Raw genomic sequence first — 224,523 nt, forward strand, 5'->3', positions numbered from 1 at the left:
CATAGCCCGCCTCGATCGGCTGTCCGGAACCGTCGTGGAGCACGACCAGCGCGCTGTGGACCCGCCGGCTCCCGAAATCGACGATCGCGCCCTGACGATAGCCGGACACCGCGAGCCGCTCGGTCGCATCCGGCTCCCAGCCATCGACCATGGTCGCCGGGTCGATGAAGATCTGCTGCGGATAGTAAGGCGGCACGTCGGGCAACAGGGCATGGCCGGCGCCGTTCGCCTTGCCCATCCGGACGCCGCCCTGAAGCACTTCCGTGCCCGGACCGGCATTCTTCACGATGACGAAGCCGTCGCCGATGCGATTGGCCAGAAAGACGCCGCCGCCCGCGGCGACGACCGAGCCCTCCATCTCGAAGCTTGCCAGCCAGTCGTCGCCGACCTGCGCGACGCGCGCACGAACCAGTGCCTCGGGCGCGCGGTAACTGACATAGGCACGCCGCGAATCCGGGCCATCCAGGACGGCCCGGTTGGAAACGCCCCAGCCGACATCGCCCTGACGCTGACCGGCCAGCCCCTCCGCCTGCATTTCCAGCGCGCTGTGCCCGCTGTCCCGCTCGGCGCTTGCGGTCAGCATCGTCGATCTGCCGATCCGGATGTTCAGCATCGCGAAGGCGCCGTAGCTTCTGCCGCGATCGAGGTCGGAATAGGCGCTGACATAGGCGGTGATGCGCTCTGAAATGGGCCGGGAAAGCGACATGTTGGCCAGCCGCTGCCCGTAATCGCGGTCCTGAATATCGTTATAGTTGAACGAGACGGATGTGCCGCCCAGCACCGGGCCGATCGACAGGCCTGCGCGGTTGATGGTCGTTGCCCTTGCCGGGGCCAGGGCCAGGTCGTCCGATCCCGCAATGCCGCGGCGCTGCCGGTCGCGTACCATTGCGACCCGGGCGAGGTCGAAATAGTCGCCAAGGCTGCGTTCCGTGCCGGCGAAGAAGACCAACTGGCCGATGCGCCCCTCTGCCTTCACGGCCATGCGGGCGCCCTCATAACCCTTGTAGCGGCTGCCGGAGATGGAGACGGTCAGCGCGCCGTGGCCGCCCAGGCCCTGCACGATGCCGACCCCGCCGTTGACCAGACCGTCGACCGCGCCTTCGACATGGCCTTCGACCGTCGTGACCTGCGTCAGGCCATAGCGAAGCGATCCCGAGCCGGAAAAATTGCTGTCGTAGCTGAAGGACGCGAAGCCGAAATCCTGCCGGGGAAATCCCGCGTCGATCGAATATTCGAGAAGCCCGGCCCGGAGCTGGGAGGCGACATAATAATAGTCGCGCACGATCTCGACCTGGCGGCCGCTGAGATCGGTCGTCACCAGCCGGACCTTCCCGCCGGAGACCTGTGGCAGCGACTGGATGTCGAACGGCCCGGACGGAATCTCTCCGGAGAATATCCGCTGCTGGTCGATATAGAGATCGAGGGTCGACGGCAGCGCGGCCGATCCCGCAAAACGCGGTAGCGGCGTGGTAACGATATCCGGACGCTGCTCGAAGGCGCTGGCGATCTGAAAACCGCCCAGCCGCACACTGTTCGACCAGGGCAGCGCATTGGAAGCGAAATCGCCGATGATATAGGAACGGACGGCCACCGGGTCGACAAGGCGCCAGCTGCTGTCCAGCCGCACGAGCCCGTTGCCGTCCCATCGGCTGTCGCTGTTGAAATTGACGTCCGTCGTGACGACGCTGCCGCCCATCATGCCGACCAGACCGGCCGTACCGGCGACGGCGGTTCGTTCGCGCGTCCGGGTCGCGTAAGCGGAGTAGTTGACGATCGCGCCCGGGGTCGAGCGAACTTGGGCGGCGTCGAATACCCGCCGGCCGGTGCCGAGTTCGATCTGATAGGGATCGAGCGACTGACCGGCGATGGTGAGTGATATCGATTGGCTGGGCTCGTCATACACGAAGCCGAGATCGGGAATGGCGGAGAGCGCGACGAGGTCGTCCTTCACAATCCGGGGATCGATCTGAACGCGAAGCGCGCGCAACTCACTGGCCCGCGCAAGCAAGCTGTTGTCCGGCAGCTTCAGCACCGTCAACAGGACGCCCGTCCGGGCGCTGTTGAGCATCACGGCAAGCAGGAGCGTTTCCCACGCTGCCCGTTCCGCACTGTCCGCGGGAACGATCGGCCGACCTGCATCCGGACCGGCGGCGAGTGCAGGACAGGGTTGCGATACCGCCTGGATGACGGCGAGGAAGAGGGGGAGCCGGGAGAGGTTCACCGCCCGGTTTCCGTCCGTCCCGCTCAGCGCCTGCCGACGACAATGGCTGTCTTCACATCAAGCGCATCATCCTTGGCGGCAAGGCTGATGCGATCGCCGTCCCGCAGTGGTGCGCCTGCCCCGTTTGCGGGCACGGTGAAGGTCCGGGTCGCTCCACCCAGAACATAGCCGTTGAGCCCTCCGCCAAAGCTGAGTGGATGGCCCGACGCCGTCTGAAGCATCAGATTGATGATCTTCGCGTGACGCTTGCCCTGGTTCTGGGCCTGGGCATGCACTCCGCTTTCATCCTGCCATACGGTCCATTTGAGGTCGGCCATGGCCTTCGCGTCGGTGATGAAGACCGGGAGGGAGTTCCGCAGCACCATCTTGATGCCCTGGCCGATGGTGCGGGGATCGTCGGGTTGCGGCAGCTCATCGATCAGCAGCCGATAGGTCCGTTCGCCGTTCACGGGTGTGACGACCGGCCGGGCGATGCGGATGGTATAGGATGCCCCCGCCGGCACGGTGATCGCCGGCGGACTCACGATCATGTCATCGGTCTTGTCGAGCTGTTCCTGGCCGTCTTCGCGTTCGGACCATTCGTAGATGCGAAGCTGAAGGTTGACCGGCCGTTCGTCCGTATTGACGATGGTAATGGCCCCGGCCCGCTCGGTTGCCGTCAGGTGGATGCCGATCGGCGAAATTCTAAGTTTGGCCGCCCAGGCGGGACCTGCCGGCATCAACGAGGTGAGGCATGCTGTGAGGGCAAGCGATATCAGCGATGAACGGGTCATTGTCACCACTCCTCAACGAGGAAGGCGGTCCCGGCCGAAGTCCAGGGCCACCGACGAGCGAGGAATGCGATGCAGGATCACGTACGTCGGCAATACTCCGCCAGATTTCCAGATTGGGCGTTGTGATAACAATCCCGCAGCACATATCTCACCTATGTACCGCCTATCTGTTTTCAGCGCGGAACACGCGCAGTGGCGGTTACACGGTCACCCTATTCAAATATGGTAAAGCAAAGCTTTAGATTTGGCGCATTCCTTAATAGGAGGATGTCTCCGAAACGGAGGTGACGATGACCTGAGCTTGAGTCCATGCAATGCTCATGGTGCCGTGGTGGCCGGCTGCGGCGAAACGGAAGAGATTGCTCGTAAACCTTCTATCCGGTTACTCGGCGTTTTCGATTGCCGCTCTTGCATCGGGTGAAGCCTGAACTGCGAATCGGCCATGGTCGCGACCGGCTGTCCGTTGGGCGTTCACGTCGCATCATGAAAGATGATCCCGAGGGTGTGCCGTGCGCCGGACCGGACGCGGCTCACGCCATGACGCAGATTGACGCGATATGTGCCTTTCGTGCCCCGTACGGGCCGGTGATGTACGGCGAAGGCAACAGCATCGCCCTGCCGGAGCGGCACGACCTCGGCCCGACTCTGCATCCGCGGTCGCTGCTCAGTCAGCACGAACTCGCCGCCGGTGAAATCCACTTCCGGCTCCGAAAGCAGGATCGCGACCTGGATCGGAAAGACATGCTCGCCATAGAGATCCTGATGGAGGCAATTATAGTCGCCGGGCCCGTATTGCAGGAGAAGCGGGGTCGGGCGGCGCTGACCTGCCTGATGGCACCGTTCGAGGAAGGATTCGTGCTCGGCAGGGTATCGCACATCGATGCCCATGCGCTCGTTCCACGCATTGGCGAGGTCCGCCAGGCGCGGATAGAGTGCCGTACGCAATTCGCCGATGGGTTCTGGCAGCGGATAGCGGAAGTACCGATACTCGCCTCTGCCGAATCCGTGCCGGGCCATGTGGATATGGCTCCGGAAGCGGTTTTCGTCGGAATAGGATGCGGCGATCGCGCGGCATTCCGACGGATCGAGCAGCCCCGGCAGTATCGTTGATCCCTGACTGTCCAGTTCCTTGGACGCCAATTCCCAGTCATGGGCGACAACCCGCGCGCTCATGCTGGTTTCCATGGCAGCGACGTCGGCGATCGTGAAAGGCATGGCGGCTGCTCCGTGATACGTGTTCGGATCACCAATATTGGTGCTCCAGGCCGTTCGAACTCCGATCCTTGCTCTCGAATTGGCGATGGGGGCTCGATCAGGATAGCCGGCAGGCATCCGTCTCATCGAGTAATCGGGCCATGGCGGCAGAAAGGGGGAGGATCAGCACGCGCGCCGGAAAGTCAGGTTGATGCGCTGACGCCCCACAAGATCGTGAAAACCGTCCTTCAATGCCGCGACACCATGAAAGCGAAGGCGTGCCGGTCCGCCCCAGACGACGACATCGCCATGGCAGAGAGGAAATTTGCGCACCGGATCGGTGCGCCGGTTGCCGCCGAACTGGAAAACGGCCGGCAGCCCCAGCGAGACCGACACGATCGGCTGCGCGAAATCCCGCTCGTTTCGGTCCTGATGCAGCGACAATCGCGCGTCAGGAGCATAGCGATTGATCAGGCACGCGTCAGGTTCAAACGGGCCGAAACCGGCCTGCGCCGCTGCCAGTTCCGCCAGCGCCAGGAAGCATTCGGGCATCTTTGGCCATGACTTGCCCGTCTCCGGGTCGATCGCGGCGTAACGATAGCCGGACCGGTCGGTGATCCATCCGGCCGCGCCGCAATTGGTCATCGCGACCGACATCGCGTAGCCGCCCGGTGTGAGCATATGCCGGAACGGCGAAGCATCGGCGATGCGGTTGATTGCCTCAAGCAGTGCAGGACCGAACGGCAAGGCCAGTCCCCGCATCAGCATTGCTCCGTCGGCAATGGTTTCGTTGAACGGTGTCTCGGGGCGGAGCGGATCGAACAGATCAGCCACGAGCCGCCCTCCCGATCGAAGGATGCAGCATCGGGCGATAGCCTGAGGCCAGCGCCTGAAATGTCGATGGCGGTGTCAGCATCCTCGCGGCTTGAGCAATACGCTCCCGAGGGGCGTAGCCGTCACACGTCCAGCGATAGGCGTGCTCCTGGTATATCGTGAATGCCGCGCCGTTCGCGGTGATCATCGTGCCGTCAGGAAGCCCGGATCGGGCCATCGGAATCGGATGAAGCCGCTTGCGCCCGCGCTCAACCCGTTCGTGATGAAGCGTCGCGTCGATCCGGCTCGCCGAAGCATATCGTCCTTCAGCGGTCATCGGCCATCTCTCGCGGAATCGCTCGGCATCCTTGCGCCGGCAGAGGAAACAGGGGCGATGGCCGGCGGCGAGGGCAACCGCCTCGTCAAGGAAGAAGAGTTCGGTCCAACTCCGGGTTGCCATCAGGTTCCGGCGGCGGCCCCGATAGTCGCAGGTGCATATCAGCCAGGCCTTGCTCGCCCAGCGCCGGCGCAGCAGTGTCCTTGTCGCCGGATCGTGAATGATCCCGCGATTGCCGGTGAACAGCCCCCGCTGCGGGATCGCGAGGATCTCGCCAAAAGGATCGACGCGATTCTGGAGCGGTGCGGCGGTCATTCCAGCACGTTTCCGCAGACGGGCGGAATGCGCCAGCGATCCCAAGCTATTTTCTTCCGTGCGCATTGAAACCAGTCCTCGCGAGGTGTTGCACGCGGAGTGCATCGACGATGTCCGATGACCTCGGTGCCGGGCTAGCCCTGCGCCGAGCGGTTCAAACTCCGATTCTTGCCCTGTAAACGAAGGCCGATTGGCAGCCGGGAAGCCCAGGCCGGTGCGGTGCGGCTCCGAAGAAGCGCCTGGCTAGTCCTGATCGTGCCGGATGGTTGTTGGTCCGGTCCGCGACACGGTGAATCCAATGCAGATGCGGCCGGGTTCGTTGTGGGCGAAGACCGATCCGCCGTGCATGCGAGCGACCGCCTGAACCAGCGCCAGACCGAAGCCATGACTTTCGCCATCGTTGAAGCGCGCGGGATCGATCCGGTAAAACCGGTCGAAGATGCGGTCGAGATGGACGGGGTCGATCGGCGCTCCCGGATTGGCCACGCCGATCGAGGCGGCATCGCCTTCATAGGCGATCTTGACCGTGATCCGGCCGGGCGTTGTGCCGTGGCGCACGGCATTGTCGAGCAGATTGGTCATCGCCCGCCCGAACAGTGCGCGTTCGATCGGAACCTGGGCATCGCCATCGATGTCCAGCGTGACACCCGCTTCCTCGAATACCGGAGCCATGAACTCAGCGCTCTTGCGCGTTTCTTCGGCCAAGGAACAGACGGTGAGGTTCGCCGCCACCTCGCCCTGATCGGCGCGGGCAAGGAAGAGCATATCGTTGACGATGCGGCGCATCCGGTCGAGTTCTTCAAGGTTGGACTGAAGCACTTCCTCGAGTTCGTGCGCCGGACGGTTGCGCGACAGGGCGACCTGCGTGCCGCCGATCATGTTGGCGAGCGGGGTGCGCAGTTCGTGCGCGACATCAGCGTTGAAGGTCGACAGCCGCTGATAGCTATCTTCCACCCGGTCGAGCGCGTCATTGAGCGACAGCACCAGCCCGGACAGCTCAGCAGGCAGTGTTTCGGTCGGCAGGCGCTGCGCCAGATTCTCGGCGCCGAGCAGCCGGGCATGCTCGGACAGGCGATCGACCGGGGCCAGGCTGCGGCGGGCGATCCACCAGCCCAGAGCGGCGACCGCCACGATGGCGAGGAGCGACATGACCGCGATGCCGATGGCAAGTCCGGTCTCCGTCTCATCGACATATTTGCTGCGCGACGCGATGATCAGGCGGACGTCCGGGCGCTCGCCCGCCGCGGGGACGATGCGCGCGAGGGTCAGATATTTCTGGCCGGAGATGATCGTCTTATCGAAGCCGTCGCGCGGTCCTTTCCGTGGCGCATTTCCCAACGCCGCCGGGCGTAGAGCGAAGCGCGGATCGGGGCTTTCAACGATGAAATAGAGGCTTCCGTCCGGCGGCGTGAAATCCTCGAGCTTGGCGGTGATGAAGGGCCATTTGTACGCGTAGTGCGAATCCTGCACCATCCGCTCGACGATCTGGAAGCGGGCGCCCAGCTCCTCGCGCTTGTGATGGCGCAGCTGTTCCGACTGGAAGGCGAACAGCGCGATACCGGCGATGGTCGAGACCAAGGTCACCGCGACCCCGAACATCAGGGCCAGCCGTCCGGCGATCGAGCGCGTCATGCCGCGGCCTCGTCGCGCGGTTCGAGTACATAGCCCATGCCGCGCACGGTGTGCAGCAGCTTGTCTTCACCCGGCGCCTCGAGCTTGGCGCGAAGCCGTTTGATCGCGACCTCGACGACATTGGTGTTGGTATCGAAGTTGATGTCCCAGACCAGTTCGGTGATGATCGTCTTGGAGACGATCTGCGAACGCCTTCGGGCAAGCAGCGCCAGCAATGCGAATTCCTTGGCGGTCAGGTTGAGCCGCCGCCGCCCGCGCATCGCGCGCCGCGCGATCAGATCGACATGCAGATCGGCGATCCTGACCTGCGTCGCCTCCTGCCCGCGGCCGCGGCGCACGATCGCCTGAAGCCGCGCCAGCAGCTCGAGGAAGGAGAAGGGCTTGACCAGATAGTCGTCTGCGCCTGCACCAAGGCCGCGCAGACGATCATCGACCGTATCGCGGGCGGTGAGCATGATGACGGGCGTGTCGCGTTCCGCACGCAGCGCTGCGAGCAGCGATATGCCGTCGAGTCTGGGCAGCATCACGTCGAGCACGATCGCATCATAGTCGCCGGTGCAGGCAAGGTGTAGACCGTCCTCGCCGTCGGTCGCATAGTCGACAGCGTAACCCTGTTCCGCAAGGCCGCGGCGCAGATAGTGGATGGTCTTGGTTTCGTCCTCGACGATCAGAATCTTCACTGCCCCGTGCCGACGCCTCCGGTTCCCGTTGCCGGCGCGGCGGGCGCGACGCCCAGCTGCCGGTGGAGCGAGACCAGCCGCGCCGACACGTCCGCCAGCGCCCGAGCATGATCCCTCTCCGCCTGATAGACGGTTCGGGCGGCGTCGAGAACCTCGAGCTGCGAGAGCGTCCCTTCGCGATATTGGAGCTGCGACAACTCCGCTGCCCGCCGCGCGGCCGCCATCGCCCGGCCCAGCTCGCGTTCGCGCACCTGACCCTGAAGATAGGAGACGATCCCGGTCTGCGTTTCCTGAAACGCGCCGCGCACGACGCGCTCGTAGTCGAGGCCGGCCTGACGCAGCTGCGAATCCGCCGCATCGAGTTCTGCCCGCCGCCGCCCGAAGTCGAGTACCGGAAGGACCAGCGCTGCGGCGACCGAGGCGATCGTCGTGCCGCCGTCGAGCAGGCTGCCGATCCCGCCTGCGTCGAGGCCGATCAGCCCTGACAGCGACAAGGAAGGCAGGCGGAGCCCCGCCGTGCCGTCGCGCCGCGCCGCCGTTGCGGCATAGCGTGCTTCGGCCGCGCGGATATCGGGCCGTGCGGCAAGGACGTCGGCGGGCGAACGCAGCACCGCGAGCGGATCGGCGGCGGGGATCGCGTCGCTCGTCGCCAGCCGCGCGGTCATGTCCTCGGGCGTGCTCGACAGCAGATAGGCGAGGCGGAACCGGTCGGCGTCGGCCGCCTCGCTCGCCACCGCATGTTCCGAGCGCGTCTGCGAGACGAGCGCCGAAGCACGCTCGACATCGAGCGCGCTGGCCATGCCGAACTCGAAACGGTCGCGGGTGATGCGCAGCGTTTCCTCCTGCGCCGTGACGGTCCGCGTGGTCAGCGCGATCAGCGCGCGCTGCAGGCGATAGTCGATATAGGCGCGGGCGATTTCCTCGATCAGCAGCAGCCGGACCGCCTCGGCATCGGCGGCGGTGGCGCTGGCGTCGGAGCGCGCGGCGCGGACGGCGGCGGACAGGCGGCCGCCGATATCGGGTTCCCAGCTTGCGCCGAGGCCGATGCTGGCGGAATCACTGGACGCGCGGCGGGCTGCGGTGACACCGGCCTCCGCGCCGATCTCGGGGAATAACCCGGCGGTGGCGGCACGGCGGAGCGCGTGGGAGGCAATCACGCGTTCGGCCGCGATGCGCAGATCGACATTATGCTGCTGTCCGCTGTCGATCAGGCTGTCGAGCACGGGATCATTGAAACTCGACCACCACGCGCCGGGTATCTCGCCGGTCGGCATCGGGGTTGCCGCCTCCCAGCGGGCAGGCAGGTTGCCGGGAGTAGGGGGTGCGGCGGGGGTATGCGCGCAACCGGCGAGAATCGCGAGAAGGGGGAAGGAGAGAAGGAGGGGGCGGGTCATGCCATGGCGCCTTCGAGCATGGTCTTGAGGCGCGGCGTCCTGGCCGGGCGTGCCCGGTGGAAAAGACGGTCGAGCGCCAGATAGACGACGGGGGTGGAGAAGAGGGTGAGGATCTGGCTGATGACCAGTCCGCCGACCACCGCGACACCCAGAGGCTGGCGCAGCTCTGCACCCGTGCCGAAGGCGAGCATCAGCGGGATCGCGGCGAGCAGGGCGGCGATCGTCGTCATGATGATCGGCCGGAAGCGGGTGATCGCCGCCTCGTAGATCGCCGCTTCGGGCGAGATTCCGCGATTGCGCTGCGCGTCGAGTGCGAAGTCGACCATCAGGATCCCGTTCTTCTTCACGATGCCGATCAGCAGGATCACGCCGATCAGTGCCATGATCGAGAAATCGAGACCGAACAGCCACAGCATCAGCACCGCACCGAGGCCGGCCGAGGGCAGGGTCGAGAGGATGGTGAGGGGGGTCGAGAAGCTTTCGTAGAGAATGCCGAGGATGATGTAGACCGCGATCAGCGCCGCGAGGATCAGCAAGGGCTGGGTCGCGAGTGAGTCCGTGAAGGCCTGGGCCGAGCCTTGCGCCGTGCCGGTGACCGTCGGCGGAACGCCGATCTCCTGCCGGATGCGCTCGATCCCGGCCATCGCATCCCCCAGCGCCACGCCTGCGGGCAGGTTGAAGCTGATCGTGGCCGCGGGCGACAGGCCATGGCGCCCGATCGAAAGCGGCCCGGCGCGCTGGGTATCGATCTTTGCCACTGCCGAGAGTGGCACCATCGCGTTGGTCACTGGCGATCGCAGGAACATCGTGTCGAGGCTGGCGACCCGGGCATAGCGCGACGGATCGGCCTCCAGCACCACGCGATACTGATTCACCTGAGTCTGGAACTCGCTGATCTGGCGCTGGCCGAAGCTGTCGTAGAAGGCCTGGTCGATGGCATCGACGCTGAGCCCGTAGCGCGCGGCGGCGGCGCGATCGATCGTGATCCCCTGCATACGCGCGCCGAGCTGGACGTCGTTGCGGACGTCGCGGAACAGCGGTGACTGGGACATGGCCTGCGTCATCTGGGTCGCCCAGCGTGCCATCTCGCGCGTGTCGGTCGACTTGAGTACATAGGAATATTGCCCTGCGCCGCCGCCCGCGCCGATGTTGATATCCTGCGCCGAGCGCATCGACACGCTGATCCCCGGGATGCGCGCGAGCTGCGGGCGCAGGCGCGCGATAAAGTCTTCGGACGAGACGTCGCGGTCGCCGCGGTCCTTGAGCACGACCCACACCCGGCCGCTGGCGAGCGACTGGCTTCCGCCGGTCGTTCCGATTGCGTGGTTGAACCGCTGCACCGCAGGATCCTTGGCGATGATCGCCGCGATCGCTTCATGCTTGGCGCGCATGTCTTCGTAGGAGATGTCTTCGGCGGCGAGCGTCTGCCCGACGACGAAGGCGGTGTCCTGGAGCGGGAAGAAGCCCTTGGGGATATAGACGTAGCTGGCGACCGCCGCAGCGATCGTCGCCGCGAAGCCGAGCAAGGTCAGCCGCTGCCGCGCCAGCGTCCATTTGAGCGCGCGGCCATAGCCGTCGATCAGCCGGTCGGTGAAGCGCCGTTTGCCGCTTTCATCGTGCTTCGGTGACTTGAGGTAGCGCGCGCACAGCATCGGCGCGAGGGTGAGCGAAGCGACCACCGAGATCAGCAGCGAGACGGTGACGGTCAGCGAGAATTCGCGGAACAGCCGACCGATCACCCCACCCATGAACAGCATCGGGATGAAGGCGGCGATGAGCGAGAAGGTGATCGAGACGACGGTGAAGCCGATCTCCCGTGCGCCTTCGATCGCGGCGTGCATCGCGGTCTTGCCCATCTCCATGTGGCGATGGATGTTCTCGACCACGACGATCGCGTCGTCGACGACGAAGCCCACCGCGATGACCAGCGCCACCAGCGTCAGATTGTTGATGCTGAAGCCGAGCAGGTACATCGCCGCGAAGGTCGCGATCACCGAGACGGCAAGTACCGCAGCGACGATCAGCGTCGCCGACACCTGGCGCAGGAACAGGCCCATGACGAGCACGACGAGTGCCAGCGTGATGGCGAGCGTGATCTCCACCTCGTGGATCGAGGAACGGATCGTGCGCGTGCGATCGTTGAGCACCGAGACCTCGACGCTGGCAGGAAGCGACGCGGTCAGGCCGGGGAGTGCTGCCCGGATCGCATCGGCGATGCGCACGACATTGGCGCCCGGCTGGCGCATGATCCCGATGCCGAGCCCGGGCTTGCCGTCCGGGAAAGCGGCAACATAGCTGTTCTCGGCACCGATGCTGACCTCTGCGACGTCCTGCAGGCGGATCGGCGCGCCGTCGCGCCATGCCACGACGATCTGCTCATAGTCGGCCGGGGTGAAGAGCTGGTCGTTCGCCTCGAACGTCGCGACCGTATCGCGCCCGAACACCGCGCCCTTGGCGAGATTGACGCTCGAACCCTGCACGGCCGTACGGATATCGGCCATGCTGACGCCATAGGCAGCAAGCCGGTCGGGCTGGGCACGCACGCGGATCGATGGCTTGTTCTGCCCGAAGATGAGGACCTGTGCGACGCCGTCAATCTGGCTGATCTGACGTGCGAGCTGGTTCTCGGCCAGGTCGCTGAGTTCGGTCAGCGGCATTTCGTCGGAGGCGACGCTGAGCGCCAGGACCGGGGTGTCGGCCGGGTTGACCTTGCGCCAGGTGGGGAGGCTGGGGAGGTCGGCCGGCAAGCGCCCGGCGACGCCGTTGATCGCGGCCTGAACCTCCTGCGCCGCCGCATCGATATCGCGCGTGAGCGTGAACTGGATGGTGATGCTGGTCTGGCCGAGTCCACTGGCCGAGGTCATCTCCGTGACGCCGGGAATGCCGGTGAACGCAACCTCGAGCGGGGTCGCGACCGAGGAAGCCATGGTCTCGGGGCTCGCGCCGGGCAGGCTGGCGCTGACCTGGATCGTCGGGAAATCGGCTTCGGGCAGCGGCGCGACGGGGAGCTGGGTGAAGGCGAACAGGCCGAGCAGCGTGGCGGCCAGCGTCATGAGCACGGTGGCGACGGGGTGGTGGATGAACCAGGTGGCGAAGCCGTGCCGCGGCGTGTCCCCGGCGGGGAAGGTGGCGCCCTCGCTCATTGACCATCCCCGGCGGCGGTGCCGGCCGCTGCGAGGGTGACTTTGGCCCCGTCGCGCAACCGTGAGAAACCGTCGCGCACGATGACGTTGCCGGGTTCGATACCACGCGCGACCACGGCGATCTCGTCATTGGTGTAGCCGAGCGTGACGGGCACGCGCTTCACCGTGCCGTTGGTCACGCGATAGACGAAATGCCCATCGACCCCGGGGCGGACGGCGACGGCGGGTAGCACTACCGCGCCTGGTGTCAGGCCGGTACGCATCCGCACCGCGACGAAGGCGCCGGGCGCGAGCCGCTCGGCGCCATTCTCGAACTGCGCGCGCACGCGGCCGGTGCCGGTGCGTGTGTCGAAGGCGTTGTCGAAGGCGGTGATGCGTCCGGTGCCGAGCAGCGCGCCGCCGTCGCTGTCATGGGCCTCGACCACAGCGCCCTGCGCGTCGCGCGCGCTTGCCCGCAGATCGGCGAGGCGGGTTTGTGGCACCGGGAAGACGATCGAGATCGGGTTGACCTGCGCGACCGAGACGATGCCGTCGGTATCGCCGGTTCGGACAAGGTTGCCCGCGTCGACGCGGCGGATGCCGACGCGGCCGCTTACCGGCGAGACGATGCGGGTGAAGGAGAGATTGACGCGTGCGGTGTCGACATTGGCGCTGTCGAGACGGACGGTCGCGCGCAACTGATCGGTCTGGGCGCGCTGCTGGTCGACCATCTGCTGCGAGATCGCGTTGCGCGCGACGAGGCTCTGGTAGCGCGCCAGATCGAGCTCGGCCGCGCGCAGCTGCGCCGAATCGCGCGCGAGCTGCGCCTGTGCCGCCTCGAGTGCGGCGCGCTGTGGGCGATCGTCGATCGTGGCGAGGAGCTGGCCGCGGCGGACAAGATCCCCCTCAGTGAAGTACAGGCGTGTCAGCACACCATCGACCTGTGAGCGGATCACGACGTCCTGGAGCGATTCGACTGTGCCGACCGCTTCGATCTCGTGCCGGACGTCGCGTCGTTCGGCAGCGACGGTGGTGACCGGGACGGGCGGCGGCGGCGCCGGTTGCTGCTGGGTCTGCCCCGTTCCCGAATAGGCGAGGGCGGCGAGCGTGGCCAAGGCCGCGCCCCCGACAAGAAGCATGGGCTTGCGGCGCGTGCGCACGAGCTGGAGCAGGGTATCGGTCATGCCGCAGCGCTAGATCGGCGCACGGGTCGTTACGCTGACCTCAACATGACAATTCGGTCAGCTAGCAGGCCCTAGGGGTCGAGCGGGTCGGCGGCCTCGACATGAAAGGCGACGGGGGAGGGGGTGAACTTCAGGCTGAACGGATCGGGACCCGGCGTCACGCTGCCGGGCTGAACGCCCATTTCGCGCAGGTTGCGCTCGGCAAGCTCCTTGCTGGCGATGTAGCGGATCGTCTTGTGGTCCGAGACGATCAGCGCGGGGCGATCGGCCGGGAAACCGGCGGCGAGCAGAAGCCGCGCGCAATTGCGTAAATTGGTGGTGGTATGGCGGGCATGCGGCTCGATCAGGATGCGATCGGCGGGGATGCCATGCTGTTCGATCAGCAGCCGCTTCATCTCGACCGCTTCGTTGAACGGCGTGCGGTTGGGGTGGACGTTGCCGCCCGACACGATGATGAACGGGGCGAGCCCGCGCGCATAGAGTTCGGCGGCGATACGCATGCGGATATGCCCCATCACGCCGGTGCGTGATTGCGCATCCTCCGGCCCGTGGCCGAAGACGAGCAGGGCTGTGTAGGGCGCTCGCGCCCAGTCGGTTCGGGCAACCGCACGCACTGCGGCCTCGTTCGCGCCGCCGAGCAGCGGGCGAAAGCTGCCAGCCTCGGTCCGCTCGTTCATCTGCAACAGCCCGGCCGCGTAGCGAAGCGCGGGATCGAAGAACAGATCGCCGTCGCGCGGCAGCGAAGCCGTCGCGACGCCATGCGCGCTCAGCACCGTGGCGAATTCAGGTGCCGCGAGATCGAAGATCATCGAATCGATCTTCGGGTAACGCGGCGGCGCGCCCTTGGCGTAGACGGCGATGACGCGGTTGACCGCCGCCGCAGTCTCATCCCAGGCGGCCGCGACCAGATCCGCATCGGAAAGCGCCGAATGCCGGGCGAAGCGTCCCGAGGTGCGGATCTGTCCGGCGACGAGCGTGGCGCCGAGACGCCGGTCGCGCGCCAGCAGACGCAGGCGGCTCTGGACCAGGACGATGTCCGCCTCGGTCCAGAGCCATGCATCGGCCAGGCATTGCGGTGCGGGCGTGCAGGTGTCCGCAGGGACACGCGCCGCCCGCTCCGCCGCCAGCTTGCGCAGGACCAGATCCCCCCGTAGCGCCGGTGCCCAGCCCTCCGCCGCACGCATCATCGCGAAGAGCGGAAAGACCCGCGTCTCGAGCGTGTCGGCGAAGGGGGCGGAGTAACCCGCCGGGTCCTGGGCGCGGGCCACCCCGGGCAGCGACGCGATCGCCAGCCCGAGAGAAAGCCCAATCAGCGTGCGGGAGAGACGGTTCATGTTACCAGCTCCGGCTGAGGATGAGGCGGAAGTTGCGCCCGAACAGCGGACGCCCATAGATGGCGTCGCTCGCGCCCTGGCCGCCGAGCTGGTCGGTGCGCGGATTGCCCTCGGTCAGCCCCTTGGCGTTGGTGAGATTGTCGCCGACCACCTGAACACGCCACTTGCCCTGCGTCAGCGACGCGCTGGCACCGAACGTCTGGTAGGCGGGCAGTGCCGTCAGGTTGAACAGGTCGACATAGCGGCGGCCGACCCATTCGAAGCGGCCCGCGACCTCGAACTTGCCGTCGCCGACCGGGAAGTGGACCGAGGGGCGGATATTGCCGAAGAATTTCGGCTCGCGGATGATCTGGTTGCCGTTCACCGCGCTGGGGTCCGCGCCCGAGCTGTTCTCGAGATTGCGATATTCGGGGTCGGCCCAGGTCACCGAACCGGCCAGCTCGAACCAGCGCGCCGGCGCGATCCTGCCGTCGATCTCGACGCCCTTCGCCACGGCCTCGCCGATGAAGGGGACGGCCTGATCGTTGCGGCCCGTCACCGGGTTGAACGCAACGAACGAGGCGTTGAACGGATCGAACCGGGTGTAGAAGCCGGTGACGTACAGCGATGCAGGGCCGAAGCTCGCCTTGAGCCCGAGCTCATATTGGCGCGCCTTGGTCTTGATGATCGTCGGCGCCGTGCTGGTCACCACGCCAAGCTGCGGCGGCACTTCGAGGTTCGAGATGCGGCCATAGGCGCCGAGATTGTCGGTGAAGTCGTAATTGAGACCGACCGTCCAGTTGGTCGCCGAAGGCTTGAGCTCACGCGAGATGATCGCACCGGTGAAGGCGCGGGTGGTGTTGTCGGCAAGGGTGGTCGCGTCGCCAAGGTCGGCATTCGCCGACAGCAGCGCATAGCCCTCATAGTCGTACCATTCCTTGCGGATACCGGCGTCGAGGCGCAGGCCCGGCATGACGTCCCAGGTGTCGTTGGCATAGAGCGCGACCATCTTGGCGTCGCCTTTGCCCTGGTTGAGCGTGGTCGTGTAGCGGAGCACGCCATTCTGGGTGACCGAGCCGAGCACCGCGCCGGTGGCGGAATAGGCGACGAGGTCGATCGTACGCGGCTTGCTCTGCACCTCGACCAGCATGTCCTGGTAGATCACCCGGCTGTCGTTGCCGTAAGCCGAGCCATAGATACCGACGCGGATGTCGTGCGTGCCGAGGCCGGTTTCGAACTTGCGCGTGACGCTGAGGTCTCCCTGGGTCGAATAGAAGTCCGCATCGACCGCGCGATACTGGCCCGACATGATCAGGCCCGATGCGGTGGAGGGATCATAGGCGGTCGCGCCGTTGGTGCCGGCGATCGCATAGCCGAGCCGCGCCACGCCGGCGCCGAAGGCGGTCCGCGCCGCGGCGATGTAGCTCGCCGCGAAGGCGTTCGCATCGGCGGGGTTGGTGGTCGAGTAGAAGGCGTCGAAGCTGCTCTTGCCCTTGGTCACGCCGAGCTTGGCCGAGACCAGCCAGCCGTCATAGTCGCCCTGCCAGTCGAGCCCGGCATTGAAGAAGCGCATGTGGCGCCCGTCGGCGAGATCGCGGTTGACGCCCTGAAGCACGCCCGCGCCGTCGCGATACTTGATGTTGACGTTGCGCAGCGCCGGCGAGTTCAGCGTGCCGGTGTGATAGTCGATATAACGATCGAGCGAGACCGCCGGGTTGCGCGGATCGGCGACCGGGATCGGCAGATAGAAGAGGTTGTGGTCGTTGACGTACATCGCCGAGATCTTGACGAAGCCGTTGTCGAACTCGCGCTTGAAATTGGCGCGGATCTGCCCGCCCTTGTCGCTCGGAAAGCCGCTGTCGCGATAGCCGTCATGCTGGCGCAGAAAGCCGCCGATCGCGAAATAGCTGTTCTCGCCGACCGGGCCCGACTGCATCAGGTCGAGGCGGTAGAGGCCCGTGTCGCCGAGCGTGATCTGCGCCTTGCCGCGCGCCGTGGCGTCGCCGGTCACGGTGATGTTGTTGGCGATCGCCGCGGCGCTGCTCGCGAAGATCGGAGCCGGGCCGCCGCGCACGATCTCGACCCGTTCGGTCATCAGGTCGAAGCGGTTCATGCCTTCGCCCGAGTTGAAGAACACGCCGTCGATCTCGTGGTAGAGCGGCAGGCCGTCCTGCTGGAAGATCAGGTAGCCGCGATCGGTGGGAATGCCGCGGATGCGGGTGATGTTCTGCACTTCGCCGCCGGTCGCCTCGACCTGGATACCCGGCACCGTCCCGAGCAGATCGGCGAAATTCTTCGGCGCGATCTTCTCGATTTCCTCCTGCGGCAGCGCGTTCACCGCATAGGATACGTCGAACCGGCGCTGAGCACGCGCGGAGCCGGTGACAACGATGTCGGTCTGTTCCGTGCTTTCTTCGGAGACTTCGCCGGCCTCCTTCTGCGGCGCCTGCTGTGCAGCCGCGACCCCGGGGAGCAAGGCGGTCAGCGCGCACGCGGACATCAGAAGCAAACGGGTGTACGATTCGGTGGTGGCAGCACGCATGGTCGGGTCCCCTTGACGATTCGACCCGGCGCCTAGGGGGCGTTCGCGACGGTCCCGTTACAGGGAGACCAGCTTTTGCGCCCCCGGGCCTGCTGCGCCCGGCTTGCTGCGCGGCATTGAGCTGCAGGGTCAGTCGAGATCCTGCATCAGGGCGAGGGTCACTCCGTTGGTCCAGCCAAAGCCGATCTCCGTGCCATATTCGCCGCCGCCGCCGGCCCGGCATTGCTCGACATCATATTTCTCGAGCAGGTGACCGGTGGCGTCATAATGGTTCGCGACCATCGCCAGCCAGCGTTGCGCGATCGTATCGGCCAGGGCGTTCTGGCCATAGTCGCGCAGACCCTGGATCGCGACCCAGTGCAGCGGCGCCCAGCCATTGGGGGCATCCCATTGCTGGCCGGTATCGTCGCCCGTGGTGAGCAGGCCGCCGGCACGCAGCAGGCCGCGCATCGCCTGCGCCACAGCCGGTGCGCGCTCCGCGGGGGCAACGCCGGTGAACAACGCAAACCCCTGTGCGGCGGTCGACTGGTCGCGGGCGCGTCCGAGGTCGAGATCATAATCGGCAAACATGCCGGCATCCGGATTCCACAGATGACGGTCGATCGCCTCACGCCGCGCATCCGCGCGCCCGGCAAATTCGGCGGCGGTCTCGTGATCGCCCAGTGCCAGCGCTTCCCTGGCAATCGCCTGTTCGAGGCCGAACAGCAGCGCGTTGAGATCGATCGGCAGCAGCCGGGTCGTGCGGATCGTCTCAAGCGTCCGTCCATCTCCCAGCCAGCGCGAGCTGAAGTCCCAACCGCTTTCCGCGGCGGCACGGATGTCGCGCCACAATTCGCCAGCGTCGCGTCCGGGAGCCCGCTGCGCAAGCTCGACATCCTCGCGCCAGGATTCGTCGCGGGGCGCCGCACGGTCGTCCCAATAGCGGTTGAGCAGGGTACCATCCGCCAGCCGCACCACGCGCCGATGCGCGCCGCCACGGTCCAGCGTTTCCTCGCCATCCATCCAGAAGCCATGCTCGATGCGCATCCAGCGCAGCCGCTCGCGACGGGCCGTCTCCGAACGGTCCTGCGAAAGCGCGGCCATCAGGTAGAAGACGGGGGGGTGCGAACGGCTGAGATAATAGCTGCGCGTGCCGTTGGGGATGTGGCCGAACCGATCGAACAGGCTGCCGAAACTGGCGATCATGTCCTCGACCAGATCCTGCCGGCCCGAGCGGACCAGCCCCAGCATCGTGAAGAAGCTGTCCCAGTAATAGAGTTCGCGAAAGCGGCCGCCCGGCACGACATGGCGGCGCGGCAGCGCAAGCAGCGAGGAGCCCGGTGCCGGAGTCACGGGCTCGCGGGTCAGCGTCGTCCAGAGTTCGACGATATGGTCGCGCAGCGGGCGCGCGTCCGGGGGCACGCCGGCCTCGTCCAGCGGAAGATCGAAATTCGCGGCGACGAATGCCGCCAGCGCCGCGTTGCCGGCCGGGGCTTCCGCTTTCCAGTCGCGCATGATGGCTTCGGGCGCGCGGCGCGGAATCGCGTCGGCAAAGGTCTTGGAATCGGCGAACAGGCCGCCTTCCTGCACCGCTGCGAACAGATCGCCGAACAAATCGGAAGGGGATGGCGGATTCATGCTGCGGCGGCCTGACGTTTACGGATGACGGGAAGGGCGAGTCCGATCAGCGCGATCGGCACGAGGGTGAAGTAGAAGGCGAGCGCGCCCGGCAGGCTCTGGAACAGCAGGCCGGTGATGAACGACCCCAGGGTTCCGCCGAGCGCGGAGAAGATCACGATCAGCCCCATCATCGCCGCATGGCGATGGCGGGGGAGGGCGCTCAGCGCGACCGAACAGAGCGTCGGGTAGATCGGCGCCAGGAACACCCCGAGCAGCGGGAAGAGATAGGCGGCGGCGGGCGCGTCGAACCACCCGGTATCGGGGCGCGGCGTGACACCGCTCGCCAGCGGGAGCGACACGACGATCAGCACCGCGATGCAGGTGAGGCAGCCGAGCAGGGCGGGCAGCCAGGCAATCCGGCGCAGCACCACGCCTGAGGCGAGGCGGCCGGCCGCGAGCGCGCCGACGAAGATGCTGGTCATCTGCACGCTCATCGCAGCGGGCAAATGCAGCACTTCGTTGTTGAAGGTGGGCAGCCAGGTGCCGACGCTCTGCTCGACCAGCACATAGAGGAAGAGGCCGGCGAGCACCGCGACGCTGGCGGGCAGTGCGGCGAGGCGGAGCATCTCGCCCCAATGGGCGGCCTTGGCTTCGTCGGGCGCGACTGCGTCACGTTCGTCGAGCGGGGTGGCGAGCCACAGCAAGGCCAGCGCAAGACAGGCGCCGCCCAGCACCCAATAGACGTGGAGCCAGGCGCTGCCGGTGGTGTCGGCACCGACGAACCAGCCGAACAGCCAGACGCCGACGAGCAGCCCGACCATGAACACGCCCTCGACCAGACCCGTGATGCTGGCATGATCGGCGGGGTCGCGCGCGAGCAGGCCGATCGAGGAATAGGTCGCGACCTTGGCGATGCCGAAGCTCAGGCCCGTGGCGACGAACAAGGCCTGCATCGCGATGAAGCCGGTGGCGAAGGAGGCGAGCAGGCAGGCGAGGCCGATCAGCGCCATCACCCCGATCAGCGCGCGGCGGTATCCGAAGGCCGGGACGCGGGTCGCGAGCAGGAACGAGGCCGCGACGACCGAGAGGTCCTTGCACGCCTCTAGCGTCGACCCCATCGGCTTGGTCGCGTCGAAATGGCGGATCGATTGGAGGATCACGACGCCGACGCTGTTCATCAGGATGCCGAGCACGGCGTAGGTAAGCGCGAGCGCGATGATGACGCGGGTGCGGTTCATCGGTGCGTCTCCAGGAGAGGCACTCCTCAGGCCTTCGGTCATCACGCACCTCCCCATGGCGCAGGCCCTGTGGCCCGTCGTTTCGATGCATAGGCCTATAAAGTTATGAAATGCATTTCAAGAGTGTTGCTTAGTGCCGGCTGAGTTTGCCTCGATCACCTGCCACGAAAACCCGCCGTCACCCCGGCCCCGTGCCGGGGTCCACGGTGCCGTACGCGCTGGGATAGAACGGAAGGGGCATTGCTCGCCGCGCGGTGGACCCCGGCACGGGGCCGGGGTGACGGTGGGTGTGTGGTTTACCCGGCGCGGCCAGTTAGGTGTCGTTCAGGGTGAGAGTGGCGTTGCTAATTCAGGTTTCGCGGACGACCATCTGGGTGGGTAGCAGGGTCGATCGGGCGCGGGCGCCGTCGATCTGCTGCATCAGCTTTTCCACCAGCAACGCGCCCGCGACATCGGTCTTCTGGTCGATCGTGGTGATGCTGGGGTTGAAATGTCCCGCGGGGGGAATGTTGTTGTACCCGACCAGCGAATAATCCTGTGGCGCCGTCAGCCCGCGCTCGCGGAACGCGCCGATCGCCGCCATCGCCGCGGTATCGGAAAAGGCGAAGACCGCATCGGGCCGTGCGCCGCCGGCAAGATAGGCGGCGACCGTTTCCGCCGTCGCGGTAAAGGCCATCGAGGCGATCGGGAGATAGTCCACCGTCACCCCGGGGTGGCGCGCGGCCTCCTGGCAAAGGCCTTCGTAGCGCAGCCGCAGTTCCTCGTGCCTGATGTCGCCGACAAACAGCCACTTCGTGCGGCCGCGGGCCTGGAAATATTCGCCCGCCAGCCGCCCGCCGAGCAGGTTGTCGCTGCCCACCGCGCAATAGCCCGCGTCCTTGGAGACCGCGCCCCACACCGCCATCGGAATGCCGCGCCGTGCGAGACCGCGCAGCATCGCGTCGCGCGTGCCTTGCCCCAGGATGATGAAGCCGTCGGCGCCGCGGGCGCGGTGGAAATCCTCGAACGCGCGGGCATCGTCGAGGCCGGGCGGGGAGAGGAGCAGTTCCTGATTGCGGATCGACAGCGCCTCGGACACGCCGGCGAGCAACTCGAAGATGAAGGGGTCGCCGATCGCGCCGTGCCGGTGCGAGGCGAAGTCGAGCATCACCGCGATCGTGCCGGTGCGCGACTGGCGCAGCTTCTTGGCGTTGCGGTTGACGGCATAGCCATGCGCCTGCGCGACTTCGAGCACGCGGGTGCGGGTCTCCCCCGTCACCAGCGGACTGTCGTTCAGCACGCGCGAGACGGTGGGCATCGACACGTTCGCGAGGCGCGCAATGTCGCGCATCGTCGGGCGGCCGCCGCGCGGCTTCGCTGATTCTGGGGGCTCCTCGCTCATCTGCGCCGACCGTAGGCGGGCAGAGGGGGCGCATCAAGCGCCGCGCAGACGTTTTGTAAACTATCTTGAAAAGCATTTCATAATTGCATAGCATCGACCCTCGAAGGGCAAATGTGCCCGGTCATATTCGAAGGGGAGGACACATGCTTCGAAGTGCAATTCTCATGCTGGGCACCGCGCCGCTGGCGCTGATCGCCAGCGCAGCCCAGGCCCAGACCGCATCTGATTCGCAGACCTCGGCCGAACCCGCCGCCGAAGAGGAAATCGTCGTTGTCGGTACTGCCGGTGGCGGCACGCGCCGCCAGGACGCCGCCTTCGCCGTCACCACGCTGAGCGAGGATGCGATCGACCGCGCCGCGCCGAACAGCACCGCCGACATCCTGCGCGCTGTGCCGGGCGTGATGGCGGAAAGCTCGGGCGGCCAGAACGGCGCCAACATCTTCGTCCGCGGCTATCCGTCGGGCGGCGACGCGCAGTTCGTGACCTTCCAGCTTGGCGGTGTGCCGATCTACCCGCCCGCGACCCTCTCTTTCCTCGAGAACTCGCAGCTGATCCGTCTCGACGAGACGGTGAAGCGGGTCGAGGCGGTGCGCGGCGGCACCGGTTCGCTCTTCTCGAGCGGCCAGCCGGGTCTGACCGTCAACGTCGTGCCGCGCACCGGCGGCAGCCGCTTCGAGGCGTTCGGCAAGGTCAGCTACACCGACTATGGCGAGGTTCGCGGCGACGCCTGGGTTTCCGGCCCGCTCGGCGAGAATACCGGCTTCATGATCGGCGGCTATTATGCTCAGGGTAATGGTATCCGCGATCCGCAGTTCCGCGCCGAGAAGGGCGGGCAGATCACGGCGAACATCCGCCACGAGTTCGACAATCGCGGATCGGTCGAGATCTATGCGCGCTATCTGAACGACCGCGGCCAGTGGCTGCTGCCGATCCCGATCATCTCGAACAATGGCAAGATTAGTGCCTATCCCGGCTTCGACGCCGGAACGGGAACGCTGCCGGGCCGCGAGACGCGGGTGACGACCAATATTGTCGGCCGCACGCTGGACCTCGCCGATGGACGCGGTGCCGATGTCATCAACACCGGCCTCTCTTTCGACTATGAGATCGCCGACGGGCTGCGCCTGCGCGAGCGGCTGAGCTATCTGGGCGGCAATGCCGATACCGTTGGCATGGTCCCGGCCGGTGCGCCGGTCGCGGCATCCGCAATGGCGACCACGCTGGGTGGCGCGGGATCGACCGTATCGACCCTGACCTACGCCAATGGCGGCCAGGCCGTCACCGGCGGCGCCAACGCGCAGGTGATGCGCGCGGGTCTGTGGGAAGTCCGCAAGAAGATTTCGTCCTTCGTGTCGGACACGGCGTTCGAATGGAGCGCGGGCAACAACAAGCTCACCGGCGGCTTCTATTATGCCGACTACAGCTCACGCGACAGCTGGGTGCTGGGCAACCAGGTGCTGCTGACCGCCGAGCCCAATGCGCGGCTGCTCAACATGACGCTGAATGGCGGGCGCACTGCTACGCTGAATGGCTTTACCAGCGGACCGGGCTTCATGGTCGAGGCCTTCTACAAGGGCGCCGACTATTCCTTCTACGCGGTCGACGAGTTCCAGATCACGCCCGAGCTACGGATCGACGGCGGCATCCGCTGGCAGCGCCATGTCGTCAACGCGACGCTGCGCACCCCGTCGGGGACCGTCGATCGCGACGGCAATCCCAACACGCTCTATGACAATGCCGTCAACGTGCTCGGCGGGCCGCGGCAGATCCATTATGCCGACTCGGCATGGTCGTGGACCGCGGGCATCAACTACGACATCACCAGCCAGATCGGCGTGTTCGCCCGCTACAGCCGCGGCAACAGCTTCCCGATGTTTGACAATCTGCGCGAAGGGCTGAGGCTGATTGCCGAGGTCGATACCTATGAGGGCGGCCTCAAGATCTCGACCCCGATGGTGAGCCTCTACGCGACGCTGTTCCACAACAAGTTCGACGGCCTTGCGAGTTCGCGGCTGGTCAACGGCACCACGCCGACCCCAGAGGTCGGCGGCGCCAAGGCGACCGGCGTCGAGCTGGAAGGTGCGATCCGCCCCTTCCAGGGCTTCAGCATCACTGCAGCGGGCACCTGGCTCGACGGCACCTATGTCGACTTCTTCTCGGGTGGCGGCGCGATCGACAACACCGGCAACCGCGTCCAGCGCCAGCCGAAATGGATGTGGCGCGTGACGCCGGCCTATGAGGTCGACCTGGGTGGAGTGAAGCCGGCGGTGTTCGCGACGCTGCAATATACCGGTGACCGTTTCTCCGACCCTGAGAATCTGCAGGTGCTGCCCAGTTTCTACCAGCTCGATGCCGGCGTTTCGGTCGAGGTGGCTGAACGGGTGACGCTGGCGGTGACCGGAAACAACCTCACCAACGAGATCGGCCTGACCGAGGGTAACCCGCGCATCATCGGCGGGCAGGGCTCGGGCGCGATCCTGGCACGACCCATCCTCGGCCGTTCGTTCCGCTTCAGCGCTGCGCTGAAGTTCTGACGGCCTTCCCCCTCCCCGGACCAAACCCTCTCCCTCCTCTTTGGTCCGGGGATTTTCTACACTGACGCGCCGACCGTTCCGCAATCGGAGACCTGCCCATGCGCCGCCGCACGTTGCTGAAAGGGATGGCGGGGGCGGCGGCGGTTTCCGCAACGGCTTCGGAAGCCGCGCGGGTAACGACTGCCCCGGGCGGGCGGCAGCGCAACGTGCTGCTGCTCATTTCCGACGATCAGGGCCTCGATCTTGGCTGCTACGGGACGCCGGTTGCGACCCCGCGGCTCGACCGGCTGGCGGGAGAGGGGACTCGGTTCAGTCACGCCTTCGCCGCCGTCTCCTCATGCAGCCCGAGCCGCGCGGTGATCCACACCGGGCTCTATGGCCATCAGAACGGCATGTATGGCTTGCAGCACGACGTCCACCACCAGTCGCTGCTCGATGGGATCGAGACGCTTCCGTCGCTGCTGCGCCGCGCGGGCTATGCGACGGCGCTGGTGGGCAAGAAGCATATCGGGCCGGACAAGGCGTTTCCGTTCGAGGCCGAGCTGGTGCCCGAACGATCAGGCATCCGCGATGTGCGCGAGATGGCGGTCGCGGCGGCGAGCTTCATCCGTTCGACCAATGACCGGCCCTTCTTCGTCACCGTCGCCTATAGCGATCCCCACCGCGCCGCGACCGACTATGGCAACGACCGGTCATGGCCGGGGGTGGCGCCGGTCACCTATGATCCGGCGAAGGTGTATATCCCCTCACACCTCCCCGACCTGCCCGAGGTACGGCGCGACCTTGCCGAATATTATGAGTCGCTGAGCCGGCTCGACACGGGTGTCGGGATGCTGCTCGACCTGCTGGCGGAGAGTGGGCGGGCGGAGGACACACTGGTGATCTTCCTCAGCGACAATGGTCGGCCCTTTCCCGGTGCCAAGACCAATCTCTATGCGCCGGGACTGCATCTGCCGCTGATCATCCGCGCACCGGGCGGCGGGGCCGCGGTCAACGACGCGATGGTAAGCTGGACCGATATCGCGCCGACGATCCTCGACTGGGCCGGGGTCGCAGCGCCGGACTACAGGCTTTCAGGCACATCGTTGCTGCCGATCCTGGGCAAGCCGGGCGATCCGGCGCGCGACGCGGTGTTCGCGAGCCATGAGTTCCATGAGATCAACCAATATTATCCAATGCGCGCCGTCCGTACCCGGACGCACAGCTACATCCTCAACCTTGCCCATCCGCTCGATTATCCCGTCGCCGGCGATGTCGCGGGCTCGCCAAGCTGGAAGGCGATCGGCGCCGACCGGTCGATCCGCCTCGGCAAGCGGACCCAGACCGCCTATCTCAAGCGGCCCGCGGAAGAGCTGTACGATCTGACCCGCGACCCCGACGAGGTCGTCAATCTCGCAGCCGATCCCCGCCACTTCGCCATTCGCGACACGCTCCGCGCGCGGCTGCTGGAGATGCGCAAGGCGACGCGCGACCCCTGGCTTTCCGGGCAGACCGACCCCTACAGCCACATGGCGCACCCCGCTTAGACGAGGGACTTTCGATGCAGTCGATCCGTGCAACTCTTCGCGCTCTCCGGGACCGGTTCGCGGCTGTGGCGCTGCCTGTGATGGCCTTTGCCGGCACCGGGGGCGTCATCGCCGCCGAACCCGCCGCGCCGGAAACGCTCCCCGCATGGTCGGAGGGCTATTTCGACATCCATCATATCAGTACGGGTCGCGGCAGCTCGGCCTATTTCGTGTTTCCCGACGGGGCGACGATGGTGATCGACGCGGGGGAATCGGATCCGAAATTCGTCGAATCCGTCCGGCCGCTGAAGCCGTTCCCTCCGCGCCCCGACGGCAAGCACTCGGCTGCCTACTGGATCGCCGACTATATCCGCCAATTCGCTCCGGCGGGCCGGCCGGTCAGGCTCGACTATGCCCTCATCACGCATTTCCACAGCGATCACATGGGCACGATCACGCCGGACAAGCCGATGTCGCGGAACGGCGGCTATCGTCTCGCCGGGATTACCGAGCTGGCCGAGCTGCTGCCGATCGGGACGATCGTCGATCGCGCCGCGCCCTCCTACGACTATCCGGTCGATCTGCGCAAATGCACCCAGGGTTCGGACGGCCTTGGTCTCGCCAACTATCTGGCCTTCGTCGATTACCGGATGAAGAACGGTCAGGCGGTGATCGGTTTGCAGCCGGGCGCGCTGGACCAGATCAGGCCCGGACGGCCGGTTTCCGGTTTCCACATCCGCAACATCGCCTCCAACGGCATCATCTGGACCGGCGCGCGGAACGAATCCCACCATTACATCCCCAAGGGCGCGGTCACCGATTGCCGCTTCGACGAGAACCCATTCAGCAACGTCCTGACCTTCGCCTATGGCCGGTTCAAATATTATACGGGCGGCGATATTCCGGGCGTGCCGAACTACACCCAGCCGTGGTGGCGGGATGTCGAAACGCCGGTGTCGGCGGTCGTCGGCGCCGTCGATGTCATGCTGCTCGATCACCATGGCAACCGGGATTCGGTCAACGAGAACATCCTGCGCAACCTGGCGGCGCGCGTCATGGTGCAGCAGAACTGGCTCTCGCCGCAGCCCGGCGAAGAGGTCGTCACCCGCATGGCCTCCCGCGGCCTCTATCCCGGCCCGCGCGACGTCTTCGCCACCGGGATGAGCCCCGAGAGCCGCGAGGTGATCGGGCCGATCATGGACAGTATCTACAAGAGCTATGGCGGGCATGTCGTCGTGCGCGTCGCACCCGGCGGGGATCAGTATGAGGTCTTCGTCCTGAATGACGCCAATGACCGCCGGGAGATCGTGAAGCGGTTCGGTCCCTACCTGTCGAAATGAAAGAGCGCGATCCCATGAAGATGCTTGCTGTATCGCTCGCCCTGCTTGTGACTGCTCCGGCGCTCGCGCAGCAGGATTCCGCGGCGGTCGATATCCCGGCCTTCACCTTGCCTCCATCGGACCAGCTGAGCGACGAGGCCAAGGCGGTGCTGTTGCGGATGCGCGCGGCACGGGCGCCGGACCTGAAGGGGGACATCGCGAAGCAGCGGGCCTTCTACCAGATCTATAACGACAACCGTCTGGCCGAGATGCGGCGGCATTTCCGGACGCGCGAGGAGCGGACGCAGCTGGGTGGCGTCACGGTCGATGTCGTCATGCCCGATGCGGTCATCCAGCCACGCAACCAGGATCGTGTGCTGATCAACGTGCATGGCGGCGCCTTCATGTGGGGATCGGGAAGCGGCGCGCTGGTCGAGGCGATCCCGATTGCCGGGACCGCCGGGATCAAGGTCGTCACGGTCGATTATCGCCTCACCCCCGAGCACCGCTACCCGGCGGCGTCGGAGGATGTGACCGCGGTCTATCGCGCGCTGCTCAAGCAATACCGGCCGGAGAATATCGGCATCTATGGCTGCTCGGCGGGCGGGGTGATCACCGCCCAGTCGGTGGCGTGGATCCGCAAGCAGGGGTTGCCGCGCCCCGGCGCGATCGGGACTTTCTGTGGAACCGCTGCAGGGTTCAGCGGAGACAGCCCCTATCTTGCCGGACCGATCGCCGAAGGCACCGCACCACCGTCCGGACGGCTGCCGAAGCTGCTGCCGACGGCATACATGGCGGGGGTCGCGGGCGCGGACGCGGCAGCCTATCCTTTGCTCTCCGAAGCGGAGATCAAGGCGTTCCCGCCGACCCTGCTGCTGGCGGGGAGCCGCGACTTCGCGGCGAGCGCGCTGACGCTGGCGCATCGGCGGTTGACGCGGGCGGGCGTTGCAAGCGAGCTGTTCCTGTTCGATGGCTTGCCGCATGCCTTCTTCGTCTGGCCCGATATGCCCGAATCGAAGGAGGCCTATCAGGTCATCGCGCGCTTCTTCGACCAACATCTGGGCAGACGGAAATGAGCAACGAGATCGACCGGCGCGGCGTGCTTCTGGCCGGCAGCGGGGGCGCGTTCGGCCTCTACAGCTGGGCGGCGGCGGACGCGGCCGCACCGGCGGCGCAGAAGAAGAACCTGCTGCTCAAGCGAATCCCGCGCGCGCGGCCGCGCAACATTCTGGTGGTGCTGACCGACGATCACCGCTTCGACGCGATGGGGTTCATGAAGACGCAGGACTTCGGTGAGACGCCGACGCTCGACCGGCTGGCGCGCGAGGGCGTCCATTTCCGCAACGCCTTCGTCACCACCGCGCTGTGCTCGCCGTCGCGCGCATCGATCTTCACCGGCCTCTATGCGCATCAGCATCGCGTGGTGGACAATAACCACCCGATCCCGCCGGGCCTGATCTATTATCCCGAATATCTTCAGCGTGCGGGGTATGAGACTGCGTTCATCGGCAAATGGCATATGGGCGCGGAGACCGACGCGCCGCAGCCCGGCTTCGACCATTGGGTGAGCTTCAAGGGGCAGGGGCATTACATGCCGCACGCCGACGGTCTCAACGTCGATGGCCGCAAGGTGCCGCAAAAGGGATATATCACCGACGAGCTGACGGAGTATGCGCTCGACTGGATCGGCAAGCGCGACCGCAAGCGGCCGTGGATGATGCACCTCGCGCACAAGGCGGTGCATTCGGAATTCATCCCGGCGCCGCGCCATGCCGGCCGCTACAGGGACGCGAAGTTCCGCTACCCCGAGAATATGAAGCCCGGGATGCCCGGCCGGCCGATGTGGGTCGAAAACCAGCGCAACAGCTGGCACGGCGTCGACTTCCCCTATCATTCGAAGCTCGACATCGCCGATTACTACAAGGCCTATATGGAGACGCTGCTGGCGGTCGATGAAGGGCTCGCGAAGATCATGGATCTGCTGGCCCAGCGCGGCGAGCTCGACGACACGCTGATCCTCTACATGGGCGACAATGGCTTCATGTTCGGCGAGCATGGGCTGATCGACAAGCGCGCGGCGTATGAGGAATCGATGCGCGTGCCGATGATCGCGCGCTGCCCGGCGCTGTTCGGGCAGGGGACTGTCGATCAGGTGGTCGCCAATATCGACGTGGCACCGACGATGCTCGCTGCGGCTGGGCTGGCCGCGCCGGAGGGTATGGCGGGTGCCGACATGCTCCCGCTGGCACGCGGCGAGGCGGTGCCGTGGCGCAAGGAACTGGTCTACGAATATTATTGGGAGCAGAGCTTCCCGCAGACCCCGACGGTCCATGCGCTGCGCGAGGACCGCTACAAATATATCCGCTTTCACGGTATCTGGGATCTGGACGAGCTCTACGACCTGGAAGCCGACCCGCACGAGAACAACAATCTGCTCGCCCAGCCCGGGCACGAGGCGCTGGCGAAGCGCATGGGCAAGAAGCTGTTCAAGCTGCTGGAAGAGACGGACGGTATGCAGATCCCGCTCGCCCCCGACACCCCCGGCCGCAACGAGTTGCGCGATCCCAATGGGCCGAAGGGCGCACCGTTCCCGCCGCGATTCCTGCGGTCATGACCTTCTGACGTGACTGAAGCGCCCGGCCATTCGCAGGCCGGACGCTTCAGCGGGTTCCTGTGCTACCGCCTCAGAATTCGAGCCAGTCGTCCGCACCGGTGAGCGCGCTCATCGGCTTGGGCTCGCTGGCCGCAACAGGCGTGAAGCTGACCGGTGCGCTGCGGACCGGAGCCGGCGTTCGGACCGGCACATTGCCGATGCTGAACATCGCGGCACGATCGGCCAGCGCAGTGACCTCGCTGCTCAGGTTGCGCGCGGCTGCCGAGGTTTCTTCCACCATCGCGGCATTCTGCTGGGTCGCCTGGTCCATCGTCCCGATCGCAGCGCTGATCTGGGTGATGGTCGAGGACTGCGCCTGATTGTCCGACGCGATTTCGCTGAGCAGCGTGTGCACCTGCGACACATCGGTCGAGATGTTCTGCAAGGCGCCATCGACATTCTGCACAGCTTCGACGGCAGTGCCGATATCGGCCTGGGTCGCGGTCAGCTGTTCGCGGGCGCGCTTGGCCTCTTCTTCCGAGCGCATCGCGAGGGCGGAGACGAGATCGGCGACCACTGCGAAGCCACGGCCGGCATCGCCCGCACGGCCCGCTTCGACCGCGGCGTTCATGGCAAGGACGCGCGTCTGGAACGCGATCTTGTCGAGCCCCTCGATCACGCTGTCGATGCCCTTGGCGCTTTCGCTGACCCGGCCCATCGCCTGCACGGCCTCGTCGGCGATGCTGCGGCCCGAATCGACCACGGCCATGGCGCCGTCGGCACGCTGCACGGTCCGGCCGGCAGCTTCCGCTGTGGCGCGCAGGCGGTCGTCCATCTGGGTGATCGCGGCGGAGGTTTCCTCGAGGCTCGCGGCGTTGCTCTCGGTACGGCGGGCGAGGTCTTCCGAGGCCTGGGCGATTTCGCCCGAGCCGGTGCGGATGGCGACGGCGCTTTCGGCGACCGCGCCGATCAGTTCGCGGAGCGAATCGAGCGCGGCGTTGAAGTTGCTCTTGAGCTCGCCATAGGCCGGCGGGAATTCCGCGCTGATCGAGCGGCTGAGATCGCCCTCGGTCATCGCCGACAGGCTGTCGCGCAGCGCGGTGGTGACGACCCGCTGCTCGGCGGCGGCGCGCGCATCGGCTTCGGCGCGGGCTTCGGCGGCGACGCGGAAATGCTCCAGTGCCCCTGCGATATCGCCAATCTCGTCCTGACGGTCGCGATAGGGGATGTCGGCCTTGCCGCCTTCGGCCAGCGTCGTAGTGACCGACGCGATGCGCGACATGGGCAGCGCGACCGAGCGGTTGATGATGAACCAGATCGCGGCGATGCCGCCAAGCCCCGCCAGCGCCAGCAGGATCGACAGCGTGATTGCGCGATCGGCGGTTTCCGAACCTTCCTCGGCAGCCTTGCGCGAGCGCTCACGTGACATTTCGATCAGCTTGTTGGTCTGGTCGATCACGGCGCGCGAGTGCGTCTTGCCGTCACCCTTGATCAGCGCCATGGCGCCGGCCAGATCCTGGTTGCCGCGCAGGTTGAAGATTTCCTGGTTGGTGCGGTTGAGGTCCGAGACCTTCTCGCGCAGCGAGGTGACTTCGGTCTGGAAATCGTCGCCCGCGACCTTGCCATAGGCCTCGACCGCCTTGTCCAGATTCTCGATGCCCTTGCTGAGGCGCTCGCGCAGGCTGGCTTCCTCCTTGGCGTCGACGGCATTGTAGAAGCTGTAGACGACGATGCGCATTTCCTTGACGTCGCTCATCACGTCGCTGAGCCCGGACATGCCGGCGAGACCGCGGGCGACATGGCGCTGGGTCACCGCGTCCAGTGCGTGCGTCGAATAATAGCCGTTGAAGCCGACCACGCAGAGCAGCAGGCCGAGGATGGAGAAGGCGGCAAACAGCTTCTTCGGCAGCCGCCAATTGTCGAGAAATGCGATCATATCCAGTCCATTTTCAGATGGTTGGTCAATCCCGCGACCGGCATGCCCCGGATTCCCGACAGAGTGCCGGAGCGGGCCGGTGGCGCGAGGCGAGGGAGATGCTGCCGGTTGCTTCGCCGCAGGAAAAAGGCCGGGATGGCGAACCACCCCGGCCTTACCCGGACGACCGGCCCTTTCAGTGGGGGCGGAAGGGCCGATCGAACCTTAACGGAACAGCGACAGGATCGTCTGCGGCGCCTGGTTGGCGATCGACAGAGCCTGGACGCCCAGCTGCTGCTGGACCTGCAGGGCCTGAAGGTTCGCCGATTCCTTCGCCAGGTCGGCGTCGACGAGGTTACCGATACCGGAGGTGACCACGTCCGACAGCTTGCTGGTGAACTTCAGCTGACCTTCGATCTTGCGCGAGGCAGCGCCGAGGTCGCTGAGGCTGGTGTTCACGCTCGCGATCACCGTGTCCAGCGTGCCGACCATCGTCTGGGCGGTCGCCTGGCTGTTGATGCCGCCCGCGCCGATCGCGGTGTCGACCGACACGTCGAACGACTGGTTGGCCACGGCGAGCGTGCTGGTGACGTCCAGGGACTGGAGCGCCGCAACCGTCTTCGTACCAGTGAAGGTGTTGTCGAGCAGGTTGGTGTTGTTGAACTCCGACGACTTGATGATCGTGCCGATCTGGCCCTTCAGCGCCGTGAAGTCCTTGTCGATCGCAGTGCGGCTGGCGGCGTCGAGGCCGGCGTCCGCAGCTTCATAGGCCTTCGACTTCATCTGGTTCAGAAGGTCGGAGATCTGTTCGGCACCCGCGATCGCGGTGTCGGTGACGCTCTTCGCGTTGTTGAGCGACGAGCTCACCGCGTTCAGGCCGCCCAGGTCACCCCGGAGAGACTGAGCCACCGTGTACTTTGCCGAGTCATCCTTGGTCGAGCTGACGGCCAGACCGGTGTTGATGCGGCTCTGCGTGACATCCATCTTCTTGTTGGTCGCGTTGAGGCTCTGGAGAGCAGCCATTGCGCCAGCATTGGTGTTAACCGAAAACGCCATTTCGTTCATTCCTTCTAGAATAGAAAGGCCGACTTCTGCGGCCTGTAGCAGGGGGACGCTGCCACCCGTATGGCCCATGTTCTGCGGGTCATAATCTATTCTAGGAAGTTATTTTGGAGTGCTGTGTTTGCGGGTGAATTTTATTTACGGCGCCGGGTCGTGCCCCGGAAACGATGCATCCCGTGCCCGCCTGGGAGCATGGCGGGCACGGGATGGCTGGTGATCCCGCGCATCGGGGCGGGGAGGGCGATCAGAAGGGGAAGAGTGCGTCGTAGATCTGCTGTCCCCAGCGCGCCTGCTGGGCGTCGGTCAGCTGACCGCGTCCGCCATAGCTGATGCGCGCGTCGGCGATCTGGCTGTGGCGGATGCTGTTGTCGCGGGCGATGTCCTCCGGCCGGATGACGCCGGTGACGACGAGCTCGCGCAGCTCGAAATTGACGCGCACTTCCTGGCGGCCGCGGATCATGAGGTTGCCGTTGGGCAGCACGTCCATGATCGAGGCGGCAACCGTCATGTTGATCTGTTCGCTGCGCGACGTGTTGCCCGCACCGGTCGCTCGTGAGTCCGAACTGGTATCGACCAGCTTCGACGGGTCCGGATTGCCGGGCAGGATCTTGCCGATCTGGCTTTCCAGGCCAAGCAGCGCGGCGATGCCGCCGCTCTCGCTGCCCGCGCGGGTGCGCGTCGTGGCGTTGTCGACCCGGGCATTGTCCGCGATGTTGATGCGGATGGTGACGATATCCCCGACGCGCGACGCGCGCTGGTCGCGGAAGAAGGCGCCCGCGCCGGTGCGGAACAGCGAGGCACCGCCGGGGGCGGTCTCGGCGAGGCTCGCCGAGCCGCCACGGCCCTGTGCCGCTGCGTTGCCGAGCGAGGGTTCAAGGTGCGGGGCAACCGGCACCTCCGCTTCGCCCATTCGCGGTGGCTTGCCGATCGCCTTGAGCCGCCCGACCGCGCCGCAGCCGGACAGCATCGACGCCGCGAGGATGACGGGAAGGATATATTTCATGGTTGCTGGCTCCCTTATGGGGCGATGAGACGCACCTGGCCCGGTATATCGGCCACGGCGTTCAGCGTGCGGTTGGTGCTGAGATTGAGGACGCGTACCGGCTCGCCCTTGCCGGCGTCAGCGAGGGCGCGGCCGGTTGCGGTGATCCGCAGTCCGCCCGAGACCAGGGCAATGACCACGGCCTCTCCGCGCCGGATGATGCGCGGCGCGGCGATATCGCTGGCGCGGACCGGGCTGCCCGCGGCGAGGCGGCGGGTGGCCTCCCGGCCCTCCGCATCGCCGGGCCGGGTGGCGCCGCGCGCGGCGGCAGGCGGCAGCGCGGCGCTGGTGAAGTCGGACGCGCTCAATGTTTCGCCCTTCTCCACCGTCCGGGCGAGGACGGGCGTGTCGGCCGAAGACGGGGCGGAGGCGAGGGGGCCTGCCGCGGCGAGGAGGGCGAGGGCGATCATCGCCACGATCAGCGCAGCTGCGCCGAGGTGGCGAGCATCTCGTCCGCTGCCTTCACGACGCGGCTGTTCATCTCATAGGCGCGCTGCGCGGTGATGAGCGAAGTGATCTCCGACACCGGATTGACGTTCGATGCCTCGACGAAACCCTGGGTCAGGGTGCCGAACGAGGGCTCGCCCGGGGTCGCGACGGTGGGCTGCCCCGACGCCGCGGTCTCGAGGAACAGGTTGGAGCCGACCGCTTCCAGCCCGGCTTCGTTGATGAAGGTCGCCAGCTCGAGCTGGCCGACGGTCTGCAGCTCGGTCTGGCCCGCGACCTTCACCTGCACTTCGCCGGTCTTGGACACGATCACGTCGAGCGCGCCCTGCGGAATGGTGATGTCGGGCTGGACGCGATAGCCGTCGGTCGTGACCAGCTCGCCCTGGTCGGAGAGCTGGAAGGAACCGGCGCGGGTAAAGGCCATCTCGCCCGACGGCATCATGATCTGGAAATAGCCCGGCCCGTCGATCGCCATGTCATAGCGGTTGCCGGTGTTGGTCATCGCGCCCTGTTCGGTGATGCGATAGACGCCGCCGGTGCGGACGCCCGCGCCGATCTGGATGCCCGAGGGGACGCGGGTGCCGTCCGCGCTGGTCGCCGCGCCGGGACGCGACACCTGCTGGTAGAGCAGGTCCTGGAACTCCGCCCGCTGCCGCTTGAACGCGGTGGTGTTCATGTTGGCGATGTTGTTCGAGATGACGTCGACATTGGTCTGCTGGGCCAGCATGCCGGTCGAGGCGATGGAAAGCGTACGCATGGAAGCTCCTTTGCGAAATCAGATGTGAATGAGGTCAGCCGATGCGGCCGAGGCGGTTGATTGCCTGCTTGCGCATGTCGGCCATGTCTTCGGAGAGGCGCCGGCTGGTCTGATAGGACCGCATGATGTCGACCATGTTGGTCGTCTCGACGATCGGCTCGACGTTGGAGGCCTCGACCCCGCCGCGGCGCAGCTTGGTCTCGGCCGCGGCCATGAAGCGGCCGCCTGTGCCCGTCAGCATGCCGTCTCCGCGGACTTCGAGCATGTTCTCGTCGGCAAAGCTGGTGACGGCGAGGCGGCCGAGCGGCGCGTCACCGGCCATCACCGATCCGTCCTCGGCGATGGTGACGTTGCGCATCTGGTCCGGCGGTACGTTGATCGTGCGGCCATTTTCGTCGAGCAGGCGCTGTCCGCCCGATGTTGCGAGGTCGCCATTGTCCAGGATCTTGACGAAGCCAGCCCGCGTATAGGCGACGCTGCCGTCGGGGTTCTGGACGTTGAGATAGCCCGGCCCCTCGATCATCACATCGAGCGGATTGCCGGTTGCCTGGAACGCGCCCTGCCGCGTGTCGTGGATTGCGCCATAGTCGAGCACGAAGCTGGTCTTGCGGGCGTCCTCGATCTGCGCCTGCTGCACCTGCTCCACATATTCATGGAACAGCGCCTGCTCGCGCTTGAAGCCGACCGTATTGGCATTGGCCATGTTGTTCGCCGTGATGTCCATCTGCCGGCGCAGGGCCTGCTCGTGGCTCAGCAGAACGAAGGATGAAACGTCCATTCCGGGCACCTTGCTGAAAAAGATCGCGATATTCGGCGCTAGGCACAAATTGCCGTGCGTCCCTCCTATAATAGAGGCGTGAACGCCAAAGCGGACGCGGACGGCATCTAATCGATGCGACGGTCCAAGGTTCAAAGGGGAATGAATGTGGCGAGTGACGCGATCATTGAGGTGACGCCGATAGAAGTGCGTAAGGACAAGCCGAAGAACCGCATGAAACTGCTGATCGCCGGCGGCAGCGCGGCATTGCTGCTGCTGGCGGCGGCAGGCGGCGGGGCGTGGTGGATGCTGCGCGACAAGGGCGGCGAGCACGAGCCTGTTGCCGCCGCTGTATCGGCCGGGACGGACGCTGCATCCTATATTGAGGCGCCGACGCTGACGGTGAACCTGCGCAGCGGCGACGGCCAGGCGCGCTTCCTGAAGCTGCGTTTCATCCTGGTCGCGGCCCATCCGGGCAAGGTGGACAGCATCAAGGAACGCCTGCCGGTGGTACTCGACGCGCTGCAGCCCTTCCTGCGCGAACTGCGCCCGGAGGACCTCGCCGGGTCGGCCGCGGTGTTTCGCATCAAGGAGGAAATGATGTCGCGCACAACCCAGGCGCTCGGCGCGGGCACGGTGCGCGACGTGCTGATCCAGGATCTGGTGCAGCAATGAGCGGCGATTTCGACGATTTCGTGCTGCCCGACCCGCCGCAGCCGGCGCCGGGCGGAGGCGACACCTTCGACCAGGCCGGGATCGACGCGCTGTTCGGCTTTACCGACGCGGCGCCGCAACAGCCCAAGAGTGGTCTCAAAGCGGTCATCGAATCCAACGTCATCAGCTATGAACGGCTGCCGATGCTGGAGGTGGTGTGCGAGCGCATGGTCCGGACTTTCGCGACCTCGATGCGCAACCTCACCTCCGACGCGATCGACGTGACGCTGGAGGAGATCACCTCCACCCGCTTCGGCGAGTTCATGAGCCATGTCGCGCTGCCCGCCATGTTCGGCGTGTTCAAGGCGCGCGAATGGGAGAATTTCGGTGTCGTCACGGTCGATTCCGGCCTGATCTATGCCGTGGTCGATGCGCTGCTGGGCGGACGCCGTGGCAACGCGCCGTTGAAGGTCGAGGGGCGCGCCTTTACCACCATCGAGACCCAGCTGGTCTGGAAGATGGTCGAGCTGGCGCTGGAAGAGCTTTCGCGCTCGTTCGAGGCGGTCGAGCCGGTGACGATGGAGCTCGAGCGGATCGAGGCCAGCCCGCGTTTCGCGGCGATCGCCGGGCCGAGCAACATCACCGCCGTCGCCACCTTCCGCGTCGACATGGAAGGGCGCGGCGGCAAGTTCAGCGTGCTGCTGCCCTATGCGACGCTTGAGCCGGTGCGGCCAAAGCTGCTGCAGCGCTTCATGGGCGAAAAGCTCGGCCGCGACCGTATGTGGGAAGCCCATATGGCGAGCGAGCTGATGAATACCGCCGTCACCGTCGATGTGGTGCTCGGCGAGAAACTGATGCCGCTGCGCGACGTCACCGGCCTCAAGGTCGGCCAAACCATCTCGCTCAACCGCGGTCCCGATGATGCGCTTCAGGTCCAGTGCGGCGGCATGCCGCTGGGCCAGGCGCATATCGGCCAGCGTTCCCAGAACATCGCCATCCGCATGGCGACCGACATCTCCAAAGGATATTCCCGATGACGTTCGTGACTTTCAGCAATGCGATGATGATGCTGCTGTGCGTGGCGGTGATCGTGCAGACCCTGCGCGTGAGCAAGAGCATCCGAGACCTGCGCGCGACCTCGCTCAACGATAGCGTGGCGCAGCTTGAACGAGCGACGGGGCAGGCCAGGGCGGTGCTGGGCGAACTCAGGACGCTGCTCGCCACTGAGGCCGTGGCCCAGAGCCGCGGCGCCGCGAACAGCGAGGCGCTGCGCGACGAACTGGCGGTGATGGTCGGGATCGGCAATTCGGTTGCCGACCGGATCATGGAGGCCGTGGCGGCACAGAATGAGGCCAAGGCGGAGGACGCGGTCGCGAAGGAGCCGTCCGCACGCCGCCAGCGCAAGCCGCGCTCGCGTTCGACGCCGGGCCGGCGCAAGGCACCCGCCGTACCCTCGGTGACGGCCGAGATGCCGGTCGCGGGGCACGCATGAAAACGCTCAGGATCCCCGCCTTACCCCTGCCCGGAGGCAAAGGCACCGGCCTTCTTGCCTATGCGCGCAGGCCGTCCACGTTGTTGCTGGGAGCGGCGGGCATCGGCGTGATCGCCAATGCGCTGGCGCTCGCTGCGCCGCTCGCGTCGGACCCGGCACCGGCAAGCCGTCTCGGTGTGTCGCTGCAGGACAGCATGGCCCAGCGCGACCGCACGCTGGCGGCGGAGAAGCGCAAGCTCGAGATGCGCGAGCAGGCGGCGAAGGCCGGGGAAGCCCGGCTCGCTGCGGAAATGCGCGCGCGCCAGGGGCAGCCGGGCGCCACCGATCCGGCGCAGGGCGCGCCGGTAGAGCCGAACCAGCCCTATGATGATCTTGCCCGCATCTACCAGACGATGAAGCCGGTGCGCGCCGCTCCGATCTTCGAGAAGCTCGATCTGGAGGTGCAGACGCAGGTTGCGCGCCGGATGCGCGAACGGTCGGCAGCGTTGCTGATGGCGGCGATGAGCCCCAATGCTGCCGCCGAGCTCACCATGTCGCTTGCCGGGCGCAAGGTGATCCAGCGGCCGCAACCAGTGGTCCGTGCAGCGTTGTCCCGGCCAAGAAGTTCACCGGCAGGAGGTCCGCCGACAGCCGGAAAATAGGCGCAAAGGAAAGGCCGCTTCCAATCCCGGAAGCGGCCTTTTTTATTGCCGGGTGAAGCGGAAAATCAGGCGGCGCGGGCCGATACCTTGACGATCAGCACGCGCGCGATCGTGCCGTCGACCCCGCGCAGGGCAGGCACGAGCGTGCCGGAGAGCCGGCGCACATCCACTGGCGTAAAGGGGGAGGCGTGAAGCCGCGCGAATTCGATCGCGGCGCTAAGGCCGGCAGCACGCAATTCGGGCATCTTCCGCGCGAGGCCGGCGGCGCCCGCTACGTCCCGCGCCTCAAGCACGATCGAGACGCGCAGCACGCCATCGATCCGGCCGGCATCGATGATCGGCACGGCGATTTCCTCCATCGCGACGAAGGTTGCGGCCTGCGCTTCCTGGGCATGGCCGGGCGCGGCAACCGCAAGGGACATGGCCGCGAAGGCGCTGACGGTCAGGGCGGAACGGCTCATCTCTTACTCCGGGTCGCCGCCGCATCAGATTGACGGTCCGTTCGACCGCTCCGGCGTGCTTCTCCTTCTATAATAGAGGGAAATGTCTCGAGGCAGGTGAAGATGAGCAGCGACCAGCGGCCCGGCAAGGTCCGGGTCTTTTCCTCCCGCACGCCGCCGCCCGCTCCGGCGCGGCGGCGCGGCGACCCGCAACAGGTGACTGCGCCCGGCGCTGAACCGGCTGTGCGAGCCGGGGATGTCGCGCGTCCGGACCGGACCATTCTACTCGCCATCCCGTTCCTCTTGGGGTGCGCGATCGGCGGCGCCGTGATCGCATGGCTGGGCCTGGGAGCCGTATCGTGAAGCGCGCGATGTTGCTTGCCTCGGCAGCGATGCTGGTCGGTGCTGATCTACCCCAGCCTGAAAGAGTGCAACCTGCCAAGCCGGTGCTGCCCGTGGCCCGTCTGCCGGGCTTTGCCGCCAATCTGGCGCAGCAGCCTGCGATCGACGGCCCGGGGGGCTGGCGGATCATCCCGCAGGACCAGGCCTGGCGCACCCTTGCCACCGCGCGGCAGACGGATCGCCAGCAGGCGCGCTGGGACTATGCGCGCAGCCTGATCGCCCAGGAACGCGGCGCCGAGGCGCTGGGCGTGCTTGAGGTGATGCGGCAGGACGATCCAGACCTTGCCATGGTCGATGCCTATCGGCTGGCGCGCGGTGCCGCGCTGGTTCAGCTCGGGCGGTTCGAGCAAGGCTCGGCCGAACTGTCGGCATCGAGCCTCGCGAGCAATGCCGAAGCCTGTATCTGGCGGATGCGTGCACTGTCGCTGGGCGACTTTCCCGAGCAGGCATTGCAACAGATACGGTGCGCTGCTCCCGCCTTTGCGGGACCGCGACGCAAGGCCTTTGCGCTCGCTGCAGCGCGCGCCGGGGTCGAAGGCGGACGCCCGGCCGATGCGCTCAAATGGCTGAATGGGGTGCCTGACCGCGACCCTGCTGCGAACCTCTATCGCGGCCGGGCCGAACTGGCATTGGGGCAACCCGATCAGGCGCGCCTTCGCTTCGCCCGGGTCGAGCAGTCGGGCAACATGGCGCTGCGCATGGATGCCCGCCTCAGCCAGATCGAGGCGGAGGTGGCCAATGGATCGGTGACCGCGGATGCGGCGCTCAAGCGTCTGTCGGCGCTGCGTTATGCCTGGCGCGGTGACGCGATCGAGGAGCGGGCATTGCGGCTGAGCTATCGCCTCAACGCCGAACGTGACGACATAAGGGGATCGCTGGCCGCGGGTGCAGCGCTGTTCCGCTTCTTCGATGCGGGGCGGCAGGGGGCGGACTTCCTGCCCGGCCTGCAGGCGAAGCTGGCACAGGCGCTCGATCCTGCGCGCAAATTGCCGCTGGAACAGGCGGCGGGCCTCTATTGGGACTATCGTGACCTTTCGCCCAGCGGTGCGGAGGGCGATCTTCTGGTCAGCCGCCTTGCCGAGCGGCTGCAGGCGGCGGGGGTGTACAGCCGTGCGGCGGATCTGCTGGAATATCAGCTGTTCAACCGCGCGGGCGATCTGGCCCGCGGCCCGCTCTCGGCCCGGGTCGCGAGCCTGCACATCCTGGCGGGCCGGCCGGACAAGGCGATCGACCTGCTCAAGCGATCGGCGGACCCGAACTATCCCGACGCCATGATCCATGCCCGCAAGCGGATGGAGGCGGTGGCGCTGACTCAGATCGGGCGCGTGCCCGAAGCGTTCGCGGTGTTGCAGGATGTCCCCGATGCAGTGGCGCTGCGGGCGGAAATCCTGTGGAAGCGGCGCGACTGGCTGGGTCTGGTCGCGGAAACGGCGGCGGCGCTGCCGCGTGCTGGGGCGCTGAGCGAGGTCGATCAGGCCATGGTGCTGCGCCACGCGATCTCGCTTGCCATGCTCGGGCGTGAGGATGGGCTGGCGGGGCTGCGAAGCCGCTATCAGGCGAGCTTCCGCGGGCTCAAGACCGCGCCAGTGTTTGATATGCTTACCGGTGCGCCCGGTTCGGTCGACCCCGAGACGCTGGCACGCGCCATGGCTGCGATGCCCGGCGCGAGCCCGGCGGGCGACATCGCCGCGCTGCTCGATCAGGCGCCCGGGAAGGTGAAAGGATAACGGAGAGGGGCGTCCTTCTTCGGGAGGGCGCCACGCAATGAGACGGGCGGCTCGGTCTTGCGACATGATCGCAAGGCCGGGCCGCCCGTTTCTGTATCTGCGGGGGATGCAGCCGGGTCGTTCAACGGACGAGATCCGACGCGAAAAAGGGGCGCGGCGTGATGCCTGCCCCTCAGCCGGTCCTGGCCGGCAATATCATCTGGCGCGGCCGGCACCGGGAACGGCCGGCCGCGCCAGTTCAGGCATCAATCCAGAAAGCGCACGAGCGACAGGCTGGAGAGCTGCGAGAAGACCGAATAGGAGGCCTCGAGGATGGTCTGGCGCTGCGAGATGTTGAGCGCGACCTGTCCCAGATCGGCGTCCTCGACGGAGCCGATGACGTCGGTGAGGAGGATTTCGCGGTCGTTGGCGCGCGTTTCCATCATCTCGACCTGGTTCTGCTTGCGGCCGTTCTCGGCATTGACCGAGCGCACGCCGACCAGGCCGGCATCGAGCTCGTCCAGCGCCTGACGGATCGCGATCTTCTGCGCATCGGTGAGCCGTTCGCCGATGGGGCCGGCAGCGGTCAGCGTCTTGAACGCCGGGACCAGCCCGGCACCGACATCGCTCGCGCCGACGCCATATTCGACATCGACGCCGTCGCCGACCCGGGCCGACTGGCGGACGCCGTCGTTGATGAAGACGTCGGCCGGCGCCATCGCGGCCAGATCGGCCAGCGTCTCGGGCACCATCGGAAGATCGTTGGTCTGCGACCCGGCAAAGATCGGAATCCCCGACTCCGTCGCATTGAGCGCCGCGCGCACATCGGCGAAGCTGCCCTCGATCAGATGCTGGATACCCGGCGAATTCCCGGTGCCCAGCGCGGTCATCAGTTCCTTGCGCAGGTTCGACAGGCTTTCGTCGATCTGCGTGATGTTCGCGTCGTACAGCGAGAGGGTGGTGCCCACCCGGCTGGCCACCGACTGATAGCTCTGCTGCTGCAACAGCATCGAGCGCGCGGACAGGGTCCGCACCGCGTCGATGCCGAGGCCCGCATAGTCATGCGCCTTCTTGCCGGTATTCAACTGAAGCTGGCTGGCGCCCAGACTCTGCTGGGATCGCTGCATCGCCCCGGACAGCGTCCGTTGCAGGGGTATGGTCGCTACGCGTGTCATTGCTCGCTGTCCTTTCCGGCTTTCTGGCCCTTATCTGAGCATCTGGAGGAGGGTGTCGTACATTTCCGACGCGGTGGTCATTGCGCGTGCGGCGGCGGAATAGCTGTTCTGGAGCACCACCATCTGCGCCAGTTCCTCGTCGACATTGACGCCGGAATAATTGTCGCGCCGACCGACCGCGTCGTCGAAGCGTGCTGCGGCGCCGGCGCGCGAGGTCTCGGCGAGCGAAGCTTCGGTACCCGCGCCGCCCAGCAGGCGGCTGGCGAAGGTATCGATCGTGGCCTTGCCGTCCTTGCCGAAGTCGAAGCTCTTGGCGAGCTGGTCGATGAACGCATTGGCGCCCGACAGGTCACCCGCGCCGATCGCCTTGGTGTTCACCGCGGCGCCGATCTGAAGCCGGGCGAGCGGAAGGTTGCTGGCCTTGGCCAGAATGTCGGCGCGCACCTCCGCCGTGCCGAGGCCGCTGGCGGTGCCGCTGAGGCCCGACAGCGCCGAGAAGGACAGGCCGGTGCCGTGGCGGCTGGTGGAATCGGACGGGATCGAAATGGTTGATCCCGCGCTCGCGCTATTGGGCGTGAACTGCACACGGCCTTTGGCGTCGAGCGCGAAGCTGCCGAAGCCGCCGAGCGGGCTGGCGTTGAGCTCGGTCATCAGGTCGCCGAAGGTCGGACCCGCCGATCCCGTCATCGTATAACTGGCGAGCAGCTTCCCCGTCGGGTCGCGCAGGGCGATTTCGGTCGTCTCGCCCGCGCCGAAGCCGTGCGGGTCGGTTGGCTTGAACCCGGACGGGACCAGCGCGCTGCTGTCCGAGCGGATCAGGTTGTTGAGCCCGAAGAACTGCGAGAATCCAGTGCCCGCGCGATCGCTGGGCGTGGTCGGGTGCTGCGCGATGGCGATGCCCTGGGTAGGATCGGTCGCCTTGATCGACAGCTTGCCGCCGGTGAAGCTGGCGGTGGCGTTGGGGCCGAGACCGGCGTTGATCGCGGCCACCGCATCGTCGACGGTGGCGCCGGCGCCTAGGGCGTCGAAGTCGATCTCGACTTTCTGGACTAGCGTGCCGTCGGCCTTGGCGACCGCGAACACGGCCTTGCCGGTAAAGCCCAGCCGGTCGGTGCCGATCAGGCCATTGGCCTCACCGGTCAGCGTGTTGGGCGGCGGCACGGTGGTGCCCGCATTGGCGACGGCGTTGAGGTTCTGTGCGAGGCCGGTGAAGAGCGTGCCGAGCTGCTCGGAAAAATTGGGAAGCGCGCGGTCGCGGATGTCGAGCAGGCCGCCGAGCTTGCCGCCGATCGCCGCGGAATCGATCCGTTCGCCGGTCGAGGCACCGATCACGCCGCTGTCCGATGCGAAGCGGATGTCGATCGGGGGATAGCTGTTCTGCGACGTGCCCGCGCCGACGGGGTAGCTCAGCTGCCGCAGCCTCTTGTCGAGCAGGACCTGGCCGGCCGCACTGTCGATCGTGACGCGCCCGTCGGGCTGCTCGCGGACAGTGATGTCGATGAGGCCGCTCAGCTCCTCGAGCGCGCTCATCCGCTGATCGGCGGCCCCCGAGGAGCTGCGCCCCAGGCCATGGAGACGCGCCACTTCGCTGTTGAGGTCATGGATCTGACCCAGCAGCACATTGGCCCGCTGGATCGTGTAGCCGACCTCGGTCTCGACATCGCCGCGCAGGCTCGACACATCCTTGTCCAGCCGGTGGATCGTGTCGATCGCGTCGGCGACGCTGCCCGTGAACAGCGTCACCGACTGGGTCGAGCCCTGAAGGCTGGTGATTTGCGCCGCCGCGGACGAAAGCGCGCCGAGGCGCGCGGCGAGGCCCGAGCTGGAGTCTGGTGCGCCCAGCAGCGACTGGAGCCGGTCGAGATAGGAAGACACTGCTTCCGATCGCCCGGCGGCGCCGCCGCGCTGGTAGACCGCGTTCTCGAGAAACTTGTCGGCGATGCGCGAGGGCTCGCCGATGACCACGCCGGAGACGCGCCCGCCCGACACCCCGGTGCTGAGCGACACGCGTTCGCGCGCATAGCCCGGGGTGCCCACATTGGCGATGTTGTTGGACACCGACCGCAGCCCCGCCTGCGAGGCGTTGAGGCCTGACATGGCTGAATTGAGAATCTCGTTCAGGGACAAGGCTGCGGGTCCTTCAACTTGCTTTACGGGGCAGGGTGGGCGCGGTCAGGGTCAGCGCTTGAGGTTGCTGACTTCCTGCAGCATGTCGTCGACGGTCGTGATGATCTTCGACGATGCGCTGTAGGCGCGCTGGAACAGGATCATGTTCGAGAATTCCTGCGCCAGATCGACGTTGGAGGCCTCGAGCTTGCCGGCCGCGATCGTTCCCGCACCCAGCGCGCCGGGCTTGTTGATCGCGAAATTGCCCGAATCCTGCGACATCATATACCCGTTGCCGCTGATCCGGGTGAGCCCGTCCGGGTTCTGGAAGGTCGCGATCGGCAGCTGGTAGATGGCGCGCGAGGTACCGTCCTCGAAGATGGCGCTGACGATACCGCCGTCCGAAATCTCGACCGAGGCGACCGTGCCGAGCATGCCGCCATCGACCGTGGACGAGAGGAGCGCGGATTCGCTGCCGAACTGGGTCAGCCCGTCGAGGCCGTCGTCGCTGCCGAGGCTGAGGCGGATCGGCGTCGATCCCGCATTGTTGGCCCAGCCGATATTGAGGTCGGCGAACAGCGCCGGATCGGATCCGGCAAGGTCGAGGCTGCCGTCCGGGTTGAACTTCACCTTGCCGCTCGCGAGCAGGCCGGTCGCGACCGGCGTGCCGCCGACGGTCTTGATATCGGCCGGATTGCCGGAGATTTCCGCGACCCATTCATTGGCGGCGGTCTTGACGAAGTTGAAGGTCAGACGATGCGACGTGCCCTGCGCATCATAGACATCGACCGAGCGCGAGAATTGCGGCGAGAGCGCACCCGACGCCATCGATCCGGGCACATAGGCGCCGGTGATCGGCGTGGCGGTCGACTGGAGGTTGGCGCGCAGCGCGATCTTGCTGGTCGGCATCGCCGATCCAGTCAGCGCATTGGGCCGGATCGGCTGCAGCGTGTTGAGGTTGCCGTTGTCGACATATTTGCCGTCGGCATCGAGCGGCCAGCCCTGCAGATAATAGCCCGCGGTGTTGCGCAGGAAGCCCTGCGCGTCCGGGGTGAAGGAACCGGCACGGGTGAAGGCGACTTCGGCGTTCGCGTCGTTGCCCGAACGGACGACGAAGAAGCCCGAGCCGTCGATGCCGATGTCGGTGAGGCTGCTCGAAGCCTGAAGCAGGCCCTGCTTGGAGATCAGCGCCTTGGGCGTGGCGCTTACGCCGCCCGCCGAATAATTGCTGCGCACGCGGCCGTCGGTCACGAGCGTCTGGAACTGGGCCGAAACGCCCTTGTAGCCGATGGTGTTCACATTGGTGATATTGTCCGCGACGGTCGCCATTGCGCTCGCCTGGGCTCCGAGACCGGAGACGCCGGCATAAAGAGCGGAATAGAGGCTCATATCATTCTCCCATGCGTGGGCGGCGTGCTCGGCATGCCCGACCCGATTACGTGACTATTGTAGGAGGGATTCCGGCGGCCCCGTTCGAGGAGAGGCGAAAAATACCGCGCCCGGCAAAAGCTGCCGGGTGATTTCATCCTATAATCTGGCCATGGACTTTGTGGGGACAGTGGGATGACGCTTCGTATTTCGCTTCGTAACGGGGAACCGGTGATCGTGAACGGCGCTGTTCTGCGTTCGGTCGGCCGCACCGATCTGATGGTGGAGAACAACGCCACCGTCCTGCGCGGCCGCGACGTGATGAAGCCCGAAGAGGCCGACAGCCCCGCGCGCCAGCTCTATTTCGCCTGCATGATGGCCTATATCGACCAGGGCGACCTCAAGACGCATCAGGACGCGCTGCTCGAGCGGCTGGAAAGGCTGATGGCGGTGCTGGAGGCGCAGGAGGCCAAGGCCGCGTGCATCCGCTTCGCGCAGAAGGTGGCGACCGGGCAATTCTATCCGGCGCTGGCGGATTGCCGCTGGCTGATCGGCTATGAGGCAGAGGTTCTGAACCGGGCCGCCATCGCCGCCTGATTTTCCGCATTCCTGATTGTTCCGGGAGGACGTCCGATGACCAGACTGGCAGCGGCGGCAGCAGGGCTGCGCCTGCTCAACCCCGATCGCCGCTTCGGCCATGTCGTCGCCGTGCGCGGCGCGCTGATCGAGGTCGAGGGGCTGGCAGGTGCCGCGCAGATCGGATCGCGGGTGAAGCTCGATACCCCGTCGGGTCGCGTCGAGGCGGAGGTCACGGGCCTTGACCATGGTATTGCCCATTGCATGCCGTTCAGCGAGCCGCAGGGCATCGCGTCGGGTACGCGTGCGGATCTGGCCGCCACCCAGTTCGGCCTGCGCCCCAGCGCCGGCTGGCTTGGCCGTATGGTCGACGGTCTTGGCCGCCCGATCGATGGCAAGGGCGCGATGGCGCAGGGCGCCGACATGCGCCTGATCAAGTCGCTGCCGCCGCCCGCCTCTGCCCGGGCGCGGGTCGGTGAGCGCCTCGGCACCGGCGTTCGCGCGCTCGACCTGTTCGTACCGCTCTGCCGGGGGCAGCGGCTTGGCCTGTTCGCGGGATCCGGCGTCGGCAAGTCGGTGCTGCTGTCGATGCTGGCGCGCTGGACCGACTGCGACGTCGCGGTGATCGGCCTGATCGGCGAGCGCGGCCGCGAAGTGCAGGAATTCGTGCAGGACGACCTTGGCGACGAAGGGCTTGCGCGCAGCGTCGTGGTCGTCGCGACCTCCGACGAGCCGGCGCTGATGCGGCGGCAGGCGGCATGGACGACGCTGACCATCGCCGAATATTTCCGCGATCAGGGGCTCAACGTCCTGTGCCTGATGGACTCGGTCACGCGCTTTGCGATGGCCCAGCGCGAGATCGGCCTGGCGAGTGGCGAGCCGCCCGCGACCAAGGGCTATACGCCGACCGTCTTTGCCGAGCTGCCGCGGATGCTCGAGCGCGCCGGGCCGGGGCTGCCGGGGCAGGGGAGCATCACCGGCCTGTTCACCGTGCTGGTCGATGGCGACGATCATAACGAGCCGGTGGCGGACGCCGTGCGCGGCATCCTGGACGGCCATGTCGTCATCACCCGCCAGATCGCCGAGCGCGGCCGTTATCCAGCGATCGACGTGCTCAAATCGGTTTCGCGCACGCTGCCGCATTGCCTGTCGGAGGAGGAGAACCGCGTGCGGCTGGCCGCGAGGCGCGAGCTGTCCACCTTTCGCGACATGGAGGAGATGGTCCGGCTGGGCGCCTATCGCGCCGGATCGAGCGAAGAGGTCGACCGCGCCGTCGCGCTCGCCCCGCAGATCGAGACGCTGCTGAAGCAGGGCAAGCAGGAGCGCGGCTTCGCGCAGGAGAGCTTTGCGAACCTCGCGGCGCTGGTTGGAGACGAAGGATGAAGACCCCCTATGACGCCGCGATCCGTGTCCAGCGGCGCGAGATCGACGCGATGAGCGTGGCGATCAATGTGCAGGTCAATCTGCTCAACCAGATCGATCAGGCGCGTGAGGAGGTGCGGACCAGCATCATCCGCGAGGCCGACGTGGCGGCGGCGGACCTCAGCATGTCCTCCCACGCCTATATGGAGCGTATCCGCGCCGAGCAGAACCGCCTGATCCGCGACGGTGCGGCGCAGGGTGCTCGGCTCGATCAGCTGCGCAGCAAGGCGGCGAGCGCCTATGGCGCGTATCGCGCGATCGAGGTCGCGGCCGAGGGCTTCGTCGCGGACGCGAACCGCCAGAGCGCGAATGCCGAACAGGCCGGGATCGACGACAGCTCGGCGGTGGCGTTCCTGAAGGCGCGCCGGACCCCGCGCGGGAAGAGCGGGCGATGATCGCCGCGACCGGCATGTCCGGGCTCGATCCGACGCAGAAGGCGCAGGTCATCTACGCCCATGCGCGCAGCGAGATGGCGGGCCGCCTGTGGCGTGCGGCGCTGGGCAGCGATGACACGGGCACAAAGCCTGCGTCCAGCGAGCCCGATCTGCCGATGAGCCTCGACCTGCTGCTTTCGTTGCTGGAGGAACGGACGGACGCTGCGCCACCGAAACCGGCGCCGGCACAGATCGCGTCACCCGCTCCCGAACGGGATCGGCCATCAGCGGAGACGCCGGTGCGCTGGGAGGGACGGGGGGCTTCGGAGGAGTCTGCAACTTCCGCCGGTGCACGCGGCTATGGTCCGAATGCCGCCTATGTCGGAACGCTGCGGGCAGCCGCCGAGCGTACCGGCCTGCCGGTCGCGGCGCTTGCGACGATCGTCCATGCCGAAGCGGCAAAGGGGCCGGATGGGCGCTGGCTGCCCTATTCGCGCAATCCGCGCTCCAGCGCGGCGGGTCTTGGCCAGTTTCTGAGCGGCACATGGCGCGGCGAAGCCGAGCGCGAAGGGACCTGGCTGAACACTGTCGCGCGGCAGCAGGGCTGGCTCAACGATCGCGGCAAGGTGAGGGGCGAGAACAAGGCGGCGCTGCTCGCGCTGCGCTACGATCCCGACGCCGCGATCCAGGCGACCGCGGACTATGCCAAGGCCAATCTGGATTCGCTGCGCAACGCTGGCGTCTCGCTGGGCGAGGGCGGGAAGCCGGGGGCGCAGGCGCTCGCCCAGGCCGCCTATCTTGGCCACCATCTCGGGCGTGGCGACGCGATCCGCTTTCTCAAGGGCGGGCTGGATCCTGATCGCGCGCGTACACTGCTCAACGCCCAGATCGGGACGGCCAGCGCCAATCGCCGGATCGCCGCCAGCGGCTGCGCCACCACCGCGCACCGCACCTGGCTGCTCGACTATATCGGCCGCAACATCCGCCCCGAGCGCTTCAACGCCTGACACGGCCTGACCGGCTGCGACCCCTCACGAAAATAAATATGGTTGAATTATAGGATTAGAGGCTTGTTAACTATTTTAAAGGATAACGGTCCTGTCGAAAGGGCGCGCCGGGGGGCGGTGCCGCGACACCGGAAGGACTGAACATGTCGAAGATCACCATCGCGCTGGAAGCCGCCGTCGCCACCGTTAAGGAAAATCTGCCCGCCGAAGGCGATCGTCAGACCGCCCGCCAGCGCGCCGCCATCGACAAGGCCTTTGCCCGCATCCTGACGCTCATCGCGCCGCGCATCCGCCACTTCATCCGTCAGTACGGGCTGGCCGGGCACTGGGAGGATGCAGAGCAGGTCTGCTCGATCGCGGTGCACCGCGCGATCGAAGCCTATGACCCGGAGAAGGCGCAGTTCACCACCTTCGTGAACTGGCAGCTGCGCGGCGAGCTGCAGAGCCTCCGCTTCCGCCTGATGACCGACCAGCGCCCCTCGGCGCGCAAGGTCGAGGCGACCACCGTCTCGCTCGACGCGATCAGCATCGGCGAGGACGGCGAGGACATCTCCGCGATCTCGCTGATCGAGGACGAGGAGGCGCTGAGCCGCACCGAATCCGCGGCCTCGGCCTATCTCGCCGAAGCGGCGACGGTCACGCTGATCGACGGCTATATCGAGCATCTGCGCAACGTTGCGCTCGACCGGATGCGCCGTCAGGCCCGCCCCAAGCGCGCCGCGAAGCGGGTCGCCGCGGAGCAGCGCCAGTCGGTGTGGCGGTCGGAGAATCTGGCCATCGATCCGGCGGCAATGGCCGAGCTGGAAATGCGCCTGCTCCACAATCGCGAAGTGGTCGAGCGGCGGCTGTTCGACATCTCGACGCTCGATGCGATCGAGGGAGATACCAGCGTCAACAAGGAGCGTGTGCGCCAGATCGCCAAGCGTGCCGCCAAGGCGATGGCCGAACTGGCCGATGTCGACCCGCGCTTCGCCATTATGGCGGAATATCGCGACCTTGCACCTGCCCGCCCGACGGTGCACTGATCCGCTGGCTGGAATAGAAATATAGGATAATCATCTTCTGGGCGCCTCGGCGCCCATTATTTTGTGCGGTTCGAACGGGCCGCAAGATTTCACCGCGCCGCCGCCGCAGGCACGATCCGCTCTTCTATAAGGGATCATCGTCCCTGGAGTTTCCTTCATGTCTTACGCCTCGACCGCGGCGCGCCAGCCTGGCGCGCGCCGCTTCCTTTCGCTTCGTACCCCGCGCGGGGCCGCGGCCTGCCTGACGGCTGCGCTGCTGCTCTGCGGGCAGAGCGGCCCGGCAATCGCTGGCCAGACGCTGCACGAGGCGCTGGGCGCACCCGACGAACTGACCATCAAGGGCATGGTCCGGTCGCGGATCGAGGGGATTGACGGCCAGTTCCGGCCCGATGCCGCGGAAAGCGACTTCCTCTGGTCGCTCAAGACCACCCTGCTGGTCGACTATGATGGCGGCCCGGTCCGCGTCGGCGGCGAAATCTGGGACGCGCGGGGCTATGGCCAGAAGAAGAACTCTTCTGCCGGGACCAGCGAAGTCAACGCGCTCGAACTGGTACAGGCCTATGCCGGCGTCGATTTCAGCCTGGGCGGCAAGGTCAGCGGCGCGCTGACGGCAGGCCGGTTCACGATGGACATCGGCTCGCGGCGCCTCGTCGCGCGGCAGACCTTCCGCAACACCAGCAACGCCTTCACCGGCGCGAACCTGATCCTGAACGGCAAGGGGGGCGACCGGCTGACCTTGCTGTGGGCGATGCCGCAGATCCGCCTGCCTGACGATCGCGACGGCATCTTCGACAATGGCGTCAAATGGGACAGGGAAAGCAGCGCGCTGCAATTCTTCGGCGGCAGCTTCACCAAGGGCAGCGTCTTCGGCGGAACGCTGGAAGTCTATGCCTATGGCCTGCTCGAACGGGATTCGGCGGACCGGCTGACGCGCAACCGCAGGCTGGTGACCCCCGGTCTGCGCGCCTTCCGCAAACCCAAGGCAGGGCGCATCGATTACGATCTGGAAGGCGCCTATCAGTTCGGCGAGACCCGCGGATCGACCCGCGCGAACGACCTCACCGATCTCGATGTCTCGGCCTATCTGATCCATGCCGAACTCGGCCGGACCTGGAGCGGCGGCTGGCAGCCGCGGGTGGCGGGGCTTTTCGACCTGGCGAGCGGCGACCGCGCCGAGGCGCGCAGCTATAATCGCTTCGACACGCTCTTTGGCGCGCGGCGCTTCGATTTCGGGCCGACGGCGATCTATGGCCCGGTCCACCGCTACAACATGATGTCGGGCGGGATGCGCTTTGAGGCCAAGCCGGGCAAGTCGTCCGACGTGATGCTGACCTACCGCGCGCTCTGGCTCAACTCGCGCACCGACAGCTTTGCAGCGACCGGCGTCCGGGACGCAGCGGGGCGGGCAGGGCGGTTCGCCGGCCATCAGATCGACGCGCGCCTGCGCCGCTGGCTGGTTCCCGATCTGGTGCGGATCGACACCGGCGTCGCCTATCTGGCGAAGGGCCGATTCCTGACCGATGCGGCCAATGCGCCCGCGACCGGCGACACGCGCTACGGCTATGTCGATCTCTATCTGGAGTTCTGAATGGCCGCGGCCGGTGCTCAGTCCTCGGGATAGAGGCCGGCCGCAAAGGCGATGCCCAGCGCTTCGGAGAGGCTGCGGACGTTGAGCTTCTCCATCAGCTTCGCGCGGTAGATCTCGATGGTCCGGGGGCTGATCCCCAGATCATGGGCGATCAGCTTGTTCGATCGCCCGTCCATCAGCCCGATCAACACGTCGCGCTCGCGGACCGAGAGCGAGTTGATCTTTGCGACCGCCTGCGATCGCCGCGTCGCCGCCTGCTGGGACTGGGCCTGCTGGGTGAAGGCCGTGTCGATCGCCTCGAACAGGCGCATATGGTTGCAGGGCTTTTCGAGGAAATCGAGCGCGCCGAGCTTCATGGCCTGTACCGCCAGGCTGACATCGCCTTCCCCGGTCAGCACGACCGTGCCGAAACGCTCGCTATATGCGGCGAGGGCCTCCAGCACGCCGATGCCGCTGGTGCCGGGCATCTGGAGGTCAAGCAGCAGGCAACCGGAGGGCAGGGCGGGCGCTTCGGCCAGAAAGGCATCACCGGAGGGGAAATCACGCAGCACATGGTCTGGCCGCAATCGCAGAAGATGCATGAGCGACATCCGGACCGAATCGTCGTCGTCCACGATGAAGATGTTGCGTTGGGTCATCCCGCGGCCTTCAGGTCCATCTCGCGCTGGGCGCGATAGACGGGAAGGGTGAATTCGAACGCGGCGCCGCCTTCGGGCCGGTTGGACAGCGCGACGGTGCCGCCATGCGCCTCGACGATGCGGCGGCAGATCGAAAGGCCGAGGCCCAGCCCGTTGGAGCGGGTTGACATGAAGGTCTCGAACGGCCGACCGATGATCGAGGTCGGAAAGCCGGGGCCATTGTCCAGCAATCGGATCAGGACATTCTCTTCCGAAGTCTCGACGGCGGAGATGATGATCTCCGGCTTCTTGGTGTTGTCGTCGGCGAAGGTTTCGAGCGAATTGTTGATGACATTGACCAGAACCTGCTGGATCTGGATCTTGTCGACCGCCACTTCGGGGGCAGTGGCGACGGGCTGATAGACCAGATTGACGCCGGCATGCCGCGTTCCCGACCAGGCAAGCTGCAGGCCATCGGCGATCAGCGTGTTGATCGCCAGCGGGCGGATGTCGAGATCCCCGCGCGCGACGAAGGCGCGCATCCGGCGGATGATCTCCCCGGCGCGCAACACCTCCTGATTGGCAAGATCGACCAGTTCGCGAAGCTGCTCCGCGGACCCGCCCATGCCCAGCCGCATATGCGCGGCGCCCAGGAAATTGGCGGTGGCGGTCAGCGGCTGATTGAGTTCATGCGCCAGGCCCGCTCCCATTTCGCCCATCGCGCTCACGCGCGAGGCGTGGAGAAGCTCCCCGTGCAGTTCGTTGAGGCGCGCCTGAGTGGCGATCTGTTCGCGCAGGCTGCGGACGAAGGCGATCGAGATATGCTCGTTGCCGATCGTGGTTTCGCCGACGACCAATTCCACGGGCATGGCATTGCCTTCACGGTCGCGGCCGTCCGTCGTCTGCGGCGGAGACGCCTTGGCGGGGCTGGAGTGCCTCGCGACGGCGGATCGGGGGCCGGTTGCTGCCTTCGCATAGTCGGGGAGCAGGGTGCGGATGTCCCGGCCGGTCACCTCTTCGGCGGCAAAGCCGAACAGCCGTTCCGCCGCGGTGGAGAAGGAGCGGACCTGACCCGCCTCATCGACCGTGATCATGGCTTCTGGAACCGTTTCCAGAATGGATCGAAGCTCGAATTCCCGAGCTGCGAGCATCTCGGTCCGCCGCTCGCGTTCGGTGGCGTCCATGATGATGCCGACCATCGACAGGCCTTCGGCGCCGGGCTGGTCATGAAAGAAGATCGATCCTTCCACGACCAGTGGCTGCTCCCTTTCCGTCGAGCAGAGTCGAAAGGGACGGCGATGGCAGCGATAGTCGGGCAGGGGTTCATTGGAGAGGATGTCCGCTCCGAAACGCTGGCGGACAAGCTCGCGCCAATCTTCCATGCCGCCGGTGAAGGTGCCGGGCTCGAGGCCGAACAGATGTTCCGCGTGCGCGGACAAGCGCACCTTGTCGTCAGCCTGGGTCCATTCGAACAGGCCGAGTTCATGCAGATCGGCAGCAGCCGCAAGCCGCGCTTCGCTCGCCCGCATCGCCTGCTCGGCACGCTGGCGCTCGGTAATATCCTTCATCGAGAGGACGACCATCGGATCGATGTCGGCGCGCGGCTGGACGAGCTGGCGCGATTCGAGAATGCGGAGCGGGGTTCCGTCGCGATGCCGCTCGGTGATTTCGGCTTCCTGCGGGCAATCGGGTGTCAGCGGGCGCATCGGTCCGGCCGGAAGCACCGCGCCGGTCAGCTCATGCTTGATCCGTCCGCGCGCTTCGGCCGCTGCCCAGCCATAGAGCTGCTCGCATCCCTTCGACCACCGGATGATGCGGCCGTCGATATCGGCGATGGCGATCGGGGCGGAATCGACGGCGATGCTGAACGCCCAGCGCGTCGTGCTTTCGCGCCCGATCCGGATCCATGCCCAGGCGATGAGCGTGCAGGATATCGCGACCTGCACCGACGCCTGGATGATCTCGCTCATTTCCTGCGTGATCTGGCCGTTCTTGTACATCGACAGCTGCCAGAGCGCCGAAACAACCGGCAGCATGATGCAGGGTATCAAGATCCATTGCAACGTCCGGCGCCGCATGCCGCAATGCACATTGTTGGACCAGGCGACGTGCCGCCGCTGTGCGATCACCGCGATGGAGATGGCGATCAGCGTGGTCGCGGTCGGCACCGACATCAGCGCCCTTCGCGTTTCCAGTGCGGGAGAAGCCACGCCCAGCGGGAGCAGCATGCCCGAGATGATCGCGATCGAGAAGGCGAGACAGGCAAGGCCCGTGATCATGCTCTGGACCGGTTTGAGACGGCAGGTCGTCGCGAGCGACGCGAGCGTCAACAGCAGCAGCGACAAGGCGGGCATCATGCCGGGGCGGCCGGGGTTGATGCGCGGCTGATCCTGGATGCTGTGGGAGGAGAGGAGCTGGTCGAGCGGCCATCGCGCACCGCTCCATTCCTGCGCGAGCGCCGAGATCGCGACGAACAGCGGGATGAGCGCGAGCGCGCGCGCGGTGGTGGAATGGCCGCTGGCGGCGCAGAAGAAGGATGTTGCGAGACCGATGCAGCCGACCGCGGTCCAGGGCTGCATGAGGATTTCGTTGCGGCCGAAGCTCGCAATTCCCAGGTTGTTCGTGAACCAGCCGACCAGAACCGCCACGCAAATGATCAGGGCCAGTGCGACAAGCGAGGGGACTGCCGGCGTCAGACGGACAGATAGGGTTCCGCTCGCGCTTAGCGGCGGTTGTCTCACGGTTTTCATTCCCCCGCTCGCAATGCGTGACACGGCACAGCAGCATGCCGACGGGGCGCGAATGCGGTCTTTGACAGGAATTGTAAATATTTCCGACACGTTAAGCATCGTGAATTTTGGGGAAATAAACTTAGATGTTTGAAAACTATTGGAAAAATAAGATGATTACGAAAACGTAACGATCAACTCAGACAGCATCCCTGTTTTCGTTGGAAAGTCCCTCGATAATCGCGCGATTAACTAGGATCAGATCATCGATCGACTCCCGCCCACGCACCACATCGGACGTATGCCGCTCCACCCACATCGCGATCGAGATGATGCGCGCGCGCAGCTCTTCGGGCAGCTGGTTCTCGGGATCGGCACAGAGCGTCGAGAAGGCGGTCCAGACGCGGCGGTTATGGTGCAGCGCGGGCATCAGGCCGACGCCCGTAAGGCCTGCGTCCCGGGCCGCGAGCAGTTCGGCGGTGACCTGGCTCATCAGGCGGTATTCGGTACCGCGCGGGGTCGCGGCGATTTCCTGCGCGCGGCGATAGGCATTGAGAGACATTGAGCGCTCCGGGCATGGGTACCCGTCCATTATAGGATGAACGATCCCGAGGCGGTCGGCGCGACTCCAACTTTCGGGATCGCGTGCGTGCCGGCATCGAAAAATATGCTCGGACGCCCGGGAGCGCGGGCGAGCGGCCTATAATCAGTCCATCGGCTTCGGCCACCATTCTCACCGGACTGATCCATGCTCAACGCAATCGGCCTCGTCATCATTCTGCTGTGCGTGTTCGGCAGCTTCCTGCTGTCGGGCGGCAACCTTGCCGTCATCATGCACGCGCTGCCGCACGAAATGCTCGCGATCGCCGGCGCTGCGGTCGGCGCCTTCATCCTCGGCAATTCGCTGGCCACGGTGAAGAAGGCGTGGAAGGGCACCGTGCGCGTGTTCAAGGGCGTGCGCTGGACCGAGGCCGATTTCCGCGACCTGCTGGCGCTGCTCTACACGCTGTTGTCGACCTTCCGGAAGGACGGCGCCAACGCGATCGAGAAGCATCTCGACCAGCCCGAAGAAAGCAGCATCTTCACCCGCTACCCCAAGCTGCTCAAGGACGAGGGGCTGATCGAGTTCATCTGCGATTACCTGCGGATGATGACGGTCAATTTCGAGGACCCTCACCAGATGGCCGAGGCCATGGAAGGCGATATCGAGCGCCACCATGCCGAGGAACTTCAGCCCCAGCATGCGATCCAGATCATGGCCGACGGCCTCCCCGCACTGGGTATCGTCGCGGCGGTTCTGGGCGTCATCAAGACGATGAGCTCGATCGACCAGCCGACCGAGGTGCTGGGTGCGATGATCGGCGGCGCGCTGGTCGGTACCTTCCTGGGCGTGTTGCTCGCCTACTGTCTGGTCGGCCCGATCGCGTCGAAGCTGCAGCAGATCATCGACGCCGACTTCAAGCCCTATCTGATCGTGAAGACCGCCATCGTCGGTCACGCTCAGGGGCAGCCGACCCAGGTGGCGATCGAACTGGCGCGCCGCATGACCCCGTCCGCCTACGCCCCCTCATTCGCGCAGCTCGAAGCCGCGCTCGACGATGTGAAGGAGCAGCTCAATGCAAAGCCTGCCTGATTCAGCCGAGCTGGATGCAGCCGTTCAGGATCGCGCCCTGATCCTGCCGCCTCATGGCACGACCGTGACTGCCGAGGACCTGCGCGTGCGCATGGTGCTGGCGAGCGATTTCGACGGCGCGATGGAGGTCGATGCCGGCGCGGTGGAAAGCGTCGGCCAGGCGGTCCTGCAACTGCTGCTCGCCGCCCGGGCGGAAGCGGAAGCGCAGGGCCAGTCCTTCGTCATCCGCAATCCCAGCCCCGCCTTTGTCGACCGCGTGACCGCCTGCGGGCTGGCGCCGGCCATCGGCCTTTCTGTGAAAGAGGACCATCTTTCGTGAGCAAACTGATCCTGACCGTCGATGATAGCGCGTCGATGCGGATGCTGCTGAAGGCATCGCTGACCGCGCAGGGCTTTCGCATCGAGAGTGCCGACGATGGTGCGCATGGGCTGGAGCGCATGCACGAGGTCAAGCCTGACCTGCTGATCACCGACATCAACATGCCCCGCATGGACGGGTTCGAGCTGATCGAGGCGGTGCGCGCGGTTCCCGAGTTCCGCGGGACGCCGATCCTGGTGCTGTCGACCGAATTCTCGGACGACAAGAAGACCCGCGCTCGCGAAGCGGGTGCCACCGGCTGGATCACCAAACCGTTCGAGGCGACCAAGCTGGGAGCGGCGATCCGCCGCGTGTGCCCGTGAGCGGCGGCGACGAGCTGGACGAGATCCAGGGAATCTTCTTCGAGGAATGCGCCGAGGGGCTCGCAACCGCCGAAGCAGGTCTGTCCGCCATGGCATCGGGCGACACGTCGGCTGACGTGATCGCGGGCGTGTTCCGTGCGGTCCATTCGATCAAGGGCGGCTCCGGCGCGTTCGGCCACGGCGCCTTGCAGGCTTTCTCGCACCGGTTCGAGAATGTGCTGGACGAGGTGCGGGCCGGGCATATCGCCGCCAGCGCCGACGTCACGCGCATCATGCTCAACGCCTTCGACATCCTTTCGGACCATGTCGCGGCGGCGCAGGGGACCCAGGATCTGCCCGACGACGCGGCGATGCTGGAACAGCTGGAGGCGGTACTGGCGAGCAAGGGTGTGCCCACGGCCGCTGCGGTTGCCGAACCTGCGCCTGTGCCCGTCGCGGAGGCCGATGATGATTTCGGTTTCACCCCGGTGATGGCGGTGGTCGAGGAGTTCGATCCGTTCGGTTTCGAGCCGGTGACGGTCGAGCTCGAGGATTTGAGCGCTCCCGAGCCGCAGGGCTGGACGGTGCGCTTCGGCCCGTCGCGTGCGGCGATGGCCAATGGCGGCGAACCGATGCTGGTGATCCGCGAGCTGGAAGAGATGGGCGGCACCGTCGCCCATGTCGACACCAGCCGTCTGCCGGGCCTGCGCGACCTCGATCCCGAGGACGGCTATCTGATCTGGACGGTCAGCCTGCCTGCGACGGTCGAGGAACAGGCGATCCGCGATTGCTTCGACTTCGTCGCGCCGGATTCGCTGATCGAGATCGGGCGGGATGAAGTTGCGGCGGCCGATCCGGTCGCGGTCGAGATGCTCGCAGCGCCGGCGGTCAGCGTCGAGCCGGAACGCCCGGCGTTGACGCTGGTGGCGGACAATGTCCCCGCTGCCGTTGCCGAAAAGCCCAAGGCCGAAGCGCCCGCGCAGAGCATCCGCGTCGATCTCGGCAAGCTCGATCAGCTGCTCAATCTGGTCGGCGAACTGGTCATTCGTGGGTCGATCCTCTCAGATCGCCTGTCGCCCGCCGATCAGGAGCGCGTCGAGCTGCCCGAACTGTCGCGCCTGACGCGGCAGATCCAGGACAATGTCATGTCGCTTCGCGCCCAGCCGATCCGCCAGGCCTTTTCCCGCGTCCCGCGCATGCTGCGCGATCTGATGGCAGAGACGGGCAAGCAGGTGACGCTCGTCACCACCGGCGAGATGACCGAGGTGGACAAGGGCGTGATCGAGAAGATCGGCGACCCGCTGACCCACATGATCCGCAACGCGGTCGATCATGGCATCGAGAGCGCCGAGGAGCGCATCGCCGCCGGCAAGCCCGCGGGCGGCACGATCCGCCTGTCGGCCGAGCAGAAGGGCGCGCGCATCGTCGTGCGCGTCGCCGATGACGGGCGCGGCATCAACCGCGAGCGGGTGCGGGCCAAGGCGATCGAGCGCGGGATCATCGCAGCGGATGCGCAGCTGTCCGACGAGGAGATTGACGGGCTGATCTGCGCGCCGGGGTTCTCGACGGCGGAGAGCATCTCGAACATCTCGGGCCGCGGGGTCGGCATGGATGTGGTGCGATCGAACGTCGAGGCGCTTGGCGGGCGGCTGGAGATCCACTCGGTGCCGGGGCAGGGGACGACCTTCACCATGGCGCTGCCGCTGACGCTGGCGATCCTCGACGGGATGATCGTGCGGCTGGGCAAGCAGCGGTTCGTGCTGCCGCTCGCCAATGTCGTCGAAACGGTTCAGCCGGCGCCGGGACAGGTGCGCGCGACCTCGCCGCATTCGGAGGTCATCGAGCTGCGTGGCAACTATCTGCCCGTGCGGCGGGTGGGCGACATGTTCGGCCTGCCCTGTGGCAGCGACCCCGAGGATTGCCTTGTGATCATCGTGGAGAGCGAGGTGGCCGGCCATGTCGGGCTGATGGTCGACACGATCGATAACCGGCGCGAGGTCGTCATCAAGAGCCTTGAGGACAATCTCCACCCGATCCGCGGGCTGGGCGGCGCCACCGTACTCGGCGACGGCTCGATCGCCCTCATCCTCGACATCGACGCGCTGGTCGTCCCGGCCGGCTCCAAATTCGCCCTGAAAGGAATGGCGGCATGAGCAAGACGCAGGAAACCGAAGGCAACGAACGCAAGATCGTCACCTTCACGCTGGGCAAGCAGATGTTCGGCATCGACATGCGTTCCCTGATCGAAATTCGCGAATGGGAAGAGCCGACGCCGCTGCCCGGCGTGCCGAGCTATCTCAAGGGCGTCACCAATCTGCGCGGCTCGGTCGTGCCGGTGGTGGGCCTTGCCGAACGGCTGGGCTGGACACCAAGCGTGCTCCATTCGCGGTCGTGCATCCTGGTCGTTGCGATCGGTGAGCGGCAGGCGGGTTTTCTGGTCGATGAGGTTGCCGACATCGTCGCGATCGACGGTGCCGACGTGCAGCCCGCGCCCGATGTCGAGGTAAGCGAGCAGAGCGCGATCGCGGGCCTGGTCCGCATCGAGCGCCGCACCGCGGATGCCGGTGAAGCCGAGACCATGGTGCTGCTGCTCGACCTCGATGCGCTGAGCCTCACCCGGCAGGTGATGGACCTCGCCGCGTGAACCAGGCCCTCGCCACCCATGGCGATGCGCGCGGGCCCGTGTCGCCGCTCACCGCATCGGCTGAGCTGACGACGGCCCAGTTCCGCGAGATCGCCGCGATCATGCAGCAGGACGCACGCATCCACCTGGTGGAGGCGAAGATGACCCTCGTCCATTCGCGCCTCAGCCGCCGGCTGCGCGAACACGGGCTGACGCGCTTCGCCGACTATCTCGCGCTGGTCCGTGGTGATGCGAAGGAGCGCGCGGCGATGGTGGTCGCGCTGACCACCAACCACACGCATTTCTTCCGCGAGAACCACCATTTCGACGATCTGCGCGATCGGGTGTTGCCCGGCCTGCAGGCGCGGGCGCGGGCGGGGCACAAGGTGCGCATCTGGTCGGCGGGCTGTTCGAGCGGCGAGGAAGTCTATTCGATCGCGATGATTCTGGCCGGGGAAAGCGGATCGAGCGCAGCCTGGCTGAAGCAAGGCGATGTGCGCCTGCTCGCCACCGATATCGCGCCGCATGTCGTTCAGGCGGTCAGCGATGCGCGCTATGCGTCAAGCACGGTCCAGCCGATCCCCGCCGCCTATCGCCGCCAGTGGCTGCGTCAGGACGGCACCGACAGCCATGTGGTGGCGGAGCCGCTGCGGTCGCTGGTGACGGCGCGCGTGCTGAACCTGTTCCAGCCCTGGCCGATGCGCCAGGCCTATGACGTCATCTTCTGCCGTAACGTCATGATCTATTTCGACGACAAGGCGAAAGCGGAGCTGGAGGCGCGCTTCGTCGAGATGCTCGCGCCCGGCGGCACGCTCTATATCGGCCATTCGGAACGTCTGATCGGTCCGGCCGCGGCGGCGATGACCCCCGCAGGCCAGACCATCTACGTCAAGAAGGGAGGCGCGCGATGAGCGAACTTGCTTCTGCCGCGCCGACGCGTGTCCTGATCGTCGACGACAGCCCGAGCATGCGCGCGATGCTGTCCCGGCTGCTTGCCAGCGATCCGTTGATTGAAGTGGTCGGCACGGCGCCCGAACCTCATGCCGCACGCGAGATGATCAAGACGCTGAACCCCGATGTGGTGACGCTGGACATCGAGATGCCGGGGATGGACGGGCTGTCCTTTCTCGAAAAGATCATGCGGCTGCGGCCGATGCCGGTCGTCATGTGCTCGACGCTGACCGCGCGCGGCGCCGAAGCGACGATCGAGGCGCTCCGTCTGGGCGCGGTCGACTGCATCGCCAAACCTTCGGGCAATGCGCAGGAGATGGCGCAGAACGGCGCGCTGCTGCGCAAGATGGTGAAGGCCGCCGCGCGGTCCTCGGTCCGCCGTGCGCCCGCGCCGCCTGCTCAGCTCGCTGCGGGGGGCAGGCTGCGCGACGTGGTCATCGCGATCGGCGCCTCCACCGGCGGCGTCGAGGCGTTGTTCGCGCTGGTCGCGGCGCTTCCGCCCGATTGCCCGCCGGTGCTGGTCGTCCAGCACATGCCCGCCGCCTTCACCAACGGCTTCGCCGTCCGCATGGACCGCGACAGCCGGGTCAAGGTGGTCGAGGCGGAGCACGGCATGCAGCTGCAACGCGGCACCGTCTACATCGCGCCGGGCGGGGAGCGGCACATGGAGCTTGTCGGCGGCAGCAGCGGCACCATCCGTCTGCTCCCGGGCGATCCGGTGACAGGGCATCGCCCGTCGGTCGACATGCTGTTCCGCTCGATCGCGCCTTTGGGGTCGCGCGGGGTGGGGGTGATCCTGACCGGCATGGGAAGCGACGGCGCCCTGGGGCTTCGCGCGATGCGCGATGCCGGTGCCCGCACGCTCGGCCAGAGCCGGGAGAGCTGCGTCGTCTACGGAATGCCGCGCGCCGCGATGGAAGCGGGCGGGGTGGAAGCGGAAGTTAGTTTGTCGGCCATGCCCGAGGCGATCCTCGGCCTGTGCCGGCTTTAATCTGGGGAATGGGTGATGCCGGCAGCGTCCGCAATCAAGGTAATGGTGGTCGATGACCAGACGAGCATGCGCGCGATGATCCGCCGCACGCTTCAGGATCTGGGATTCAAGGATATCCGGGACAAGGCGGGGCCGGTCGAGGCACTGGCCGCGATCAAGGCCGACCGCGTCCACCTCATCATCTCGGACTATAACATGCCCGACATGGACGGGCTCCAGTTCCTGGAAGCGGTCCGGTCCGACCCGGTGATCGGCAAGACGGTGTTCATCATGCTCACCGGCTCCGCCGACAAGGAGGTCGTGCAGAAGGCCGCGGCGCTGGGGGTCAACAACTATGTCGTGAAGCCCTTCGCGCCTGCCGCGCTCAAGGAGAAGATCGAGCGCGTCTTCGGCGAGCTGGTCTGACCCCATGCGCCGCCGGTCGATCGTTCAGGGCGAATATCATGTCGCGTCGGAATCGGGCTTCGTCATCGCGACGCTGCTTGGTTCCTGCGTCGCGGCCTGCCTGCGCGATCCGGTCGCGCGCGTGGGCGGCATGAACCATTTCCTGCTGGGCGAGCCGGGCGCGGACGTGTCCGTAGGCCCGGCGGACATGCAGCGGTACGGCGTCCACGCGATGGAGTTGCTTATCAACGCGATGATGCAGCGCGGCGCCCAGCGGTCGCGGTTGCGCGCACACCTCTATGGCGGCGCCAACATCGTGGCGGGCCTTGGCGGCATCGGCAGCGGCAATGCCGCCTTCGCCCGCAATTTCATGCAGACCGAAGGGATCGCCATCGACCGCAGCGAGATGGGGGGCGTCCAGGCGCGCAAGATCGAATTCATGCCGTTCGAGGGGCGGGTGCGATCGACGCTGGTGGCCGAAATGCCCCCCGTTCCGACCCGCCCGCGTAAGCCCGCTCCGGCCTTGGCCGTCGCCGGCGATGTCGAGCTTTTCTGATGGATACCGCAATGAAGACGATGGGCGTTATGTCGAGCGAGGTGAGCCGGCCCCATGCCGCGCTGTTTGCGGCCGTCGCGCAGGAAATGCGCGTGGCGCGCGGGCTGCTGGAGGAACTGGCGACGCTGCTTATCGCGGACGAACGGTTCGTCAGCGAATATCTGGACCAGCTCCAGGCCTTCGACCTGATCGTCCAGCATGTCGATGAGAATGCGACGTTGCTCGAGCGGATTGCACGCGGCCAGGCCCCGATCGAGGCGATCGACGGCGTCCGGCTGACGGCCATCCAGCAGCGGCTGCGCGCGGCGCTGAGCTGAAAGGGATAGCGATGGCGACGAACAATGGCGGCGACGCTCCGGCGATCATCATCCGCAAGGTCAGGAAAAGGCAGCACGCTGCCCCGCATGGTGGCGCGTGGAAGGTCGCCTATGCCGATTTCGTGACCGCGATGATGGCCTTCTTCATGCTGCTCTGGCTGCTGGCCAACCCCAACAAGGCGCAGCTCAAGGGGCTGGCGGACTATTTCTCGCCCGTCTCGTCCAAGGAATCGCCTGCGTCGACGCTGACTCAGCTGCCCGGCGCCCAGCCGGGCCTTGGCGGCCATGCGCGCCATGCGCAGGCGGCGGACCGGGAGCCGGTGGGCCAGCCGTCCGCCGAGGCCGGCGTCAAGGGCGCGGCGCGCGGCGGTACGGCCCAGGTCCCCGAAGCGGCGCTGCGCGTGCTGGCAGAAGAGATGCGCCTGTCGATCGAACCGCCGGTCACGGCTGCGGACGGCAAGCGAAGCGTCAATATCGAGCGGAGCCGCGAAGGCCTTCGCATCCATCTGGTCGATACGGCCAACCGGTCGATGTTCCGTGGCAGCACCGCGCAACTCAACGACTTTGCGCGCGAGATGCTGGCACGGGTCGCGCGCAGACTGGCGGGGACCAAGGCCCAGGTCGCGATCGAGGGGCATACCGACAGCACCGGCGGGCAGAGCGACGCCAACTGGCTGCTCTCGGCTCAGCGTGCGCTCGCCGCACGATCCGCGATGGTCGCGGCGGGCCTCACGCCCGACCGCTTCGGCGAAGTCGTCGCCAAGGCCGGGACCGAGCCGGTCTATCCCGACCGCCCGGACTTGCCGGAAAACCGCCGCATCACGCTTGTCGTGCTGGCCGAGCCTTCGGCGCTGCCGCGCGACGCCAGCTTCAAATTCTGATCGGGGGCAGGAAGAATGAAACGACTTCTGGGTGTGGTGCTGGCCCTGATCCTGGGCGTCGGCGTGGGGGGCGGCAGCGCCTGGGGCGTCGGGATGCTCCGGCAGAATGGAGGCGCTTCGGGCGCGGTCAGGACCGAATTCGTCGAAACGGGCGCGATGATGGCTCCGCTCGTTTTCCCCGACGGCCGCCTGTCGGGCTATGTGTCGTTCCAGGTGCAGCTCGAAGTGCCGCAGGGGGAGGGCGACGCAGTGAAAGCGAAGTTGCCGCTTCTGCTGAATGCGGTCAATTTGCGCACCTACCGTACGCCGATGGCGAGCGGGCGCGATGGCCTGATTCCCGGGCTGGATGCGTTCCGGCGTGTTGTCATGGATGCGGCGCGGGAGACCTATGGCGCGGGGTTCGTGCGCCGCGCGGTCGTCACCCAGGCTTCACCGGCCTGAGAGGAGGAGGCTTTGTCCTTGGTACAACGCAAGCGCATACGGACTGGCACCGGAATCGACGCGCGGAAAGCTTCCCCGCGTGAGGCGCGTGTCACCACCATCTTCCTGATCGGCAAGCTGGTGAGCGGGCATGGCGAGACGCTGTGCCGCATCCGCAACCTCTCAAGCGGAGGGCTGATGGCGGAAACCCATGTCCCGCTGACCGTGGGCGATGGGGTTCAGATCGAGCTGAAGGCGGGCGACCGGTTGCCCGGATCGGTTCGCTGGACGCATGCGGGGCGGATCGGCGTCGCCTTCGATGCACCGGTCGAAGTCGGCGCGCTGCTCGCCCGGGCGGCCATACGTACCGTTGAGCAGAAGCTGGTCCGCGCGCCGCGCTTCGCCGTGAATTGCGCCGTCGAAGTGGGGATCGACGGCCGCCGCCGGGCCGGGCGGCTGGTCAATATTTCGCAGGGCGGCGCACGGCTGGAAGCGGATTTCGAGCCTGAAAGGGGACAACTGCTGGCGTTCGCCATTCCCGGCCTGCCCGAGCGGCAGGCAAGCGTGCGATGGATAGGCGACGGCGCGCTTGGCCTGGGCTTTGCCGAAGCACTCTCGTTCGAGGAGCTTGGCGTCTGGCTCGCGGAGCGATGCCGTGAGGCATGAAAAAGGCCCGGCGGATTGCACCACCGGGCCCCTTGCAGGTGATCGGGAGGCTACCGCTATCCCGGCGCGCCGAAGCTCTTGACCAGCGATCCGGCGATCAGCGCCCATCCGTCGACGAGCACGAAGAAGATGATCTTCATCGGCAGGGATATGGTCGCGGGCGGGAGCATCATCATGCCCATCGCCATCAATACCGCCGCTACCGCCAGGTCGATGACTAGGAAGGGGAGCAGCAGCAGGAAGCCGATCTCGAACGCGCGCCGCAGTTCGGAGATCATGAAGGCCGGCATCAGCGTCGTCATCGGCAGCTCTGCGCGATTGGGTGCGGGCTTGCCGGAAAGCTGGACGAACAGCCCGACATCCTCGTCGCGCACATGTTTCAGCATGAAGCTGTGGAAGGGCTTGCTCGCGCGTTCCAGCGCCTGCGTCTCGGTGATCTTTCCTTCGTTGTAAGGCACCATCGCCCCCTTCCACGCGGCGTCGAAGGTCGGCGCCATGACGAAGAAGGAAAGGAACAGCGCCAGGCTGATCACCACCGGATTGGGCGGCACGCCCGGCACGCCGAGCCCCGAGCGCAGCAGCGACAGTGCGACGACGATCCGGGTGAACGAGGTGATGGTCATCAGGATGCCGGGTGCGAGGCTCAGCACCGTCAGCATCAGGACAAGCTGGATCGCCCGGCCCGATGTCGATCCGTCGCCACCGCCCGGCAGCACGCTCTGGGCCAGTGCCGGTTCGGGAAGCAGCAGCATCAGCGCGGCGGCGATCCCGCCGCCGATCAGCATCGCCTTACGCATTGATCTTGCTCCCCTTGGGCGCATTGGCGGCGTCGAGGATCAGCAGGCCCTCCGGCGCGATGAGCAGCATATGCTCGCGCCCGTCCTTGCGGATCAGCGCGACCGACCGGCGCGGGTCCAGCGCCAGCCGTTCGACCAGCTCCAAGCGCCGCGGCTTGTCCGCGGCAGCAAAGCCGGACAGCCATTTCTGGGGCAGGCGGAGCTCGTAGCGGCGCACGACCCAGAGGGCGCCAGCGAGCAGGCCGAGCACCACGCCCAGCGCGCCGAACATGCGCAGCAGTGACAGGATGTCCATGGCGGATCAGTTCGGGCGCTGGATGACGCGGGTGATCTCCAGCGACATATATTCGCCGTCGACCAGGATCTTGCCCTCGGCCACCAGCTCGTTGTTCACATAGACGCGGGTGGGATCGTTATGGCCGCTGTCGAGCGGGATCATCGCGCCGCGGCTCATCTTCAACACCTGACGGATCGGCAGGTCGGTGGAACCGAGGACGATCGACAGATCAATGGGAATACCTTCAAGGACCGACATCATGGGTCTCCTTTCAGGTTCGTTATAGGAATTAATTTATAGGAACCGGCCGGGGCCCGGCAAAATTTGCCTATAAGAGACCTGTCTGCCTCACGCAGTCAGGAGCATGAACGAATGGACCTCGATTCATCCATCGGCGTGTCGGCTTCCGGCCTTCGCGCCCAGTCGTTGCGGATGCGGGTGATCGCCGAAAATCTGGCGAACTCGGATTCCGTCGCGACCCGGCCAGGGGGCGACCCCTATCGCCGGCGCGTCGCCACCTTCAAGAGCGAGGTGGACCGCGCCACGGGTGCCACGCGCGTTTCGGTCAGATCGATCGAAGGCGACAAGAGCCAGTTCCAGCGTGTGTACGAGCCGGGCAACCCGGCCGCCGACGCGACCGGCTATGTCCAGCGCCCAAACGTCAACAGCCTCATCGAAACCGCCGACATGAAGGCGGCGCAGCGCAGCTACGAGGCCAATCTCAACGCCATCGAATCCGCGCGTGGCATGACCATGCGAACGATCGACCTGCTCAAGTAAAAGGAAACCATCATGGCAATCGGAACCCTCGACGCGGCGGCCGCCTATGGCCGCTCGCTCAAGACTCTTGCGCCTGTCGCGCGCGAAACCGTCGTCGCGACCGCTCCCGGTGAAGGTGCCGGCGGCAGCTTCGGATCGATGGTCCAGAATCTGGTGAGCGACGCCGCCGGATCGCTGCGTGCGGCCGAAGCCGAAAGCGCCAAGCAGGTGGCGGGGAAGGGCGACATGATCGATGTCGTCACCGCGATCGGCTCGGCCGAAATGGCGCTCGACACGGTCGTCGCGGTCCGTGACCGCGTGGTCAACGCCTATTCCGAAATCATGCGGATGCAGATCTAGTCCGGAAAGGGGGGCGCACGCCATGAACGCCGTCGATGCCATTGAAATCGCGCGTGCTGCGCTGATGCTGGTGCTGACCATTGCCGGGCCGATGCTGATCGCGGCCCTGATCGTCGGTGTCGTCATCGGCCTGTTGCAGGCGTTGACGCAGGTCCAGGAAATGACGCTGACCTTCGTGCCCAAGATCGTGGTGCTGGGGGTGGTGCTGTTGCTCAGCCTGCCGATGATCGGCCATTCGATGACGGTGTTCATGGATCGCATCAGCGACGCCATCGTGCACGGTTGACGGCGGCATGGCTTCGCTCCCCATCGATGCGGCGACCTTCCTGATCCTGTTCGCGCGGGTGGGGGCGGTGCTGATGCTGCTCCCCGCCTTTTCGGAGGATTCGGTGCCGGTGCAGACCCGGCTGCTGATCGCGGTCGGCTTCTCGATCGGCCTGTACGGGCTGCTCAGCCCGAAGATCGCGCCGCTCGCGGTGTCGCAGGCGGCGTTGCCGATGATCGTGATCGCCGAAATGCTGGTCGGCATCGCCATGGGCATGATCGTGAAGATGCTGTTCAGCGCTGCAGCGATGGCCGGCGCCATCGCTAGCATGCAGATCGGGCTCGCCTCGGCGCTGGTGATGGACCCTGCGCAGGGCGGCCAGGCGCCGTTGCTCACACGTCTGATCGGGATCGCGGCGCTGATCGTCTGCATGGCGGCCGGTGTCCACCATCTCTGGATCGCCTCCATCGCACATAGCTACACGCTGTTCCCGGTCGGCGGGCTTCCGCCGGCGCAGGATTTCGCGATGCTCGCGGTGCGCGTGCTCGGGCAGGCGACCGCACTGGGCGTCAGCCTTGCCGCGCCGTTCCTGATCTATGGTGCGATCTTCAATCTCGGCCTCGGCCTCGCCGCGCGCGTTGCGCCCGCGATCCAGGTCTTCTTCATCACTCAGCCGCTCAACCTGATGCTGGGCCTGTCGCTGCTCGCGATCGTGCTTGGCACGATGCTGACCGGGTTCGCCACCGCGATGGGCGATTTCATGCAGAATGGCTGGAGCTTCTGACCCATGGCCGAGGCTGACAAGGACCAGCGTACACACGCCCCGACCCAGAAGCGGCTGGAGGACGCCCGCAAGAAGGGCGAAGTCGCGCTCGCGCCGGAGATGCGCCACGCGACGATGATGATCGGCGCGGTCGTCGTCATCGGCTGGACCGGCCTGTCGGCACTGTCGGGCATCGGCAATCTGGTCACGCGCCTGTGGGGTAGCGCCGAAGACTTTCACCTCGACAGCCATGGCGCACGGGATTTGACCGCCGGGCTGTTGGGCGATGTCGCGCTCAGCCTCGCGCCGGTCATGGGCGTGCTGCTCGCCTGTGCCGTGGCGACGCTGTTCCTGCAGGGCAGGGCAACGCTCAGCTGGTCTCGCGTCGCACCCAAATGGTCGAAGCTCAATCCGGCATCCGGACTGAAGCGGCTGTTCGGCACGCGCGCGCTGGTCGAGTTCGCCAAGACGCTTGCCAAGGTCGTCGCCATCACCGTGGTGGTCTATCTCGTGCTGCGTCCGCGCTTCGGCGGGCTCGACCAGCTCGTCGGCTATGCCCCGGGCGCGGTCGGCACGGCCGCCGGCCGCATGGCGTTCGAGGCGATCCGCGCGGTCACCTTGCTGGTGGCGCTGCTGGCGATCGCCGATTTCATCTATCAGAACCGAGCCTTCATCAAGCGCATGCGCATGACCTTCCAGGAGCTGAAGGACGAACACAAGCAGAGCGAGGGCGATCCCAAGATCAAGGGCAAGATCCGCCAGATCCAGATGCAGCGGGCCCGCAAGCGCATGATGGCCGCGGTTCCGGAAGCGAGCGTCATCATCACCAACCCGACCCATTATGCCGTTGCGTTGAAATACGACCATGGCGCGATGGCCGCGCCGGTGGTGGTGGCGAAGGGCGTCGACGCCGTCGCGCTGCGCATACGCGAAGTGGCGAAGGGCGCCGATGTGCCCATCGTCGAGGCGCCGCCGCTCGCCCGCGCACTCTATGCCGCGGTGGAAATCGACCGCCCCATTCCCATCGAACACTATGCCGCGGTCGCCGAGATCATCGGCTACGTAATGCGGCTTGCCCGGCAGACGCGCCAGTCCGCCTAGCGCGATTTGCCCGCCTCCATGACCCCGCTTTCCTTCTCCTCCATCCTATAAGGATTAAGATGAAGACCTTCACGAGATCGCCGATCCTGACGCTGGCCGCGTTGCTGGCGGCGCTGGCGCCGGTCCCGGCGCTGGCGCGTCCCGGCCCGCGCATCAAGGACATTGTCGATGTCCAGAATGTGCGACCCAACCAACTGGTCGGCTATGGCCTGGTGGTCGGCCTGCAAGGGACCGGCGACCGCATCCGCAACATCCCCTTCACCGAGGAAACGCTGCAGGCGATGCTGGAGCGCATGGGGGTCAACGTCCGCGGCGCGCAGATGCTGACCCAGAATGTCGCCGCCGTGTCGGTGACGGCGACCATGCCGCCCTTTGCCCGCGCCGGATCGACCATCGACGTCCAGGTGTCCGCGCTGGGCGACGCCACCAGCCTTCAGGGCGGCACGCTGCTCGTCTCCTCGCTTCGCGCGCTCGACGGCGAGATCTATGCCGTGGCGCAGGGCCCTGTCGCCGTGTCGGGCTTCAAGGCGCAGGGCGCCGCCGCGCGCCTCAGCCGTGGCGTCACCACTACCGCCCGGATCGCCGGCGGCGCGATCATCGAGCGCGAGGTGCCGTTCGTGCTCAAGTCCGCGACCAGCCTGAAGCTGGCGCTGAAGAACCCCGATTTCACCACTGCGGACCGGATCGCCGGTACGATCAATCGCCAGATCCCGGGCGCCGCGGAGGTGCTCGATCCCGCGACTGTTGAGGTTCGTGCGCCGACCTCGTTCGCGGGATCGGTGATCGACCTCGTCACCCGCATCGAGAATATGCCGGTGGAGGTCGACCAGCCCGCCCGGATCGTCATCAACGAAGCCGCCGGCACGGTCGTCATGGGCGCCGATGTCCGCATCAGCCCCGTCGCGATCGCCCAGGGCGGCCTCACGATCAGCGTCACGGAAACCCCGGTGGCGTCGCAGCCCGGCCCCTTCTCGCGATCGGGCGAGACGGTCACGCTCCCGCGTACCCAGATCACCGCGAATGACGGCAATGGCGCATCGCTGGCGGTGCTGAACGGCGGGGCATCGCTCCAGTCGCTGGTCGCCGGCCTGAACGCGCTGGGGGTAAGCCCGCGCGATCTCATCACCATCCTGCAGGCCTTGAAGAGCGCGGGCGCGCTGCAGGCCGAAATCGCGGTGCAGTAAGATGCCGGACCCGATCACTCCCGCCGCGCCGGCGATGCCGCGCACCAACAGCAATGCCGCCAGGGTCGCCCGCGATTTCGAAGGCGTCTTTGCCGGGCAGGTCGCCAAGATCATGATGGAATCGGTCGAAATGGACGGCGATTTCAACGGCGGCGCGGGGGAAGAGATGTTTCGCGGCATCCTGGCCGAGCAGATCGGCAGCCGGATCGCACAGGGCCGCGGCCTCGGCATCGCGTCGGCCGTGGAGGCCCAGATTATCCGGCTTCAGGGAGGACAAGTCGATGCCCAGTGAGATGATCGACATCATGACCTCCCTGACGCTGCTGATGAACGAAGAGGCCGAGCGCCTGCGCGGCAGGGAGCGCGCGCTGGATCTGGCCGAACTGGCGGCGGCGAAGGCCCGGCTGGTCGCCCGGCTCGAGGAGATCCTCGCCCGCCGCAACCGGCACCAGCCGCAATGGACGGAGGAAATGGACGAAGAGACGCGCGAGCGCTTGACCGCGTGCCTTGCCGAACTGCGCAGCGCGTCGGCCGCTAACGCCAGCATCCTCGAGCGTCAGATCGACCTGTCGATGGAGATGATGACGGCGATCGCCAACGAAGCGCGCCGGCTGGCCGGCAATCGCGCCTATACCTATGGGGCGAGCGGCGATCTGGCCAAGATGGAGCTGGCGACGCCCATTTCGTTCAACACCCAATATTGATCGCGCGGGGCGGCATTCCCTCCAGCAATCGAAAGGGCGCGGTTTCTGCCGCGCCCTTCTTCATGTCCGCAGGCCGGAATTCACGGCGCCGGATCGGCCGGTAAGTGGGCGCGTTTACGGTCACCGGCGCAACGGGACCCTGTACCGGAAGCCGGACGACCGGTCCGGGGCGTCGTCAGGCCGGTTGCGAACGCTCCGGGAAGGGCTCGCCCAACAGCAGCGATTCCCGGGCCGCCAGCCCAAGCGCAATGTCCTGCGTCAAGGCGGCGGGCGCCGGGCGGCCGAACAGATAGCCCTGGCCATAGGCGCAATCGAGCTCGCGGAGGAAGCTGGCCTGCTCCTGGGTGCCGATGCCTTCGGCGGTCACGGGCATGGACAGGCTCCGGCCAAGATCGACCACCGCCTTGACCAGCTTGCGGCCCGCCTCGCGATCCAGCGATTGGATCAGCGTCCGGTCGATCTTGAGGTGATCGATCTCCAGATTGCAGAGGCGGCTGAGGCTGGCATAGCCCGTGCCGAAATCGTCCAGTGCGACCCTGATCCCGGTGTTGCGCAGCGACCGGATCGTCTCGCGCGCGCTTGCCAGATTGTGGATCAGCGCGCTTTCGGTGATCTCCACGATCAGCCGCCCGGGCGCCAGTCCCGAAGCGAACAGGATCTTGAGCAGCGTGACGGCATTTTCGGGATCGCACAGCTGGGACGGCGACATGTTGATCGAAACCGTGAAATGCGGCGGCCAGTCGCGTGCGTCGCGGCACGCCTGGCGGGTCAGGATGAACAGCAGCTCGCGATCCAGCCCCATCTCGTCCGCGATCGGGAGGAAGCGGTCGGGGCTGATCAGCCCCTGCCTTGGATGATGCCATCGCGCCAGCGCCTCGAACCCGGTGGGCGCGCTGCTGCCAAGCGTCACGATCGGCTGATAATAGGGAAGAAGTTCCCCTCGCATCATGCTGGAACGAAGGTCGTTTTCCAGCTCGGCGCGATTGCCGATATCGATGAACATATCCGGATGGAACCGGCGGACGCTGTCGCCGCCCGATTCCCGCGCGTGCGACAATGCGATCGATGCAGCGTGCAGCAGATTGTCGGCGGATGGCGCATTCGCGTCCTCGATCACCAGGCCGATCGACGCGGTAAGATAGATGACGTGCTGGCCGATATGGATCGGCTCGCTGATGATCTGCTGCAATCGCCCGGCAAAGGCGATGGCGGCATCATCCTCTGCAGAGAAGGGGAGAAGGCACGCAAATTCATCGGCGGCCAGATGGGCCGCGAACGCTCCGTCCAGCCGGGCCAGCCGTTCGTGCAACACGATATCCAGCACGGCATCTCCCTTGGCCGGGCCGCACAGGTCGTTGACCAGTGTGAACCGGTCCAGATTGATGAGCATCAATGCCAGCCGGTCTGTCGGCCGCATCATGCCGCGGACATCGGAAACGGCCCGCTGCAGTCGCCGGCGCGGCGAAACGCCGGTGAGGCTGCTTCCGACCAGTGCGGCAGAAGAATGCGGCCTGCGTCCCGAGGCAGATTCAATCATGCTAGAAGTGGACTGGAAATGGGCATTGGACCGATCGATCACCTTCACCCTCCATCATAGAGGGGAGAAGGTGACCGGCACGGTCCGGAGCGCGTCTTATTCGAACTGGGCGGACAAGACCGTCGCCACATCCTCGGGCGCGACCTCGTCGATGGCGATCTCCCGGTCGGGGTGCTCGCTATAGCCCAGCATGCGGCCCTGCCGGTCGAAGGTGACGGACAGCAGACGCAGTCCTTCCTGCTCGCGGATCACGGCCAGCCCGCCGGCGGATGGGAAGCGGTCCGGATCGACCACGACGATCGACCGGCCGGGCAGCCCGGACCCCAGGGTCGGCCGGCAGATGCGCAGGCCATAGGCACGCGGCCCTGCGTTGCGCGGCGCCTCCACCTGCTCTCCGGTTGCGATGCGGGCGACCAGACCGTCGTTCAGCGGGGCGCCGAACACGGGCAGCAGGCGAACGGTCGCGCTGTCCGACGCGTGGATGGTATCCAGCACATCGTCTGCGGACGTGGCAGTGCCGCCGATGAGAAACGGCTTTGCCGGCACCGGCTGGGTTGCCTTGCCGCGGCGGCGCGGCGCGGCGGCATGGTCCTGCTGAAGCGCATCCCGCAGCGCCAGGACCTTGGCGCGGGTCTTGCCGATCCGCGTTTCAGGATTGGCGACCAGCGGCAGGAATGGATCGAGCGCGTTTTTCACATGCGCTTCGGCAAGGCAGGTTTCCAGCTCCCCGGCGTCGGCGACGTCGAACAGGCGGAACAGCGCCTGCTGGATGTCGGCGTTCCATCGGTCGAACGGCTTGTAGGCGTTTTCGATACGCGAAAGAATGACGGGGGCGATGCCGTAGTCCACCTCCAGCGCGGTGATGGTCAGCCTGTCGTCGGCCGCGCGTCGCGCGCGCAGTGCGGCGGCGAGCAGGACCGCTTCGCTCTCCGCTTTCGGATCGACGCTGTCCGGCGCCTGAAACTCCGCGGCCCAGGCTGCGATGTCGAAGTCCGGATCGTCGATATCCACCAGCAGGTGCGCCGGATCGACCTTCAGCGCCGCGCCGATGGCCTGGAGCTCGTCGGCGCGGGCGAAGATCTCGCCGCGTTCGATCTTCGAAAGGCGGATATAGGTTATCGACCCGATCAGCTGCGCAAGCTGCAGCAGCGAACCGATATTGTTGCCTCTCCTATATTCGCGGATATTGTTCGGAAAGATGAACGCGCGAAACGTGTCGATGCCGGAGATCGGCTTCAAAATCGCCTTCGCTCCCTGATTCTTCTGGTCGGAGCGGCGATTGCCCTTAATCATGGCGCCCTCTGTGTTTGCTTTGGTCTCAGAAATTGTCATCCACTCCTTGGGCGGCACGATTCTTGTGACACATGACAATGATCGGTGATTAGAATCCGGAATCGCCGCGGCACGTTTATCATGGCTTTTCCATAAGAATGTCGAGACGTTCACTACTCATTCCGGCTAGTCCGGCGAAACGCGCCTCTGAGTCGGTTGTTCCCGAGAATTTGAGGATAGCTTCATAATTTCCGCCGTTTTTGGTGATTGCAGGCACCATGCGAGAGGGACGGGGCGCCCCATTCCCGAATCCCATGGGTCCTCCTATGTGTCATCCTATCAGGAGCGCATGTCCGGAGGCTGAACGGGCGGACGTGCACGCGCGACGGGACCCGCAGCCGTTCAATGGGCCGCGAGTCCGGCAGCATCGCGCGAAGCGGGCGGGAAGGGGTCAGCCTCGCCCGATGGCGGATTTCAGCAGGCTGACCTGTTTGCGGTAGAGGTTGGTCATCGCCGCGAAGTCGGACTGGACCTTGCCCATCTTGAGCAGCTGATCTTCCAGCGTGACGTTGTTGCCGTCCGGCTTGGTCTCGCTGATGTCGCCGTCCAGCATCACGCCGCCACCGCCTTGCGGCGGACGGGCACCCAGCGCCGACATGCCGGCCGACAATTGCACCTGCGGGCGGCGGACGTTCGGCTTTCCGCTGCTGCCGCCATAGACTTCGACCAGTGAGGAGAAGTCGGGTGCGGCGACCGTGCGCGCCTTGAAGCCGGGCGTCTCGCCATTGGCGATATTCTCCGCGATCACCCGTTGGCGATGCGACAGGTTCTTCATCGACTGGCCGATGCCGGCGAGCAGGGACGGGGTGGAGGTCATGGCTCTGGAGGTTCCTTCAGGGCGAGTTTGCGGCGCTCGACTGGCGCCGATGATGGTTGAGTGGAGGCGATCGGAGGTTCGCGGCTAGCCGCCGAGGCGGCTCAATGCCGCCTGATATTGGGCGAGTCGGCCCTGCTGATACGCCGAGCCGCTGCCAGTGACCGTTCCGTTGACCTGCGCTTCCTTGCCCGCATCCCAATAGAGCGAGCGATAGGCGCTTTGCGTCATCGACAGGGCGGCCTTGATCTTGGCCAGCGCAGCGGTGGCGGATTTCTCGTCGGTCAGCGTCAGCGTGTCCGTCAGGTTCAGACTATAGGTTCCGCCGGGCGTGACCTTCGGCGCATTCGCGGGCTTGGGTGCGGCGGCGACCAGCCGCACAGGCGCCATCCCGAGCTTGGCGAGCGCGTCGCTGCCCTTCGGCCCAGCAATCAGCTCGATATCGTGTCCGGTCCTGGCGTCGATCCGCAGCACCTGATCGTCACCGACCTTTGCCGCGGTGGCAGTGCCCTTCGTCCCGGTGATGCGCTGGACCTTTTTCGCCAGCGTCGCCATCGTCTCGTCCTTGCCGATGGTGATGGTGCGCACCGCGCCGCCATCGACCCGCAGGCTGAACTTGTCACCCTCCTTCAAGGTGGTCTGAGAGGAGATCGTAGCCGAAACCGTCTGGTTGAGCGTTCCGCGGCCAAGACCGAGTGCGCCGAGCGCCGTCGCGCCCCCGGTCGCCGCGGTGATCTTCACCGGCTCGACCGTATGGGTGGTAAGCCCCCATTGCTGCACGTCCTGGATCGCTCCGGTCGCGGTGTCGACCCGCGCGACGAAGCCGTCCACCTTGCCGCTCTTGCTGCCCTCCAGCGCGCCATTGGTGCGGCCGCCGATATAGAGCGCGCCGTTCATATAGGTGACGCTGTCCGCTTGTTCGTCGTCGGCGGTGCCGACATAGCTGGTGCTTGCCGAGGAGAGATCGGCGGCGATGCGCGTGACAAAGGCGTCGCGCCCGCCGCTGATGCCATTGGTCTGCGCACCGCTGACGGCGACGCTTGCCGCACCCACGACCGCGATCTCGCCGCTGTCCGATACTGCTATGGCGCGGGCATCGACCGCGCCGAGGCTGACCGAACCGAGATCGGTCGACAGCGCCTGGGCGTCGATCCGCATCAGCGTGGCGTTCGCGCCTTGCTTGGTCAGCGCCAGCAGTTCGCCCGAACCGTCGATCGCCAATGCCGTGATCGCATCGGACCCGCCGCTGTCGAGAGTCCGTCGTTCCTGGATCTTGCCGGTAGCGCTGAGCTTCACGATGACCGAGTCTCCGCCCCCGGTGGAGGCGCGGCCCGCGACGTAGAGGCTGCCATCGTCGCCGACCGCGACGGCACTCGCGCTTTCATTGCCCACCTGCCGGATCGAAGTCGCGAAGTTCTGTGTGCCGCTGGCGGTGAAGCGCGCGACCAGCATGTCGGTCTGGCTGTCGTCGCCGCCGTTGAACGCGCCGCTCACCGTGCCTGCGACGACGATGTCGCCATTCGCCGCAATGGTCACCGCGGCGCCTTCGCCTGTGCCCGCCGCGCCCAGGCTGCGTTGCCACATCACCTTGCCTTCGCTGTCGACCTTGGTGAGGAACAGGTCGTTGACGCCGTCGGACAGCGAACTGCCCAGGTCGCCGGCGGTGGTGCCGACGACATAGCTGAAGCCTTGCGCATCGGTCGCGATGGCGCGCGCCGTGGTGCCGGCATAGACGACGGGCTTGTCCGGAGCTTTGCCATCCTTGGCATTGGCGGCGGCAACCGCTTGCGCCTGCGCCGTAGCCTTGCTGTCGATCGCGTTGATCGTGCTCAGCCGCTGCGCTTCGAGCGAAGCGGCGGGATCGTCGATGCGGAAGACCTGGGCGGAGACCGGCCCGTTCGTCGCGGTCCTCCCGCTCGCGATCATCAGCGCGTCCTTGGAATTGACCTGATCGATCGACACCTTCTCGATCCCCGCGGCGGTGAATGTCAGTCCCCAGGTGTCGCCGGTCTTCTCGACCGCGAAGCGCGACTGCCAGCCGGTCGATCCGATCGCGGTATTGAGCGCCGCGGCCACCGAATCCAGCGTCGGCGGCTGCGGCGTCCCCGACAGATCGACCGTGACCGTCTGAGTCGACGTTCCGCGGGCGAGCGAGATGCGGAACACCTCATTGCCGGTCATCCCTGTCACCGCCGCATTGCGCGTCTTGTTGACGCCTTCGCCGAAGGTCTTGCCCAGGCTGTTGGCGGCGTCGATCCCGACGCTCTGGCTGCGCCGCGTAGCCATACCGAAGTTCAGCGTCAGCAGATCGGTTTCGGCCTGGCCGAGATAGGCCTGGAGGTCGCTCAATCCCTTGTCGAACACCTTCTGCAACGCCGCGCGCTCGGTCGAGGAGGTCGTCTTCTTGGCCGCGCTTTCGGCGAGGATGCGCAGCGTGTCGAGCGCCTTGTAGGTCGTGAAGGCAGTCTGGATGTCCGGCAGATCCCCGAGCGAGTTGTCGCCTTTGGTGTCGATGATCGTCGACAGGCGCTTGATCGCCGCAATCTGCGTGCTGACGGGTGCCTTGCTCGGTTCTGCCTGCCAGGGGGGCGTGGTCGCAGGCGTGGTGAAGGCCTTTTTGGCCTTGATCACCGCAGGCGTGAGCGCGGCGCCCGCATAATAGGACGAAAAGACGCCGCCCGATCCGCCCAGCAGGGAAAGGCCGGTCAGGCCGCTGAATATATTTGTCGCCACGCAGTCCTCCATCGCCGGAAGCTGCCGGCACTCTCCTATAAGATAGAGGAGTGCAGTCCCGATCCGGTCCACCGGCGGGGCAATATTTTGGGGAATATGCGCAGATGACGATGATGACGGCGCCAATCGGCGAGCCGCCCGAACTCAAGAAATATTCGGGGCTTCAACGCGCCGCCGCGCTGATGCTGGCGCTGGGCCGCGAGCATGGCGGGCCGATCTGGGAACAGCTTTCGGTCGAGGAGGTCAAGGAACTGTCCTCCGCGATCGCGCAGCTGGGCCGCGTGCCGTCGGTCGTGGTCGAGCATCTGCTGGTGCAGTTTTCCGGCGAGGTGTCGAGCATGGCGTCGCTCCACGGCTCGTTCGAGACCGCGGAGCGGCTGCTGGACGGCATTTTGCCCCCCGACCGGGTCAAGGAGATCATGGAGGATATCCGCGGACCGTCCGGACGCACGATGTGGGACAAGCTGTCCAATGTCAGCGAAGCGGTCCTCGCCGGCTATCTCAAGAACGAATATCCGCAGACCGTCGCCGTCATCCTGCACAAGCTGCGCTCCGACCATGCCGCGCGCGTGCTCGCCGAGCTGCCGCGTGATCTGGCCACCGACGTCGTCATGCGGATGCTGAAGATGGACACGGTACAGAAGGACGTGATCCAGCAGGTCGAGCATACGCTGAAGAGCGAGTTCATGACGAACCTGTCGCGTGCGCAGCGCCGCGACCCGCACGAGACGATGGCGGAACTGTTCAACGCGCTCGACCGCTCGACCGAGGAAGCGATGCTGAGCGCCCTCGACGATCGCGCGCCGGAATCGGCGGAGCGTATCCGTGCGCTGATGTTCACCTTCGAGGATCTGGCGAACCTGTTGCCGAACGCGATCCAGACGATCGTGCGCAACAGCAACAAGCGCGAACTGGCGCTGGCGCTGAAGGGCGCACCGGAGGAGATGAAGCAGATCTTCTACCGCGCGATGACCGAGCGTGCCGCCAAGCTGATGCGCGACGACATGGCCGCGATGGGGCCGGTGCGCGCACGCGAATGCGAAGAAGCGCAGGCTGCGCTGGTCCGTCTTGCCAAGTCGCTGGGAGATCGTGGAGAAATCATGCTCGTCGATCCCAAGAGCGACGATGCGATGATCTACTGACGCCATGATGGAGGCGGCAATTTCGATAAAGCCCTTTGGCTTCGACCGTGTGTTCCGCTTCGGCTCGGCGCCGGAGGAGGAGCCGCTTCCGGTTGCGCCGGGCGAACTGCAGGCGCAGATCGCCGCGCTTCAGGAACGCATCGAGGAGATGCGCCGGAACGAGGAGACTGCGCTGCTCAAGGCCCGCGCCGAAGGTGTGGCCCAGGGGCTGGCGCAGGCGCGGAGCGAGCGGGCGGAAGCCATGCTGTCCGCGACCGACGCGCTCCATGCCGCGCTGGATGAGCTGAGCGGGCGATGGGAAGAGCAAAGCGATCGGATCGCGCATGAGGCGGCCGAGGTCGCGCTGAGCGCGGCGGAGATGATCGCCGGGCACGCGATCCGGCAGGAACCGGCGCGTGCGATCGACGAGGCGCTGGGCCGGGCACTGCGCCAGGTGGCGCGCGGCACCGCCCTGCTGATCCGGGTCCATCCCGACAGCCTCGAGGATGTCGAGCGGCTGGTCGCGGAACGCCGCGCCGGGGAACGGCGTGCGCTTGAGATCACCGTCGTTGCCGATGAGGCGATCGCGCCGCACGACGCGCATGTCGGCTGGGCCGAAGGCGGCCTGGTCGTCGACGCCGCCGCGCGCCACACCGCCGTGCTGCGCGAACTTGGCAGCCTGATCGAGCGCGAAGGGGACGCGTAAACTTTTCCCGCATCCGGCAAGAGTTGCCTAGCTGGTCCTCCTATAATGAAATGGGGGACGGCCAGGGGGGCCGCCCACTCTCTCAAGCAGAGAAGAAGAGGCTGCCTTGAACCTGAACGCCTTTCGGAATTTCATCGAGCAGATCGGCCCGCGTCGCGCCCTGCTGATGGCCGGCGTCGCCGCCACCCTGCTGGTCGGCATCGGCTATCTGGCCCTGCGGAGCCCGGCGAGCGAGATGGGCTTTCTCTATACCGACCTCGAGCCCGCCGCCGCCCAGGCGATCAGCGAAAAGCTGAAGGGGCAGGGCGTCCCGTTCCAGCTTTCAGCCGACGGCACGTCGGTGATGGCGCCGGTGGACAAGCTGCCCGAGCTGCGCATGGCGATGGCCGGCGAGCAGCTGGGCGGCAAGATCGGCTATGAGGTGCTCGACGCCGAACAGCCCTTCGGCATGTCGGCGTCGCGCGCCAAGCTCAACGAGACCCGCGCGATCGAGGGCGAGCTTGCCCGGTCGATCGAGAGCCTGGAGCGCGTCAGCAAGGCGCGCGTCCACCTCGTCATGCCCGAGCGCGCGATGTTCGAGACCGAGCGGCGCAAGGCGACGGCCGCGGTCACGGTCAAGACGACCGGCCGCCTTCCCGGGGAATCGGTACAGGCGATCCGCCATCTGGTCGCGGCCGCCGTGCCCGAATTGTCGCCCGAGAGCGTCTCGGTCGTCGACCAGTCGGGCGCGCTGCTGGCGCGGGCCGGGGAAAGCGGCGGTGCAGGATCGTCCGAGATGGACGAGCGCCAGAGCGCGGTCGAAACCAAATTGCGCTCGGAGATCGAGGCGATGCTCGCGCCGATCGTCGGCACCGGTAAGGTCCGCGCGGAGGTTGCCGCCGTGCTTGAGCGCGATCAGGTGCGCGAGGAGGCCGAGACCTTCGATCCCGACACCCAGGTCGTCGCGCGTCAGGTCACGGTCGAATCCAACGACCAGAATGACGAGAACGCCGCGGGTGCGGAGGGTGTCACCGTGGGTGCGCAGCTGCCCGACAACCAGGCCGCGATCAACGGCACCGGCGGTGAAAGCCGCCGCTCGGCCCGCAATGAGACGTCGGAGGACGTCACCTATCAGAACAGCCGGACCCAGAAGGTCAGTGTCCGGTCGCCCGGCAAGGTCTCGCGTCTTACCGTCGCGGTGATGGTCGATGGCGGCCCCAAGGGGCTTCCGCAGGCCGAGATCCAGCGGCTCCAGCGCCTTGTCGAGAATGCGGTCGGCTTCGACGCCGAACGGGGCGACAATGTGGTGGTCGAGAATATGAGCTTCGCCGCGCCGGGCGAGCTGGAAGGCGCGGAGGGCGGCCTGCCGTTCGGCCTGACCGCCGCCAACCTGCTCGACCTTGCCAAATATCTGCTGATCGGCGGCGTGGTCCTGTTCGCGATCCGGATGCTGCGCCCCAAGGCCGGCCCGGGTGCGGCGGAGGCCGAGCCGGCCGAGCATTTGCTGACGCCGCGCAACGACGAGATGGCGGCGCTGGCCCAGCGTGCGGCGGACGGCGACGAGGACGCGATGCGCGAGCTCGAGGCGATGCGCGCTCAGGACGTGCCGCTGCTCGATGAGGAGATCGCGCTCGCCCAGATCGACGGACGGATCAAGGTCTCCGCGCTCAAGCGCATCGGCGACGCCATCGCCGCCGGACCCGCGGAATCGGCGTCGGTGATCCGCCAATGGATGAATGCATGAAAGGGGAAGCCATGAGTGAAGAAACTGAACCCCGGCAGCTGACGCCGGCCCATCTGACCGACGGGGCCGATGGCGACGTGGAGATGAACGCCGACCCCAACTGGTCGCCGCGTCCCAGCGCACCGCCGGTGCCGGACGACCTTCACGCCGTGTTCGACGTGCCGGTCAAGGTCCAGGCGATCCTGGGCCGGGCGCGGATGGACATTGGCGAGCTGCTGCGGCTGAAGCCGGGCATGGTGGTCGAACTCGACCGCCGCGTGGGCGAGCCGGTCGACATCTTCGTCAACAACCGCCTGATCGCCCGCGGCGAAGTCGTTCTGATCGACAGCGCACTGGGCATCACCCTTACCGAAATTGTGCGACAGGAGCGATAATGCCCGCACTGGAACAGGATCCGACCCGCCTGATGCTGGTCGGCGACCTCAACAAGGCGATGGGCCTGGCGGTCGAGATGGTGCGCGGTTCCGCCGCAAGCATCGCGATCGGTGCGGCGGACCATCAGGCGCTGGAGAATTGGCGCCGCACCGTCAGCGAACTGGTGGTGGTGGATGTCGCCATCAACCTGCCCGACGTCATCGCCCGGCTGCGCGGCGAACGCGGGCCGGATCAGCCAATGACCGCCGCGGTCGAGGATCTGGTCGGCCGCACCGTCGACGAGGTTGAGCGCGCGCTGATCCTTCAGACGCTCGAGCGCTGTCATGGCAACCGCACCATGGCCGCCGCGATGCTCGGCATTTCGGTGCGGACCATCCGCAACAAACTGCGCAGCTTCGTGGCCGAAGGCCTCACCCGCCTGCCCGGCGCGCTGCACCACTAATCGGATCGGAACCCGTCGATGAACGTCCAACTGCCCGCGAAGATCAACGAGATGATCGCGCGCCTGGGCCCCGGCCGCGATCTGGTGCTGGGGCTGGGCGTGACCGGCATCATCGCGATGCTGATCCTGCCCATGCCCGGCTGGCTGCTCGATCTGGGGTTGGCGCTGTCGATCACGGCGTCGGTGCTGATCCTGATGACGGCCTTGTTCATCGACAAACCGCTCCAGCTGTCGAGCTTTCCGACGATCCTGCTGATCGTCACGATGTTGAGGCTGGGCCTCAACCTCGCCTCGACACGGCTGATCCTGGGACATGGTCATGAGGGCGTGCATGCTGCCGGCGGGGTGATCGCGGCGTTCGGCGAGTTCCTGATGGGCGGGCAGACGGTGATCGGCCTCACCATCTTCGCGATCCTGATCGTCATCAACTTCGTCGTCATCACCAAGGGTGCGGGGCGCATCGCCGAAGTCGGCGCGCGCTTCAGCCTCGACGCGATGCCGGGCAAGCAGATGGCGATCGACGCCGACCTCAACGCCGGCACGATCACTGAGACGCAGGCCAGAGAGCGCCGTGCGGAGATCGAGGCGGAGAGCGGCTTCTACGGCGCGATGGACGGTGCGTCGAAGTTCGTGAAGGGCGACGCGATCGCCACGCTTCTCATCACCGCGATCAACATCGTTGTCGGCCTCATCATCGGCGTCGCCATTCACGGCGTACCCTTTGGCGAGGCGTTCGAGACCTATACGATCCTGACCGTGGGCGACGGGCTGGTCAGCCAGATCCCGGCGCTGGTCGTCTCGATCGCGGCCGGCTTGCTGGTGTCGAAGGGCGGCATTGCGGGCAAGACCGGCGCGGCGCTCGGCGAGCAGCTGGGCCGCTATCCCAAGGCCTTCGGCGTGGTTGCGGCGCTGATGCTGGCGCTGGCGCTGGTGCCAGGCCTGCCCTTCGCCCCCTTCGCACTGTTCGGCGGCATCTGCGGCTGGCTGGCGTGGAGCATGAGCAAGAAGGCTGAGGCCGCGGCGGTCGAGGAACGCCTGGCGCAAATCGTGGCGCAGCAGGAGACCGAGCAGGTCGAGGAACCGATTTCGCATACCCTGGCGATCGACGCGCTGCGGATCGAGCTCGGCTATGGCCTGCTGCCGATGATCAACGACGCCAGCGCAGAACCGCGGCTGGACGATCAGGTCCGCGCGTTGCGGCGGCAGATGGCGATCGATTTCGGCTTCGTCCTGCCGTCGGTCCGCATCCTCGACAACATGGCGCTCCAGCCCAACGAATATGTCGTCTACGTCAAGGAGACCGAGATCGCGCGCGGCGAGCTCCGCATCGGCAAGCTGCTCGTCATCAACGCGGGCGGGGAAGAGACGGGCATCCGCGGCGAACCCACCAAGGAGCCGGTATTCCAGCTCCCGGCGCTGTGGATCGACCGCGACATGCGCGAGGAGGCCGGGTTCCGCGGCCTGACCGTGGTCGATTGCGGCACGGTCGTTACCACCCACCTGACCGAGATCGTGAAGGACAATATCGCCGACCTGCTCTCCTATGCCGAGACGCAGAAGCTGCTGAACGAGGTCCACAAGGACGCGGAGAAGCTGATCGCCGACCTGATCCCGGCCAAGATCTCGATCTCCGGCGTCCAGCGCGTGCTGCAGAACCTGCTGGCCGAGGGCGTGTCGATCCGCGACATCCCGACCATCCTGGAGGGGGTGGCCGAGGCGACGGCGATGACGGGCAGCCTGACTCAGGTGACCGAGCATGTCCGCGCCCGCCTGTCGCGTCAGATTTCCGCGCAGCAGACCTTCGACGGCACGATCCCGGTCGTGACCCTGGGCAGCCAGTGGGACGAGGCCTTTGCCGAAAGCATCGTGGGGCAGGGGGAGGAACGCCATCTCGCCATGGCGCCGTCGAACCTTCAGGCGTTCATCGGCGCGGTGCGCGAAGCCTATGACCGTTTCGCCACCCAGGGCGAAATCCCCTGCCTGCTCACCAGCCCGCCGCTGCGCCCCTTCGTCCGCTCGATCATCGAGCGGGTCCGTCCGGCCACCGTCGTGCTGTCGCAGAACGAGGTTCATCCGCGCGCGCGCCTGCGCAGCCTGGGAATGATCGGCTGACGCGACCGCGGCGCCGGCAATCCCTCTATAATAGTCTGACGGGCGCGTTCACCGCTCGCCTCAAGATCGAGAGTCCATGACTGCATCAGCGATCCTCTCCGCGCCCACGCCATTGACGGGCGCCGTCAGCCAGCCGCTTCCGGAAACGGGAACCGCGCTGCCTATGGCAGCCGCCGTCTTCGGCGCGCTGGTCGACGCCACGACCGCCCCGCCTGCGCAGCCGGCCGCTGCCGCGCCGCGAATCGATCCTGCGGTTACGCCCGCTGCTGTACCCGGAGCGATCGCGCCGGCCGGCACGGAGCCGGGTGCGATGCCCGGCACGGGCGAGTTGCCGGCGCTGATCCCGGAAGTCGCCGTCGACCTGCCCGCGCTACCGCCGACGCGTGGGAGCGAAGGCCAACCGGCCGCGCCGGTTCCGGGCAAGCCGTCGGTGCGCGCGGATGAACCCGCGTCTGAGGTAGACGCCGCACCTTCCGAACCGGGGCAGCCCGTGATCATGCAGCCTCAGCTGCCCGCTCAGGATCAGACCGCCGTCATGGCCGGCACGCAGACGGAGCCGACTCCGGCGCTCAAGGAAGAGGCCGCCGATCCGGCTGCGAGCGAAGCTGACGGGGACGAGGTCACCGCGCAGCCGGCTGTGGCAGCGCTGCAAACCCCGGTTCCTTCGGCCGGCGCGGCGCAGCCAGCCGCGCAGGCGGCTCCGGCGGCTTCCGCGAAAGCCGACGCGGATGCGCCCGAGGCGGTTTCGGAGATCAAGCGGCCGAAAGCGGCCAAACAGGCCCATGCGACGGCGAACATGCCGATGTCCGGCGGCAAGGAAATGCCGGCGGGTGATACGGCGCGGTCTGCCGCGCAGGGCGTGGCGGCTGCCAGCGCGGCTACGGATGTGCCTGCAACCGCCGACCAGTCCGATGCGGGACTGCCGTCGCCGCTGCTGACCCAGACGATGGCGCCGGTGACCAGCCGCCCCGCCGCCGCACCCTATCCGCCGGCCGCGCAGACGTCTCCGCAGGCGCCGGTCGTCGCGGCTCAGCCCGGCCGCATGGGCGCCGATATCGGTGTCGAAATCGCCAGGGCCGCCAAGGGGGACCGGGAGGATCTGCTGATCCGGCTCGATCCGCGCGACATGGGGCGTATCCATGTCCGCCTGTCCTTCGACGGCGATGGCGTGCTGCGCGCGGTGATGTCCGCCGAGAGCCCGGGCGCGCTCGAAATGCTGCGGCGGGAAAGCGGCGATCTCAACCGCGCACTGGCCGATGCGGGCATCCGTTCTGACGCCCAGTCGCTCCGCTTCGACGCGCGGTCCGGCGATCAGGGGCAGGGCGGCGGCCACAGCGGACAACGCGGGCAGCAGGCGCAGTCGGGCGGGTCGCAGGGGCCGGCGGGCGATAGCGGGGCCGATCTCGCCGATGTGCATTACCGACCGCTGCGCTCCAGCGGTCAGGTTGACCTCATGGCATAAGGACGAAGCAGGATGACGACGATCAACGCAAATGCTGGCGCGAACGGCCAGAACAATTCCGGATCGCCGCTGGCGGGGCTGTCGAAGGACTACACCATGTTCCTGAAGCTGCTGACGACCCAGATGCAGCATCAGGATCCGCTCGATCCGATGGACACGTCCGAATACACCCAGCAGCTGGTGCAATATTCGCAGGTCGAGCAGTCGATCCAGCAGACCGGTACGCTGAAGGATATCCTGTCGCAGTTGGGCGCGCAGCAGATGTCGCAGGCATCGGGCTTCATCGGGCGCGAGGCGCGCTTCGATTCCGCCGTCGCCGGCCTGGGCACCGATCCCGCGACCTGGACCTATCATGTGAACGGGACGCCCACCGCGATCACCGCGACGATCACCGATGCGTCGGGCAAGGTCGTGAACACGGTGACGCTCGATCCGAAGGCGCAGGGCCGGTTCGAATGGGACGGCAAGAAGAGCGACGGCACCCGCGCGCCGGACGGCGCCTATACGCTGGCGGTCAAGGCGACCACGGCGAGCGGCGACAAGCTGGAGACCACGATCAACTCGGTGGCCAAGGTCACCGATGTCGTCGCCAGCGGCGGGGAAATCATGCTGGGCGTCAACGGCATCCGCATGCCGCTCTACGGGCTGGTCGCTGTCTCGGCCGGCACGTGATCGAACGGGGCTGGTCCGGACGCCGGATCAGCCCTTGAGGCTAGTCGCCGCCACGCCGCGCCGGAGCGCCTTCGGCGTCGATGGATACATTCGTCATGGTGCAGCCCGCGATCCGGGCGGGAAGCGCCAGCGCCATCAGGCAATCGGCGATCGACGGATCTTCCTGCGGGCCGATCAGCTCGACGATGTCATCGATCGACGCATCGATGTGGCTGCTGCAATGCCGGGCTGCCGCCTGCCAAAGAGCGGTTGGGCATTCGACCCGCAACCTCAATCTGAACTCGAACTCTATTGCCGGCATATCGGCCGCGACGACGGTGGTTTCCAGCCCATCGAACATCTTTGCACACGCTCTCGATCATGATCCCCGCCCCACAGGGCGCGCGATTGGCAGATATGTAGAGACCGTCCCCCGAACCCTGAGATGACGTTGCGACAGCTTGTATGACCTTCCAACTAAGGGGTTCCCCTTATTTGCATCGGCGGAACATCGCCTTTCGGCCGGTTCGGCGCACGCGACCGTTGACGCAGGCAGCCTGCCGGCAGGGCAAGATAAACCGCGCCGCGGGACCGGAAATGCGGTTCCCGTCCTATCATAACAACATGCGGTTTTCGGTCGGCGCCGTGCGCCTGATCGCAATGAGGGCGAAAGATGAGTGTCACGGACATTGAAGCGCGGCTCCGGTTTTTCGAGCTGAGCGAGAGGCAACGCGACACGCTTCGGGCATCGCGCCCGATCGTCGAACGTTGCATCGGGTCTGCCCTCGACCGCTTCTACGCGCGCGCGCGCGCTACCCCTGAAACCGCCCGTTTTTTTCGTGACGACGCGCATATGGCGTCCGCGCATGCCGCGCAGACGCGGCACTGGATGCACCTGATCAACGGCCGGTTCGACGCCGATTACTATGACAGTGTGCGCCGGATCGGCGCAGTCCACGCCCGTATCGGCCTTGAACCGCGCTGGTACATCGCGGCGTACAGCCTGGTGCTGGAGGAAGTCGTCCGCGCCGTCGATCGCTCGGCCTCGCCGTGGAAGCGATTGCTGGGCCAGCGCGCCGCACGGAGCGAGATGATCGCGGCGCTCACTAAGGCGGCGCTGCTTGACATGGAATTGTCGATCTCGGTCTATTTCGAGGAAGCGGCGGCCGAACGGAATCGGGCGATCGCGACGCTGGACGCCGCATTGGCGCGGCTGGCGGACGGCGATCTCGCGGAGGATGTCGCCGGACTGCCCTCGGCCTTCGCTTCGCTCGAACGCTCTTACAACATGACGCTGGCCAATCTGCGCGCGACGATCGGGTCGGTGGTCCAGGCATCCGGTGCCATCCAGGGCGGTTCGCACGACATCGCCGCAGCATCGGAGGATCTGGCGCGCCGCATGGAAAGCAACGCCGCAGCGCTCGAACAGACCGCCGCAGCGCTCGGCCAGATCGAGGCGCGGGTCAGGACGACCGCGTCGGGCGCGCGCGAGACGCTGACGATCGCGGACGAGGCGCGCACGGCGATGGAGCAGGGCAAGAATGGCGCGAGCGACGCGGTCCAGACGATGACCGTGGTTCACGAGAGCGCCCGCGGCATCGACACGGTGATCGAAGGGGTCGACAAGATCGCGTTCCAGACACGCGTTCTGGCGATGAACGCGGCGGTCGAGGCCGGCCGCGCCGGAGAAGCGGGCCGTGGCTTTGCCGTGGTGGCTGACCTTGTCCGCGCGCTCGCCATGCGGGCAGAGGAGGAGGCGCGCAAGGCGCGCGAGGGCCTGTCCGCAACCCAGTCCGAGATCGAGCTTGCCGTCGGCGCCGTGAGCCGGGTGGATGACGTGTTGAACGGCGTGGCGACGCAGTTCGAACGCGTCCACGCGCTCATCGCCCAGATGTCGGATGACAATGCGGCGCAGTCCAGCGCGATTTCGGAGATCAACACGGTCGTCGGAACGATGGATCAGGCGACACAGCAGAACGCATCGATGATCGAGCAGAATACCGTGTCCGCCCGGTCGCTGCATGGTGACGCCACCCGGCTGGCCACGCAGGCAGGCCGTTTCCAGGTCCACCAGGCTGAAATGCGACGGGCGACCGGGGGCCGCTGAGCGCCCGCGCACCCGCAACCAACCGGCAGACAGCCAGACAGGAGATTTTCGTGCAGGGTTCGACGGCGGTATGCGCGGTCAACGGCGACACATCGCCGCTTGGCGTTATCGGTACGGAACTGGCGGGATTGGCGGCCAGCCTCGATGCGCGCTTCGTCAGCGCGGGTACGGCATTGGCGAGTGCCTATGAGATCGCGGAACGGCTGGTTTCCTCGCTTGAAGGGGTGACCAACGCCATGAACCGGCAGGCGACCATGACGGCGATCGAAACCATGCGCCTGACCGCCGATCGCCTGACCGGCCTGCCGATGGAGCAGGCCCGGCGTCAGCAGAGTCTGGATGCGATCCAGGACTCCAGCGGCGAATTGTTCCAGCATCTCAAGCAGATCCGTCGAACCCTGTCCTTCCTCAACATCTGCGGCCTCAACATCAAGGTGGCCGCGGCCGGGGCGGACGGCTTTGCGAGCTTTGCCGATCACATGGTCGCCAAGCTGGAGCAGGCCGAACGGCAGGTGGACGAGTTCGAAGCCGAAATCTCTCAGCTAGGGCAGGGTATCCGCGACATGGCCGCGGCCGACACGCTGCTCGGCCGCGAGTGTGCGGCGGTCATCCCGCGCGTGCCGCAGAAGCTGGCCGCCGACGCGCTGACCTTGCAGGAGCTTCAGGGCAGCAGCGCCGCGCTGGCGGAACAGATTGCGGAGCTTGCGCGCGACATTCGCAGCAAGGTGGCGGTGGCGCTGGGCGCGCTGCAGATCGGCGATATCACGCGCCAGCGGCTCGAGCATATCTCGGAAAGCATCGCGCTGCTCGACGCCCACGTCGCAGCGTCGGGCGAGGCGCCTGCGACCAGCCGGCATCTGGTGGATCATGTCACCGCGCTGGCTGCTGCGCAGGCCGCTGACACCGTCGCGGATTTCCTGCGCGAATCCCGGACGCTCGCCGGCAGCCTGCAGGGTATCGCGCCCGATGCGGCGCGGCTTGCCGAAATGCGGCAGGGCGGCGGCAGCGGTGGCGACATCCAGCAGGTGCTCCAACGGCTGGAACAGGATATCGGCGGGGTCGCCAACGTCACGCGGCAGCTGTGCGCGGCAGAGGCCGACAGCGCCAAGCTGGGTCATGCCACGTCGCGAGCGGCCGACAGCCTGCTCGACCGGCTGAAGGCGGTCAATCGCATCCAGAAGGATGTCGAGCAGATGGCCTGGAACACCGCACTGCAATGCCGCGGGCTCGGCGCCGACGGCCGCGGGCTGGCGGTGATCTCGGAGGAGATCCAGTCCTTCTCCCGCCGGCTGGCCGGGATCTGGGAGATGGTTTCGCAGAGCTTCGACCGGATCGACAGCGCCGCCCGTATGATCGGCGATGCGCAGACGGGCGAAGCCGCGCCCGACATCAACGCGATGCTGTTCCAGTCGCTGCATGCGATCAAGGATGGCGGCGTCCGCATGGCGGAGAGCTTGTCGGGCGTTGATCAGGACGCGATGCGGATCGGCGCGATGCTCCACGATACGACCGGCGATATCGGTGGCGATGCGGAGATCGGCCCGGCGCTGACGCAGGCGGTGGAGGGGCTGGCGGAACTGGCGCGTGCCGTCGAGATCCAGCCTGAGGCGGAGATGGCCGAACCGGCGCAGCAGGCGCTGTCGGCGCTGATGGATCAGATCGCTGCGCGCTACACCATGGCGCGGGAACGTGAGATCCACCGGACGTTCCGGCCCGCGGGCGCGAACGACGACCTTCCAGCGCCGGCGGCCGCGGAGGACGACGACGATCTGTTCGACGACGGGCTGTTCTGAAAGAGGAAGGGGCCGAATGACCTCCGGTCGAAGCCGACGGACATTCAGGTGCCGTCGTAGTCAGACCAGATTTCGTCGAGATCAACCGGATCGACCTTCTCAAGGGACGATACTTCCTGAACCGCGCGTCGCTCGTAAAACTGGCGAATGACATCGACGCTCGGTGAGTAAAATGCCTGCTGGTCCCAATGAGCACATTTTTCATGTGCCCGCTGCACTCCTAGCCAAAAGGATCGTCGGTGATCAGAATTCAAACCTCTCAGGTCGAAATCCATGAAAGGTGCAACGCGATCTGAAACATCTACCAGCCAGCGCGATAGTCGAGCGTCTGTGTCGGAGATGGCTTCTCCGATGGACGCAAGCGCTCCGCTAAAGCCCATGTTGCTTGCGCAGATGTCGCTGCCATCCTCAAGTTTTACGATGCATGCCATCCACGGAGCATCGCTTTGTGAGCGACAACTTGCAACTGCCGTCTCCCACCCATAGCCGCCCGGCTTGCAATGTTGGAATTGGTTTGCTTGCATCGATCAGCCGCATGGCAACTGCTCTTTGAGTCCGTCGATACGCCCGATTCGATGGCGATACCGAACCTCCGCCGGACAAAGGCGGCGAACTTGACAGCATAAATCGCGTTTCGCGTAACATCGTCAACTTTGTCCGCCCCGATAGCCTATCGGTCTGCTGCTTGGAGCAGCGCGCGGGCGATGGTCTGGAGCGGCGCCACTTGCTCGGCCGCGCCGCGCGCGATCGCTTCCTTGGGCATGCCGAAGACGATCGAGCTGGCTTCGTCCTGCGCTATCGTTCGCGCACCCGCCTCGCGCATTTCGAGCAGTCCGCGTGCGCCGTCGTCGCCCATGCCGGTCATGATGATCCCGACCGCGTTGGAGCCGGCATTGCGTGCTGCCGATCTGAACAGCACGTCGACCGAGGGCCGGTGGCGCGACACGAGCGGCCCGTCGCGCACGGACACGTGATAGCGCGCGCCCTGCCGCTCCAGCATCGTGTGCTTGCCGCCCGGCGCGATCAGCACATGGCCGCGCAGCACCGGATCGCCGTTGCTGGCCTCCTTGACCGCCACTTCGCACAGACCGTCGAGACGGCGGGCGAAGGCCTTGGTGAAATGTTCTGGCATATGCTGGACGATGACGATGCCCGGCGCATTGGCGGGCAGCGCCTCCAGCACCTCGCGCAGCGCCTCCGTCCCGCCGGTCGATGCGCCCATGCACACGACCATCTCGGTGGTGCGGCTCATCGCGCGGCCGCTGGGCGGCGGGAGGACCGCGTCGGCAGTCAGTTTCTTCTCGGGTTCGCGGCCTGTGGAGGGGCGGGGCGGGCGCTTCCCGCCGACGCGCGCGCCGGCCGCGGCCTTCACCGTCTCGCGGATCTGGAAATGCTGCTCGATCAAATGATCCGCCACGCCGATCCGCGGCTTCAGGATGACATCGACTGCGCCGGCCTCCAGCGCCTGGAGCAGCGTCTCCGACCCCTCTTCGGTCAGTGAGGAGCACATGACGACGGGGACGGGGCATTGGCTCATCAGCTTGCGCAGGAAGGTGATGCCGTCCATCCGCGGCATCTCGACATCCAACGTGATGACATCCGGCACCTCGTCCTGGATGTAGCGTGCGGCGCTGAAGGGATCGGCGGCGGCGGCGATCACTTCGATCTGCGGATCCTCCTGCAGGATCGCGGTCATCGTCTGCCGCACGCTGGCGCTGTCGTCGATGACCAGCACGCGAACACGCTTCTGGCCGCTCATCACTTGCTCCGTTGGAAGACGGTGTTGGCGACCTGCGTCAGCGGCAGATCGAACCCCGTGATCGATTCCGAATGACCGAGGAACAGATAGCCGTTGGGCGTCAGCTTCTCGGCAAGGCGTGCGACGACGGCCCGCTGTGTCGGCTTGTCGAAATAGATGAGGACGTTGCGGCAAAAGATCAGATGCATCGGGCTGCCGATCGGATAGCGATCGTCCATCAGGTTGAGCCGGGCGAAGCCGATCGCGCTGCGCAGCTCGGGTGCGATCCGCACGTCGCGCCGCTTCGGATCGACCGGGCGCCGCACATAGCGGCGCGCCAGCGGGTCGGGCACGGGCTCGAGCTGGTCGGCCGGATAGATGCCGCGGCGGGCGGTTTCCAGCACCTCAGTGTCGAGGTCGGTAGCCAGGATGCCATAGGAAAGGCCATCGCTGCGCGCGGCGAAATCGTCGAGCAGCATCGCCATCGTATAGGCCTCTGGTCCGGTCGAGCAGGCCGAGCTCCAGGCCCGGACCGTACGGACCCCGGCGTCGCGAAGCGCGGGCAGCGCCGTTTGCTCCAGAAAGTCGAAATGGGCGGGTTCGCGGAAGAAATCCGTCTTGTTGGTGGTCACCGCGTTGATGAGGTGCAGCGCCTCGTCCGCCAGATGCCCTTCGTCGAACAGCCAGCTGCAGTAGCTTTCGAGATCGTCGGTTCCGGTGGCGCGCACCCGGCGGCGCAGGCGCCCCTCCAGCATGGTGAGCTTGCCGGCGGGCATCTTGATCCCGGCATAGTCATGGATGAACCCGGCCAGCCGCGCGAAATCGCGCTTGCTCAGATGGTCGCCCGAAACGGTCTGGCTGGCGGCGGCAACAGGCATGGAGGCTCCCTAAAGGGCGTGTCGGAGACGGGGGAAACGGGTCCCGGCGGCCGATGTGGCCGCCGGGCAGGAGGGATGCTTCAGGCCGCCGCAGCGGTGAGCACCGGCGAGGCTTCGTTGGCGAAGATCGCGTTGACATCGACCAGGACGACGAAGCCGTCCTGTCTGCGTACGACCCCGGCAATGTAGTCGGAGGGCCACTCCGCGCCGATATCGGGGGCGCCCTCGATCTCGTCAGACCGGACGCTGCTGACCTCGATCACCCGATCGACCACCAGCCCGAGCAGCAATGTCCGGTCGGCGAGCGGCACCTCGATCACCAGGATGCGCGTCGCGGACGTCGCATCGGCGCGAGGCAGACCCAGCCGGAGCCGGAAATCGATGGTGGTGACCCCCTGTCCGCGCAGATCGGTCAGACCCAGCAGATAGTCCGGCCCGCCGGGGATGCGGAAGGTCTCGCGATAGTCGAGGATCTCCTTCACGAACGTCACCGGCACGGCGAAGACTTCCGCCCCCAGACCGAAGGTGACGGCCTGGATTTCCTCGACCGCGCTCATGCCGCCTGCGCCCCGAACTCGGCGTCGTCCGCATCGGGACCGCCATGATTGAGGTCGAGCGCGAAGCCAGCGACACGCGCCTTCTGATCGGCGATCGAGTTCGGCTTGGCTTTGGTCTTGACCGTGGCAGGGCGTGCCGCGGCCGGGCGAACGACCGGTGCCGGAGCCGAGCGACGGGCCTTGCCCTGATCGTCGATCCGGAAATAGGCGATGCTGCTCTGCAGTTCCTCGGCCTGGGCGGCGAGCTCTTCCGAGGTGGTCGAGATCTGCTCGGACGCGCCCGCATTCTGCTGCGTGACCTTGTCGAGCTGCTGGATCGCCTCGTTGATCTGCGACGCGCCGACATCCTGTTCGCGGCAGGCAGCGCTGATTTCGGAGACCAGCTCGGCGGTACGGCGGATATCCGGCACCAGCTTGGTCAGCATCTCGCCAGCCTCGGTCGCGGCCTTGACCGTGTCGGTCGACACCGCGCCGATCTCGGCGGCCGCGGTCTGGCTGCGCTCCGCGAGCTTGCGGACTTCCGATGCGACGACCGCGAAGCCCTTGCCATGCTCGCCCGCACGGGCGGCTTCGACCGCCGCGTTGAGCGCGAGCAGGTCGGTCTGGCGCGCGATTTCCTGCACGATGCCGATCTTCTCCGCGATGGTGCGCATCGCGCCCACGGCGCGATCGACGGCGACGCCGCTGGCCTCGGCGTCCTTGGACGACTGGCGCGCGATCTTCTCGGTCTGCGCCGCATTGTCGGCATTCTGTTTGATGTTGGCGGCCATCTGTTCCATCGATGCGGAGGCTTCCTCGGCGGCGGCGGCCTGTTCGGTTGCGCCCTGAGAGACCTGTTCGCTATTGGCGGACAGTTCCTGGCTGCCGGCGGAGACGTTCTCCGCAGCCGCGCCGGCATCGCCGACGACACCGCGCAGGCGATCGATCATCCGCACCAGCGCATGGCCAAGGGTATCCTTGTCGGACAGCGGCTTGTGGGTGATGGTCAGGTCGCCATCGGCGATCTTGTCGGCCAGGCCCGCGCTGACGCGCAGATTGGCGGTCATGCTGTTCACCGTATCGACCAGATCCTTGATCTCGTCGTTGCTGGTGATCTTCACGTCCTGATCGAGATCGCCGATCGCGACCGCGCTGATGACGGTACCGATGTTCTTGAGGCCGCGCGACACGATCATCGAGATCCAGAGCGCACCGGCGACGGCGATCAGCAGCGCCGCAGCCGACACGGCGAACAGCAGCGTGCGCGAAAAAGCGTAGAGTTCGTTGGTTTCCTTGTCCACGCGCTCCATGTCGACCGATGCGGCCGCGATCAGCTTGGTGGTGCTGTCTTCCATCAGATTGTTGAAGCGGCTGGAGTCGGTGAAGGAGATCTTCCGGGCGGTGTCCAGGTCGCCAGACGAGGCCAGCGCGCGAACCCTCTCGTTGATCGGCCGATAGGCGGCGAAATCCTGGCGCAACTTGCTCCAGATCGGCTTGGTGTGTTCCGGCGCGCGACGTTCACCCTCAGTGGTCAGCTCGTCGACCTGCTTCAGCGCCGATGCGGTGTCGCTGTTGAATTCAGCCAGCTTCGCCGGATCCGTGTTCATCATCATGTTCCGCTCCATGCGGAGCAGAATGCTGAGCTGGTTGGCGGCGGTCAGCGCGAGTTCCTGGCGCTTGGCCGGACCTTCGATGAGCGCGGTGATCGCGGTGTTCAGCGTCGCCATCTTCGTGATTCCGATCACGCTGACGGCAAGCAACATGACGGCGACGACAGTGAAGGTCGCCCCCAGCTTCATTTTTATGGTGGCACGCATCCTGATCAATCCTTGTAGGTGGGGTCGGAAATGACCGTCAGTGAATGAGGGTGAGATGCGGTTCGGCTGACCTGGCCGGCGCATCGAGCGATCGGAAAATGGCGGGAAGATCGGGCAGGAGGACGACGCCCTCATCCCGGCGCACCAGTTCACGCAGATAGTCGCGGCGCCAGCGCATCCCGACCAAAGGCGGCTGTTCGCTGGCACCGCGGTCCAGCGTGGTCACTTCGTGAACCTTGTCGGTGCGGATGCCGAGCTGGATGCTTTCGCCGTCCAGCTCGATTTCGATGACGACGATCCGGCTGTCGACGGTGGCGTCGGCCGCGGCCATGCCGAAGGCGAGGCGCAGATCGGCGACCGGAATGATCCGCCCGCGGAAATTGACGACGCTGCCGACCAGCGGCAGTGCTCCCGGCACCGGCGTTTCTGGCAGGAGATCGACGATCTCCCGCACCAGAAAGGCTTCAAGCGCCAGCGTCTCGCCCTGAAGGTCGAAGGTCAGCACTTCCAGCTGGCCCTGCGCGTCCCACGGTGTGGGGGTGGTGATGCGATCGGTCATGGTTCAGCCAGCGGCGCGAAGCCGCTCCTCCTGGTTGCGGCCGATGTCGACGAGCTGCGCCACGTCGAGGATCAGCGCGATCCCGCCGTCGCCCAGGATGGTCGCGCCGGCGAAGGTGGTGACATTGTGATGCAGCGCGGACATCGACTTGATCACCGTCTGGTGGCTGCCGATGATCTGATCGACGACCAGCCCGACCCGCTCGGTTCCGGTTGCGATGACGACGATCTTCTGGAAGGCGTCGGGCTTCGTGCCGGTCGCGAACATCTCGCGCAGGCGCAGGAACGGAACCAGGCTGTCGCGCAGCGTGATGAAGCTGCGGCCGCGGGTACGCAGGTCCTGTTCGAGCGACAGTTCGAGGCACTCCTCGACCGCGGCGAGCGGGATCACATAGCGGCCCGAGCCGACCCGGACGAGCAGCCCGTCGATGATCGCCAGCGTCAGTGGAATGCGCAGGGTGATCGTCGATCCCTTGCCGGGCGCGCTGGCGACGTCGATCGCGCCGCGCAGGCTTTCGATGGTGCGCTTGACGACGTCCATGCCGACCCCGCGCCCCGACAGGTTGGTGACCTGTGCAGCCGTCGAGAAGCCGGGATGGAAGATCATCTGGAGCAGGTCCTGATCTGCCAGCACCTGTCCGGGCTGGATCAGCCCCTGTGCCTCGGCCTTGGCGCGTACCCGGTCGCGATCGATGCCGCGCCCGTCGTCCTGAATGGTGATCACGACCTCGCCGCCGGCCTGATGCGCCGAAAGGCGTACGGTGCCGGTGGCTGCCTTGCCGGTGGATGCGCGCTGATCGGGCGTCTCGAGGCCGTGGTCGCAGGCGTTGCGGATCAGATGGACCATCGGGTCCGCCAGCCGTTCGATGACGGTCTTGTCGACTTCGGTAGCCTCGCCCTCCGTCACTAGCTCGATCGACTTGCCGGTCTCGCGCGACAGGTCGTGGACGAGGCGACGGAACCGGTTGAACAGCGATGCGACCGGCACCATGCGCAGCACCATCATCGTGTCGCGCAATTCGCCTGCTAGCCGTTCGATCTCTTCCGACACCGAACGCAATACCATGTCATGGCCGCTGCCCTGTGCCAGCTGCGACAGGCGGCTTTGCGCGATCACCAGCTCGCCGACCCGGTCCATCAGCTCGTCCAGCCGTTCGGCGGGAACCCGGACGCTTTCGTCGGCCTTGGCAGCCGCGGTGGCCCGGGCGGGCGGCGACGCGGCCTCGGCGGTGGCAGCCGGAGGCGGCGGCGCATCGGCAGGCGCTTCTTCCGGCCCGGCCTCAAGCGGTTCGCAGGCCAGCTCCATATCGTCCATCACGAAGATGAAGACGTCCTCGATTGCGCTCATTGGCACGTCGCCGCGCAGTTCGACTTCCCAGCCGACATGGTTCTCGGTCGGGGTCAGGTCGGCCAGCGGCGGAATCCGGTCGGTCAGTGCGTGCACGGCGCAATCGCCCAGATCGCGCAGCTCATCGAGCAGCATCAGCGGATTGGTGCCGTTCGCCATGGCATCGGCAGGGAGGCGGAGACGCAGCCGCCAGCCGCTCTTGCTGGCGGGGCGGCTTTCATCCGCCGGTCTGCGAGCGGGCGCGGCATCCGGGTCGGGCGCGCCGCCCGCCGCTTCGATCGCAGCCTGAAGCCGCGCGAGGATGGCGTCGCCGGTTGCCCGGTCCTGATCGCCGTCGATCAGCAGGCGCATATGGTCGCGGGCCGACAGGATGACGGCGACCAGTTCCTGCGTCGCGGGGGCAAGCCCCTTGCGGACGCGATCGAAGGCGGTTTCGCAGTGATGGGTGAAGGTGGCCAGCGCATCGAAGCCGAACATCGCGCCCGAGCCCTTGAGCGTGTGCAGGCCGCGGAACACCTCATCGACCAGTTCGCGGTCGTCCAGCCGTCCGGTGAGGTCGAGCAGACCATGTTCGATCTGGTCGAGCAGGTCGCCAGCCTCGACACGGAAGGCGGCGATGGGATCCTGGCCGCTCACCGGCCCAGCACCTTGCGCGCGACGCGGATCAGCTGGTCGGGAACGAAGGGCTTGACCAGCCAGCCGGTCGCCCCGGCGGCCTTGGCCTGCGCCTTCATCGCATCGTCGGATTCGGTGGTCAGGAAGATGATCGGCGTGCCGCAATAAGCGGGCAGCTTGCGCATCTCGCGGATCATGGTCAGCCCGTCCATGTTGGGCATGTTGAGGTCGGTGACGACCAGGTCGAACTGGCTCTCGCCGGCCCTTTGCAGCCCCTCGACGCCGTCGCCGGCCTCGGTCACGGCGTAGCCCGCGCCGGTCAGCGCAATGCGGATCGCCATGCGCAGGCTCGGCGAGTCATCGACGGTCAGGATCGATGCAGTCATTGCGGCAATTCTCCATGGAACCAGAAATCGATATCGGCGGGGTTGCTCGTGAAGCCTGCGCGCTGGAGCAGCGCCGCAATCGGGGCGCCGGCGGTGGCCGGGCCGGCCAGCTTCAGCGAGCCGCCGACGCTGTCCATCTGGTAGCGGGCGGCATAGACGACCTGCACGAAGCTGAGATCGGCTTCGGTGACGCCGCCGATGTCGAGCAGGACGCTGGAATGGGAACCGCAGGCGTCGCGCAGTTCGGACCTGAACTCCGCGACGGTCCGCATCGTGACGGAAGGCGGCGCGTTCAGGCGAAAATCGGTGGCACCCTCGTTCATCGTCACAACCCCCAGACCCCGTAGCGAAGCTTCACTCCGCCATTATAGGAGCGGGGCGAGGGGCTCCGGTTCGGCGGAGGGACTTTTCTCTCGGCGCAGGTGTGTGTGCCGCATCGGGAGCCGCCGGCCCGCTTGACGAATGCCGGGCGCGCTGCCACGGGTCTCGCCGTTTTGGGCAGGGGCCGCTGCGGTTCGTGTCCGGACAGGGACCATCGCCGCTGGGGCGGTGGCCGCCGGTATCCGACCCATGCGATCGATCGACGCGACGGCAAGACGGATCAGGGCGCTGGTGATGCGCCGCGGCCTTTCCGCCAATGACGCGGATGAGGTTGCGCAGGAGGCGTTCCTGCGGCTCGAGGAGGCGCGCCGGTCCGAGGAGATCGCGGCGCCGGAAGGCTTTGTCGTCCGCGTTGCGCTGAACCTTGCCGCCGATATCGTCCGCCGCCATGCGCGCTGGCGGTTCGAGCCGGTTCCGGTCGAGGACATGGACCTTCACGATCCCGCCCCGACGCCCGATGATGTGATCGGCGCGCGCAAACGTCTAGATCAGGTGAGGGCTGCGCTCGATGCGCTGCCGGAGGAGATCAGGACGGTAATCGTCCTCAAGCGGCTGGAGGGATTGACGATCGATCAGATTGCGAAGCGCGAGCAGGTCGGCACCGCGACGGTGGAGCGGCGGCTGAAGCGCGGGCTGACCCTTCTGGCCGAGGCGATGGACAAGGAATGACGACGAGCGGGGACATGACGGGCAATGCGGCTATGGCGCTGGAAGCCGCCGCCGGCTGGACGCTGCGCGCGGACGGCGGCGAGGACGCGCGCGCGCTCGAGGGTTGGCTGGGCGAGTCCGAGGCCAATCAGGAGGCTTATGCCCGCGTGCAGGGTCTCTGGGACGACCTTGCCTTGCTTGCGCCCGCGCAGAAGCCTGCCATCCGGCGGAGCTGGTTCCAGCGGCCCGGCATGGCTCAGTTCGCCGCGCTCGCAGCCGCGGTGCTGCTGCTGTTCACCGGCACGCTGCTGTGGAACCGTGATGGCGGGCAACGCTTCGCGACCGAGATCGGCGGACGAGAGGTCGCGACGCTGTCCGACGGATCGCGCGTCACGCTCAACACCGATACCGAATTGCACGTCGCTTTCGCCGGCAGCGAGCGTACCGTGATCCTCGACCGCGGCGAAGCGATGTTCGAGGTCGAGAAGGATGCGAAGCGGCCGTTCGTGGTGGAGGCCGCTGGCCGGCGGGTGACTGCGATCGGCACGACCTTCCTCGTGCGGCGCCAGGCCGATGCCGTGGCGGTGACGCTGGTGGAAGGCCGGGTGAAGGTCGAGAGCCGCGGCGGCACCCGGATGATGGAACCGGGCCAGCGGCTGATCCTGCGCGACAGCGGTGTGATCGGTATCGACCGTCCGGTCATCGATTCGATCACGTCATGGCGGCGTGGCGAGCTGGTGTTTCGCGAAACCCCGATCGCTGAAGCAGTGGCGGAGATGAACCGCTATACGCGCACCCCGATCCGTCTGTCCGCCGACCCGGGCGACCGGCGCCTCAGCGGCATCTTCGCCACCAATGGCGGGCGCCAGTTCGGTGAGGTCGTCGCAGAACTCTATGGCTGGTCGTACCGCGAAGGCGTGGATGGCGCCGCCATAACCGGAGCCGGTGCGCGGAAGCGCTGAGGCCGCGGCGCGGCCATGTGTCGCGCCGCCAAAGCGATCATACAGATTTTTTCGCAAACCGATGATGGAGTCGGCGATGCGGCGCGTCTCATGAGCAGAGGCAGATAAAGTTCGACGCGACGACACCGGGGTTCCGGTGCCGTCCGTTTGGCAATGACCTTAAGTTCGTTTCCAAAAACAGAACAATAGTCATCAATTAATATTGGCGATGACCGGAATGAATGTTCCGGGCTGTATTGTGGCGTGCGCATAATATTCTTAGAAATCAAAGTAATATGAGTCTCTGATACGTAACAATTACTATCTATCCGGCGATTCGGATTTCTCAGGGGGTGGCGGTGAGAGTTGCCGATCTTAGTCGTGGGCGTGGTGTTTGGTGCGTGCGTGCAGCGGCAGCGATGCTGGTGTTTCCCGCTGCAGCGCAGGAGGCTGCTCCCGCGGCGCGGCCCGTCGATATTCTGAACTACCGGATCGAGGGCAACAGCGTGCTCTCGCGCGTCGAGGTCGAGACGGCGGTATTGCCCTATCTCGGCCCGCAGCGGCCGCAGGACGATGTCGAGAAGGCGCGGGCGGCGCTGGAGAAAGTTTACCGCGACAAGGGCTATGAGACCGTCGCGGTCGAAGTTCCCGAGCAGGAAGTGCGCGACGGCGTCGTGCGGCTCCAGGTCACCGAATTGTCGGTTGGCCGGCTGCGCGTCACCGGCGCGCGCTTCTTCTCGCCCGCCGATATCGAGAAGCGCGCGCCCTCGCTCGCCGAGGGCGCGGTGCCCAACTACAAGCAGGTGTCGGACGAGATCGCCGCGCTCAACAAGAGCGGTGAGCGGACGATCACGCCGGCGCTGCGGGCAGGCGATACGCCGGGCACGGTCGATGTCGACCTGCAGGTCGAAGATCAGCTGCCGCTGCACGGCACACTTGAGTTCAACGACCGCGCCAGTGCTCAGACCGAGCGGCTGCGCGTCTCTGCCAGCCTGGTCTACGCCAATCTCTGGCAGATGGGGCACAGCTTCAGCGTGCAAGGGCAGTTCACGCCACAGGAACCGGCGCAATCCTGGATCGTCTCGGGCAGCTATGTCGCGCCGATCCAGGGCACGCCCTTCGCGGTGGTGCTCTACGGTGTCCATTCGGACAGCGACGTCGCCGCGGTCGGCGGAATCAACGTGCTCGGGTCGGGCGATATTGTCGGCCTCCGCGGGGTCTATAACTTCTCGCGGGGAGACTGGAAGCACACGCTGACGCTCGGGCTCGACTACAAGAACTTCCAGGAAGATCTTGTCCTCGGCCCCGAATTCGGCCGCACGCCGATCAGCTACATGCCGCTCACCTTGCAATATGCGACGGGGCGAACCGGGGAGCGATCGGATTTCGCGTTCAATGCCGCGGTCAATGTCGGCCTGCGTGGGCTCGACGCGGACGAACGCGAGTTCCGCCTCAAGCGCTTCAACGCCAGCGCGAGCTGGTCATCGCTGCGGCTCGACGCGAGCTACACCTACACGTTCAAGAACGACATCCGCTATTCTTGGCGCCTCGCCGGGCAGCTTGCGGATGAGCCGCTGATCTCGAACGAGGAATTCTCGATCGGCGGGTTCGACAGCGTGCGTGGCTATTATGAGAGCGCGGAGCTGGGCGACCTCGGCGTCTCCAGCCAGTTCGAGCTCTTCTCGCCTTCGCTGGCGGGGCTGACGGGCAAGCCGGTCGACGAGTGGCGGTTCTACGGCTTCGCCGACTGGGGCTATGTCCGCATCCTCGACCCGCTGCCCGATCTCAATGGTAAGGTGAAGGCCGACGGCAAGCTCGCGAGCGCCGGTGTCGGCATGCGGCTCCGGCTGATGAAGCATCTCAATATCGACGCATTGCTGGCGGCGCCGCTGATCGATCCGGGCGGCACGCTCACCGACATCGACGGCAAACTCCGCGGCCAGTTCCGCCTGTGGTTCGCATTCTGAATTTCCTGATGGGGGTTGTTATCATGAAGAAAATCCTCGGCGCGCTGCTTTTGGGGCTCGCGCTGCTTCCGTCCTCCGCGCTGGCGTGGTGGAACAACGACTGGACCGAGCGCCGTGAGGTGACGCTGAACGCGTCGGGCCTGCGCGGGGTGCAGGGTTCGCTGACCCGCGTGCCGGTGCTGGTGCGGCTCCATTCGGGGAATTTCGACTTCTCGAAGGCGCGTCCCGACGGCGGCGATATCCGCTTCGTCGGGTCGGACGACAAGACCGCACTGACCTATCATATCGAGCGCTTCGACCCGACCGCCGAACTGGCGCTGATCTGGGTCGATCTGCCGCAGCTCGAGGCGGGCGCATCACAGAAGATCTGGGTCTATTACGGCAACCAGCAGGCGACCCCGGCAGCCAACGCCAATGGCAGCTATGACGGTGAGCAGAGTCTGGTGCTGCACTTCTCCGAGAATGGCGCACCGGCGGACCAGACCGCCAACCGCAACCGCATCGCCGCGTTCAGCGCCAAGCCGAGCGTGGAGGGCCTGATCGCGGGCGGCGCGACCTTTACCGGCGAAAGCCAGCTGCGCGTTGCGCCGTCACAGTCGCTGACCATTCCGGCGGGCGGGGCGATGACCTGGTCGGCGTGGATCCGTCCGCAGGCGAACGGGCCGCAGGAAGGGCTGGTCTTCACCAAGTTGACCGCCGGCGGCGAAGCGGTGCCCGCACGCCTCAGCGTCGGCCTGCGTGCTGGTGTGCCCTATGTCCGCCTGACCGGTGCCGACGGCACGTCCGGCGAGGCTTTGGCGTCGACCGCAATCGCCCCGGCGAGCTGGGCGCATCTCGCGGTCACCGCGGCTGACGGTGTGATCACGCTCTACGTCAACGGTGTGGCGGCCGGCACCGTCCAGGCGGCGCTGCCGCAGCTGGATGGCGAGGAAGTGATTGGTTCGCTCGGCCCGGTCCCGGCCTTCACCGGCGACATCGACGAGCTGGGCCGCGCCAACACCGCGCGCAGCGCCAGCGTGATCGCGCTCGCCGCGCAGAGCCAGGGCCGTTCCGCGACCCTTGTCAGCGTCGCTGGCGAAGCCGATGCGGCGGGCGGCGGCGGCCACAATTATTTCGGCATTCTGTTCAGCGCGCTGACGGTCGATGCATGGGTGGTAATCGCCCTGCTCGGTGTCATGGCGGCGATCAGCTGGTGGGTGATGGTGGCGAAGGGCCGGCTGGTCGGGCGTACGGTTTCGGCGAACCGCCGTTTTCTGACCGCCTATCGCCATGCCACGGCGAGCGGCCGCATCCAGGGAGCGATCCCGGGTGACGAGCTCAACCGCATGGGGCTGGACTCGACGCTGGCACGGCTGTTCGCGATTGCCGACCAGGGGCTGGCGGAACGCTTCAGCGCAAACAGCATGGCGCTGCGCACCGGCCTCAGCCGGGAGTCGGTCGATGCGATCCGGTCGGCGATGGACGCCGGGCAGGTGCGCGAGAACCAGCGCCTCAACAAGTGGATGGTGCTGTTGACCATCGCCATCTCGGGCGGTCCGTTCCTCGGCTTGCTCGGCACGGTGATCGGCGTGATGATCACCTTTGCCGGCGTGGCAGCAGCGGGCGACGTCAACATCAACGCGATTGCACCGGGCATCGCGGCGGCGCTGCTCGCGACGGTGGCGGGTCTCGCGGTCGCGATCCCGGCGCTGTTCGGCTACAACTATCTCGTCAGCCGTCTCGAGGAAGTCGGCGCCGACGCCGACGTCTTCGTCGACGAGCTCGAGAAGCGCATCGCCGAAACCCACCGCAGCGCCCCGGCGCCGGTCCCCACCCCAATGCCCATCGCGGCCGAGTGAGGAGGGGACCATGCGCGTCCACGCCAAGAAGAAGCCTTACGACGACATCAACATCACGCCGATGCTCGACCTGGCGTACGTGCTGCTCGTCATCTTCATCATCATGACGACGGCGGCGGTGCAGGGGATCAAGGTCAATGTTCCCAAAGCGTCGTCCGCGGTCAGCCTCGCCAAGCCGACGACCAAGGCGATCGCGGTCGACAGCTCGGGATCGATCTACCTCGACGCCATGCCGGTGACGATCGACGAGCTGGAGAGCCAGCTGCGATCGTTCAAGGCGGTGACGCCGGAGTTTCCGGTGGTGATCAAGGGCGACCGGGTCTCGCAATACGGGCGCATCATGGAGGTGCTCGACGTGTGCGGCCGGGTGGGCATCACCCAGCTCGGGCTGGTGTCCGAGCGGCAGAAGGCGACCTGAGCCATGGCCGCCACCGCACCCGCGGGCGACCGGCGTCTGCCCGAATGGGCCAAGAGCGCAGGGACCGCCCTGGCGCTGCTGGCCGCGGCGGGGCTGCTGATCTGGTACTTCTGGCCCAGCGGTACCCCGATCGGGCGTGAGCGGGTGATCCAGGAGATCACCGTGGTCACGCCACCTCCGCCGCCTCCGCCCGAAGAGAAGATCATGGAGGAGGAGCCCGAGATCGTCGAGCCGACCGAGCAGGAGCCCGAGATCCAGAAGGATGTCGAGCAGCCGTCGGAGGATCCGTCCGAAGCGCCTTCGGAAGCGCCGTCGACCAGCGAGCCCGCCGGGCTCGACAAGCCGGCCGACGCCGGGTCGGACAGCTTCCGGCTCGCCGCCGGTGGCGGCGGTGGCCTGTTCGGCCGGGGCGGTGGCGGCGGCGGTGGCGGAAGCTGGGGCGCCTATGTGGAGACGCACATCCGGCGCGCGCTGCAGCGGGATCCGAAGACCCGCAGCGCCAGCGGTTTCCTGAACGTGATGGTCGATATCGACGGCACGGGCCGGTTCACCGGCGCGCGGCTGCGCTCCTCCACCGGCAATGGCGAGCTGGACGAGGCGATCCGCCGGGTTCTGGCGGGGCTGCCGCCGCTCGGGCGGACGCTGCCGGCGAACCAGGACGGGCGGACCTACGCCACCATCAACATGCGACGCACGGGCGGCTGACGCCTCCCGCCAACCTATCGAACAAGGGGAAGACCCAAATGCCGTTCGTTACCAACTTGCTGCGAAGCGGAACCGCGCTCGCCGCGATCGCCTTCGCCGCCCAGCCGGCGCAGGCGCAGAGCTCCGACGATGTCGGAGTGGAGATCCTGCAACTGCTCGTCGATGAAGGCGTGATCCCGCTCGAAAAGGCGCAGACCCTGCTCGATCGCGCCAAGAAGGCTGCCGAGCTGCGTGCGCAACGCGAGGCGCCCAAGACCGCGTCGACGATCGACGTACCCTATGTGCCCGAGGCGGTGCGCAACCAGATCCGCGATCAGGTGAAGGCCGAGGTGATCGCCGACGCGCAATCCAAGCGCTGGATCGCGCCGAACACCATGCCCGGCTGGCTCGACCGCATCACCCTCTCGGGCGATTTCCGGCTGCGCTATCAGGCCAATCTGTTCGCAGACACCAACTTCCCGCAATTCCCGGACGTCAATGCGATCATCCAGGCGGGCGGCTCGCCGCGCAACAACTTCCCGCTGCTTAACTCGACGATCAACCGCTACATGCTCCGCTACCGCGCACGGCTGGGCGTCGAGGCGAAGATCACCGATGCGGTGAAGGTCGGCTTCCGCCTTGCGTCGGGCGACAATGCCGGGCCGATTTCGACCAACGAGACGCTGGGCGACTTCTTCCAGAAGGACGGCATCTATATCGACCGCGCCTATGTCGAGCTGTCGCCGATCGAACAGGTGAAGCTGACGGGCGGGCGCATGCCCAACCCCTTTTATTCGACCGATATGGTTTGGGACACCGACATCAATCCCGAAGGCGTGGCGGCGACGCTGAGCTATCAGTTCGGCGAGGATGCGCTCAACGCCCGGCTGTTCGCGACCGGCGGCTGGTTCCCGCTGCAGGAGCGCGAGCTCGACCCCTATGACCGCAACCTGATCGCCGGCCAGGCCGGGTTCGAGTTCGAACCGGTCGAGAAGCTGAAGGTCAAGGCGGCGGGTGCCTATTATAATTTCCGCAACGTCCAGGGCATCCGCAACGCGCCCGACGGGTCGCGCCTCAACGACTTCACTGCGCCGCTGTCGCTCTCGCAGGGCAACTCGCTGTTCGACCTGCGCACCGACGGCGTCACCTCGCTTCCCGGTCTCGCCTCGAAGTTCGAGCTGGTCACCGGTACGGGCAGCATCAGCTACACCGGCTTCGGTGACATCGGCGTCAAGCTGACTGGCGAATATGTCCAGAATATCGGCTTCGACCGCGCCGAAATCGCGGCCCGGCGCGTGGGCGAACCCGCCAGCGTCCCGCCACAGAATTACGGCTATCAGATCCGGCTCGACGTCGGCCACGACAAGATCGCCAAGCTTGGCGACTGGCAGCTGGGTGTCGGTTACAAGCGGATCGGCACCGATGCGGTGCTCGATATCTTCACCGACAGCGACTTCGGCCTCGGCGGCACCGACGTGAAGGGCTACCTGATCGAGGCGCAGCTGGGTGTGTTCACCAACACCGCGATCGGTCTGAACTGGTACAGCACCAAGTCGATCAACCGCGCGCCGTTCGATGTCGACGTCCTCCAGATCAACCTCACATCCGGTTTCTGAGGAGAGATGATCATGCGCCTCCTTACCCCGATCCAGATCCTGCTGGCCCTGAGCGCCGCTTCTGCCCCTTTGGGAGCGGCACTCGCGCAGGATACCGCCGTGGCGGCGCCCACCGCCGCCACGGCGGACCAGGGCGCCGTTCTGGCCAAGCCGCCGACCGAGGCCGAGAAGCTTCGCGCCGAGGTCGCCGAGCTTCGCCGCCAGCTCGATCGGCAGACGCTGATCGCCGACAATGCCCGCGGCCAGCTCAACCGCATGCGTGAAGACGCCAAGGTCAAGGACGAGCTGATCGAGCTCGGCCGCACGCGCAACGCCGAGCTGTTCAAGCTCGGCGGCGAGATCCTCGACCGCTACGGGCGCAAGGATTTCCTTGATCTGGTCGGCGGCTCCGAGCCGTTCGTTCAGTCCTCGCGCGTGCGTCTCGAGAACCTTGTCCAGGACTATGAGGACAAGCTGCGCGCGGCGCGCTTCACCAGGGACACGCTGCCGCCGAGCGTCGAGGCGCGGATGCGCGCCGAGCTGGCGCCGCCGCAGGCCGATGCCGCGCCGCAAGCCGATCCCAACAAGCCCTGATCCATCCGACCGACCCGTCCGGAGTTAGCCCCATGCAACCGACCCGTATCGCCGCCACGACCGCCAAGCGCACCGCGCGGGGCCTGTTCGGCACCTGCAGCCTCCCGGCGCTGGCGCTTGCCGTCAGTTTCGCCGGAGCGGACGCGGCGCGCGCGCAGACCACGCCGCCGCCCTTCCAGTCGATGACGGCGATGCAGACCGGGCGGGTCAAGCTGCCCGACGGGAGCATGTCGCAATGGACGGGCGCCGACCGGCCGGTGATCGGATCGGCGGCGGACGGGCGGCCGCTGATGACGATCAGGCAGCACCAGCAGAAGGCGCTGCTCGACTGGGAGAGTTTCCGGCTCCAGACCAACGAGATCCTCGAGTTCCAGCAGCAGTCCGCGGACTGGATCGCGGTCAACCGCGTCCATGGTTCGCAGGCCTCATTCATCGGCGGAGAGATCCGCGCGCAAGGCCGCGTCTTCGTGTTCAACGATAACGGCGTGCTGCTGGGGCAGGACGCCAAGGTCAATGTCCGCCAGCTGGTGACGGGAACCGGCGTCAAGGATGTCGATGTCGCGGGCAACGTCACCACGCTGACCCAGTCGAACCGTGTCGCGCGGCTCAACTGGAGCGACCTGTCGAACCAGGCGGGTGAGGTACTGCGCATCAAGCAGGCGCAGAAGGACTGGGTGATGTTCAACCGCTCGCTCAAGGCGGGCACTACGGTCATCAACGGCAATATCGAGGCCGATGGCGAGATCGTGCTGACCGGGCCGCAGGGCCTTGCGGTCAACGGCAGGATCAAGGCGCAGCAGGTCGTGCTCTCGGCGCTTGATCATCGCGACGATGCGGGCCTCGTCTCCTATGCGCGCGATTATAACAACCGCATCGATCCCACGTTCAGCAACACGTGGAACTGGGCGGGGATCGGCGGCAGCGATCCGTTCGTCGACATGCTCAAGCCGGCGCCGTCGATCGATGACCCCAGCGATCCGCTGCGCCACAAGATGACGGTCGGCGCGACCGGGTCGATCGAGACCGGCAGCTACGGCAAGATCATGCTGTTCGGCCCGGCGGTCACCAACCGTGGCCTGCTCTCGGTCAAGGACGAGGGTCAGGTGATCCTGGCGGCGGGCGACAACATCTACCTGACCGGCGACGGCAAGAACGTCACGGCCTATGCCGGCGCGTACAACCCGCTTTCGTTCATGCGCGCGAATCTGCCCTATCTTGGGCTGGGCTCGGTCACCACCGCCGCGCGCCAGAAATTCTGGAAGGAGGCGTTCGGCGAAACCTATGCGATCGGCGCGACCGTTCCGAACGCGAACGCGCGGATCGAGGCCTACGTCAACGGAATTCAGGCGAAGCGTGTCGATGCGCTCGGCTTCCGCGCACGCAACGAAGGCATCATCCGTGCCGAGCGCGGTGGCCGGGTCGACTTCCGCGGCTATACGCTCGAACAGATGGGCGCGATCGAGATGACGTCGACCGCGCTGTTCCGCGGCGCGATCGAGTTCAAGACGCAGATCTTCGATTTCCGCGAATATGCCAATAATGACCAGGACGGTCCATCGACCGGCAACGGCGACGTGATCTTCGGCAAGGGCAGCCTGACCCAGATCACGCCCGACCTGGTCGCCAGCGACAAGATCCCGCTGACCTCGGGCGCGCAGAGCGTCGGGTCGCTCAACATCCTCGGCGCGCGCCTGCACATGCAGGAGGATTCGCTGATCTACATGCCGAGCGGCACGATGAACGTGCTGCTCGATGCGACCGCACTTTCGATCGGCAGCAACCGCGGCAACAGCGCAAACCTCGACAATGAAAGTGGCGTGCGCTTCCTGATGGAGAAGAACGCCAAGATCGACCTGTCGGGCTGGACGAGCACCGTGCTGCCGATGGGCTATCATCAGGTGACCGGCAAGCTGTTCGCAGCCCAGCTCGCGGATTCGCCGCTTCAACGCGACGGGCCGCTCTATCGCCGCGAGATCACGGTCGACCGGCGCTACGGCACCGATTTCGCCAACTGGCAGAGCTTCGACAACCTCAACCAGGGCACGCTCGCCCAGTTCCTGCTCAACGGCGGGTCCTTCACGCTCGATCTGGACGACGACTTCATCATGAAGTCCGGGTCGGTCATCGACGTTTCGGGTGGCAAGATCACCTACGAAGCCGGCTTCGTGAACACGACCCTGGTCCGTACGCTCGACAACCGGATCATCGATATCCGCGAAGCCGATCCCGACGAGCTGTACATGGGTCTCGCCAACGAGTGGGTCCAGTACGACGTCAAATGGGGCAAGCAGCGCACCTACTTCATCCCGTTCATGTCGAGCACGCTCGGCCGGTACGAGGACGGCTATGTCCAGGGCGGCGCGGGCGGCAAGATCGAGATCCTCGCACCCGACGTAGTGCTGCAGGGGACGATCAAGGGCGCGACGACGATCGGCAAGTACCAGCGGGCCAACCAGCCCAAGGGCGGCCAGTTCATCCTGAACAACGCCGGCGAGAGCGAAGGCGAGTACGTCACCAACAACATTCTGCTGGCTGCGATGGAGCAGCTGCTGCCCGATAACTTCGGGCTCACCGGGGACCTGTCGAGCGTTTACGGGGACTTTTTCGGGAAGGAGTATAAGCAAGGTACGAAGCGTGGCCAGAACGGGCGCAGCAGCGACAACGCGATGCTCGTCGGGCAGGATTTCTTCAACCGCTCGACCATGGGCAGCTATTATATCCGGCAGGATAATCGCAGCAGCGACGCACAGCCCTTCCCGCCGCGCGCGGGCATTGCGGTGCGGGTCGAGGCCGGGGTCAATCTCAACCTGCAGCACGGCGCCTCGTTCGAGCTCGCCGCGGGCGACCGCATGGAATTCCTCGGCAGCATCCGCACGCAGGGCGGCGATGTCGATCTGAGCGGTCTCAGCCTGGTGATGGGCGCGAACAGCCGCATCGATACGCGCGGCGCCTGGTTCAACGATTTCGAGCGCGACGAGGCGGTGGCGATCGCTGCGGTCCCGCGCATCGACGGCGGCTCGATCAGTCTGTCCGCGACCAATGTCGGGCAGGATCTCTTCGAAGACGTTTCGCTGATCCTACCCGGCACCATGGTGATCGACAGCTCGGGCGGCGCCTGGGTCGATCGCGACGGCACGCTGCGCGCGGGCAAGGCCGGCAATCTCTCGGTCGGCGCGAGCATCCAGCCGACCGACACGCTCGACCTCAGCGGCCTCGCCAACGCACGCGCCTATGGCTTGGGCGGCAACGGTGCCTATGCACTGACTGCGCTGGCGCCGATCGTGATCGGCCATGCGCTGGGCGAGGATCAGGAGGGCGCGATGCTGTTGTCGCCTGAATTCTTCGCGCGCAGCGGCTTCTCGAAGATATCACTGACCGCGCCGAGCGTGACGATCGGCGAGGGCGTGCAAGTGAAGGCGAGCAGCGCTTCGCTGGTGCTCAAGGTTCCCGGCTTGACCGGCGGCCCTTCCTATCTGGACTATGCGTCGGGCACCGACATCTATGAGGTCGCGGAGATCGGATTCGTGCCGATCGAGCAGCGGCCGATGGCGCAGCGGCGCGGCATGGAGCTCAACCTGCCCGGCCTGGTGATGGGCAAGGGATCGCTGCTTTCCACCGAAGCGCGCGGCAGCGTGCGGATCGCCGCGGCCAGCGATATCGCCGGCACCATCCTGGCGCCGGCGGGCGTCATCGACCTGCTCGGTGATGGCCATGTGTTGCGCAGCAGCGCCGCATTGCGCGCGCCGGGCGCGGTGCTGGTGACGAGCCGGACGGTGAAGGACGGCCGCGAGCTGCTCGACGGCGAGGTGCTGGCGGGCGGATCGATCGGTATCTCCGCGCGCGACTTCATCACGATCGAGAAAGGCGCGGTGCTCGACGTGTCGGGTACCAGCTTCACCTTCGACCTGCCGGTCGCCAACGCCAATGGCGTGTCGGTCCGCACGCCGACCCTGATGGCTTCGGACGGCGGATCGATCTCGATCTCCAGCCTGATCCTCGACGTCAACGATGCGACGATGCTGGCCCGTGCCGGCGGTGACACCGCGCGCGGCGGCGCGCTGACGCTTGGCGTCGCGACCGGCTATCAGCCGCAGGGCGCGTTCACCCCGATATCCACCGCGGTGTCGCTGTTCAACAATCTGCGGCTGCGCGTTTACCTCAAGGGCGGCAATACGCGCCCGACCAGCATGTACGGCATCGATCTGAACACGATCGACTGGGCGCGGTACCGGACGCAGTACAGCACCAACGCCGTCGGACCGTTCCCGGCGGGTTTCATGGTGAAGGACGCCAACGAGCTCACTGCCTGGCTGAACAACTATGTGGTCAACGCGGCGGGCAACCCGACCGCGCTGCTGATCGGTGACAATATTCCGGCCGACGCCGGCACCGCGATGCCGGCATTGCCGGGTCTCAACTCGGCGATGCTCGACATCTTCCGCTCGGCGCAGGCGCGCTACACGCTTCCCGCGCCGGCATCGGCGCCCAACGCGATGCCGCGCTTCGAAGCCAACCGCATTCTCGCCGAAGGCGGCTTCGGCGCGCTGACGCTCAATGCGTCGCCGGGGATCATGTTCGTCGGCACCTCGACGCTCGGCGGGCGCAAGGCGGACGGCAGCTATGTGCTCGACCGGCTGACGATCAACACTCCGCGCCTGATCGGCGCGAACGGCAGCAAGATCACGCTTGAGGCGAACATCGTCCTCCTCGGCGGCGGGGCCGGTATCAGCGGTGGTGGTGCCCAGTTCGATAGCACGCTGTACAATGCGGCACTGCGCAACCTCATTCCCGCGGCCAATCCGGACAGCAGCCTCACGATCCGCGGGGGCACGCTGGTCGATGTCGTGACTGCCGACTTCTACGGTTTTGGCGACACCATGATCGCCAGCGGCGGCGATATCCGCCTGCTCGGTGCCGGCAGCGGAAACGGCCGCTACACCGGATCGATCACCACGCCGGGCAAGCTGACCCTCAAGGCGGACCAGATCTATGCCGCCACCGCGCGCCAGTTCACGGTCAGTTCCGAACAGAAGATCACGATCCTCAAACAGGACGATGGCGGCCCGATCAACGGAACGCCGTACGAGGCCGCGGCCGATCTGATCTTCCGCGCGCCACAGATCGATCAGGGCGGGATCGTGCGCTCACCGCTTGGCTCGATCACCTTCCAGGCGATCGGCGCCGACGGCGCGGTTCGGCTGCTCGCTGGCAGCGTCACCTCGGTCAACGCCGATGGCAACGTCATCCCCTATGGGCGCCTGTCCAATGGCGACACCTGGCTCGATCCGTTGGTCGCTGCTGCGCTTGGCGCGGTCGAGTTGCGCTCGCTCCCGGCCAAGACGATTAACATCGACGCTGCGAATATCGACCTTCAGTCCGGCGCGGTGATGGACGTCGCGGGCAGCGGCGACCTCTATGCACGCGAATTCGTCCCCGGCCTTGGCGGAAGCGCGGACTGGCTCACCGGCTATCGCAACAAGGACTATGGCTGGGTCAACGCGCCCGGTGAGATCTTTGCGGTGATCCCCGGTTTCGAGGGCGACATTGCGCCGGTCGGCCTTGGCGAAGGCAATGGCCTTGCAGTCGGCAGCAAGATCTACCTCTCGGGCGGCAGCGGCCTTCCGGCGGGCTACTACACGCTGCTGCCCGCCGACTATGCGTCGCTCCCCGGCGCGTTCCGCGTCACGGCGCAGCACCATTACAAGGGCAATTTCGCCGACATGGCGCTGGGCGAGGTGGCGCATAATCCGGACGGATCGACGATCCAGGCCGGTTATCGCTTCATCGCCGGGCAGGCAGTGCGCGACCAGCGCAACACCGGCTTCCTCGTCATGGACGGCAAGACGCTGCGCACTCGGTCGGAATATGCCGAGGCCTATGCCAGCACCTTCTTCACCTCCGAAGCCTTCCTCAAGAAGGCACTGCGCACCAACATGCCGATCGGAGACGTGCCGCGCATCCCGGTCGACGGCGGCAGTGTCGTGCTCACCGCGGGCCAGTCGCTCAAGCTCAACGCGACGCTGAAGTCGGGTGCGGGCAAGGGCGGGCGCGGCGGTTTCGCCGATATCAGCGCGCCGAAGATTGCGGTGGTCGATGCCGACACCGACACCGGCCGCTATGCCGGCTATCTGCTGCTCGACAGCGCCGCGCTCAACGCCTTCGGGGCCGAGAGCCTGCTGCTGGGCGGGGTGCGCCGTCAGGGCGCGGTCAACCTCGAACTCGCGGTCGGCGCGACCGACATCGTCATCGACAATGCCGGATCGGTGCTGGCGGGCCCCGAGCTGCTGCTCGCGGCGACCAATGCGATCCGGCTCGCCGAGGGCGCGGCGGTCGAGACGCGCGGGCAGATTACCGGCAGTTCCGGCGATCTGCGTATCCTGCCGGTCTATGCTGGCTTCACCGATACGCGCGGCACGCCGAGCACCACCGACGACATCGTCCATCCGGCCTATGATCAGGGCACCGTGCTACGCCTCTCGTCGAGCGGGCAGGTTGATATCCTGCGCAACCTCGCCGCCGTCGACGCGCTGAGTGCGCTGTTCGCCAATCCCGCGCAGCTCGCGGCAGTTAACGCCTCGCGCGCGGCGAACGGTCTCGCGCCGCTCGTTGCCGGCGGCAACCTGATCATTGCCGATGGCGCACGGATCACGTCCGGCAAGTCGCTGGCGATGGACACGACCGGTGATATCTCGCTGAGCGGCAAGGCGTCGCTCGGCGCGCCGCAGATCAGCGCGGCGGCGTCGCGTGTCAGCGTGGGTGAAGTGCCCGCGGGCGTGGCCGGTCTCGTCTTCGCCGGCGGATCGCTCGGCGCGCTCGCCAATGCACAGGACATTGCCCTCAAGAGTTACAGCACGATCGACTTCTACGGCACTGTCGAGCTTGCGGCCGCCAACGGCCTGACGCTCGACGCGCGTGAAATCCGGGCGATCGGTTCGGGTGGCAACAAGGTGAAGGTGTCGGCAGGCGCACTTACCATCGCCAACGCCAATGGCGGCCCGGTTACCGGACGCGGCGGCGACGTTTCGATGCTGCTCGCCGCGGACAACATCTATTTCTCGGGCGGCGACAAATGGATCTCGGGGGTCGGCGCGCTGACCATCGATGCCGCCAAGCGCGTGATCGGTCGTGACGACGGGACGTTGTTCACCGGCGGCACGCTCACCATCGACGCGGGCGCGGTGACCGCCGAAAGCGGCGGGCGGATGTTCTTCGATGCGGGCGGCGCGATCACGCTGACCAGCTCGGGCGGCAATCTCGATCCCTTTTCGACCTTCGGCGCGACGATCGGCTTCACTGGCAGCGCGATCACCAGCAGCGGCCGGATCGGCCTGACCGGCGGTATCGTCAATCTGCGCGCGCGTCAGGGCGACGTCGTGCTGGCGAGCGGGTCGTCGATCGACGTGACGAGCAATATCAGCCGCATCTTCGACGTCGAGGTCGGCGTCGGCGCGGGCACGGTGAACCTGACCTCCGACCGTGGCGACATCACGCTGGCGCAGGGCGCGGTGATCAACGTCTCGGGCTCGGCGGCGGGCGGCGATGCGGGGGCGCTCAACGTCTTCGCGGGACTTGGCGACGTGACGCTCGGTAACGGCGTGAAAGGCAGCGCGGCTTCGGGCTATCGCTCGGGCAGCTTCTCGGTGCTGAGCGCGACGCTGGGCGACTTCGCTGCGCTCAATGGTGCGCTCGACGCGGGCGGGTTCCGTGAATCGCGGCGCTTCGAGTTCAACCAGGGTGACGCGACGATCGCCGGCACGATCCGGGTGCGTGATTTCGCGGTGGTCGCGAATGACGGCTCGATCAGCCTGGCCGGCACGATCGAGACGGTCGGCGACAATGGCGGCCGGGTCCAGCTTGCCGCTGCGGAGAACGTCAACCTGCTCGCGACCGGCAAGATCCTGGCAAAGGCCAATAGTGGCAGTGGTTCGGGCGGCACCGTGCTGCTCGAAACCCAGGGCCGCGACGGCGGTCGGATCGACCTGTCCGCCGGATCGCTGATCGACGTATCGGGCAGCGGCGATGGCGGGCGGCTGGTGCGGCTGCGCGCGCCGCAGATCGGCAATGACATGGCGATCGGCCAGATCGGCGGCACGATCACCGGCGCGCGCCAGGTGCTGGCCGAAGCCTTCCGCGTCTATGAGGGCGTGACGACGATCGACCGGCCGCTGATTGATCTGGTTCAGGCGGACGCGGCGCGCTTCATGAACAACGCGAATGCGATCCGGACGCGTCTCGGCGGCGGCATCACGGTCGCGCCGGGGATCGAGCTGCGTTCCGACGGCGACATGGAACTCAAGACGGCGTGGGACCTGCATAATGTGCGGTTCAACGGCGCGGCGGGCGTGCTGACGCTGCGTGCCAGGGGCGATCTCAAGATCAACGCCAACCTCTCCGACGGCTTCAGCGATGCGAGCGTCAACGGCACGCTGCTCAACGGGCCGAGCTGGACCTTCAACCTGACCGCGGGCGCGAACCTGCTCAGCCCGAACTCGCTCGCGGTGCTGCCCGAGGGGTTGCTGGGCGCGGGCAAGGGATCGGTGATCGTTGGCGGCACGCCGGACACGATCGAATATTATTACGATCCGGCGCGCGGCAACGAGAACCGGCTGTACCTCAAGGATCCGTCGTCGGGGCAGTTCGTCCGCATTCCGCAAGGCGGCTCGAACTCCGGAAATTATCACCTCGGCTGGATCGAGCTGACGCGCGACGCGCAGGGCCGCTATCTCGATCCGCAGACCGGGCAGCCGATCCTCAAGGATCCGGTGACCGGCGATTATGTCGATACCACCAACTATGCCCGGCGCCCGTTGCCTGTATTGTGGTTTGACGACGGTGGAGGCTATCAGCGCCTGCGTGCCGATGGCGCAGTGGTAACGGCCAATTCGCCGAACTATGTCGCGGCGCGCGAGTTTATCCAGTGGGACAACTCCACCGGCTATCTCGTTCGCACCGGCACGGCGGGTATCAATCTTGCCGCAGGCAAGGATCTGGTGCTGCAGCAGCGTCCCTCGGTAATCTATACCGCAGGCGAGCAGGCGCCGGCGCTGCCAGGCTTCCATGCTCCGCCGGGTGCAAGCTATCCCATCAACGGCGGCGACATCACGATCAATGTCGCGGGGGCCATCGACGGATCGGGCAGCCCGCAGCTGCCAAGCGGATGGCTGGTGGCGCTGGGCTCGGTCAATCCGGACGGCACGTTCGCGCAAGCCAATGGCCGTCCGTTCGACCAGAGCACCTGGTATATCAATTTCCCGACCTATCAGGCCGGGATCGGTGCCTTGGGCGGCGGCAATATCGACATCAGCGCAGGCGGCAACATCCTTGGCCTGTCAGCCAACATCCCGACCATCGGCCGCGTCACCGGCAACACGGTGCTCGACGAGCCGATGGCGCTCACCGTCAATGGCGGCGGCGATCTGACCATTCGTGCAGGCGGCAATATCGGCTCGGGCAAGTTTTACGTGGCCGAGGGACTCGGCACGATCAGCGCGGGCGGTGCCTTCATCGCGAGCGAGAAGGTCACCGGCTGGCGCCCGGGCACATCGGGCGGCGGTCTGCAGGGTCAGCAGACTGGGCAGATCTACTATTATTATGATCCGATGCTGAAGCTGGTCTCCTACGACCTGCACACGCTCCTCTATACCTCGTCGGGCGAGTTCCGTGTCAGCAGCGGCGGCGATCTGAACATCGAAGCTGTACTCGACCCGCTGATGCCCGATCCGAACGATGCCAACGGCTTCCTCAGCTACACGCCCGATGCACGCGTGACGCTGTTCTCGGCCGGCGGCGACATCAAGCTGTGGAACAACGGTAGCAACATCGACCTGGCGCGTGTGTTCGGCGACACGATCAACCCGACGCGGGTGGCGGGCGGCACGTCAACGCGCTCCTATATCGGAGCCAGCTATATCGGGTTCGAGCTGTGGCCGGCCAATGTCAGCGTGATCGCGGCAGCGGGCGACATCAACATATTGGGCGGGATGATCCTGGCGCCTGCGCCGAAGGGCAATCTCGAACTGCTGGCGCAGGGCGACGTCCATATCGGCAATGCGACGCGCAATGTCGATCAGTTCGTGTTCGATCCCAACTACGCCAACAGCCAGAACTTCCGGAGCGGCCTCTCCGGGATCACGCTCAGCCAGTCGCTTGTCGAACTGTTCAAGACGCCGCTGCGTCCGTTCGCGACCAACTATAATCTCGGGCGGTTCAGCCGCGACTGGTTCCTCAACGCGGGTCCGGGCTCGACCTATCCCGGTGTGCAGCCGTTCAATCGGGAGTTCGCGCCGGTGCTGCATATCGGCGATACGAACCCGGTACGCATCTATGCCGGCGGAGATATCGTGACCTCGGCGGTGCTCGACCTGCCCAAGCACGCCTGGGTGCAGGCGCGCGGCGACATCTATTTCCCCAACTTCACCTTCCAGCACAACAATGCGCAGGATCTCAGCATCGTGCGTGCGGGGGCGGGGCTGTACTTCAACGGCAGCAATTACATCACGATCAACGGGACGGGCCGGCTCGAGGTCGAGACCGGCGGAGATCTCTGGATCCCGAGCAACGCCAACGGCATCGTCAGCCAGTGGCTGACGCTGCCCGATCCGAATCCGTATGATCCCAATCCGGCCGAAGTGCTCAATCCGGGGCAGAAGGCGGCGGACATCGCGATCAGCGTCGGTTTCAACCAGCGGCCCGATATCGCGGCGTTCGAGACCAGCTATCTGGCGCCCGGCGGATCGACCATCTCGTACCTGCTGAAGGATGCGGGGAGTGGGAAGCAGCTCTCCTATTATCTGTTCGACCGGCTCTACACCCGCGGCGACGTGCCGCCCGACAGCGTCTTCTTCTCCGAAGATCTGCGTGCGGGCTTCGTCAACCATATCCGCGGACTGCAGGGATTGCCCACGCTCGAGACACCCTCGCTCCAGGCCGATTATCTGGCGACCGCAGTGGAATATTGGATGGGCCTGCCGAATGGCCAGGCGACGCCGTTCGACCAGTTCTTCCCCAGCAAGGCGCAAGCGGTGAAGGTCGGCGTCGAATTCTACCTGCCCGAAGCGCGCAAGGGGCTGGTCAACTATGTCCGCGAGCTGCAGGGCCTGGAGCCGCTGAAGACGCAGGCCGACCAGCTCGCTTATCTCGATACCGCGTGGAAATATTGGCAGGGGCTGGGCGAGGACTATAAGTCGCCCTTCGTTCGCGACGTGCTCTATCTGGAGCTGCGTACCACGGGCCGCGAGGCGAATGCCCCGGACAGCGAGCGCAACAACTCGACCTTCCGCGGCTATGACGCGATCAAGACGCTGTTCCCCGGTGCGCAGAAGCGCGCGACCGAGGCGCTGGCGGCCGGGGAATCGCGCTGGAAGGGCGATTTCGAAACCTATGCCAGCCGTGTGCTTTCGAACGGCGGCGGGCAGATCGACTTCGTGATCCCGGGCGGCGCGCTCAAGCTTGCCAATGTCGCGGCGCCGGCCGATGCGACGGGCCAGCCGCCGAGCAACAACGGGCGCGGCAATGCGCTGCGCGCGGGCATCGTCACCGCCAATGGCGGCGCGATCAACATCTTCACGCACGACAGCGTGACAGTGAACCAGTCGCGCGTGCTGACGGCGCTCGGCGGCAATATGCTGATCTGGTCAAGCTATGGCGACATCGCGGCGGGCAAGGGCGCACAGACCTCGATCTCGCCGACATTCTACAATTACACGCTCGATGCCGATCTTCTGCTGATGAACCGCGCGCCCGCGGGCCTGCCCACGGGCGCAGGCATCGGTACCGTCGCATCGATCCCGGGCGCGCCGGTGGCGGACGTCGACCTGATCGCGCCCAACGGCATCGTCGATGCCGGCGATGCCGGCATCCGCGTGTCGGGTAACTTCAACGTGTTTGCGGTGCAGATCCTGGGTACCGACAATATCGACGTCGCCGGCGTCGCGATCGGCCTGCCCAATCCGCCCGCCGCGCCGCTCAACCTGATCCAGCCGACCGAAGCCGACGCCCAGTCGCGCGAGGCGGCGGCGATGGTGACCGACCAGATCCGTCAAGTGCGGCGCAATGCGGGTATCGCCTCGCCCTCGATCATCGAGGTGCGGGTGACCGGCTTCGGCGAAGTCGTCTGCGCCGATCCCTCTCAGTGCGCGCAAAGCGGATCGGGCAACACGACGAGCAGCGTCGCGCCGCGCGCCGAGCCTGCGGTTGCGGCCGCAACCGATACCGCGGCCCAACCGGTGCGGGTGGCGGACAATCGCTACAGCTTCGATGTCGATGCGGCGAGCGTGTCCGATGCGGTGCTCGCGGTGGGCCGCCTGTCGCGTGCCAACATCGTCTTCGATCCCAAGGATCTCGAGGGGGTCGATGTGAAGCCGGTGCGCGGATCGATGACCACTGAGGCGGCACTGCGCGCGCTGACCCGTGGCCAGAATGTGCAGGTGCGCCGGATCGGGCCCAACAGCTTCCTGCTCAAGGCCGGCATCCGCAAGGGAGGACGTTCGTGACCGAGATAGTGACGCAAGGGCTCCCGCCCTTCTATCGCGATCCGCGTCCGCTCTCGCGGGAGACGCACGCGGACTGGCGGTTGCTGGAGGGTGATGCCGGCTTCGCTGCCGACGCCGCGTTCGTGCCGATCGTCGCGGCCGAGTTCGCGCGCGCCGGGCAAAGCTATCCGGTCGTCTTCGCGATGCCCGAAGCGGTGCCGGTCGCCGTGCTGGGGCTGGAGCAGCGCAACCTGTTCGTGCGCGGCGGGCAATGGGCGGAGCAGAGCTATGTCCCCGCCTATGTGCGCCGCTACCCCTTCGGGTTCGTCGCGACGGGGGAGCCGGGCAGCTTCATCCTCGCGATCGACGCGGGATCGGACCGGGTGGCGCAAGCCGGGGAGGCGGGGCTGGCGTTGTTCGAGGCGGGTGAGCCCGCTGAGCGCACGCGGCAGGCGCTGGCATTCTGTGACGCCTATCAGGCGGAATCGGAAGCGACTCGGGCCTTTGCCGAGGCGCTCAAGGCGCAGGATCTGCTGATCGAGCGGCGCGCCGATGCGACGCTGCCCGATGGCCGCACCTTCGGCCTGCAGGGCTTCCAGATCGTCGATGCGGTGAAGTTCGCCGCGCTCGACGATGCGACCGTGCTCGACTGGCACAAGCGCGGCTGGCTCGCGCTGGTGCACTTCCATCTCGCCTCGCTGGAGCGTTTCCAGACGCTGATCGCGCGCCAGGCTGACCTCTCTCCCGAAGGGATGACCGAATGATTTTTACCCTGTTCCTTGCCCTTGCCGGTCAGTCGGTTCCGGCGGCGGCTCCCGCCGCCGAGGCGCTGGGCGGTCCGGTCATTCCCGGCGTCTGCCTGCTTTCGCGTCAGGCGGTGTTCGCCAATGCAAAGGTCGCGACCGCGGCGACGGCGCGTCTGCAGCAGCTCGCCACCGAAGCGCAGACTGAGGTCAACGCCGAGCGTGCGCCGCTCGACAAGGACCAGGCCGCGCTCGAGGCCGAGTTCGCGAAACTGACGCCGGAGCAACGCGAGCAGCGCCAGCAGACGCTCATCAAGCGGATGCAGCCGATCCAGGCCAAGGCGGAGCAGCGCAGCCGCGAGATCGAGGCGACCCGTGCCAGGGTGCTCGCCCAGATATCCGACCGCGCGCAGCCGGTGATCGCCGAGGTCTATCGCGCACGTAAATGCGGGCTGCTGTTCGATCGCAACGGTGTGATGGGCGGCAATCTGGCCAATGATCTGACCGCTGAAGTCGTTACCGCGCTCGATGCGAAGGTCGCGCCGCTCAGCTTCAACCGCGAGCCGCTCCCGGCGGCACCCGCCGCGGGCGCGCAGTGATCGTCGTTCCGGCATTGGCCATGACATCCGGCAATCAAGGGGAAGTCCAATGAATCGCCTGTTCGCTTCCGCCGCCTGCAGCATGCTGGCGCTCGCACTTGCCGCATGCGGTGGCCAGACCGGCGGTGCCGCTGGCGGCACAACGCGTGACCAGATCCGGTCGGTGGGATCCTCGACCGTCTATCCCTTTGCCACATTGGTCGCCGAAAATTGGATCAAGACCCAGCAGGACGCTCGGTCGCCGATCGTCGAGTCCACCGGCACCGGCGCGGGTATCAAGTTGTTCTGTGCGGGCGTGGGCGCGTCGCACCCGGACATCGTCAACGCCTCGCGCCGCCTCAAGCGCGCCGAATATGACGATTGCGCCAAGAACGGAGTGAACGAGATCGTCGAAATCCAGATCGGTATCGACGGTATCGCGCTTGCGGAATCGGTCGAGGGACCGGCGATGAAGCTGACCGTGAAGCAGATCTATGCGGCGCTCGCGGCGGAACCCTTCGGTCAGCCGCAGACGGCGAAGACATGGCGGGATGTCGATCCCTCGCTCCCGGCGATTCCGATCCTGGTGCTCGGCCCGCCCGCCACCTCGGGCACGCGCGATGCGCTCACCGAATTGATCCTCGCCAAAGGCTGCGACAGCGATCCGAAAATGGCTGCGCTCAAGAAGAGCGACGAGGATGCGCACAAGAAGAACTGCACGACGCTGCGCAACGACGGCGCGTTCGTGGATTCGGGTGAGAATGACAATCTGATCGTCCAGAAGCTGACCGCCAATCCCAATGCGATCGGTATCTTCGGCTACAGCTATCTGGAAGAGAATACGGAGCGCGTGCGCGGCATCGCGATCGATGGGGTCGAGCCGGCCTATGACGCGATCGCCGGGGGCAGCTATCCCGGCGCGCGCCCGCTCTACCTCTATGTCAAGAAGGCGCATCTCCAGACGGTGCGCGGGCTCAGCGAGTATGTCGGCGCATTCGCCGATGCCTGGGGGCCGGACGGCTATCTGGTGAAGCGCGGGATGGTCGTCGCACCTGAGGCGGTGCGGAGTGCCAATGCCGCGATCGTGACGAACATGACCCTGCTTGATTCCGCAGGCCTGAAATAGGGGTGGTGGGCGGGCGCGATGGCTGCCCGCCCGTCTGGCGCAGGAAGAACTCGACCCGCGCTCAGATCAGCCGCTTGAGCTTTTCGAGTGCGACCTTCTGGCTTTCCTTGTGGTCGATGGTTGCGACGAACTCGCCGTTCCTGTCCATCAGGAACACCGATGCGGTGTGATCGACCGTATAGTCGCCACCCTCGACCGGGACCTTGGCGTAATAGACTTTGAAGGCCTTCACGATTCGCGCGATCTGCGTGCCCGTGCCGGTCAGGCCGATGATCGGCGTGTTGAACAGCGTCAGATAGCTGCCGATGTCCTTGGGCTTGTCATACTGCGGGTCGACCGAGACGAAGACGATGTTGAACTTGTCACCGTCCGGCCCGAGCTGCTTGCGCAGCGCCGCCATGCGGCTGAGCGTGGTCGGGCAGACATCCGGGCAGCGGGTGAAGCCGAAGAAGATCGCATAGGGCCTGCCGCGCAACGTCTGATCGGTGACGGTCTTGCCGTTCTGGTCGATCATGTCGAACGCACCGCCAAAGGCCGAGGCGTAGCTCTTCTCGGCGGTGGTGGGCGCAGGGCTCCGCGGCTGGAACCACAGCACAGCGCTGACGACGGCGGCGATCGCGACAATCCCCCACAGCAACAGGCGGATGCGGCGGAGGGGAGAGGGCTTCGGGGTCTCAATGGTCATGACCGGCTCCCGTTCCATAGGTGATCGCTTCGACCTTGAGCTGAACCGTCACGGCGCCGCCCTTCTCGAAGCGCAGGGTCAGCGGCACGAGCGTGCCGAGCTTGAGCGGCCTCTTGAGGCCGATGAGCATGATGTGATGGCTCCCCGGCTTGAGCTCGAGCTTGCCGCCCGCGGGGACGCGGAGGCCGTTCGGCAGCGGACGCATCCGCATCACCCCGCCCGCCATCGACATGGTGTGGAGCTCGACCTTCGCCGATGCGGGGGAACTGCCGCCGATCAGCCGGTCTGGCTGTTTGCCCGTGTTGGTGATCGTCATGAAACCGCCGCCATTGGCCTGTCCCGGTGCGGTCTGGCGAGACCAGGGATGAGCGATCGACAGGTTGCCGCGCTTGAAATCGTGCGCGGCAATCGGTGCGGTGAATATGAGCGCAAGCGCGCCCGCCGCGATGGGCTTCAACATCTGCATCTTCTCTTCTCCTTCTAGAAATTGCGGGTGAACGACAGCTCGACGTTGCGCGGTGCGCCGACGAAGACGAGGCCGGATGCGTAGCCCGACCAGTCGGCATAGAATTCGTCGGTGAGGTTGCGGCCGCGCAGCGTCAGCGTACCGAGCTTCGAACGCCACGCGACCGAGGCGTCGAAGGTGGTGAAGGCGTTGACCTTCACGCTGTTGGCGTTCGAGGTGAAGAAACCGCCATTGTGCCGGATCGACCCGGTCAGCGTCACCGGCAGCGTCTTGGGCGCATAGGTGACGACGAGGTCGGCCAGCCGCTCGGGCACGTTGGGCGGGCGGTTGCCCGACCGGTTGGCGCCGCCCGCTTCGATCAGTTCGCCATATTCGGCGTCGAGCAAGGTGCCGCTGACCGCGATGTTGAGCTCATCGGTCGCGGGAAGGTTGAGCGACAGCTCGGCGCCGCGCGAGCGCAGGTTTCCGCCCTGGACGACGACCGCCGGGTTCGCCGGATCTCGCGTGAGGATATCGTCCTGGCGGATGTTGAACAGCGATGCGGTCAGCTCGACTCCGCTCCCGGTGAGCGAGGTCTTGATTCCGGCCTCGTACGAATAGCCGGTGGTGAGATCGAAGGCGGCATTCGCGGCGCTGAGGAAGAGCAGCCCGCTGACCGGGGTGACGGCATAGCTGTATTGCGCGAAAATCTGGGTCTTGGGCGTCAGGCTGTAGACGGTGCCGATCCGCCATGAGACCGGATCGTAGCTTTGGCCGTAGGTCTGAACCGAACCGCTGGTGACGTTGACGACGCGGCGGTCGAGCCTGACATGGTCGTAGCGAAGACCGCCCGCGACGAGCCATTCGGGTGTCAGGTTGAGCGCGTTCTCGGCAAAGATCGCGAAGGAATCGACATTCGCATCGATGTCTTGCCGCGTGCCGAAATTGGCGGCGGTGTCCTGCGGGAAGGTGCCGCGGACCGGGTCGAACGGATCCACGGACGCGGCACTGCCAAAGCGGCGCTGTGTGAAGAAGCTGGTGCCGCCGAACTCCGCCCCGGCGACGAAGCGGTTGCGCATCCCCGCGACCTTGCCGTCAACGGCGAGATGCAGCCGCTGGCTCCAATATTGGTGGTCGTGGGTGATCAGCGAGGTGTTGCGGTCGATCAGCCCGGTTGCGGCGTTGAACGTGTATTCGTCGGCGTCACGCCAGATCCGGTCGGAGGTGTACCAGCTGGTGTCGCTCACCAGCTTCAGCGAGTCCGACAGTGCGTATTCTGCCCGCGCGCGCAGCCACAGCGTATCGGACCCGACATCGCCGTCGCGCACGTCGAAATTGACCCGCCGCATCGCCCTGTCGAGCACCAGGCCCGCGCTGCCCGATACTGCGTTGGAGGGATCGCGGGCAATCGCGCGCGAGACGAGGGGGGTGCCGTAATAGGCGGTCGAAAACCGGTCTTCGAAATAGTCGGCGGATACCGTCAGCGAGAAACGGTCGTCCGGGCGGAACAGCAGCGAGGCGGAGGCGGCGAAGGTCCGGCTGCGGGTATCGTCGACCCATCCCGACGAGCGCGACCAGGCAAGGTCGCTGCGCACCGCGACTGTCGGGCCAAGCGGCAGGTTGACGTCGCCTGCGAGCCGCGCGGTATCGAAGCTGCCATAGCTCGCCAGCACCTCCCCGCCCGGGCTGTCGAGCTTCGGACGGCGGGGCACGAAGTTGATCGCACCTGCCAGCGCGCCTTCACCCGAGGTGACCGAGGCGGGGCCCTTGATCACCTCGATCCGCTCGAACATCCACGCATCCCAGTTGCGGACGCCGACGTCCGAATTGGCCATGCGCACGCCGTCGTAGAGATAGCTCACCGCGCGGTGGAAGCCGCGCATCGACACCGATCCGATCGAACCGGGCAGATTGCCTGACGCGACGCCGGGTGCGGCATTGAGCGCTTCGATCGCGGTGCGGACGCCCTGATTCTGGAAATCGGCTTGAGTCACGATGTCGACGATCGCGGGGATCTCGCGGTTGGTGAGGCCGAGCCGGCTCGCGACATCGGGTTCCTCCTCCAGCTGCCGCTGGCCGGTGACGATGACCGTTCCGGCGTCGCTGCGCGCGGCTTCCTCCTGAGCGAGGACGGGGGTCGCCGCGAGCGCTGCGGCGATGGCAATGAGTGAAGTCTTCACAAGATACTCCCTGATGATGTTCTGGTTTGTGTGCGGAGGCGCGGCGCTCGACGGCGGCGCAGCCAGTGGAGAAGGCCGGTCCCGAACAGGATCGCCGGGACGAGGCCGAGCAGCAGCGCGAGGATGCGGACGGGGGTGCCGCCGACCGACCCGTCGTGCAGCGTCCGGATCCATGCCGAGACGGTTGTTCCGGCATTGCCCCGGCGGATGTCGTGCACCGCGAGGACGCGGCCCGAATATGAGTCGATGAAGACGAAGCTGCCCGGGAAACGGCGGTGCGGATCGCCCGGAACCTGCATCCGTATGCGGAACGGCTTGTCACCGGCGGGCGGCACGTCGATGAAGGCCAGCCGGGCGTCCGGCAGCGCATGATGTGCCGCAGCCAGCGCGGTCGCGACGGCAATCTGCGGGCCTTCGCCTGCGGTAGAGCGGGGCGCGGGCAGCTTGTCCGGGATCGCGATCGCAGCGCCGATCACCTGCGTCTTCACATCCGGCAGCGCGAGCAGCACGCCGGTGCCGACGAGCACCGTCAACAGCAGTGAACTCCACAGCCCGAAATGCTTGTGCAGATCGCGCAGGCGGCGGATCGGTGCGGCATGGCGCTTGAACACGAGCGCCTTGCGCCAGCTTCCCCGCGGCCACCAGGCGGCGATGCCGGAGACGAGCAGCACAAGCATCGCAACGCCCGACCAGCCGACGATCTGTTGCCCTGTCTCGCCCGCGAGCAGGTGCATGTGCAGCTCGTAGAGCCAGCTCATCAGATAGCCGCCCCAGGGCTCGGCGCGGAGCACTTCGCCGCCGTCCGGCGAGAACCAGATCATCTCGCGCTCGGCGTGATGGCCATGGTGCTGCGACGCCGGATAGTAGCGCGCGGGGATCGCGCCGCCTTCGCCGGTGACCTCGAAGGACCAGTCGCCACCGGGCCAGCGCTCGCGCGCTGTTGCCAGCGCGTGATCCCAGACCGGCGACGACCAGTCGGGCGCCGGGCCATGGGCTTCGCCGACTGCACTGCGATTCAGCGCGGCGTCGATCTCGACATAGAAGACCAAGGCCGAGCCGGTCAGGCCGAGCAGCACGAACACCAGCCCGAGGCTGAGCCCGAGCCACAGATGTACGCGGCGGATCAGGATGCGTGCGCGGCTCACCGAACCGCGAGTCCGGCGGCCGCGCGTGCGGGAGGGGAGAGCGCAGCATCGCCGATCTGGAAGGCGATGCAGAGCAGGATCAGCAGCCATGCCGACCGGCGGACCCGGCGCAGCACAGGCGTCAGGGCGGCATGACCGCCCGTCGCAACCAACATGTCGGAACCTCGTTTGCCGGCGCCGGCCGCTTGCGGCACGACGCGCGCGCAGGGTGCCAGGCACCCCGAGCGATCAGGTGGCGAACGACGTCAGACGGTTCGCCGCGCGGCTTTCAGGCGTGCGCGGGCGGTGCGTGTGCGGGTGGTGGTGGCGCGGCGAGGCGATGGACCGTGAATTCGGCGATCGCCGGATCGGCGCGCACGCCATGCGCGGCAAGGCTGAACAGGGCGAGAGGCGCTGAGGCCGACGCGACCAGCCCGCCGCCAAGGCCGGTGGCGAACGTACAATCGGACGTCCCGTTGCCATGCCGGTCGGGCGCATCGTCGTCCCCGGTCGGCAGAAAGGCCTTGGTTTCGCCGAGCCCGGTACAGACCGAGATGACGATGCCCTTTGGCGCGGCGGTCGGCATGAAACCGGTCGGGATCGCGACACGAATCGCGAGCACGAGCGCGAACAGCACCAGAAGGATGCTGCGTCCGCCGCGCGACTCTCTGATCCAGCCCGCCATGCCGCGCCTCTAGCGGTCTCGCATCAGCTTGTCATCGGGGTCGTGTCACGTGAAGGGCAGGGCGCTAGGGAGCGATGCCCATTTCGTGGAACTCCGAGGCGACGAACGGATCCTCCGCGAGCGCAGCCTTGATATCGGCTTCGCTGCCTGCCTGATCGCCCTTGCGGAGCCTCGCGATCCCGCGGCCATACAGCGAGGCTGCCTGTTTGGGCGCCTTGGCCAATGCGGCCGAGTAGCGGGCGATCGATTCGTCGAGCTTACCCTGCCGCAGCAGGACGAGCGCCAGGCTGTCGATGAACGGCGGTGTTCCTGGCATGAGCTTCAATGCCGCGGTGCAATCGGCATGCGCCTGTTCAAGATCGAAATTGGCACCCACCTGTTCCCAGCAAAGCTGGTTCAGAACGCCCGGATTGCGGGGTGCTGTAGCGCGAAGCTTCGTGAACTGGGCCCGCGCTTCTTCCTTGCGGTCGAGCTTGACGAGCAGGCTTGCGCGATCCCCCCACCAGATCGCCGGATCGGTGCTGCCGGCTATCGCGGCATCGATCGTCGCCAGTGCGCCCTTGAAGTCGCCAGCCCCCGCCTGTGCCTGCCAGCGGAGCCGTTGCGCAAAAATCTGATCGGGCTGAACGGCCAGAATGGCGTCCGCATCGGCGAGCGCCTTCGCATAATCGCGTTGCGCAATCAGGATCTGGGCGCGGCGCCCGTATGCCCACAGATTATTCTCGAGCAGGTCGATCGCCCGGCCGAGCAGGGCAACCGCTCCGGCAAGATCACCCTGATTCTGAAGGATGATCGCACGCCCGTGGAAGATATAGGCGAGGCGCGGACTGATCGCGGCCGCCTTGTCGAGGCTCTCGGCCGCCTGCTCATTCTGTTTCTTCCAGGCGAGCGCCACCCCGCGATTGGCCCAGGCGAGGCTGGCCTTGGGATCGAGCTTCACGGCCTTGTCGAAATCGGCGATCGCCTCGTCCATCTTGCCGATCTCCAGGAAATGCGCGCCGCGGCTGGTCCAGCCGTCGGCGGTCGTAGGCACTTCCTTGTCGCGGGCCGCGATTTCGGCGGAGGTCGGGCGATAGTCGTGCGGCGCCATGACCAGGACGCGGATGTCCGACATGGCCTTCATCGCCGCGGCAGCCTCGCGCGCTTCGGCCGCGGAAATCTCGGGGAGCAGCGCACGGGTGCTGCTTTCCATCTCGAGCACGCCTTCCTCGATCCTGGTTCGGCGGGAGAATTCGTATCCGGCGAGCTTGCGGAGCGGCACGTCGGCACCCTTGATCGAAAAGCCCTGGCCTGCACGCGGCAGATCGATGCGCTCGCGCGTCACCGCATAATAGGGGAAGCTGACGGCAAAGGGGGCGTCGGCTTGCGTGCCGGCCTCGCGTTCGGTGTCCATTTCCCAGCCCAGGCCGGCGCCATCGAGTTCGTAGCTTTCGCCCGCCGTCCAGGTCAGGTCGGCCTTTCCGGCCAGGGTCAGCCGATACTCGCCGGTTCCTTCGTTGAAGGACCCCGATACCTTGTCCGGCGTGACGAAATCATATCGCCGTTTCCAATAGGCCTTGAGCGCAGCGTCGAGCTGTTCGGGGGCAATCGACGCGAGCTGCAGCCGGAGCGCCTGCGCCTCGTCACCGCGGGTCAGCGTGGTCACTTCGATCGGCGCGGGAAGCGCGATGCCGGCCTTGGCGTCGATCCAGATATCGGTTTCGGTACCGGGACGCGTGGCGGGCTGCGGTGCAATGGCGACCAGTTCGGCGCCCTCCGTCCGAAGCGGCAGCGCCCAGCGGAAGGGCGGGGCGGCAATCTCATCGATCGCCCGGTCGCCGTTGCGGGTGCCGTCGAGCCAGTAGGTGCGGCCCCCGATCTGCGCGCGCACCAGCACATGATCGAACGCCCCCGCCATCGGCAGGCGCCCGTCGAGCCCGTCGCCGGTGGTCGAGTTGACCAGGGCGGCATCCGCCTCGATCCCGAGCCCGTGCAGCAGCGCGAGCAGCAGCGCCGTCTTGCCTTTGCAATCGCCGAAGCGGCGGGCCCAGGTCTCGTCGGCACTGGCGGGGGCCAGATTGCCTTCGTTCATGCCGAAATAGACGTAGCGAACCCGATCCTGCACCAGCTTCAGCGCCGCGGCCGCCTGAACCTTCGGGTCGGCGCTCGCGGCCCGGATCCGCGCGACCTCCGCTTTGAGGGGGGAATCGGCGCGGAGCGTCGATGCCTTGGTATAGTGCGGGAAGAGAAGCGCGGAGAGATCGTTCCATTTGCCGAACTGGGTGAATTCCACCCGGCGAACCGGGAAGAAGCGCAGCGGTGCGTTCTTCGGCGCCTTGAGCACCGGAAGACCTTCGAGGGTCCACTCCACATGCTGCTCGGTTCCGCTCGTCCACTTGCGCGGCTCGGCGAGTGTGGCTGATTTGCGCCATTGCACCGTGCGGTCGGCCGGCCAGCTTGCCAGAAGCCGGGTTCGCGTTCCCGGCAAGCCGGCCGGGAAATCGACCGTGAGTTCCGAGTGGGCGCCGAGCACCGGATCGCGATGCGTGGTGGTGAAGGCCAGTTCGATGATGTCGCCGACCTGCAATCCTTCGGGCTGAAGCGTGGCGGTCAGGATGCCGTCGAGGACCGATTCCTCCAGCTTCCCTTCGCGGCGCAATACCGTGAAACGCTGCTTCGCGAGGACGTTGATCGTCTCGGTCCCGCGGACGATGTTGAGCTTGTGAACGGTCAGCGTTCCGCTTTCCGGGCGCCAGGGCAGCACGACATTGCCCATCGCGGCCAGGCCTTGCGGGTTGAGCAGCTTGACCGCCGATTCGACATAGCGTTCGTCGAACTGCGCGCCGAAACGGATCTGATGATCGAGCGAAAGGATCTCGATCGGGGCGTCTGCAAGGGGCGGTACAGGCGCGGCGCGTTTTTCCGCCTTGGGAAAGGCCGTCACCCAGGCCGGTGTTGCCGCGACATTGGGCTTGTCCTGCGGCTTGTCCTGCGCCCAGGCAGTGGCGGCCAGAACTAAAGCGCTGAGTACAAACAGATTCCGCATGTTTCCTCCCCCTGGACGCGGAACATATCCGATCCGAAGGGGCCAACAAGTGTGTTTGCGGTGCAGGCAAGTGTGTTTACGGTGCAGGGGCCTCAGGCGGCTGTTTCCCGCCAGGTTCCGGGCAGGACGCTGTCCAGCGTCCAGTCGCCGATACGCCAGCGCACCAGGCGCAGCGTCGGATGGCCGATCGCGGCGGTCATGCGCCGCACCTGGCGGTTGCGGCCTTCGCGGATCGTCAGGCGCAACCAGCAATCGGGCACGGTCTTGCGGAAGCGTACCGGCGGGTCGCGCGGCCAGAGTTGCGGCGGATCGATCCGCTCGACCGCAGCGGGCAGGGTGGGGCCGTCCTTGAGCCGCACGCCGCGGCGCAAGCCCTCCAGCACCGTTTCGTCGGGCTCGCCCTCGACCTGCACCAGATAGGTCTTGGGCGTCTTGAACCGCGGGTCGGCAATCCGTGCCTGCAACCGCCCGTCATCGGTGAGCAGCAACAGCCCTTCGCTATCCAGATCGAGCCGCCCGGCGGGGTAGACGCCCGGAAGGTCGATGAAGTCAGACAGGGTCGGGCGCGGCGTCGGGTTGCGCGCGTCGGTGAACTGGCAGAGCACGCCATAGGGTTTGTTGAACAGGATCAGCCGCGCCATCGTCCGGCCTTAGCGGCAATGCGCGGCCGGTGCGATATCGCGATTCGCGTCGCCAATGGCTCCGGATCGGATGCACATCCGCTCACGTTCGCGACATGGCTGTCTAGTGTTCCCGCGTGGCGCGATGCCGTGGGAACGAAAGATGCGGCTCGCGAATCATCTCTTCTGCGGCGACAATCTGGACGTGCTCCGCGCCCATTTCGCCGACGAGAGCGTCGATCTTGTCTATCTCGACCCGCCGTTCAACTCGAACGCCAGTTACAGCATCCTCTTCCGGTCCCCGACCGGCGTGCAAGGGGACGCGAAGGTCAAGGCGTTCGAGGACAGCTGGTGCTGGAACGACAGTGCCGAGGACGCCTTCGACCAGGCGATGCGGAGCAGGTGTGCGCGAGCGTTCGACCTGCTCAAGGCGATGCGTGCGTTTCTCGGCGAGAATGACATGATGGCGTATCTCGCGATGATGGCGATCCGGCTGATCGAACTGCATCGCGTGCTGAAGCCCACGGGCAGCCTCTATCTCCACTGCGATCCGACCGCGAGCCACTATCTCAAGCTGCTTGCCGACGGTGTGTTCGGTGCCGACCGGTTCCGCAACGAGATCACCTGGAAGCGCACCTCGGCGCATAGCGATGGCGGGCGATACGGGCGCAACACCGATATCATCCTGTTCTATTCGAAGGGCGCGAAGCCGGTGTGGAACCCGCAATTCGCGCCCTATGACGGAGATTATGAGGCTCGCTTCCGCAACCGCGATCCCGACGGGCGGCTGTGGATGGACGACAACCTCACCGCCAAGGGACTGTCGGGCGGCGGCTATCGCTACGCGTACAAGGGTGTGCATTCCTATTGGCGGATGCCGGTCGAGACGATGGAACGGCTGGACGCGGAGGGGCGACTGCACTTTACCCGGAACGGCGGGATCAGGCTCAAACGCTATCTGGACGAGGCACGCGGGGTGCCGGTGCAGGCGCTGTGGGGCGATATTCCGGCGCTCAACTCGCAGGCGCAGGAGCGGCTGGGCTATCCTACGCAGAAGCCGATCGCATTGCTGGAGCGGATCATCGCCGCTTCGTCCAACGAGGGTGACCTGGTGCTCGACCCGTTCTGCGGGTGCGGGACCGCCGTGCACGCAGCCCAGAAGCTGGGCCGGCGCTGGGCGGGGATCGACCTGTCCCCTCTCGCCATCGATTTCGCCGAGCGCCGGATGAACGCGGCGTTTCCGCATATGGCGTTGAAGCACGACCTGGCCTAGCGCGCTTCCCATTCGCCGCGGCGATCCGTACACCCGCGGCGATGACGGGTACTCCTTCCCAGCCGATCCCCGCCGCGACATTGGTCGTCATGCGCGAACGCGAAAGTGGCGCACCCGAACTGCTGATCGTCGAGCGATCGGCGGCGATGCGCTTCGCCGGCGGGGCGCTGGTATTCCCGGGCGGGCGGGTCGATCCGGGCGATATGGCGCTGGCGGCGCTTCATGACGGAGACGCGGAAGACCTGGCCGCGCGGATCGCGGCGATCCGCGAGACGATCGAAGAAGCGGGCCTGGCGATCGGCGTGGGCGGACTGGCCGACAGTGCGCGCGCCGACCTTTATGGCGGGGCTCCGATGGGTGACGTGCTCGCCGGGGGTGAACTCGATCTCGACGCGCTGGTGCCCTTTGCACGGTGGCTGCCCCCGGCCGACGTTGCGCACAAGGTGTTCGACACACGCTTCTACCTCGCGCGGCTGCCCGAAGGGGCGAGGGATGTCGCGAGCGTCGACGGCAACGAGAATGTCCGATTGTTCTGGGCGACCGCTGCGGAGGTGCTGGACATGGCGGACCGCGGAGAGGCGCGGATCATCTATCCGACGCGGCGCAATCTCGAGCGGCTCGCGCAGTTCGGAAGCTTCGCCGAAGCGGTAGCGGATGCGCGCGGGCACAGGGTCGAGGCGATCACGCCCTGGATCGAAACGCGCGACGGCGAAGCGCGGCTCTGCATTCCCGAGGGGCTCGGCTATCCGGTGACCTCGCAGCCGGTGAAAGCGGCATCCCGGGCATGAAGCTGCTGCGCAACATGAGCGCGGCGATCGTGCTGGCTGCGGTGGCGCTGACGCTTGTACTGCTGCTCTATGCGATGGTGCGCGACCGGCCGCAGGATCTGCCCTGGACAAAGCTGGACCTGAACCAGCCGATCGGATTGTTCACCGGGCGCAAGCTCGCCGCGCTGACCGATGATTTCCCGGGTTGCCGCAAGGTGCTCGACAAGGCGGGGGTGCGTTACACCGCGCTTGCGCCGCTGAGCGAGGCGAATGGCCAGTGCGGCTATGCGGATGCGGTACGATTCAGGGCGGGCGGGACGCGCCGGATCGGCCTGGCGCCCTCGGATCTTGGCATGTCCTGCCCAGTCGCCGCGGCGTTGACGGCGTGGGAGTGGGAGGTCGTCCAGCCTGCGGCGCAGCGCCATTTCGGGCAGAAGGTCGCCGAGATCGAGCATTTCGGCAGCTACAATTGCCGCCGCATGTACAATCGCGAAGGCGCGAGCTGGAGCGAGCATGCGACCGCGGATGCGGTGGACATCGCCGCTTTCCGGTTGGCCGACGGGACGCGGATCACGCTGGTGGGTGACTGGGACGACAGGGGATCCAAGGCGCGATTCCTGCGCGACGTACGCGATGGTGCGTGCGGCTTGTTCTCGACCGTGCTGTCGCCCGACTACAACACGGCGCACCGCGACCATTTCCACCTTGATCAGGCGGAACGGATGTGGCGGGCGTGCCGGTAGCGACGCCCGCCTGAGATCTTATCCCGGCATCGGTTCCGTGCCGACCTTCTCCACCCATTGCGGGAAGAAGGCGGGCTGGCGGTTCGACCAGCCCGACGCGGTCGCCGCGGCCTCGCTGATCGACTGGAGCAGCTTGCGCCGCAGGTCCGGATGGAGATGCGGAAGTGCCGCGGCCGCGCAGAAGGCGGCGGGCAGCCACGGCCGCACCTCGGCACCGATCAGCCGCTCATAGAGGAAGCGATAGGCCGAGAAACTGGTGAGCCGTCCCTGGCTCAGGTCGAAAGCGGAAACGGTGACGAGCGGGGCCATGAACGGCTCCATCGCGTCAAGCCCGCTGTCGTCGGGGATCAGCGCACGGATTTCGGGGAGGCGGTCGTACATATGCGCCTGGGCACGGATGCTGGCGGCTTCGACCACGTCACGGGACCAGCGCTCCATCGCATCGGTGCGATCGAGGCCGATGTCGAGTGCGCGGCGGATGTAACGCTGCGTCGCTGCGGCAAAGCCCGCGAACTCTTTCATTTCGGCCAGCGTCATCGCGCCTTCGGCCGGCTTACTTCGTGCGCTCATTCTCCTTCACTCCCACCCACTCTACTCCTTCACTGCGGATGATGCCCCAAGTTGGTTAACGTTAACCTTAACCCCGCGTCGTCCGCCGTTCAGGTAGAGAATCACAGAAGGTTTTGCGTTGCAACAAGGGTTGCGACGAACCGAAGTCCCGGAATGGAAACGCTTTCGGGGCGCGGCTTTCGGGCAACAAATGGAGGCGGTGCCGTAACAACCGGCCGTTTGCACGGGATATGAGGCCGAATCCGCGTGCCGAAGCTGAACAAAATGTCAGTCATCGCCGCGACGAAACGATTCATCGGATATCGGCGGCGGCGGTCTAGGATCGACGGAACCGATCTGCCACCAACCCTTCAACGAGATTCGGGGTCTGAAGGGGGCCAGCATGACAGCCAAGGTTATCGCAGCGCGATTCGCGCTGATGGCAGCGCTTTGCCTGGCGACGATCGCTCCCGCGAACGCGCAGTTCTGGCAGTGCGCCCCCTATGCCCGCATGATTTCTGGCGTTCAGATTCACGGCAATGCACACACCTGGTGGAGCCAGGCCGAGGGCCGTTATGAGCGCGGCAACGAGCCGGTGGTCGGTTCGGTAATGTCCTTCGCCTCGACCCAGCGCATGCGCCTTGGCCATGTTGCGATGGTGTCGAAGGTGCTGAACGACCGCGAAGTGCTGCTGACCCATGCCAACTGGTCGCGCCGCGGCGGTATCGAGAAGAATGTGATTGCGGTGGACGTGTCCGAGAAGGGCGACTGGAGCCGCGTCAAGGTGTGGTTCGCGTCGAACGGCGGCCTCGGCACCTCGACCTACCCGGTCAACGGTTTCATCTACACCGGCAAGGCGCCGAAGCTGGATCGCGACGAAGACTCGTTCGGCGTGACGATCGCTGCGATCGATCTTGAGAAGTTCGGGATCACCACCTCGCTTCAGAAGTAAGCCGCCGCCAGCCTCCAGTCTTTGCCATCCGCCGGTCGTGCGCTAGTCTGCGCGGGCGGGAAGGCGATCATTGAGACAGGAGCACAGCCATGGCGGTTGCAAAGGTCATCGAGGTCATTTCGAGCTCGACCGAGAGCATCGAGCACGCAATCCGCGACGGGGTCGCGAAATGCGGCGAGACCGTCGACAATATCGAAAGCGTCTGGGTCAAGGACACCAAGGGTGTCGTCCGCGACAACAGGGTCGTCGAATGGCGCGTGATCCTGGCGGTGACCTTCGTCGTTCGCTGACCGGCGTCAGGCCGGTGTGAACGTCATCGCAAGGCCGTTCATGCAATAGCGCTTGCCGGTCGGCGGCGGGCCGTCATCGAAGACATGGCCGAGATGCCCGCCGCAGCGGCGGCAGATCACTTCGGTGCGTGGTACGCCGATGACATAGTCCGTGCGCGTCCGGATCGCATCCTTGAGCGGGGCATAGAAGCTCGGCCAGCCGGTGCGGCTGTCATATTTGGTGCGCGAGCTGTAGAGCGGCAGGGCGCAGCCGGCGCAGGCGAAGATGCCGGCGCGCTTCTCCTTGTCGAGCGGGCTGGAGAAGGGGCGTTCGGTCGCCGCCTGCCGCAGCACGCGATATTGCGCGGGGCTGAGCCGCTTGCGCCATTCGGCATCGGTCAGGCTGAACGCGAACCGCTGCGCCGCCTGCGATTCGGGCGAGGAGCAGCCGAAGGTGACGGCGACGCTGCTGGTGCCGATCAGGGCGAGCAAGTGGCGGCGGGTGAGCATCGCGGCGTCCTTTCGCGGCTTTGGGGGAAGCTACATGAGAATGTGGGGTGCGGATGCGCTGGAGGCAAAGGTCGCAGCGATATTTGTCGGTGATCGAACCGGGATGATGATGCGGGACAGCGTACGGCATTGACCAATGTAACAGCGCTAATATAATGGCGCTTGTGTATTCCAGGCCAACCCTCGGCGTTCTGTTGCGGCGCCTGATCGAGCAGCTCGATGGCGCGGTGGAGGCGAGTTATGTCGCGGACGGGCTCGACTATCGTCCGCGCTATACGCCTGTCGTGCGGGCGCTCGTGCGCGGCGGGCCGGCAACGATCCGCGACCTTGCCGCGCAGACCGGCGTTTCCCATTCGGCGACCAGCCAGACGATCGCGCAGATGGCCGAACGCGGCTTGGTGATGCTGACGACGGGCGCGGACGCGCGCGAGCGTATCGCCGCCCTGTCCGATACGGCGCAGGCGATGCTCCCGCGCCTCGAGCGCCGATGGGCGGCAACCGAGGCGGCGGCGCGCTCGATCGATACCGATATCGGGCTGCCATTGGCCGATGTCGTGGCGCAGGCGCTTGCGGCGCTGGAGCGCCAGTCCTTTGCGGATCGAATCCGCCATTCAGAAGCCGTCCAGCCGGAGACCTGATCCATGGTGCGTATCGCCTATGTCGCGGCGCTTGCCGCGCTGACCTTGCCTGCCGCGCCCGGCGCGTTGGCGCAGCGTGCTACCCCGGTTGCAGCGGCGCGGCCGGACGCGATGGGTGCCCTGACCGCAGCACAGCGGCGCGCGGCGATCGAGGGGATCGCGGCCGCGGTCCGCGCCAAATATGTGCTGCCGGAAGGCGCACCGGCGATCGAGAAGCGCCTGCGCGACAGCTTGGCGGCGGGGCGATACGATGTCGATACGCCGGGCGCATTCGCCGAGCGGGTGACCGAGGATCTGCGCACGTCGAGCGGGGACGGGCATATGTATCTGACCGTCGATCCCGTCCAATATGCGCTGACCAGCAAGGCCAAGGACGATCCCGACACGGATCCCGCGGTCGTTGCCTATTGGCGCCGCCTTGCCGATCGATCGAACCACGGTCTGCCCGAGATGCGCATTCTGCCGGGCAATGTGCGCTATCTGAAGGTTGCGGGGTTCCGCTGGGTCGATGATGCCAGCGGCCCGGCCTATGACGCCGCCGCCCGCTTCCTGCATGACGGCGACGCGATCGTCATCGATCTGCGCGGCAATGGCGGCGGGTCGCATGGCGCGGTCCGCTACCTGATCAGCCATTTCCTCGCGCCCGGCACGCTCGAACTGACATTGCTGGAGGCTGGCAAGCCGCCATTCCAGTCGCGTGCGCTCGACTATCTGCCGGCGGGTCGGCTGACCGGCCGGCCGCTCTACGTGCTGATCGACGGCCGCACCGGATCGGCGGCGGAAGCGTTCGCCTATGACGTTCAGCAGTTCAAGCTCGGCACGTTGATCGGCGCGAAGACCGGCGGCGCGGCCAACAACAACAGCTTCACCCCGATCGCGCCGGGCTTCATGCTGAGCGTTTCCTATGGCCGGCCGGTCCATCCGGTCAGCCAGTCCAACTGGGAAGGCATCGGCATCGCCCCCGATGTGGCGGTGGCGCCCGAGCAGGCGCTGGAGACGGCGCAGTCGCTTGCGCTCGCGGCGCTGGCCGCCCGCGCCAATGCCGACCCGGCCGATCGGGCCGACTGGGAATGGGCGCGTACCGGGATCGAGGCGCGGCTGAAGCCGGTCTCTGTGCCGGCCAACCAACTGCAGCCGCTGACCGGCAGCTTCGGCCGCAACCGGATTGTGCTGCGCGACAGCGCGCTGTGGCTCGAACGCGCCGATCGCCCCGCGGCGCGCCTCGTCCCGATGACGCGCGACGGGCTGTTCGCAGTCGAGGGCTATGGCGATACGCTGCGCCTGCGCCTCACCCGCGCGGCGATGGAGATGTTGTGGATCGACGAGCCCGCGCCACGGCGGATCGCCCGATCGGGGGACTGACCGCGCCGTTGCCCGCCGTGCCCGATCCTGTAGAGATGCGGGGGAGGTCCGGCCGAGTGAAGTCCATGAGTAAGACACGCCCTGTCACCGGCCTGCGCCAGTTCGTCAGCCTTGAGCAGCAGCGCGGCTGGCTTGAAGGCGAACTGGACCTGTTCGATACCGGCGAGCGTTCGGAGAATTTCGAGCACCGCTTCAAATACGCCGCCCGCTTCGAGAAACTCCAGCGTCGCCCGCAGGCCGAAGCCGTTCTGGAGATCCTCGGCCTCTATGGCCGGACCTGCCTCCCGATGCCGCGACTGACCGAGCGCGACTATTGGTCGGTCTCGTGCCTGCCATCGACGTCAGACAAGCCGCTGGTCCGCGTCAACGCCAGCTGGATGGAGTTGTTCACCCTCTATGCGGACGGCGATGATGTCCGCGCACGCTTCATCCTGCACCTTTCGGATTTCACCACCGACAGTTCACCGATGCAGGATCAACTCGACCGCGACTATCTCGACGGTTGCATCACAGCGCCGGGCGACCTCAGCTGGTTCTTCCCCCGCGGCGCCGACATGTTCGGGATCAAGGTCCGCGGTGCCGCATCGGTCCGCGAATTCCTGGCATGTGACCGCGCCTTGCGGGCGATCCGCAGGTTCAACCTGACGCATATGAACCGCGGCCGGAACGCCTACCAGGCCAGCCACAGCTACAGCGTCGCGGATCACATGCTGGAAGCGCCTAGTAGCGGCTGAGCTCCACCGGCATCTTCTTGTAGCCATGGACGAAGCAGGCCGAGACGCGCTCCGGCTCGGCGATGACGTTGGGGCGCAGACGGCGCTTGGCCATCTCTTCCATCAGCACGCCGATCTGCAGTTCGGCGAGCCGCGCGCCGACGCAGCGATGGATGCCGTGGCCGAAGGCGAGGTGGCGGCGGGCATTGGCGCGATCGACGATGATGTCGTCGGGCCGCTCGAACACGCTCTCGTCGCGGTTGGCGGAGAGGTACCAGAGGACGAGCTTGTCGCCCTCGGCGATCTTCTGCCCCATCAACTCGGTATCCTGCGTCGCGGTGCGGCGCATGTGTGCGAGCGGGGTCTGCCAGCGGATGATCTCCTGACAGGCATTGGGAATCAGCTCGGGATTGGTCTCGAGCTTCGCGCGCTCCTCCGGGAATTGCTCGAGCGCCCAGGCATAGGCACTCATCGAATTGCGCGTGGTGTCGTTGCCGCCGACGATGAGCAGGATGAGGTTCCCGAGGAACTCCATCTGGTCCATCTCAGCCATCGCGTCTGAATGGATCATCATCGAAATGAGGTCGGGCGTCGGCTCCTTGCCGACTTTCGAGTTCCACAGCGTCCCGAACTCGGCAGCGCACTGGAACAGGATATTGCGGCGCTCCTCCTTGCGGACAGGGTCCTTTGCGATCTCGATATCGCCGGCCCAGTCGGACCAGTAGGTGAGCTTGCGGCGTTCCTCCCACGGGAAGTCGAACAGCAGCGCCAGCATCTGCGTCGTCAGCTCGATCGAGACATGGTCGACCCAGTCGAACGTCTCGCCGACCGGGAGCGAGTCGAGAAGCTCGGCCGTGCGGTGGCGGATGTCGCCGGTCATCCGCACCATCTCGCTCGGCGTGAAGGCGGGGGCGACGGTGCGGCGCTGGCCGGTGTGCTTGGGCCGGTCCATCGCGATGAACATCGGCATCTTGATGTCTTCGGGCATCAGATCGGCCACGGTGATGCCGCCCGCCTGGCTCGAATAGAGATCGGGGAGCGATTCAACCTCGACGATCGGCTTGTAGGACGAGACCGACCAATAGGGGCCGAAGGCGCTGTCATTGCACTTGTAGACGGGAGCCTGCGCGCGCAGCTGGCGGAACGGCGCGTGCCAGAGGTCGTCACGGTAGAGTTCGGGCCGGGTAACGTCGAGCGGATCGACTGTGGGCTCGGCAGCTAGCGTGGCCATGGCTTTACTCTCCCGGACATTGTTTTCCGGGAGAGTGGCTTAACTTACAGGATTGTCAATAGCGCTGCGGCGAGCCGTCAGGAGGCTGCTTTCTTCCGCAGCCGCAGCCCTGGGCTGCCCGATTGGAGCACCCCGCGGCGGAACAGGCGGGCGGCGATGGTGACGGTGATCGCCACCCACAGCACCTGCCAGCCGATCGCCAGCAGATGCGGCCAGATCTCGGGCGCATTGGCGGCGCGCGCAACCATCGCGAAGGGCGAACTGAACGGGAAGAGGGCCGCGGCGGTTGCGAGCCCGCTGTCCGGGCTCAGCGCGGTGGCCGATGCGAGGCCCCACATCGCGACCTGGAAGATGGTGATCGGCAACGACATCATCTGTAGCTCGCGCTGGGTGGACGCCTGAGCGCCGAGGCCGAGGAAGACCGCGCCAAGCAGCATATAGGACGTCACGAAATAGGCGAAGAACAGCAGCCCGAACGTCGGCAGGCCCACGGCAGGGCCGACATCAATGAAGGCTGTAGCGAGACGTGCGGGGAGCAACGATCCGACATTGACCACCACCGTTCCCCAGAAACCGAGGAAAAGCAGCGCCACGCCGAACATGCCGATCAGCTTGCCGAAGAACACGCTTTCGAGCGGGACCGCGGCAGCGAGAACTTCGATCACCTTGTTCGATCGCTCCTCGGCCATGGTGCCGACGACCTGGCCCGCAAGCAGCAGGCTGATCATGAACAGCGCTGTGGTGGCGAAGAACGCCGCCTGACCCTGGCCACCCGCCGACGCGCCGGGGCGCAAGACGACGATCTGGGTTGCTTCGCTGAGCGGCGCGGCGGTGCCGGCGCGCTGGGTGCGGAGCACCTGATCGGCGAGTGCGGCGAGATAGGCAGCCGAACGGGTGCCGTTGACGCTGTGCAGAATCTGCGGCCGGTCGAGCGGGCCGTACATCACCGCATAGGTGTCGCTCTCCTTGCGTTCGAACATCGCGCGGCCCTGTGCCTCCGGGTTGGAGCCGGGCGCCTCAACGATCAGCCGCGGCGGCTGTTCGAGCGTGCGGAACATGGTGCGCAACTGGCGGTCGGCGGCGACGGCCGTGCGCGCGGACTCGCCGCTCGCGAGCAGGACGATGCGTGCCTTGTCGTCACCGCTCTTGCTGATCGATGCAGCGCCGACACCGCCGATCGCGCCGAAACCGACCATCATCAGCGGCGCGAACAGGAACAGCAGGAAAGTGGGGGTGAACACCGTCGCGACGAAATCGCGCCGCGCGATGGTCAGGGTCTGCCGGATCAGGCGGGCGAGGCTGCTCATGGCTGAGCCTCCGCTTCCTGTGCTTCGGCTTCGGCGAGCGCTTTCGCGCCGACGATGCGGACGAATACGTCGTGCAGGCTGGGCCGCTCGATCGACAGGCCGGAGATGCCATAGCCGGCGTCGATCAGCTTCACGAGAATGCCCTCGATTCCCTCGTCGGGTAGGGTGAACTGCCAGCCGTCGCCTTCGGGCGTCGCATCGGCGGGAAGCAGCCCGCGGATGCCCGGATCCGGGTGATGCGGGACATAATGCGCCTTGAAGGGCAGGGTGGCGCGCGCGTCGGCGACGGTGCCTTCGAAGCGCACCTTCCCGCCCGCGATGATCGCCAGCCGGTCACACAGCCGTTCGGCATGCGCCATGACATGGGTGGAGAAGAGTACGGTCGCGCCGCGATCGCGCTCGGCGAGGATGAGCTTTTCGAGTCGTTCCTGATTGACCGGATCAAGGCCCGAAAAGGGCTCGTCGAGCACGAGCAGGTCTGGCTGGTGGACGACCGAGCCGAGCAGCTGGACGAGCTGAGCCATGCCCTTGGAGAGCTTGCGGATCTTCTGGTCGGTTGCATGGCCAAGACCGGCGGCCTCCATCAGCGCCACCGCGCGATTGCGGCCGGTGCGCCAGTCGAGCCCGCGCAGCGCGCCCATGAAGGCGATCGCCTGCGTCGTCTTCATCGACGGGTAGAGGCCGCGTTCCTCGGGGAGGTAGCCGACATGGTCGCTCACTTCGCGCGGGCGGTCGTTGCCGAGCAGGGTGCGATGTCCCTCGTCGGGCTCGATGATGCCGAGCAGCATGCGCAGCGTCGTGGTCTTGCCAGCGCCGTTGGGGCCGAGCACGCCATAGATCATGCCCTTCGGCACCGCGATATCGACACCGTCTACCACGCGGCGGTTGCCGAAGCGCTTCACCAGCCCGGTGGCGCTGACCGCCAGTTCGTTCTGCAACAGGAATCCCCTTAGCTCTCCGGTCGTGGTAGCGGGCGGTGATGCATCCCGGCAAGTCACTCGAAGCTGCGATCAAGGAAAAGGCGATGGAGCTGGGCTTCGCCGCGTGCGGATTCGCGCGGGCCGACGCGGCGCCGCTGGCTGGCAAACGCCTGCATGAGTGGCTCGCCGAGGGGCGGCATGGCGACATGATCTGGATGGCCGAGCGTGCGCATCATCGCGAAAGCCCTGAGGGGCTGTGGCCAGAGGTTCGCAGTGTGATCTCGCTTGGCATGAGTTACGCACCCGCAAGCGATCCGCTGGCGCTTGCTGAAGTCGGGGAGCGCGCCCGCATCTCGGTCTATGCGCAGGGCGCAGACTATCACGATGTGATGAAGAAGGCGCTCAAGGCGCTGGGCCGCTGGCTGGCGCAGGAGGCGGGGTGTGACCTCAAGGTCTTTGTCGATACCGCGCCGGTGATGGAGAAGCCGCTGGCCGAGGCGGCCGGGCTGGGTTGGCAGGGCAAGCACACCAATCTGGTCAGCCGCGACCATGGCAGCTGGCTGTTCCTGGGCGCGATCTATACCACGCTCGAACTGGAGCCGAGCGATCGCGAACGCGGCGGTTGCGGCTCATGCGATGCGTGCCAGACGGCGTGCCCGACCGACGCCTTCCCCGCGCCGTATCAGCTCGATGCACGGCGCTGCATCTCCTACCTGACGATTGAGCTTAAGGGATCGATCCCGGAGGAATTTCGCGAGGGGATCGGCAATCGCATCTATGGCTGCGACGATTGCCTGGCGGTGTGTCCATGGAACAAATTCGCGGCAGCCGCGGCGGCGAACCTCTCCTTCGCGCCGCGCGCGGAACTGACTGCGCCCGAGCTGCGAGATCTGCTTGCGCTCGACGATGCCGGCTTCCGGCAGGTCTTTTCCGGATCGCCGATCAAGCGGATCGGGCGCGATCGGATGATGCGCAACTGCCTCATCGCGGCCGGAAATAGCGGTGACGTGGCGCTGCTGCCTGCCGTCGAGGCACTGCTCGGCGACCCCGACCCGATAGTGGTTGAGGCCGCGGAGTGGGCGCGCGCGCGGCTTACTTCCCGCGGCTCGCCCTGAGCGCGGCCGCGCAGCTCGACTGATCGATCGGCTTGCCGTCACGCTGACGGGTCTCGGCGAAGGTGACGGTGGCGTCGCCGCGGCCGGATTGGGGCGGGTAGAGATAGGCGTCGAGGACGCAGATCGGCCCGGCGAACTGGAGCTTGCGGGCGGTGCCCTCGCTGACGTCGAGCTGCGGACGGCCGAACTGGGAGATCAGACCATTCGCATTCTGTCCCATCACCGTGGTGAGCGCGGCCATGCCAGGCTGATGAGGCACCGGGATCGGCGCGGCGCGGACTACCGGAGGCGGCTTGCCGCCACCTCCACATCCGGCGAGCAGGACGAGCAATGCGGCGGGGGCGATGATCTTCAAGCGGCGGTCCTCCGATGGAACAGGTGCGTCGCCATCGCAGCGCCGAGGACGGGCGCGACGAAATTGACGAACGGCACGAAAAACAACGCGGTGCCGGCTGCACCCAGCGTGAACCGCGACAGCCGCGTTGCGGAGCGCCAGCGGGCGAGATCCTCCGGGGGAAGATGCCGGACCGCGACCATATCCCCCAGATCGCGCCCCAACAGCCAGGCGTTGACCAGGAAGAAGGCGAGCGCGGTACCGACTCCGGTGACGAGCAGGACGATATAGAGCGGCGCAAGGATGAGGTTGACCAGCAGAGCGCGGGTGGCTGAGCGAAGGCCCATGCCGAGCGAGCGCGCGAAGCTCAGGTCGCGCGCGGCGGCAAAGCGCGCCGGATAGTGTTTCGCCTCGACGGCGTGGACGACCTCGTCTGCGAACACGCCGATCACGGCGACCGCGATCGCGCGGAACAACAGCCAGCCGCCGAGCAGCCCGATCAACAGCGCGACCGCGGAGGCAGCGGTGGCGGTGGTCTCACTACCCTCGAAATAGTGCCGGACCAGCGCGTCGGCCCCGAACCACAATGCGGTGCCGAGTGCGGCGAAGATCGCCAGCGTCAGCAGCATCGATTTCAGGAACACGCCAAGGATTCGCCTGTCGCCGAGCTGGCGGACCGAGAGTAGAAAGGCATCAAGCATCGCGGGCATGGATGGGCCGGGGTGAGCGGATAAGTCAACGCAGTTGCGTGAAGTCGCTGCGTCCACTAGGCGCGCGAAAACTTTCACCGGAGATCAATGTGACCGCACCCGTCCATGACGTCGTCGCCATCGGCAATGCCATCGTCGACGTCCTCGCTTCGGCCGAGGACAGCTTCATCGAAGAGATCGGCGTCGCCAAGGGCTCGATGCAGCTGATCTTCTCGCCCGAAGATGCCGACGCACTCTATGACCGCATGGGTCCGGGCCGCGAGATTTCGGGCGGATCGGCGGGCAACACCGTCGCGGGTATGGCAGCGCTGGGCAGCCGTTGCGCCTTTATCGGCCAGGTCGCCGACGATCAGCTGGGCCAGGTATTCGCGCATGATCTGCGCGCCACCGGCGTCGATTTCGATACCGAAGTGCGCAGCGGGGCTCCGTCGACCGCGCGCTGCCTGATCTTCGTCACGCCCGACGGGCAGCGCACGATGAACACCTTCCTCGGCGCGTCGCAGTTCCTCCCCGAAAAGGCGCTGGACCGCGACCTCATCGCGGGCGGGGCGATCCTGTATCTCGAAGGTTATCTCTGGGATCCGGAGGAACCGCGCCAGGCGATGCGCGCTGCGATCGACATCGCGCGGGGCGCGGGCCGCAAGGTCGCGTTCACGCTGTCCGACGTGTTCTGCATCAGCCGCCATGGCGGCGATTTCCGCACGCTGATCGGCGAAGGGCTGGTCGACATCCTGTTCGCGAACGAGAACGAGCTGCTGGCACTTGCCGAGGTCGAGGACTTCGAAGCGGCGGTCGCCAAGGTCGCCGCGCAGGTGCCGGTGTTGGTCGTGACGCGCAGCGAGAAGGGCGCGATCGCCATCTCCAACGGTGAGCGCGCCGAAGTGGCCGCCGAACCGATCGAGAAGGTGGTGGACACGACCGGTGCGGGCGACCTGTTCGCCGCGGGCTTCCTGCACGGGCAGGCGCAGGGCTGGACGCTGGAGAAATCGCTGAAGCTGGGTGCGATCTGCGCGGCTGAGATCATCAGCCACTATGGCGCGCGGCCCGAAGTGGACCTGAAGGCGCTCGTGGCGACCAAGCTCGGCTGAACCTTCGCGGCGGTCCCGGTGAAATTCCGGGCCGCCGCTTACCTTATGTCAGCCATTTGCCGTTACCTCCTGCGCAGAGCGAGGAGAGCGGATGCAGCAAGCGCGGAACATGGAACAGGCCTGTGAGCCGGCGATCTTCGTCGGGCTGCACGAGGGCGTTCCTGCGCTGCTCGATACGCTGGCCGGGCATGCGGACCCGAATCGCCGCTTTCTGCGCGCTGCCTGGTACCGCATGGCGGCGGGCGAGGGGGCCGCAACCGTGGCGGCGATCCGTGCCGATGGTACTCCGGTCGTGGCGCTGCCCACGGATCCGCTTGGCCCCACGCTGATCGGCGCACGCAGCGTTCCGGGCAGTTATTGGCCGTTCCGGTCGGTGCCGCTCGCTCCCGATGTTTCGGACGCCGAGCTGACGGCATTCTTTGCCCATCCGGCGAGCATCTCCGCACTTGGCCCGGCGTGGCGGATCGGCCCGATCTATGCCAGCGATCCGGCCACCGCGCGGATCAAGCGCGCCGCTGCAGTGGCAGGCTGGACGGTGCTGACGCGCAAGCTCGGCCGTACCTTTCTGTTCGATGCGCGCGACGAGGCATGGCCGCGGCGATCGACCCGGCGGCGGCTCGCCAACTACGAACGCCAGCTCGCACAGCTCGGCGTGGTGACGATTCGGCATGTGAGTGGCGCGGACTGGGCGCGTGCGGTGCTCGACGATCTGGCTGCGATTGAGGCGGCGAGCTGGGTCGGGACGGGTACGGACGGCACCGGCGCCAAGTTCCTGACTGACGCCAAGCGTGCGGGCTGGCTGACGGCGGTGGCCGATCCGGTGCTGGCAGAGGCACTGTCGGCGACGATCCTGTCGGTCGGCGGCAAGCCGGCGGCCTTCTCCTTCGACCTGCAATCCGGGACGATGCAATACGGCATCGCCAGCAGCTATGATCAGGCATTTGCCGCGTTCCGGCCGGGCAAGATCGTGACGGCCCATCAGCTCGATCAGGCGCGCAAGGCCGGGGTCGAGACGATCGATCTGGGGGCGGGCGATTCGGGCTACAAGCGCGAGATGGGCGCGGTGGCGGGGCCGGAGATCCTTGACCTGCTGATCGTGCGCAACCGGCCGGCGGCCTCGCTGCTCGGGCTGCGCTGGGGCGCGGAGTCGGAGATTGCGCGCGAAGCCTATCTTGCTGCTTCGAAGCTGCGCGACGCAGGGCGTGATCGCGGCGACCGCGGCCGGATCGAGGCGCTGCTTGCACTGGGCGCACTCGCCGCGGCGGCGTTGACCTTCGCGGAATAGCCGCGCGCGGCAGATGGAGCCGGAATGAAGAAGGGGCCGGGAGAGCAACTCTCCCGGCCCCTTCTTTGTTTGGCTCAGCGCAGCTTAGTGCGTGCCGGGAACCGGCGGATCGAGCTCCTGATAGGCCTCATGTTCGGCCGTCTCGACGATGCCGCGGCCGACATGGCTCTTGCGGCGGCTATAGCCGAAATAGACGATCAGCCCGAGCGCCGCCCAGCCGACGAACATCATCTTGGTGTCGTGACCGAGGCTGTAGAACAGATAGGCGCAGCCCAGGATCGCGATCGGTGCCGTGATGACGATCAGCGGCGTGCGGAACGGCCGCTTGCGGTCCGGATCGGTGCGGCGAAGCACCAGCACCGCGATCGACACCGCGGCAAAGGCGAACAGCGTGCCCGAGTTGGAGATGTCGGCAAGCTTGCCGACCGGGAAGAAGGCCGCGAACAGCGCCACGAACACGCCGGTCAGGATGGTGATGACGTGCGGGGTGTGGAACTTGGGATGAACCTTCGAGAAGACCGCGGGAAGCAGGCCGTCGCGGCTCATCACGAAGAAGATGCGGGTCTGGCCGAACATCATCATCAGGATGACCGAGGGCAGCGCCAAGCCGGCGGCGAGGCCGATCAGGTTGCCGATCTGGGGCCAGCCGATTTCACGCAGCGTCCAGGCGAGCGCCTCCTTCGAACAAACGACCGCTTCCTTGCCGGTTGCGGCTGCAGTTTCGACACACGCCTTGGCCAGCTCGGTGCTGCCCGGTGCCAGAGCCGCACCATCGGCGCCGAGAATCGGCTGGGCGCCGACGCTGCCGATCACGCCCGCGGCGACGAGCAGGTAGAAGATGGTGCAGATGGCGAGCGAACCGATCAGGCCGATCGGCATGTTGCGCTGGGGGTTCTTGGTTTCTTCGGCAGCGGTCGAGACCGCGTCAAAGCCGACATAGGCGAAGAAGATCGATGCCGCAGCCGCCGACACGCCGGCGAAGCCGAGCGGCGAGAAGGGCTCGAAATTCTGCATGTTCATCACGGGGACTGCGAGCACGATGAACAGCGTCAGCGCCGCGACCTTGACCGCGACGAGGATCGAGTTGACGAGCGCGCTTTCCTTGGTGCCGATCACCAGCAGCCAGGTGACCAAGGCTGCGATGAGCATCGCGGGCAGATTGATGATGCCGCCGTCATAGGGGCCACGTACCAGGGCGTCGGGAATATCGAGCGCAAAGGCGTTCTCGATCAATCCGACGACATAGCCCGACCACCCGACGGACACCGCGCCTGCGGCGACGGCATATTCGAGGATCAGGGCCCAGCCGACCATCCAGGCGATCAGTTCGCCCATCACGGCGTAGCTGTACGTATAGGCCGAGCCCGAGACGGGCACCATCGCTGCCATCTCGGCATAGCAGAGTGCCGCGACCGCGCAGACCACGCCGGCAATCACGAACGACAGCATCATGCCGGGCCCGGCCTTCTGCGCCGCTTCGGCGGTGAGAACGAAGATACCGGTGCCGATCACCGCGCCGATGCCGAGCATGGTGAGCTGGAACGCTCCCAGCGATCGGTGGAGCGATTTCTTTTCGGCAGTAGCTAGAATGGCGTCGAGTGGCTTTACGCGCCCGAATATCATGCAACTTCCCCCAATGCGGCGTGGCTCTTGCCTTACTTGCCGCTGATACGAAAGCCGGGAGCCTAGCTGCAAAATGGGATGGTGCAATCCCCCAAGTGCGCAGCTTATCGCGTCAGCATTGGCCCCAGCGGCTTGCCCGCGAAAATATGGACATGGAGGTGTGGCACTTCCTGCCCACTGTCGAGGCCGGCATTGGCGAGCAGGCGATAGCCGGGCTCGACGGCCCCCGCCTCGCGGGCGACGATCCCGACAGCACGAACAAAGCCTGCGATTTCAGCGTCCGAAGCACGCGCGGAGAAGTCGTCCCACGAAACATAGGCGCCGGTCGGGATTACCAGCAGATGCGTCGGCGCGAGCGGATTGATGTCGTGGAAAGCGATCGCGAATTCGTCTTCATAGACGCGCTTCGAAGGGATTTCGCCGCGGAGGATCTTCGCGAAGATGTTCTGGTCGTCATAGGGCTGGGTCGCGTCAATCGGCATATTCTAGGCTCCTGCAGGGCGGCTGGCCTTTTCATCGATTCCGGAGATGCCCTCGCGGCGGGCGAGCTCGGCGCGGACATCGTCGAGCGAAAGCCCGGTATCCGCGAGCAGGACGAGGAGGTGGAAGATCAGGTCCGCCGCCTCGCCGGTAAGGCCTTCGCGATCGTCCTGCACCGCCGCGATTGCGGCTTCGACGGCTTCCTCGCCCAGCTTCTGCGCGATCTTGGCGCGGCCCTTTGCGGTCAGCTTGGCGACATAGGAGGTCGCGGGATCGCCGGTGCGGCGCTCGCGGATCACGGCTTCGAGCGTGTCGAGGATATCGGCGGCCATGAAGGGGGCAGTCGGGCAGCGCTGCGCTGCTGTCAATCCTTGGGCTTGCGCTTGCGGCGGCGCATCGCACGCTGAGCGAGCCAGATGCCGCCCGCGGCCATGGCGGCGAGTGCAAGGTCCGAGAGTTCGGGCATCGTGCGGCGCGCCACGTCCCCGCCATGCGCGGCGAGCGCGGGCGTTGCAGCGAGCAGAAGCAAGGGCAGGGCGCGGATCATGCGGCGAGCATAAATCCGCCTCCCTGCGAAAAAGTGAAGCCCTAATCCTGCTTGCGGCGGCTGCGGCGGATCAGCGCCGCGCCGGCGATGCCGAGCGCGAACAGGCCGAGTGCGGCAGGCTCGGGGATCGAGGCGGGGCCGCCGCCCGACGAACTCGAGGGCGCGCCACCGGACGAACTCGGGGCACCGCCGCTCGACGATCCTTCCGGCGTCGAGGGTGGCGGGGTATCCATGGCAAATACAGGCGCGGCAGGCAGTGCGGCGGCCGCGGCAATCGCCGCAAGACAGACGTTGAGTCGCGTCACTGAGCTTCTCCTTCCCGTTGACGGGAGAGGAAGGCAGCAAGAAGGCTGCCAGAAGCGGCAGCGTGCGGGATTCAGCGCGAGTCCCTGGTTAATCGCGACGGCGTAAAGATGGTAATTGTAAAGTTAACCGACGCTGCGGACCGGGATTCCGGCGGCGGCAAGCGCTGCATGCGCGTCTGCAATGCTGGCCTCACCAAAGTGGAAGATCGAGGCGGCGAGCACTGCGCTGGCATGGCCGTCGCGGATCCCGGCGACGAGGTGGTCGAGACCGCCAACCCCGCCCGATGCGACCACGGGCACGGTCACCTGATCGGCGACGGTACGGATCAGCTCGAGGTCATAGCCGTCGCGGGTGCCGTCCCGGTCCATCGAAGTGAGCAGCAGTTCGCCGGCGCCGAGTTTCGCGAGGTGGAGCGCGTGCTCGACCGCGTCGATCCCGGTGGGCTTGCGGCCGCCATGGGTGAAGACTTCCCAGCGCCCCTCAGCCACGCGTCGCGCATCGACCGAGGCGACGACGCACTGGCTGCCGAAACGCTCGGCGATCTCGCTGACGACTTCGGGGCGAGTGACCGCCGCGGAATTGACCGCGACCTTGTCCGCCCCGGCAAGGAGCAGCGCGCGGGCGTCCTCCGCCGTGCGGACGCCACCACCGACGGTGAGCGGCATGAAGCAGACTTCGGCGGTGCGGCGCACCACGTCGATGATCGTGCCGCGCGCCTCATGACTGGCGGTGATGTCGAGGAAGCAGAGCTCATCGGCCCCGGCGGCATCATAGGCGCGGGCCTGCTCGACCGGGTCGCCGGCGTCGCGCAGGTTCACGAAGTTCACGCCCTTGACGACGCGGCCATTGGCGACGTCGAGACAGGGGATGACGCGCGCGCGGACGGTCATGGTTCAAGCCCCTCCCCTTCAGGGGAGGGGTTGGGGGTGGGGGCGTCAAGGTGCAGGGTGTCGCTTGTGGCAACTGCCCCACCCCAACCCCTCCCCTGAAGGGGAGGGGCTATCTGGGTTTGACGCGTCCTCACGCTGCGGCCCTCAGCGCCTCGGCGAGATCGAGGCGGCCGTCATAGAGGGCGCGACCGGTGATGACGCCTTCGATGCCGGGCTTGCCGACCAGCGCATGGATATCCGAGATATCGGCGACCCCTCCGCTCGCGATCACCGGGATGGAGACCTCGGCCGCGAGCGCCACGGTCGCCTCTACATTGCAGCCCCTGAGCAGACCGTCACGGCCGACATCGGTGAACAGCAGGGCGGCGACGCCGGCATCCTCGAACCGGTGGCCGAGCTCAGCGATCGAGACGGTCGAAACCTCGGCCCAGCCCTTGGTCGCGACGAAGCCGTCGCGCGCATCGACCGCAACGACGATCTGGCCGGGGTGCGCGGCGGCGGCCTCGCGGACGAACACCGGGTCTTCGAGTGCGGCGGTGCCGATCACGACACGGCTGACACCCATGTCGAGCCAGCGTTCGACCGAGGCGCGATTGCGGATGCCGCCGCCGAGCTGAACCTTGCCGGGGAATTTGTCGATGATCGCCGCGACCGCGACGCCGTTGATCGATTCGCCGGCGAATGCGGCGTCGAGATCGACGACATGGAGGTGCGTTGCCCCCGCCTTGGCGAAGGCATCGGCCTGTGCGGCGGGGTTCTCGCCATAGACGGTGGCGCGGGTCATATCCCCTTCGGCCAGACGGACAACCTGACCGGCCTTGAGGTCGATGGCGGGGAAGACGATCACGGGTTCCACCTCAGAAAGCGTTCGAGCAATGCCAGCCCGTAGCGCTGGCTCTTTTCGGGGTGGAACTGCACCCCGGCGAAATTGTCGCGGCCGATCGCGGCGGTGACGGGACCGCCATGTTCGGTCGTCGCGAGCACCGCCTCGCCGTCATAAGCGAAGCTGTGCAGGAAATAGGCCTCGCCCGCTTCGATCAGCGGGTGGGGGACGAGCGGAACGACGTCGTTCCAGCCCATATGGGGGATGCGGACATCATTGGCGGGAAGCTCGCGGACGGTGCCGTCGAGCCAGCCGAGACCCTGATGCACGCCCAGTTCCTCGCCGGTCTTCGCTAGCAGCTGCATGCCGACGCAAACGCCGAGAAAGGGGGCTGCATCCTTGAGCACGCGCTGGTCGAGCGCCTCGACCATGCCGGAAATCGCGCGGAGGCCTGACGCGCAGGCACCGAATGCGCCGACGCCGGGCAGGACGATGCGGTCGGCCGTCAGGACGACATCGGGATCGGCGGTGACGGCGACATTCGCCGCGCCCGCCGCCTTCAACGCATTGTGGACCGAGTGGAGATTGCCCGCGCCATAGTCGATCAGCGCGATGGTCACTGGCCGAGCGCCTCCAGCCCCGGCGCGAGGATCGAGGGCGAGACCTCGATGAATTCATACTCGGCGGCGGCCTCGGTCGCGAACGGATCGGTCGCGGCCCAGGCCTTCGCCTCGTCGAGCGTGCCGCGCACCAGCAGCATGCCGCCGGTCACCGGCACCTTGCGCCCGGCGAGCAGAAGGCGGCCATCGGCAAGCCCCTGCTTCAGCCAGTCGACATGCGCTGGGCGGAGCGCATCGATTGTCTCGATCGGCACCTTGTAGCTCAGCAGCACCGCGATCATCAGAGCGTGCCCTTGGTGCTGGGGATAGCGTCGGCCTTGCGCGGGTCGATCTCCACCGCCTGGCGCAGCGCGCGGGCGAGGCCCTTGAACGCGGCTTCGGCGATGTGGTGGTTGTTCTGGCCGTAGAGCGTCTCGATGTGCAGCGTCACGCCTGCGGTCTGCGCGAAGCTGTGGAACCAATGCTCGAACATCTCGGTGTCCATCTCGCCGAGACGCTTCTGGCTGAACTCGGTCTTCCAGACGAGATAGGGTCGGCCGGAAATATCGATCGCGACACGGGTGAGCGTCTCGTCCATCGGCGAGAGCGCGTCGGCATAGCGGCGGATGCCGCGCTTGTCGCCCAGCGCCTTGGCCACTGCCTCGCCGATGGCGAGCCCGGTATCCTCGACCGTGTGGTGCTGGTCGATATGCAGGTCGCCCACCGTCTTCACGTCGAGATCGATCAGCGAGTGGCGCGAAAGCTGTTCGAGCATGTGATCGAAGAAACCGATCCCGGTGGAGATCGTATAGCTGCCGGTGCCGTCGAGGTTCACGGTCACATCGACCGAGGTCTCGCTGGTCTTGCGGCTGATCGTCGCGGTGCGCATGGCCGCTCCATAGCGCCGTCCCATCGCCATGCAATGATGGCGGAGCTATCTCTAGCCCCAGTTGATCTTGACCTGCAGGCCATCTTGACCGGTGCGGAGAGGCCTGTAGGCAATGGACCCATGACCGGTAACGTGCCCGACAGCCTGATTCCCTATGACGAGATCGTGCAGGAGGCCCTGCGCGCAGTGGTCGGCCGCGTGCTCGATCAGGTCGCTGCCACGGGCGCACTGCCCGGGACGCACCATTTCTACATCACCTTCAAGACCCGTGCGCCGGGCGTCGACATTCCCGACCGGCTGATCGAGCGGTTCCCGGACGAGATGACGATCGTCCTGCAGCACCGTTTCTGGGACCTGAAGGTCGATGAGGAGCGATTCTCGGTCGGCCTCAGCTTCAACCAGATTCCGTCGATGCTGGTGATTCCGTTCGCGGCGATCACCGGGTTCCACGATCCGGCAGTCAATTTCGAGCTGCGCTTCCAGGCGGCGGAAGATCCCGATGGCCCCGAACCGCATGACGAGGCCGAGAATGACGGCCCGCCGGTGGTGACGCCGGTCGAGGACGGATCGAACGTCGTCGCGGTGGACTTCAAGCGCAAGAAATAGGCGCAAGAAACAGGCTGGCGCGCGCGGCGCCAGCCCTGTGCGTCACTTGGTGGTGTAGCCGCCATTGACCAGGATGGTCTGCCCGGTCATCCACCAGCCGTCGCTGACCAGAAAGCGGATCCACGGCACGATATCCTTGATATGCGTGAGCCCCGTGGGCGTGAAGGGCGACAGCGCCGCCGCGGTCTTGTGATAGGCCACCGCTTCGGGGCCTTCAGCCGGGTAGAAGAAGGGCGTGTCCATCGGGCCGGGGCCGACCGCCGTCACCGAAATGCCGCGCTCGCCGAACTCCTTCGATGCGGCCCGCGTAAAATGCTCGACCGGCGCCTTGGTCCCCGCATAGCTGGCGTAGAAGGGCGTGTAGGCGCCCAATAGCGAGGTCACCAGGGTGCAGACCTTGCCATTGTCGGCGACATGCCGGCCCGCTTCCTTGAGGAAGAAGAAGGCGGCCTTAGCATTGACCGCGCTCATCGCGTCATATTCGGCTTCGCTGATCTCGACGATCGGCTTCTTGAGCACCTTGCCGACGGTGTTGATCGCGATGTCGGGCCGGCCGATCGCGTTGACCGTGTGGGCGAAGAGCTTCTCCATCGCACCCGCGCTGGTGAGATCGGCCTGGATGGCGATCGCTTCGGACCCCGCCGCGCGAATCGCGGCGACGGTCTCGGCCGCCGCGTCGGCGGCCGCGGCGCTGTTATAGTGGATCGCCACCGCCTTCGCGCCCTGCGCGGCGAGGTCGCGGGCGATCAGTCCGCCCAGATTTTTCGCGCCGCCCGCGATGAGGACCGTTTTTCCGCTGATGCCATGATCGGCCATGCGTTCGTCTCCCGATTGTCCGCCACGCCGGTGCGGCGTGCGGTGAGGCGCTCAATCTCGTGCACCCGACTGTTCGTAAAAAGGCGATCATTCTGGAATGACATGTCGTGATTTCTGGATAATCTGCGGCCATGGATCAGGTGACGCTCTTTCGCGTGTTCCTGCGCGTGGCCGAAAGCGCGAGCTTCACGCGCGCCGCCGACACGCTCGGCATGCCCCGCTCGTCGGTCTCGGCGGCGGTACGTGAGCTGGAGGGGCGGGTGGGGGCGCGGCTGCTCCACCGGACTACCCGCAGCGTGCGGATGACGCAGGAGGGGCGCATTTTCCATGCGCATTGCACCCGGCTGGTCTCCGAGATGGAAGCGATGGAAGGACTGTTCCAGTCGCAGGACAGTCCGAGCGGCCGGCTGACGATCGATGTGCCGGGCCGGCTGGGCCGATTGATCATCGCGCCGGCACTGCCGCAGTTCCTCGATCGCTATCCGGGGATCGATGTGGTGCTGGGGGTGACCGATCGTGCGGTCAATCTGGTCGAGGACAATGTCGATTGTGTGCTGCGGGTCGGGCCGCTGACGGATTCGGCGATGGTGGCGCGGCGGATCGGCGAGTTGCGGTTCATCAACGTCGCCAGTCCGGCCTATCTCGCGCGCTACGGAACGCCGCAATCGCCTGCCGATCTGGCGGGCCATCGGGGCGTGCTGTTCGCCTCGCCGACGACTGGGCGGGTCGAGGATTGGGAGTGGGAAGAGGCCGGGGTGCTGCGGCGGCTGGCGATTCCCGGCCGGGTGACGGTGAACAGCGCGGAGGCGCAGATCGCCTGCTGTCTCGCTGGTCTCGGGCTGATCCAGATTCCGGCCTATGACGTTCGGGCGCATCTGGCCGCCGGGGACCTGGTCGAGGTGATGCCGGAGCAGGTCGCCGAGCCGCTGGCTGTGACGCTGCTCTATCCGGACCGGCATCATGTGCCGGGGCGGTTGCGGGTGTTCATGGACTGGGTGACCGATCTCATGCGCGCCGAAGTGTTCTGCTGAGTGCTTGCCGACGCGCCGATTCTCCCTAGATCGGCGACGACGACAGATGGAGGCGATGTGACGCAGACCCGCACCGAAACCGACTCGATTGGCGCGATCGAGGTACCCGCGGACGCCTATTGGGGCGCGCAGACCCAGCGGAGCATCGAGAATTTCCCGTTCGGCCTCACCGAACGGATGCCGATCGGCATCGTCCATGCTCAGGCGATCGTGAAGCAGGCCGCGGCGCGGGTGAATGCGAAACATGGCCTGAAGCCCGAGATCGTCGCGGCGATCGAGGACGCGGCACAGACGATCGTGTCGGGCGCGCTCGACGACCAGTTCCCGCTCGTCATCTGGCAGACCGGATCGGGCACCCAGACCAACATGAACGTCAACGAGGTGATCGCGGGCTACGCCAACGAGAAGCTCGCGGGCACGCGCGGCGGCAAGGCGCCGGTCCACCCCAACGATCACGTCAATATGAGCCAGTCGTCCAACGACAGCTTCCCGACCGCGCTGCACGTCGCGACGGTGCTGGCGACGCGCGATGTGCTGCTGCCCGCGCTGGAGACGCTGACCGCATCACTCACCGCGAAATCAAAGGCGTGGGACCATATCGTCAAGATCGGCCGCACCCATACGCAGGACGCGACCCCGCTGACCTTGGGGCAGGAATTCTCGGGCTATGCCGCACAGCTGGCGAGCTGCCGGGCGCGGATCGAGGGGGCGCTGAACGGCAATATCCGCAAGCTTGCGATCGGCGGCACGGCCGTCGGCACCGGCCTCAATGCGCCCGAAGGCTGGGCCGAGGATATGACCGCGGCGATCGGCGACATCACTGGTACCGAGTTCGAAAGCGCGCCGAACAAGTTCGAGCAGCTGGCAGCGAAGGACGGGCTCGTCTTCTTCTCGGGTGCGCTCAACACGCTGGCGGTGGCGCTCAACAAGATCGCTAACGACATCCGCTTCTTGGGGTCCGGGCCGCGCTCCGGCCTTGGCGAGCTGTCGCTGCCCGCCAACGAACCGGGCAGCTCGATCATGCCGGGCAAGGTCAACCCGACCCAAGCCGAGTCGCTGACGATGGTTGCGGCGCAGGTGATCGGGAACAACCAGGCGGTGACCGTCGGCGGGATGCAGGGGCATTTCGAGCTCAACGTGTTCATGCCGCTGATCGGCGCGAACGTGCTGCGTTCGATCCATCTGCTTTCCGTGGGCATGACCAGCTTTGCCGAGCGCTGTGTCGACGGGATCGAGGCGAATGAGCGCCAGATCGCCGATCTGGTCGGGCGGTCGCTGATGCTCGTCACCGCGCTCGCACCCGAGATCGGCTATGACAATGCCGCCAAGATCGCCAAGGTCGCGCATGCCGAGGACCTGACCCTGCGCGAGGCGGGCCTGAAGCTTGGGCTGGTGGACGAGGCGACGTTCGACCGGCTGGTGCGCCCCGAGACGATGGTGGGGCGCTAAGAGTCACCCGCCATTCATGGAACCGCCGCGACAATCCGCAGTTGAAGGAACGGACCTAGGCAAGAGGAGCCACTATGATCGGACGGGTTATCGGCGCACTGGTGGGACGTGAGATCGACCGGCGCGACGGAAGCGGCGGCGCCAAGGGTGCGGCGATCGGCTTCATCGCGGCGGGCGCGCTGAAGCGGCTGGGGCCGATCGGTCTCGCGCTCGGCGGCGCCTATGTCGCCAAGAAGGCCTATGACCGGCACAAGGCGACGCGCGGGAAGTAACGCCCCGGCTTGACGCATGCGCCATGCCCGCGCCAAAGGCGCACATGGCGCATCGCGAATCCAAATTCGACTTCGACCGCAGGGGCGTGTTGTTCGTCCTCTCCTCGCCCTCCGGCGCGGGGAAGTCGACCATCGCGCGCAAGCTGCTTGAGGTGGAGCCCGGCATGGGCATCTCGGTCTCTGCGACCACGCGACCGATGCGCGAAGGCGAGCAGGACGGACGCGAATATCATTTCGTCACGACCGAGGAATTCAAGGCGCGCGCGGCGCGGCACGAGTTCCTCGAATGGGCGCATGTCTTCAACTATCGCTACGGCACGCCGCGCGGACCGGTGAAGAAGATGCTGGCCGAAGGGCAGGACGTGCTGTTCGACGTCGACTGGCAGGGCGCGCAGCAGCTGTTCCAGCTCGAAGGCGGCGACGTGGTCCGCGTGTTCATCGTGCCGCCCTCGCTCACCGAGCTGGAGAAGCGCCTGCGCGACCGCAACACCGACAGCGAGGAAGTGATCCAGTACCGGATGAAGCGCGCCGAACGCGAGCTCTCCCACTGGGACGGCTATGACTATGTCGTGGTCAATGACGACCTCGATGCCTGTTTCGAGAAGGTCCACACGATCCTTCAGGCCGAGCGCGAGAAGCGCTCGCGCAAGCCGGGGCTGATCGGCTTCATCCGCGAGCGGCAGGAAGAAGCGGTCGCCATGGGGCTGACGACGCGCTAACCTTCTTCCCTGACAAGGGGAGATGCATGATGCCGAGAGCTGTACTGGGCGGCCTGCTGGGCGGGATCGTCATGTGGATCGTGGGCTTCATCTTCTGGGGCACACCGCTCAAATATCTGGCGCTGACCCAGACCAGCGATGCGGCGAGCGCGACGATCCAGGCGACGCTGGCGCAGCAGCTGGGCGCGACCGGGAGCGGCGCCTATCCGATTCCCTGGCCCGATACGCCGGCCGGTACCCAGCTGTACGGGCACGGGCCGGTGGCGACGGTGCTGTTCAACAACAGCGGCTTCGCGGTGCTGGATACGAGCGCGCTGATCGGCGGGCTGATCCTGGGCATCGTCTGCACGCTGTTGCTGGCCTTTGCGCTGGCACGGGTGACGGCGGGGATGAGCTTTGGCGGACGGCTGACGATCGTCGCGTTGTTCGCGGTGGCGATCACCGCCTATAGCCAGCTTGGCCAACCGATCTTCAACCACGCGCCCTGGGGCTATTTCATCTATCTGTGGATCAGCGAGATCGCCGGATGGCTGGCGGCTGGCGCGGTGATCGCCTCGCTTCTGCCCAAGCCTGTGGTCGCAGCGGCAGCGCCGCCCGAAACCTCAGAGTAAAGACAGGAACCGCGCGCCCGCGTCGAAATCGGTGCGGCGCGCAACGCGGGCCTTTCGGGCGAGGTCGTCTTCGCCCCAATGCTCCGCCTGCCAGTCCTCGTCGAGATTGGCGGCGGACCACACATCCTCGGGTGCCGCCGCGCCTTCGAGCAGAGCGAGCGCAGCGATCAGCGAACCCGTGACGGTGACCAAGGGCGAGAGCGCGGCGAGCTGGAACGGAGACAGCCCGGCGACCGCGTTCGCGAGTCTTTCGACCGTCTCGTCCGATTGCGGGCGATGCATCACCCCGGTGGTGGTAACCGGATCGATCCCGTAGCGGATGCGCGCCCAGTCGAGCAGCGGATCCCATGCGGCCTGCTGGCGCAGCTGAAGCTCGAGCGGATGATCGGCGCGATAACAGAGCAGGTCGCTCTCGCCATATTTGGCGAGACCCGCGGCGAAGGCGGCCGGATCGGGGGCGATCCGGTCGATCGCGGCGTTGCTGAGGCCGGTGAGCGGCATCGCGCGCGGATCGATCGTCTCGCCGACATTGCGCCATTCGTCCGCGACCGCTTCGGCCAGCGCGGGACTCGGCAGCGTCAGCGGCACGCGGCCGGGCGTGCGGACGGGCTTGCCGTCGAGATGGATGTCATGGCCGCCCGCCACAGGAACGGCGGAAACGTCCTGCCAGAAACGCTTCATAAGTTACTGATCCGGTGTGGGTGGGGTGCGCCAGCGGCGCGCGAGCGCGCGCGGTACGACGGCGATGCAGTAGAGGCCCGAGATCAGGATCGCGCCGCCCAGCAGTCGCATCAACATCGTGTCCGATTTGCCCAGAATGACGAGGCCGAACACCGCGCCGGCAACCGCCGCGATCTGTGACATCACCATCAGGAAATAGCGGTTGCGGGCGGGATCCTCGGTCATCGCGGTACCATCTCCAACAGGGCCTCCAGGATCGCCGGAAGCTCGCGGGCGTCGGTGGAGACGCGATGCGCGCCGGCTGCCGTCAATTCATGGGGTTCGTGATAGCCCCATGCAACCCCCACGGCATGGGTGCCCGCGTTGAGCGCCATGGCGATATCGAAGCTGGTATCACCGATCATCGCGGTGGTGTGCGGCGCGGCGCCGGCCTCGGCGATCGCCAGCTCGAGCATTGACGGATGGGGCTTGGAGGGGTGGCGGTCGGCGGTCTGGAGCGTGACGAAACGCTTGGTCAGGCCGTGATGCTCAAGGATCAGCGCGAGGCCGCGGTCGGACTTGCCGGTGGCGACGCCGAGCAGCCAGCCGGTCTCGTCCAGCGTCTCGATCGCCTCGGCGACGCCGTCGAACAGCGGCTCCGGATCGAGCGCGCGGTCGGCGCGCATCGCATGGAAGGCACGCTTGTAGTCTTCGGCCATCAGTTCGTGCTGGCGCGCCTCGGCCTCGGGCAGCAACGCGGCGATAGCCGGGACGAGGCTGAGCCCGACGATCCGGCGGATCGCGTCGCGGCTGGGCGGATCGAGCCGGTGCTGCGAAAAGCACGCCTCCATCGCGCGACAGATATTGGCCTGCGAATCGACGAGCGTGCCGTCGCAGTCGAACACGGCGAGACGGTTCATTTCTTCTTCGGCTTCCCGGTCTTCACAGGTTTTCCGGCCTTCTCCGCCTTGTCGCCGCGGCCGCGGCGTTCGCCGCGGCGTTCCTTGCGATAGGTCTTTGCGTGGGCCTTGGCCTTCGCCTTTTCCTGCTCGCGCGTCATCGGCGCCTTCTCATCAGGCGGCAGATTGTCGCCACGTTCGATGTCGAAGCCCAATTGGGTGAGCGTCTCAGCGAAATGCGTGGGCAGATCGGCGGTCACGTCGAGCTTGCCGCCATCGGGATGATCGATGCGGATGCGGCGCGAGTGGAGGTGCATCTTGCGCGAGATGCTGCCCGACAGGAACGCTTCGGCGAGGCCGTATTTGCCGTCGCCGACGATCGGATGACCGATCGCCGCCATATGGACGCGCAGCTGATGCGTGCGGCCGGTATGCGGCTGAAGCTCGACCCAGGCGGCGCGATTACCGGCGCGGTCGATCACGCGGTAGCGGGTGCGTGCGGGCTGGCCCTCTTCCTCGTCGACCTGCATCTTCTCGCCGCCGGTGCCCGGCTGCTTGCCGAGCGGCAGGTCGATGAAGCCGTCCTCGATGCTGGGCACGCCCATGATGATCGCCCAATAGGTCTTCCGCGCGGTGCGGCCGGAAAAGCTCTTGGAGAAATAGGCGGCGGCACGGGCGGTTCGGGCGAGGACGAGCGCGCCCGACGTGTCCTTGTCGAGGCGGTGGACCAGCTTGGGCCGCGTATCGAGGTCGAAATAGAGGCCGTCGAGCAACTGATCGACATGGTCGTGCGTCTTGGTGCCGCCCTGCGTCGCGAGGCCGGGGGGCTTGTTGATGACCATCGCCTGCGCGTCGCGATGGATGACCATCGATTCGGCGAATTCCATCTGCTCGGGGGTGAGCTGCGGGCGAGCCTTTTTCGGCTTTGCCGTGGCCGCCTGAACCGGTTCGGCGGGCGGGACGCGGATCACCTGGCCCGCCTGGATGCGGTCGCCCGGCGTGGCGCGCGCGCCATCGACGCGGAGCTGGCCGGTGCGCGCCCAGCGCGAGACGATGTTGAAGCTGGTGTCGGGCAGGTGCCGCTTGAACCAGCGATCGAGACGGATGCCGTCATCGTCGATGCCGACGGTGAACTGGCGGACATTGGCGTCGTTCATGCCGCCACCCGTGCGATCTGGAGCCCGGCGAAGAGCGCGAGGATCGAGCCCGCCACCGATGCGAGGATGTAGAGCAGCGCGACGCCATGGTCGCCGCGCTGGAGCATGTTGGCGGTTTCGAGCGAGAAGGCCGAGAAGGTGGTGTAGCCGCCGAGCACGCCGACGCCGAGCAGATAGCGCAGCGCATCGTCCCCGCTGGCCCGGGCGGCGAGCCAGCCGGCGAGCAGACCCATGAGCATGCCGCCGAGAAGGTTCACGATCAGCGTACCCCAGGGGAAGCCCGGGCCCCATAGAGCGAGCGCAGCACGGCCGGTGAGATGCCTTGCCCCGGCGCCGATCGCGCCGCCGAGCATGACGAGAAAGAGGTGGTTCATCCCGCGGCACTAGCGGGAAACCGGGGCGGGGACCAGAGGTTGAACCCCGGGGCCCCGCCCCGATAGGGTGGAGGACAGCGCCGAAGCGCCGCCCTCCGGGAGAAACTCAGTTACCGCCGCTGGCGATCAGATCGAGATCCGTGCCACCGTCGCTGCGCGCGGAGAGCATCACGACATAAGCGGAGCCATCACGGCCACGCGTGCCGCCCAGGACGTGCTGGCCGTCCTTTGCCTGATGTTCTGCCGTGAAGCCGCCCTTCACCGCGCGGGTGTAGTACCAATCGACCATGGTCTGCAGCGGCTGCGGAGTCGAGAAGCTTACCACCCGAAGTGAGCATTGCGCATCCTGCGCGCCGGCGGCCTCGCTGACGCGGGCCTGCGGATGGAGCGGCATGCCCGCGGGCAGACGCGCGGCCCATTGCGCCGAATAGGCGAGCTTGGCCGCACAGCTCGCGGTCCGCTTGTCCTTCTGCTTCGCAGCGAGGCTGCCGAGGGTGATCGCCGATTGCTGGGTTTCGCACGCTTCGCACTTGCCGCTCGGTGCGGGCGCCTTGAGCAGCTCGCCATCCTTGGGCATCGCGGCCTTGCCGGCGGCGACCGTCTCCGAAGGAAGCGCCGCGGAATAGGGCTGGCTGGGCGGACGGATCGCGTCCTTGTTCGACTGCGAGGCGAGCTGCGGATCGACCATGATCTGGTCCTGCAGCGCACCCATCAGTGCGGGATCAGCGGTATTGCCGGTAATCTCATTGTCGAGTGCGTCGACATTCTGATTGTTCGCGCCGCCCCCGCATGCGGCGAGCGCGAGCGGCAGAAGGACGATGGCACTAGCCCGGCGGATCATCATGGAGCTCCCCATTTCGTGTAGCGTGATGACAGGACAGGGTTAAGGAAGCGTTGGGGATAGCGGCTCGCGAACAGTTCGTCGCACCGGCCTTGTGCCGGGGCCCACGGCGCCGCACCGGCAGCGCTGCAGCCGCTTGCGCAACGCTCGCCTCCCGGTAGACCCCGGCACAGGGCCGGGGTGACGGGAGAGGGGCGCGATCGCTCACCCCTTCGCCTTCTCCGCCGCGATCCAGGTTTCGATCTGCGCGTCGAGCACGTCGAGCGGAACGGCGCCTTGGGCGAGCACGGCGTCGTGGAAGCCCTTGAGATCGAACTTCGCCCCCAGCGCCTTTTCGGCGCGGGCGCGCAGCTCGCGAATCTTGATCTCGCCGAGCTTGTAGCCGAGCGCCTGGGCGGGCCAGCTGATGTAGCGGTTGACCTCGGCATCGATATTCGCCGCCGACAGCGCGGTGTTGTCGAGCATGAACTGGACCGCCTGTTCCTTGGTCCAGCCCTTCGAATGGATGCCGGTATCGACGACCAGGCGGCAGGCGCGCCACATCTCGTAGGACAGGCGGCCCATCTGCTTCTCGGGCGTGTCGTACAGGCCCATCTCGATCCCGATCCGCTCCGAATAGAGGCCCCAGCCCTCGGTGAAGGCGGTGAAGCTGGCGAGATGGCGGCGGAACGGACTCGTCTCCATCTCCTGCTGAAGCGCGATCTGGTGGTGGTGGCCGGGCACGGCCTCATGCGCGGTCAGCGCGGGAAGCTCATAAAGCGGGCGCTGGTCGAGCTTGGAGGTATTGACGAAGTAGGTGCCGGAAAGCCCGAGCTGAGGATTGCCGGGGCCGTAATAGGCGGTGGTGGTGCCCTCCGCAGTTTCGGCCGGGATGCGCTTGAGGCCATAGGGCAGGCGCGCCATCCTGTAGAAGAAACCCGGCATCTTGCCGTCGATCAGCTTGGCCTGGAAGGCTGCGGCCTCCATCAGCTCCTCGGCGGTCTTCGCATAATATTTGGGGTTGGTGCGCAACTCCTGCACGAACGCCTCGCGGCTGGGATAGCCGGCTTTCTTCGCGACTTCGGCCATCTCGGCACGGATGCGGGCGACCTCGTCGAGGCCGATTCTGTGGATCTGATCGGCGCTATAATCGGTGGTGGTGAGCTGGCGGATGCGGAAGGCATAATATTTGGCGCCGCCGGGCTGAGCCGAGACGCCGACCGCCTTGGCGCATTTCGGCTCATAGGCCGTGCGGTAGAATTGCGCCGCCTTGGCGTAGGACGGGTTGATCGCGGTGGTCACGACCTTGCGCGCGCGTTCCTGCAGCGCCGCCCATTCGGCATCGGTCGCGTCGGCGGGCTTGGCGCGGGTGAAGGGCGAATAGAAGCGCGACTTGGCGGGATCATCCTGGATCACGCCGGTGATCGTCTTCTCGAAGCCCGCCAGGCTGACGCAGGGCTGGACATAGCCGCCCTTCACCGCCTGTGCGGTGATGTCGATCAGCGTGTCGTTGGTCTTGGGGAATTGCTCGAGCCGGGTCAGGTAATTGGCGTAGTCGGCCTTGCGGCGGAAGGCGGTGCGGTCGGCCTGTCCGGCGGCGCCCTGCCAGGGGTTGGAATAGCTGGTGAACAGCATCGTGCGCTGGCCATAGCCGTTCGATTCGACGCTTTCGGCGAGCAGCCGGTGGAGGATGGCCTTGTCGGTACGCTCGGCAGGGGAGAGGCCGGAATCGGGGATGGCGTCGAGGCGCTTGAGGAACGCGGCTTCGGCGATGGCGCGGCGATCCTCGGCAGCGAGGGAGATGTCGCCGACCTCGGTCGCGTACTCGGCATTGCCGATCGACAGGGCAAAGCCGGGATTTTCCTTTTGCACCCAGGCGAAATGCTCGGCGAGCAGCGCCCGCAGATCGTCCGACGGCGTCGCAGCGGCGGGGGCGGCGAAGGCCAGCAGCGCGGCGGCGCTGATTGACAAAGCCGACACTTTGGGCGGGTTCTTACGCGCGGGTGTCAAGCGAGGTTGCTGGCGGCGGTGCGGGAGGATCGTCATGGCGGCGAGGCAAGCAGACCCGTTCCAACAATGCAACCTTTGCACGGCACCTTTCGGCGCAGGCGGGGAGGGGGTACGAAACCGAAACGGGCGCGGCCGGTTGGCTGGTGACCGCCCGATGCTTGCCGGATGAGGGAGTTCAAGCGGTGACCAGGCTCCGATGACAGAGGCTGCCAGCCCGCGCCGCACGCTCGGCGATCTCGACGTGTTTGCGCTGACCGTCGGCATCGTGGTCGGGGCGGGGATCTTCCGGACACCGGCGATGGTCGCCGGATTTGCGCCCGACGCGGCGACGATGATCGCGGCCTGGGTCGCGGGCGGGCTGCTCTCGATCGCGGGCGCGCTCTGCTATGCCGAGATGGCGGCGGCCTGGCCGCATATGGGCGGCGACTATCATTTCCTCGGCCGCGCTTATGGCGAGCGGCTGGCGTTCCTCTACGCTTGGGCGCGGCTGGCAGTGATCCAGACCGGATCGCTGGCGCTGCTGGCGTTCATCGTCGGCGACTATCTTCAGGTGATCGCGCCGCTGGGGCCGGCGGGGCCGGCGATCTGGGCGGGAATCGCGGTAGTGGCGGTGAGCGGCCTCAACTGGCTGGGCATCCGCTGGGGAGCCGCGGCGCAGCGCTGGCTGACGGCAGTCGAAGTGGCCGGGCTGGTCGCGGTCATCATTGCCGGGTTCATGGTCGCGCCTGCGGGCTCCGCGCCCGCGCCAGTCAGCGACGGCAGCGCGATCGGGCTGATGATGGTGTTCGTGCTGCTCGCCTATGGCGGGTGGAGCGAGGCGGTGTACGTCTCCGCCGAGATGAAGGCGCCACCGCGGCGGATCGCGCCGCTGATGGCGGCGGCGCTGGCGCTGGTGACGTTGCTCTATGTGCTGGTGAACCTCGCCGCGCTGCATGTGCTGGGGTTTGCGGGGCTGGCCGCATCCGATGCCGTGGCGGCCGAAGTGATGCGGCGCGCGCTGGGGGATGGCGGCGCGGCGGCGATCAGCGCGGCCGTGGCGGTGGCGGCGCTGACCAGCGCCAACGCGACGGCCATTACCGGCGGCCGGACAGCGGCGGCGCTCGGAAGGCGGTTCGGAGCGCTGCGCTGGCTGGGGCAATGGGACATGACGCGCGACACGCCGGGCAATGCACTGGTAGCACAGGGCGCGGTAGCGCTGGCGCTGGTCGTGGCGGGCGGATTCGCGCGCGACGGGTTCCGGCTGGCGGTCGAATATACCGCGCCGGTCTTCTGGTTCTTCCTGCTGCTGGTCGGTGTCGCACTGTTCGTGCTGCGGCGGCGCTTTCCCGAGGTCGAGCGGCCGTTCCGGGTGCCGCTCTACCCGATCCTTCCCGCCGTCTTCTGCGCGACGACGGCGTATCTGCTCTGGTCCAGCCTCGCCTATACCGGCTGGGGCGCGCTTGCGGGGGTTGCCGTGTTGGGAGCGGGCGCCGTCCTGCTCCTGTTCCTGAAGCCCGAAGAGGAGATGTCGCCATGAAGCTGATCATCACCACCGCCGCGATGCTGATGGCGGGCAGCGCGATCGAGGCGCCGCCCGGCCCGGCACCGGTCGCCACACAGCAGAGCCGTACCCCCGACGTGATCTATGTCCCGACGCCGCCCGAGGTGGTCGAAGCGATGCTCGATATGGCGCAAGTGAAGGACGGCGACGTGCTCTACGATCTGGGGTCGGGCGACGGGCGCATCCCGATCGCCGCGGTCAAGCGCGCCAGGGTCAAGGCGACCGGGATCGATATCGATCCGCAGCGCATCGCCGAGGCCAATGCCAATGCGAAGGCGCAGGGCGTGGAAGGCAAGGTGACCTTCAGGCAGGCGGACCTGTTCGCCAGCGACTTCAGCGATGCCAGTGTGGTGACGCTCTACCTGCTCGATACGCTGAACGAGAAACTGCGGCCCAAACTGCTGGCGGAGCTGAAGCCGGGGACGCGGATCGTGAGCCATGCCTTCCGCATGGGTGCGTGGGAGCCCGAAAGGACCGAGGATGTGAACGGGCGGACGATCTATTTCTGGACGGTGCCCAGGAAGGGCGAGAAGCCGAAGGGACTCTAGGGAAACCGCACCACCACGTTCGGTGAGGGCATTGCGGCGGTGAAGCGGCGCGGGGCGCCAGGCTGCCAGCGCTCGCCTGAAAAGGCCTGATCGATCGTCGTCCAGCTCCCGACCTGATCGAACGCATCGAGCGCGAAGGGCAGGCCTTCGGCGCCGAGCGGCGAGTTGGTGTCGGCGACGTGGAAGTGGAGGTGCGTGCCGCCGACCTGGCCGGTGGCGCCGACATGTCCGAGCAGCTGGCTGCGGCGCACGCGATCGCCTTGTTTGACCGCGAGACCTTGCTTGAGGTGCTCGTAGAACACGATGCGGCCGCCACCGATATCGATCGCGACATAGTTGCCGGTGGCGTTTTCGGGATCGCCCGGCTCGTCGGGGTTGCGCTGGACCGGGTCGGCAAAATCGTCCCGCGCAGCGACCACGCGGCCGTCGGCGACTGCGATCACCTCCGCGCCAAAGCCGGGATCGGCGGCGTAGCGCGGCTCCTTGGGGTTGCGGTCGGCATGGAAGAAGTCGATCGCGAAGCGGCCGGGAACGCGCGGCGTGCCGTTGCGCGCGTAGACGTAGCGGCGGTGGCCGAATTCCATCGCTGGCTGATAGATTGCCGACCAGGTCCCACCACGCAGCGGCGGGCCGAAGGGATGCGGTGCAGCCAAGACAGCACGCGTGGCGCTTTCGATCGTCACCGGCGGGCGTTCGGCGATCGTGTAGGTGATGCGGTGGCGGACCGACGCGACGGGCCGCTCGACGGGCTGATTGACGAAGATCGCTGCGTGCGCGCCCGGGGCAACCAGCGTGCGGTCGGCATCCTTCGCGACCCATTGACCGCCGATCAGCGCAGCGAGTTTGTCGCCCTCATAACGGCCGAGTGTTCGGCCTTCGCCGTCGACGATCTCCAGCGCGTTCAGGCGGAGCGGCGAACGGTGAAAGCTGGAGATGCGGAGTTCGTAGGCGATCTGCATTCCGTCCGCACGCGCAACGTGCGCGGGTTGTCCCGAGACGGTGAGTTCGAGCGAAATGGGCGGGATCTTCTGCGCGTCGGCGGGGGCGGCGATCGCCAGTGTGGCGATGACGGGCAGCAGTCGGATCATGCGGTCTCCAGCAGACGATCGGCCTGAGCGCGGGCCTCGTCGGTGATCTGGGCGCCGGAGAGCATGCGGGCAATTTCTTCTCGACGGGCGTCATCATCCAGCGCACGAACGCCGGTGCGGGTGACGAGGCCGTCATGGCTTTTGGCGATGAGCAGATGATGCCCGCCACGTGCCGCGACCTGCGGGCTGTGGGTGACCACCAGGAGCTGGGCGTCGGTCGCGAGGCGGGCCAGGCGCTCGCCGATCGCGCTTGCGACCGCGCCGCCAACGCCGCGGTCGATCTCGTCAAAGATCAACGTGCGGGCACCGCCCTCTTCGGCGAGCGCGACCTTCAAGGCGAGGATGAAGCGCGACAGTTCACCGCCCGAGGCGATCTTGATGAGCGGGGCGAAGGGTGCGCCGGGATTGGTCGATACCTCGAATTCCACCCGGTCGCGGCCCGACGCCGCCCATTGGTCGCGCGGCAGCGGATCGACGACGGTACGGAAGCGCGCGGCGTCGAGCTTCAAGGGCTTGAGTTCGGTCGCGACTGCAGCGTCGAGGCGCACGGCAGCGGCGGTGCGCGCGGCGGATAGCGTCTCGGCAGCCTCGGTATAGGCGGCTTCGGCCTGTGCGAGCGCGGCTTCGAGGCGGTGGATCGTGTCCTCACCCCCTTCGATCCGGGCGAGGCGTGCGGCGAGGGTCTGGGTCAGTTCGGCGAGGTCGTCGGGCTGGACGCGATGCTTGCGGGCAAGGCCGCGCAGCTCGAACAGGCGGGCTTCGTCGGCTTCGAGCGCCGCTGGGTCGAAGGCGAGTGCCTCGGCTGCCTCATCGACCTTTTCCTGCGTGGTCCCACCCTCGATCAGCGCACGGTCAAGCGCTGCGAGCGATTCGGTAAGGGCAGGGTGGTCCTCGCTGATCCGTTCGAGGATGCGTGCGGCCTGGCGCAGTCGGGTGAGCGCGCCGTCGCTGCCGTCGAGCAGGTCGGCGATCGCCTGGAGCTCGCCCGCGATCTTCTCGCCCCGCTGCATGGAGGCGCGGCGTTCGGCGAGCTGTTCCTCCTCGCCCGGCTCGGGGGCGAGTGCGGTGAGTTCGCCGACGGCATGTTCGAGCCATTCGCGGTCGCGCGCGGCATTTTCCTGTTCTTCGCGCGCGGCCGCCAGTTCCTCTTCTGCGGCGCGGAACCCGCGATGCGCGTCGGCGACGGCATCGGTGTCGAGCCGCCCGAACGTATCGAGCAGCGCGCGGTGGCCGCGCGAGTTGAGCAGACCGCGGTCGTCATGCTGGCCGTGGATCTCGACCAGGAAGGCACCGAGCTCGCGCAGCAGCGCGGCGGAGGCTGGCGAATCGTTGACGAAGGCGCGGCTGCCGCCGTCGGCCTTGACGATGCGGCGGATGAGCAAAGGTTCGCTCGGATCGAAATCGACACCGTTCTCGGCAAGCAGCGCGGCGGCTGGGGCAGGGTCGGCAAGCTCGAAACTGGCGGTGACCACCGCCTGCGCCGCGCCCTGGCGGACGAGGCCGCTATCGGCACGCATGCCGAGCGCCAACCCGAGCGAATCGAGCAGGATCGACTTGCCGGCGCCGGTTTCCCCGGTCAGCACGCCGAGCCCAGCGCGGAAATCGAGGTCGAGCGCCTCGATCAGCACGACGTCGCGGATGTTGAGGCCGGTCAGCATCGGCCGCTGTTACCCCTTTTTGTTCCGCCTTGGGAGAGGCGTTCTTGCATGGGAGCGGGCCGGTGCCGTCTCGTGCGCTTGCGCACGAACAAACAGATCAGTCGGTCTGGTCGTCGACGGGCTTGGGCTTCGGCACGTCGTCGAGCTTGGGCGCGGTTGCCGGCGCCGAAGCGGGGACGGGCACCGCCTCGCCATGCTTGCCGATCAGCTCATAGGCGCGCTGGTACCATTGGGTACCGGGATAGTTGGCGCCCAGAACGGCCGCAGCCTTCTTCGCCTCTTCCTTCACGCCCAGCGCGAGATAGGATTCGGTCAGGCGCATCAGCGCCTCGGGCGTGTGGGTGGTGGTCTGGTAATTGTCGATCACCGTACGGAAACGGATGATTGCGGCGAGCCACTGGCCGCGCACCTGGTAATAGCGGCCGACCTCCATCTCCTTGCCCGCAAGGTGATCGCGGACGAGGTCGACCTTGAGCCGTGCGTCGGCGGCGTAGCGGGTGTTGGGATAACGGCGGTTGAGTTCGCCCAGCGCGTCGAGCGCCTGCTGGGTGATCTTCTGGTCGCGGGTGACGTCGCTGATCTGCTCATAATAGCTGAGCGCAATCAGATAATAGGCATAGGGCGCGTCGCGGTTGCCGGGGTGAACGGCAAGGAAGCGCTGCGACGACTGGATCGCCTGGGTGTAATTGCGGTCGAGATAATAGGCGAAGGCGCCCATCAGCTGCGCGCGGCGCGCCCAGATCGAATAGGGGTGCTGGCGTTCGACCTCATCGAACAGCGCCGCTGCGAGCTTGTACTGGCCCCGGTCGAGCCGGTCCTTGCCCGCAGTGTACAGCGTGCCCACGTCGCGTGCGACATAGGGCAGATCGGCGCGCGTGCCGCCACCGCGGGCGCAACCGGCAAGCGCGAGCGCCGCAACGAAAACAAGGGCGGTGGAACGGATCGAAAGCATACGCATGGCGCGGTTCTTAAAGCGTGTTTGGAAATGCGCCAAGCGGGCATTTCGGTGGCGGCCGTGCGACACGCGGCAAGTTGTTTTCTGCAAGGGCTGCGGCGAACCGGATTGAAGGCGGGCGATGGTGCGTTGCCTGCAGGGGCCGAATCCCGCATGGAAGCGGGATGTCAGTGACGCTTCTGGCCATGCACCGGGTAGAGAAACCCTGGGGACGGCACCGGCTGTGGCCGGGCTTTGCCGATCCGGCGCGCGATGGCGAGCCGGTGGGGGAGGTCTGGTTCCAGACGCCGGGCGACAGTGCGCCGGAGCTGCTGATCAAGTATCTCTTCACCAGCGAGAAACTGTCGGTGCAGGTGCATCCGGACGACGCGCAGGCGCATGCGCGTGGTCTGCCGCGCGGCAAGGACGAATGCTGGGTGATTCTGGCGGCCGAGCCCGATTCGACGATCGCGCTGGGGACGCGTGAGCCGGTCGATGCCGATACGCTGCGCGCGGCGGCGCTGGACGGATCGATCGAAGACCTGCTCGACTGGAGACCGGTCAAGGCAGGGGACTTCATCTATGCCCCCTCGCGGACGATTCACGCGATCGGCGCGGGGGTCACGCTGATCGAGATCCAGCAGAACAGCGAGACGACCTACCGGCTCTATGACTATGGCCGGCCGCGCGCGCTGCATCTGGAGGATGGGGTCGCGGTTGCGAATGCGGTGCCGTTCGTCGATGCGCCGGTGCCGGGCGAGGTTGAGCCGGGACGGGGAGTCCTGGTCGAAGGCCCCAAATTCGTGGTGGAGCGCTGGCCCGGTGGCGATCGTGCGCTGCGGATGCCGGACGGCGTGACCGGCTGGCTGGTGCCCGTGCGCGGAGAGGGCGTGATCGGCGGCGTCGCGTGGAAGGCGGGCGAATGTCTGACCGTCACCGGGAGCGCGGTGCTCACCGCTTCGGACGACAGCGACCTCCTGTTCGCCTATCCGGGCGCCGAACGGCTGTAATCGACGGCGAATCGCGCAACCCGATCCTGACCCCGCCCGTTGAGGGAGGGTCAGGAGAGGAGGAAATGGTTCAGAAGATGAACCCGCCGAGCCACAGCCGGACGAAGCCGACCAGCAGCACGATCAGGTTGAGATTCCGGCCGGTGTTCGAATCCGACAGCGCGCCCAGCGCTGCGCCGAGCACCGCGAGCGGGATCACCAGATAGTTGAGCGAGCCCAGCAGCGGGATGAGACCGAGCAGCATCACCGGAAGGGCAATGACGCCGACGACGATAGAGACCAGGTTCAGCATGGCTTGAAGATGGTTCCTTTCCGGGGATCTGACAAGGTGTCTTGTTTAAATAATACACAATCGGGCACCGATAAAGGCCAGGACGAAGATGAACGAACTTCGCGCGGTTGCGACACTCGGCGACACAAAAGCACGACTTTGGTGAAATCGCTGCGACAGGCGGGGCGGATACCGATGTTCGACCGCAGAGGAGCGGTCCTGTTTTTGAGTGAGGAGAGCAGAGATGAAGAAGATCGCAATCCTGATCGCCGGCCTTGGTATCGCCGCGACCACCATTCCCGCCGCGTCGGCCCAGCAGGGCTGGTGGGGCATCAACCAGCGCCAGGCGCAGCTCGACCAGCGGATCGACCGCGGCGTGCGTTCGGGGCAGCTCGACCGGCGTGAGGCAGCGCGCCTGCGGTCGGAATTCCGCGGGATCGCCAATCTCGAGCATCGCTATCGCCGTTCGGCCCCGGGCCTGACGATGGCGGAGCGCCGCGATCTCGACCGCCGCTTCGACGCGCTGGCGCGCAAGATCCGCTGGGAACGCCGTGACTGGGACCGTGGCTATCGCCGCTAAGCCCTGAGCGGATGACATGCGTGACGGCCTCCGCCTTGCGGGCGGGGGCCGTTTTCGTTGCCGTTCAGCGCAGCGGCTGCCCGCTGTCCTTCCATTTGTCGAGGATCTGCGACTCGGGCGCTGCCGAATATTCGGGGCGTACATCGCCGCTCCGCGCATATTCCTGCTGGACCGGTGCGGGCGCGGGGCGCGGCTGGGCGGCCGGCGCAGCGGTGCCGGGCATCGCGGGCATCGGTACCGTCGCAGCTGCGGCGGCGGCCGCGACCTCGGCCGCGGTGACGGCGCGGGGATGCGGCCCGGGATAGGGCTCGCCGCCGCTATAGACCTGCTTGAACGCCGCGCCGGTGCCCCAATAGCCCTTCCAGCGGTGGAAGAAGTGGGCGCCGAACACACCGGTCATCACCAGGCTGCGGTTCCACGACGGGGTGACGGCATAGGTGTGGTAGTGAGTCGCCATGCCGACCGGTGCGAATACCGATCCGGCCAGCGCGGCGGCGGCGACGCGCGACGCGCGCAGCCACGCGGTGCTGGAGGGGCGGCGCGCCATCGATCCGTCGCAGGCATAGCTGAACTGGCAGCCGGCTTTCTCCGACCCCTGATAGATCACGCCGCACACGGTGGCGGGGAAGGTGGGGTGGCGGACACGGTTGAGGATCACCTGTGCCACCGCGCGCTGGCCGTCGTCGGGCTCGTTCGCTGCCTCGTAGTAGATGGCGGTGGTGAGGCATTCGAGCGCGCGCGCCTTGTCCTGTGGCGTGCCGCGCATCACGAAGGGCGCTGCCGGGCGAAGCGTCGGATCAATCACGGCGTTCTCGGGGACCGGACCGTCGGGCAGCGCGACGGTACCGGTCACGCCCGCCGCGGGCGCAGCGGTCTCATCACTGGCGAGCTGATAGTAAGCGGCGCCGGGGAAATGGTCGTCGGCCTCATAGCCGGTTGGCGCGGGGCCAGCGAGGCGGACACGCTCGTCGCCAGCGCTGAGCGCAGAGAAACCGGCATGCGCGGACACGCCGGCACCGATCAGCGACACCAGCAATGCCGCCACGATGCCCCTAAGCTGTACCCGTGTGAATCGCCGCAGCACGATAGTTCCCATGCGAGGCATCGGCCTCGTCCGGCTGCCCCATAGCGTGGAACAGGTGAATTTTCGCCCCCGGATTTCAGGGCGTCCCGTGATGGAACGGTGCGTGGTTAAGGTAAGCTTTGGAACGGACGGCCCCGCCTCAGATGGCGAGACCGTCCGTCGCAACTCATTTCAACGTTGCGCTGTCGAGGTTGAGCGAAGCCGCCGGGATCACCTCGAGATTCGGATGGGCCTTGCGCAGTTCGTCCACGAACAGCTTGGCATCGCCGACCACGATGATGCTGGCACCGGTCGGATCGAGCACCTTCTTTGCCGCGGCCTGGACCTTGGCCGGATCGACGCCCTGGATCGAGGGAATGTAGGTCGACAGCGTGTCGAGCGGCACGCCCTCGGCGACATAGTCGGCGAGCGCTCCGGCGATGCCGTCGGTTCGCTCGATCCGGCGGCCAAAGCCGCCGACCAGCACCGCCTTGCGCGAATCCAGTTCGGCGGCGGGGACGGGGGCCTCGCCGAGCTTCTTCATCTCCGCAGCGATCAGCGAGACCACCTCGGGCGCCGAGGGGTTCTTGGTCTGGGTAGAGGCGGTGACGATACCGGGCGCGCGGCGCGCATCGACGCTGCTGCCCGCGCCATAGGCGAGGCCGCGCTTGATGCGGATTTCGCGGTTGAGGCGCGAGGTGAAGCCGACGCCGAGTGTGGCGTTGGCGACCTGTGCCGCGTAGAAATCCTTGTCGGCGCGCGCGATGCCGGGACGGGCGATAACGACGCCCGCCTGGCCGGCACCGGGCATGTCGACGACGATCACGCGCGGGCCGGCGCGTGCGCTATCCCCGGCAGGAACGCCGTCATGGACACCGGTCTTCCAGTCGCCGAACAGCTTTTCGGCGAGGGCGGTGGCGTCCTTCCGCGCAATGTCTCCGACCACCACCAGCGCGGCCTGGGATGGAATCCAGGCGTTGCGATAGGCGCTGGCGATATCGTCGCGCGTGATCTTCGGCAGCGAGGTCACCGTGCCCGAGAGCAGATTGCCATAGGCTTGCTCTCCGAACACGGCGCGGCTGGCGACGATGCCCGACAGCGCGCCCGGGTCCTTGAGCTGTACCGCAACCCCGTCGAGCGCCTGCTTGCGCGCGCGATCGATCTCCGCCTGCGCGAAGGCGGGGTTGCGCGCGACATCGGCGAGGATGGCGAGTGCGGGATCGACCTGGTCGGCCTTGACCGTGACGGTGGCGAAGGCAGCGTCCCAGTCCGCGCCCGCACCGATCGAACCGCCGAGCGATTCGACTTGCTGTGCGATCTGCTCGGCCGAGCGGGTGGTGGTGCCCTTGGTCAGCAGATCGGCGGCGAGTGCGGCGGTGCCGGCCTTGCCGTCCGGGTCGCTTCCGCCGCCCGCGGGAGCGACGACGGTGGCGGTGACGATGGGGAGGTCGCGCTTCTCGACCACGATGACGCGCAGGCCGTTGGCGAGCCTGGTTTCGGCCGCCCTGGGGATGACCGGCGAGACCGGGGCTCCGGGGGCAGGGACGGCGACGCGCTGACCTTCGGGCGCCTGGGTGTGGATGACGACGTCACTCGGCGCGACGAGCGGCGCGACCTTGACCGTCGAGGCGACGGCGATGGTGTCGCCTTTCGCGCCCTTGGCCATGTTGTCGGGCAGATAGATCAGCGCAGCCGACTGGTTGTCGCCCAGATATTTGCGTGCGACGCGCTGAACGTCGGCGGCTGTGACGCGGGCGACGGCGGCAAGCTGCTGGTCAGCGGCCTTGGGATCGCCGCCGACGATGATCGAATTGGCGAGGGTCGAGGCCTTGCCTTCGGCGGTCTCGCGGCTTTTGAGCGAGGCGGTGAGGATCTCGTTCTTGGCTTCGGCCAGTTCGGCGTCGCTCACCGGCTTGTCGCGCAGGTCGGCGATCTCGCGGCGCATCGCCTTCTCGCCTTCCTCGGCCGATTTGCCGCCGGCGAGGATCGCGTACATCGCGTAGGAGCCGGTCGACTGGCGCGTGTCGAGGAAGGTGTCGGCCTGCGCCGCGAGTTGGTCGCGATAGACGAGGTTACGGTAGAGCCGCGAATTCTCGCCCCCCGACAGGATGCCGTCGAGCACCGTGAGTGCGGGGGTGTCGGGATCATTGTCCGCCGGGAGCTGGTAGCTCAGCAGCACCGCGGGAAGCGGCGTGTTTGCCTCATAGACCGTCTGGCGGGTCGCGGTGGTACGCGGTGGCTCGGCGACGGTGACCCGCGGGATCGGGCGATTCGGCTTCGCGATTCCTGCGAAGTATTTGTCTACCCATTTGTCCAATTGCGCCGGGTCGAAATTGCCGGCGACCACCAGCACGGCATTGTCGGGCCGGTAATAGGTCGCGTGGAAGGCGCGGATGTCGCCGATCGTGGCGGCGTCGAGATCTTCGATGCTGCCGATGCCGGGGCGGGCATAGGGGTGCGTCGAATAGGAGATGTTCGGGAAGTAGAGGTAGAAAAGCTTGCCATAGGGCGAGGCGAGGACGCGGTTGCGCAGTTCCTCCTTCACCACGTCACGCTCGGACGCGAACACCTTCTCGCTGACCACCAGGCTCGCCATGCGATCACCCTCGGCGAACAGCAGGCGTTCGAGGTGGTTGGCCGGAACCACCTCGAAATAATTGGTGTAGTCGGCGTTGGTCGAGGCGTTGTTGTAGCCGCCGACATCCTCGGTCAGCCGGTCCATCTGCTCGTCGACCAGGTTCTTCGTGCCCTTGAACATCAGGTGCTCGAACATGTGCGCGAAGCCGGACTTGCCCGCCGGATCGTCCTTGCTGCCGACATCGTACCAGACCTGGACCGAGACGTTGGCTGTCGAGGTGTCGCGGATCGCATAGACCTTGAGCCCGTTGGGCAAGGTGCGCTCGGTATAGGCGAGCGGCGCGACCTTGATTTCCTTCGCTGGTGCCGGTGCGGCCTCCTGCGCATGAGCGGCGAAGGGGAGCAAGGCGGCGCTCAGGTACAGCGCGGTGCGGGTCAGGCGCATCTGGGTCTCCGGTCTGGAGGAAGAGGGGTCAGTCTTTCTTGCGGCCGCGCGCGGCGTAGATCACCGCCGCAGCGAGGGCGGCGGAACCGATGCCGATGCCGATCTTGGCGAGCGGCCACTTCTTGCCTTCGCCTGGCTTGCGCGTGCCTTTGGCGCGCTCAGCAGTCTCGCGCGCCGCACGGGCGGCGGCGGTGATTTCGTTGGCGATTTCGTCCCGATTCTCAACGGCGTCTTCGGTCTTGTCGGTCACTGGATACTCCTCTGTTTCACAGGAGTAAGACTCCGGAGCCAGCGGCGCAATCAGCCTTTGCCATAATAGGTAGCACGGAAATCGTTGGCGAAGGCGGTGAGGCGGCCTTCCGCGATCGCGGCGCGCAGATCGGCCATCAGCGCCTGATAGAACCACAAATTATGCTCGGTCATCAGCATCGCGCCGAGGATCTCGCCCGCGCGGACGAGGTGGTGGACATAGGCGCGGGTGAAGGTGCCGCAGGTGGGGCAGGCGCAGGCCGGGTCGAGCGGCCCCTGATCCTCGGCGAACTTCGCGTTGCGGATGTTGATCGGGCCCTGGCGGGTGAAGGCCTGGCCGGTGCGGCCCGACCGGGTCGGGAGAACGCAATCGAACATGTCGATGCCGCGCTCCACGGCCCCCACGATATCGTCGGGTTTGCCGACGCCCATCAGATAGCGCGGCTTGGCGGGATCGAGCTGGCCGGGAGCGTAGTCGAGGCAGGCGAACATCGCCTCCTGTCCCTCACCGACTGCAAGGCCGCCGACCGCGTATCCGTCGAAGCCGATATCGAGCAGCGCGTCGGCGGAACGCTTGCGCAGCTCCTGATCGAGCGCGCCCTGCTGGATACCGAACAGCGCGTTGTTCTCGGCATGCGCGCCGCCCGCGTCGAAGCCCTGGCGCGAGCGCTTCGCCCAGCGCATCGAGCGTTCCATCGCCGCCGCCTGAACCTCGCGGGTGGAGGTGGTGGGGACCAGCTCGTCAAACGCCATCACGATGTTCGAGCCGAGCAACCGCTGGATCTCCATCGATCGCTCGGGGCTGAGCATGTGGCGGGTGCCGTCGAGATGCGACTTGAAGACGATGCCTTCCTCGCTCCGCTTGGTGAGCTCCGAGAGGCTCATCACCTGATAGCCGCCGCTGTCGGTGAGGATCGGGCGGTCCCAGCCCATGAAGCCATGCAGTCCGCCGAGCCGGTCGACACGCTCGGCGCTGGGACGGAGCATGAGGTGATAGGTGTTGCCGAGCAGGATGTCGGCGCCCGATGCGCGCACATCCTGCGGCTTCATCGCCTTGACCGTGGCGGCGGTGCCGACGGGCATGAAGGCGGGGGTGCGGATCTCGCCGCGCTGCATCGCGATCGTGCCGGTGCGGGCCTTGCCGTCGGTGGCGTGGATGGTGAAGTCGAAACGGGGAAGCATTTCGTGCCAATGACGGGTTATGGCAGGGATGCCAAACAAATCCTCCCCTGCGCCGCAGGGGAGGGGGACCGCCGCCGCAGGCGGTGGTGGAGGGGCGGCGGTAGCAAACCGCCGTCTGCGACGGCGGCCCTTCCGTCATCGCTTCGTGATGCCACCTCCCCCTGTGGGGGAGGATTTAGAGAGGAGCCGCATGGAAACGCCCAGCATCGCCAACCTGTTCGCGCCATTGCCCTCCACTGCGGCGGGCGAGGTGTTCACGGCACTGCTCGACCGGCCGGGGGTGCGGATCGAGCGGATCGTGTCGGGCGGGCAGACGACGCCGGCGGACCAGCCCTTCGTGCAGGATGCGGACGAATGGGTGGCCGTGCTTCACGGCAGCGCGGCGATCCGGCTGGAGGGGCATGCAGAGGTAGCGCTGGAACCGGGCGATCACCTGCTGATCCCCGGCGGCACGCGGCACTGGGTGACCCGGACCGCCACGCCGACCGTGTGGCTAGCGATCCACCTGGGCTGAAACGAGATGCTCGATCACCGCCTGTGGGCCGGTAAAGGCGATATCGGGGTCGAGGTGAGCGAGTGCCTCGGGGCTGGCATAGCCCCATAAGGCGGCGCCGGCCCGGACGCCGCTGGCACGCGCGGCATCGATGTCGCGCGTTTCGTCGCCGATCGACAATGCCTGATGCGGCGGGATGCCGCTGGCCTTGAGAACCTTGCGGAACTTGGGTGCCTTGCCGAACAGCGACGCGCCGCACGCCCACCAGCTGATCCGCGCGGCGTTGTCAGGGCCGAGCACGGCGCGCGCGTTGGTCTCGCTGTTCGAGGTGACGATGGCGATGCGGATGCCCGCGGCCTCGATCGCGGCGAGCATCTCCGGAACACCCTCGAACAGGTGTACCTGATGCGTGTGGCGGCCGAACAGGCGGCGGACATAGCGTGCGATGAAGGGAAGCTTCCAGCGCGGGACGCCGATATGGCGGATCACCTCGCGTGTTGGCATCCGGCGCAGCGGCTCGACCTCATGCGTGCCCACGCGCCGGAAGCCGTAGCGGTCCGAAAGATGGTCGATGATCGACAGGAACCACCCGCCGCTGTCGGACAGGGTGCCGTCGAAGTCGAAGATCACGAGCCGGGGGCCCGGTTCAGCCATGGCTGTGGCCGTCGTGATCGTGATCTTCGTGCCTGCCGTGGCTGTGCCCGTTGTGGAGGCGGCAGGGATCGCCGTCGCCGACCTCGATCTGCAGCGTCGCATGGCCGATGCCGAACTCCTGCTCCAGCCGGTGCTGGGCATCGTCGAGGAACGTATCGCCGGGATGACCGCCGGGGATCAGCAGATGCGCGGTGAGCGCCGGTTCGGTCGTGCTCATCGGCCAGATGTGAAGATCGTGGACACGGGTAACGCCGGGAAGCGTCGCGAGCATGTCCTCGACCTTCTCGGGATCGATCCCGGCCGGAACGGCCTGGAGCGCCATCGTCACCGAATCGCGCAGCAGCCCCCAGGTGCTCCACAGGATCACCGCGACGATGACGAGGCTGATCGCGGGATCGATCCAGGATGCGTTGGTGAGCAGGATCAGCCCGCCGCCCAGCACCACGCCCGCGGAGACTGCGGCGTCGGCGACCATGTGGAGATAGGCGCCGCGGATGTTGATGTCGCCCGCGCGGCCGCGCATGAACATGAAGGCGGTGGCACCGTTGATGAGGATGCCGATACCGGCGACGATCATCACGGTCAGCCCCGCGACGGGCGGCGGATCCTGGAAGCGCTGCACCGCCTCGAGCGCGATCGCGCCGACCGCGAACAGCAGCAGCACGGCGTTGGCGAGCGCGGCGAGAATGGTCGAGCTGCTGAGGCCGTAGGTGAAGCGGCGCGAGGCGGGACGCTTGGCGAGCTCGGCGCCGCCCCAGGCGATCAGCAGCCCGAGCACGTCGGAGAGATTGTGCCCGGCGTCCGCGAGCAGCGCCATCGACCCGGTGATGATACCGGCCGCCCCCTCGACCATCACGAAGGCGAGGTTGAGTGCGGTGCCGATCGCGAAGGCGCGACCGAAATCGGCCGGGGCGTGGCTGTGTCCGGCGTGCGAGTGGCCGGAATGGTTGTGCGAACCGTGCATGGGCATGACCTTAACCGCTGGGTGCCATGTGATGCTAGGACACTGAAGATGCAAATTGCACAGCGCTTGACCCTGACGCTGCGTCATCCCCGATAGGGCGATTCGCGTGAAGATGAGGAACGACATGCGAACGGTAAGGCAAGTGGCGAAGGCGGCGCGAATCAGCGTGCGCACGCTCCACCATTATGATGCGATCGGCCTGCTCAAGCCGGCGCATGTCGGGGCCAATGGCTATCGCTATTATGGCCGGACGGAGCTGCTGCGGTTGCAGCAGATCCTGTTCTATCGCGAACTGGGGCTGGCGCTCGGCGAGATCGGCTCGATCCTCGACGACCCGGCGTTCGATCCGCTGACGGCCCTCAGGGGCCATCGCACTGCGCTGGCGGCGCGGATCGACCAGTATCGCGACCTCATCCGCACGATCGACCGCACGATCGCGTCGCTCGAAAAGGATGAGACGATGGAAGACAGCGACTATTATGCCGGCATCGCGCCGGAGACCCGCGAACGCTGGGAAAGCGAAGCCAAGAGCTTCTGGGGCGAGGACGCGGTGAAGGCGGCGCAAGCCAAGGCGCGAAGCTTCTCGAAGGAGGAGGTCGCGGCGATCCAGGCCGAGATGGAGGCGATCAAGGGTGACTTCCAGCGTCTGTTCGCCGAGGGTGCGGAGCCGGGATCGGGTGCCGCACAGGCGGTGACCGCGCGCCACTATGCCTGGGTCTGCCACAGCTGGACTCCCGACGCGAAGGCGTTTGCGGGGCTGGGCCGTTTCTATGTCGAGAACCCGGAGTTCCGGGGAACCTATGACGATGGCGCGCTGCCGGGTACCGCCGAGTTCATCGCGGCGGCGATGGCGATCTACGGCGAGCGATCACTTTAGGGTGCCGCCACTGGTTCAGCTTTGCTGAACCATATTACCGGCGTTTCCGGCGGTCGTCCTGCTCACCCGGGCGGCCGCCGGGTTGGGGCGCCGGGCGGGTGGTGAGCAGTTCGCCGCGGGTGATCGACCCGTTCTTGTCGCGGTCGAACCGCGTGAAGAACAGGGCGAAGCGCGCCTGAAGCTCGCCCAGGCTGATGCGATTGTCGCCGTCCTGATCGACCTCGAACGGGCTGGGCAGCGCGTTGCGGTTACCCAGCCAGCGTTCGGACCAGTCGCCGAACTGGATATAGCCGATCGAGGCTTGCCCCTTCGCCACCGCGTCGAAGCTCTTGCTCACGCCTGCGTCATATTCGGCGCGGGTGACGATGCCGTCGCCGTCCGCATCGAACGCCGCGATCGCCATCGCCACCGGTTCGGCGATCATCAGCGGGATCGGTTCGGAGCCGGGCTGCGGGGGCTGGAGCGGCACGCCGGGGGCGGCGGGCTGCTGCTGCGCGGCAGGGGCGGCGGCGAGGAAAAGAGCTGCGGCGAGAAGGATCATGCGGGCTTTCCGGGCAGGAGCAGGCTGGCATCGCCATAGCTATAGAAGCGGTAGCCCTCTGCAATAGCGTGGGCATAGGCTGCCTGCATCCGGTCCAGCCCCATCAGCGCGCTCACCAGCATGAACAGCGTCGAACGCGGCAGGTGGAAGTTGGTGACGAGGCCATCGATGCCGCGGAAGCGGTAGCCCGGGGTGATGAAGATCGCGGTGTCGCCCTCGAACGGGCGGATCACGCCGTCTTCTCCCGTGGCGCTCTCGATCAGGCGCAGGCTGGTGGTGCCGACGGCGATCACGCGGCCGCCAGCGGCGCGGACGGCATTGAGCCTGTCGGCTGTCGCCTGATCGATGCGGCCCCATTCGGCGTGCATGCGGTGATCGTCGGTATCGTCGGCCTTGACCGGCAGGAAGGTGCCCGCGCCGACATGGAGGGTGAGGGTGGTGTGCCCGATTCCAGCGGCTTCGAGCGCGGACATGAGGCCGGGGGTGAAGTGCAACGCTGCAGTGGGCGCGGCGACGGCGCCCGGCTCGTTCGCGAACATCGTCTGGTAATCGTCGGCGTCGCGTGCGTCGGTCGGGCGCTTGGCGGCGATATAGGGCGGCAGCGGCATCCGCCCGGCGCGCTCGAGCAGCAGCTCGACCGGCTCGTCGCCGGGGAAGAACAAAGTGAAGCTGCCATCGTCGTGGCGCGCTTCGGCGATGGCGGTGACGCCGTTGCCGAAATCGATCGTCTCGCCAACGCGCAGGCGCTTGGCGTTGCGGATGAAGGCGATCCAGTGGCGCGGCCCCTCGCGCTTGTGGAGCGTTGCGCCGATCTTCGGCCCAGGCGCGCTTTGCGCGCCGTCATCACGGCTTCCGCGAGTGCCTTCGAGCTGGGCGGGAATGACGCGGGTGTCGTTGAAGACAAGGAGGTCGCCGGGGGCGAGAAGCGCGGGAAGGTCGCCGACGCTGCGATCCGCGGTCAGCGTGCCGTCGAGCACCAGCAGCCGCGCCGAATCGCGGGGGCTGGCCGGACGCAGCGCGATACGCTCGGGCGGCAGATCGAAATCGAACAGGTCGACGTTCATCGTGTGGTTGCGCCCGGCGGTACCGGGCGGCCCGTCACTTCTTGCCGGGGCCGGGCGGAAGCGGCGCGGGCGCCTGCACCGGGGCGGGCGGCGGTGGCGGCGCGTAGGCCGGGGGATTGTCGGCGGCGATATAGGCGTGGAGCACCTTGGCCGGTTCCGCCGGCGGCTCGCCGCGCGGGATCGCGTCGACATATTGCATGCCCTCGAGCACGCGGCCGAACACGGTGTATTTCTGGTCGAGGCCGAGCCGGGGCATGAACATGATGAAGAACTGGCTGTTGGCGCTGTCTTCGCTCTCCGCGCGCGCCGCTGCGACGGCGCCGCGGCCGTGGGGCAGATAGTTGAACTCCTTGGGCAGGTCGGGCAGGTCCGATCCGCCGGTGCCGTCACCCTTGGGGTCACCGCCCTGCGCCATGAAGCCCTCGATCACGCGATGGAAGGCCAGGCCGTCATAGAATTTGCGGCGAGTCAGTTCCTTGATCCGCTCGACCATCTTGGGCGCGACGTCGGGGCGCAGCCAGATCGTGACGCGGCCGCCGGTCGACAGATCGAGCAGCCACAGATTCTCCTTGTCGGTCGTGGCGGGCGGCGCGGCACGGCCGGCGGGGCCGGGCACATATTGTGCGCTTGCCGGGAGGGCGAAGAGCGAGGCCGAAAAGGCAAGAATCAGGGCAACAAAACGCATCGACATCCTCACGGGACTGGGAGTTGCAGCGGCTTAGAGCAATTCGCACGCCGCGGCAAAATGATTGCTGCTGGTGGCGGAATTGCGGCGCGATGGGGGGCTATGATCCCTTTCGCCCAATCACCTCGACGCGCGCAGCCACCTCGTCGCGCACCGTGGCGGGGACGAACTTGGCGATCTCGCCGCCGAACATCGCGATCTCCTTGACCAGGCGGCTGGCGATCGGCTGGAGCGAGACGTCGGCCATGAGGAAGACGGTCTCGATCCGGCTGTTCAGCTGCTGGTTCATGCCGGCCATCTGATATTCATACTCGAAGTCGGCGACGGCGCGCAGGCCGCGGACGATGACGCTCGCCCCTTCGCGCTCGGCAAAGTCCATCAGCAGCGAATCGAAGCTGACGACATGGATTTCGCCCGCGATCCCCGCGACTTCGCGCTTCACCATCTCCATCCGCTCCTCGACGGTGAACATCGGGTTCTTGGACGGGTTGGTGGTGACGCCGATGACGAGCCGGTCGACCAGCTTCGCGCCGCGACGGATGATATCCATATGGCCGAGCGTGATCGGATCGAAGGTGCCGGGGTATACGCCGGTGCGGATGGTCATGCTGTGATTCCCTTAGCGGTCGCGTTCGAGCACATAGCGGGCGATGTCGCGGAGCAGGTCGGCCTCCGCTCCAAATGCGTGGAGATGGGCGATCGCCTGTTCGACCAGCAGGCCCGCCTGTTCGCGCGCACGTTCGGGGCCGAGCAGGGTGAGGAAGGTCTCCTTGCCGGCATCGGCGTCCTTGCGCAGCTTCTTGCCCGCGGCCTCCTCGTCGCCCTCGGCATCGAGCAGGTCGTCGGCGATCTGGAAGGCGAGGCCGATGTCGCGCGCATAGCCGCGCAGGCCAGTCCGCCCCTCGGGCGGGACTCGGCCGAGGATCGCCCCGGCCTCGACCGCCCAGGAGATCAGCGCGCCGGTCTTGAGCGCCTGGCAGCGGGTGACGGTGGCGAGGTCGAAGCTCGACTGTTCCGCCATCAGGTCCATCATCTGCCCGCCCGCCATACCGGCAGGGCCGGCGGCACGAGCGAGCTCGGCGACCAGCTCGGCACGGACGAAGGGGTCGCCATGCGTGGCGGGATCAGCCAGCACCTCGAAGGCGAGCGCATGGAGGCAGTCGCCGGCGAGGATCGCCGTTGCCTCGTCATAGGCGCGGTGGACGGTCGGCTTGCCGCGGCGCAGATCGTCATTGTCCATCGCGGGCAGATCGTCATGGATCAGCGAATAGACATGGATGCACTCGACCGCGGTTGCGGCGCGCGAGGCACAGGCGGGGTCGACCGCGAACAGGCTCGCGCTGGCGAAGGTCAGGAGCGGGCGGAGCCGCTTGCCCCCGCCGATCGCGGCATGGCGCATCGCCGCGTAAAGGCGCGCGCGGGGATCGGCCGGGATGGCGAGCAGCAGATCGAACTGACGGTCAATCTCTTCCGCCACGTCGCGCATCGCGGATTCAAGCGCGAGACTCGCCTGCGCCACGGCCTGGCTCATCCGGCCGCGAAAGGCGTGGTGCCGGCGACGCGGCCGTCGGCATCGGCGCGGATCGCCTCGATCCGGGCCTGCGCCGCATCGAGCCGGGCGGCGCATTGCCCGCGCAGCGCGTCGCCGCGTTCGTAGAGGGCGATCGCCTCATCGAGCAGCGCGTCACCGCTTTCGAGGCGGGATACGATTCGTTCGAGTTCCTTCAGCGCATCCTCGAACGAAAGCGCGGCGATGTCGGTCTCCTCGGTCATGACGTCGCTATGCGCTGCGGGTCGAACCAATTCAACCTCCCGCAATGCGATCGGCGTCCCTACATTGCCCCGGCCATCTTGCCCCATGAAGGAGACGCGCATGTTCACCAGCATCAACCCGGCGACCGGCGAAGCAGGCGCGGCCTTTGCGGCGCTCGACGATGACGGCATCGAAGCCGCGCTGACGCGGGCGGAGGCGACGTTCCGGTCGTGGCGGGTAAGCGAGATCGGCCAGCGGACCGCGCTGTTGACCGCCATCGCCGACCAGTTCGAGGCGAACAAGCGCCACCTCGCCGAAACCGCGACGAAGGAGATGGGCAAGACGCTCGCCTCCGCGATCGCCGAGGTCGAGAAATGCATCGCGGGCTTCCGCCATTATGCCGTCAAGGGACCGGACTATCTCGCGCCAGTCGAGACCAAGACCGCGAGCGGGCGGGCGGTGGGGCATTGGCTGCCGCTGGGCTCGATCCTGGCGGTGATGCCGTGGAACTTCCCCTATTGGCAGGTGGTGCGCTGGCTGGCGCCGACGATCCTGGCGGGCAATGTCGGGCTGCTCAAACATGCCTCGCTGACGCAAGGGTGCGCGGCGTTGATCCAGCAGATGGTGAGCGCGGCAGGCGCGCCCGATGGGGTGTTCCAGAACCTCGCCATCAAGTCCGACAAGGTCTCGCGGATCATCGCCGACAAGCGCGTGGCGGCGGTGACGCTGACCGGGAGCGAGGGCGCCGGCGCCAAGGTTGCCGAGGCGGCGGGGCGGGCACTCAAGAAGGTCGTGCTGGAGCTGGGCGGATCGGACCCGTTTATCGTCATGCCCTCCGCCGATCTCGACAAGGCGGTGGCGACCGCGGTGAAGGCACGCGTCCAGAATGCCGGGCAGAGCTGCATCTGCGCCAAGCGGATGATCGTGCATGCCGACATCTATGACGCGTTCCTGGAGAGGTTCACCGCCGCGACGTTGGCGGTGAAGATCGGCGATCCGATGGCGGACGGCATCGAGATGGGCCCGCTGTCGAGCGTCGAGCAACGCGATACGGTGCTGGAACAGATCGGGCGGGCCGTCGCGGACGGCGCGACGCTCGCCGGCGGCGCGAAGATCGACCGCGACGGCGCGTGGATGGACGCGGGCGTGCTCACCCATGTCGATCCTGATGCGGACTTCGCGCAGGAGGAGATTTTCGGGCCGGTCGCGATGGTGTTCCGCGCGGACGATATCGACGCGGCGATCGCGCTGGCCAACGATGTGCCGTTCGGGCTGGGGTCGAGCGTGTGGACGAAGGATCAGGCGGAGATCGACCGCTTCGTCCGCGACATCGAAAGCGGGATGACCGCGGTGAACCAGCTCCTCGCCTCGACGCCCGAAGCGCCGTTCGGCGGGGTCAAGCTGTCCGGCCACGGCCGTGAGCTGGGGCCATGGGGCCTGCACGAGTTCATGAATCTGAAGGCGGTGATGCTGGCGGAGTAGGTCGGGACGGGGGCGGCCGGTTGCGCCTTTGACATTCGATTTTCGGTGTCATCGCCTGGAAGCCGATATGCCGGATACGACCCCATTGCGGACGTTATTTACACGTGACGTCGTATCCCCTGAGGCCTCGGTAACGAAGGCGACACGCCAACCATCTGCTGTGTCGTTCGAATGCACGAAGCGCGCGCGGCAAGTCTGTCCGACATACCGGAACGTGCATATCGCCCCGTCCCGCCGCAATCGTCGGCAGAACAACTTCTTTACCCACTCTGGTCTGGCAGGGGCGATGCCGTCGCAAACGTCGATCAACGCATGGCAAATATTTGTGTCGTGAGCTTCAGCTGCAGCCGCGGCCGCAAATTTTGATGGCAATCTCGCGCGCTCTTCGGCCGCTGCAGCGGAAGGCCAAAGCAGTAGGCAGATGATGAGCCGTCGATTCATGAGACGATCCTATTGAGGCAAGATCGGCGCGGCTATGCCGGTCTGCGATAAGAACAGGTTCGCGTGCGAGGTTCCCACCCATTCCCGGTCGTTGCGCACTCATCGCGCCGCGCCAGAAGCTGTCCGACTGCAAACGACTCCAATTGCAGACGCTAATGCGGTGAAGTAACAATATCTCATGAGGCGCATGAGCGTATTCGCACCGCTATCGTGTTCGCTGCTTCTGTCTTGCGGCGAACCTGAAGCGACTGGGCCAACGCACTGGCGGGTTGCGGTCGCCGGCAATCCGGATTGCCTGGCGGAATTGACGGTGGCGCTGAGCGGCAAAGGGGTAGGCATCGGGCGGTTGCCGGAATGGAATCGCGGCCTTGGTGTCATGGAGTTCGGGCCTGTGCTCACGCATGAGGTTGAAAAACTGTCCGAGGCGGTTCGAGCGTCGGGATGCGCTACATTGCGGCAACGCCGCCCAAGCTGCTCAGTTGACCATTCCGACGTGCTTGTCTGCCAGCCATCCAGTTTCGAGCATTCAGGCGGTGCCTGAATGCTGACAAATACCGGGAGCACAACTCGCGTCGCCTAGACGCTGGCCTCCGCCGCGATCTCGATCAGCAAATCCTTGCGGCTGAGCTTACCGATCATCGTCTTGGGCAGCTTTTCGCGGATCACTACGGCATCGACGCGCTCATGCTTGCCGAGCTGCGGGTTGAGCCAGTCGCGCAGCGCATTGCCCGTCACCGCCTCCGCATCGTCGTTGAGGGAGACATAGGCGCGCGGGGTCTCGCCGCGATAGGAATCGGGCATGCCGACCACCAGTGCCTCCTTCACTGCCGGGTGGCGGTAGAGCACTTCCTCGATATGCTTGGGGAAGACCTTGAAGCCGCCGACGGCGATCATGTCCTTCAGGCGATCGACGATCTTGATGAAGCCATCCTCGTCGATCTGGCCGACATCGCCGGTGCGCAGCCATTTCTGGCCGGCGGCGTCGATGACGAAGGTGCTGTCGTCGGTCTCCGGCCGGTCCCAATAGCCGCCCATGATCTGCGGTCCGGCGACAACGATCTCGCCCGGCTCGCCTTCGGCGGCGGGCTTTGAAGGATCCTCCTTGTCCACCAGCCGCACGCGCGTGGCGATGATCGGCTGGCCGATCGTGCCCGGCTTGCCCTCGGCCTTGTAGGGGTTGGCGGAGACCACGCCCGAGCTTTCGGACAGGCCGTAGCCCTCGATCAGCTTGGCGCCGGTCGCGGCTTCGAAGCGGGTCTTGAGCTCGGCCGGAAGCGGCGCGCCGCCGGAGATGCAATATTTGAGGCTCGACCAGTCGGTCGTGGCGGCCTTGGGATGGTCGAGCAAAGCCTGGAACATGGTCGGCACGCCGGGCAATGCGAGCGGGCGGGTGCGCGTGATCGCGTCGAGCGCCTGCGCCGCGTCGAAGCGCGGGAGCATCACGATCTCGCCCCCGGTGATCACGGTGCGGTTGAGCACGCAGGTGTTGGCGAAGACATGGAAGAAGGGCAGCACGCCCAGCACCTTGTCCTTGGTCGTGCCGAGCTCGGGGTCGAGCCTGGCCACCTGCCGTGCATTTGCGGACAGGTTCTGGTGAGTGAGCATCGCGCCCTTGGGCACACCGGTGGTGCCGCCAGTGTACTGGATCAGCGCGAGATGGGTCTCGGGATCGATTGCCGCGGTCTCGCACGCGCCGTTGTTCGCGATCAGCTTGGAGAAGGCGATGATGCGGGGGTCGTCGGGCTTCTCCGCGACTTCCTTGGCCTTGAACCAGCGATAGAGCAGCGACTTGGCCGGAGGGAGCGCGCCTGCGACCGATCCGACGACAAGCCGCTCCAGGCTGCTCGCCTCCAGCACCTTGAGCGCGGTGGGGAGCAGTGCGGTGGCACTGATCGTGAACAGCAGGCGGGTGCCCGAATCCTCGACCTGCGCCTCCAGTTCTTCGACCGAGTAGAGCGGCGAGAAATTGACCACCGTCGCGCCGAGCTTGAGGATGCCGTAATAGGCCGCGACATAATGGGGGACGTTGGGCAGGAACAGGCCGATCCGGTCGCCCGGGCCATAGCCCAGCGCCTTGAGGCCGCAGGCGACGCGGTTGGCGCCGTCGAGCGTCTCGGCATAGCTGTAATGCCGGCCCATGAAGTCGAGCAGCGGGGCGTTGCCCATGCGCCGTGCGGAGTCATCGAACGCGGCGGCCATCGACAATGGCGGCAAGGGCTGATCCCAGGGACCGGGGTGACGATAGGCGGTACGCCAGACCTGCTCGGGATCGCTCATTTACACGAATGTAAGCAACTCGCAGGGCGAGTCAACGCGGCAGGATTCAGCGGCTCGCGCGCTTTGCGGTCCAGGTATAGAGCACCGAAACGGCCATTATGCCGAGATCGACCGCTGCCTGGAATCTGCGCGGTGCGGTGTCGGTGACGTCATGGGTGATGATGCGGATATTTGCCGTGTGCGGCGACAGCGCCGTCAGCGCCAGCAATGCCGCGCCGCTACCGGCGAGTGCGATCCTGCGCTTGCTGAAACTGTCCATCGTCCGCGGCCTCCCAACGCCGCGGGTCATTACGCACGCGACGGCTGAACGGCAACTGAATTGGACCGCAAAATCGGCTGCGATCAGGCAGCCTTGCTTGCGGTGCGCGCGCGGTCGCGGCCGGCGGACTTGGCCGCGAACAAGGCGGTGTCAGCGGCGCGATAGAGCGCCTTCCAGTCCGGTTCGGCACTGAGCGGGCCGGTCGCGCTGCCGATGCTGGCGGTGACGCGCAGGTCGAACGGCATCCGCGTGGCGCGCAGCCGGGTGAGGATGACGTTGGGATCGATCGGCTCGCTCATTTCGGTGACGATCGCGAACTCCTCGCCCCCGAAGCGGGCGATGAGCGCGCCCGGCGGCGCGATGGTGCGCAGGGTGCGCGCGACGACGCGCAGCACTTCGTCCCCGCCGTCATGGCCGAGCGTGTCGTTGACCTGCTTGAAATGGTCGAGATCGAGGATCAGCAGCGTCTGCGCGCCCGCCCGGCCGATCGCCTGGGCCAGGAATGAGCGGCGGTTGAGCAGGCCGGTGAGCGGATCGGTATCGGCAAGGCGGCGCGCGACCGTTTCCGCGGCAACCGCGGCGTCGCGCTCGCGGCTGAGCAGGCGGATTCGGTAGGCGATCGCGACCGAGGAGATCAGCGCCTCGGCGGCCATCGACAGGATCGTCGAATTGTCGAGCCAGAAGTTCCAGCGGATCAGTCCGAGATTGGCGAGCGTGCGCAGGCTGGCGGCGAAGATCGGCAGCGCCCAGGCAAGCGCGAACACCCAGAGGAAGTTGGAACGGCCGCGCCAGGCGCTCCACAACGTTGCCGTGACGCAGATCAGCACGCCGAAGAAGACCCAGCTGTACACGCGATCGACGAACTGCACGCCGAGCGGCGCGAACATCACGAAGAAGACGCCGGTGCCGATCAGCACCGCGACGGTGATCCGGATCGTCAGCCGCAGCCGCGGGCCGAATACATGCTCCTCGAAAAAGGCGCGCGCGAACAGCAAGGCCGAGGAGCAGGCGAGGGTGAGCAGCAGATAGTTGAGGCGCAGCCGGTCGTTGTTGGCGATATCGGGCACCAGCCAGGCCATCGCCCCCGACGAGGTGAAGGCATAGGCCATCAGGGCCGCGACCATCAGGCAGTAGGCGAGCTGGAACCGGTAGCGGAGCGAAGCCCAGAGCGCGAAATTGTACACCAGCAGTGCCAGCGCGAGACCGCCAAAGCCGCTGTAGATCGCCGCCATGACCAGGTTCGAACGGTCGCTCTGCGCCTTGTCCGCAAGGCGCGGGCCGACGACGATCCCGCGCAGATTGCCGGCGCCCTCGACCTTCCACATCAGCCGCTGGATCGCCGAATGGGTGTGGGGAAGGGGATATTCGACGATCGCGCCGAGCTGGATACGTTTGGTGATGCCGCGATTGTCGTCCGCCATCGTGGCGAGCTTGCCGTCGGCGTAGAGGATGTGGAGCGTCAGCCGCTGTTGCCACACGCTGCCCAGCCGCGCGACCAGCGGATTGTCGAACGACGAATATTCGCCGATCGGGTTCGAGATCACCCAATAGTCGCCCGGGCCGAAATCGGTCTGCCTAGTCGTGCAGTCGAAGCGTTGCGGCTGACGGATCACCTGCGCGGGAACGTCGCCCGGTTGTGCGCGCAGCACGCAGACGCTGAGCGGCCGGCCGACCTGGCCGGCGCCGAGATTCGCGATTTGGGCATGCGCCGGGGCCGCGAGCAGCATCAGCGCCGCGAACAGCGTTCCGAGGAGGGCGGCAAAGCCACGAACCATGTCGGGGGTCTACGCCGAGTCAGCGAACAACTGGTAAAGATAATGATGGCTTAACGCACGAAGTTCACACCGCCGGCCGTTGATCCTCCGCGCGGTCATAGGCGTCGCGATTGGCGTGGATGACGGCGAGATTGGCCGCTGCCCAGGCGCCGAGCTGGAGGACCGGTTCGGAGAGCGAATGGCCAAGATCGGTCAGACGGTATTCGACCTGCGGCGGCACGGTGGGATGAACCGTCCGCGCGACCAGCCCGTCGCGCTCGAGCGCCTTCACCGTCCGCGTCAGCATCTGCTGCGAAATCCCCTCCACCGCACGCTTGAGCTCGTTGAACCGGTGCGACCGCTGGTACAGCGTCATCACCACCAGCACGGTCCATTTGTCCCCGACACGCGCAAGGATACTGGTGATCGTCTGGCATTCGCGGCCACCCGGCGAATGCGGAAGGGGCAGGGAAGTCATAGGCATGTGACCTGGCCTCAAAAATATGCGTTCTTGGCGCGTTTGGGGTGGTTACATAGCTAGTCCTGGTCACAAATCGAGACCAGGGAAATTGACCCATGAAACTGCTTCACATCGATTCAAGCATCAACGGTTCGGTTTCGGCGAGCCGCGCGGTCAGCGCAGCCATCGCCGAGCGGCTGCACGCCGAAAATCCCGCGATCGAAACCACCTATCGTGACCTTGCCGGAGAACCGCTCCCGCACCTCACGCTCGATATACTTGGCGATCCTGCAGCCAATGGCGAATTGCAGGCGTTCCTTGCGGCCGATGTCGTGGTGATCGGCGCCGGCTTCTACAATTTCGGCATTCCAAGCCAGCTCAAGGCGTGGCTGGACCGTGTCCTGATTGCGGGTCAGACGTTCAGCTACGGACCCGACGGACCCAAGGGACTGGCCGGCGGCAAGCGCGTGATCGTCGCGCTGACGCGTGGCGGCTTCTATGGCGAGGGTTCACCCGCCGCATCGTTCGAGCACGCCGAAACCTATCTCAAGGCAGTGTTCGGCTTCATCGGGATCGTCCCCGAATTCATCGTGGCCGAGGGGCTTGCGATGGGCGATGAAGCGCGTGTGACAGGCATCGCAGCGGCGCTCGATGCGGCGCGCAGCCTTTCCGGTGCAGCGCTCGCGGCGTGAGCCGGAGTGAATGAAAGAAGGGGCGGGAGTGATCCCGCCCCTTTTTCGTTACTTGGCCTTGGCTGCGACGGTCTTCTTGCCGCCGCCCTTTTTGGGCCGTTTGGGCGCTGCGGGGGTGATCGCGAAGGTCAGCGCGCCGTCCTTCAGCTTCACCTCGACCTCGCCGCCATGGACGAGCTTGCCGAACAGCAGTTCCTCCGCCAGCGGCTGCTTGACCTTCTCCTGGATGAGACGGCCCATCGGGCGCGCACCATAGAGCTTGTCGTAGCCGCGCTCGGTGAGCCACGCCTTCGCCGCATCGTCGAGGGCGATATGGACACCGCGGTCGGCGAGCTGCAGCTCGAGCTGGAGGATGAACTTCTCCACCACCCGCTCGACCACCTTGGGTGGCAGATAGTCGAACGGCACGATCGCATCGAGGCGGTTGCGGAATTCGGGGGTGAAGAGCTTCTTCACCGCGTCTTCCTGAACATCCTCGCGGCTCATCTCGCCGAAACCGATGCTCTCGCGCGCCATGTCGGACGCGCCGGCATTGGTCGTCATCACCAGGATGACGTTGCGGAAATCGACGGTCTTGCCGTGGTGGTCGGTAAGCTTGCCGTTGTCCATCACCTGCAACAGGATATTGAACAGATCCGGATGCGCCTTCTCGACCTCGTCGAGCAACAGCACGCAATGCGGATTCTGGTCGACCGCATCGGTGAGCAGCCCGCCCTGGTCATAGCCGACATAGCCCGGAGGCGCGCCGATCAGGCGCGAGACGCTGTGGCGCTCCATATATTCGGACATGTCAAAGCGCTGGAGCGGAATGCCCAGCAGCTCGGCGAGCTGCTTGGTCACCTCGGTCTTGCCGACGCCGGTCGGACCGCTGAACAGATAGTTGCCGATCGGCTTTTCCGGATCGCGCAGGCCGGCACGGCTGAGCTTGATCGCCGATGCAAGCACCTCGATCGCCTTGTCCTGCCCGAACACGACGCGTTTCAGGTCGGTCTCGAGATTGGCGAGCGTCTTGGTATCGTCGGTCGAGACCGATTTCGGCGGGATGCGCGCCATCGTCGCGATCACCGCCTCGATCTCCTTCGGCGTGATCGTCTTCTTGCGCTTGGACGGCGGCACCAGCATCTGCATCGCGCCGACTTCGTCGATTACGTCGATCGCCTTGTCGGGCAGTTTGCGGTCGTTGATATAGCGCGAGCTGAGCTCCACCGCCGACTTGATCGCGTCGGGGGTGTACTTGACCTTGTGATGGTCCTCGAACGCGGTGCGCAGGCCGGCGAGGATCTTGATCGTATCCTCGATCGTCGGCTCGTTGACGTCGATCTTCTGGAACCGGCGCAGCAGCGCGCGATCCTTTTCGAAGTGGTTGCGGAATTCCTTGTAGGTCGTCGAACCGATGCAGCGGATCGATCCGCCCGACAGCGCCGGCTTGAGCAGGTTCGACGCATCCATCGCGCCGCCGCTGGTTGCGCCCGCGCCGATCACCGTGTGGATCTCGTCGATGAACAGCACCGCGTGGGGCAGCTTCTCAAGCTCCGACACGACCTGCTTCAGCCGCTCCTCGAAATCGCCGCGATAGCGGGTGCCGGCGAGCAGCGCCCCCATGTCGAGCGAGTAGATCACCGCTTCCTTGAGCACTTCGGGCACATCGCCCTCGACGATCTTACGTGCAAGGCCCTCGGCGATCGCCGTCTTCCCCACGCCGGGATCGCCGACATAGAGCGGGTTGTTCTTGGAGCGGCGGCACAGGATCTGGACGGTGCGGTCGACCTCAGGTCCGCGGCCGATCAGCGGATCGACCTTGCCGGCCTTGGCCTTCTCGTTGAGATCGACGGTGAACTGTTTGAGCGCGCTTTCGCTCTTCTTGCCGCCCTCGTTCTTCGCCGGCTTCTCTTCCTCCATCGCGCCCTTGGGCGGCGCGGTATCGGTCGGGGTCGCGCCCTTGCCGACGCCATGGCTGATGAAGCTGACGGCATCGAGGCGGCTCATATCCTGCTGCTGCAGGAAATAGACGGCATAGCTCTCCCGCTCGCTGAACAGCGCGACGAGCACGTTGGCGCCGGTCACTTCGTCGCGGCCCGAGGACTGGACGTGCAGGATCGCGCGTTGGACGACGCGCTGGAAACCGCTGGTGGGCGAGGGGTCGGTCGCCTGATCGACGCGCAGGGCCTGAAGTTCGGTGTCGAGATAATGCGCGACCGTGGTCTTGAGCTCGTCCAGGTCCACGCCGCACGCGCTCATCACCTTCGAGGCGTGCTCATCGTCGACCAGCGCCAGCAGCAGATGCTCGAGCGTCGCATATTCGTGGCGGCGCGAGCTTGCGGCTTCCAGAGCACGGTGGAGGGTCGATTCCAGGGCGGAGGCGAAACTAGGCATTCGGATACAACTCCAGTCGGGCCATCAGGATATGCGGCCCGTCTTTTCCAATGTTGGAAGTGCGGCCCTTCGCATCAAGCACTGCGAGCCTCGCACCGGAGTTCATGGCGTTGCGCCCGATCTCCGGTTCTACGCTCATCGCTTGAATAGGGCGTCTGCGCTTGCGCGATGGTTAACGGCGCGTTCCATCTTCTGCCGGCAGCGCGCGATTTCCGCTTCGAGAAGCTGGATGCGCTCGGCCAACTCCTCGACCGAGAAGGGGTCGAGGTCTTGCCGGGCGAGCTGCGCGGCGGGGTCGTCCTTGCGACGGGGAAGATCGGCCTCGTCCATTGCAGTGCAGCGTCGGATGCCCTCCGGGCAATGTCAAGCGGCCCCGGCAGCATAAACTGGTGATAGATTAGACGGTTGAAGCCTTGACGTCGCGCCTCCGGCACCCGATTCATGGCGGCAAGGGGGAGCAGCATGACGCGCGTGCCACAGCTTATGACGGCAATCGATCCGGAGGTGCCGGGCGGGCCGGAGGTGCTTGTTCCCGTCGAGCGGCCGGTGCCGCAGCCGGGCGCGGGCGAGGTGCTGATCCGCGTCGCCGCGGCGGGAGTGAACCGCCCCGACGTCGTCCAGCGGCTGGGCGCCTATCCGCCGCCGCCGGGCGTGACGACGATTCCGGGCCTGGAAGTCGCGGGCGAAGTGGTGGCGATGGGGGCGGGCGTCCCGCCCGAGCTGATGCACCAGCGCGTCTGCGCGCTGGTCGCGGGCGGCGGCTATGCCGAATATGCCGTTGCACCCGCCGGGCAATGCCTGACCGTGCCGGACGCACTGACGCTGGTCGAGGCCGCGGCGATGCCCGAGACCTTGTTCACCGTGTGGACCAACCTCTTCGAGCGCGGCTATGCGGTCGAGGGTGAGACCGTGCTGGTGCATGGCGGCACCAGCGGGATCGGCACGATGGCGATTTCGCTGTGCAAGCTGTTCGGGCTGAAGGTGATCGTGACCGCGGGCAGCGACGAGAAGGTCGCGGCGTGCCTGGCGCATGGCGCCGATCACGCGATCAACTATCGGACCGAGGATTTCGTCGCGCGGGTCAAGGATGTGACCGAGGGGCGCGGGGTACACGTCGTGCTCGACATGGTCGGGGGCGACTATGTGGCGCGCAACATCCGCTGCATGGCCGATGACGGGCGACATGTGTCGATCGCGGCGCAGGGCGGGATGCAGGCGACCATACCGGTGTTCGAGATCATGCGCCGCCGCCTGACGCTGACCGGATCGACGCTGCGCGCGCGTGACGTTGCGTTCAAGGCGCTGGTTGCGGACGAGCTTGAGCGCAACGTCTGGCCGCATGTCGCGGCCGGGAAGTTGAAGCCGGTGATCGACCGGACCTTCCCGCTCGCCGAAGCCGCCGAGGCGCACCGCCATATGGAAAGCGGCGCGCATATGGGGAAGATCGTGCTGGTAACCGGGGCCACAAAGGCCATCGGCTGAAATCAACGCGGTTGCCGAGGCTGGGCTAACGTGGGAAGCTTGCGCATGCAGGTCCGCGTCTACCGGGATGAAATCCTCATCGGCACCGCCGTCCTCAAGCACCTTGATCCGCCCATGGGCGTTGCTTTCGGTCCATTTTCACCTTTGGATCAATATGATCGTGACCAGCACGCGAACGCGGTCGAAGGCGAGTATATTGGCGATAGAGGGCAGGCACTGTTGGTGCACGCAGATCACTATGGCCCGCTCCACGCTTCTTCGATCGCGATCCAGGACTGGGCGGATCCCGAGGTCGGGAAGGAACTGACTGTCTGGTTTCAGGATGGTGGTGATTTCGCGGCGCTGTTCTCAACGCACGACGATTATCGAACCTACTACGACCAGTAGCTCATTAGGGCCGCGTATCCACGCGCTGCCACGATTGACGGGTTCGTGACCTAGTTTGGTTCCGCCAGCCCGGCGTAGCGGGCGTCGATCTGCTTCGCCATGTCGAGCAGGTGCGCGCGGGCTTCGGCGAGGTTCGCCGGGCGGGGCGACCAGTCGGGATCGGGGAACTGTTCGATCGCGCGTTCGAGATTGGCTTCGTCGACGAAACTGGCGTCGGGCGTCGCGGCGCGCAGATCCTTGAACGGCGCGAGGAAGATATAGCCGTCGAACAGGTCGGCGAGGGTGAAGTCGCGGTCGCAGATCCCGTAATAGCTATAGTCGCGGATCGACCCCATTGGCGCGCCGCGCAGGTCGAACCCGGCGGGGCGGTTGCCGTTCTGGCGCATGATCCGCTCGACTGCGCCGTCGCCTGGCTGCTCGAAGAAATCGCGGCGGCCCGGAAGCGCTGGAAGCGACTGGTGGAGCATCACATTGGTGATCCGCGTGCCATAGGCCGCGTGCAACCGGTTGCCGAGCGCATTGGCGGTGCGCTGGCAGAAGCCATCGCCGTCGCTCTGCGTCTGCCCCGCGGCGAAGCGGGTGAAGGCGTGGAGCGTGCCGGTCAGCACCAACGCCTTCTGCCCCTTGTCCAGAACCTCGCGGGCGATCCGCTCGGCACGGAACTGGTCGACCATGCCGCGCGGGAAGACGTGGCGCAGCGTTTCCGGGGTGCGGGTGCCGGTGAAGCCGCTCCAGTCGAAGGCATAGCTCATATTGACGATGCGGAACGGCGGCTTGCCCTTGGGCAGGCTGCGGTTGAACGCCCAGACTGCGCGGTAGAGATCGCGATAGTCTTGCCAGCTCCACATGACATTGTAGTTGAACATGAGCTGGCGGGCGGCCGCGGCGTCATAGGTCGGCGCCGTCACCAGCCGGTCGAGCGCTGCTTGATCCTCCTCGGCACCGAACTCCATGACCAGGTTGGTGACCCCCGCAGCGTAGAGCTTGGGAATCGCGTTGGCGACGAAGGCGATACTCTGCCGGACCGCATGGTCCTCTCCCAGCAGCACAATATCGGCACTCCGGAACTTGCTGAGCAGATAGTCGTCGGGCGCCTGTGCGGCGCGGATCTGCGCAAGCCGGGCGGCTTCGGCCTGTGTCTCGGCGCCGTCGCCCGGCGCCAGCAGGAAGGTAAGCGGGTCGGCGAGCCGCGCGGACCATGATTTCTCGCTATGGTCGGTGCCGGGATAGATGCGGCTGGTGAAGGTGCTGCCCCAGCCGGCGCGGCGCATGAACGCCTCGAACGGTGCAGTATAGGGCGTGTAGCGCGCGTCGAGCGTCTCGGTCCCGCGGTCGACATAGATGCGATGGCGGCCGGGCGAGAGATGGGCGAGCGCGATCCAGGTCTCGAACGCGCGCAGCACCTGTCGCGTGTAGAGCGGCGCTTCCGGCAGCGGCGCGCCCGAATTGCCGAGCAGCCAGTGCATCGACAGGGAGGCGCTGCCGCCGAAGACTTCCGGATACTGGACCTGCGCATAGAGCGAGATGAGGCCGCCCATCGACGAGCCCATGACGAAAGTCGATGCCCGGTCGGTGCGGGTACGATAGTGCTTGTCGATGAAGGGCTTGAGCTCGCGGACCAGGAATTTGAGATAGGCATCCGACTGCGGTGCACCGCCCCAGCCGTCGCGGATCATCGTGCGGCTGGCTTCGGGCAGCAGGTCGTAGATGCGCTGCGGGAGATAGTCGCGGCCGCGCGTCGCAGAATTGTCGATGCCGACGATGATGACGGGCGGGATCTTTCCTTCGCGAATGAGGCGGGCAGCAGTCTCGCCGACGCCCCAGCTCTGGCCGCCGAACGCGCGCGAACCGTCGTGGAGATTCTGCCCGTCCTGCATGTAGATCACCGGCAGCGGCGCGCCGTCCTCCCGATAGCCGTCGGGCAGCCAGACGGTGACGTCGCGGGCACTGACCTGAGTGGACTGGAAGGCGGCATGGCGGACAAGGCGCGGCGCCGCCTGCGCCGGGACGGCTGCGCTCGCTGCGGCCATCAGCAGGGCCAGTGCCCAAAGCCATCGCAGTCCCGCCATCCGCTCGTCTCCCGCTGGTCCGCCGGTCTCCGCCGCCGGATATCCGCGCGATAGGAACGCGGCGCGCGGGGGTAAAGCGGTCAGGGACTGAATACGTATGTCGATGCACGACGGCGGTGCGTCGATCCTGCTTTGCCCGGAAATGGGGTTCCACTAGGGCGGCCGCGGGCGCATTTCGCGCGAGGGTGACCAAGGGGGTGTCATGGCCATGCTGATTCTTCACGAATATGCGGCGTCGGGTAACTGCTACAAAATTCGCCTGGCAGCAGCGCTGACGGGCAAGCCGCTCGACCGGCGCGAATATGATATTCTGAAGGGTGAGACGCGCACCGATAGCTTCCTGGCCAACGTCAACGCGAATGGCCGGATTCCGGTGCTGCAGCACGGCGGCCGCCTGCTGCCTGAAAGCAATGCAGCGGCCTATTATGTTGCCGAAGGGACGGACCTGATCCCCGCCGATCCGTTCGATCGCGCCGACATGCTGCGCTGGATGTTCTGGGAACAGTATAACCATGAACCCAACATCGCGACGGTACGCTTCTGGATGGGCTGGGTCGGCGAGGAGAATCTGAGCGACCTCCAGCGCGCGATGCTTCCCGGCAAGCGCACGGGCGGCGATGCGGCGCTCAAGTTGATGGAAGAGCATCTGGCGAATCGCGACTGGTTCGTCGGCGATCGCCCGAGCGTCGCCGACATCTGCCTCTATGCCTATACGCATGTTGCCGAGGAAGGCGGGTTCGAACTCGCGCCCTGGCAGGCAGTACGGGCATGGATCGCGCGGGTCGAGGGGCTGAAGGGGTACATTCCCATTACTGCGTGACAGCGCGATGACTCCGCAACTCGCCCAGCTGTAACATTCGCGATTCATAGGCTCCCGCGGGCAAGGACTTGTTGCGGGGCGTTTATGGCCACGATCACCCGGCTGCCGTTCGATGCGGCCGTTACCGATCTCGCGGATTTCAGCGCGTCCAATCCGGCGATCCCCGAACGGGTGATCGGCGGGCGGAAGCAGTATCGCACCATCTGGATCTCCGACATCCATCTGGGCACGCGCGGCTGCAACGCGGAGATGCTGATCGACTTCCTCGATCATGTCGACAGCGACACGATCTACCTGGTCGGTGACATCATCGATATCTGGCAGCTCAAGAAGAAGTTCTACTGGCCGGCCGCGCACAACGACATCGTGTGGCGCGTGCTCAAGCGGGCCAAGCGCGGCGCGCGCGTGATCTATGTCCCGGGCAACCATGACGAGATCTTCCGCCAGTTCACCGGCCTCAATTTCGGCGGGGTAGAGATCAAGCGGCAGGCGATCCACCAGACCGCCGACGGCCGCCGCCTTCTGGTGCTGCATGGCGACGAGTTCGACGCGATCACCATGTCGCACCGCTGGCTCGCGCATCTGGGCGACGCCGCCTACACCGCGGTGATGGCACTCAACCGCTGGTGCAACAAATACCGGCGCTGGCGCGGCCTGCCCTATTGGTCGCTGAGCAAGCACGCCAAGCAGAAGGTCAAGAACGCGGTCGAGTTCATCTGCGGCTTCGAAGAAATCGTCGCGAAGGAGGCGGGTGCGCGCGGGGTCGACGGCGTGATCGCCGGGCACATTCACACCGCCGAGATGCGCACGATCGACGGGATCGAATATTATAACGACGGCGATTGGGTGGAGGGTTGCACCGCGCTGGTCGAGCATTACGATGGCCGGATGGAAATCCTCCATTGGGCCGACGAGATCGCAGCACGCGAGCCTCTCGACCCGCAACGGGTCGAGGCGCTGGCGGCAGCTTGATCGAAGAAGAGATGCGGATCGCGATCGTAACCGACGCCTGGGAGCCCCAGGTGAACGGTGTCGTCCGTACGCTGCAGTCGGTGCGCGCGGTACTTGAGGCGCAGGGGCACAAGGTGCTCGTGATCTCGCCCGACCTCTTCTACTCGGTGCCGTGTCCGACCTATCCCGAGATCCGCCTTGCGATGGTGCGCAGCCGGACGATCGGCGACCTGCTCGACGAATTTTCGCCACATGCGGTGCATCTGGCGACCGAGGGACCGGTGTGCGTCGCGGCGCGGCGCTGGTGCCTCAAGCATGATTTTCCCTTCACCACCGCCTATCACACCCAGTTCCCCGACTATGTCGAAGCGCGTTCGGGCGTGCCGGCAGAATGGGTGTGGCGCTATATCCGCTGGTTCCACGCACCCGCCCAGTCGATCCTCGCTTCCACCCCGTCGATCCGCCAGGCGCTGATCGATCACGGCCTGACTCAGGTCCGGCATTGGGGGCGGGGGGTGGACCTCGCCAATTTCCGGCCGGGGCTGGAGCCGCATCCGGCGATGGCGGAGCTTGAGGGGCCGGTGCAGCTCTATGTCGGGCGGGTCGCGGTCGAGAAGAATCTGGAAGCGTTCCTCGCGTCGAAACATCCGGGCACCAAGGTCGTGGTCGGCGACGGACCGGCGCGCGCGGCGCTGGCGGCCAAATATCCGCAGGCGCGTTTCCTCGGTCCGATGTTTGGCGCGGAACTGGCGCGTGCCTATGCCGCCGCCGATGTATTCGTCTTCCCGAGCAAGACCGACACGTTCGGGCTGGTGATGATCGAGGCGCTGGCGTGCGGCACACCGGTCGCTGCCTATCCGGTGACCGGGCCGGTCGATATCCTGACGCCCGAGACCGGGGCGATGGACGAGGATCTCAGCGTAGCGATCGCCGCAGCGCTGACGAAGGACCGGGGGGCTTGCGCCGAATATGGCAGCAGCTTCACCTGGGAAGCCAGCGCGCACCAGTTCCTCATGGCGCTGGTCCCGATCATCGAGGAAGCGCGCGCCGCCTGAGTGTCGTCATCAAGTTACGGTATCGCCGGGCAAAGGGATCGGTTATTGCGCCGCGACCGTCGGTGCGCCTATCGCGGGTCATGCCCGTCATTGACCTGATATAAAGATATCTTTATATCTCTAATCCCATGAAGATCGCTCTCGAAATCTTCCGCGCGCTCGCGGATTCGACGCGGCTGCGCATTCTTGCGCTGCTGCGCTCGATGGAGCTGAGCGTGGGCGAGCTGGCGCAGGTGCTGGGCCAGAGCCAGCCGCGCGTCTCGCGGCATGTGAAGATCCTGTGCGATGCGGGCCTTGCCGAGCGGCGCAAGGAGGGCAGCTGGGTGTTCGTCGCTCTGGGCGATGATCGCCACGTTCAGCCGGTCCTCAATGCGCTCGACGCCTGGTCGGTGGACGATGCCGATCACTGGGCAGTGGCGGACAGCGCGCGGCTGGCCGCGGTGCGCGCCGATCGCGCTGCGGCAGCCGAGGAATGGTTCGAGACGCATGCCGGGGACTGGGACGCGATCCGATCGCTCCATGTCGCCGAGGAGCAGGTCGAGGCGGCAATGGCCACGGCACTGGGCGACGCCGCGATCGAGCGGCTGATCGATATCGGCACCGGCACTGGCCGGATGCTCGAGCTGTTCGCCCCGCGCGCCAGGAGTGCGCTCGGCATTGACCGCAGCTCGGAAATGCTGCGCCTAGCGCGTGCCAAGCTGTCGGGGCAGGGGCTCGCCAATGCCGAACTGCGTCAGGCGGATCTCTACGCGCTGCCGATGGCGGATGACGAGGCCGACGCGGCGATCCTGCATCACGTTCTCCATTTCGCGCAGCAGCCGGGAGCCGCGATCCGCGAGGCGGCGCGCGTTCTGGGTGACGGCGGGCGGTTGCTGATCGCGGATTTCGCGCCGCACGATCGCGAAGAATTGCGCCAGCGCGAGGGGCATGTGCGGCTTGGCTTCTCGGACGAGCAAATGCTCGGCTGGTTCGAAGCCGCGGACCTGGCGCCGGTGAAGACCGAGACGCTCGAGGGCGGTGAACTGACGGTGAAATTGTGGCTGGCGCGAAAGGCGGGCCAGCCTCTTGGGAAAGTGAAAGCAGCATGAGTTTGGTTCTGGACCCCGGCGCCCCGCTGTTCGCGGATGTGGCCGGCGATATCGACGTGTCGTTCGAATTCTTCCCGCCCAAGACGGAGAAGATGGAGGAGACGCTGTGGGAATCGATCCAGACGCTCTCGCCGCTGGGCCCGCGCTTCGTCAGCGTCACCTATGGCGCAGGCGGATCGACGCGTGAGCGCACCCACAACACCGTCGCCCGCATCGCACGCGAGACCCCGATCGCGGCCGCCGCGCACCTCACCTGTGTCGAGGCGACGCGCGAGGAGATCGACGCGGTCGCTGAGGAATATTGGGCAGCGGGCGTCCGCCACATCGTCGCGCTGCGTGGCGATCCGCCCACGGCTGGCGCGAAGTTCACCTCGCCGGTCGGTGGCTATGAGAACGCAGCCGCGCTAGTGGCGGGACTGCGCAAGCTGCACCCGTTCGAGATCTCGGTCGCAGCCTATCCCGAATGCCACCCGGACTCTCCGGATGCGGCACACGATCTGGACAACCTCAAGCGCAAGATCGATGCGGGCGCCAACCGGGCGATCACGCAGTTCTTCTTCGAACCGGAAACCTTCCTGCGATTCCGCGATCAGGTCGCGGCCGCCGGAATCAATGCCGAGATCGTCCCGGGCATCATGCCGGTGATGAGCTTTGCCGCCGTGCAGAAGATGTCCGCGATGTGCGGCACCGCCGTCCCCGGCTGGATGGCGCGGCTGTTCGACGGGCTGGACGATCACCCCTCGGCGCGGCAGCTGGTCTCCGCGACGCTGGCGGCGGAACTGTGCCGCAAGCTCTATGCGGGCGGTGTGCGCCAGTTCCACTTCTACACGCTCAACCGGGCGGAGCTGTCCTACGCGATCTGCCATCTGCTGGGCGTGCGGCCCAAGGATGCCGCGGGAGTCGTGGCGGCTTAACTGCCACTCCGGCGAAAGTCGGGGTCTGGCGCCTCAAGCGGCGCACCAAGAGTAGAAAGGCCCCGGCTTTCGCCGGGGTGACGAGGACAAGATGACTGCACGCGAGAAACTGCTGGCCGAAGCCGCCAAGCGCATCCTGATCACCGACGGCGCGTTCGGCACCGAGATCCAGAACTGGAAGCTCGACGAGGCGGCCTATGCGGGCGATCTGGGGCTGAGCCACGACCAGAAGGGTAACAACGACATCCTCGCGCTGACCAAGTCCGAGGTGCCGGCATCGATCCACCGCGCCTATTTCGAGGCGGGGGCGGACATCGCCGAGACCAACACCTTCTCGGCCAACCGGATCAGCCAGGCGGACTATGGTGCGGAGCATCTGGTCCATGCGATCAATTTCGAGAGCGCGAAGATGGCGCGCGCCATCGCCGACGAGTTCGAGGCGAAGGACGGCCGTCCGCGCTTCGTCGCGGGCGCGCTGGGGCCGACCAACAAGACGCTGTCGCTGTCGCCGGACGTCAACGATCCCGGCTATCGCGAGATCGACTTCGATCACCTCAAGGACGTCTATCGCGAGCAGATCGACGCGCTGGTCGAGGGCGGGATCGACTTCGTGCTGATCGAGACGGTATTCGATACGCTCAACGCCAAGGCCGGGATCATGGCCGCGATCGAGGCGGGCGAGGCGCTGGGCCGCGACCTGCCGATCATGCTGTCGATGACGCTGACCGACCTGTCGGGCCGCAACCTTTCGGGCCATACGGTCGAGGCCTTCTGGCACGCGGTGCGCCATGCGAAGCCGGTGACGATCGGGCTCAACTGCTCGTTCGGAGCGGAGCAGCTTCGCCCGCATGTGAAGACGCTGAGCAACCTCTGCGACACGCTGATCATGGTCTATCCCAATGCGGGCCTGCCCAACGAGCTGGGCGCCTATGACGAGGCGCCCGCGACGACCGCCGGGCTGGTCGGCGAATGGGCGGAGCAGGCGCAGGTCAATGTGCTGGGCGGCTGCTGCGGATCGACCCCGGCGCATATCAAGGCGATCGCCGATGCGGTGGCGGGGCTGCAGCCGCGTGCGATCCCCGTGCCTGAGGTGCGGACGCGGCTGGCCGGCCTCGAACCGTTCACGATGGCGGCCTGAGTATGGCCGACGGGCAGAATTGGCGGGTCCGGCAAGCGGAGGCGGGCGATGTTTCCGCGCTGTCGCTGGTCGGGACCGCGACCTTTCTCGAGACGTTTGCAGGGGTGCTGCCCGGGCCGGCGATCGTCGCGCATTGCGCCAAATCCTACGCGCCCGAAGCCTTTGCGGCCTATCTGGCCAAGGGAAGCCAAGCGTGGCTGGCCGAAGTGGTGCCGGGCAATGCCCCGGTCGGCTTCGCGCAGCTGACCGCGCCCGAACTTCCCGGCGTGCAGGACGGCGATATCGAGCTCAAGCGCATCTACCTGCTCTCGCGCTTCCACGGGACCGGCACCGGCGCAGCGCTGATGGCGGCGGCGGTTGCGGGGGCCGCGGGGCACAAAAGGTTGCTTCTTGGCGTCTATGCCCGCAATGCCCGCGCGATCGCCTTCTATCGCAAGCAGGGCTTCGAGCCGATCGGCGAGCGCCAGTTCGATGTTGGCGGTCAGCTGTTCGACGATGTCGTGCTTGCCCGGCCGCTTGCTGCCTGAACCCTTGAACAGAACAGAGATATGACCACCACCAGTTCCTCCACCGCCTTCGTCAATATCGGCGAGCGTACCAACGTCACCGGATCGGCACGCTTCAAGAAGCTGATCATGGCGGGCGACTATACCGCCGCGATCGAGGTCGCGTTGCAGCAGGTGGAGAGCGGCGCGCAGGTGCTCGACGTCAACATGGACGAGGGCCTGCTCGACGCGCACGAGGCGATGACGACCTTCCTGAAGCTGATTCAGGCTGAGCCCGACATCGCGCGCATCCCGGTGATGGTCGACAGCTCCAAATGGGACGTGATCGAGGCGGGGCTGAAATGCGTCTCGGGCAAGCCGATCGTCAATTCGATCAGCATGAAGGAAGGTGTCGACCAGTTCCTGGAACATGCCCGCAAGTGCATGGCCTATGGTGCCGCCGTCGTGGTGATGGCGTTCGACGAGGTCGGGCAGGCGGACACCTGCGCCCGCAAGGTCGAGATCTGCGAGCGGGCTTACAAGCTTCTGGTGGGGATCGGTTTTCCGCCCGAGGACATCATCTTCGACCCCAACGTGTTCGCGGTGGCGACAGGGATCGAGGAGCATAACAATTACGGCGTCGATTTCATCGAGGCCTGCCGCGAGATCAAGGCGCGCTGCCCGCACGTCCATATCTCGGGCGGCCTGTCGAACCTCAGCTTCTCGTTCCGCGGCAACGAACCGGTGCGCAAGGCGATGCACTCGGTGTTCCTCTATCACGCGATCCCCGCGGGCATGGACATGGCGATCGTCAACGCGGGCCAGCTCGACGTCTATGACCAGATCGAGCCTGAGCTGCGCACCGCGTGCGAGGACGTCATCCTCAACCGTGATCCCGAGGCGGGCGAACGGCTCGTTGCGCTGGCCGAGAAGTTCCGCGGCACCGACGCGGTCGCCGAGAAGCAGGCCGCCGAGTGGCGCGGCTGGGCGGTCGAGAAGCGGCTCGAGCATGCGCTGGTCAAGGGCATCGACCAATATGTGGTCGAGGATACCGAGGAGTGCCGCCAGAAGGCCGCGCGCCCGATCGAAGTGATCGAAGGCCCGCTGATGGACGGGATGAATGTCGTCGGCGACCTGTTCGGATCGGGCAAGATGTTCCTGCCCCAGGTGGTGAAGTCGGCGCGCGTGATGAAGAAGGCGGTGGCGCATCTGCTGCCCTTCATCGAGGCCGCGAAGGAACCCGGCGCCAAAGGCAAGGGCAAGGTCGTGATGGCGACCGTCAAGGGCGACGTCCACGATATCGGCAAGAACATTGTCGGCGTGGTCCTGCAGTGCAACGGCTTCGAGGTGGTGGACCTCGGCGTGATGGTGCCCTGGTCGAAGATCCTGGAGGCGGCGAACGAGAATGACGCCGACATGATCGGCCTCTCTGGCCTCATCACCCCTTCGCTCGACGAGATGGTGACGGTGGCCGAAGAGATGAAGCGGGCGCAGATGACGATGCCGCTGCTGATCGGCGGCGCGACCACGTCGAAGGTCCACACCGCGCTCAAGATCGCCCCGGCCTATGACGGTCCGGTTGTCCATGTTCTCGACGCGAGCCGTGCGGTGGGCGTTGCGACCACGCTCGTCTCCGACACGATCCGCGACGAATATGTCGCCAAGGTCGCCGGCGAATATGAAGCGGTCCGGATCGCGCGCGCCAATAAGGGGCAGAGCGAGCTGGTGCCGATCGCGGTCGCGCGCGACAATGCGTTCGAGGCGGACATGAGCCTCAAGCCCGGCAAGCCGCGCATGCCGGGCGTGCACAACTTCCCCGACTGGGATCTGAAGGACCTGCGCCAGTATATCGACTGGACGCCCTTCTTCCGTGCCTGGGAGCTGGCGGGCGTCTATCCGGCGATCCTGACCGACAAGGTGGTGGGCGAGAGCGCGACCAGCCTGTTCGCCGACGCGCAGAAGATGCTCGACAAGATCGTCGAGGAGAAGTGGCTGACCGCGCGCGGCGTCGCCGGGCTGTGGCCGTGCCGCCGCGAGGGCGACGACATCATCGTTCATGTCGAGGACGAGAAGCACGTCACGCTGCCGATGCTGCGCCAGCAGATTCAGAAGCGTGAGGGGCGGGCGAACATGTGCCTCGCCGACTTCATCGATCGTCAGGGCGACTGGATCGGCGGCTTTGCAGTCGGCATCCACGGGATCGAGCCGCATCTGGCGCGCTTCAAGAACGCGATCGACGATTATTCGGACATCCTGCTCAAGGCGCTGGCCGACCGCCTCGCCGAGGCGTTCGCCGAGCGGCTGCACCATTATGTGCGTACCGCCTTGTGGGGCTATTCCGAGGGCGAACAACTGACCAATGAAGCGCTGATCAAAGAAGAATATCGCGGTATCCGCCCGGCGCCCGGCTATCCGGCTTGCCCCGAGCATAGCCTGAAGCCGATCCTGTTCGAGATGCTCGACGCCCACCGCAACACCGGCATCAGCCTGACCGAGAGCTTTGCAATGCTGCCGACCGCGGCGGTGAGCGGTTTCTATTTCGGACACCCGCAGGCCGAGTATTTCGGTGTGGCGCGTGTCGGCCGCGACCAGCTGGAAGAATATGCCACGCGGCGCGGAGTGAGCATCGAGCAGGCGGAGCGCTGGCTGCGGCCCAATCTCGACTAAGGCCTGATCCCGGTTCCTAAACGTCTCTCCGAATCCCCGTTGCGCAACTCGTAAAACGAATGATAACGTTGCCATTGGGCAGGACCAATGAGTCCAATGTAGCCCAGTGGGGGAGCGGACAACATGGCACCAGCCGAGCTGAGCATCTATTTCTTCGCGCAACTTGCGATTATCATCGCGGTCGCCAGACTTGTCGGCTGGGCTGCGCGAAAATGGTTGGGGCAACCGCAGGTCGTGGGCGAGATGATCGCCGGCGTCATCCTCGGTCCGTCGCTGTTCGGCCTGTTTCTCCCCGAGATCCAGCAAACCCTGTTCCCCAAAGACAGCCGGACTCTGTTGTTCGTCCTCGCCCAGCTTGGCGTCGGGCTCTACATGTTCCTGGTCGGGCTGCAGTTCCGCGGCGACGAGTTTCGCGCCAACGTCAAGAGCGCCGCATCGGTGTCGATCGCGGGCATGGCGGCGCCGTTCCTGATCGCCGCGCTGATCGCGCCGCTGCTGCTGTCGACTGGCGGGCTGTTCACCGCCAAGGTCGATCAGTTCCAGGCGACCTTGTTCATGGGCGCGGCGATCGCGATCACGGCCTTTCCGATGCTCGCGCGGATCATCCATGAGCGCGGGCTGAGCGGAACAAGGCTGGGCACGCTGTCGCTGTCGGCGGGCGCGATCGACGATGCCGCGGCATGGACGGTGCTTGCGATCGTGCTCGCGAGCCTGGGCGCGGGACCGCTTGTGGCGATCAAGGCGATCGTCGGAGGCGGACTGCTCGCGCTGTTCATTCTGTTTGCCGGGCCGAAGCTGCTGGCGCCGCTTGGGCGCATGGCGGAGCGCGAGGGCAAGGTCTCGCAGACGCTGCTCGGCGTGACGCTGATCCTGTTCGCGCTGGCTGCGTTCGCGATGGACTGGGCCGGGCTTCATGCCGTGTTCGGCGGCTTCCTGCTCGGCACGGTGATGCCGCGCGGGGTGTTCGCCAACGAGGTGCGGCGCATTCTGGAGCCGGTGACGGTGGTGATGCTGCTGCCGATCTTCTTCACCTTCTCGGGCCTCAACACCCAGCTGTCGCTGCTTGCCGAGCCGTCGCTGTTCCTGATCGCGGCGGGCATCCTGGTCGCGTCGATCGCCGCCAAGGGCGTCGCCTGCTGGGGCGCCGCACGGCTGACCGGGCAGGACAATCCGACCGCGATGGCGATCGGCGCGTTGATGAACGCGCGCGGCCTGATGGAGCTGATCATCATCAACATCGGGCTTCAGCGCGGGATCATCACCCCGGCGTTGTTCTCGATCCTGGTGGTGATGGCGATCGTGACGACGCTGATGGCGTCGCCGTTGTTCGAGCTGGTCTATGGCCGCAAGGCGCGGGCGGAAGGCGCGCTGGGCGAACTGGGCGAGGCGCAGGACGATGCGCCCGCGGTCGAGGTGAAGCCCGCCTCGGCCTGACCCCCTTAGCGCGTGGCGGCGATGCTCGCCGCCACCGCTTCGGCAGCCTTGATCCCGTCGATCGCGGCGGAAAGGATGCCGCCGGCATAGCCAGCGCCTTCGCCCGCCGGGAACAGCCGCTCGACATTGAGGCTCTGGAAATCCTTGCCGCGCGTGATGCGGACGGGGGAGGAAGTACGGGTCTCGACCCCGGTCATCACCGCATCGGGATGGTCGTAGCGCGCGATCTGGCGGCCGAACACGGGCAGCGCCTCGCGGATCGCCTCGACCACGAAATCGGGCAAGCAGCGCGACAGATCGGTCATGGTCACGCCCGGCTTGTAGCTGGGCGTGACTTCGCCGAGCGCATTCGAGGGACGTGCAGCAAGGAAGTCGCCGACCCGCTGGCCGGGGGCGTGATAGTTGCCGCCGCCGACCTCGAACGCTAGGCTTTCCCAATGCCGCTGCAACTCGATCCCGGCGAGCGGGCCGTCGGGATAGTCGCGTGCCGGATCGATCCCGACGACCAGGCCGGAATTGGCGTTGAACTCGGCGCGTGAATATTGGCTCATGCCATTGGTGACGACGCGGCCTTCCTCGCTGGTCGCGGCGACGACCCGCCCGCCCGGGCACATGCAGAAGCTGTAGACGGTCCGCCCGTTCGAGGCGTGGTGCGCCAGGCTATAGGCGGCGGCGCCGAGATCGGGGTGCCCTGCGCACTTGCCGTAGCGCGCCTGATCGACCCAGCTCTGCGGATGTTCGATGCGCACCCCGATCGAGAAGGGCTTGGCTTCGAGATACACGCCACGGCGGTGTAGCATCTCGAAGGTCGGGCGGGCGCTGTGGCCGACCGCCATCACCACCTGATCGGCCTCGAGGAAGCTGCCGTCATGCAGATGCAGCCCGCGCAGGCGCTGATTGCCGTCGGGGAGGCGTTCGAGCTCGAGATCGTCGACGCGGGTTTCCCAGCGGTATTCGCCGCCCAGTTCCTCGATCGTCCGGCGCATGCTCTCGACCATCGTGACGAGGCGGAAGGTGCCGATATGCGGATGCGCTTCCCAGAGGATGTCGTCGGGCGCACCCGCCTTGACGAACTCCTCAAGCACCTTGCGGCCGAGGAAGCGCGGATCCTTGACCCGGCAATAGAGCTTGCCGTCGGAGAAGGTGCCTGCGCCGCCCTCACCGAACTGGACGTTGCTGTCGGGGTTGAGCTTGGCCTGGCGCCACAGGCCCCAGGTATCCTTGGTGCGCTGGCGGACGACCTTGCCGCGATCGAGGATGATCGGCTTGAACCCCATCTGGGCAAGGATCAGGCCCGCAAACAGCCCGCACGGCCCCGCGCCAATCACCACCGGCCGCTTCGCTTGCTGTGCACCTGGCCAGCCTTCGGGCGCGGTCACGGGCGGGCGATAGGCCATGTCGGGGGTAGGGCGGACATCCTTGTCCCCGGCCAGCCGCTCCAGCACCTCCGCTTCGTTCGTGAGCGCGATGTCGAGCGTGTAGACGAGCAGGATCGCATTGCGCCGGCGGGCATCGTTGCCACGCTTGAACAGCGTCCAGGAGATCAGGTCGCCGGGTTCGACACCCAGCCGCTGACAGATCGCGGGCGCGATCGCGTCGGGCGCATGGTCGAGGGGAAGGGAGAGGCCGGAGAGACGGAGCATCGCGTTCCCCTACCGGCTAAGTGCGCGGGCCGGAAGGGGCGGCCTCTTGCCCGTCCCCGTCAACCCGTTACACCCTTGCCCAAATTGGGGTTGGGGGATTCTGGATGGCGACTGTCGCGGACGAAATTCGACCGGAGCATGAGCCGAGCAAGAGCGAGATGCGGCAGGTCGTGACCGCCTCGTCGCTCGGCACGGTGTTCGAATGGTATGATTTCTTCATCTACGGCACGCTTGCCGCGTCGGGGATCATCGGCCGTACCTTCTTCGCCACCGGCAATCCGGTGCTCGAGACGCTCTATGCCTGGGCCGGGTTCGCGGTCGGGTTCGGCTTCCGGCCGCTGGGCGCGGTGCTGTTCGGCTATCTGGGCGACAAGCTCGGGCGCAAATACACCTTCCTCGTCACCATCACGCTGATGGGCGTGGCCACCGCAGGGGTCGGCTTCGTACCCTCCTATGCCTCGATCGGCGCGGCGGCGCCCGCGATCGTGATCGGGCTGCGTATCCTTCAGGGGCTGGCGCTGGGCGGCGAATATGGCGGCGCGGCGATCTATGTCTCCGAACATTCGCCCAAGGGGCGGGCCGGCTATCACACCAGCTTCATCCAGGCGAGCGTGTCGGCGGGCTTCATCCTCAGCCTCGCGGTGGTGCTGATCACCCGCTTCACCATGCCGCAGGCGAGCTTCGACGACTGGGGCTGGCGCCTGCCCTTCATCTTCTCGATCGCGCTGCTCGCCATATCGCTGTGGATGCGTGTGAAGCTCAGCGAGAGCCCGGTGTTCAAGGCGATGAAGGAAGCGGGCGAGGTCGCGCGCAACCCGCTCAAGGAAAGCTTCACCTATCCCGGGAACCTCAGGCGGCTGTTCGTCGCGCTGTTCGGCATTGCCGCGGGCCTGACCGTGATCTGGTACACCGCGACCTTCTCGGTCCTGTCGTTCCTGCAGGGAACGATGCGGGTCGAGCCGGTTGCGGCGCAGCTGCTCGCGGCCGGAGGCGCGGCTGCCGGACTGTTCTGGTTCATCCTGTTCGGGAAGCTTTCCGACCGGATCGGGCGCAAGAAGCCGATCGTCATCGGCTATGGCTTCACGCTGCTGCTGCTGTTCCCGCTCTTCTGGGCGATGGGGCATGCCGCCAATCCGGCGCTGTCGGACGCGGCGCGCAACGCGCCGGTGATCGTTTCCGGCCCGCACTGCGCCTATGATCCCTTCGCCGGGAAGCAGGCTGATACCTGTGGGCAACTGCTCGACTATCTGTCGAAGAAGGGTGTACCCTATACCAAGGACGTGACCCCGTCGGCCGCGGTGTCGGTGAACGGCGTGCCGGTGATTTCGACCGAGACCGCGGACATCGACAAGGCGCTGACTGACGCGGGCTACAATCTCGACCGGGTGGTGCCGAGTCCGGGCAATATCGTGATGATCCTGATCGCGATCGTCGCGCTCGCGGCGCTGTCGGGCGCGACCTATGGTCCGGTCGCAGCACTGTTGACCGAGCTCTTCCCGGCGCGCATCCGTTACAGCTCGATGTCGATCCCCTATCATATCGGCACCGGTTATTTCGGCGGATTCCTGCCGCTGATCAGCCAGTATATGGTCGCGAAGAGCGGCAATGCCTATTCGGGGCTGTGGTACACTTGGGTCGTCGTCGCGATGGCGCTGCTGGTGACCTTGTTCTTCCTCAAGGAAAGCGATCTGGCGGAGCATCGCGATAGCTGAGCCGCGCGCGCTCAACGGGGCAGGGGCTCATGGAAGAGGCTAGCGGTGTTGCGCGAACTGCTGGCCAAGCTGCCCGGATACGGGTGCTGGGCCCGGACCTTAAGGGAACCCTCAATCGAACGCCTGCGGCGCGCTGAACCCGTCGCTTTGCGCGCGAAGTCGAAATCGATTAGCGGCGCTGTCGTGTCTACTGCTCCTCTCCGCCTGCGCCTCGACGGCAACGCCCTGATCTCCAACTGGCGGACCCTGGCCGCGATGAGCGGGGGGGCAGCGTGCGGTGCCGCGGTCAAGGCCAATGGCTATGGCCTCGGTGCGCGCGAGGTCGTGCAGCGGCTCGCCGGAGCGGGGTGCCGCGATTTTTTCGTGGCGACCTGGAACGAGGCGGCCGGGCTGGTCGATCTGGGCGTGCAGGTGTCCGTGCTCCATGGACTGCGCGAGGAGGATGTCGCGGCGGCCCTGAGTGCTGCGACGGTGCGGCCGGTGCTCAACACGGTGCAGCAGGTACGGCGCTGGCGCGATGCCGGGGGCGGGGCGTGCGACGTGATGCTCGATACGGGTATGAACCGGCTCGGCATCGCTCCGGAGGATGTGGGGGCAGGGCTGCTCGACGGGCTGACGGTCGAGACGCTGATGAGCCACCTGGCCAGTGCGGATGAGGATGTTCCGCTCAACCGGCTTCAGCGCGACTGTTTTGCGGCGCTCGCCGGGAAATCGGGCGCGCGGCGGATGAGCCTGGCCAATTCCGCCGGGATCGCGCTGGGGCAGGACTATGCGTTCGATCTGACCCGGCCGGGCGTCGCACTTTACGGCGCCGAGCCGGTGGCGGCGTTCGGCGGGCGCATCCGGCGGGTGGTGACGCCGGAGGTTCAGGTACTGCAGCGGCGGCTGGTGCCCGCGGGGCAGGGCGTCGGCTACAACATGACCTGGACCGCCACCGCCGATACCGAGGTGGCGATTCTCAACCTCGGCTACGCCGACGGCTATCTGCGCTGCTTCTCCGGCAAGGGGAGCGCGATCGCGGACGGCATCCGGGTGCCGGTGATCGGGCGAGTGTCGATGGACCTGACCGCGATCGACGTCAGCGCCGTACCCGATCTGGCCGAAGGGGACTGGGTGGCGATCGATTATGCGCTGCCCGAAGCCGCAATGCTCTCAGGCATGTCGCAATATGAACTGCTGACGGGACTTGGTGCGCGGTACGATCGATTGTGGTATTGATCTGTATCGGTTCATCGCGGCGAAAGCTTCGGTTCAGCGCAGCGAAAGCTGTGAACGCGTAGAGAAGTTAGCGCTAGCAAGTAACCTGATACTGAAATCGAATGGAGATAACCGATGCGTAAGTTGTTTGCAGCCGCTGCGCTGGCGCTTTTCGCGCTGCCGGGTGCCGCAATGGCGGACGACAAGGTCAACGCCAAGGGTGAAGCGGAGCTGGCCAAGATGCTCGAAGGCCGTGTGGCCGGCAAGCCGGTCAAGTGCCTGCCGACTCATGCCATGGACAACAGCACCATCGTTGATGGCACCGCGATCGTCTATCGCAGCGGATCCAAGCTGTATGTGAACCGCCCCCGCTCGGGCGCCGATCAGCTGGATGACGACGATATTCTGCTGACCAAGATCTATGGCAGCCAGCTGTGCAACGTCGACAAGGTCGATCTGATCGATCGCAGTTCGCGGATGTGGAGCGGCTTTGTTCTGCTGGGTGATTTTGTGCCCTATGAGCGGGTGAAGACGGGCGCGCGCTGATTTCGCGCTGATTGTCTTCCAGAGCGACACAGGAAGGGCCGGTGGCTGAGACAGCCGCCGGCCTTTTTGTTTGCGCGTCCCGGGCTTCTCGCCTTTGGCCTCGGGCCGGCCGAACTGGGCTGAAGCTCTCACCACGAGGTGAGCTCAGCGGCTCCAACAAGAAAAAAGGGCGGGGGTTTCCCCCCGCCCTCTGAAGTGAAGCTGGTTTCCGGCGATCAGAAGTTCGCGCGGACACCGGCATAGAAGTTGCGGCCACGGAACTGATAGATCGAGGTGCCTGCGCCGGTAGCAGTCGTACCCCATGGCGGCTTCACGCCGGTCACGTTGTCGATGCCGAAGTACAGGTTGAACTCGCTTCCGGTCTCACGCTTGCTGCCAACCCGATAGTTGAAGCGGATGTCGTGATAGACCGTACGCGGATATTCAAGGATTTCGGCCACGTCCGAGTTGAGCGGGAGACCCGTGCTGCCGGGGACGCCGGCATTCGACGGGAAGCTGTTCTCGTAGGTCGAAACCAGCATCGCGCCGAGGATCTGCGCCTGATAGCCGACCGTGAACTTGCCGAACGTCAGATCCAGATCGAAGCGAGCCTCGTCCTGCGGATCGCCGAGCTCACGCATCAGGATGTTCTCGAAGTCCGGCAGGGCCGGGTTCTCGTAGTTGCTGCTCTGGAACAGATGCGTGTAGATCAGACGGGTGTTGACCTTCACGCCGCTGCCGATTTCACCACGATAGGCCGCTTCCACGTCCAGACCGCGCCGCTTGCGCCGTGCGAAGTTCTGCGGACCCGAAACCAGGCTGTTGTTGATGATCTGGCCCGGCAGTTCGCCCTGGGTACCGGTGGCGCCACCGACGCCCTGACGCTGGAACACGCCGCAAAGCGGGCTCGTGAGGCCAGGCGAGTCATAGCACGAGTTGACGATCGTCTGTGCCGCCAGCGACACGATGACGTCGTTCACCGTGATGTTGTAGTAGTCGGCGCTGATCGAGAACCCGCGCATGAAGCTCGGCTCGTACACCACGCCATAGGTGTAGGAGTCGGACTTTTCAGCCGAGAGGTTCGGGTTGCTGCCCGAGATGATGCCGAGCGTGTAACCGGCAGGTGCCAGGTTGGCGAGCTGAGCCGCCGACAACTGAGCCTGACAGTTCGTGGTACGGATCGCGTTGTTCGCGATTGCGTTCACGTTGCACGGATCGATGAAGGCGTTCGCGAAGTTCGCCACCGGCGGCGTACCGGTTTCCGTCACGTTCGGTGCGCGAACCGCGCGGCCGTAGTTGGCGCGGAACCGCAGACCGGCGAACGGCGACCACTGGGCACCGAGGTTGTAGGTGTAGGTCGTGCCCGCCGAGTTGTTATACTCGGAGACGCGGCCCGCAGCGTTGAGCGTCAACTCGTTCAGCAGGAAGATATCCTTGAACAGCGGAATTTCGATTTCGCCGTAGGCTTCCTTCACGGTGAGCGCTTCGGGATCGAAATCGCCGAGGAACACCGAGTTGCTCAGGCCGGTATCGGCGATCGAATCGCTGTCGTTGAACACCTTCTCACGCCGGTATTCACCACCGACCACGAACCGGACCGGACCACCAGGCAGGCTGAACAGCTGGCTGAGATCGCCCGACACATAGCCGAGGATATCGACCTGCTCGAGCCAGGCGCGGTTGATGATGTTGGCCTTGAAGTAGTTCACCGCAGCGGCGTTGTTGGCCGAACCGAACGGGTTGTACGGGACGCAAGCCGCGATATCGGCGGCAAGCTTCGCCGCCGCAGCCGCATTGCCCGCCAGACCGTTCGCCGATGCCGGATCGAACTGCGAACGGCACTGGATCGGACCGCCCGGGGTCGCACGGCCGGCGTCGAGCGCCAGGTAGAAGCGCTGCTTGTCGACGAAACCGCGCATGTCGGTCGTCTCTTCGAAGCGGCCGTAGTTTGCCGAGACTTCGTAGCTCCAGTCGTCGTTGAACGTGCCACGGAGGCCGCCGACGACGCGATAGGTATTACGCCGGAAGATTTCGTCGCGATCCGGCGAATCCGACAGCGTGCGCGCGAACAGGAAGCGATAGCTGCCGTCCGCGATGGCTGCCGCACGGGCCGCCTGCTGCGCGGGGGTGCCCGCCTGACAGGTCGATGCGGTGACTGCCGTACCGAACGCGTATCCGCAGCCCGATGCCGTGATCGCGTTCGCGATCGTCGTGCGATCGGCCGGGTTCAGGAACGGGTTGTCGAGGCGCATGTTGATACGCGCGTCGTTGAGCGAAGCCGAAGAGCCGTTGAGGAACGTCGGGCCAAGCTGGTTGCCGACCGAGTCGGTGCGGACATACTTGGCTTCGATGAACGCTTCGAGCGCCGGGCTGAACTCAAAGCGCGCCAGCAGGTTGGCGTTGATGCGCTGGTTATACGGCAGGATCGAGAGGCCCGTGCCTTCACGGCCGGTGAACGCGTTTCCGCCGACCAGCGTGCCGAGCGGACCCGCGCCCACGCGCGTGCCGGTCACCGGGGTCAGCGCACCCGCGCCGCTGAAGATATAGGCGCACGAGAAGGACGTGCCGAGGTTGTTCGGCGCACCGTTATTGGCCAGCGTGCCGGCGCCGCAACGCGCACCCGCGCCCTGCGGCTGCGGGATGACGACCATGCCCGTGATGCTGTTGTTGGCCCGGATGTCCTGAAGGAAGATATTGTCCGGGAAGCCGTCGCTGGCCTGCGGCAGGCCGGGGGTGTCGGAATCGACCACGGCGAACCCGTCAACGCGCCGGTACCAGGGAATATCGGACGCGTAGACGCGCCGCTGATGGGCATATTCGACGTGCGCGGTGATGTTGCCGCGGCCGTCGGCAAAGTTCTTGCCCGCCATGATCGACGCATACTGGTTGCCGCCGAAGCCCTCTTCGGAAACGGCGGCCGAGCCGCGCACCTGAATGCCCTCAAAGTCGCGCTTCAGGATGAAGTTGACCACGCCCGCGATCGCGTCCGAACCGTACACGGCCGAGTTGCCGCCCGTGACGACTTCGACGCGCTCGAGCAGGTCGTTCGGAATCGAGCTGACGTCCACCGACGAGGCGTTGTTCAGAATGTCTGCCGCAACGTGACGGCGGCCGTTGACCAGCACGAGCGTGCGGACGGTTCCGAGACCGCGAAGGTCGAGCAGGTTGAGGCCGGTGATGCCGACGCCGGCACCCGGGTTCTGCTGTGCGAACGTGCTGCGCAGCTGCGGCAGGTCGTTCAGCGTGTCGCCGATGTTCGTCTGCCCCTGATTGAAGATATCTTCGGCAGTGATCGAGGTGACCGGGACATTCGCTTCGATGTTCGGACGGCGAATGCGCGAGCCGGTAACGACGACGTCTTCGTCCTTGGTGGACGCGTCTTCAGTTTCCTGAGTCGTCGGCGCAGCTTGTGCCCATGCAACCTGCGGAATGGCAAAACCCGCGCTGACGAGCGCGGTTGCCGTCAAAAGGCGGCTAATCTTCATGCTGATCCCCTATTCCCGGCATGATGCCGGTCGTCTCAAAGGAAACCGCCTCGTTCATCCTGTGGCAAGGGAAGCTTGCGCCACACCAACCAGTTTCCTGGCCAGTGTGGCGCGAATGTCACATTTGTGCAACGCAACATGGGGTGGGTGGAAATGACATTACACCCACCATCCATGCCGCTTTTCATTTATTTCGCAGGCGAAAAATCGCGGTTCAGCCGCGCTCCACGCACATCGCGATTCCCATGCCGCCGCCGATGCACAGAGTCGCGAGTCCCTTCTTCGCGTCGCGGCGCTCCATCTCGTAGAGCAGGGTGGTGAGCACGCGCGCGCCGCTCGCGCCGATCGGGTGGCCGATGGCGATGGCGCCGCCGTTGACGTTGACCTTGGCGGGGTCGAAGCCGAGTTCCTTGCCCACCGACAGCGCCTGTGCGGCGAAGGCTTCGTTGGCTTCGATCAGGTCGAGATCGGCGACGGTCCAGCCGGCCTTCTCCAGCGCCTTCTTCGATGCCGGAACAGGGCCGATGCCCATGATCGAGGGATCGACACCGGCCGTGGCCCAGCTCTTGATCGTGGCGAGGACCGGCGCGCCGCGCTTCTCGGCTTCCTCGCGGCTCATCACCACCAGCGCGGCGGCGCCGTCGTTGAGGCCCGAAGCGTTGCCCGCGGTGACGGTGCCGTCCTTCTTGAAGGCGGGGCGCAGGCCCGCGATGCTGTCGAGCGTGGCGCCGGCACGGATATATTCGTCCTGCTCGACGACGGTGTCGCCCTTGCGGCCCTTGATCGTGACCGGCGCGATTTCGTCCTTGAAGCGGCCTTCGGTGCGAGCGGCTTCGGCGAGGTTCTGCGAGCGGACGGCGAACTCATCCTGCTCGCCACGCGTCACCTGATATTGCTCGGCAAGATTCTCGGCGGTGATGCCCATGTGATAGCCGTTGAACACATCGGTCAGGCCGTCCTTGATCATCGTATCGATCAGGCCGACGTCACCCATCTTGGCGCCAGCACGCAGCGACTGGGCATGCGCGGCGAGCGACATCGATTCCTGTCCGCCCGCGACGACGATGGTGGCGTCGCCGGTCTGCACCGCCTGAGCGGCGAGCGCGACAGCGCGCAGGCCCGACCCGCAGACCTGGTTGAGGCCCCAGGCAGGGACTTCCTTGGGAACGCCCGCGGCCATCGATGCCTGGCGCGCGGGGTTCTGGCCCTGCGCGGCGGTGAGCACCTGACCCAGGATCACCTCGGAGACTTCCTCGCCCTTGACGCCGGCCTGCTCGAGAGCGGCCTCGATGGCGACCCGGCCCAGTTCATGCGCGGGAGTGGCGGCGAAAGCGCCGAGGAAGCTGCCGACGGGGGTGCGCTTGGCGGCGGTGATCACGACTTCGGTCATTGCGTGCGACTCCATGATGGATTTGGGGGCTATCTAAGGCCGGTGAGCCAGTCCGCCAATGGGCGCCACAGCGCATCCCTGGCGGATGATCCGACCATCATCCCGACATGGCCGAGCCGCAGTTCGCGCCGGTCGCGAAATCCGGCAGCGCTGGCGGCAGGAACGATGCGATCGGTGAGCGAGACGAATTCGACCGCAGGGCAGGGCAGCGCCGCGGGATCGGCGATCGCGCCCGCGACCCGCCAGCGCCCACTACCCGGCAGATCGGCGGTGAACAGGTCGTCGAAGATCTGCCGGCCGGCGGCGAAGGTGAGCGGTGCACCGGCGTTGGCCCAGTCCTCCATCGCGACGAAGGATTTGGCGGCCGCGCTCGCTGGATCGAGCCTTCCGAAGCGTTCGTACTTGGCGACGGTGCGGGCGGGGTCGAGCTGCCAGAAGCCCGCCTGAAGCACCTCCATCGGAACAAAGCCGAGCTGGTCGCAGGTCTCGTGAGCGCCCTCCCACAACGACTCGATTCGTGCGATCGATTCCGCGCCGAAGCCGGAGAAACGCCACGGCGCGGCGATCAGCGCCAGTCCGCGCACCGGCACCGCCGCGGCGGCCGCCATCGCCATCGTCCCGCCCAGGCAATAGCCCGTCAGTGCCGCTGGCTCGCCGATGCTGCGAAGCAGCGGGATCAGCATCTCCTCGACATGCTGCGCCACGTCCTGCGTGCGATGCTGCGGTGACGGCGTTCCCCAATCGATGAGCAGCGGACGTATGCCCTGACGCGAGAGCCAGCGCAGCAGCGAGCGGCGATACGGCATGTCGAGGATCAGCGGCGGATTGATCAGCGAGGGAACGAACACCACGGGCGGGCCGTTTCCGCCATAGTCGCGCAGCATCGCACGCCCGGCCTGGGCGATGACGGGCATCGGACGGCGGGGACGGGGGCGGGCGGCTGACTGATAGGCGGCGAGCCCGGCCAGTGCGGCAGCGCGGCGTTCGGGCGATGCTGCGGTTTCGCTGCGCAGCAGTCCCAGAAAGAGAGGTAACGGGCGCGGCCCGTGTTGCGGTGCGGTATCAAAGGGTGTTAGGACCATTTCAAACACCCGTGGGGGTCAAGATGAAGAAGACGGCGAATACCGACGGCCCGGTCATCATCAAGAAGTACGCGAACCGGCGCCTCTACAATACCGAAACATCGTCCTACATCACCCTCGATCATCTCGCTGCGATGACGCGCGAGGGCCGCGACTTCAAGGTCGTTGACGCCAAGACCGAGGAAGACATCACCCACAACGTCCTGACGCAAATCATCATGGAAGAGGAAGCGCGCGGCCAGACGCTGCTGCCGGTGAACTTCCTGCGCCAGCTGATCGCCCTGTATGGCGATTCGATGCAGGCGGTGGTGCCGGGCTATCTCGAAGCGTCGATGGACAGCTTCCGCCGCAACCAGGCGCAGTTCAAGTCGGCGGTCGAGGGCGCGTTCGCCAATTCGCCCTTCGCTGAAATCGCCAAGCGCAACATGGCGATGTTCGAAGCCGCGGCCGAAGCGTTCAAGCCAGGTGCGCCGGGTGCCGCCGCCGCTCCGGCGCCCGAGAAGAGCAAGGACGACGAGATCGCCGCGCTCAAGGCGCAGCTTGCTTCGCTGCAGGACAAGATCGACAAGCTCGGCTGAGGCTCATAGGCTCCCCGGAAACGAAACGGGGAGACTTATGAGGAATTTGGCTGCTTTCACCGCGGCGATGCTGCTCGCGGGTGCGGCGCATGCGCAAAGCGCGCAGGTGGATCGTTACATCCACGCCGGCAAGCTGATCGACCGGCCGGGACAGGCGCCGCGCGGGGCGAGCACGATCGCGGTGAAGGGCGGCAAGATCGTCGGCGTCTATGAAGGGTATGTCACGCCGCTGGGCGAGGCGCCGGTGATCGACCTCAAGGATCGCACGGTCCTTCCCGGACTGATCGACAGCCATGTCCATTTGAGCTCCGACCGTGCCGGCCAGGAGGGGCTGCTCGCCGGGTTCACCGAGAGCAAGCAGATGGGCGCCTATGAAGCGCTGTGGAACGCCCAGAAGACGCTGATGGCGGGCTTCACCACGGTGCGAAACCTGGGCGACGAGGGGGCGACGCTGGCGCTGCGCGACGCGATCGCGCGCGGATGGGTGAGCGGCCCGCGGATCGTCGATGCGGGCATGGGCATCTCCACCACTTCGGGGCATGGCGATCACCGGCTGGGCATCGTCGAGGAACTGCACGAGGCGGTCGGCGTGGCGAATCTGTGCGACGGCGCGGACGAGTGCCGCAAGGCGACGCGCCTGCAGATCGGCCGCGGCGCCGACGTGATCAAGATTGCCACCACCGGCGGTGTGAACAGCCGCATCGGCGCGGGCTTGGGCAAGCAGATGTTCGATGAGGAAGCCAAGGCGATCGTCGAGACCGCGCACCTCTATGGCCGCAAGGTCGCGGCGCACGCGCATGGCGCCGACGGCATCGCGGTGGCGCTGCGCGCCGGGGTCGATTCGATCGAGCATGGCACGCTGATCGACGACGAGAGCATCGCGCTGTTCAAGAAGACGGGGGCCTATTACGTGCCCACGCTATCGACCGTGAACGGCTATCTGGAACGGATCGCCAAGGATCCCAACGCCTATCCGCCGGAAGTCCGTGCGAAGATCGACTGGCGCATCACCATCACGGGCAAGGCGCTGGAGAAGGCGGTGCCGGCCGGGGTGAAGGTCGCGTTCGGCACCGATGCCGGCGTGTCCAAGCACGGCCGCAACGCCGATGAGTTCGAGCTGCTGGTCAAGCACGGCCTGACGCCGATGCAGGCGATCCAGGCGGCGACGGTCAACGCCGCCGACCTGCTCGGCCTCGCCAAGGAAGTCGGCAGCATCGAGCCGGGCAAGAGTGCGGATATCATCGCCGTGAATGGCGATCCGCTGAGCGACGTCAAGCTGCTGAAATCGGTCGGCTTCGTGATGCGCGCGGGTGTGGTGCACAAGAGCCAATAACGGCGCGCAGGGCCGCCTGACCGTCATCCCGGCCGGTGTCGGGATGACGGTCTGTAGTCCTTACTTCGGCTTGACGAACTTGAGCGTCATCCGGTCGCTTTCGCCGATCGCTTCGTACTTGGCGCGATCGACGTCCTTGAGCCGGTAGCTGGGTGGGAGCGTCCACACGCCGTCCTTCCAGTCCGCGCTATCCTTGGGGTTGGCGTTGATCTGCGATTCGCCGGCGAGCCGGAAGCCGGCGTCCGCGGCGAGCTTCTTGATCGTCGACGTCTTGATATAGCCGCTGGTCCGCTCGCGCTCGGCGTCGGCATTCTCGGGCAGGCGGTGGTCGACGATGCCGAGCGTGCCGCCCGGCTTGAGCATCGCGAAGATCTGCTTGAATGCCGCGGCCGAATAATCCTGCTTGTCGTCGCGCTGATAGCCCATCCGCCAGTTATGGACGTTGCGGAAAGTGAGGACGACATCGACGCTGTTGTCGGGCACCTTGACGTCGGCGGCATCGAACACCGGGAAATGTGCGGTTCTGATTTTGCCGTAGAGGTCGGGTTTCTCGGCCATGATCCGCCTGGTTCCGCCCGACAGTTTCTCGAGCGAGGCGGCATAATAGGTGCCGCCGCCATTGAGGACATAGGGTGCCAGGATCTCGGTGTACCAGCCGCCGCCGGGCCAGAGCTCGACGACCGTATCGCTCGGCTTCACCCCGAAGAAGGCGAGCGTTTCGGCCGGGTGGCGGTATTTGTCGCGCACCGTATTGGCCGGAGTGCGGGTAGGCGCGGCGACCGCCGCCTTCAATTCCTTGCTGATGCTTCCCATCTGCGGCGCGCCGATCGCGGCGGCGCTGACGAGTGCGGTGGCGGTTATGGCAGCGAAAGTCAGGGCGTTGCGCATTCGAGGCTCCTCTCTGATATGGGACGCTTGGTGCAGTGGAGCGTGCAGCGATGCAAGGGTCGTTATTGGCGCCGTTATGGATAGTCGCAGGTACGTTCGCCGCTGTGGCGGCGGGGAGCGGTCTTGCCGACTGGCGCCGTGCGAAGCGGCGCGATCTCGACCGGGTCGGCTGGGTGCCGTGGACGCTGATTCAGGTCATGGCAATGCTCGGCGCCGTCATTGCCGCCGCGCTGGCCATCAAGGGCTAGTAGAAGCGCGCGAGGGTCAGGCTGTGCTCGGAGCCGTCGCAGCGCAGCAGCCGCACGACGCGCCCGGGCGCGCCCGTCGACCAGCTCGCGAGCGGGCTGGTCGCATAGGCCGCCGGAATCGGCGATCCGTCGATGGCGCAGATCTCCATGCCCGCCTGCCAGTCCGCAGTGGCGGGGCTGCCGCGCATCACATGCAGGACGCGCAGCCGGTCGCCGCGCTGGCCGACCATCAGTCCGCTGGTCGAGCGTGTGACCGGCCAGTCGCTGCGCGCGGCGGGGGCGAGGACCATGCGGCCGGCACCGGGATCGAGCAGGACGCGGTGCCGGCGCAGCAATCCGCCGCCCAGCCGCCCTGCCGCGCCCTTGCGCGAGGAGAAACCCGAGTCCGGTTCGATCCGCAACTCGACCTCGCTTGCCGGGAGGGTCGCGATCCGCAGCGCGGGGACGATCGTCACCTCGCTCTCCACCTGGCCGCCCAATCCCCAGGCGATTGCGGTGGTGACGCTGCCGCCCGCCCGCTCGATCCCGCGCCATGCGGTACGGGTGAGCGTCACCATGCTGCCATCCCCGGTATCGACGATCACCGGGCGATGCCGGCGTCCGCCCAGATCGAGCTCGCTGAGATAGAGACCGGCGGGGCCGGCCAGGCGCAGGGGCGCAGTGGTTCCGCGAAAGGGCATCCGCCCTGAAGGCAGCAGACGGAAACGCTGGGCGTCATAGTCGATCTCGAGCGCGTGCGCAGCGAGCAGATCGGCACCGATGAACAGGTCGACCGGCGCAGCGCCCGTCACACGCGGATCCGCGTCGATGATCGCGATGCGGCCGCCGGTCCGGACGAGGCCACCGACTTCGACGCGGTCGATCGCCCCCCAGCTCAGTGCCACGCTTCCGCCGATCGCATCGGCCTGGCCCGCGACCAGCGGCTTCATGCCGGCAGCACGGGCGAAGCGTGCCGAGACCGCGGTATCACTGACCCCGGTATCGAGGATCGCATCGACCCAGTGGCCATTGAGCAGGGTGCGGAAGCGGATCTGGTTGCCGGCGGTGAGTTCGAACGGCACCCAGCGCGCCTCGGTATCGGTCGCGAGGTGCGTGACCGGTGGCGCAGCCTGCGCATCCGATGCGGGCGCGAGCATTGCGAGCAGGGCGAGCGCGAAGGTCATGGCTGCACGGACATCCATGCCGGCGAGCGTATCGCCTGCACGCAGGCACGCCAGCCGTTGCAGGCGTGGTTAATGTCCCGTTTGCAAACGCCCGGCTGCGGGCGAGCGGTCAGAGGCACGCCTCGAGAAGCGCCTGATCGAAGCCGAACGAACGCGCCTTTTCGAGCGTATAGGGACGCAGCCCCATCGAACGATATTCGCCGATGATCTTGCCGTCGGCGCTCTCGTCCAGATACTCGAACTTGAACAGCTCCTGGGTGACGATCACCGGGCCTTCCATGCCGATGACTTCGGTGATGTTGGTCACGCGGCGGCTACCGTCGCGCAGGCGCTTCACCTGGACGATCAGGTCGACCGAATCCGCGATCTGGCGGCTGATCGCCTCCTTCGGGATCTTGATGTCGCCCATCATCACCATGTTCTCCATACGGCCGAGGCATTCGCGCGGGCTGTTGGAGTGGAGCGTACACATCGAGCCGTCATGGCCGGTGTTCATCGCGGACAGGAGGTCGAAACACTCCGATCCGCGGATTTCGCCCAGGATGATGCGGTCCGGACGCATACGCAGCGCGTTCTTGACGAGGTCGCGGATCGTGATCTCGCCCTGACCTTCGAGATTGGGAGGGCGGGTTTCGAGGGGGAGCCAGTGCGGCTGCTGCAGACGAAGTTCGGCGGCGTCCTCGATCGTCAGGACGCGCTCGCCCGGGTCGATCA

At 66.4% G+C, this 224,523-nt stretch carries 210 protein-coding genes (2 of these 210 running past the window's edge); 102 read left to right on the forward strand and 108 right to left on the reverse strand.

Annotated elements, in window-relative coordinates:
• From AC07TU_RS13530 to AC07TU_RS13600, 15 genes are all read right to left on the reverse strand, one after another.
• A protein-coding gene (locus tag AC07TU_RS13530; RefSeq protein ID WP_495188445.1) for a fimbria/pilus outer membrane usher protein crosses the window boundary here: on the reverse strand, window positions 1-2,221 show its 5' portion. Its footprint begins 185 nt before the window's first position; the window shows 2,221 of its 2,406 coding nt (coding positions 1-2,221); it begins with the start codon at window positions 2,219-2,221; the stop codon falls past the left edge of the window.
• A gap of 23 nt (window positions 2,222-2,244) precedes the next feature.
• Window positions 2,245-2,994, reverse strand: a complete 750-nt coding sequence (locus tag AC07TU_RS13535; RefSeq protein WP_495188446.1) for a fimbrial biogenesis chaperone — start codon at window positions 2,992-2,994, stop codon at window positions 2,245-2,247.
• Window positions 2,995-3,465: 471 nt separating this feature from the next.
• Window positions 3,466-4,179: a 2OG-Fe(II) oxygenase gene (locus AC07TU_RS13540; protein WP_495189014.1), complete on the reverse strand. Its 714-nt coding sequence runs from the start codon at window positions 4,177-4,179 to the stop codon at window positions 3,466-3,468.
• A 192-nt stretch (window positions 4,180-4,371) separates the two neighbouring features.
• Window positions 4,372-5,022 carry a DNA oxidative demethylase AlkB gene (gene alkB, locus AC07TU_RS13545; RefSeq protein ID WP_495188447.1) on the reverse strand — a complete coding sequence of 217 codons (651 nt, stop codon included), beginning with the start codon at window positions 5,020-5,022 and terminating at the stop codon, window positions 4,372-4,374.
• Window positions 5,015-5,719 (reverse strand): hypothetical protein, encoded by a 705-nt coding sequence (locus tag AC07TU_RS13550; protein ID WP_495188448.1) that lies wholly within the window; start codon window positions 5,717-5,719, stop codon window positions 5,015-5,017. Before AC07TU_RS13550 ends, alkB begins: the two co-directional genes overlap by 8 nt.
• Before the next feature lie 177 nt (window positions 5,720-5,896).
• The gene (locus AC07TU_RS13555; RefSeq protein WP_495188449.1) at window positions 5,897-7,285 is read right to left on the reverse strand and encodes a heavy metal sensor histidine kinase; all 1,389 of its coding nucleotides are present in this window, start codon (window positions 7,283-7,285) and stop codon (window positions 5,897-5,899) included.
• Entirely contained in the window at window positions 7,282-7,965 is a 684-nt protein-coding gene (locus AC07TU_RS13560) for a heavy metal response regulator transcription factor (protein ID WP_495188450.1), read from the reverse strand. Before AC07TU_RS13560 ends, AC07TU_RS13555 begins: the two co-directional genes overlap by 4 nt.
• A complete protein-coding gene (locus AC07TU_RS13565; RefSeq protein WP_495188451.1) occupies window positions 7,962-9,359 on the reverse strand; it encodes an efflux transporter outer membrane subunit in 1,398 nt (465 codons plus the stop codon). The genes AC07TU_RS13560 and AC07TU_RS13565 overlap by 4 nt, the downstream gene beginning before the upstream one ends.
• Window positions 9,356-12,502, reverse strand: a complete 3,147-nt coding sequence (locus tag AC07TU_RS13570; protein WP_495188452.1) for a multidrug efflux RND transporter permease subunit — start codon at window positions 12,500-12,502, stop codon at window positions 9,356-9,358. The genes AC07TU_RS13565 and AC07TU_RS13570 overlap by 4 nt, the downstream gene beginning before the upstream one ends.
• A complete protein-coding gene (locus AC07TU_RS13575; protein ID WP_495188453.1) occupies window positions 12,499-13,665 on the reverse strand; it encodes an efflux RND transporter periplasmic adaptor subunit in 1,167 nt (388 codons plus the stop codon). The genes AC07TU_RS13570 and AC07TU_RS13575 overlap by 4 nt, the downstream gene beginning before the upstream one ends.
• A gap of 71 nt (window positions 13,666-13,736) precedes the next feature.
• Window positions 13,737-14,999 (reverse strand): YdcF family protein, encoded by a 1,263-nt coding sequence (locus AC07TU_RS13580; RefSeq protein WP_495188454.1) that lies wholly within the window; start codon window positions 14,997-14,999, stop codon window positions 13,737-13,739.
• 1 nt (window position 15,000) lies between these two features.
• Window positions 15,001-17,520 (reverse strand): TonB-dependent receptor, encoded by a 2,520-nt coding sequence (locus AC07TU_RS13585; RefSeq protein WP_495188455.1) that lies wholly within the window; start codon window positions 17,518-17,520, stop codon window positions 15,001-15,003.
• A gap of 129 nt (window positions 17,521-17,649) precedes the next feature.
• On the reverse strand, window positions 17,650-19,137 hold the full coding sequence (treA, locus tag AC07TU_RS13590; RefSeq protein WP_495188456.1) for an alpha,alpha-trehalase TreA: 1,488 nt from the start codon (window positions 19,135-19,137) through the stop codon (window positions 17,650-17,652).
• The gene (locus AC07TU_RS13595) at window positions 19,134-20,357 is read right to left on the reverse strand and encodes an MFS transporter (RefSeq protein WP_495188457.1); all 1,224 of its coding nucleotides are present in this window, start codon (window positions 20,355-20,357) and stop codon (window positions 19,134-19,136) included. The genes treA and AC07TU_RS13595 overlap by 4 nt, the downstream gene beginning before the upstream one ends.
• Before the next feature lie 349 nt (window positions 20,358-20,706).
• Window positions 20,707-21,738: a LacI family DNA-binding transcriptional regulator gene (locus tag AC07TU_RS13600; RefSeq protein ID WP_495188458.1), complete on the reverse strand. Its 1,032-nt coding sequence runs from the start codon at window positions 21,736-21,738 to the stop codon at window positions 20,707-20,709.
• A gap of 143 nt (window positions 21,739-21,881) precedes the next feature.
• On the opposite strand from AC07TU_RS13600, the gene AC07TU_RS13605 reads away from it, so the two are divergent.
• The 5 genes from AC07TU_RS13605 (at window position 21,882) to AC07TU_RS13625 (ending at window position 29,710) form a co-directional block, all read left to right on the forward strand.
• Window positions 21,882-24,272 (forward strand): TonB-dependent receptor, encoded by a 2,391-nt coding sequence (locus tag AC07TU_RS13605; RefSeq protein ID WP_495188459.1) that lies wholly within the window; start codon window positions 21,882-21,884, stop codon window positions 24,270-24,272.
• Window positions 24,273-24,370: 98 nt separating this feature from the next.
• Complete coding sequence (locus AC07TU_RS13610; RefSeq protein ID WP_495188460.1) at window positions 24,371-25,798, forward strand: sulfatase family protein; 1,428 nt, start codon at window positions 24,371-24,373, stop codon at window positions 25,796-25,798.
• Window positions 25,799-25,863: 65 nt separating this feature from the next.
• Entirely contained in the window at window positions 25,864-27,117 is a 1,254-nt protein-coding gene (locus tag AC07TU_RS13615; protein WP_495188461.1) for a ComEC/Rec2 family competence protein, read from the forward strand.
• 14 nt (window positions 27,118-27,131) lie between these two features.
• Window positions 27,132-28,172, forward strand: coding sequence for an alpha/beta hydrolase (locus tag AC07TU_RS13620; RefSeq protein ID WP_495188462.1), 1,041 nt, complete (start codon window positions 27,132-27,134; stop codon window positions 28,170-28,172).
• Window positions 28,169-29,710 (forward strand): sulfatase family protein, encoded by a 1,542-nt coding sequence (locus AC07TU_RS13625; RefSeq protein ID WP_495188463.1) that lies wholly within the window; start codon window positions 28,169-28,171, stop codon window positions 29,708-29,710. The genes AC07TU_RS13620 and AC07TU_RS13625 overlap by 4 nt, the downstream gene beginning before the upstream one ends.
• A gap of 70 nt (window positions 29,711-29,780) precedes the next feature.
• Here the strand turns inward: AC07TU_RS13625 and AC07TU_RS13630 are convergent, their stop codons facing one another.
• The 6 genes from AC07TU_RS13630 to AC07TU_RS13655 all read right to left on the reverse strand — a co-directional run bounded on the left by AC07TU_RS13630 (window position 29,781) and on the right by AC07TU_RS13655 (window position 35,690).
• The gene (locus AC07TU_RS13630) at window positions 29,781-31,625 is read right to left on the reverse strand and encodes a methyl-accepting chemotaxis protein (protein WP_495188464.1); all 1,845 of its coding nucleotides are present in this window, start codon (window positions 31,623-31,625) and stop codon (window positions 29,781-29,783) included.
• Between the two features lie 204 nt (window positions 31,626-31,829).
• Window positions 31,830-32,660 carry a flagellin gene (locus AC07TU_RS13635; RefSeq protein ID WP_495188465.1) on the reverse strand — a complete coding sequence of 277 codons (831 nt, stop codon included), beginning with the start codon at window positions 32,658-32,660 and terminating at the stop codon, window positions 31,830-31,832.
• A gap of 250 nt (window positions 32,661-32,910) precedes the next feature.
• The gene (flgH, locus tag AC07TU_RS13640; protein WP_495188466.1) at window positions 32,911-33,669 is read right to left on the reverse strand and encodes a flagellar basal body L-ring protein FlgH; all 759 of its coding nucleotides are present in this window, start codon (window positions 33,667-33,669) and stop codon (window positions 32,911-32,913) included.
• Window positions 33,670-33,683: 14 nt separating this feature from the next.
• Window positions 33,684-34,118 (reverse strand): flagellar basal body P-ring formation chaperone FlgA, encoded by a 435-nt coding sequence (gene flgA, locus AC07TU_RS13645; protein ID WP_495189015.1) that lies wholly within the window; start codon window positions 34,116-34,118, stop codon window positions 33,684-33,686.
• Between the two features lie 8 nt (window positions 34,119-34,126).
• Entirely contained in the window at window positions 34,127-34,912 is a 786-nt protein-coding gene (gene flgG, locus AC07TU_RS13650) for a flagellar basal-body rod protein FlgG (protein WP_495188467.1), read from the reverse strand.
• Between the two features lie 34 nt (window positions 34,913-34,946).
• Window positions 34,947-35,690 carry a flagellar hook-basal body complex protein gene (locus AC07TU_RS13655; protein WP_495188468.1) on the reverse strand — a complete coding sequence of 248 codons (744 nt, stop codon included), beginning with the start codon at window positions 35,688-35,690 and terminating at the stop codon, window positions 34,947-34,949.
• A gap of 141 nt (window positions 35,691-35,831) precedes the next feature.
• On the opposite strand from AC07TU_RS13655, the gene AC07TU_RS13660 reads away from it, so the two are divergent.
• From AC07TU_RS13660 to AC07TU_RS13675, 4 genes are read left to right on the forward strand one after another with little or no spacing between them, the layout of a single operon-like run.
• On the forward strand, window positions 35,832-36,344 hold the full coding sequence (locus AC07TU_RS13660; protein WP_495189016.1) for a flagellar basal body-associated FliL family protein: 513 nt from the start codon (window positions 35,832-35,834) through the stop codon (window positions 36,342-36,344).
• Window positions 36,341-37,360, forward strand: a complete 1,020-nt coding sequence (fliM, locus tag AC07TU_RS13665; protein WP_495188469.1) for a flagellar motor switch protein FliM — start codon at window positions 36,341-36,343, stop codon at window positions 37,358-37,360. The genes AC07TU_RS13660 and fliM overlap by 4 nt, the downstream gene beginning before the upstream one ends.
• Window positions 37,357-37,815 carry a DUF6468 domain-containing protein gene (locus AC07TU_RS13670; protein WP_495188470.1) on the forward strand — a complete coding sequence of 153 codons (459 nt, stop codon included), beginning with the start codon at window positions 37,357-37,359 and terminating at the stop codon, window positions 37,813-37,815. The genes fliM and AC07TU_RS13670 overlap by 4 nt, the downstream gene beginning before the upstream one ends.
• Window positions 37,812-38,456, forward strand: a complete 645-nt coding sequence (locus tag AC07TU_RS13675; RefSeq protein WP_495188471.1) for a MotE family protein — start codon at window positions 37,812-37,814, stop codon at window positions 38,454-38,456. The genes AC07TU_RS13670 and AC07TU_RS13675 overlap by 4 nt, the downstream gene beginning before the upstream one ends.
• Before the next feature lie 65 nt (window positions 38,457-38,521).
• On the opposite strand, the gene AC07TU_RS13680 is transcribed toward AC07TU_RS13675, so the two are convergent.
• The gene (locus tag AC07TU_RS13680) at window positions 38,522-38,917 is read right to left on the reverse strand and encodes a hypothetical protein (RefSeq protein WP_495188472.1); all 396 of its coding nucleotides are present in this window, start codon (window positions 38,915-38,917) and stop codon (window positions 38,522-38,524) included.
• 102 nt (window positions 38,918-39,019) lie between these two features.
• Between AC07TU_RS13680 and AC07TU_RS13685 the strand changes: the two genes are divergently transcribed.
• Both AC07TU_RS13685 and AC07TU_RS13690 read left to right on the forward strand, forming a co-directional pair.
• Entirely contained in the window at window positions 39,020-39,259 is a 240-nt protein-coding gene (locus AC07TU_RS13685; protein WP_495188473.1) for a hypothetical protein, read from the forward strand.
• Entirely contained in the window at window positions 39,256-41,025 is a 1,770-nt protein-coding gene (locus AC07TU_RS13690) for a hypothetical protein (RefSeq protein ID WP_495188474.1), read from the forward strand. Before AC07TU_RS13685 ends, AC07TU_RS13690 begins: the two co-directional genes overlap by 4 nt.
• A gap of 245 nt (window positions 41,026-41,270) precedes the next feature.
• On the opposite strand, the gene AC07TU_RS13695 is transcribed toward AC07TU_RS13690, so the two are convergent.
• The 3 genes from AC07TU_RS13695 to flgE form a co-directional block, all read right to left on the reverse strand.
• Window positions 41,271-42,179, reverse strand: a complete 909-nt coding sequence (locus AC07TU_RS13695) for a flagellin (RefSeq protein WP_495188475.1) — start codon at window positions 42,177-42,179, stop codon at window positions 41,271-41,273.
• A 30-nt stretch (window positions 42,180-42,209) separates the two neighbouring features.
• Window positions 42,210-44,276: a flagellar hook-associated protein FlgK gene (locus AC07TU_RS13700; RefSeq protein WP_495188476.1), complete on the reverse strand. Its 2,067-nt coding sequence runs from the start codon at window positions 44,274-44,276 to the stop codon at window positions 42,210-42,212.
• An 81-nt stretch (window positions 44,277-44,357) separates the two neighbouring features.
• The gene (gene flgE, locus AC07TU_RS13705) at window positions 44,358-45,674 is read right to left on the reverse strand and encodes a flagellar hook protein FlgE (protein ID WP_495188477.1); all 1,317 of its coding nucleotides are present in this window, start codon (window positions 45,672-45,674) and stop codon (window positions 44,358-44,360) included.
• Window positions 45,675-45,848: 174 nt separating this feature from the next.
• On the opposite strand from flgE, the gene AC07TU_RS13710 reads away from it, so the two are divergent.
• From AC07TU_RS13710 to AC07TU_RS13735, 6 genes are all read left to right on the forward strand, one after another.
• Window positions 45,849-46,250, forward strand: a complete 402-nt coding sequence (locus AC07TU_RS13710) for a flagellar biosynthesis repressor FlbT (RefSeq protein ID WP_495188478.1) — start codon at window positions 45,849-45,851, stop codon at window positions 46,248-46,250.
• A gap of 36 nt (window positions 46,251-46,286) precedes the next feature.
• Window positions 46,287-47,612 carry a flagellar protein export ATPase FliI gene (gene fliI / locus AC07TU_RS13715; protein ID WP_495188479.1) on the forward strand — a complete coding sequence of 442 codons (1,326 nt, stop codon included), beginning with the start codon at window positions 46,287-46,289 and terminating at the stop codon, window positions 47,610-47,612.
• Window positions 47,609-48,046: a hypothetical protein gene (locus AC07TU_RS13720; RefSeq protein WP_495188480.1), complete on the forward strand. Its 438-nt coding sequence runs from the start codon at window positions 47,609-47,611 to the stop codon at window positions 48,044-48,046. Before fliI ends, AC07TU_RS13720 begins: the two co-directional genes overlap by 4 nt.
• Window positions 48,043-49,032: a peptidoglycan-binding protein gene (locus AC07TU_RS13725; protein ID WP_495188481.1), complete on the forward strand. Its 990-nt coding sequence runs from the start codon at window positions 48,043-48,045 to the stop codon at window positions 49,030-49,032. The genes AC07TU_RS13720 and AC07TU_RS13725 overlap by 4 nt, the downstream gene beginning before the upstream one ends.
• A gap of 143 nt (window positions 49,033-49,175) precedes the next feature.
• Window positions 49,176-50,057 carry a sigma-70 family RNA polymerase sigma factor gene (locus AC07TU_RS13730; protein ID WP_495188482.1) on the forward strand — a complete coding sequence of 294 codons (882 nt, stop codon included), beginning with the start codon at window positions 49,176-49,178 and terminating at the stop codon, window positions 50,055-50,057.
• 157 nt (window positions 50,058-50,214) lie between these two features.
• Window positions 50,215-51,645, forward strand: coding sequence for an alginate export family protein (locus AC07TU_RS13735; protein ID WP_495188483.1), 1,431 nt, complete (start codon window positions 50,215-50,217; stop codon window positions 51,643-51,645).
• 17 nt (window positions 51,646-51,662) lie between these two features.
• On the opposite strand, the gene AC07TU_RS13740 is transcribed toward AC07TU_RS13735, so the two are convergent.
• From AC07TU_RS13740 to flaF, 3 genes are all read right to left on the reverse strand, one after another.
• Window positions 51,663-52,283, reverse strand: coding sequence for a response regulator transcription factor (locus tag AC07TU_RS13740; RefSeq protein WP_495188484.1), 621 nt, complete (start codon window positions 52,281-52,283; stop codon window positions 51,663-51,665).
• Window positions 52,280-54,910: a PAS domain-containing sensor histidine kinase gene (locus AC07TU_RS13745; protein ID WP_495188485.1), complete on the reverse strand. Its 2,631-nt coding sequence runs from the start codon at window positions 54,908-54,910 to the stop codon at window positions 52,280-52,282. Before AC07TU_RS13745 ends, AC07TU_RS13740 begins: the two co-directional genes overlap by 4 nt.
• Before the next feature lie 280 nt (window positions 54,911-55,190).
• Window positions 55,191-55,553, reverse strand: coding sequence for a flagellar biosynthesis regulator FlaF (gene flaF, locus AC07TU_RS13750; protein WP_495188486.1), 363 nt, complete (start codon window positions 55,551-55,553; stop codon window positions 55,191-55,193).
• Between the two features lie 186 nt (window positions 55,554-55,739).
• On the opposite strand from flaF, the gene motA reads away from it, so the two are divergent.
• The 13 genes from motA to AC07TU_RS13815 are packed head-to-tail and all read left to right on the forward strand — an operon-like array spanning window position 55,740 to window position 65,073.
• A complete protein-coding gene (motA, locus tag AC07TU_RS13755) occupies window positions 55,740-56,624 on the forward strand; it encodes a flagellar motor stator protein MotA (RefSeq protein WP_495188487.1) in 885 nt (294 codons plus the stop codon).
• Window positions 56,608-56,943 carry an STAS domain-containing protein gene (locus tag AC07TU_RS13760; RefSeq protein ID WP_495188488.1) on the forward strand — a complete coding sequence of 112 codons (336 nt, stop codon included), beginning with the start codon at window positions 56,608-56,610 and terminating at the stop codon, window positions 56,941-56,943. Before motA ends, AC07TU_RS13760 begins: the two co-directional genes overlap by 17 nt.
• On the forward strand, window positions 56,940-57,305 hold the full coding sequence (locus AC07TU_RS13765) for a response regulator (RefSeq protein ID WP_495188489.1): 366 nt from the start codon (window positions 56,940-56,942) through the stop codon (window positions 57,303-57,305). Before AC07TU_RS13760 ends, AC07TU_RS13765 begins: the two co-directional genes overlap by 4 nt.
• Window positions 57,296-59,437, forward strand: a complete 2,142-nt coding sequence (locus tag AC07TU_RS13770) for a chemotaxis protein CheA (RefSeq protein ID WP_495188490.1) — start codon at window positions 57,296-57,298, stop codon at window positions 59,435-59,437. The genes AC07TU_RS13765 and AC07TU_RS13770 overlap by 10 nt, the downstream gene beginning before the upstream one ends.
• Window positions 59,434-59,928: a chemotaxis protein CheW gene (locus AC07TU_RS13775; RefSeq protein WP_495188491.1), complete on the forward strand. Its 495-nt coding sequence runs from the start codon at window positions 59,434-59,436 to the stop codon at window positions 59,926-59,928. Before AC07TU_RS13770 ends, AC07TU_RS13775 begins: the two co-directional genes overlap by 4 nt.
• Window positions 59,925-60,818 (forward strand): CheR family methyltransferase, encoded by an 894-nt coding sequence (locus tag AC07TU_RS13780; RefSeq protein WP_495188492.1) that lies wholly within the window; start codon window positions 59,925-59,927, stop codon window positions 60,816-60,818. Before AC07TU_RS13775 ends, AC07TU_RS13780 begins: the two co-directional genes overlap by 4 nt.
• Window positions 60,815-61,849: a protein-glutamate methylesterase/protein-glutamine glutaminase gene (locus tag AC07TU_RS13785; RefSeq protein WP_495188493.1), complete on the forward strand. Its 1,035-nt coding sequence runs from the start codon at window positions 60,815-60,817 to the stop codon at window positions 61,847-61,849. Before AC07TU_RS13780 ends, AC07TU_RS13785 begins: the two co-directional genes overlap by 4 nt.
• Before the next feature lie 15 nt (window positions 61,850-61,864).
• Window positions 61,865-62,254: a response regulator gene (locus tag AC07TU_RS13790; RefSeq protein WP_495188494.1), complete on the forward strand. Its 390-nt coding sequence runs from the start codon at window positions 61,865-61,867 to the stop codon at window positions 62,252-62,254.
• Window positions 62,255-62,258: 4 nt separating this feature from the next.
• A complete protein-coding gene (locus AC07TU_RS13795) occupies window positions 62,259-62,789 on the forward strand; it encodes a chemotaxis protein CheD (RefSeq protein ID WP_495188495.1) in 531 nt (176 codons plus the stop codon).
• Between the two features lie 11 nt (window positions 62,790-62,800).
• Window positions 62,801-63,106, forward strand: a complete 306-nt coding sequence (locus AC07TU_RS13800) for a hypothetical protein (RefSeq protein ID WP_495188496.1) — start codon at window positions 62,801-62,803, stop codon at window positions 63,104-63,106.
• 11 nt (window positions 63,107-63,117) lie between these two features.
• Complete coding sequence (locus tag AC07TU_RS13805; RefSeq protein WP_495188497.1) at window positions 63,118-63,987, forward strand: flagellar motor protein MotB; 870 nt, start codon at window positions 63,118-63,120, stop codon at window positions 63,985-63,987.
• A gap of 15 nt (window positions 63,988-64,002) precedes the next feature.
• Window positions 64,003-64,428, forward strand: coding sequence for a hypothetical protein (locus tag AC07TU_RS13810; protein WP_495188498.1), 426 nt, complete (start codon window positions 64,003-64,005; stop codon window positions 64,426-64,428).
• A gap of 18 nt (window positions 64,429-64,446) precedes the next feature.
• On the forward strand, window positions 64,447-65,073 hold the full coding sequence (locus AC07TU_RS13815; RefSeq protein ID WP_495188499.1) for a PilZ domain-containing protein: 627 nt from the start codon (window positions 64,447-64,449) through the stop codon (window positions 65,071-65,073).
• Window positions 65,074-65,129: 56 nt separating this feature from the next.
• On the opposite strand, the gene fliP is transcribed toward AC07TU_RS13815, so the two are convergent.
• Genes fliP through AC07TU_RS13830 form a run of 3 tightly spaced genes read right to left on the reverse strand, consistent with a single transcriptional unit; the run spans window position 65,130 to window position 66,405 of the window.
• Window positions 65,130-65,870: a flagellar type III secretion system pore protein FliP gene (fliP, locus tag AC07TU_RS13820; RefSeq protein WP_495188500.1), complete on the reverse strand. Its 741-nt coding sequence runs from the start codon at window positions 65,868-65,870 to the stop codon at window positions 65,130-65,132.
• On the reverse strand, window positions 65,863-66,165 hold the full coding sequence (locus AC07TU_RS13825) for a FliO/MopB family protein (protein ID WP_495188501.1): 303 nt from the start codon (window positions 66,163-66,165) through the stop codon (window positions 65,863-65,865). Before AC07TU_RS13825 ends, fliP begins: the two co-directional genes overlap by 8 nt.
• A 6-nt stretch (window positions 66,166-66,171) precedes the next feature.
• Window positions 66,172-66,405, reverse strand: coding sequence for a FliM/FliN family flagellar motor switch protein (locus AC07TU_RS13830; protein ID WP_495188502.1), 234 nt, complete (start codon window positions 66,403-66,405; stop codon window positions 66,172-66,174).
• Between the two features lie 114 nt (window positions 66,406-66,519).
• On the opposite strand from AC07TU_RS13830, the gene flgC reads away from it, so the two are divergent.
• The 8 genes from flgC to AC07TU_RS13870 are packed head-to-tail and all read left to right on the forward strand — an operon-like array spanning window position 66,520 to window position 71,283.
• Window positions 66,520-66,927: a flagellar basal body rod protein FlgC gene (flgC, locus tag AC07TU_RS13835; RefSeq protein ID WP_066578653.1), complete on the forward strand. Its 408-nt coding sequence runs from the start codon at window positions 66,520-66,522 to the stop codon at window positions 66,925-66,927.
• A gap of 12 nt (window positions 66,928-66,939) precedes the next feature.
• A complete protein-coding gene (fliE, locus tag AC07TU_RS13840) occupies window positions 66,940-67,266 on the forward strand; it encodes a flagellar hook-basal body complex protein FliE (RefSeq protein WP_495188503.1) in 327 nt (108 codons plus the stop codon).
• A 22-nt stretch (window positions 67,267-67,288) separates the two neighbouring features.
• A complete protein-coding gene (locus tag AC07TU_RS13845; protein WP_075151398.1) occupies window positions 67,289-67,552 on the forward strand; it encodes a flagellar biosynthetic protein FliQ in 264 nt (87 codons plus the stop codon).
• A gap of 7 nt (window positions 67,553-67,559) precedes the next feature.
• The gene (gene fliR / locus AC07TU_RS13850; RefSeq protein WP_495188504.1) at window positions 67,560-68,315 is read left to right on the forward strand and encodes a flagellar biosynthetic protein FliR; all 756 of its coding nucleotides are present in this window, start codon (window positions 67,560-67,562) and stop codon (window positions 68,313-68,315) included.
• A gap of 3 nt (window positions 68,316-68,318) precedes the next feature.
• On the forward strand, window positions 68,319-69,395 hold the full coding sequence (flhB, locus tag AC07TU_RS13855; RefSeq protein WP_495188505.1) for a flagellar biosynthesis protein FlhB: 1,077 nt from the start codon (window positions 68,319-68,321) through the stop codon (window positions 69,393-69,395).
• 59 nt (window positions 69,396-69,454) lie between these two features.
• A complete protein-coding gene (locus AC07TU_RS13860; protein WP_495188506.1) occupies window positions 69,455-70,579 on the forward strand; it encodes a flagellar basal body P-ring protein FlgI in 1,125 nt (374 codons plus the stop codon).
• Between the two features lies 1 nt (window position 70,580).
• Window positions 70,581-70,871: a rod-binding protein gene (locus AC07TU_RS13865; RefSeq protein ID WP_495188507.1), complete on the forward strand. Its 291-nt coding sequence runs from the start codon at window positions 70,581-70,583 to the stop codon at window positions 70,869-70,871.
• The gene (locus AC07TU_RS13870) at window positions 70,861-71,283 is read left to right on the forward strand and encodes a flagellar biosynthesis protein FlgN (protein ID WP_495188508.1); all 423 of its coding nucleotides are present in this window, start codon (window positions 70,861-70,863) and stop codon (window positions 71,281-71,283) included. Before AC07TU_RS13865 ends, AC07TU_RS13870 begins: the two co-directional genes overlap by 11 nt.
• A 175-nt stretch (window positions 71,284-71,458) precedes the next feature.
• On the opposite strand, the gene AC07TU_RS13875 is transcribed toward AC07TU_RS13870, so the two are convergent.
• From AC07TU_RS13875 to AC07TU_RS13890, 4 genes are all read right to left on the reverse strand, one after another.
• A complete protein-coding gene (locus tag AC07TU_RS13875; protein WP_495188509.1) occupies window positions 71,459-72,820 on the reverse strand; it encodes a putative bifunctional diguanylate cyclase/phosphodiesterase in 1,362 nt (453 codons plus the stop codon).
• 96 nt (window positions 72,821-72,916) lie between these two features.
• Window positions 72,917-74,152 (reverse strand): helix-turn-helix domain-containing protein, encoded by a 1,236-nt coding sequence (locus AC07TU_RS13880; RefSeq protein ID WP_495188510.1) that lies wholly within the window; start codon window positions 74,150-74,152, stop codon window positions 72,917-72,919.
• A gap of 391 nt (window positions 74,153-74,543) precedes the next feature.
• Entirely contained in the window at window positions 74,544-74,969 is a 426-nt protein-coding gene (locus AC07TU_RS13885; RefSeq protein WP_495188511.1) for a flagellar basal body protein, read from the reverse strand.
• Between the two features lie 84 nt (window positions 74,970-75,053).
• Window positions 75,054-77,699, reverse strand: coding sequence for an autotransporter outer membrane beta-barrel domain-containing protein (locus AC07TU_RS13890; RefSeq protein WP_495188512.1), 2,646 nt, complete (start codon window positions 77,697-77,699; stop codon window positions 75,054-75,056).
• A 104-nt stretch (window positions 77,700-77,803) separates the two neighbouring features.
• Between AC07TU_RS13890 and AC07TU_RS13895 the strand changes: the two genes are divergently transcribed.
• From AC07TU_RS13895 to AC07TU_RS13930, 8 genes are all read left to right on the forward strand, one after another.
• Window positions 77,804-78,841: a flagellar motor switch protein FliG gene (locus AC07TU_RS13895; protein WP_495188513.1), complete on the forward strand. Its 1,038-nt coding sequence runs from the start codon at window positions 77,804-77,806 to the stop codon at window positions 78,839-78,841.
• 4 nt (window positions 78,842-78,845) lie between these two features.
• Entirely contained in the window at window positions 78,846-79,526 is a 681-nt protein-coding gene (locus AC07TU_RS13900) for a FliH/SctL family protein (protein ID WP_495188514.1), read from the forward strand.
• A 166-nt stretch (window positions 79,527-79,692) separates the two neighbouring features.
• Window positions 79,693-81,249: a flagellar basal-body MS-ring/collar protein FliF gene (gene fliF, locus AC07TU_RS13905; RefSeq protein ID WP_495189017.1), complete on the forward strand. Its 1,557-nt coding sequence runs from the start codon at window positions 79,693-79,695 to the stop codon at window positions 81,247-81,249.
• An 11-nt stretch (window positions 81,250-81,260) separates the two neighbouring features.
• Complete coding sequence (gene fliN, locus AC07TU_RS13910) at window positions 81,261-81,623, forward strand: flagellar motor switch protein FliN (protein ID WP_495188515.1); 363 nt, start codon at window positions 81,261-81,263, stop codon at window positions 81,621-81,623.
• Complete coding sequence (locus tag AC07TU_RS13915; protein WP_495188516.1) at window positions 81,623-82,066, forward strand: helix-turn-helix domain-containing protein; 444 nt, start codon at window positions 81,623-81,625, stop codon at window positions 82,064-82,066. The genes fliN and AC07TU_RS13915 overlap by 1 nt, the downstream gene beginning before the upstream one ends.
• A gap of 18 nt (window positions 82,067-82,084) precedes the next feature.
• Window positions 82,085-84,178: a flagellar biosynthesis protein FlhA gene (gene flhA, locus AC07TU_RS13920; RefSeq protein ID WP_495188517.1), complete on the forward strand. Its 2,094-nt coding sequence runs from the start codon at window positions 82,085-82,087 to the stop codon at window positions 84,176-84,178.
• A gap of 76 nt (window positions 84,179-84,254) precedes the next feature.
• Window positions 84,255-85,640, forward strand: a complete 1,386-nt coding sequence (locus AC07TU_RS13925) for a flagellar hook-length control protein FliK (RefSeq protein ID WP_495188518.1) — start codon at window positions 84,255-84,257, stop codon at window positions 85,638-85,640.
• Between the two features lie 12 nt (window positions 85,641-85,652).
• Window positions 85,653-86,312: a flagellar hook assembly protein FlgD gene (locus AC07TU_RS13930; protein WP_495188519.1), complete on the forward strand. Its 660-nt coding sequence runs from the start codon at window positions 85,653-85,655 to the stop codon at window positions 86,310-86,312.
• 40 nt (window positions 86,313-86,352) lie between these two features.
• Here AC07TU_RS13930 and AC07TU_RS13935 read toward each other — a convergent pair whose 3' ends face one another.
• Window positions 86,353-86,652, reverse strand: coding sequence for a hypothetical protein (locus AC07TU_RS13935; protein WP_495188520.1), 300 nt, complete (start codon window positions 86,650-86,652; stop codon window positions 86,353-86,355).
• Between the two features lie 312 nt (window positions 86,653-86,964).
• Here AC07TU_RS13935 and AC07TU_RS13940 point away from each other — a divergent pair, with 312 nt between their 5' ends.
• Together AC07TU_RS13940 and AC07TU_RS13945 are read left to right on the forward strand one after the other, a co-directional pair.
• Window positions 86,965-88,398: a protoglobin domain-containing protein gene (locus tag AC07TU_RS13940; protein WP_495188521.1), complete on the forward strand. Its 1,434-nt coding sequence runs from the start codon at window positions 86,965-86,967 to the stop codon at window positions 88,396-88,398.
• A gap of 50 nt (window positions 88,399-88,448) precedes the next feature.
• Window positions 88,449-90,191 (forward strand): hypothetical protein, encoded by a 1,743-nt coding sequence (locus AC07TU_RS13945; RefSeq protein ID WP_495188522.1) that lies wholly within the window; start codon window positions 88,449-88,451, stop codon window positions 90,189-90,191.
• Between the two features lie 44 nt (window positions 90,192-90,235).
• Here the strand turns inward: AC07TU_RS13945 and AC07TU_RS13950 are convergent, their stop codons facing one another.
• The 9 genes from AC07TU_RS13950 to AC07TU_RS13990 form a co-directional block, all read right to left on the reverse strand.
• Window positions 90,236-90,622 (reverse strand): hypothetical protein, encoded by a 387-nt coding sequence (locus tag AC07TU_RS13950; RefSeq protein ID WP_495188523.1) that lies wholly within the window; start codon window positions 90,620-90,622, stop codon window positions 90,236-90,238.
• 239 nt (window positions 90,623-90,861) lie between these two features.
• Window positions 90,862-91,950, reverse strand: a complete 1,089-nt coding sequence (locus AC07TU_RS13955) for a protein-glutamate methylesterase/protein-glutamine glutaminase (RefSeq protein ID WP_495188524.1) — start codon at window positions 91,948-91,950, stop codon at window positions 90,862-90,864.
• Window positions 91,950-92,807, reverse strand: coding sequence for a CheR family methyltransferase (locus tag AC07TU_RS13960; protein WP_495188525.1), 858 nt, complete (start codon window positions 92,805-92,807; stop codon window positions 91,950-91,952). The genes AC07TU_RS13955 and AC07TU_RS13960 overlap by 1 nt, the downstream gene beginning before the upstream one ends.
• Before the next feature lie 80 nt (window positions 92,808-92,887).
• Window positions 92,888-93,364, reverse strand: a complete 477-nt coding sequence (locus AC07TU_RS13965; protein WP_495188526.1) for a chemotaxis protein CheW — start codon at window positions 93,362-93,364, stop codon at window positions 92,888-92,890.
• On the reverse strand, window positions 93,361-95,160 hold the full coding sequence (locus AC07TU_RS13970) for a methyl-accepting chemotaxis protein (protein WP_495188527.1): 1,800 nt from the start codon (window positions 95,158-95,160) through the stop codon (window positions 93,361-93,363). Before AC07TU_RS13970 ends, AC07TU_RS13965 begins: the two co-directional genes overlap by 4 nt.
• A 37-nt stretch (window positions 95,161-95,197) precedes the next feature.
• A complete protein-coding gene (locus AC07TU_RS13975; protein ID WP_495188528.1) occupies window positions 95,198-95,719 on the reverse strand; it encodes a chemotaxis protein CheW in 522 nt (173 codons plus the stop codon).
• A gap of 3 nt (window positions 95,720-95,722) precedes the next feature.
• On the reverse strand, window positions 95,723-97,702 hold the full coding sequence (locus AC07TU_RS13980; protein ID WP_495188529.1) for a chemotaxis protein CheA: 1,980 nt from the start codon (window positions 97,700-97,702) through the stop codon (window positions 95,723-95,725).
• Window positions 97,699-98,067, reverse strand: coding sequence for a response regulator (locus tag AC07TU_RS13985; RefSeq protein WP_495188530.1), 369 nt, complete (start codon window positions 98,065-98,067; stop codon window positions 97,699-97,701). Before AC07TU_RS13985 ends, AC07TU_RS13980 begins: the two co-directional genes overlap by 4 nt.
• Window positions 98,064-98,390 carry an STAS domain-containing protein gene (locus AC07TU_RS13990; RefSeq protein ID WP_495188531.1) on the reverse strand — a complete coding sequence of 109 codons (327 nt, stop codon included), beginning with the start codon at window positions 98,388-98,390 and terminating at the stop codon, window positions 98,064-98,066. Before AC07TU_RS13990 ends, AC07TU_RS13985 begins: the two co-directional genes overlap by 4 nt.
• A gap of 247 nt (window positions 98,391-98,637) precedes the next feature.
• Here AC07TU_RS13990 and AC07TU_RS13995 point away from each other — a divergent pair, with 247 nt between their 5' ends.
• The 12 genes from AC07TU_RS13995 to AC07TU_RS14050 all read left to right on the forward strand — a co-directional run bounded on the left by AC07TU_RS13995 (window position 98,638) and on the right by AC07TU_RS14050 (window position 122,050).
• Window positions 98,638-99,117: an RNA polymerase sigma factor gene (locus AC07TU_RS13995; protein WP_495188532.1), complete on the forward strand. Its 480-nt coding sequence runs from the start codon at window positions 98,638-98,640 to the stop codon at window positions 99,115-99,117.
• Window positions 99,114-100,058, forward strand: coding sequence for a FecR family protein (locus tag AC07TU_RS14000; RefSeq protein WP_495188533.1), 945 nt, complete (start codon window positions 99,114-99,116; stop codon window positions 100,056-100,058). Before AC07TU_RS13995 ends, AC07TU_RS14000 begins: the two co-directional genes overlap by 4 nt.
• Before the next feature lie 380 nt (window positions 100,059-100,438).
• Complete coding sequence (locus AC07TU_RS14005) at window positions 100,439-102,004, forward strand: ShlB/FhaC/HecB family hemolysin secretion/activation protein (RefSeq protein ID WP_495188534.1); 1,566 nt, start codon at window positions 100,439-100,441, stop codon at window positions 102,002-102,004.
• A gap of 23 nt (window positions 102,005-102,027) precedes the next feature.
• Window positions 102,028-103,842 (forward strand): DUF2341 domain-containing protein, encoded by a 1,815-nt coding sequence (locus tag AC07TU_RS14010; protein WP_495188535.1) that lies wholly within the window; start codon window positions 102,028-102,030, stop codon window positions 103,840-103,842.
• A gap of 10 nt (window positions 103,843-103,852) precedes the next feature.
• Window positions 103,853-104,260 carry an ExbD/TolR family protein gene (locus tag AC07TU_RS14015; protein WP_495188536.1) on the forward strand — a complete coding sequence of 136 codons (408 nt, stop codon included), beginning with the start codon at window positions 103,853-103,855 and terminating at the stop codon, window positions 104,258-104,260.
• A 3-nt stretch (window positions 104,261-104,263) separates the two neighbouring features.
• Window positions 104,264-104,965: an energy transducer TonB gene (locus AC07TU_RS14020; protein ID WP_495188537.1), complete on the forward strand. Its 702-nt coding sequence runs from the start codon at window positions 104,264-104,266 to the stop codon at window positions 104,963-104,965.
• A 38-nt stretch (window positions 104,966-105,003) separates the two neighbouring features.
• Entirely contained in the window at window positions 105,004-106,560 is a 1,557-nt protein-coding gene (locus AC07TU_RS14025; RefSeq protein WP_495188538.1) for a putative porin, read from the forward strand.
• A 12-nt stretch (window positions 106,561-106,572) separates the two neighbouring features.
• The gene (locus tag AC07TU_RS14030; RefSeq protein ID WP_495188539.1) at window positions 106,573-107,133 is read left to right on the forward strand and encodes a hypothetical protein; all 561 of its coding nucleotides are present in this window, start codon (window positions 106,573-106,575) and stop codon (window positions 107,131-107,133) included.
• A gap of 32 nt (window positions 107,134-107,165) precedes the next feature.
• Entirely contained in the window at window positions 107,166-119,624 is a 12,459-nt protein-coding gene (locus AC07TU_RS14035) for a filamentous hemagglutinin family protein (RefSeq protein WP_495188540.1), read from the forward strand.
• Entirely contained in the window at window positions 119,621-120,367 is a 747-nt protein-coding gene (locus AC07TU_RS14040; protein WP_495188541.1) for a SapC family protein, read from the forward strand. The genes AC07TU_RS14035 and AC07TU_RS14040 overlap by 4 nt, the downstream gene beginning before the upstream one ends.
• The gene (locus AC07TU_RS14045) at window positions 120,364-120,945 is read left to right on the forward strand and encodes an OmpH/Skp family outer membrane protein (RefSeq protein ID WP_495188542.1); all 582 of its coding nucleotides are present in this window, start codon (window positions 120,364-120,366) and stop codon (window positions 120,943-120,945) included. Before AC07TU_RS14040 ends, AC07TU_RS14045 begins: the two co-directional genes overlap by 4 nt.
• A 49-nt stretch (window positions 120,946-120,994) precedes the next feature.
• A complete protein-coding gene (locus AC07TU_RS14050; RefSeq protein ID WP_495188543.1) occupies window positions 120,995-122,050 on the forward strand; it encodes a substrate-binding domain-containing protein in 1,056 nt (351 codons plus the stop codon).
• Between the two features lie 61 nt (window positions 122,051-122,111).
• On the opposite strand, the gene AC07TU_RS14055 is transcribed toward AC07TU_RS14050, so the two are convergent.
• The 8 genes from AC07TU_RS14055 to AC07TU_RS14090 all read right to left on the reverse strand — a co-directional run bounded on the left by AC07TU_RS14055 (window position 122,112) and on the right by AC07TU_RS14090 (window position 130,835).
• The gene (locus tag AC07TU_RS14055; RefSeq protein ID WP_495188544.1) at window positions 122,112-122,735 is read right to left on the reverse strand and encodes an SCO family protein; all 624 of its coding nucleotides are present in this window, start codon (window positions 122,733-122,735) and stop codon (window positions 122,112-122,114) included.
• Complete coding sequence (locus AC07TU_RS14060; protein ID WP_495188545.1) at window positions 122,725-123,201, reverse strand: copper chaperone PCu(A)C; 477 nt, start codon at window positions 123,199-123,201, stop codon at window positions 122,725-122,727. The genes AC07TU_RS14055 and AC07TU_RS14060 overlap by 11 nt, the downstream gene beginning before the upstream one ends.
• Before the next feature lie 14 nt (window positions 123,202-123,215).
• The gene (locus tag AC07TU_RS14065) at window positions 123,216-125,360 is read right to left on the reverse strand and encodes a TonB-dependent receptor (RefSeq protein WP_495188546.1); all 2,145 of its coding nucleotides are present in this window, start codon (window positions 125,358-125,360) and stop codon (window positions 123,216-123,218) included.
• The gene (locus tag AC07TU_RS14070; RefSeq protein ID WP_495188547.1) at window positions 125,357-126,505 is read right to left on the reverse strand and encodes a PepSY-associated TM helix domain-containing protein; all 1,149 of its coding nucleotides are present in this window, start codon (window positions 126,503-126,505) and stop codon (window positions 125,357-125,359) included. Before AC07TU_RS14070 ends, AC07TU_RS14065 begins: the two co-directional genes overlap by 4 nt.
• Window positions 126,502-126,660 (reverse strand): hypothetical protein, encoded by a 159-nt coding sequence (locus AC07TU_RS14075; protein ID WP_495188548.1) that lies wholly within the window; start codon window positions 126,658-126,660, stop codon window positions 126,502-126,504. Before AC07TU_RS14075 ends, AC07TU_RS14070 begins: the two co-directional genes overlap by 4 nt.
• 113 nt (window positions 126,661-126,773) lie before the next feature.
• Window positions 126,774-127,169: a DUF2946 family protein gene (locus AC07TU_RS14080; protein ID WP_495188549.1), complete on the reverse strand. Its 396-nt coding sequence runs from the start codon at window positions 127,167-127,169 to the stop codon at window positions 126,774-126,776.
• Window positions 127,170-127,233: 64 nt separating this feature from the next.
• Window positions 127,234-130,194 carry a DUF3857 domain-containing protein gene (locus tag AC07TU_RS14085; RefSeq protein ID WP_495188550.1) on the reverse strand — a complete coding sequence of 987 codons (2,961 nt, stop codon included), beginning with the start codon at window positions 130,192-130,194 and terminating at the stop codon, window positions 127,234-127,236.
• A gap of 92 nt (window positions 130,195-130,286) precedes the next feature.
• Window positions 130,287-130,835: a pseudouridine synthase gene (locus AC07TU_RS14090; protein WP_495188551.1), complete on the reverse strand. Its 549-nt coding sequence runs from the start codon at window positions 130,833-130,835 to the stop codon at window positions 130,287-130,289.
• A 142-nt stretch (window positions 130,836-130,977) separates the two neighbouring features.
• Here AC07TU_RS14090 and AC07TU_RS14095 point away from each other — a divergent pair, with 142 nt between their 5' ends.
• From AC07TU_RS14095 to AC07TU_RS14105, 3 genes are read left to right on the forward strand one after another with little or no spacing between them, the layout of a single operon-like run.
• Complete coding sequence (locus AC07TU_RS14095) at window positions 130,978-132,087, forward strand: site-specific DNA-methyltransferase (protein ID WP_495188552.1); 1,110 nt, start codon at window positions 130,978-130,980, stop codon at window positions 132,085-132,087.
• Window positions 132,088-132,128: 41 nt separating this feature from the next.
• The gene (locus AC07TU_RS14100) at window positions 132,129-132,875 is read left to right on the forward strand and encodes an NUDIX hydrolase (protein ID WP_495188553.1); all 747 of its coding nucleotides are present in this window, start codon (window positions 132,129-132,131) and stop codon (window positions 132,873-132,875) included.
• Entirely contained in the window at window positions 132,872-133,597 is a 726-nt protein-coding gene (locus tag AC07TU_RS14105) for an extensin-like domain-containing protein (RefSeq protein ID WP_495188554.1), read from the forward strand. Before AC07TU_RS14100 ends, AC07TU_RS14105 begins: the two co-directional genes overlap by 4 nt.
• An 18-nt stretch (window positions 133,598-133,615) precedes the next feature.
• Here the strand turns inward: AC07TU_RS14105 and AC07TU_RS14110 are convergent, their stop codons facing one another.
• A complete protein-coding gene (locus AC07TU_RS14110) occupies window positions 133,616-134,167 on the reverse strand; it encodes a hypothetical protein (RefSeq protein ID WP_066578558.1) in 552 nt (183 codons plus the stop codon).
• Between the two features lie 382 nt (window positions 134,168-134,549).
• Between AC07TU_RS14110 and AC07TU_RS14115 the strand changes: the two genes are divergently transcribed.
• Together AC07TU_RS14115 and AC07TU_RS14120 are read left to right on the forward strand one after the other, a co-directional pair.
• On the forward strand, window positions 134,550-135,098 hold the full coding sequence (locus AC07TU_RS14115) for a CHAP domain-containing protein (protein WP_495188555.1): 549 nt from the start codon (window positions 134,550-134,552) through the stop codon (window positions 135,096-135,098).
• 89 nt (window positions 135,099-135,187) lie between these two features.
• Window positions 135,188-135,388: a dodecin family protein gene (locus AC07TU_RS14120; RefSeq protein WP_495188556.1), complete on the forward strand. Its 201-nt coding sequence runs from the start codon at window positions 135,188-135,190 to the stop codon at window positions 135,386-135,388.
• A 6-nt stretch (window positions 135,389-135,394) separates the two neighbouring features.
• Here the strand turns inward: AC07TU_RS14120 and msrB are convergent, their stop codons facing one another.
• Window positions 135,395-135,877 carry a peptide-methionine (R)-S-oxide reductase MsrB gene (gene msrB, locus AC07TU_RS14125; RefSeq protein ID WP_495188557.1) on the reverse strand — a complete coding sequence of 161 codons (483 nt, stop codon included), beginning with the start codon at window positions 135,875-135,877 and terminating at the stop codon, window positions 135,395-135,397.
• Window positions 135,878-136,032: 155 nt separating this feature from the next.
• Here msrB and AC07TU_RS14130 point away from each other — a divergent pair, with 155 nt between their 5' ends.
• The 3 genes from AC07TU_RS14130 (at window position 136,033) to AC07TU_RS14140 (ending at window position 138,611) form a co-directional block, all read left to right on the forward strand.
• Window positions 136,033-136,515, forward strand: a complete 483-nt coding sequence (locus AC07TU_RS14130) for a MarR family winged helix-turn-helix transcriptional regulator (protein ID WP_495188558.1) — start codon at window positions 136,033-136,035, stop codon at window positions 136,513-136,515.
• A gap of 3 nt (window positions 136,516-136,518) precedes the next feature.
• Entirely contained in the window at window positions 136,519-137,877 is a 1,359-nt protein-coding gene (locus tag AC07TU_RS14135; protein ID WP_495188559.1) for a S41 family peptidase, read from the forward strand.
• Between the two features lie 65 nt (window positions 137,878-137,942).
• Complete coding sequence (locus AC07TU_RS14140) at window positions 137,943-138,611, forward strand: hypothetical protein (RefSeq protein ID WP_495188560.1); 669 nt, start codon at window positions 137,943-137,945, stop codon at window positions 138,609-138,611.
• Here the strand turns inward: AC07TU_RS14140 and AC07TU_RS14145 are convergent.
• From AC07TU_RS14145 to AC07TU_RS14155, 3 genes are all read right to left on the reverse strand, one after another.
• Complete coding sequence (locus AC07TU_RS14145) at window positions 138,598-139,821, reverse strand: cytochrome P450 (RefSeq protein WP_495188561.1); 1,224 nt, start codon at window positions 139,819-139,821, stop codon at window positions 138,598-138,600. The two genes, AC07TU_RS14140 and AC07TU_RS14145, sit on opposite strands and share 14 nt — an antisense overlap.
• A gap of 77 nt (window positions 139,822-139,898) precedes the next feature.
• Window positions 139,899-141,128: an ABC transporter permease gene (locus AC07TU_RS14150; protein WP_495188562.1), complete on the reverse strand. Its 1,230-nt coding sequence runs from the start codon at window positions 141,126-141,128 to the stop codon at window positions 139,899-139,901.
• On the reverse strand, window positions 141,125-142,066 hold the full coding sequence (locus AC07TU_RS14155) for an ABC transporter ATP-binding protein (protein ID WP_495188563.1): 942 nt from the start codon (window positions 142,064-142,066) through the stop codon (window positions 141,125-141,127). The genes AC07TU_RS14150 and AC07TU_RS14155 overlap by 4 nt, the downstream gene beginning before the upstream one ends.
• A gap of 41 nt (window positions 142,067-142,107) precedes the next feature.
• Here AC07TU_RS14155 and queG point away from each other — a divergent pair, with 41 nt between their 5' ends.
• Entirely contained in the window at window positions 142,108-143,163 is a 1,056-nt protein-coding gene (gene queG, locus AC07TU_RS14160; protein ID WP_495188564.1) for a tRNA epoxyqueuosine(34) reductase QueG, read from the forward strand.
• On the opposite strand, the gene AC07TU_RS14165 is transcribed toward queG, so the two are convergent.
• Window positions 143,141-143,518, reverse strand: a complete 378-nt coding sequence (locus AC07TU_RS14165; RefSeq protein ID WP_495188565.1) for a hypothetical protein — start codon at window positions 143,516-143,518, stop codon at window positions 143,141-143,143. The two genes, queG and AC07TU_RS14165, sit on opposite strands and share 23 nt — an antisense overlap.
• Complete coding sequence (locus tag AC07TU_RS14170; protein WP_495188566.1) at window positions 143,515-144,207, reverse strand: EI24 domain-containing protein; 693 nt, start codon at window positions 144,205-144,207, stop codon at window positions 143,515-143,517. The genes AC07TU_RS14165 and AC07TU_RS14170 overlap by 4 nt, the downstream gene beginning before the upstream one ends.
• Before the next feature lie 89 nt (window positions 144,208-144,296).
• On the opposite strand from AC07TU_RS14170, the gene AC07TU_RS14175 reads away from it, so the two are divergent.
• Together AC07TU_RS14175 and AC07TU_RS14180 are read left to right on the forward strand one after the other, a co-directional pair.
• The gene (locus tag AC07TU_RS14175) at window positions 144,297-145,295 is read left to right on the forward strand and encodes an adenosine kinase (protein WP_495188567.1); all 999 of its coding nucleotides are present in this window, start codon (window positions 144,297-144,299) and stop codon (window positions 145,293-145,295) included.
• A 91-nt stretch (window positions 145,296-145,386) separates the two neighbouring features.
• Complete coding sequence (locus tag AC07TU_RS14180) at window positions 145,387-146,580, forward strand: GNAT family N-acetyltransferase (RefSeq protein WP_495188568.1); 1,194 nt, start codon at window positions 145,387-145,389, stop codon at window positions 146,578-146,580.
• Between the two features lie 84 nt (window positions 146,581-146,664).
• Here AC07TU_RS14180 and AC07TU_RS14185 read toward each other — a convergent pair whose 3' ends face one another.
• The 10 genes from AC07TU_RS14185 to hisB form a co-directional block, all read right to left on the reverse strand.
• Window positions 146,665-148,203, reverse strand: a complete 1,539-nt coding sequence (locus AC07TU_RS14185) for an amino acid permease (RefSeq protein ID WP_495188569.1) — start codon at window positions 148,201-148,203, stop codon at window positions 146,665-146,667.
• Between the two features lie 104 nt (window positions 148,204-148,307).
• Window positions 148,308-148,685, reverse strand: a complete 378-nt coding sequence (locus AC07TU_RS14190; RefSeq protein ID WP_495188570.1) for a histidine triad nucleotide-binding protein — start codon at window positions 148,683-148,685, stop codon at window positions 148,308-148,310.
• Window positions 148,686-148,688: 3 nt separating this feature from the next.
• Complete coding sequence (locus AC07TU_RS14195) at window positions 148,689-149,015, reverse strand: phosphoribosyl-ATP diphosphatase (RefSeq protein WP_495188571.1); 327 nt, start codon at window positions 149,013-149,015, stop codon at window positions 148,689-148,691.
• A gap of 32 nt (window positions 149,016-149,047) precedes the next feature.
• Window positions 149,048-149,230, reverse strand: a complete 183-nt coding sequence (locus AC07TU_RS14200) for a hypothetical protein (RefSeq protein ID WP_495188572.1) — start codon at window positions 149,228-149,230, stop codon at window positions 149,048-149,050.
• 41 nt (window positions 149,231-149,271) lie between these two features.
• Entirely contained in the window at window positions 149,272-149,535 is a 264-nt protein-coding gene (locus tag AC07TU_RS14205) for a PEP-CTERM sorting domain-containing protein (protein WP_495188573.1), read from the reverse strand.
• 123 nt (window positions 149,536-149,658) lie between these two features.
• On the reverse strand, window positions 149,659-150,426 hold the full coding sequence (gene hisF, locus AC07TU_RS14210) for an imidazole glycerol phosphate synthase subunit HisF (protein ID WP_495188574.1): 768 nt from the start codon (window positions 150,424-150,426) through the stop codon (window positions 149,659-149,661).
• A gap of 130 nt (window positions 150,427-150,556) precedes the next feature.
• The gene (gene hisA / locus AC07TU_RS14215) at window positions 150,557-151,273 is read right to left on the reverse strand and encodes a 1-(5-phosphoribosyl)-5-[(5-phosphoribosylamino)methylideneamino]imidazole-4-carboxamide isomerase (RefSeq protein WP_495188575.1); all 717 of its coding nucleotides are present in this window, start codon (window positions 151,271-151,273) and stop codon (window positions 150,557-150,559) included.
• The gene (gene hisH / locus AC07TU_RS14220) at window positions 151,270-151,869 is read right to left on the reverse strand and encodes an imidazole glycerol phosphate synthase subunit HisH (RefSeq protein WP_495188576.1); all 600 of its coding nucleotides are present in this window, start codon (window positions 151,867-151,869) and stop codon (window positions 151,270-151,272) included. The genes hisA and hisH overlap by 4 nt, the downstream gene beginning before the upstream one ends.
• Window positions 151,866-152,150, reverse strand: a complete 285-nt coding sequence (locus AC07TU_RS14225) for a YciI family protein (protein ID WP_495188577.1) — start codon at window positions 152,148-152,150, stop codon at window positions 151,866-151,868. The genes hisH and AC07TU_RS14225 overlap by 4 nt, the downstream gene beginning before the upstream one ends.
• Window positions 152,150-152,737 (reverse strand): imidazoleglycerol-phosphate dehydratase HisB, encoded by a 588-nt coding sequence (gene hisB, locus AC07TU_RS14230; RefSeq protein ID WP_495188578.1) that lies wholly within the window; start codon window positions 152,735-152,737, stop codon window positions 152,150-152,152. The genes AC07TU_RS14225 and hisB overlap by 1 nt, the downstream gene beginning before the upstream one ends.
• 120 nt (window positions 152,738-152,857) lie before the next feature.
• On the opposite strand from hisB, the gene AC07TU_RS14235 reads away from it, so the two are divergent.
• Window positions 152,858-153,343, forward strand: a complete 486-nt coding sequence (locus tag AC07TU_RS14235) for an SspB family protein (protein WP_495188579.1) — start codon at window positions 152,858-152,860, stop codon at window positions 153,341-153,343.
• Window positions 153,344-153,385: 42 nt separating this feature from the next.
• Here AC07TU_RS14235 and AC07TU_RS14240 read toward each other — a convergent pair whose 3' ends face one another.
• The gene (locus AC07TU_RS14240) at window positions 153,386-154,159 is read right to left on the reverse strand and encodes an SDR family oxidoreductase (RefSeq protein ID WP_495188580.1); all 774 of its coding nucleotides are present in this window, start codon (window positions 154,157-154,159) and stop codon (window positions 153,386-153,388) included.
• A 131-nt stretch (window positions 154,160-154,290) separates the two neighbouring features.
• On the opposite strand from AC07TU_RS14240, the gene AC07TU_RS14245 reads away from it, so the two are divergent.
• The 5 genes from AC07TU_RS14245 (at window position 154,291) to AC07TU_RS14265 (ending at window position 158,241) form a co-directional block, all read left to right on the forward strand.
• On the forward strand, window positions 154,291-155,190 hold the full coding sequence (locus AC07TU_RS14245; RefSeq protein ID WP_495188581.1) for a LysR family transcriptional regulator: 900 nt from the start codon (window positions 154,291-154,293) through the stop codon (window positions 155,188-155,190).
• A 57-nt stretch (window positions 155,191-155,247) separates the two neighbouring features.
• The gene (fumC, locus tag AC07TU_RS14250) at window positions 155,248-156,639 is read left to right on the forward strand and encodes a class II fumarate hydratase (RefSeq protein ID WP_495188582.1); all 1,392 of its coding nucleotides are present in this window, start codon (window positions 155,248-155,250) and stop codon (window positions 156,637-156,639) included.
• Window positions 156,640-156,713: 74 nt separating this feature from the next.
• Window positions 156,714-156,911, forward strand: coding sequence for a hypothetical protein (locus AC07TU_RS14255; protein WP_495162926.1), 198 nt, complete (start codon window positions 156,714-156,716; stop codon window positions 156,909-156,911).
• Window positions 156,912-156,955: 44 nt separating this feature from the next.
• On the forward strand, window positions 156,956-157,630 hold the full coding sequence (gene gmk / locus AC07TU_RS14260) for a guanylate kinase (RefSeq protein ID WP_495188583.1): 675 nt from the start codon (window positions 156,956-156,958) through the stop codon (window positions 157,628-157,630).
• Between the two features lie 26 nt (window positions 157,631-157,656).
• Window positions 157,657-158,241 carry a hypothetical protein gene (locus AC07TU_RS14265; protein ID WP_495188584.1) on the forward strand — a complete coding sequence of 195 codons (585 nt, stop codon included), beginning with the start codon at window positions 157,657-157,659 and terminating at the stop codon, window positions 158,239-158,241.
• Here AC07TU_RS14265 and AC07TU_RS14270 read toward each other — a convergent pair.
• The 7 genes from AC07TU_RS14270 to AC07TU_RS14300 form a co-directional block, all read right to left on the reverse strand.
• The gene (locus AC07TU_RS14270) at window positions 158,233-158,922 is read right to left on the reverse strand and encodes an ATP12 family chaperone protein (protein ID WP_495188585.1); all 690 of its coding nucleotides are present in this window, start codon (window positions 158,920-158,922) and stop codon (window positions 158,233-158,235) included. The two genes, AC07TU_RS14265 and AC07TU_RS14270, sit on opposite strands and share 9 nt — an antisense overlap.
• Before the next feature lie 3 nt (window positions 158,923-158,925).
• A complete protein-coding gene (locus AC07TU_RS14275; protein WP_495188586.1) occupies window positions 158,926-159,147 on the reverse strand; it encodes a hypothetical protein in 222 nt (73 codons plus the stop codon).
• Window positions 159,144-159,821 carry an HAD-IA family hydrolase gene (locus AC07TU_RS14280; protein WP_495188587.1) on the reverse strand — a complete coding sequence of 226 codons (678 nt, stop codon included), beginning with the start codon at window positions 159,819-159,821 and terminating at the stop codon, window positions 159,144-159,146. Before AC07TU_RS14280 ends, AC07TU_RS14275 begins: the two co-directional genes overlap by 4 nt.
• A complete protein-coding gene (locus tag AC07TU_RS14285; RefSeq protein WP_495188588.1) occupies window positions 159,818-160,957 on the reverse strand; it encodes an RluA family pseudouridine synthase in 1,140 nt (379 codons plus the stop codon). Before AC07TU_RS14285 ends, AC07TU_RS14280 begins: the two co-directional genes overlap by 4 nt.
• Complete coding sequence (gene crcB / locus AC07TU_RS14290; RefSeq protein WP_495188589.1) at window positions 160,954-161,331, reverse strand: fluoride efflux transporter CrcB; 378 nt, start codon at window positions 161,329-161,331, stop codon at window positions 160,954-160,956. The genes AC07TU_RS14285 and crcB overlap by 4 nt, the downstream gene beginning before the upstream one ends.
• Before the next feature lie 106 nt (window positions 161,332-161,437).
• The gene (locus tag AC07TU_RS14295; protein WP_495188590.1) at window positions 161,438-162,172 is read right to left on the reverse strand and encodes a hypothetical protein; all 735 of its coding nucleotides are present in this window, start codon (window positions 162,170-162,172) and stop codon (window positions 161,438-161,440) included.
• A gap of 204 nt (window positions 162,173-162,376) precedes the next feature.
• Window positions 162,377-164,131, reverse strand: coding sequence for a DUF885 domain-containing protein (locus AC07TU_RS14300; protein WP_495188591.1), 1,755 nt, complete (start codon window positions 164,129-164,131; stop codon window positions 162,377-162,379).
• Between the two features lie 226 nt (window positions 164,132-164,357).
• On the opposite strand from AC07TU_RS14300, the gene AC07TU_RS14305 reads away from it, so the two are divergent.
• Both AC07TU_RS14305 and AC07TU_RS14310 read left to right on the forward strand, forming a co-directional pair.
• Entirely contained in the window at window positions 164,358-165,677 is a 1,320-nt protein-coding gene (locus tag AC07TU_RS14305) for an APC family permease (RefSeq protein ID WP_495188592.1), read from the forward strand.
• On the forward strand, window positions 165,674-166,249 hold the full coding sequence (locus AC07TU_RS14310; RefSeq protein ID WP_495188593.1) for an SAM-dependent methyltransferase: 576 nt from the start codon (window positions 165,674-165,676) through the stop codon (window positions 166,247-166,249). The genes AC07TU_RS14305 and AC07TU_RS14310 overlap by 4 nt, the downstream gene beginning before the upstream one ends.
• On the opposite strand, the gene AC07TU_RS14315 is transcribed toward AC07TU_RS14310, so the two are convergent.
• The 3 genes from AC07TU_RS14315 to AC07TU_RS14325 form a co-directional block, all read right to left on the reverse strand.
• Complete coding sequence (locus tag AC07TU_RS14315) at window positions 166,246-167,337, reverse strand: M23 family metallopeptidase (RefSeq protein WP_495188594.1); 1,092 nt, start codon at window positions 167,335-167,337, stop codon at window positions 166,246-166,248. The genes AC07TU_RS14310 and AC07TU_RS14315 overlap by 4 nt on opposite strands.
• Entirely contained in the window at window positions 167,334-168,995 is a 1,662-nt protein-coding gene (recN, locus tag AC07TU_RS14320; protein ID WP_495188595.1) for a DNA repair protein RecN, read from the reverse strand. The genes AC07TU_RS14315 and recN overlap by 4 nt, the downstream gene beginning before the upstream one ends.
• A 97-nt stretch (window positions 168,996-169,092) precedes the next feature.
• Window positions 169,093-169,953 carry an outer membrane protein assembly factor BamD gene (locus tag AC07TU_RS14325; protein ID WP_495188596.1) on the reverse strand — a complete coding sequence of 287 codons (861 nt, stop codon included), beginning with the start codon at window positions 169,951-169,953 and terminating at the stop codon, window positions 169,093-169,095.
• Window positions 169,954-170,114: 161 nt separating this feature from the next.
• On the opposite strand from AC07TU_RS14325, the gene AC07TU_RS14330 reads away from it, so the two are divergent.
• Window positions 170,115-170,939 (forward strand): class I mannose-6-phosphate isomerase, encoded by an 825-nt coding sequence (locus tag AC07TU_RS14330; RefSeq protein ID WP_495188597.1) that lies wholly within the window; start codon window positions 170,115-170,117, stop codon window positions 170,937-170,939.
• 70 nt (window positions 170,940-171,009) lie between these two features.
• Here AC07TU_RS14330 and AC07TU_RS14335 read toward each other — a convergent pair whose 3' ends face one another.
• Window positions 171,010-171,231: a hypothetical protein gene (locus AC07TU_RS14335; protein WP_495188598.1), complete on the reverse strand. Its 222-nt coding sequence runs from the start codon at window positions 171,229-171,231 to the stop codon at window positions 171,010-171,012.
• A 223-nt stretch (window positions 171,232-171,454) separates the two neighbouring features.
• Here AC07TU_RS14335 and AC07TU_RS14340 point away from each other — a divergent pair, with 223 nt between their 5' ends.
• Window positions 171,455-171,790: a hypothetical protein gene (locus tag AC07TU_RS14340; protein WP_495188599.1), complete on the forward strand. Its 336-nt coding sequence runs from the start codon at window positions 171,455-171,457 to the stop codon at window positions 171,788-171,790.
• A 64-nt stretch (window positions 171,791-171,854) separates the two neighbouring features.
• Here AC07TU_RS14340 and AC07TU_RS14345 read toward each other — a convergent pair whose 3' ends face one another.
• The 4 genes from AC07TU_RS14345 to tgt form a co-directional block, all read right to left on the reverse strand.
• On the reverse strand, window positions 171,855-172,835 hold the full coding sequence (locus AC07TU_RS14345) for a cell wall hydrolase (protein WP_495188600.1): 981 nt from the start codon (window positions 172,833-172,835) through the stop codon (window positions 171,855-171,857).
• Window positions 172,836-173,040: 205 nt separating this feature from the next.
• Window positions 173,041-175,875 (reverse strand): M16 family metallopeptidase, encoded by a 2,835-nt coding sequence (locus AC07TU_RS14350; protein WP_495188601.1) that lies wholly within the window; start codon window positions 175,873-175,875, stop codon window positions 173,041-173,043.
• A 28-nt stretch (window positions 175,876-175,903) separates the two neighbouring features.
• Window positions 175,904-176,125: a hypothetical protein gene (locus AC07TU_RS14355; RefSeq protein ID WP_495188602.1), complete on the reverse strand. Its 222-nt coding sequence runs from the start codon at window positions 176,123-176,125 to the stop codon at window positions 175,904-175,906.
• 50 nt (window positions 176,126-176,175) lie between these two features.
• Complete coding sequence (gene tgt / locus AC07TU_RS14360) at window positions 176,176-177,306, reverse strand: tRNA guanosine(34) transglycosylase Tgt (protein ID WP_495188603.1); 1,131 nt, start codon at window positions 177,304-177,306, stop codon at window positions 176,176-176,178.
• 190 nt (window positions 177,307-177,496) lie between these two features.
• On the opposite strand from tgt, the gene AC07TU_RS14365 reads away from it, so the two are divergent.
• On the forward strand, window positions 177,497-177,820 hold the full coding sequence (locus AC07TU_RS14365; RefSeq protein ID WP_495188604.1) for a cupin domain-containing protein: 324 nt from the start codon (window positions 177,497-177,499) through the stop codon (window positions 177,818-177,820).
• Here the strand turns inward: AC07TU_RS14365 and AC07TU_RS14370 are convergent.
• A complete protein-coding gene (locus AC07TU_RS14370; RefSeq protein WP_495188605.1) occupies window positions 177,800-178,453 on the reverse strand; it encodes an HAD hydrolase-like protein in 654 nt (217 codons plus the stop codon). The two genes, AC07TU_RS14365 and AC07TU_RS14370, sit on opposite strands and share 21 nt — an antisense overlap.
• The gene (locus tag AC07TU_RS14375) at window positions 178,446-179,417 is read right to left on the reverse strand and encodes a cation diffusion facilitator family transporter (RefSeq protein ID WP_495188606.1); all 972 of its coding nucleotides are present in this window, start codon (window positions 179,415-179,417) and stop codon (window positions 178,446-178,448) included. The genes AC07TU_RS14370 and AC07TU_RS14375 overlap by 8 nt, the downstream gene beginning before the upstream one ends.
• 124 nt (window positions 179,418-179,541) lie before the next feature.
• Here AC07TU_RS14375 and AC07TU_RS14380 point away from each other — a divergent pair, with 124 nt between their 5' ends.
• Window positions 179,542-180,294: a MerR family transcriptional regulator gene (locus tag AC07TU_RS14380; RefSeq protein WP_495188607.1), complete on the forward strand. Its 753-nt coding sequence runs from the start codon at window positions 179,542-179,544 to the stop codon at window positions 180,292-180,294.
• A 34-nt stretch (window positions 180,295-180,328) separates the two neighbouring features.
• Here AC07TU_RS14380 and AC07TU_RS14385 read toward each other — a convergent pair whose 3' ends face one another.
• From AC07TU_RS14385 to AC07TU_RS14410, 6 genes are all read right to left on the reverse strand, one after another.
• Entirely contained in the window at window positions 180,329-180,835 is a 507-nt protein-coding gene (locus AC07TU_RS14385; protein WP_495188608.1) for an EF-hand domain-containing protein, read from the reverse strand.
• Entirely contained in the window at window positions 180,832-181,899 is a 1,068-nt protein-coding gene (gene queA / locus AC07TU_RS14390) for a tRNA preQ1(34) S-adenosylmethionine ribosyltransferase-isomerase QueA (RefSeq protein ID WP_495188609.1), read from the reverse strand. The genes AC07TU_RS14385 and queA overlap by 4 nt, the downstream gene beginning before the upstream one ends.
• 34 nt (window positions 181,900-181,933) lie before the next feature.
• Window positions 181,934-182,584, reverse strand: a complete 651-nt coding sequence (locus tag AC07TU_RS14395; protein ID WP_495188610.1) for a peptidylprolyl isomerase — start codon at window positions 182,582-182,584, stop codon at window positions 181,934-181,936.
• A 100-nt stretch (window positions 182,585-182,684) separates the two neighbouring features.
• On the reverse strand, window positions 182,685-183,191 hold the full coding sequence (gene coaD, locus AC07TU_RS14400; protein ID WP_495188611.1) for a pantetheine-phosphate adenylyltransferase: 507 nt from the start codon (window positions 183,189-183,191) through the stop codon (window positions 182,685-182,687).
• Between the two features lie 12 nt (window positions 183,192-183,203).
• Entirely contained in the window at window positions 183,204-184,115 is a 912-nt protein-coding gene (locus AC07TU_RS14405) for a polyprenyl synthetase family protein (RefSeq protein ID WP_495188612.1), read from the reverse strand.
• Complete coding sequence (locus AC07TU_RS14410; protein WP_066577469.1) at window positions 184,112-184,357, reverse strand: exodeoxyribonuclease VII small subunit; 246 nt, start codon at window positions 184,355-184,357, stop codon at window positions 184,112-184,114. Before AC07TU_RS14410 ends, AC07TU_RS14405 begins: the two co-directional genes overlap by 4 nt.
• Window positions 184,358-184,457: 100 nt before the next feature.
• Here AC07TU_RS14410 and AC07TU_RS14415 point away from each other — a divergent pair, with 100 nt between their 5' ends.
• On the forward strand, window positions 184,458-185,819 hold the full coding sequence (locus AC07TU_RS14415; protein ID WP_495188613.1) for an NAD-dependent succinate-semialdehyde dehydrogenase: 1,362 nt from the start codon (window positions 184,458-184,460) through the stop codon (window positions 185,817-185,819).
• Window positions 185,820-186,836: 1,017 nt separating this feature from the next.
• Here the strand turns inward: AC07TU_RS14415 and AC07TU_RS14420 are convergent.
• From AC07TU_RS14420 to AC07TU_RS14435, 4 genes are all read right to left on the reverse strand, one after another.
• A complete protein-coding gene (locus AC07TU_RS14420; protein WP_495188614.1) occupies window positions 186,837-188,537 on the reverse strand; it encodes a long-chain-fatty-acid--CoA ligase in 1,701 nt (566 codons plus the stop codon).
• Window positions 188,538-188,583: 46 nt separating this feature from the next.
• Window positions 188,584-188,796, reverse strand: coding sequence for a hypothetical protein (locus AC07TU_RS14425; protein ID WP_495188615.1), 213 nt, complete (start codon window positions 188,794-188,796; stop codon window positions 188,584-188,586).
• A gap of 83 nt (window positions 188,797-188,879) precedes the next feature.
• Window positions 188,880-190,571 (reverse strand): sensor domain-containing diguanylate cyclase, encoded by a 1,692-nt coding sequence (locus AC07TU_RS14430; protein ID WP_495188616.1) that lies wholly within the window; start codon window positions 190,569-190,571, stop codon window positions 188,880-188,882.
• Window positions 190,572-190,635: 64 nt separating this feature from the next.
• The gene (locus AC07TU_RS14435; protein ID WP_495188617.1) at window positions 190,636-191,034 is read right to left on the reverse strand and encodes a winged helix-turn-helix transcriptional regulator; all 399 of its coding nucleotides are present in this window, start codon (window positions 191,032-191,034) and stop codon (window positions 190,636-190,638) included.
• Between the two features lie 92 nt (window positions 191,035-191,126).
• On the opposite strand from AC07TU_RS14435, the gene AC07TU_RS14440 reads away from it, so the two are divergent.
• Window positions 191,127-191,702, forward strand: a complete 576-nt coding sequence (locus AC07TU_RS14440) for an FMN-dependent NADH-azoreductase (RefSeq protein ID WP_495188618.1) — start codon at window positions 191,127-191,129, stop codon at window positions 191,700-191,702.
• 48 nt (window positions 191,703-191,750) lie between these two features.
• On the opposite strand, the gene clpA is transcribed toward AC07TU_RS14440, so the two are convergent.
• Both clpA and AC07TU_RS14450 read right to left on the reverse strand, forming a co-directional pair.
• Complete coding sequence (clpA, locus tag AC07TU_RS14445) at window positions 191,751-194,075, reverse strand: ATP-dependent Clp protease ATP-binding subunit ClpA (RefSeq protein ID WP_495188619.1); 2,325 nt, start codon at window positions 194,073-194,075, stop codon at window positions 191,751-191,753.
• Window positions 194,076-194,210: 135 nt separating this feature from the next.
• Entirely contained in the window at window positions 194,211-194,405 is a 195-nt protein-coding gene (locus AC07TU_RS14450; RefSeq protein WP_495188620.1) for a DUF1192 domain-containing protein, read from the reverse strand.
• A gap of 132 nt (window positions 194,406-194,537) precedes the next feature.
• On the opposite strand from AC07TU_RS14450, the gene AC07TU_RS14455 reads away from it, so the two are divergent.
• Together AC07TU_RS14455 and AC07TU_RS14460 are read left to right on the forward strand one after the other, a co-directional pair.
• The gene (locus AC07TU_RS14455) at window positions 194,538-195,557 is read left to right on the forward strand and encodes an NAD(P)H-quinone oxidoreductase (protein WP_495188621.1); all 1,020 of its coding nucleotides are present in this window, start codon (window positions 194,538-194,540) and stop codon (window positions 195,555-195,557) included.
• A 45-nt stretch (window positions 195,558-195,602) separates the two neighbouring features.
• Window positions 195,603-195,944, forward strand: coding sequence for a hypothetical protein (locus AC07TU_RS14460; protein ID WP_495188622.1), 342 nt, complete (start codon window positions 195,603-195,605; stop codon window positions 195,942-195,944).
• 50 nt (window positions 195,945-195,994) lie between these two features.
• Here the strand turns inward: AC07TU_RS14460 and AC07TU_RS14465 are convergent, their stop codons facing one another.
• Window positions 195,995-198,013, reverse strand: a complete 2,019-nt coding sequence (locus tag AC07TU_RS14465) for a ChaN family lipoprotein (protein WP_495188623.1) — start codon at window positions 198,011-198,013, stop codon at window positions 195,995-195,997.
• 202 nt (window positions 198,014-198,215) lie between these two features.
• On the opposite strand from AC07TU_RS14465, the gene AC07TU_RS14470 reads away from it, so the two are divergent.
• The 9 genes from AC07TU_RS14470 to AC07TU_RS14510 all read left to right on the forward strand — a co-directional run bounded on the left by AC07TU_RS14470 (window position 198,216) and on the right by AC07TU_RS14510 (window position 208,565).
• Window positions 198,216-198,833, forward strand: coding sequence for a glutathione S-transferase family protein (locus AC07TU_RS14470; protein WP_495188624.1), 618 nt, complete (start codon window positions 198,216-198,218; stop codon window positions 198,831-198,833).
• 84 nt (window positions 198,834-198,917) lie between these two features.
• Window positions 198,918-199,805, forward strand: coding sequence for a UDP-2,3-diacylglucosamine diphosphatase (locus AC07TU_RS14475; RefSeq protein WP_495188625.1), 888 nt, complete (start codon window positions 198,918-198,920; stop codon window positions 199,803-199,805).
• Window positions 199,806-199,816: 11 nt separating this feature from the next.
• Window positions 199,817-200,839: a glycosyltransferase family 4 protein gene (locus tag AC07TU_RS14480; protein ID WP_495188626.1), complete on the forward strand. Its 1,023-nt coding sequence runs from the start codon at window positions 199,817-199,819 to the stop codon at window positions 200,837-200,839.
• A gap of 128 nt (window positions 200,840-200,967) precedes the next feature.
• Complete coding sequence (locus AC07TU_RS14485; protein ID WP_495188627.1) at window positions 200,968-201,927, forward strand: ArsR/SmtB family transcription factor; 960 nt, start codon at window positions 200,968-200,970, stop codon at window positions 201,925-201,927.
• Window positions 201,924-202,841: a methylenetetrahydrofolate reductase gene (gene metF, locus AC07TU_RS14490; protein WP_495188628.1), complete on the forward strand. Its 918-nt coding sequence runs from the start codon at window positions 201,924-201,926 to the stop codon at window positions 202,839-202,841. The genes AC07TU_RS14485 and metF overlap by 4 nt, the downstream gene beginning before the upstream one ends.
• Window positions 202,842-202,932: 91 nt before the next feature.
• A complete protein-coding gene (locus AC07TU_RS14495; RefSeq protein WP_495188629.1) occupies window positions 202,933-203,979 on the forward strand; it encodes a homocysteine S-methyltransferase family protein in 1,047 nt (348 codons plus the stop codon).
• Between the two features lie 2 nt (window positions 203,980-203,981).
• A complete protein-coding gene (locus AC07TU_RS14500) occupies window positions 203,982-204,506 on the forward strand; it encodes a GNAT family N-acetyltransferase (protein ID WP_495188630.1) in 525 nt (174 codons plus the stop codon).
• Between the two features lie 21 nt (window positions 204,507-204,527).
• Window positions 204,528-207,131, forward strand: a complete 2,604-nt coding sequence (metH, locus tag AC07TU_RS14505) for a methionine synthase (protein WP_495188631.1) — start codon at window positions 204,528-204,530, stop codon at window positions 207,129-207,131.
• A gap of 123 nt (window positions 207,132-207,254) precedes the next feature.
• Window positions 207,255-208,565 carry a cation:proton antiporter gene (locus AC07TU_RS14510; RefSeq protein ID WP_495188632.1) on the forward strand — a complete coding sequence of 437 codons (1,311 nt, stop codon included), beginning with the start codon at window positions 207,255-207,257 and terminating at the stop codon, window positions 208,563-208,565.
• A gap of 5 nt (window positions 208,566-208,570) precedes the next feature.
• On the opposite strand, the gene AC07TU_RS14515 is transcribed toward AC07TU_RS14510, so the two are convergent.
• Window positions 208,571-210,208, reverse strand: a complete 1,638-nt coding sequence (locus AC07TU_RS14515) for an NAD(P)/FAD-dependent oxidoreductase (RefSeq protein WP_495188633.1) — start codon at window positions 210,206-210,208, stop codon at window positions 208,571-208,573.
• Between the two features lie 104 nt (window positions 210,209-210,312).
• Here AC07TU_RS14515 and AC07TU_RS14520 point away from each other — a divergent pair, with 104 nt between their 5' ends.
• From AC07TU_RS14520 to AC07TU_RS14530, 3 genes are all read left to right on the forward strand, one after another.
• Window positions 210,313-211,920, forward strand: a complete 1,608-nt coding sequence (locus AC07TU_RS14520) for an MFS transporter (protein ID WP_495188634.1) — start codon at window positions 210,313-210,315, stop codon at window positions 211,918-211,920.
• A 183-nt stretch (window positions 211,921-212,103) separates the two neighbouring features.
• Window positions 212,104-213,138 carry an alanine racemase gene (locus AC07TU_RS14525; protein ID WP_495188635.1) on the forward strand — a complete coding sequence of 345 codons (1,035 nt, stop codon included), beginning with the start codon at window positions 212,104-212,106 and terminating at the stop codon, window positions 213,136-213,138.
• 114 nt (window positions 213,139-213,252) lie between these two features.
• Window positions 213,253-213,663: a hypothetical protein gene (locus AC07TU_RS14530; RefSeq protein WP_495188636.1), complete on the forward strand. Its 411-nt coding sequence runs from the start codon at window positions 213,253-213,255 to the stop codon at window positions 213,661-213,663.
• Window positions 213,664-213,878: 215 nt separating this feature from the next.
• Here the strand turns inward: AC07TU_RS14530 and AC07TU_RS14535 are convergent, their stop codons facing one another.
• From AC07TU_RS14535 to AC07TU_RS14545, 3 genes are all read right to left on the reverse strand, one after another.
• Entirely contained in the window at window positions 213,879-217,127 is a 3,249-nt protein-coding gene (locus AC07TU_RS14535) for a TonB-dependent receptor domain-containing protein (protein ID WP_495188637.1), read from the reverse strand.
• A gap of 214 nt (window positions 217,128-217,341) precedes the next feature.
• Complete coding sequence (locus AC07TU_RS14540) at window positions 217,342-218,517, reverse strand: acetyl-CoA C-acetyltransferase (protein ID WP_495188638.1); 1,176 nt, start codon at window positions 218,515-218,517, stop codon at window positions 217,342-217,344.
• 29 nt (window positions 218,518-218,546) lie between these two features.
• The gene (locus AC07TU_RS14545; RefSeq protein ID WP_495188639.1) at window positions 218,547-219,599 is read right to left on the reverse strand and encodes an alpha/beta hydrolase; all 1,053 of its coding nucleotides are present in this window, start codon (window positions 219,597-219,599) and stop codon (window positions 218,547-218,549) included.
• A gap of 23 nt (window positions 219,600-219,622) precedes the next feature.
• On the opposite strand from AC07TU_RS14545, the gene phaR reads away from it, so the two are divergent.
• Window positions 219,623-220,177, forward strand: a complete 555-nt coding sequence (gene phaR / locus AC07TU_RS14550) for a polyhydroxyalkanoate synthesis repressor PhaR (protein WP_495188640.1) — start codon at window positions 219,623-219,625, stop codon at window positions 220,175-220,177.
• Window positions 220,178-220,214: 37 nt separating this feature from the next.
• A complete protein-coding gene (locus AC07TU_RS14555; protein ID WP_495188641.1) occupies window positions 220,215-221,510 on the forward strand; it encodes a metal-dependent hydrolase family protein in 1,296 nt (431 codons plus the stop codon).
• Between the two features lie 60 nt (window positions 221,511-221,570).
• Here the strand turns inward: AC07TU_RS14555 and AC07TU_RS14560 are convergent, their stop codons facing one another.
• The gene (locus AC07TU_RS14560; protein ID WP_495188642.1) at window positions 221,571-222,398 is read right to left on the reverse strand and encodes a class I SAM-dependent methyltransferase; all 828 of its coding nucleotides are present in this window, start codon (window positions 222,396-222,398) and stop codon (window positions 221,571-221,573) included.
• A 104-nt stretch (window positions 222,399-222,502) separates the two neighbouring features.
• Between AC07TU_RS14560 and AC07TU_RS14565 the strand changes: the two genes are divergently transcribed.
• The gene (locus tag AC07TU_RS14565; protein WP_495188643.1) at window positions 222,503-222,646 is read left to right on the forward strand and encodes a hypothetical protein; all 144 of its coding nucleotides are present in this window, start codon (window positions 222,503-222,505) and stop codon (window positions 222,644-222,646) included.
• Here AC07TU_RS14565 and AC07TU_RS14570 read toward each other — a convergent pair.
• On the reverse strand, window positions 222,643-223,827 hold the full coding sequence (locus AC07TU_RS14570) for an aspartyl protease family protein (RefSeq protein WP_495188644.1): 1,185 nt from the start codon (window positions 223,825-223,827) through the stop codon (window positions 222,643-222,645). The genes AC07TU_RS14565 and AC07TU_RS14570 overlap by 4 nt on opposite strands.
• A 91-nt stretch (window positions 223,828-223,918) precedes the next feature.
• Window positions 223,919-224,523, reverse strand: partial view of a TadA family conjugal transfer-associated ATPase gene (locus AC07TU_RS14575; protein WP_495188645.1) — the 3' portion only. It continues 937 nt past the right edge of the window; the window shows 605 of its 1,542 coding nt (coding positions 938-1,542); its start codon lies off the right edge, out of view; it ends in the stop codon at window positions 223,919-223,921.

This window comes from Sphingomonas sp. GW821-FHT03E12 (assembly GCF_059420685.1).

Bases quoted from the DNA above. Each gene is read 5' to 3' on its own strand.
- AC07TU_RS14110 (WP_066578558.1), bottom strand. From the start codon at position 134,167: ATGAGCGCACGAAGTAAGCCGGCCGAAGGCGCGATGACGCTGGCCGAA.
- fliF (WP_495189017.1), top strand. From the start codon at position 79,693: ATGGCCGGCGTCGCCGCCACCCTGCTGGTCGGCATCGGCTATCTGGCC.
- AC07TU_RS13680 (WP_495188472.1), bottom strand. From the start codon at position 38,917: ATGAGCCGTTCCGCCCTGACCGTCAGCGCCTTCGCGGCCATGTCCCTT.
- AC07TU_RS13550 (WP_495188448.1), bottom strand. From the start codon at position 5,719: ATGCGCACGGAAGAAAATAGCTTGGGATCGCTGGCGCATTCCGCCCGT.
- AC07TU_RS14035 (WP_495188540.1), top strand. From the start codon at position 107,166: ATGCAACCGACCCGTATCGCCGCCACGACCGCCAAGCGCACCGCGCGG.
- AC07TU_RS13895 (WP_495188513.1), top strand. From the start codon at position 77,804: ATGACGATGATGACGGCGCCAATCGGCGAGCCGCCCGAACTCAAGAAA.
- AC07TU_RS14140 (WP_495188560.1), top strand. From the start codon at position 137,943: ATGAGTAAGACACGCCCTGTCACCGGCCTGCGCCAGTTCGTCAGCCTT.
- AC07TU_RS13595 (WP_495188457.1), bottom strand. From the start codon at position 20,357: ATGAACCGCACCCGCGTCATCATCGCGCTCGCGCTTACCTACGCCGTG.
- AC07TU_RS13800 (WP_495188496.1), top strand. From the start codon at position 62,801: ATGAAGACGATGGGCGTTATGTCGAGCGAGGTGAGCCGGCCCCATGCC.
- coaD (WP_495188611.1), bottom strand. From the start codon at position 183,191: ATGACCATCCGCACCGGCGTATACCCCGGCACCTTCGATCCGATCACG.
- AC07TU_RS13585 (WP_495188455.1), bottom strand. From the start codon at position 17,520: ATGCGTGCTGCCACCACCGAATCGTACACCCGTTTGCTTCTGATGTCC.
- AC07TU_RS13540 (WP_495189014.1), bottom strand. From the start codon at position 4,179: ATGGAAACCAGCATGAGCGCGCGGGTTGTCGCCCATGACTGGGAATTG.
- AC07TU_RS14555 (WP_495188641.1), top strand. From the start codon at position 220,215: ATGAGGAATTTGGCTGCTTTCACCGCGGCGATGCTGCTCGCGGGTGCG.
- AC07TU_RS14185 (WP_495188569.1), bottom strand. From the start codon at position 148,203: ATGATATTCGGGCGCGTAAAGCCACTCGACGCCATTCTAGCTACTGCC.
- AC07TU_RS13865 (WP_495188507.1), top strand. From the start codon at position 70,581: ATGCCGGACCCGATCACTCCCGCCGCGCCGGCGATGCCGCGCACCAAC.
- AC07TU_RS14430 (WP_495188616.1), bottom strand. From the start codon at position 190,571: ATGGTTCGTGGCTTTGCCGCCCTCCTCGGAACGCTGTTCGCGGCGCTG.
- AC07TU_RS14485 (WP_495188627.1), top strand. From the start codon at position 200,968: ATGAAGATCGCTCTCGAAATCTTCCGCGCGCTCGCGGATTCGACGCGG.
- AC07TU_RS13985 (WP_495188530.1), bottom strand. From the start codon at position 98,067: ATGACTGCATCGATCCTGACCGTCGATGACTCGCCGAGCCTGCGCATG.
- AC07TU_RS13610 (WP_495188460.1), top strand. From the start codon at position 24,371: ATGCGCCGCCGCACGTTGCTGAAAGGGATGGCGGGGGCGGCGGCGGTT.
- AC07TU_RS13730 (WP_495188482.1), top strand. From the start codon at position 49,176: ATGTCGAAGATCACCATCGCGCTGGAAGCCGCCGTCGCCACCGTTAAG.
- AC07TU_RS14385 (WP_495188608.1), bottom strand. From the start codon at position 180,835: ATGATCCTTCTCGCCGCAGCTCTTTTCCTCGCCGCCGCCCCTGCCGCG.
- AC07TU_RS14285 (WP_495188588.1), bottom strand. From the start codon at position 160,957: ATGAACGACGCCAATGTCCGCCAGTTCACCGTCGGCATCGACGATGAC.
- AC07TU_RS13805 (WP_495188497.1), top strand. From the start codon at position 63,118: ATGGCGACGAACAATGGCGGCGACGCTCCGGCGATCATCATCCGCAAG.
- AC07TU_RS14190 (WP_495188570.1), bottom strand. From the start codon at position 148,685: ATGCCGATTGACGCGACCCAGCCCTATGACGACCAGAACATCTTCGCG.
- AC07TU_RS14225 (WP_495188577.1), bottom strand. From the start codon at position 152,150: ATGATCGCGGTGCTGCTGAGCTACAAGGTGCCGATCGAGACAATCGAT.
- flhB (WP_495188505.1), top strand. From the start codon at position 68,319: ATGGCCGAGGCTGACAAGGACCAGCGTACACACGCCCCGACCCAGAAG.
- AC07TU_RS14310 (WP_495188593.1), top strand. From the start codon at position 165,674: ATGAAGCTGATCATCACCACCGCCGCGATGCTGATGGCGGGCAGCGCG.
- fliE (WP_495188503.1), top strand. From the start codon at position 66,940: ATGGCAATCGGAACCCTCGACGCGGCGGCCGCCTATGGCCGCTCGCTC.
- recN (WP_495188595.1), bottom strand. From the start codon at position 168,995: ATGCTGACCGGCCTCAACATCCGCGACGTCGTGCTGATCGAGGCGCTC.
- AC07TU_RS14015 (WP_495188536.1), top strand. From the start codon at position 103,853: ATGCGCGTCCACGCCAAGAAGAAGCCTTACGACGACATCAACATCACG.
- AC07TU_RS14375 (WP_495188606.1), bottom strand. From the start codon at position 179,417: ATGCACGGTTCGCACAACCATTCCGGCCACTCGCACGCCGGACACAGC.
- flgG (WP_495188467.1), bottom strand. From the start codon at position 34,912: ATGCGTACGCTTTCCATCGCCTCGACCGGCATGCTGGCCCAGCAGACC.
- metF (WP_495188628.1), top strand. From the start codon at position 201,924: ATGAGTTTGGTTCTGGACCCCGGCGCCCCGCTGTTCGCGGATGTGGCC.
- AC07TU_RS13580 (WP_495188454.1), bottom strand. From the start codon at position 14,999: ATGAACCGTCTCTCCCGCACGCTGATTGGGCTTTCTCTCGGGCTGGCG.
- AC07TU_RS14085 (WP_495188550.1), bottom strand. From the start codon at position 130,194: ATGCGGAATCTGTTTGTACTCAGCGCTTTAGTTCTGGCCGCCACTGCC.
- AC07TU_RS13775 (WP_495188491.1), top strand. From the start codon at position 59,434: ATGAGCAAGACGCAGGAAACCGAAGGCAACGAACGCAAGATCGTCACC.
- AC07TU_RS14540 (WP_495188638.1), bottom strand. From the start codon at position 218,517: ATGACCGAAGTCGTGATCACCGCCGCCAAGCGCACCCCCGTCGGCAGC.
- AC07TU_RS14270 (WP_495188585.1), bottom strand. From the start codon at position 158,922: ATGAAGCGTTTCTGGCAGGACGTTTCCGCCGTTCCTGTGGCGGGCGGC.
- phaR (WP_495188640.1), top strand. From the start codon at position 219,623: ATGAAGAAGACGGCGAATACCGACGGCCCGGTCATCATCAAGAAGTAC.
- AC07TU_RS13670 (WP_495188470.1), top strand. From the start codon at position 37,357: ATGACGTTCGTGACTTTCAGCAATGCGATGATGATGCTGCTGTGCGTG.
- AC07TU_RS14305 (WP_495188592.1), top strand. From the start codon at position 164,358: ATGACAGAGGCTGCCAGCCCGCGCCGCACGCTCGGCGATCTCGACGTG.
- AC07TU_RS14405 (WP_495188612.1), bottom strand. From the start codon at position 184,115: ATGAGCCAGGCCGTGGCGCAGGCGAGTCTCGCGCTTGAATCCGCGATG.
- AC07TU_RS14570 (WP_495188644.1), bottom strand. From the start codon at position 223,827: ATGGATGTCCGTGCAGCCATGACCTTCGCGCTCGCCCTGCTCGCAATG.
- AC07TU_RS13695 (WP_495188475.1), bottom strand. From the start codon at position 42,179: ATGACACGCGTAGCGACCATACCCCTGCAACGGACGCTGTCCGGGGCG.
- AC07TU_RS14340 (WP_495188599.1), top strand. From the start codon at position 171,455: ATGAAGAAGATCGCAATCCTGATCGCCGGCCTTGGTATCGCCGCGACC.
- AC07TU_RS14560 (WP_495188642.1), bottom strand. From the start codon at position 222,398: ATGCGCAACGCCCTGACTTTCGCTGCCATAACCGCCACCGCACTCGTC.
- AC07TU_RS14170 (WP_495188566.1), bottom strand. From the start codon at position 144,207: ATGCCCGCGATGCTTGATGCCTTTCTACTCTCGGTCCGCCAGCTCGGC.
- AC07TU_RS14465 (WP_495188623.1), bottom strand. From the start codon at position 198,013: ATGGCGGGACTGCGATGGCTTTGGGCACTGGCCCTGCTGATGGCCGCA.
- AC07TU_RS14515 (WP_495188633.1), bottom strand. From the start codon at position 210,208: ATGCTCCGTCTCTCCGGCCTCTCCCTTCCCCTCGACCATGCGCCCGAC.
- AC07TU_RS13965 (WP_495188526.1), bottom strand. From the start codon at position 93,364: ATGAGCGCGGTCGAGGAAATCCAGGCCGTCACCTTCGGTCTGGGGGCG.
- AC07TU_RS14000 (WP_495188533.1), top strand. From the start codon at position 99,114: ATGACGACGAGCGGGGACATGACGGGCAATGCGGCTATGGCGCTGGAA.
- AC07TU_RS14330 (WP_495188597.1), top strand. From the start codon at position 170,115: ATGTCAGTGACGCTTCTGGCCATGCACCGGGTAGAGAAACCCTGGGGA.
- AC07TU_RS14450 (WP_495188620.1), bottom strand. From the start codon at position 194,405: ATGGACGAGGCCGATCTTCCCCGTCGCAAGGACGACCCCGCCGCGCAG.
- msrB (WP_495188557.1), bottom strand. From the start codon at position 135,877: ATGCTCACCCGCCGCCACTTGCTCGCCCTGATCGGCACCAGCAGCGTC.
- AC07TU_RS13845 (WP_075151398.1), top strand. From the start codon at position 67,289: ATGAACGCCGTCGATGCCATTGAAATCGCGCGTGCTGCGCTGATGCTG.
- AC07TU_RS14295 (WP_495188590.1), bottom strand. From the start codon at position 162,172: ATGATCCGCCGGGCTAGTGCCATCGTCCTTCTGCCGCTCGCGCTCGCC.
- AC07TU_RS14255 (WP_495162926.1), top strand. From the start codon at position 156,714: ATGATCGGACGGGTTATCGGCGCACTGGTGGGACGTGAGATCGACCGG.
- AC07TU_RS13685 (WP_495188473.1), top strand. From the start codon at position 39,020: ATGAGCAGCGACCAGCGGCCCGGCAAGGTCCGGGTCTTTTCCTCCCGC.
- AC07TU_RS13625 (WP_495188463.1), top strand. From the start codon at position 28,169: ATGAGCAACGAGATCGACCGGCGCGGCGTGCTTCTGGCCGGCAGCGGG.
- AC07TU_RS13950 (WP_495188523.1), bottom strand. From the start codon at position 90,622: ATGGCATGCATCGTAAAACTTGAGGATGGCAGCGACATCTGCGCAAGC.
- AC07TU_RS14100 (WP_495188553.1), top strand. From the start codon at position 132,129: ATGACGGGTACTCCTTCCCAGCCGATCCCCGCCGCGACATTGGTCGTC.
- AC07TU_RS14195 (WP_495188571.1), bottom strand. From the start codon at position 149,015: ATGGCCGCCGATATCCTCGACACGCTCGAAGCCGTGATCCGCGAGCGC.
- AC07TU_RS13790 (WP_495188494.1), top strand. From the start codon at position 61,865: ATGCCGGCAGCGTCCGCAATCAAGGTAATGGTGGTCGATGACCAGACG.
- AC07TU_RS14130 (WP_495188558.1), top strand. From the start codon at position 136,033: ATGGCGCTTGTGTATTCCAGGCCAACCCTCGGCGTTCTGTTGCGGCGC.
- AC07TU_RS14240 (WP_495188580.1), bottom strand. From the start codon at position 154,159: ATGGCCGATCATGGCATCAGCGGAAAAACGGTCCTCATCGCGGGCGGC.
- AC07TU_RS13915 (WP_495188516.1), top strand. From the start codon at position 81,623: ATGCCCGCACTGGAACAGGATCCGACCCGCCTGATGCTGGTCGGCGAC.
- fliI (WP_495188479.1), top strand. From the start codon at position 46,287: ATGACCAGACTGGCAGCGGCGGCAGCAGGGCTGCGCCTGCTCAACCCC.
- AC07TU_RS13565 (WP_495188451.1), bottom strand. From the start codon at position 9,359: ATGACCCGCCCCCTCCTTCTCTCCTTCCCCCTTCTCGCGATTCTCGCC.
- fliN (WP_495188515.1), top strand. From the start codon at position 81,261: ATGAGTGAAGAAACTGAACCCCGGCAGCTGACGCCGGCCCATCTGACC.
- AC07TU_RS14460 (WP_495188622.1), top strand. From the start codon at position 195,603: ATGCAGGTCCGCGTCTACCGGGATGAAATCCTCATCGGCACCGCCGTC.
- AC07TU_RS13960 (WP_495188525.1), bottom strand. From the start codon at position 92,807: ATGCCTGTTGCCGCCGCCAGCCAGACCGTTTCGGGCGACCATCTGAGC.
- AC07TU_RS14010 (WP_495188535.1), top strand. From the start codon at position 102,028: ATGAAGAAAATCCTCGGCGCGCTGCTTTTGGGGCTCGCGCTGCTTCCG.
- AC07TU_RS14530 (WP_495188636.1), top strand. From the start codon at position 213,253: ATGCGTAAGTTGTTTGCAGCCGCTGCGCTGGCGCTTTTCGCGCTGCCG.
- AC07TU_RS14235 (WP_495188579.1), top strand. From the start codon at position 152,858: ATGACCGGTAACGTGCCCGACAGCCTGATTCCCTATGACGAGATCGTG.
- crcB (WP_495188589.1), bottom strand. From the start codon at position 161,331: ATGAACCACCTCTTTCTCGTCATGCTCGGCGGCGCGATCGGCGCCGGG.
- AC07TU_RS14105 (WP_495188554.1), top strand. From the start codon at position 132,872: ATGAAGCTGCTGCGCAACATGAGCGCGGCGATCGTGCTGGCTGCGGTG.
- AC07TU_RS13900 (WP_495188514.1), top strand. From the start codon at position 78,846: ATGATGGAGGCGGCAATTTCGATAAAGCCCTTTGGCTTCGACCGTGTG.
- AC07TU_RS14025 (WP_495188538.1), top strand. From the start codon at position 105,004: ATGCCGTTCGTTACCAACTTGCTGCGAAGCGGAACCGCGCTCGCCGCG.
- AC07TU_RS13740 (WP_495188484.1), bottom strand. From the start codon at position 52,283: ATGACCCAACGCAACATCTTCATCGTGGACGACGACGATTCGGTCCGG.
- AC07TU_RS14020 (WP_495188537.1), top strand. From the start codon at position 104,264: ATGGCCGCCACCGCACCCGCGGGCGACCGGCGTCTGCCCGAATGGGCC.
- AC07TU_RS13575 (WP_495188453.1), bottom strand. From the start codon at position 13,665: ATGACCGATACCCTGCTCCAGCTCGTGCGCACGCGCCGCAAGCCCATG.
- AC07TU_RS13970 (WP_495188527.1), bottom strand. From the start codon at position 95,160: ATGCGTGCCACCATAAAAATGAAGCTGGGGGCGACCTTCACTGTCGTC.
- AC07TU_RS13700 (WP_495188476.1), bottom strand. From the start codon at position 44,276: ATGTCAGGCCTCAACGCCTCGCAGGCGGGGCTGCGGTCGGTGTCCAAC.
- AC07TU_RS14365 (WP_495188604.1), top strand. From the start codon at position 177,497: ATGGAAACGCCCAGCATCGCCAACCTGTTCGCGCCATTGCCCTCCACT.
- AC07TU_RS13860 (WP_495188506.1), top strand. From the start codon at position 69,455: ATGAAGACCTTCACGAGATCGCCGATCCTGACGCTGGCCGCGTTGCTG.
- AC07TU_RS13885 (WP_495188511.1), bottom strand. From the start codon at position 74,969: ATGACCTCCACCCCGTCCCTGCTCGCCGGCATCGGCCAGTCGATGAAG.
- AC07TU_RS13955 (WP_495188524.1), bottom strand. From the start codon at position 91,950: ATGAGCGGCCAGAAGCGTGTTCGCGTGCTGGTCATCGACGACAGCGCC.
- AC07TU_RS14410 (WP_066577469.1), bottom strand. From the start codon at position 184,357: ATGACCGAGGAGACCGACATCGCCGCGCTTTCGTTCGAGGATGCGCTG.
- AC07TU_RS14150 (WP_495188562.1), bottom strand. From the start codon at position 141,128: ATGAGCAGCCTCGCCCGCCTGATCCGGCAGACCCTGACCATCGCGCGG.
- AC07TU_RS13785 (WP_495188493.1), top strand. From the start codon at position 60,815: ATGAGCGAACTTGCTTCTGCCGCGCCGACGCGTGTCCTGATCGTCGAC.
- AC07TU_RS13875 (WP_495188509.1), bottom strand. From the start codon at position 72,820: ATGATTGAATCTGCCTCGGGACGCAGGCCGCATTCTTCTGCCGCACTG.
- AC07TU_RS13735 (WP_495188483.1), top strand. From the start codon at position 50,215: ATGTCTTACGCCTCGACCGCGGCGCGCCAGCCTGGCGCGCGCCGCTTC.
- AC07TU_RS14075 (WP_495188548.1), bottom strand. From the start codon at position 126,660: ATGTTGGTTGCGACGGGCGGTCATGCCGCCCTGACGCCTGTGCTGCGC.
- queG (WP_495188564.1), top strand. From the start codon at position 142,108: ATGCATCCCGGCAAGTCACTCGAAGCTGCGATCAAGGAAAAGGCGATG.
- AC07TU_RS13795 (WP_495188495.1), top strand. From the start codon at position 62,259: ATGCGCCGCCGGTCGATCGTTCAGGGCGAATATCATGTCGCGTCGGAA.
- flgC (WP_066578653.1), top strand. From the start codon at position 66,520: ATGGACCTCGATTCATCCATCGGCGTGTCGGCTTCCGGCCTTCGCGCC.
- hisF (WP_495188574.1), bottom strand. From the start codon at position 150,426: ATGACCGTCCGCGCGCGCGTCATCCCCTGTCTCGACGTCGCCAATGGC.
- AC07TU_RS13995 (WP_495188532.1), top strand. From the start codon at position 98,638: ATGCGATCGATCGACGCGACGGCAAGACGGATCAGGGCGCTGGTGATG.
- fliM (WP_495188469.1), top strand. From the start codon at position 36,341: ATGAGCGGCGATTTCGACGATTTCGTGCTGCCCGACCCGCCGCAGCCG.
- AC07TU_RS13925 (WP_495188518.1), top strand. From the start codon at position 84,255: ATGACTGCATCAGCGATCCTCTCCGCGCCCACGCCATTGACGGGCGCC.
- AC07TU_RS14080 (WP_495188549.1), bottom strand. From the start codon at position 127,169: ATGGCGGGCTGGATCAGAGAGTCGCGCGGCGGACGCAGCATCCTTCTG.
- hisB (WP_495188578.1), bottom strand. From the start codon at position 152,737: ATGCGCACCGCGACGATCAGCCGCAAGACCAGCGAGACCTCGGTCGAT.
- flgE (WP_495188477.1), bottom strand. From the start codon at position 45,674: ATGAGCCTCTATTCCGCTCTTTATGCCGGCGTCTCCGGTCTCGGAGCC.
- AC07TU_RS14060 (WP_495188545.1), bottom strand. From the start codon at position 123,201: ATGCAGATGTTGAAGCCCATCGCGGCGGGCGCGCTTGCGCTCATATTC.
- AC07TU_RS14475 (WP_495188625.1), top strand. From the start codon at position 198,918: ATGGCCACGATCACCCGGCTGCCGTTCGATGCGGCCGTTACCGATCTC.
- AC07TU_RS14090 (WP_495188551.1), bottom strand. From the start codon at position 130,835: ATGGCGCGGCTGATCCTGTTCAACAAACCCTATGGCGTGCTCTGCCAG.
- AC07TU_RS13930 (WP_495188519.1), top strand. From the start codon at position 85,653: ATGACGACGATCAACGCAAATGCTGGCGCGAACGGCCAGAACAATTCC.
- AC07TU_RS14335 (WP_495188598.1), bottom strand. From the start codon at position 171,231: ATGCTGAACCTGGTCTCTATCGTCGTCGGCGTCATTGCCCTTCCGGTG.
- AC07TU_RS14420 (WP_495188614.1), bottom strand. From the start codon at position 188,537: ATGAGCGATCCCGAGCAGGTCTGGCGTACCGCCTATCGTCACCCCGGT.
- AC07TU_RS14500 (WP_495188630.1), top strand. From the start codon at position 203,982: ATGGCCGACGGGCAGAATTGGCGGGTCCGGCAAGCGGAGGCGGGCGAT.
- AC07TU_RS14280 (WP_495188587.1), bottom strand. From the start codon at position 159,821: ATGAACCGTCTCGCCGTGTTCGACTGCGACGGCACGCTCGTCGATTCG.
- flaF (WP_495188486.1), bottom strand. From the start codon at position 55,553: ATGTCTCTCAATGCCTATCGCCGCGCGCAGGAAATCGCCGCGACCCCG.
- AC07TU_RS13825 (WP_495188501.1), bottom strand. From the start codon at position 66,165: ATGGACATCCTGTCACTGCTGCGCATGTTCGGCGCGCTGGGCGTGGTG.
- AC07TU_RS13975 (WP_495188528.1), bottom strand. From the start codon at position 95,719: ATGACCGATCGCATCACCACCCCCACACCGTGGGACGCGCAGGGCCAG.
- AC07TU_RS14545 (WP_495188639.1), bottom strand. From the start codon at position 219,599: ATGGTCCTAACACCCTTTGATACCGCACCGCAACACGGGCCGCGCCCG.
- AC07TU_RS13620 (WP_495188462.1), top strand. From the start codon at position 27,132: ATGAAGATGCTTGCTGTATCGCTCGCCCTGCTTGTGACTGCTCCGGCG.
- AC07TU_RS13710 (WP_495188478.1), top strand. From the start codon at position 45,849: ATGACGCTTCGTATTTCGCTTCGTAACGGGGAACCGGTGATCGTGAAC.
- AC07TU_RS13880 (WP_495188510.1), bottom strand. From the start codon at position 74,152: ATGACAATTTCTGAGACCAAAGCAAACACAGAGGGCGCCATGATTAAG.
- AC07TU_RS14325 (WP_495188596.1), bottom strand. From the start codon at position 169,953: ATGCGTATGCTTTCGATCCGTTCCACCGCCCTTGTTTTCGTTGCGGCG.
- AC07TU_RS14275 (WP_495188586.1), bottom strand. From the start codon at position 159,147: ATGACCGAGGATCCCGCCCGCAACCGCTATTTCCTGATGGTGATGTCA.
- AC07TU_RS14380 (WP_495188607.1), top strand. From the start codon at position 179,542: ATGCGAACGGTAAGGCAAGTGGCGAAGGCGGCGCGAATCAGCGTGCGC.
- AC07TU_RS13570 (WP_495188452.1), bottom strand. From the start codon at position 12,502: ATGAGCGAGGGCGCCACCTTCCCCGCCGGGGACACGCCGCGGCACGGC.
- AC07TU_RS13630 (WP_495188464.1), bottom strand. From the start codon at position 31,625: ATGATCGCATTTCTCGACAATTGGCGGCTGCCGAAGAAGCTGTTTGCC.
- AC07TU_RS14440 (WP_495188618.1), top strand. From the start codon at position 191,127: ATGAAACTGCTTCACATCGATTCAAGCATCAACGGTTCGGTTTCGGCG.
- AC07TU_RS14030 (WP_495188539.1), top strand. From the start codon at position 106,573: ATGCGCCTCCTTACCCCGATCCAGATCCTGCTGGCCCTGAGCGCCGCT.
- AC07TU_RS14495 (WP_495188629.1), top strand. From the start codon at position 202,933: ATGACTGCACGCGAGAAACTGCTGGCCGAAGCCGCCAAGCGCATCCTG.
- AC07TU_RS13870 (WP_495188508.1), top strand. From the start codon at position 70,861: ATGCCCAGTGAGATGATCGACATCATGACCTCCCTGACGCTGCTGATG.
- AC07TU_RS14145 (WP_495188561.1), bottom strand. From the start codon at position 139,821: ATGGCCACGCTAGCTGCCGAGCCCACAGTCGATCCGCTCGACGTTACC.
- AC07TU_RS13940 (WP_495188521.1), top strand. From the start codon at position 86,965: ATGAGTGTCACGGACATTGAAGCGCGGCTCCGGTTTTTCGAGCTGAGC.
- AC07TU_RS14200 (WP_495188572.1), bottom strand. From the start codon at position 149,230: ATGATCCGCGCCCTGCCCTTGCTTCTGCTCGCTGCAACGCCCGCGCTC.
- AC07TU_RS14315 (WP_495188594.1), bottom strand. From the start codon at position 167,337: ATGATCCGACTGCTGCCCGTCATCGCCACACTGGCGATCGCCGCCCCC.
- AC07TU_RS14520 (WP_495188634.1), top strand. From the start codon at position 210,313: ATGGCGACTGTCGCGGACGAAATTCGACCGGAGCATGAGCCGAGCAAG.
- AC07TU_RS14055 (WP_495188544.1), bottom strand. From the start codon at position 122,735: ATGACCATTGAGACCCCGAAGCCCTCTCCCCTCCGCCGCATCCGCCTG.
- AC07TU_RS13990 (WP_495188531.1), bottom strand. From the start codon at position 98,390: ATGAACGAGGGTGCCACCGATTTTCGCCTGAACGCGCCGCCTTCCGTC.
- AC07TU_RS14115 (WP_495188555.1), top strand. From the start codon at position 134,550: ATGACAGCCAAGGTTATCGCAGCGCGATTCGCGCTGATGGCAGCGCTT.
- flhA (WP_495188517.1), top strand. From the start codon at position 82,085: ATGAACGTCCAACTGCCCGCGAAGATCAACGAGATGATCGCGCGCCTG.
- motA (WP_495188487.1), top strand. From the start codon at position 55,740: ATGCTCAACGCAATCGGCCTCGTCATCATTCTGCTGTGCGTGTTCGGC.
- AC07TU_RS14455 (WP_495188621.1), top strand. From the start codon at position 194,538: ATGACGCGCGTGCCACAGCTTATGACGGCAATCGATCCGGAGGTGCCG.
- AC07TU_RS13830 (WP_495188502.1), bottom strand. From the start codon at position 66,405: ATGTCGGTCCTTGAAGGTATTCCCATTGATCTGTCGATCGTCCTCGGT.
- AC07TU_RS14050 (WP_495188543.1), top strand. From the start codon at position 120,995: ATGAATCGCCTGTTCGCTTCCGCCGCCTGCAGCATGCTGGCGCTCGCA.
- gmk (WP_495188583.1), top strand. From the start codon at position 156,956: ATGGCGCATCGCGAATCCAAATTCGACTTCGACCGCAGGGGCGTGTTG.
- AC07TU_RS13535 (WP_495188446.1), bottom strand. From the start codon at position 2,994: ATGACCCGTTCATCGCTGATATCGCTTGCCCTCACAGCATGCCTCACC.
- AC07TU_RS13660 (WP_495189016.1), top strand. From the start codon at position 35,832: ATGAATGTGGCGAGTGACGCGATCATTGAGGTGACGCCGATAGAAGTG.
- AC07TU_RS14480 (WP_495188626.1), top strand. From the start codon at position 199,817: ATGCGGATCGCGATCGTAACCGACGCCTGGGAGCCCCAGGTGAACGGT.
- AC07TU_RS13810 (WP_495188498.1), top strand. From the start codon at position 64,003: ATGAAACGACTTCTGGGTGTGGTGCTGGCCCTGATCCTGGGCGTCGGC.
- flgH (WP_495188466.1), bottom strand. From the start codon at position 33,669: ATGAAATATATCCTTCCCGTCATCCTCGCGGCGTCGATGCTGTCCGGC.
- fliR (WP_495188504.1), top strand. From the start codon at position 67,560: ATGGCTTCGCTCCCCATCGATGCGGCGACCTTCCTGATCCTGTTCGCG.
- treA (WP_495188456.1), bottom strand. From the start codon at position 19,137: ATGAATCCGCCATCCCCTTCCGATTTGTTCGGCGATCTGTTCGCAGCG.
- AC07TU_RS14350 (WP_495188601.1), bottom strand. From the start codon at position 175,875: ATGCGCCTGACCCGCACCGCGCTGTACCTGAGCGCCGCCTTGCTCCCC.
- AC07TU_RS14180 (WP_495188568.1), top strand. From the start codon at position 145,387: ATGCAGCAAGCGCGGAACATGGAACAGGCCTGTGAGCCGGCGATCTTC.
- AC07TU_RS14095 (WP_495188552.1), top strand. From the start codon at position 130,978: ATGCGGCTCGCGAATCATCTCTTCTGCGGCGACAATCTGGACGTGCTC.
- flgA (WP_495189015.1), bottom strand. From the start codon at position 34,118: ATGATCGCCCTCGCCCTCCTCGCCGCGGCAGGCCCCCTCGCCTCCGCC.
- AC07TU_RS14245 (WP_495188581.1), top strand. From the start codon at position 154,291: ATGGATCAGGTGACGCTCTTTCGCGTGTTCCTGCGCGTGGCCGAAAGC.
- AC07TU_RS13555 (WP_495188449.1), bottom strand. From the start codon at position 7,285: ATGACGCGCTCGATCGCCGGACGGCTGGCCCTGATGTTCGGGGTCGCG.
- AC07TU_RS14395 (WP_495188610.1), bottom strand. From the start codon at position 182,584: ATGCGTTTTGTTGCCCTGATTCTTGCCTTTTCGGCCTCGCTCTTCGCC.
- AC07TU_RS14045 (WP_495188542.1), top strand. From the start codon at position 120,364: ATGATTTTTACCCTGTTCCTTGCCCTTGCCGGTCAGTCGGTTCCGGCG.
- AC07TU_RS14120 (WP_495188556.1), top strand. From the start codon at position 135,188: ATGGCGGTTGCAAAGGTCATCGAGGTCATTTCGAGCTCGACCGAGAGC.
- AC07TU_RS14535 (WP_495188637.1), bottom strand. From the start codon at position 217,127: ATGAAGATTAGCCGCCTTTTGACGGCAACCGCGCTCGTCAGCGCGGGT.
- AC07TU_RS14435 (WP_495188617.1), bottom strand. From the start codon at position 191,034: ATGCCTATGACTTCCCTGCCCCTTCCGCATTCGCCGGGTGGCCGCGAA.
- clpA (WP_495188619.1), bottom strand. From the start codon at position 194,075: ATGCCTAGTTTCGCCTCCGCCCTGGAATCGACCCTCCACCGTGCTCTG.
- AC07TU_RS13720 (WP_495188480.1), top strand. From the start codon at position 47,609: ATGAAGACCCCCTATGACGCCGCGATCCGTGTCCAGCGGCGCGAGATC.
- AC07TU_RS13725 (WP_495188481.1), top strand. From the start codon at position 48,043: ATGATCGCCGCGACCGGCATGTCCGGGCTCGATCCGACGCAGAAGGCG.
- AC07TU_RS13600 (WP_495188458.1), bottom strand. From the start codon at position 21,738: ATGAGCGAGGAGCCCCCAGAATCAGCGAAGCCGCGCGGCGGCCGCCCG.
- AC07TU_RS14425 (WP_495188615.1), bottom strand. From the start codon at position 188,796: ATGGACAGTTTCAGCAAGCGCAGGATCGCACTCGCCGGTAGCGGCGCG.
- AC07TU_RS14370 (WP_495188605.1), bottom strand. From the start codon at position 178,453: ATGGCTGAACCGGGCCCCCGGCTCGTGATCTTCGACTTCGACGGCACC.
- metH (WP_495188631.1), top strand. From the start codon at position 204,528: ATGACCACCACCAGTTCCTCCACCGCCTTCGTCAATATCGGCGAGCGT.
- AC07TU_RS13760 (WP_495188488.1), top strand. From the start codon at position 56,608: ATGCAAAGCCTGCCTGATTCAGCCGAGCTGGATGCAGCCGTTCAGGAT.
- AC07TU_RS13655 (WP_495188468.1), bottom strand. From the start codon at position 35,690: ATGGACGTTTCATCCTTCGTTCTGCTGAGCCACGAGCAGGCCCTGCGC.
- AC07TU_RS14265 (WP_495188584.1), top strand. From the start codon at position 157,657: ATGATGCCGAGAGCTGTACTGGGCGGCCTGCTGGGCGGGATCGTCATG.
- fliP (WP_495188500.1), bottom strand. From the start codon at position 65,870: ATGCGTAAGGCGATGCTGATCGGCGGCGGGATCGCCGCCGCGCTGATG.
- AC07TU_RS14470 (WP_495188624.1), top strand. From the start codon at position 198,216: ATGGCCATGCTGATTCTTCACGAATATGCGGCGTCGGGTAACTGCTAC.
- AC07TU_RS13605 (WP_495188459.1), top strand. From the start codon at position 21,882: ATGCTTCGAAGTGCAATTCTCATGCTGGGCACCGCGCCGCTGGCGCTG.
- AC07TU_RS13635 (WP_495188465.1), bottom strand. From the start codon at position 32,660: ATGGCGTTTTCGGTTAACACCAATGCTGGCGCAATGGCTGCTCTCCAG.
- AC07TU_RS14135 (WP_495188559.1), top strand. From the start codon at position 136,519: ATGGTGCGTATCGCCTATGTCGCGGCGCTTGCCGCGCTGACCTTGCCT.
- AC07TU_RS14510 (WP_495188632.1), top strand. From the start codon at position 207,255: ATGGCACCAGCCGAGCTGAGCATCTATTTCTTCGCGCAACTTGCGATT.
- tgt (WP_495188603.1), bottom strand. From the start codon at position 177,306: ATGCTTCCCCGTTTCGACTTCACCATCCACGCCACCGACGGCAAGGCC.
- AC07TU_RS13935 (WP_495188520.1), bottom strand. From the start codon at position 86,652: ATGTTCGATGGGCTGGAAACCACCGTCGTCGCGGCCGATATGCCGGCA.
- AC07TU_RS13675 (WP_495188471.1), top strand. From the start codon at position 37,812: ATGAAAACGCTCAGGATCCCCGCCTTACCCCTGCCCGGAGGCAAAGGC.
- queA (WP_495188609.1), bottom strand. From the start codon at position 181,899: ATGAACGTCGACCTGTTCGATTTCGATCTGCCGCCCGAGCGTATCGCG.
- AC07TU_RS14415 (WP_495188613.1), top strand. From the start codon at position 184,458: ATGTTCACCAGCATCAACCCGGCGACCGGCGAAGCAGGCGCGGCCTTT.